At 65.3% G+C, this 230,686-nt stretch carries 189 protein-coding genes, 2 tRNA genes and 4 pseudogenes (2 of these 195 running past the window's edge); 84 read left to right on the top strand and 111 right to left on the bottom strand.

Annotated features, from left to right (window positions below; translation table 11 throughout):
• The 3 genes from A6F68_RS04785 to A6F68_RS04775 form a co-directional block, all read left to right on the top strand.
• On the top strand, positions 1 to 62 hold the end of the coding sequence (locus tag A6F68_RS04785; RefSeq protein ID WP_067676949.1) for a hypothetical protein. Its footprint begins 724 nt before the window's first position; only the last 62 of its 786 coding nucleotides appear in the window; the start codon falls outside the window, past its left edge; it ends in the stop codon at positions 60 to 62.
• 258 nt (positions 63 to 320) lie between these two features.
• A complete protein-coding gene (gene nadA / locus A6F68_RS04780) occupies positions 321 to 1,307 on the top strand; it encodes a quinolinate synthase NadA (protein WP_067676947.1) in 987 nt (328 codons plus the stop codon).
• 4 nt (positions 1,308 to 1,311) lie between these two features.
• Positions 1,312 to 2,634: a DUF2254 domain-containing protein gene (locus A6F68_RS04775; RefSeq protein ID WP_067676945.1), complete on the top strand. Its 1,323-nt coding sequence runs from the start codon at positions 1,312 to 1,314 to the stop codon at positions 2,632 to 2,634.
• 3 nt (positions 2,635 to 2,637) lie between these two features.
• On the opposite strand, the gene A6F68_RS04770 is transcribed toward A6F68_RS04775, so the two are convergent.
• Positions 2,638 to 3,555 carry a DMT family transporter gene (locus A6F68_RS04770; protein ID WP_067676944.1) on the bottom strand — a complete coding sequence of 306 codons (918 nt, stop codon included), beginning with the start codon at positions 3,553 to 3,555 and terminating at the stop codon, positions 2,638 to 2,640.
• 51 nt (positions 3,556 to 3,606) lie between these two features.
• On the opposite strand from A6F68_RS04770, the gene A6F68_RS04765 reads away from it, so the two are divergent.
• Positions 3,607 to 4,716: an alkene reductase gene (locus A6F68_RS04765; protein ID WP_067676942.1), complete on the top strand. Its 1,110-nt coding sequence runs from the start codon at positions 3,607 to 3,609 to the stop codon at positions 4,714 to 4,716.
• Positions 4,717 to 4,720: 4 nt separating this feature from the next.
• Here A6F68_RS04765 and A6F68_RS04760 read toward each other — a convergent pair whose 3' ends face one another.
• On the bottom strand, positions 4,721 to 5,014 hold the full coding sequence (locus A6F68_RS04760; RefSeq protein ID WP_067676940.1) for a hypothetical protein: 294 nt from the start codon (positions 5,012 to 5,014) through the stop codon (positions 4,721 to 4,723).
• On the bottom strand, positions 5,011 to 5,667 hold the full coding sequence (lipB, locus tag A6F68_RS04755) for a lipoyl(octanoyl) transferase LipB (protein ID WP_067682064.1): 657 nt from the start codon (positions 5,665 to 5,667) through the stop codon (positions 5,011 to 5,013). Before lipB ends, A6F68_RS04760 begins: the two co-directional genes overlap by 4 nt.
• An 89-nt stretch (positions 5,668 to 5,756) precedes the next feature.
• Here lipB and A6F68_RS04750 point away from each other — a divergent pair, with 89 nt between their 5' ends.
• Positions 5,757 to 6,584 (top strand): glycerophosphoryl diester phosphodiesterase membrane domain-containing protein, encoded by an 828-nt coding sequence (locus A6F68_RS04750; RefSeq protein WP_067676938.1) that lies wholly within the window; start codon positions 5,757 to 5,759, stop codon positions 6,582 to 6,584.
• A gap of 23 nt (positions 6,585 to 6,607) precedes the next feature.
• On the opposite strand, the gene A6F68_RS04745 is transcribed toward A6F68_RS04750, so the two are convergent.
• Complete coding sequence (locus tag A6F68_RS04745; RefSeq protein ID WP_157096769.1) at positions 6,608 to 7,210, bottom strand: class I SAM-dependent methyltransferase; 603 nt, start codon at positions 7,208 to 7,210, stop codon at positions 6,608 to 6,610.
• 134 nt (positions 7,211 to 7,344) lie between these two features.
• Here A6F68_RS04745 and A6F68_RS04740 point away from each other — a divergent pair, with 134 nt between their 5' ends.
• A complete protein-coding gene (locus tag A6F68_RS04740) occupies positions 7,345 to 8,718 on the top strand; it encodes an MFS transporter (RefSeq protein WP_067676934.1) in 1,374 nt (457 codons plus the stop codon).
• On the opposite strand, the gene A6F68_RS04735 is transcribed toward A6F68_RS04740, so the two are convergent.
• On the bottom strand, positions 8,715 to 9,059 hold the full coding sequence (locus A6F68_RS04735; RefSeq protein ID WP_067676931.1) for an arsenate reductase family protein: 345 nt from the start codon (positions 9,057 to 9,059) through the stop codon (positions 8,715 to 8,717). The genes A6F68_RS04740 and A6F68_RS04735 overlap by 4 nt on opposite strands.
• 137 nt (positions 9,060 to 9,196) lie before the next feature.
• Here A6F68_RS04735 and A6F68_RS04730 point away from each other — a divergent pair, with 137 nt between their 5' ends.
• Positions 9,197 to 11,296 (top strand): TonB-dependent receptor, encoded by a 2,100-nt coding sequence (locus A6F68_RS04730; RefSeq protein WP_067676929.1) that lies wholly within the window; start codon positions 9,197 to 9,199, stop codon positions 11,294 to 11,296.
• Positions 11,297 to 11,299: 3 nt separating this feature from the next.
• On the opposite strand, the gene A6F68_RS04725 is transcribed toward A6F68_RS04730, so the two are convergent.
• From A6F68_RS04725 to A6F68_RS04700, 6 genes are all read right to left on the bottom strand, one after another.
• Positions 11,300 to 11,839: a (2Fe-2S)-binding protein gene (locus tag A6F68_RS04725; protein WP_067676927.1), complete on the bottom strand. Its 540-nt coding sequence runs from the start codon at positions 11,837 to 11,839 to the stop codon at positions 11,300 to 11,302.
• Positions 11,840 to 11,856: 17 nt separating this feature from the next.
• Positions 11,857 to 12,615, bottom strand: coding sequence for a class II aldolase/adducin family protein (locus A6F68_RS04720; RefSeq protein WP_067676925.1), 759 nt, complete (start codon positions 12,613 to 12,615; stop codon positions 11,857 to 11,859).
• 29 nt (positions 12,616 to 12,644) lie between these two features.
• Positions 12,645 to 13,634, bottom strand: a complete 990-nt coding sequence (locus A6F68_RS04715) for a DUF2891 domain-containing protein (RefSeq protein WP_067676923.1) — start codon at positions 13,632 to 13,634, stop codon at positions 12,645 to 12,647.
• Between the two features lie 265 nt (positions 13,635 to 13,899).
• Entirely contained in the window at positions 13,900 to 14,841 is a 942-nt protein-coding gene (locus A6F68_RS04710; protein WP_067676921.1) for a DUF979 domain-containing protein, read from the bottom strand.
• Positions 14,838 to 15,515 carry a DUF969 domain-containing protein gene (locus A6F68_RS04705; protein ID WP_067682061.1) on the bottom strand — a complete coding sequence of 226 codons (678 nt, stop codon included), beginning with the start codon at positions 15,513 to 15,515 and terminating at the stop codon, positions 14,838 to 14,840. Before A6F68_RS04705 ends, A6F68_RS04710 begins: the two co-directional genes overlap by 4 nt.
• On the bottom strand, positions 15,515 to 19,105 hold the full coding sequence (locus tag A6F68_RS04700) for a hydantoinase B/oxoprolinase family protein (protein ID WP_067676918.1): 3,591 nt from the start codon (positions 19,103 to 19,105) through the stop codon (positions 15,515 to 15,517). Before A6F68_RS04700 ends, A6F68_RS04705 begins: the two co-directional genes overlap by 1 nt.
• Positions 19,106 to 19,219: 114 nt before the next feature.
• Here A6F68_RS04700 and A6F68_RS04695 point away from each other — a divergent pair, with 114 nt between their 5' ends.
• The 11 genes from A6F68_RS04695 to A6F68_RS04645 all read left to right on the top strand — a co-directional run bounded on the left by A6F68_RS04695 (position 19,220) and on the right by A6F68_RS04645 (position 33,334).
• Positions 19,220 to 21,577, top strand: a complete 2,358-nt coding sequence (locus A6F68_RS04695; protein WP_067676916.1) for a chemotaxis protein CheA — start codon at positions 19,220 to 19,222, stop codon at positions 21,575 to 21,577.
• Positions 21,574 to 22,011 (top strand): chemotaxis protein CheW, encoded by a 438-nt coding sequence (locus A6F68_RS04690; protein WP_067676914.1) that lies wholly within the window; start codon positions 21,574 to 21,576, stop codon positions 22,009 to 22,011. The genes A6F68_RS04695 and A6F68_RS04690 overlap by 4 nt, the downstream gene beginning before the upstream one ends.
• A gap of 66 nt (positions 22,012 to 22,077) precedes the next feature.
• Complete coding sequence (locus A6F68_RS04685) at positions 22,078 to 22,443, top strand: response regulator (protein WP_067676912.1); 366 nt, start codon at positions 22,078 to 22,080, stop codon at positions 22,441 to 22,443.
• 8 nt (positions 22,444 to 22,451) lie between these two features.
• Positions 22,452 to 23,585 carry a chemotaxis-specific protein-glutamate methyltransferase CheB gene (gene cheB / locus A6F68_RS04680; RefSeq protein ID WP_232308199.1) on the top strand — a complete coding sequence of 378 codons (1,134 nt, stop codon included), beginning with the start codon at positions 22,452 to 22,454 and terminating at the stop codon, positions 23,583 to 23,585.
• On the top strand, positions 23,582 to 24,436 hold the full coding sequence (locus tag A6F68_RS04675) for a CheR family methyltransferase (RefSeq protein ID WP_067676909.1): 855 nt from the start codon (positions 23,582 to 23,584) through the stop codon (positions 24,434 to 24,436). The genes cheB and A6F68_RS04675 overlap by 4 nt, the downstream gene beginning before the upstream one ends.
• Positions 24,437 to 24,559: 123 nt before the next feature.
• A complete protein-coding gene (locus tag A6F68_RS04670; RefSeq protein ID WP_232308198.1) occupies positions 24,560 to 26,038 on the top strand; it encodes a putative bifunctional diguanylate cyclase/phosphodiesterase in 1,479 nt (492 codons plus the stop codon).
• The gene (locus tag A6F68_RS04665; protein WP_067676905.1) at positions 26,035 to 27,384 is read left to right on the top strand and encodes a methyl-accepting chemotaxis protein; all 1,350 of its coding nucleotides are present in this window, start codon (positions 26,035 to 26,037) and stop codon (positions 27,382 to 27,384) included. The genes A6F68_RS04670 and A6F68_RS04665 overlap by 4 nt, the downstream gene beginning before the upstream one ends.
• A gap of 141 nt (positions 27,385 to 27,525) precedes the next feature.
• Positions 27,526 to 29,862: a DUF305 domain-containing protein gene (locus A6F68_RS04660; RefSeq protein ID WP_067676903.1), complete on the top strand. Its 2,337-nt coding sequence runs from the start codon at positions 27,526 to 27,528 to the stop codon at positions 29,860 to 29,862.
• A gap of 89 nt (positions 29,863 to 29,951) precedes the next feature.
• On the top strand, positions 29,952 to 31,454 hold the full coding sequence (locus A6F68_RS04655) for a flavin-containing monooxygenase (protein ID WP_067676901.1): 1,503 nt from the start codon (positions 29,952 to 29,954) through the stop codon (positions 31,452 to 31,454).
• Positions 31,455 to 31,494: 40 nt separating this feature from the next.
• On the top strand, positions 31,495 to 32,253 hold the full coding sequence (locus A6F68_RS04650) for a competence/damage-inducible protein A (protein WP_067676899.1): 759 nt from the start codon (positions 31,495 to 31,497) through the stop codon (positions 32,251 to 32,253).
• 85 nt (positions 32,254 to 32,338) lie between these two features.
• Complete coding sequence (locus A6F68_RS04645; RefSeq protein ID WP_067676897.1) at positions 32,339 to 33,334, top strand: polysaccharide deacetylase family protein; 996 nt, start codon at positions 32,339 to 32,341, stop codon at positions 33,332 to 33,334.
• Positions 33,335 to 33,345: 11 nt separating this feature from the next.
• On the opposite strand, the gene A6F68_RS04640 is transcribed toward A6F68_RS04645, so the two are convergent.
• The 3 genes from A6F68_RS04640 to rplK all read right to left on the bottom strand — a co-directional run bounded on the left by A6F68_RS04640 (position 33,346) and on the right by rplK (position 36,032).
• Positions 33,346 to 34,716: an adenylate/guanylate cyclase domain-containing protein gene (locus A6F68_RS04640; protein WP_157096658.1), complete on the bottom strand. Its 1,371-nt coding sequence runs from the start codon at positions 34,714 to 34,716 to the stop codon at positions 33,346 to 33,348.
• 184 nt (positions 34,717 to 34,900) lie between these two features.
• Positions 34,901 to 35,596, bottom strand: a complete 696-nt coding sequence (gene rplA / locus A6F68_RS04635) for a 50S ribosomal protein L1 (protein ID WP_067676893.1) — start codon at positions 35,594 to 35,596, stop codon at positions 34,901 to 34,903.
• Positions 35,597 to 35,600: 4 nt separating this feature from the next.
• Positions 35,601 to 36,032 carry a 50S ribosomal protein L11 gene (gene rplK / locus A6F68_RS04630; protein ID WP_067676891.1) on the bottom strand — a complete coding sequence of 144 codons (432 nt, stop codon included), beginning with the start codon at positions 36,030 to 36,032 and terminating at the stop codon, positions 35,601 to 35,603.
• Positions 36,033 to 36,258: 226 nt separating this feature from the next.
• On the opposite strand from rplK, the gene A6F68_RS04625 reads away from it, so the two are divergent.
• Positions 36,259 to 37,338 (top strand): retroviral-like aspartic protease family protein, encoded by a 1,080-nt coding sequence (locus tag A6F68_RS04625; protein WP_198152678.1) that lies wholly within the window; start codon positions 36,259 to 36,261, stop codon positions 37,336 to 37,338.
• Positions 37,339 to 37,360: 22 nt separating this feature from the next.
• Here A6F68_RS04625 and nusG read toward each other — a convergent pair whose 3' ends face one another.
• From nusG to A6F68_RS04610, 4 genes are all read right to left on the bottom strand, one after another.
• A complete protein-coding gene (gene nusG / locus A6F68_RS04620) occupies positions 37,361 to 37,897 on the bottom strand; it encodes a transcription termination/antitermination protein NusG (RefSeq protein WP_067676882.1) in 537 nt (178 codons plus the stop codon).
• A gap of 28 nt (positions 37,898 to 37,925) precedes the next feature.
• Positions 37,926 to 38,120 carry a preprotein translocase subunit SecE gene (gene secE / locus A6F68_RS04615; protein ID WP_067676880.1) on the bottom strand — a complete coding sequence of 65 codons (195 nt, stop codon included), beginning with the start codon at positions 38,118 to 38,120 and terminating at the stop codon, positions 37,926 to 37,928.
• Positions 38,121 to 38,335: 215 nt separating this feature from the next.
• Positions 38,336 to 38,485 carry a hypothetical protein gene (locus A6F68_RS14970; RefSeq protein ID WP_157096657.1) on the bottom strand — a complete coding sequence of 50 codons (150 nt, stop codon included), beginning with the start codon at positions 38,483 to 38,485 and terminating at the stop codon, positions 38,336 to 38,338.
• Positions 38,486 to 38,670: 185 nt separating this feature from the next.
• Positions 38,671 to 38,746 (bottom strand) — tRNA-Trp (locus A6F68_RS04610).
• 77 nt (positions 38,747 to 38,823) lie between these two features.
• Between A6F68_RS04610 and aat the strand changes: the two genes are divergently transcribed.
• Positions 38,824 to 39,534, top strand: a complete 711-nt coding sequence (gene aat / locus A6F68_RS04605) for a leucyl/phenylalanyl-tRNA--protein transferase (protein ID WP_067676878.1) — start codon at positions 38,824 to 38,826, stop codon at positions 39,532 to 39,534.
• Positions 39,535 to 39,569: 35 nt separating this feature from the next.
• On the opposite strand, the pseudogene A6F68_RS15325 reads toward aat, so the two are convergent.
• The 4 genes and pseudogenes from A6F68_RS15325 to A6F68_RS04590 all read right to left on the bottom strand — a co-directional run.
• Positions 39,570 to 39,743 (bottom strand): annotated as a pseudogene (locus tag A6F68_RS15325) (DUF2155 domain-containing protein); the annotation flags it as partial.
• A 218-nt stretch (positions 39,744 to 39,961) separates the two neighbouring features.
• Complete coding sequence (locus A6F68_RS04600) at positions 39,962 to 40,375, bottom strand: NADH:ubiquinone oxidoreductase subunit NDUFA12 (protein ID WP_067676876.1); 414 nt, start codon at positions 40,373 to 40,375, stop codon at positions 39,962 to 39,964.
• 56 nt (positions 40,376 to 40,431) lie between these two features.
• Positions 40,432 to 40,911: a DUF192 domain-containing protein gene (locus A6F68_RS04595; protein WP_067676874.1), complete on the bottom strand. Its 480-nt coding sequence runs from the start codon at positions 40,909 to 40,911 to the stop codon at positions 40,432 to 40,434.
• On the bottom strand, positions 40,908 to 41,465 hold the full coding sequence (locus tag A6F68_RS04590; protein WP_067676872.1) for a regulatory protein RecX: 558 nt from the start codon (positions 41,463 to 41,465) through the stop codon (positions 40,908 to 40,910). Before A6F68_RS04590 ends, A6F68_RS04595 begins: the two co-directional genes overlap by 4 nt.
• Before the next feature lie 140 nt (positions 41,466 to 41,605).
• Here A6F68_RS04590 and A6F68_RS04585 point away from each other — a divergent pair, with 140 nt between their 5' ends.
• Positions 41,606 to 43,345, top strand: coding sequence for a fatty acyl-AMP ligase (locus A6F68_RS04585; protein ID WP_067676870.1), 1,740 nt, complete (start codon positions 41,606 to 41,608; stop codon positions 43,343 to 43,345).
• A 1-nt stretch (position 43,346) separates the two neighbouring features.
• Here A6F68_RS04585 and A6F68_RS04580 read toward each other — a convergent pair whose 3' ends face one another.
• Positions 43,347 to 44,882 carry a TIGR00341 family protein gene (locus A6F68_RS04580; RefSeq protein ID WP_084001664.1) on the bottom strand — a complete coding sequence of 512 codons (1,536 nt, stop codon included), beginning with the start codon at positions 44,880 to 44,882 and terminating at the stop codon, positions 43,347 to 43,349.
• A gap of 153 nt (positions 44,883 to 45,035) precedes the next feature.
• On the opposite strand from A6F68_RS04580, the gene A6F68_RS04575 reads away from it, so the two are divergent.
• Genes A6F68_RS04575 through A6F68_RS04565 form a run of 3 tightly spaced genes read left to right on the top strand, consistent with a single transcriptional unit; the run spans position 45,036 to position 47,309 of the window.
• Entirely contained in the window at positions 45,036 to 46,235 is a 1,200-nt protein-coding gene (locus A6F68_RS04575) for a toxic anion resistance protein (protein ID WP_067676868.1), read from the top strand.
• Positions 46,236 to 46,239: 4 nt separating this feature from the next.
• Complete coding sequence (locus A6F68_RS04570; protein WP_067676866.1) at positions 46,240 to 47,004, top strand: hypothetical protein; 765 nt, start codon at positions 46,240 to 46,242, stop codon at positions 47,002 to 47,004.
• Positions 47,004 to 47,309: a polyhydroxyalkanoic acid system family protein gene (locus A6F68_RS04565; protein ID WP_067676864.1), complete on the top strand. Its 306-nt coding sequence runs from the start codon at positions 47,004 to 47,006 to the stop codon at positions 47,307 to 47,309. The genes A6F68_RS04570 and A6F68_RS04565 overlap by 1 nt, the downstream gene beginning before the upstream one ends.
• A 7-nt stretch (positions 47,310 to 47,316) precedes the next feature.
• On the opposite strand, the gene A6F68_RS04560 is transcribed toward A6F68_RS04565, so the two are convergent.
• Positions 47,317 to 47,757, bottom strand: coding sequence for a DUF2721 domain-containing protein (locus tag A6F68_RS04560; RefSeq protein WP_067676862.1), 441 nt, complete (start codon positions 47,755 to 47,757; stop codon positions 47,317 to 47,319).
• An 87-nt stretch (positions 47,758 to 47,844) separates the two neighbouring features.
• Here A6F68_RS04560 and A6F68_RS04555 point away from each other — a divergent pair, with 87 nt between their 5' ends.
• The gene (locus tag A6F68_RS04555) at positions 47,845 to 48,315 is read left to right on the top strand and encodes an MgtC/SapB family protein (RefSeq protein WP_067676860.1); all 471 of its coding nucleotides are present in this window, start codon (positions 47,845 to 47,847) and stop codon (positions 48,313 to 48,315) included.
• A 6-nt stretch (positions 48,316 to 48,321) separates the two neighbouring features.
• Here the strand turns inward: A6F68_RS04555 and A6F68_RS04550 are convergent, their stop codons facing one another.
• Positions 48,322 to 49,119, bottom strand: a complete 798-nt coding sequence (locus tag A6F68_RS04550) for an SDR family oxidoreductase (protein ID WP_067676858.1) — start codon at positions 49,117 to 49,119, stop codon at positions 48,322 to 48,324.
• A complete protein-coding gene (locus A6F68_RS04545) occupies positions 49,116 to 50,279 on the bottom strand; it encodes an acyl-CoA dehydrogenase family protein (protein ID WP_067676856.1) in 1,164 nt (387 codons plus the stop codon). The genes A6F68_RS04550 and A6F68_RS04545 overlap by 4 nt, the downstream gene beginning before the upstream one ends.
• Before the next feature lie 92 nt (positions 50,280 to 50,371).
• Here A6F68_RS04545 and A6F68_RS04540 point away from each other — a divergent pair, with 92 nt between their 5' ends.
• The gene (locus A6F68_RS04540) at positions 50,372 to 51,247 is read left to right on the top strand and encodes an alpha/beta fold hydrolase (protein ID WP_067676854.1); all 876 of its coding nucleotides are present in this window, start codon (positions 50,372 to 50,374) and stop codon (positions 51,245 to 51,247) included.
• Here A6F68_RS04540 and A6F68_RS04535 read toward each other — a convergent pair.
• Positions 51,237 to 52,574, bottom strand: a complete 1,338-nt coding sequence (locus tag A6F68_RS04535) for a cation:proton antiporter (RefSeq protein WP_084001662.1) — start codon at positions 52,572 to 52,574, stop codon at positions 51,237 to 51,239. The two genes, A6F68_RS04540 and A6F68_RS04535, sit on opposite strands and share 11 nt — an antisense overlap.
• Positions 52,575 to 52,761: 187 nt before the next feature.
• On the opposite strand from A6F68_RS04535, the gene A6F68_RS04530 reads away from it, so the two are divergent.
• A complete protein-coding gene (locus A6F68_RS04530; protein ID WP_067676852.1) occupies positions 52,762 to 53,457 on the top strand; it encodes a hypothetical protein in 696 nt (231 codons plus the stop codon).
• Between the two features lie 27 nt (positions 53,458 to 53,484).
• Here the strand turns inward: A6F68_RS04530 and A6F68_RS04525 are convergent, their stop codons facing one another.
• Together A6F68_RS04525 and A6F68_RS04520 are read right to left on the bottom strand one after the other, a co-directional pair.
• Positions 53,485 to 54,633: a CaiB/BaiF CoA transferase family protein gene (locus A6F68_RS04525; protein ID WP_067676850.1), complete on the bottom strand. Its 1,149-nt coding sequence runs from the start codon at positions 54,631 to 54,633 to the stop codon at positions 53,485 to 53,487.
• Between the two features lie 2 nt (positions 54,634 to 54,635).
• Positions 54,636 to 55,409 (bottom strand): crotonase/enoyl-CoA hydratase family protein, encoded by a 774-nt coding sequence (locus A6F68_RS04520; protein WP_067682045.1) that lies wholly within the window; start codon positions 55,407 to 55,409, stop codon positions 54,636 to 54,638.
• Between the two features lie 99 nt (positions 55,410 to 55,508).
• Between A6F68_RS04520 and A6F68_RS04515 the strand changes: the two genes are divergently transcribed.
• The 3 genes from A6F68_RS04515 to A6F68_RS04505 all read left to right on the top strand — a co-directional run bounded on the left by A6F68_RS04515 (position 55,509) and on the right by A6F68_RS04505 (position 58,531).
• Positions 55,509 to 56,762, top strand: coding sequence for an acetyl-CoA C-acetyltransferase (locus A6F68_RS04515; protein ID WP_067676849.1), 1,254 nt, complete (start codon positions 55,509 to 55,511; stop codon positions 56,760 to 56,762).
• Positions 56,763 to 56,837: 75 nt separating this feature from the next.
• Positions 56,838 to 57,953, top strand: a complete 1,116-nt coding sequence (gene hppD, locus A6F68_RS04510; RefSeq protein WP_067676847.1) for a 4-hydroxyphenylpyruvate dioxygenase — start codon at positions 56,838 to 56,840, stop codon at positions 57,951 to 57,953.
• Positions 57,950 to 58,531: a VOC family protein gene (locus A6F68_RS04505; protein WP_067676845.1), complete on the top strand. Its 582-nt coding sequence runs from the start codon at positions 57,950 to 57,952 to the stop codon at positions 58,529 to 58,531. Before hppD ends, A6F68_RS04505 begins: the two co-directional genes overlap by 4 nt.
• Here A6F68_RS04505 and A6F68_RS04500 read toward each other — a convergent pair.
• The 3 genes from A6F68_RS04500 to A6F68_RS04490 are packed head-to-tail and all read right to left on the bottom strand — an operon-like array spanning position 58,528 to position 60,034.
• Positions 58,528 to 59,001, bottom strand: a complete 474-nt coding sequence (locus tag A6F68_RS04500; RefSeq protein WP_067676843.1) for a glycosyltransferase — start codon at positions 58,999 to 59,001, stop codon at positions 58,528 to 58,530. The two genes, A6F68_RS04505 and A6F68_RS04500, sit on opposite strands and share 4 nt — an antisense overlap.
• A complete protein-coding gene (locus A6F68_RS04495; RefSeq protein ID WP_067676840.1) occupies positions 58,998 to 59,456 on the bottom strand; it encodes a glycosyltransferase family protein in 459 nt (152 codons plus the stop codon). Before A6F68_RS04495 ends, A6F68_RS04500 begins: the two co-directional genes overlap by 4 nt.
• Positions 59,453 to 60,034, bottom strand: a complete 582-nt coding sequence (locus tag A6F68_RS04490; protein ID WP_067676837.1) for a hypothetical protein — start codon at positions 60,032 to 60,034, stop codon at positions 59,453 to 59,455. Before A6F68_RS04490 ends, A6F68_RS04495 begins: the two co-directional genes overlap by 4 nt.
• A gap of 125 nt (positions 60,035 to 60,159) precedes the next feature.
• On the opposite strand from A6F68_RS04490, the gene A6F68_RS04485 reads away from it, so the two are divergent.
• The 3 genes from A6F68_RS04485 to A6F68_RS04475 are packed head-to-tail and all read left to right on the top strand — an operon-like array spanning position 60,160 to position 64,295.
• Entirely contained in the window at positions 60,160 to 60,873 is a 714-nt protein-coding gene (locus A6F68_RS04485) for a polysaccharide biosynthesis/export family protein (protein ID WP_084001658.1), read from the top strand.
• Positions 60,874 to 60,889: 16 nt separating this feature from the next.
• On the top strand, positions 60,890 to 63,094 hold the full coding sequence (locus A6F68_RS04480) for a GumC family protein (RefSeq protein ID WP_067676832.1): 2,205 nt from the start codon (positions 60,890 to 60,892) through the stop codon (positions 63,092 to 63,094).
• Positions 63,075 to 64,295 carry a glycosyltransferase family 4 protein gene (locus tag A6F68_RS04475; RefSeq protein WP_157096656.1) on the top strand — a complete coding sequence of 407 codons (1,221 nt, stop codon included), beginning with the start codon at positions 63,075 to 63,077 and terminating at the stop codon, positions 64,293 to 64,295. The genes A6F68_RS04480 and A6F68_RS04475 overlap by 20 nt, the downstream gene beginning before the upstream one ends.
• Here A6F68_RS04475 and A6F68_RS04470 read toward each other — a convergent pair.
• The gene (locus tag A6F68_RS04470) at positions 64,292 to 65,236 is read right to left on the bottom strand and encodes a glycosyltransferase family 2 protein (RefSeq protein ID WP_067676828.1); all 945 of its coding nucleotides are present in this window, start codon (positions 65,234 to 65,236) and stop codon (positions 64,292 to 64,294) included. The two genes, A6F68_RS04475 and A6F68_RS04470, sit on opposite strands and share 4 nt — an antisense overlap.
• Positions 65,233 to 66,516 (bottom strand): hypothetical protein, encoded by a 1,284-nt coding sequence (locus tag A6F68_RS04465; protein WP_067676826.1) that lies wholly within the window; start codon positions 66,514 to 66,516, stop codon positions 65,233 to 65,235. Before A6F68_RS04465 ends, A6F68_RS04470 begins: the two co-directional genes overlap by 4 nt.
• Before the next feature lie 303 nt (positions 66,517 to 66,819).
• Between A6F68_RS04465 and A6F68_RS04460 the strand changes: the two genes are divergently transcribed.
• The 3 genes from A6F68_RS04460 to A6F68_RS14655 all read left to right on the top strand — a co-directional run bounded on the left by A6F68_RS04460 (position 66,820) and on the right by A6F68_RS14655 (position 69,890).
• On the top strand, positions 66,820 to 67,089 hold the full coding sequence (locus A6F68_RS04460) for a spike base protein, RCAP_Rcc01079 family (RefSeq protein WP_067676824.1): 270 nt from the start codon (positions 66,820 to 66,822) through the stop codon (positions 67,087 to 67,089).
• 176 nt (positions 67,090 to 67,265) lie between these two features.
• Complete coding sequence (locus tag A6F68_RS04455; protein ID WP_067676821.1) at positions 67,266 to 68,720, top strand: right-handed parallel beta-helix repeat-containing protein; 1,455 nt, start codon at positions 67,266 to 67,268, stop codon at positions 68,718 to 68,720.
• A 129-nt stretch (positions 68,721 to 68,849) separates the two neighbouring features.
• Positions 68,850 to 69,890, top strand: coding sequence for an acyltransferase family protein (locus tag A6F68_RS14655; RefSeq protein ID WP_084001656.1), 1,041 nt, complete (start codon positions 68,850 to 68,852; stop codon positions 69,888 to 69,890).
• A gap of 211 nt (positions 69,891 to 70,101) precedes the next feature.
• Here A6F68_RS14655 and A6F68_RS04450 read toward each other — a convergent pair whose 3' ends face one another.
• The 14 genes from A6F68_RS04450 to A6F68_RS04390 form a co-directional block, all read right to left on the bottom strand.
• On the bottom strand, positions 70,102 to 70,890 hold the full coding sequence (locus A6F68_RS04450) for a glycosyltransferase family protein (protein ID WP_067676819.1): 789 nt from the start codon (positions 70,888 to 70,890) through the stop codon (positions 70,102 to 70,104).
• A complete protein-coding gene (locus A6F68_RS15155; RefSeq protein WP_067676817.1) occupies positions 70,887 to 71,552 on the bottom strand; it encodes a class I SAM-dependent methyltransferase in 666 nt (221 codons plus the stop codon). Before A6F68_RS15155 ends, A6F68_RS04450 begins: the two co-directional genes overlap by 4 nt.
• On the bottom strand, positions 71,549 to 73,003 hold the full coding sequence (locus A6F68_RS04440) for an oligosaccharide flippase family protein (protein WP_067676815.1): 1,455 nt from the start codon (positions 73,001 to 73,003) through the stop codon (positions 71,549 to 71,551). Before A6F68_RS04440 ends, A6F68_RS15155 begins: the two co-directional genes overlap by 4 nt.
• Before the next feature lie 3 nt (positions 73,004 to 73,006).
• Entirely contained in the window at positions 73,007 to 74,269 is a 1,263-nt protein-coding gene (locus A6F68_RS04435) for a Coenzyme F420 hydrogenase/dehydrogenase, beta subunit C-terminal domain (RefSeq protein WP_067676813.1), read from the bottom strand.
• On the bottom strand, positions 74,262 to 75,476 hold the full coding sequence (locus A6F68_RS04430; protein ID WP_084001652.1) for a polysaccharide pyruvyl transferase family protein: 1,215 nt from the start codon (positions 75,474 to 75,476) through the stop codon (positions 74,262 to 74,264). Before A6F68_RS04430 ends, A6F68_RS04435 begins: the two co-directional genes overlap by 8 nt.
• Positions 75,476 to 76,183 carry a class I SAM-dependent methyltransferase gene (locus tag A6F68_RS04425; RefSeq protein WP_084001650.1) on the bottom strand — a complete coding sequence of 236 codons (708 nt, stop codon included), beginning with the start codon at positions 76,181 to 76,183 and terminating at the stop codon, positions 75,476 to 75,478. Before A6F68_RS04425 ends, A6F68_RS04430 begins: the two co-directional genes overlap by 1 nt.
• Positions 76,180 to 77,034 (bottom strand): dTDP-4-dehydrorhamnose reductase, encoded by an 855-nt coding sequence (gene rfbD / locus A6F68_RS04420; protein ID WP_067676811.1) that lies wholly within the window; start codon positions 77,032 to 77,034, stop codon positions 76,180 to 76,182. Before rfbD ends, A6F68_RS04425 begins: the two co-directional genes overlap by 4 nt.
• Positions 77,035 to 78,240, bottom strand: a complete 1,206-nt coding sequence (locus A6F68_RS04415) for a nucleotidyltransferase family protein (protein ID WP_067676809.1) — start codon at positions 78,238 to 78,240, stop codon at positions 77,035 to 77,037.
• Positions 78,233 to 79,924 (bottom strand): ABC transporter ATP-binding protein, encoded by a 1,692-nt coding sequence (locus A6F68_RS04410; RefSeq protein WP_067676807.1) that lies wholly within the window; start codon positions 79,922 to 79,924, stop codon positions 78,233 to 78,235. The genes A6F68_RS04415 and A6F68_RS04410 overlap by 8 nt, the downstream gene beginning before the upstream one ends.
• Positions 79,914 to 81,887, bottom strand: coding sequence for an asparagine synthase-related protein (locus A6F68_RS04405; protein WP_084001647.1), 1,974 nt, complete (start codon positions 81,885 to 81,887; stop codon positions 79,914 to 79,916). The genes A6F68_RS04410 and A6F68_RS04405 overlap by 11 nt, the downstream gene beginning before the upstream one ends.
• On the bottom strand, positions 81,877 to 82,275 hold the full coding sequence (locus A6F68_RS04400; protein ID WP_074428271.1) for a lasso peptide biosynthesis B2 protein: 399 nt from the start codon (positions 82,273 to 82,275) through the stop codon (positions 81,877 to 81,879). The genes A6F68_RS04405 and A6F68_RS04400 overlap by 11 nt, the downstream gene beginning before the upstream one ends.
• A gap of 43 nt (positions 82,276 to 82,318) precedes the next feature.
• The gene (locus A6F68_RS04395; protein ID WP_198152677.1) at positions 82,319 to 82,522 is read right to left on the bottom strand and encodes a PqqD family protein; all 204 of its coding nucleotides are present in this window, start codon (positions 82,520 to 82,522) and stop codon (positions 82,319 to 82,321) included.
• 103 nt (positions 82,523 to 82,625) lie between these two features.
• Positions 82,626 to 82,769, bottom strand: a complete 144-nt coding sequence (locus A6F68_RS14960; protein WP_157096653.1) for a hypothetical protein — start codon at positions 82,767 to 82,769, stop codon at positions 82,626 to 82,628.
• Between the two features lie 124 nt (positions 82,770 to 82,893).
• Positions 82,894 to 83,724, bottom strand: a complete 831-nt coding sequence (locus tag A6F68_RS04390) for a phosphoenolpyruvate carboxykinase (ATP) (protein ID WP_198152676.1) — start codon at positions 83,722 to 83,724, stop codon at positions 82,894 to 82,896.
• A 324-nt stretch (positions 83,725 to 84,048) separates the two neighbouring features.
• On the opposite strand from A6F68_RS04390, the gene A6F68_RS04385 reads away from it, so the two are divergent.
• The 3 genes from A6F68_RS04385 to A6F68_RS04375 all read left to right on the top strand — a co-directional run bounded on the left by A6F68_RS04385 (position 84,049) and on the right by A6F68_RS04375 (position 86,321).
• On the top strand, positions 84,049 to 84,297 hold the full coding sequence (locus A6F68_RS04385) for a hypothetical protein (protein ID WP_067676797.1): 249 nt from the start codon (positions 84,049 to 84,051) through the stop codon (positions 84,295 to 84,297).
• A gap of 135 nt (positions 84,298 to 84,432) precedes the next feature.
• A complete protein-coding gene (locus tag A6F68_RS04380) occupies positions 84,433 to 85,737 on the top strand; it encodes an O-antigen ligase family protein (RefSeq protein WP_198152675.1) in 1,305 nt (434 codons plus the stop codon).
• Complete coding sequence (locus tag A6F68_RS04375) at positions 85,734 to 86,321, top strand: hypothetical protein (protein WP_067676793.1); 588 nt, start codon at positions 85,734 to 85,736, stop codon at positions 86,319 to 86,321. The genes A6F68_RS04380 and A6F68_RS04375 overlap by 4 nt, the downstream gene beginning before the upstream one ends.
• 172 nt (positions 86,322 to 86,493) lie before the next feature.
• Here the strand turns inward: A6F68_RS04375 and A6F68_RS04370 are convergent, their stop codons facing one another.
• The 11 genes from A6F68_RS04370 to A6F68_RS04320 form a co-directional block, all read right to left on the bottom strand.
• A complete protein-coding gene (locus tag A6F68_RS04370; protein WP_157096651.1) occupies positions 86,494 to 87,276 on the bottom strand; it encodes a hypothetical protein in 783 nt (260 codons plus the stop codon).
• Between the two features lie 2 nt (positions 87,277 to 87,278).
• Positions 87,279 to 89,945: a type VI secretion system ATPase TssH gene (gene tssH, locus A6F68_RS04365; protein WP_067676789.1), complete on the bottom strand. Its 2,667-nt coding sequence runs from the start codon at positions 89,943 to 89,945 to the stop codon at positions 87,279 to 87,281.
• Positions 89,942 to 90,973, bottom strand: coding sequence for a type VI secretion system baseplate subunit TssG (gene tssG / locus A6F68_RS04360; protein ID WP_067676787.1), 1,032 nt, complete (start codon positions 90,971 to 90,973; stop codon positions 89,942 to 89,944). Before tssG ends, tssH begins: the two co-directional genes overlap by 4 nt.
• On the bottom strand, positions 90,937 to 92,793 hold the full coding sequence (gene tssF / locus A6F68_RS04355) for a type VI secretion system baseplate subunit TssF (RefSeq protein WP_067676785.1): 1,857 nt from the start codon (positions 92,791 to 92,793) through the stop codon (positions 90,937 to 90,939). The genes tssG and tssF overlap by 37 nt, the downstream gene beginning before the upstream one ends.
• On the bottom strand, positions 92,793 to 93,323 hold the full coding sequence (gene tssE, locus A6F68_RS04350; protein WP_067676783.1) for a type VI secretion system baseplate subunit TssE: 531 nt from the start codon (positions 93,321 to 93,323) through the stop codon (positions 92,793 to 92,795). Before tssE ends, tssF begins: the two co-directional genes overlap by 1 nt.
• Before the next feature lie 2 nt (positions 93,324 to 93,325).
• Positions 93,326 to 94,117, bottom strand: coding sequence for a type VI secretion system accessory protein TagJ (locus A6F68_RS04345; RefSeq protein ID WP_067676781.1), 792 nt, complete (start codon positions 94,115 to 94,117; stop codon positions 93,326 to 93,328).
• A gap of 28 nt (positions 94,118 to 94,145) precedes the next feature.
• Entirely contained in the window at positions 94,146 to 94,628 is a 483-nt protein-coding gene (locus A6F68_RS04340) for an Hcp family type VI secretion system effector (protein ID WP_084001643.1), read from the bottom strand.
• A 47-nt stretch (positions 94,629 to 94,675) separates the two neighbouring features.
• Positions 94,676 to 96,166 carry a type VI secretion system contractile sheath large subunit gene (tssC, locus tag A6F68_RS04335; RefSeq protein ID WP_067676775.1) on the bottom strand — a complete coding sequence of 497 codons (1,491 nt, stop codon included), beginning with the start codon at positions 96,164 to 96,166 and terminating at the stop codon, positions 94,676 to 94,678.
• Positions 96,167 to 96,221: 55 nt separating this feature from the next.
• Positions 96,222 to 96,758 (bottom strand): type VI secretion system contractile sheath small subunit, encoded by a 537-nt coding sequence (gene tssB / locus A6F68_RS04330; protein ID WP_067676773.1) that lies wholly within the window; start codon positions 96,756 to 96,758, stop codon positions 96,222 to 96,224.
• Between the two features lie 74 nt (positions 96,759 to 96,832).
• Positions 96,833 to 97,867, bottom strand: coding sequence for a type VI secretion system protein TssA (locus A6F68_RS04325; protein ID WP_067676770.1), 1,035 nt, complete (start codon positions 97,865 to 97,867; stop codon positions 96,833 to 96,835).
• A 24-nt stretch (positions 97,868 to 97,891) separates the two neighbouring features.
• A complete protein-coding gene (locus A6F68_RS04320; protein WP_084001641.1) occupies positions 97,892 to 98,647 on the bottom strand; it encodes an OmpA family protein in 756 nt (251 codons plus the stop codon).
• Between the two features lie 227 nt (positions 98,648 to 98,874).
• Between A6F68_RS04320 and A6F68_RS04315 the strand changes: the two genes are divergently transcribed.
• Genes A6F68_RS04315 through tagH form a run of 3 tightly spaced genes read left to right on the top strand, consistent with a single transcriptional unit; the run spans position 98,875 to position 103,089 of the window.
• Positions 98,875 to 100,863, top strand: a complete 1,989-nt coding sequence (locus tag A6F68_RS04315; RefSeq protein ID WP_198152674.1) for a type VI secretion system Vgr family protein — start codon at positions 98,875 to 98,877, stop codon at positions 100,861 to 100,863.
• A gap of 34 nt (positions 100,864 to 100,897) precedes the next feature.
• On the top strand, positions 100,898 to 101,473 hold the full coding sequence (locus tag A6F68_RS04310) for a DUF6931 family protein (protein WP_067676764.1): 576 nt from the start codon (positions 100,898 to 100,900) through the stop codon (positions 101,471 to 101,473).
• A complete protein-coding gene (gene tagH / locus A6F68_RS04305; protein ID WP_067676761.1) occupies positions 101,470 to 103,089 on the top strand; it encodes a type VI secretion system-associated FHA domain protein TagH in 1,620 nt (539 codons plus the stop codon). Before A6F68_RS04310 ends, tagH begins: the two co-directional genes overlap by 4 nt.
• A gap of 3 nt (positions 103,090 to 103,092) precedes the next feature.
• On the opposite strand, the gene A6F68_RS04300 is transcribed toward tagH, so the two are convergent.
• Genes A6F68_RS04300 through tssK form a run of 6 tightly spaced genes read right to left on the bottom strand, consistent with a single transcriptional unit; the run spans position 103,093 to position 112,708 of the window.
• Positions 103,093 to 105,219, bottom strand: coding sequence for a serine/threonine-protein kinase (locus tag A6F68_RS04300; RefSeq protein WP_157096649.1), 2,127 nt, complete (start codon positions 105,217 to 105,219; stop codon positions 103,093 to 103,095).
• Entirely contained in the window at positions 105,216 to 105,944 is a 729-nt protein-coding gene (locus A6F68_RS04295; RefSeq protein ID WP_067676757.1) for a PP2C family protein-serine/threonine phosphatase, read from the bottom strand. The genes A6F68_RS04300 and A6F68_RS04295 overlap by 4 nt, the downstream gene beginning before the upstream one ends.
• Positions 105,941 to 106,447, bottom strand: coding sequence for a type VI secretion system-associated protein TagF (gene tagF, locus A6F68_RS04290; protein WP_067676755.1), 507 nt, complete (start codon positions 106,445 to 106,447; stop codon positions 105,941 to 105,943). Before tagF ends, A6F68_RS04295 begins: the two co-directional genes overlap by 4 nt.
• The gene (tssM, locus tag A6F68_RS04285) at positions 106,429 to 109,917 is read right to left on the bottom strand and encodes a type VI secretion system membrane subunit TssM (RefSeq protein WP_067676753.1); all 3,489 of its coding nucleotides are present in this window, start codon (positions 109,915 to 109,917) and stop codon (positions 106,429 to 106,431) included. The genes tagF and tssM overlap by 19 nt, the downstream gene beginning before the upstream one ends.
• 11 nt (positions 109,918 to 109,928) lie before the next feature.
• Positions 109,929 to 111,368 (bottom strand): type IVB secretion system protein IcmH/DotU, encoded by a 1,440-nt coding sequence (gene icmH, locus A6F68_RS04280; RefSeq protein WP_067676751.1) that lies wholly within the window; start codon positions 111,366 to 111,368, stop codon positions 109,929 to 109,931.
• Positions 111,365 to 112,708, bottom strand: coding sequence for a type VI secretion system baseplate subunit TssK (tssK, locus tag A6F68_RS04275; protein WP_067676749.1), 1,344 nt, complete (start codon positions 112,706 to 112,708; stop codon positions 111,365 to 111,367). Before tssK ends, icmH begins: the two co-directional genes overlap by 4 nt.
• A gap of 116 nt (positions 112,709 to 112,824) precedes the next feature.
• Here tssK and A6F68_RS04270 point away from each other — a divergent pair, with 116 nt between their 5' ends.
• Positions 112,825 to 114,219 carry a M23 family metallopeptidase gene (locus A6F68_RS04270; RefSeq protein WP_067676747.1) on the top strand — a complete coding sequence of 465 codons (1,395 nt, stop codon included), beginning with the start codon at positions 112,825 to 112,827 and terminating at the stop codon, positions 114,217 to 114,219.
• Between the two features lie 10 nt (positions 114,220 to 114,229).
• On the opposite strand, the gene A6F68_RS04265 is transcribed toward A6F68_RS04270, so the two are convergent.
• From A6F68_RS04265 to A6F68_RS04245, 5 genes are read right to left on the bottom strand one after another with little or no spacing between them, the layout of a single operon-like run.
• On the bottom strand, positions 114,230 to 114,715 hold the full coding sequence (locus A6F68_RS04265) for a DUF4123 domain-containing protein (RefSeq protein ID WP_198152672.1): 486 nt from the start codon (positions 114,713 to 114,715) through the stop codon (positions 114,230 to 114,232).
• A complete protein-coding gene (locus tag A6F68_RS14820) occupies positions 114,712 to 115,107 on the bottom strand; it encodes a PAAR domain-containing protein (protein ID WP_198152671.1) in 396 nt (131 codons plus the stop codon). Before A6F68_RS14820 ends, A6F68_RS04265 begins: the two co-directional genes overlap by 4 nt.
• Before the next feature lie 49 nt (positions 115,108 to 115,156).
• On the bottom strand, positions 115,157 to 118,291 hold the full coding sequence (locus A6F68_RS04255; protein WP_067676743.1) for a CHAT domain-containing protein: 3,135 nt from the start codon (positions 118,289 to 118,291) through the stop codon (positions 115,157 to 115,159).
• A gap of 1 nt (position 118,292) precedes the next feature.
• Complete coding sequence (locus tag A6F68_RS04250) at positions 118,293 to 127,046, bottom strand: two-partner secretion domain-containing protein (protein WP_067676741.1); 8,754 nt, start codon at positions 127,044 to 127,046, stop codon at positions 118,293 to 118,295.
• Between the two features lie 45 nt (positions 127,047 to 127,091).
• Positions 127,092 to 128,747 (bottom strand): ShlB/FhaC/HecB family hemolysin secretion/activation protein, encoded by a 1,656-nt coding sequence (locus tag A6F68_RS04245; RefSeq protein WP_067676739.1) that lies wholly within the window; start codon positions 128,745 to 128,747, stop codon positions 127,092 to 127,094.
• A 305-nt stretch (positions 128,748 to 129,052) separates the two neighbouring features.
• On the opposite strand from A6F68_RS04245, the gene A6F68_RS04240 reads away from it, so the two are divergent.
• The 3 genes from A6F68_RS04240 to A6F68_RS04230 all read left to right on the top strand — a co-directional run bounded on the left by A6F68_RS04240 (position 129,053) and on the right by A6F68_RS04230 (position 132,479).
• Complete coding sequence (locus tag A6F68_RS04240) at positions 129,053 to 129,871, top strand: HTD2 family dehydratase (RefSeq protein WP_067676737.1); 819 nt, start codon at positions 129,053 to 129,055, stop codon at positions 129,869 to 129,871.
• A gap of 107 nt (positions 129,872 to 129,978) precedes the next feature.
• Positions 129,979 to 131,751, top strand: coding sequence for a DUF924 family protein (locus A6F68_RS04235; RefSeq protein ID WP_067676734.1), 1,773 nt, complete (start codon positions 129,979 to 129,981; stop codon positions 131,749 to 131,751).
• Positions 131,752 to 131,765: 14 nt separating this feature from the next.
• Positions 131,766 to 132,479: a glutamine amidotransferase-related protein gene (locus A6F68_RS04230; protein ID WP_067676732.1), complete on the top strand. Its 714-nt coding sequence runs from the start codon at positions 131,766 to 131,768 to the stop codon at positions 132,477 to 132,479.
• Here A6F68_RS04230 and A6F68_RS04225 read toward each other — a convergent pair.
• From A6F68_RS04225 to A6F68_RS04210, 4 genes are all read right to left on the bottom strand, one after another.
• The gene (locus tag A6F68_RS04225) at positions 132,466 to 133,962 is read right to left on the bottom strand and encodes a CoA-acylating methylmalonate-semialdehyde dehydrogenase (protein WP_067682036.1); all 1,497 of its coding nucleotides are present in this window, start codon (positions 133,960 to 133,962) and stop codon (positions 132,466 to 132,468) included. The two genes, A6F68_RS04230 and A6F68_RS04225, sit on opposite strands and share 14 nt — an antisense overlap.
• A 102-nt stretch (positions 133,963 to 134,064) precedes the next feature.
• Positions 134,065 to 134,688 carry a TetR/AcrR family transcriptional regulator gene (locus tag A6F68_RS04220; RefSeq protein ID WP_067676730.1) on the bottom strand — a complete coding sequence of 208 codons (624 nt, stop codon included), beginning with the start codon at positions 134,686 to 134,688 and terminating at the stop codon, positions 134,065 to 134,067.
• 41 nt (positions 134,689 to 134,729) lie between these two features.
• Entirely contained in the window at positions 134,730 to 135,335 is a 606-nt protein-coding gene (locus A6F68_RS04215) for a hypothetical protein (protein WP_067676728.1), read from the bottom strand.
• Positions 135,336 to 135,350: 15 nt separating this feature from the next.
• Positions 135,351 to 137,024: a sulfatase-like hydrolase/transferase gene (locus A6F68_RS04210; RefSeq protein ID WP_067676726.1), complete on the bottom strand. Its 1,674-nt coding sequence runs from the start codon at positions 137,022 to 137,024 to the stop codon at positions 135,351 to 135,353.
• 177 nt (positions 137,025 to 137,201) lie between these two features.
• Between A6F68_RS04210 and A6F68_RS04205 the strand changes: the two genes are divergently transcribed.
• From A6F68_RS04205 to A6F68_RS04190, 4 genes are all read left to right on the top strand, one after another.
• Complete coding sequence (locus A6F68_RS04205; protein ID WP_198152670.1) at positions 137,202 to 138,953, top strand: arylsulfatase; 1,752 nt, start codon at positions 137,202 to 137,204, stop codon at positions 138,951 to 138,953.
• Positions 138,950 to 140,101, top strand: coding sequence for a glutathione S-transferase family protein (locus tag A6F68_RS04200; protein ID WP_067676724.1), 1,152 nt, complete (start codon positions 138,950 to 138,952; stop codon positions 140,099 to 140,101). The genes A6F68_RS04205 and A6F68_RS04200 overlap by 4 nt, the downstream gene beginning before the upstream one ends.
• Positions 140,102 to 140,268: 167 nt before the next feature.
• The gene (locus A6F68_RS04195) at positions 140,269 to 142,224 is read left to right on the top strand and encodes a TIR domain-containing protein (protein ID WP_067676722.1); all 1,956 of its coding nucleotides are present in this window, start codon (positions 140,269 to 140,271) and stop codon (positions 142,222 to 142,224) included.
• Between the two features lie 23 nt (positions 142,225 to 142,247).
• Positions 142,248 to 142,484 carry a hypothetical protein gene (locus A6F68_RS04190; protein WP_067676720.1) on the top strand — a complete coding sequence of 79 codons (237 nt, stop codon included), beginning with the start codon at positions 142,248 to 142,250 and terminating at the stop codon, positions 142,482 to 142,484.
• A gap of 39 nt (positions 142,485 to 142,523) precedes the next feature.
• On the opposite strand, the gene A6F68_RS04185 is transcribed toward A6F68_RS04190, so the two are convergent.
• From A6F68_RS04185 to A6F68_RS14955, 4 genes are all read right to left on the bottom strand, one after another.
• Entirely contained in the window at positions 142,524 to 144,467 is a 1,944-nt protein-coding gene (locus A6F68_RS04185; protein ID WP_067676718.1) for a serine protease, read from the bottom strand.
• 17 nt (positions 144,468 to 144,484) lie between these two features.
• Positions 144,485 to 146,341 (bottom strand): hypothetical protein, encoded by a 1,857-nt coding sequence (locus tag A6F68_RS04180; protein ID WP_198152669.1) that lies wholly within the window; start codon positions 146,339 to 146,341, stop codon positions 144,485 to 144,487.
• A gap of 489 nt (positions 146,342 to 146,830) precedes the next feature.
• Positions 146,831 to 147,268 (bottom strand): hypothetical protein, encoded by a 438-nt coding sequence (locus tag A6F68_RS04175; RefSeq protein ID WP_198152668.1) that lies wholly within the window; start codon positions 147,266 to 147,268, stop codon positions 146,831 to 146,833.
• Between the two features lie 385 nt (positions 147,269 to 147,653).
• Positions 147,654 to 147,821: a hypothetical protein gene (locus A6F68_RS14955; RefSeq protein ID WP_157096645.1), complete on the bottom strand. Its 168-nt coding sequence runs from the start codon at positions 147,819 to 147,821 to the stop codon at positions 147,654 to 147,656.
• Here A6F68_RS14955 and A6F68_RS04170 point away from each other — a divergent pair.
• Both A6F68_RS04170 and A6F68_RS14950 read left to right on the top strand, forming a co-directional pair.
• On the top strand, positions 147,810 to 148,097 hold the full coding sequence (locus tag A6F68_RS04170; protein WP_067676711.1) for a hypothetical protein: 288 nt from the start codon (positions 147,810 to 147,812) through the stop codon (positions 148,095 to 148,097). The genes A6F68_RS14955 and A6F68_RS04170 overlap by 12 nt on opposite strands.
• Before the next feature lie 230 nt (positions 148,098 to 148,327).
• Entirely contained in the window at positions 148,328 to 149,560 is a 1,233-nt protein-coding gene (locus A6F68_RS14950; protein WP_157096644.1) for an LOG family protein, read from the top strand.
• Between the two features lie 100 nt (positions 149,561 to 149,660).
• Here A6F68_RS14950 and A6F68_RS04165 read toward each other — a convergent pair whose 3' ends face one another.
• The 3 genes from A6F68_RS04165 to A6F68_RS04155 are packed head-to-tail and all read right to left on the bottom strand — an operon-like array spanning position 149,661 to position 152,876.
• On the bottom strand, positions 149,661 to 150,362 hold the full coding sequence (locus tag A6F68_RS04165; protein ID WP_067676709.1) for a FadR/GntR family transcriptional regulator: 702 nt from the start codon (positions 150,360 to 150,362) through the stop codon (positions 149,661 to 149,663).
• Positions 150,363 to 150,384: 22 nt separating this feature from the next.
• Positions 150,385 to 151,152, bottom strand: a complete 768-nt coding sequence (locus A6F68_RS04160; protein WP_067676707.1) for an SDR family NAD(P)-dependent oxidoreductase — start codon at positions 151,150 to 151,152, stop codon at positions 150,385 to 150,387.
• Positions 151,152 to 152,876 (bottom strand): IlvD/Edd family dehydratase, encoded by a 1,725-nt coding sequence (locus tag A6F68_RS04155; protein WP_067676705.1) that lies wholly within the window; start codon positions 152,874 to 152,876, stop codon positions 151,152 to 151,154. Before A6F68_RS04155 ends, A6F68_RS04160 begins: the two co-directional genes overlap by 1 nt.
• Positions 152,877 to 153,226: 350 nt before the next feature.
• Between A6F68_RS04155 and A6F68_RS04150 the strand changes: the two genes are divergently transcribed.
• Positions 153,227 to 154,792: an aldehyde dehydrogenase (NADP(+)) gene (locus tag A6F68_RS04150; protein WP_067682030.1), complete on the top strand. Its 1,566-nt coding sequence runs from the start codon at positions 153,227 to 153,229 to the stop codon at positions 154,790 to 154,792.
• Positions 154,793 to 154,865: 73 nt separating this feature from the next.
• Here the strand turns inward: A6F68_RS04150 and A6F68_RS04145 are convergent, their stop codons facing one another.
• Together A6F68_RS04145 and araD1 are read right to left on the bottom strand one after the other, a co-directional pair.
• Positions 154,866 to 156,497: a sodium:solute symporter gene (locus A6F68_RS04145; RefSeq protein WP_067676703.1), complete on the bottom strand. Its 1,632-nt coding sequence runs from the start codon at positions 156,495 to 156,497 to the stop codon at positions 154,866 to 154,868.
• 30 nt (positions 156,498 to 156,527) lie between these two features.
• Positions 156,528 to 157,571: an AraD1 family protein gene (gene araD1, locus A6F68_RS04140; RefSeq protein ID WP_232308196.1), complete on the bottom strand. Its 1,044-nt coding sequence runs from the start codon at positions 157,569 to 157,571 to the stop codon at positions 156,528 to 156,530.
• Positions 157,572 to 157,684: 113 nt separating this feature from the next.
• On the opposite strand from araD1, the gene A6F68_RS04135 reads away from it, so the two are divergent.
• Complete coding sequence (locus A6F68_RS04135; protein WP_067682021.1) at positions 157,685 to 159,409, top strand: IlvD/Edd family dehydratase; 1,725 nt, start codon at positions 157,685 to 157,687, stop codon at positions 159,407 to 159,409.
• A gap of 47 nt (positions 159,410 to 159,456) precedes the next feature.
• On the top strand, positions 159,457 to 160,194 hold the full coding sequence (locus A6F68_RS04130; RefSeq protein WP_067676701.1) for a FadR/GntR family transcriptional regulator: 738 nt from the start codon (positions 159,457 to 159,459) through the stop codon (positions 160,192 to 160,194).
• Between the two features lie 4 nt (positions 160,195 to 160,198).
• Here the strand turns inward: A6F68_RS04130 and A6F68_RS04125 are convergent, their stop codons facing one another.
• The gene (locus A6F68_RS04125) at positions 160,199 to 161,227 is read right to left on the bottom strand and encodes a right-handed parallel beta-helix repeat-containing protein (protein ID WP_198152667.1); all 1,029 of its coding nucleotides are present in this window, start codon (positions 161,225 to 161,227) and stop codon (positions 160,199 to 160,201) included.
• An 88-nt stretch (positions 161,228 to 161,315) separates the two neighbouring features.
• Here A6F68_RS04125 and A6F68_RS04120 point away from each other — a divergent pair, with 88 nt between their 5' ends.
• The 6 genes from A6F68_RS04120 to A6F68_RS04095 all read left to right on the top strand — a co-directional run bounded on the left by A6F68_RS04120 (position 161,316) and on the right by A6F68_RS04095 (position 171,337).
• On the top strand, positions 161,316 to 163,082 hold the full coding sequence (locus A6F68_RS04120; protein ID WP_067676696.1) for an SLC5 family protein: 1,767 nt from the start codon (positions 161,316 to 161,318) through the stop codon (positions 163,080 to 163,082).
• 35 nt (positions 163,083 to 163,117) lie between these two features.
• Complete coding sequence (locus tag A6F68_RS04115) at positions 163,118 to 164,362, top strand: glycoside hydrolase family 27 protein (protein WP_067676694.1); 1,245 nt, start codon at positions 163,118 to 163,120, stop codon at positions 164,360 to 164,362.
• 22 nt (positions 164,363 to 164,384) lie between these two features.
• Positions 164,385 to 165,605 carry an alpha-amylase family protein gene (locus A6F68_RS04110; RefSeq protein WP_067676692.1) on the top strand — a complete coding sequence of 407 codons (1,221 nt, stop codon included), beginning with the start codon at positions 164,385 to 164,387 and terminating at the stop codon, positions 165,603 to 165,605.
• Positions 165,606 to 165,695: 90 nt separating this feature from the next.
• Entirely contained in the window at positions 165,696 to 168,506 is a 2,811-nt protein-coding gene (locus A6F68_RS04105) for a TonB-dependent receptor (protein WP_157096641.1), read from the top strand.
• An 81-nt stretch (positions 168,507 to 168,587) separates the two neighbouring features.
• Entirely contained in the window at positions 168,588 to 169,472 is an 885-nt protein-coding gene (locus tag A6F68_RS04100) for an SMP-30/gluconolactonase/LRE family protein (protein ID WP_067676688.1), read from the top strand.
• The gene (locus A6F68_RS04095; protein ID WP_084001625.1) at positions 169,469 to 171,337 is read left to right on the top strand and encodes a family 43 glycosylhydrolase; all 1,869 of its coding nucleotides are present in this window, start codon (positions 169,469 to 169,471) and stop codon (positions 171,335 to 171,337) included. Before A6F68_RS04100 ends, A6F68_RS04095 begins: the two co-directional genes overlap by 4 nt.
• Positions 171,338 to 171,340: 3 nt before the next feature.
• On the opposite strand, the gene A6F68_RS04090 is transcribed toward A6F68_RS04095, so the two are convergent.
• Positions 171,341 to 172,387 carry a glycoside hydrolase family 43 protein gene (locus A6F68_RS04090; RefSeq protein WP_067676684.1) on the bottom strand — a complete coding sequence of 349 codons (1,047 nt, stop codon included), beginning with the start codon at positions 172,385 to 172,387 and terminating at the stop codon, positions 171,341 to 171,343.
• A 23-nt stretch (positions 172,388 to 172,410) separates the two neighbouring features.
• Positions 172,411 to 173,838, bottom strand: coding sequence for a sulfatase family protein (locus A6F68_RS04085; protein ID WP_074428333.1), 1,428 nt, complete (start codon positions 173,836 to 173,838; stop codon positions 172,411 to 172,413).
• An 81-nt stretch (positions 173,839 to 173,919) separates the two neighbouring features.
• On the opposite strand from A6F68_RS04085, the gene A6F68_RS04080 reads away from it, so the two are divergent.
• Positions 173,920 to 174,882 (top strand): hypothetical protein, encoded by a 963-nt coding sequence (locus A6F68_RS04080; protein ID WP_067676680.1) that lies wholly within the window; start codon positions 173,920 to 173,922, stop codon positions 174,880 to 174,882.
• 10 nt (positions 174,883 to 174,892) lie between these two features.
• Positions 174,893 to 175,852, top strand: a complete 960-nt coding sequence (locus A6F68_RS04075) for a hypothetical protein (RefSeq protein ID WP_198152666.1) — start codon at positions 174,893 to 174,895, stop codon at positions 175,850 to 175,852.
• 55 nt (positions 175,853 to 175,907) lie between these two features.
• On the opposite strand, the gene A6F68_RS04070 is transcribed toward A6F68_RS04075, so the two are convergent.
• From A6F68_RS04070 to A6F68_RS04055, 4 genes are all read right to left on the bottom strand, one after another.
• Complete coding sequence (locus A6F68_RS04070; RefSeq protein WP_067676676.1) at positions 175,908 to 178,856, bottom strand: TonB-dependent receptor; 2,949 nt, start codon at positions 178,854 to 178,856, stop codon at positions 175,908 to 175,910.
• 180 nt (positions 178,857 to 179,036) lie between these two features.
• Positions 179,037 to 180,902 (bottom strand): DUF5060 domain-containing protein, encoded by a 1,866-nt coding sequence (locus tag A6F68_RS04065; RefSeq protein WP_067676674.1) that lies wholly within the window; start codon positions 180,900 to 180,902, stop codon positions 179,037 to 179,039.
• A gap of 5 nt (positions 180,903 to 180,907) precedes the next feature.
• Positions 180,908 to 182,038 (bottom strand): family 43 glycosylhydrolase, encoded by a 1,131-nt coding sequence (locus tag A6F68_RS04060; RefSeq protein ID WP_067676671.1) that lies wholly within the window; start codon positions 182,036 to 182,038, stop codon positions 180,908 to 180,910.
• Between the two features lie 27 nt (positions 182,039 to 182,065).
• Entirely contained in the window at positions 182,066 to 183,532 is a 1,467-nt protein-coding gene (locus A6F68_RS04055; protein ID WP_067676668.1) for an arylsulfatase, read from the bottom strand.
• Between the two features lie 117 nt (positions 183,533 to 183,649).
• On the opposite strand from A6F68_RS04055, the gene A6F68_RS04050 reads away from it, so the two are divergent.
• Genes A6F68_RS04050 through A6F68_RS04040 form a run of 3 tightly spaced genes read left to right on the top strand, consistent with a single transcriptional unit; the run spans position 183,650 to position 189,104 of the window.
• Positions 183,650 to 185,275: a sulfatase gene (locus A6F68_RS04050; RefSeq protein WP_198152665.1), complete on the top strand. Its 1,626-nt coding sequence runs from the start codon at positions 183,650 to 183,652 to the stop codon at positions 185,273 to 185,275.
• Between the two features lie 2 nt (positions 185,276 to 185,277).
• Positions 185,278 to 187,206, top strand: a complete 1,929-nt coding sequence (locus A6F68_RS04045; protein ID WP_067676662.1) for a family 43 glycosylhydrolase — start codon at positions 185,278 to 185,280, stop codon at positions 187,204 to 187,206.
• Positions 187,203 to 189,104, top strand: a complete 1,902-nt coding sequence (locus A6F68_RS04040; protein WP_067676659.1) for a hypothetical protein — start codon at positions 187,203 to 187,205, stop codon at positions 189,102 to 189,104. The genes A6F68_RS04045 and A6F68_RS04040 overlap by 4 nt, the downstream gene beginning before the upstream one ends.
• Here the strand turns inward: A6F68_RS04040 and A6F68_RS04035 are convergent.
• From A6F68_RS04035 to A6F68_RS04025, 3 genes are read right to left on the bottom strand one after another with little or no spacing between them, the layout of a single operon-like run.
• Positions 189,101 to 189,913, bottom strand: a complete 813-nt coding sequence (locus A6F68_RS04035; RefSeq protein WP_067676656.1) for a 3-keto-disaccharide hydrolase — start codon at positions 189,911 to 189,913, stop codon at positions 189,101 to 189,103. The two genes, A6F68_RS04040 and A6F68_RS04035, sit on opposite strands and share 4 nt — an antisense overlap.
• The gene (locus A6F68_RS04030) at positions 189,910 to 190,869 is read right to left on the bottom strand and encodes a hydroxypyruvate isomerase family protein (protein ID WP_067676653.1); all 960 of its coding nucleotides are present in this window, start codon (positions 190,867 to 190,869) and stop codon (positions 189,910 to 189,912) included. Before A6F68_RS04030 ends, A6F68_RS04035 begins: the two co-directional genes overlap by 4 nt.
• A complete protein-coding gene (locus A6F68_RS04025; RefSeq protein WP_067676649.1) occupies positions 190,862 to 192,346 on the bottom strand; it encodes a family 43 glycosylhydrolase in 1,485 nt (494 codons plus the stop codon). Before A6F68_RS04025 ends, A6F68_RS04030 begins: the two co-directional genes overlap by 8 nt.
• An 88-nt stretch (positions 192,347 to 192,434) precedes the next feature.
• Between A6F68_RS04025 and A6F68_RS04020 the strand changes: the two genes are divergently transcribed.
• From A6F68_RS04020 to A6F68_RS04005, 4 genes are read left to right on the top strand one after another with little or no spacing between them, the layout of a single operon-like run.
• The gene (locus A6F68_RS04020; protein WP_335673624.1) at positions 192,435 to 193,952 is read left to right on the top strand and encodes a sulfatase family protein; all 1,518 of its coding nucleotides are present in this window, start codon (positions 192,435 to 192,437) and stop codon (positions 193,950 to 193,952) included.
• Positions 193,949 to 195,463 carry a sulfatase gene (locus tag A6F68_RS04015; RefSeq protein WP_067676643.1) on the top strand — a complete coding sequence of 505 codons (1,515 nt, stop codon included), beginning with the start codon at positions 193,949 to 193,951 and terminating at the stop codon, positions 195,461 to 195,463. The genes A6F68_RS04020 and A6F68_RS04015 overlap by 4 nt, the downstream gene beginning before the upstream one ends.
• A gap of 15 nt (positions 195,464 to 195,478) precedes the next feature.
• Positions 195,479 to 197,014 (top strand): alpha-galactosidase, encoded by a 1,536-nt coding sequence (locus A6F68_RS04010; RefSeq protein WP_084001609.1) that lies wholly within the window; start codon positions 195,479 to 195,481, stop codon positions 197,012 to 197,014.
• On the top strand, positions 197,011 to 198,033 hold the full coding sequence (locus A6F68_RS04005) for a family 43 glycosylhydrolase (protein ID WP_067676637.1): 1,023 nt from the start codon (positions 197,011 to 197,013) through the stop codon (positions 198,031 to 198,033). The genes A6F68_RS04010 and A6F68_RS04005 overlap by 4 nt, the downstream gene beginning before the upstream one ends.
• 84 nt (positions 198,034 to 198,117) lie before the next feature.
• On the opposite strand, the gene A6F68_RS15320 is transcribed toward A6F68_RS04005, so the two are convergent.
• Together A6F68_RS15320 and A6F68_RS03995 are read right to left on the bottom strand one after the other, a co-directional pair.
• Entirely contained in the window at positions 198,118 to 198,807 is a 690-nt protein-coding gene (locus tag A6F68_RS15320) for a TonB-dependent receptor domain-containing protein (protein ID WP_232308239.1), read from the bottom strand.
• On the bottom strand, positions 198,711 to 200,090 hold the full coding sequence (locus tag A6F68_RS03995) for a TonB-dependent receptor plug domain-containing protein (RefSeq protein WP_257784468.1): 1,380 nt from the start codon (positions 200,088 to 200,090) through the stop codon (positions 198,711 to 198,713). Before A6F68_RS03995 ends, A6F68_RS15320 begins: the two co-directional genes overlap by 97 nt.
• Before the next feature lie 269 nt (positions 200,091 to 200,359).
• Here A6F68_RS03995 and A6F68_RS15420 point away from each other — a divergent pair, with 269 nt between their 5' ends.
• Entirely contained in the window at positions 200,360 to 201,682 is a 1,323-nt protein-coding gene (locus A6F68_RS15420; protein ID WP_157096638.1) for a hypothetical protein, read from the top strand.
• The gene (locus tag A6F68_RS03985; protein ID WP_157096637.1) at positions 201,567 to 202,754 is read left to right on the top strand and encodes an alkaline phosphatase D family protein; all 1,188 of its coding nucleotides are present in this window, start codon (positions 201,567 to 201,569) and stop codon (positions 202,752 to 202,754) included. The genes A6F68_RS15420 and A6F68_RS03985 overlap by 116 nt, the downstream gene beginning before the upstream one ends.
• A gap of 2 nt (positions 202,755 to 202,756) precedes the next feature.
• Here A6F68_RS03985 and A6F68_RS03980 read toward each other — a convergent pair whose 3' ends face one another.
• Together A6F68_RS03980 and A6F68_RS03975 are read right to left on the bottom strand one after the other, a co-directional pair.
• Entirely contained in the window at positions 202,757 to 203,839 is a 1,083-nt protein-coding gene (locus A6F68_RS03980; protein ID WP_084001606.1) for a hypothetical protein, read from the bottom strand.
• A gap of 98 nt (positions 203,840 to 203,937) precedes the next feature.
• A pseudogene (locus A6F68_RS03975) lies at positions 203,938 to 205,050 on the bottom strand (cellulase family glycosylhydrolase).
• Positions 205,051 to 205,305: 255 nt separating this feature from the next.
• On the opposite strand from A6F68_RS03975, the gene A6F68_RS03970 reads away from it, so the two are divergent.
• Together A6F68_RS03970 and A6F68_RS15415 are read left to right on the top strand one after the other, a co-directional pair.
• Positions 205,306 to 207,099 (top strand): family 43 glycosylhydrolase, encoded by a 1,794-nt coding sequence (locus tag A6F68_RS03970; protein ID WP_232308195.1) that lies wholly within the window; start codon positions 205,306 to 205,308, stop codon positions 207,097 to 207,099.
• A gap of 43 nt (positions 207,100 to 207,142) precedes the next feature.
• Positions 207,143 to 208,167 (top strand): annotated as a pseudogene (locus A6F68_RS15415) (2-dehydro-3-deoxygalactonokinase).
• Here the strand turns inward: A6F68_RS15415 and A6F68_RS03955 are convergent.
• Together A6F68_RS03955 and A6F68_RS03950 are read right to left on the bottom strand one after the other, a co-directional pair.
• Positions 208,089 to 208,883, bottom strand: a complete 795-nt coding sequence (locus A6F68_RS03955) for a FadR/GntR family transcriptional regulator (protein ID WP_067676614.1) — start codon at positions 208,881 to 208,883, stop codon at positions 208,089 to 208,091. The pseudogene A6F68_RS15415 and the gene A6F68_RS03955 overlap by 79 nt on opposite strands.
• A 48-nt stretch (positions 208,884 to 208,931) precedes the next feature.
• Positions 208,932 to 210,086 carry an aldose epimerase family protein gene (locus tag A6F68_RS03950; RefSeq protein ID WP_067676611.1) on the bottom strand — a complete coding sequence of 385 codons (1,155 nt, stop codon included), beginning with the start codon at positions 210,084 to 210,086 and terminating at the stop codon, positions 208,932 to 208,934.
• A gap of 205 nt (positions 210,087 to 210,291) precedes the next feature.
• On the opposite strand from A6F68_RS03950, the pseudogene A6F68_RS15315 reads away from it, so the two are divergent.
• Together A6F68_RS15315 and A6F68_RS03945 are read left to right on the top strand one after the other, a co-directional pair.
• A pseudogene (locus A6F68_RS15315) lies at positions 210,292 to 210,360 on the top strand (hypothetical protein); the annotation flags it as partial.
• Between the two features lie 67 nt (positions 210,361 to 210,427).
• A complete protein-coding gene (locus A6F68_RS03945; RefSeq protein WP_067676608.1) occupies positions 210,428 to 211,789 on the top strand; it encodes a sulfatase in 1,362 nt (453 codons plus the stop codon).
• A gap of 6 nt (positions 211,790 to 211,795) precedes the next feature.
• Here the strand turns inward: A6F68_RS03945 and A6F68_RS03940 are convergent, their stop codons facing one another.
• The 6 genes from A6F68_RS03940 to A6F68_RS03915 all read right to left on the bottom strand — a co-directional run bounded on the left by A6F68_RS03940 (position 211,796) and on the right by A6F68_RS03915 (position 214,930).
• Positions 211,796 to 212,884, bottom strand: a complete 1,089-nt coding sequence (locus A6F68_RS03940; RefSeq protein WP_067676605.1) for an isocitrate/isopropylmalate dehydrogenase family protein — start codon at positions 212,882 to 212,884, stop codon at positions 211,796 to 211,798.
• A 46-nt stretch (positions 212,885 to 212,930) separates the two neighbouring features.
• Positions 212,931 to 213,170 carry a putative quinol monooxygenase gene (locus A6F68_RS03935; protein WP_084001599.1) on the bottom strand — a complete coding sequence of 80 codons (240 nt, stop codon included), beginning with the start codon at positions 213,168 to 213,170 and terminating at the stop codon, positions 212,931 to 212,933.
• Between the two features lie 11 nt (positions 213,171 to 213,181).
• Positions 213,182 to 213,820, bottom strand: coding sequence for a 3-oxo-tetronate 4-phosphate decarboxylase (gene otnC, locus A6F68_RS03930; RefSeq protein ID WP_074428269.1), 639 nt, complete (start codon positions 213,818 to 213,820; stop codon positions 213,182 to 213,184).
• Positions 213,817 to 214,041 (bottom strand): nucleotide-binding domain containing protein, encoded by a 225-nt coding sequence (locus A6F68_RS03925; protein WP_237257154.1) that lies wholly within the window; start codon positions 214,039 to 214,041, stop codon positions 213,817 to 213,819. The genes otnC and A6F68_RS03925 overlap by 4 nt, the downstream gene beginning before the upstream one ends.
• Positions 214,042 to 214,069: 28 nt before the next feature.
• Positions 214,070 to 214,678 (bottom strand): tyrosine-type recombinase/integrase, encoded by a 609-nt coding sequence (locus A6F68_RS03920; RefSeq protein WP_232308194.1) that lies wholly within the window; start codon positions 214,676 to 214,678, stop codon positions 214,070 to 214,072.
• Positions 214,679 to 214,843: 165 nt separating this feature from the next.
• A tRNA-Leu gene (locus A6F68_RS03915) sits at positions 214,844 to 214,930 on the bottom strand.
• Between the two features lie 149 nt (positions 214,931 to 215,079).
• On the opposite strand from A6F68_RS03915, the gene A6F68_RS03910 reads away from it, so the two are divergent.
• Positions 215,080 to 216,024, top strand: coding sequence for an NAD(P)H-binding protein (locus A6F68_RS03910; protein ID WP_067676599.1), 945 nt, complete (start codon positions 215,080 to 215,082; stop codon positions 216,022 to 216,024).
• Here the strand turns inward: A6F68_RS03910 and A6F68_RS03905 are convergent.
• Entirely contained in the window at positions 216,021 to 216,509 is a 489-nt protein-coding gene (locus tag A6F68_RS03905) for an NfeD family protein (RefSeq protein WP_067676596.1), read from the bottom strand. The genes A6F68_RS03910 and A6F68_RS03905 overlap by 4 nt on opposite strands.
• Before the next feature lie 10 nt (positions 216,510 to 216,519).
• Entirely contained in the window at positions 216,520 to 217,527 is a 1,008-nt protein-coding gene (locus A6F68_RS03900) for an SPFH domain-containing protein (RefSeq protein ID WP_067676593.1), read from the bottom strand.
• Positions 217,528 to 217,779: 252 nt separating this feature from the next.
• Between A6F68_RS03900 and A6F68_RS03895 the strand changes: the two genes are divergently transcribed.
• On the top strand, positions 217,780 to 219,873 hold the full coding sequence (locus A6F68_RS03895) for a TonB-dependent receptor plug domain-containing protein (RefSeq protein ID WP_067676591.1): 2,094 nt from the start codon (positions 217,780 to 217,782) through the stop codon (positions 219,871 to 219,873).
• A 29-nt stretch (positions 219,874 to 219,902) separates the two neighbouring features.
• The gene (locus A6F68_RS03890) at positions 219,903 to 220,898 is read left to right on the top strand and encodes an aldo/keto reductase (protein WP_067676588.1); all 996 of its coding nucleotides are present in this window, start codon (positions 219,903 to 219,905) and stop codon (positions 220,896 to 220,898) included.
• On the opposite strand, the gene A6F68_RS03885 is transcribed toward A6F68_RS03890, so the two are convergent.
• On the bottom strand, positions 220,895 to 221,752 hold the full coding sequence (locus A6F68_RS03885; RefSeq protein WP_067676585.1) for a dienelactone hydrolase family protein: 858 nt from the start codon (positions 221,750 to 221,752) through the stop codon (positions 220,895 to 220,897). The two genes, A6F68_RS03890 and A6F68_RS03885, sit on opposite strands and share 4 nt — an antisense overlap.
• 126 nt (positions 221,753 to 221,878) lie before the next feature.
• Here A6F68_RS03885 and A6F68_RS03880 point away from each other — a divergent pair, with 126 nt between their 5' ends.
• The 4 genes from A6F68_RS03880 to A6F68_RS03865 all read left to right on the top strand — a co-directional run bounded on the left by A6F68_RS03880 (position 221,879) and on the right by A6F68_RS03865 (position 226,266).
• On the top strand, positions 221,879 to 224,008 hold the full coding sequence (locus A6F68_RS03880) for a PQQ-dependent dehydrogenase, methanol/ethanol family (RefSeq protein WP_232308193.1): 2,130 nt from the start codon (positions 221,879 to 221,881) through the stop codon (positions 224,006 to 224,008).
• A 101-nt stretch (positions 224,009 to 224,109) separates the two neighbouring features.
• Complete coding sequence (locus A6F68_RS03875; protein ID WP_067676579.1) at positions 224,110 to 225,534, top strand: aldehyde dehydrogenase family protein; 1,425 nt, start codon at positions 224,110 to 224,112, stop codon at positions 225,532 to 225,534.
• 86 nt (positions 225,535 to 225,620) lie between these two features.
• A complete protein-coding gene (locus A6F68_RS03870) occupies positions 225,621 to 225,869 on the top strand; it encodes a hypothetical protein (protein WP_067676576.1) in 249 nt (82 codons plus the stop codon).
• 13 nt (positions 225,870 to 225,882) lie between these two features.
• Positions 225,883 to 226,266: a VOC family protein gene (locus A6F68_RS03865; RefSeq protein ID WP_067676573.1), complete on the top strand. Its 384-nt coding sequence runs from the start codon at positions 225,883 to 225,885 to the stop codon at positions 226,264 to 226,266.
• Positions 226,267 to 226,284: 18 nt separating this feature from the next.
• On the opposite strand, the gene A6F68_RS03860 is transcribed toward A6F68_RS03865, so the two are convergent.
• The 3 genes from A6F68_RS03860 to A6F68_RS03850 form a co-directional block, all read right to left on the bottom strand.
• Positions 226,285 to 227,295, bottom strand: coding sequence for an NAD(P)H-dependent flavin oxidoreductase (locus tag A6F68_RS03860; RefSeq protein WP_067676570.1), 1,011 nt, complete (start codon positions 227,293 to 227,295; stop codon positions 226,285 to 226,287).
• Between the two features lie 39 nt (positions 227,296 to 227,334).
• Positions 227,335 to 228,510 carry a formate-dependent phosphoribosylglycinamide formyltransferase gene (purT, locus tag A6F68_RS03855; protein ID WP_067676567.1) on the bottom strand — a complete coding sequence of 392 codons (1,176 nt, stop codon included), beginning with the start codon at positions 228,508 to 228,510 and terminating at the stop codon, positions 227,335 to 227,337.
• 329 nt (positions 228,511 to 228,839) lie between these two features.
• A complete protein-coding gene (locus A6F68_RS03850; RefSeq protein WP_067676564.1) occupies positions 228,840 to 230,132 on the bottom strand; it encodes an aspartate kinase in 1,293 nt (430 codons plus the stop codon).
• A 51-nt stretch (positions 230,133 to 230,183) separates the two neighbouring features.
• Here A6F68_RS03850 and ubiG point away from each other — a divergent pair, with 51 nt between their 5' ends.
• Positions 230,184 to 230,686, top strand: partial view of a bifunctional 2-polyprenyl-6-hydroxyphenol methylase/3-demethylubiquinol 3-O-methyltransferase UbiG gene (gene ubiG, locus A6F68_RS03845; protein WP_067676561.1) — the 5' portion only. Its footprint extends 271 nt past the window's final position; only the first 503 of its 774 coding nucleotides appear in the window; the start codon lies at positions 230,184 to 230,186; its stop codon lies off the right edge, out of view.

The raw sequence follows: 230,686 nt of genomic DNA, 5'->3' as shown, positions 1-230,686 counted from the left end.
CCGGCACTCCGGGTGCCGAGCGGCCGATGGAAGCGTTCCTGCCGCCCGGCTTCGCGATGTAGGCTGACGCCGCGGCGTCCGGCGGCGCGAAAGGCTTTCCTACATCGACACCGCCGTGCCATGTCGGGTGGGTGCTGCCTGAACGTTTGCCCTGCCACTCGCGGTCCGCCAAGGCGACGACCGCGTACTGCGGGATTACGCTTTCGCGCACGAGGCGTCAGAACTATCCCTGGACTGTGTGACAGGTGTGACACGAAGCCGCGCGGAACGAACCGCCGCCGCCCGGTGTTCGGGTGGCAAGGGATCAAGATGGAGTTGAGATGAGCGTCGAGACCAAGCCGCCGACCGGGCAGGACCTGCTCGCCGAGATCGACCGCCTGCGCAAGGAGCGCAACGCGGTGATCCTCGCCCATTATTACCAGACGCCCGCTATCCAGGACATCGCGGACTTTGTCGGCGACAGTCTCGAGCTTTCCCGCAAGGCCGCCGATACCGACGCCGACGTGATCGCGTTCTGCGGGGTCAAGTTCATGGCCGATACCGCCAAGATCCTTTCGCCCCAGAAGATCGTGGTGCTGCCCGACATGGATGCGGGTTGCAGCCTGGAGGACAGCTGCCCGCCCGAAAAGTTCAAGGCCTTCCGCGAGGCGCATCCCGATCACATAGCGCTGACCTACATCAACTGCTCGACCGAGGTGAAGGCGCTGTCCGACGTGATCGTCACCAGTTCTAGCGCCGAGACCATACTCAGCCAGATTCCAAAGGAGCAGAAGATCATCTTCGGCCCGGACCGCCACCTCGGCGGTTACCTCAGCCGCAAGTTCGATCGCGAGATGCTGCTGTGGCCGGGCGTGTGCATCGTGCACGAGGCATTTTCGGAAACCGAGCTGCTCAAGCTCAAGGCGCAGCACCCCGGCGTGCCGGTCGCCGCTCACCCCGAATGTCCGCCCTCGATCATCGACCACGCCGATTACGTCGGTTCGACCAGCGGCATCCTGCAATTCGCCAAGACCTTCGAAGGCGACACGCTGATCGTCGCGACCGAGCCGCACATCATGCACCAGATGGAACTGGCCCTGCCCGAGAAGACCTTCATCGGTGCACCCGGCGCGGACGGGAACTGCAGCTGCAATATCTGTCCGTACATGGCGCTCAACACGATGGAAAAGCTCTATGTCGCGCTCCGCGACCTGGAGCCGCGGATCGAGATCGAGGAAGGCCTGCGCCTCGCCGCCAAGAAGAGCCTAGACCGCATGCTCGAGATGGCGAGCGGCACGGTGGGCAAGGGCGACCTCGGCAAGATTTGACGCCGTGACCGCCGAAATCCGCTGGCTCTGGTCCCGGCTCAACGCCAACTACTGGTTCTATCCGGCGCTGTTCTCGCTCGTTGGGGCCGCGCTCGCGTTCACGCTGATCTGGCTCGACCGCAACGGTTTCGCCGAGTGGCTCAACCAGGTTCCGCAGATCGTACCCGCGCGGCCGGACGGGGCCTCCAACATGCTCACCGTCATCGCAGGGTCGATGATCGGTGTCGCTTCGACGGTGTTCTCGATCACCATCGCGGCGGTCGCCTATGCCAGCGGAACCTACGGCCCGCGCCTGCTCACGAACTTCATGGAGGACAAGGGCAACCAGCTCAGCCTCGCGACGTTCATCGGCACCTTCGTCTACGCGATCACGGTCCTGCGCACGGTCCGCGCCGAAGACGAAGTGGCCGCCAGCGCGCAGGATGCCGCGTCGACGGCGCTGCCCGGCTTCGTGCCGCAATTGTCGCTGCTCGTCGCCTACGGCCTGATGGCCCTGTCGGTCGCAGTGCTGGTCTACTTCCTCAACCACGTGCCCAGCTCGATCAGGATCAATACCGTGCTCGAGGGGATCGGCCGCCGCCTGCTCGATCAGGTGCGCGAGGAATATCCCGAGCCCAACACCGCCGCGGAACCCGAGAGCCAGCCCGCCGGCAGGCCGGTCATGGCCCGCGGCACGGGCTATGTGCAGCTGGTCGATTTCGAGGACCTCGGCAAATTGTCGGAGAAGCATGGCTGCTCCTTCGCTCTGAAAGTCCGCACGGGCGATTTCGTGCATCCCGGCATGGCGCTCGCCGAAGTGTCGGGCGAAGTCGATATCGACGCGGTCGAAAGGAGCGTGACCGACGCCTTCATCCTCGGCGCTACCCGCACGCCCAAGCAGGACCCGCAGTTCCTGATCGACGAACTGGTGGAAATCGCGCTGAGAGCCCTGTCGCCGGGGATCAACGACCCTTTCACCGCGATCACTGCGCTCCATTGGCTCGGCGCGGCGACCGCCGATCTGGGCACGCGCGACTTGCGCAAGAATGCGCGGAACGAGGCCGACGCGAAGTATGTCTATCCGCTGCCGGACGATTTCGCCCATTACCTCAAGCGCGGCTTCGGCAATGTGCGCAGCGCCGTCGCGACCAGCCCCAACGCGGCGCAGGTCATGTTCGACACGCTTCACCATGCGAGCCTGCCGATCGACGACGAGAGCCGGGTTGCGCTGCTCAGGACGGAAGGACGGCGGTTGCTCGAACAGGCCCGCGAACGCCTTGTCGGTCCCGACTTGCAGGACGTCGAGGCGCGCTACGTCGGTTTCGAGCGGGCCTTCGAGGCCCGCTGAGCGTCAGGGTGCGCGCACCCGCGGTCCGACCGGCGCCCGGGTCCGCGCAAGAACGAGTGCGGCGCTGACCAGCGCCATGCCGAGAATGTCCGCTCCGGCCAGCACCTCGCCGAACGCGAGCCAGCCGACCGCAGCGGCGATTGCGGGCTGGGTCAATAGCGCCATGCCGACGACGAGCGGGGGGAAATGCTTCATCGAGTAGACGAGCAGGCCCTGCCCGACGATCTGGCTCGATAGCGCCAGCGCGAAAACCGGGGTCCAGCCCGCCGGACCAGGCCAGATCGGCTCGCCGAGCGCGAGCGCGATGCCGAGAAGCGCAGGCGCCGCCGCCGCGCTGACCAGCGTGAGGACGCTCCACTGCCCCAGCGTCGCCCGCGCCGCCTGGGCTGGGACGAGATAGAAGACATAGAACACCCCCGCGGCGAGGCAGAACAGATCGCCCACCAGCGTCGAGGTCGAGATCTCGAGGCTGCGCCCCATGAGGATGGCCGCGCCGCCGATCGCCGCCGCGAAGGCGATCCACTCCATGCGCGCCGGTGCCCGGCGGAGAGCGAACAGGCCCCAGACCATCATCAGAATGCTGCCAGCGTTGCCGAACAGCGTCGCATTGCCGAGCCGCGTCTGCTCGATCCCGATGTGCCAGCAGGCAAGGTCCGCCGCGAAGAACGCGCCTGCCGCGAGGAGCACGACGACGGTGCGCGGCGTCGCCTTGCTGGTGCCCCGCTCCCGCCATGCGAGCAGCGCGAAGAGCGGCAGGGGCAGGAGCATTCGCCAGAACCCGGCAGCGACCGGCCCGGTGTCGGTCAGCCGCACCAGCCAAGGACCGAGCGCGAGCGCGACGTTGCCGGCCAGCAGCGCGGCCAAGTGCCATGCGCCGCCGGTATAGCTAATCTTGTCGACAGCCTCGGTTGAACTCGCCATTTCCCGCCACTAGCTCCGTTGCGAAACGAAACCAGCAAGAAAAGGCCTGCCATGCACGACACGCTCTTCCAGCCGATCGAGCTCGGCGCGATCCACGCAAAGAACCGGATTCTCATGGCGCCGCTGACCCGCGGGCGCTCGACCCAGCCCGGATCGATCCCCAACGAGATGATGGTCGAATACTACCGCCAGCGTGCCGGGGCCGGCCTCATCATTTCCGAGGCGACCGGGATCAGTGTCGAAGGAGCCGGCTGGCCCGCCGCGCCCGGCATCTGGAGCGACGAACAGGTCGAGGGATGGAAGCCGGTGACTCAGGCGGTCCACGACGCCGGCGGCACGATCGTCCTCCAGCTCTGGCACATGGGCCGGCTGGTCCACCCCGATTTCCTCGGCGGCAACCCGCCCGTCTCGGCGAGCGCCACCAAGGCTCCGGGCCATGCGCACACCTTCAAGGGACGGCAGGAGCATGCCCAGGCGCGAGAACTTTCGGTCGAGGAGATCGCCCGGGTGGTGGGCGACTATCGCAAGGCCGCCGAGAACGCGAAGGCCGCCGGGTTCGACGGGGTCCAGTTGCACGGCGCGAATGGTTATCTCGTCGACCAGTTCCTGCGCGACAGCACCAACCTGCGCACCGATGAGTACGGCGGTCCGGCGGAGAACCGCGCCCGGTTCCTGCGCGAAGTGCTGACCGCCCTGGTCGAGGTCTGGGGCGCGGACCGGGTCTCGGTCCGCCTGTCCCCGAACGGCGAAACGCAGGGATGCGACGACAGCGACCCGGCAACCACGTTCGCGGCGGCGGCACGGGTGTGCGAGGATCTCGACCTCGGCTTCGTCGAGCTGCGCCAGCCGGGCCCTGACGGCACCTTCGGCCAGACCGACGTGCCGCAGCAGGACGGGGTCATCCGGCAGATCTACACCGGGCCGCTCGTGCTCAACAGCGATTACTCTGCGGAAGAAGCCGTCGCCGACATCGAGAGCGGGCGCTGCGATGCGGTGAGCTTCGGCCGGCCTTACATTTCGAACCCCGACCTTGCCGAGCGCATCCGGGTCGGAGCCGAATGGGCCCCCAACGTCGATGTGCCGCGCAGCTGGTACCTGCCCGGACCGCAGGGATACATCGATTATCCGACGATGGACGAGGAGCGGGCGGCCGCCGAATAGCGGATCAGTTCTCCGCCGCCGGCTCGGGCGCCTGTTCGGGTTCTGCGGCGGGCTCGTCTTCCTTTGGAGTGGGCGCGTCCGTGCTGCGCGACGAAGCAGCGGTCGGCGCGTCGCTCGTCTCGCGCAGGGGCGGGCTCTGCGAGGTTACCGTGTCGAGCGGCAGCATGTCGTCACTGATCGAACCGCCCAGCACTTCGCCGGCGGCGGTCTTGCGCTCGGCCTCCGCGCCGCCGCCACCACCGCCGCACGCGGCGAGTGCCAGGGCCAGCGGCAGAGCAAGGAAGCGGGCTTTACTCATCGACGGGTCTCGCATGGCTTGAGCGCGGCGAGGAAGTCACCCGCGCGGGCGAGCAATGCCGCATCGAATGCCTCGGGCGCAAGCGGCTTGCCGAGCCGCTCCATGCTCGTCACACCGAATTCGGCGATGCCGCAGGGTACGATCCCCCCGAAGTGCGACAGGTCGGGCGCGAGGTTTACCGAGAACCCGTGCATGGTGACCCAGCGCCGCACGCGCACGCCGATCGCGCCGATCTTGGCCTCGGACCCGTCGATGTCGCGGGTCCAGATGCCGATGCGGCCAGGCGCCCGCCAGCTTTGGACCCCCAGGTCCGCGAGCGTGTCGATCACCCAGCCCTCGATCGAATGGACGAAGTTGCGCACGTCCTTGCCGCGAGAGGACAGGTCCACGAGCACGTATCCGATGCGCTGTCCGGGGCCGTGATAGGTGTACCGTCCGCCGCGCCCCGCCTCGACCACCTCGAAGCGGGGGTCGAGCATCTCGTCCGCCGCCGCGCTGGTCCCGGCGGTATAGACCGGCGGATGTTCGAGCAGCCAGACCAGCTCGCGCGCCTCGCCGGACGCGATGGCGCGATTGCGCGCCTCCATCTCCTCGAGCGCGGCGCGATAGGGCACCGGTTCGGTGGAGATGCGCAGTTTGATCTCGGGCGGCAGGCCAGAATGCTCAGTTGTGGACACGCCCGTTGCGTGGAGCGCCGCGCGGCGGTTATCAAGAGGCAAGAGGCACGTGAGGGAGCAACCGGATGAAGTTCGACATGAGCGCGGCGTGGAACGAGGCAGTACGGCTGCTGGCCGCCAATCGCGACGTTTTGCTGATCGTCGCGGGGGTATTCTTCTTCCTGCCCTATGTCGGTTTCATGCTCATGTTCACCAACGAAATGGCCGCGCTCGAGGCGGCACAGGGCGCCGATCCCGATCCTGAAGCGATGGGCCAGGCGATGCTGGGCTTCTACGGAAGCATCTGGTGGATGATCCTGCTGATGGCGATCGTCCAGGGCATCGGAATGCTCGGCCTCCTGGCCCTGCTCAGCGATCGCAGCCGGCCCACTGTGGGCGAAGCCCTCAAGATCGGCCTCAAGATGCTGTTGCCCTACCTAGGCGCCCAGATACTCGTCAGCGTTCTGTACGGCCTTTTGCTACTCGTGCCGATCGCGGTGGGTGCGGGTACATCGGTGGCGACGGGCGTCCTCGTTGGCATCGTCGCGTTCGTCTTGCTGGTTTATCTGTTCACCAAGTTCTTGTTGGTGACCCCTGTCATCGCCATCGAGCGGGTAGGCAACCCTCTCGCAGCGCTCGGACGGTCCTGGCGGCTGACCAAGGGCAACTCGCTGCGGCTGTTCTTCTTCATTCTGCTGCTGCTCGTCGCGCTTGTGGTCGTCGGCGGCGTCATCAGCATGATCCTGGGCCTGATTTTGGCGCTGGCAGGCGAAGAGGTAGCCCGCATCGGCAACGCGATTGTGTCGGGCCTCGTGAACGGCGTGTTCTACGTGATCTTTCTCGCCGTGCTCGCAGCGATCCATCGCCAGCTGACCGGCGGATCGCCCGAAGCGGTCAGCGAGACGTTCAGCTAGGGCTCTACTGAACCCAACCTCGATCAGTCCTTCCAGCCCCAGAACAGGCGGCAGGGCAGCACGTTCAGCGCTTCGAACCCGCTGTCGATGCGAGCGAAGTGCTTGGCCATGAAGTCGCGCGCGGCGGCGCTGAACTGATAGACGAGGAACGCGCCGCCCGATCGCAGGACGCGGTGCGTCGCCGCGGCGATTTCCGGCCCCACCCCGTCCGGAAGGGTCGAGAACGGCAGGCCCGAAAGCACGTAATCGGCATGGTCGAAGCCATGCGCGCGGACGATCTCCTCCACGTCGGCCGCCGAACCGAGTACGGCGTGGAAGCGGCCGTCGGGAATCGTCTTCTTGAGATAATCGATATAGAGCGGGTTGGTATCGATCACGATCAGAGTGCCGTCGCGGCGCAGTCGCTCGAGCACCGGTCGGCAGAACGTGCCGACGCCCGGCCCGTACTCCACGAACAGCAGGCATTCGTCCCACTTCACCGGCGCCAGCATCTTGTCGATGGTGAAGCGCGAGGATGGGATGATCGAGCCGACCATCTTGGGATGTTCGAGGAAGCCGCGGAAGAATACCCCCCACTGGCCAAAGAAGCGCGCGGCGCGGCGGGAGAATGTCTCGCCGCGGCGAATCGCGAATTCACTGGTATTGTTCAAGCAATGCGCCCCGTCCGTCACCCCTGAACGCGGGGCCAAATTCGGTCGCAGGGACTGACAGTTTCGCGACCCGATTGCAAGCGCCCACCCACCCCGCTAGCCCGCCTGCGATGAACCGTAACGAGACAATCCCATCGCCGGGCCCACCTCCGGGCGAGGCGCCGCGCAAGCCGATCTCGCGCGAGCGGATGGCGCTCCTGTTCATGGTCATGCTGGTGACCGCGGCGGGCAACACCGCGATGCAATCGGTCATGCCGTCGATCGGCACCGAGCTCGGCGTGGCGGACGTATGGATCAGCCTGGCCTACACCTGGTCGGCACTCCTGTGGGTGATCTGCGCGCCGATCTGGGCGCGGCGAAGCGACCGGCGCGGGCGCAAGGCGATGATGGCAGTCGGCCTGTTCGGCTTCATCTCCAGCTTCACGCTGTGCGGGCTGATGCTGTGGTTCGGCCTCAACGGCTGGCTTGCGCCGCTGTGGTGCCTGTTGCTCTTCGCCGCCTCGCGCAGCCTCTACGGCGGATTCGGTTCGGCCGCGCCGCCGGCGGTGCAGGCCTATGTTGCCAGCCGCACGCCGCGGGCCGAGCGGACGCAGGCGATGGCGCTCATCGCCTCGAGCTTCGGTCTCGGTACGGTGATCGGGCCCGCCCTCGCCCCGCTGCTGGTATTCCCCGCGACCGGCCTGACCGGTCCCTTTTTCGCCTTCGCGATCGCCGGGGTCATCGTCCTAGTTCTCTTGCGAGCGACCCTGCCGGACGACGATCCGCAGTTCGCCGCTCGCGGCGATGTGGTCGCGGCGCCGTTCAGCGCAGGATCGAATTCGCAGCGCGCGGACCGGGAAGCGGAGGACGACGGGATCAGTGGCGATATCCCCGACCTCTCGTGGCGCGACGAACGCTTACGCCCCTGGCTGGTCGCAGGGCTCGTCGGTGGCCACGCCCAGGCGGCCTTTCTAGGCATCGTCGGCTTTTTCATCCTCGACCGGCTGGGCCTGCGCGCCGACCCGGGCGCGGGCACCGGGCCGATCGGGCTGGTCCTCATGTGCGGTGCGATCGCCACGCTGCTCGCGCAGTGGGGTCTCATCCCCATGCTCAAACTCGGGCCGAAGTCTTCCACTTTGTGGGGCATGGCGATGGCGATGGCCGGCATCGCCATTTTCGCCGTCTCGGCGACGCTCAACACCATGGCGCTCGGCATGGCGATCGCCTCGATGGGGTTCGGGCTCTACCGGCCCGGCTTCACCGCGGGCGCATCACTGGCCGTGAGCCGCGCAGAGCAGGGCCAGGTCGGCGGCATCGTCGCCTCGCTCAACGGGGCCGCCTATATCGTCGCCCCTGCGCTCGGCGTCTGGCTCTACGGCCATCACGAGGTCATCGGCTTCGTGACCATCTGCGCGCTGTGCGGGATCGTGTTCGTCCACGGCTGGCGCGCGCTCGCGAACGATACGGCGATGGAAGCGCCGCTCGACACGGGTGAGCAACCCTAAAGGATTTCCTCGACCCGCTCGGGCGGACGACACAGGCGTACGCCTTTCTCGGTCTCGACCAAAGGCCGCTCGATCAAACGGGGCTGGGCCATCATGGCATCGAGCACCGTGTCGTCGTCCGCCGTCGTGAGCCCGCGCTCTTCCGCGTCGGTCTTGAATGTCCGCACCCCTTCGGAGGCACGCATCCCCGCGTCGCGGTAAAGCTGAGCGAGTTTTTCGCGCGTCGGAGGATGCTTCAGGTATTCGACCACCGTCAGGTCGAGACCCGCGCGCGCCTCGAGGATCGCCAGCGTCGCGCGCGACTTGCCGCATTCGGGGTTATGCCAAATCGTAGCCTTCATCGTGGGACCTCCTCAACGGACCGGCGCAAGCCGCTAATACGCGAAAAGCGAGAAGCAAGCGCAGATCGGGTGTTGTAATTGAGAATTATTCGCAATAGAGGCGTCGCAAGCGATAACGATTCTCAACAAGGATTTGCATGAGGCCCCTCCGATTGACCGCCGCTCTCGCGAGCGCCGCCGTTTGCGCCATCTCCGCCCCGGTGGCTGCGATGGAGGGAGAGGCCGGCGCCGACGCGCCCGGGGATTACCTGCCGTCCGACATTCTCGTCGTCGGCCAGCGGGACGGCTATGCCACCGATGACGGCTCGAGCGGCACCAAGACGCCGACGCCGCTCATCGACGTGCCCCAGACCATCGCCGTCATTACCGAGAACCAGCTCGACGACCAGGGGATCACCCAGCTCGGCGACGCATTGCGCTATGTTCCCGGGGTAAGCCTCGACACCGGCGAAGGTCATCGCGATCAGGTCTTCATCCGCGGCCAGGCGAGCACCGCCGATTTCTACCTTGATGGCCTGCGTGACGATGCCGAATACTATCGTCCGCTCTACAACATCGCCCGCGTCGAAGTCCTCAAGGGCGCCAACGCGCTGATCTTCGGACGCGGCGGGGGCGGCGGTGTCATCAATCGTGTCAGCAAGGTCGCGGACTTCACCCAGCCGGCGTTGGCCTTCGACGCAAACGTCGACAGCTTCGGCGCCTTCTCACTCGGCGCCGACCTCAATCAGCCCCTGTCCGCCAGCATGGCTGCGCGCCTGAACGCGACCTACGAGGAATTCGACAACGCCCGCGATTTCTACGAAGGGCGGTTCATCGGCGTGTCGCCGACGGTGACCGTCAACCTCGGCGAGCGCACCCATGTCTCTGCGTTCTACACTTACGACGACGACCGCCGGGTCACCGATCGCGGGGTGCCGTCGCTGAACGGCGCGCCGCTGACGGGCTTCGACCGCACGTTCTTCGGGGACGCCGCGTTCAACGAGTCGGAGAGCGTGGCGCATATCGCCCGCCTTCGCTTCGATCATGAATTCACCGACGGACTTGTCGTCAATTTCACGGGCCAGTTCGCCGACCACGACAAGTTCTACGCCAACGTCGTTCCGGCGAGCGCGACCGCGACTACCGCGACGCTCAACGGCTACACCAGCGGGACCGACCGGCAGAACCGCATACTGCAGGGCAACCTGGTCTGGCAGGCCGCCTTCGGCGCGATCGAGAGCACTTTCCTCGCCGGCTTCGAGATCGGCGGGCAGGAGACCGACGCCGACCGCTACAACATCGCCTTCGCCAACAACGCGGCGAGCGTCACGGTCCCGCTCGCACGCGTGCTTTCGATCCCCGCCGCGCGGCAGACGACCATCCAGCGCGGCTCCTCCTCGCAGCTCGACACGATCTCCGGTTACATCCAGGAGCAGCTCGATTTCGGGCCCGTGCAGCTTGTCGCGGGCCTGCGCTACGACGAGTTCGACCTCGACACGGTCAACCTCGTCAGCGGCTTTGCCGCGGGGCGCACCGACCGGAAGTGGAGCCCGCGTGTCGGGCTGGTGGTGAAGCCGCAGGAGTCGCTGTCGCTCTATGCCGGCTACGCCACCAGCTTCCTGCCGCAATCTGGCGACCAGTTCTCGGTGCTCGACGCGACGACCGCCAGCCTTGCGCCGGAAAAGTTCGAAAACCTCGAGGCAGGCGTGAAGTGGTCGGTCAACCCGTCGCTGTTCGCGACCGCCGCGGTGTTCCGCCTCGACCGCTCGAACACCCGCGCGGTCGATCCGGCCAACCCCGGTCTGACCGTGCTGACCGGCGAGAGCCGCGTCGAAGGGTTCGAAGCCAGCCTCGTCGGGCGGTTGCGGCCCGAGTGGCAGGTCAGTCTCGGCTACACCTATCTCGACGGCGAGATCCGCTCGGCGACGACGTCCGCTCCCGCTGGTCGCCGCCTGCAGCAGCTTCCCCGTCACCAGGCGAGCGCGTGGACCCGCTACGACCTGTCCGACCGCTTCGGCCTCGGCCTCGGCGCGGTGTACCAGGGCAAACAGTTCGCGTCGGTGAGCAACGCCGTCACCCTCCCCGACTGGGTGCGGGTCGACGCGGCGGCGTTCCTCGATCTCAGCGAGCGCTTCGCGCTCCAGCTCAACGTCGAGAACCTGTTCGACCGCGACTATTATTCGAGCGCGCACGGCGACAACAACATCCAGCCGGGTGAGCCGTTCAGCGTGCGCCTGGGGCTGAAGGTCAAGCTCTGACGGTCAGTCCCCGCGGTCCATCGCGGGGACCGCGCGGGCGGCATCCTCGGCACTGATGCCCGGCGCCGGGGCGGCGCTGATCGTCTCCTCGCGCCGGGCGACGCGGGCGGCGCGCTCGACCGCACGGACCAGCCGCGGATAGACGCCGCAGCGGCACAGGTTGGGCAGCGCCGCGCGGATCTCGGCCGCCGACGGATTGGCATTCTCCGACAACAGCGCCGCCGCGGCGAGGACGATCCCGGGCGTGCAGAACCCGCACTGGATCGCCTGCTCGGCGACGAACGCCTGCTGCACCGGGTGGCTGCGGTCGCGCGAGAGCCCCTCGATCGTCGTGACGTAGCGCCCCTCGGCCTCGGCGATCGTGATGAGGCAGCTGCGCAGCGCCTCGCCGTCGACGATCACCGTGCAGGCGTGGCAATCGCCCGTGCCGCAGCCGTACTTCGTGCCGGTCAGGTTCGCCGCTTCGCGCAAGGCGTGGAGCAGCGGGGTCTCGGGATCGATGTCGAAGCGCAAGGGCCGGCCGTTGACGGTGAGCGCGGTCATGCCGGAGCGTCAGTCCGTCAGTCGCGCCACGAGCGGTCGATCCGGTCGACCTTGCGCTTCCACGCCTCGAAATCGGCCTTGCCCGGTCCGCCCGGCAGGTTGACCATGCCGATATCGCGCTGATGCACGTCGATCACTTCCTGCGGCACGGTGACCGGTTCGCCCTGGCTGAGCGTCGCGATCTGGATTTCGCAAGCGCGCTGGAGCGCCCAGGTCTGGACGAACATCTCGGGGATGGTGCGGCCCATGACCACCGGTCCGTGGTTGCGCAGCATGAGGATGCGCTTGTTGCCGAGGCTCTGCAGCAGCCGCTCGCCTTCCTCGGGACGCACAGTCACGCCTTCGAAGTCGTGGTAGCCGATCTGCCCTTGGAAGTTGCAGGCGTAGAACCCGATCGGCAGCAGTCCGTCCTTGTGGCTCGCCACCGCCATGCCTTCGGTCGTGTGGTGATGGCAGATCGCGTGCGCCCATTCGAGGTGGCGGTGGAAATAGGCGTGCTGGGTGAAGCCGGCCTGGTTGACCGGGTAGTTGCCCGACAGCACCTTGCCGTCGATGTCGATCTTCACGAGGTTCGAGGCGCACACCTCGTCGTACATCAGGCCGAACGGGTTGATGAGGAAGGCGTCGTCTTCCCCCGGCACCTTCAGGCTGATGTGGTTGTAGATCGATTCCGACCAGCCGAGCAGGTCGAAGATGCGGTAGCACGCGGCGAGGTCGAGCCGCGCCTCCCACTCTGCGTCGCTGCATTCGATGCGGGGCTTGAGCTGGGTGGCCATGCCGACTCTCCTGTAACCGTTGCTTGCCGCTACCTATCGCACGGCTCGTGCTCAAGTGCCAGCAGGGCGAAACTGCCGAGCCAGTGGCTGCCCATGTAGTCCTCTCCGATATGCGGCAGGCTTGCGGCCACGTGCTGGTCGATCACCGGCGCAAACCGGCCGGGATCGCCGAGCGCCGCGCCGATCCCCCTCCAGCACCATGCGCGGCTGAGGTTGAGGCCGTCGAGGTGCGCGATCTTGCCGTCCGTACGGTCCGACACGTGGACCGGCACGAACAGCGCCCCGGGCTCGCAGCTGTCCGCACGCGGCAGGAAATTGGCGAACCAGGCGGCGAAGGCAGGGGGGTCGAGCAACCGGCTCATCAGCAGCGCGGCGGTGAGCGCGGGCGACAGGAACTCGTCGCCCCCCGGCTCCCAGCCGCGATAGTCGGTCCGGCCCGCAAACCACTGGCGCGCGCGCGCGGCGATCGTCGCCTCGAGCCGCGCGTCCCGGCCCTGCGCCCAGTCGAGTGCAAGCACCATCGCGAAGGCCGAGTTGAAATGCGTGCCCACGGTGATCGGATAGGTCATCCGGTTGAGGTAGCCGTCCATCAGGTCGGCGAGCCTGCCCGCGAGCGGGGCAAGCGCATCGCCCCACGGTCCGTCATGCCGCTCCGCCTCGGCGTGGAGCGCGAGAAGCCATGCCCAGCCATAGGGCCGCGACGCGCCCGGGCCGTCGGGCCGTTCGAACCGCGCGACTTCGCCCGCCACTTTCGCCGGCACCAGCATGGCATCGGCGAGCACGCGGATGTCGGCCGCCTCGGGCATGTCGGGAAACAGGCGAAGGAGGCGCAGCACCTGCCAGTAACCGTGGACGCACGAATGCCAGTCGAAACTGCCATGGAATATTGGGTGAAGTTCCGCGGGAGCGACCACATCGTCCGGCCCCTGGATCACCTGGTCGAGCTTGTAGGGCCAGCGCCGCGTCAGGTTGGGCAGCGTCATCTGCGCAAAGGTGCGGGCGTGGGTTTCGGTCAGCATGGCGTCAGCACTTCCGGCATCGTGTCACAATCAGGCACCCGTTTTGGAAAACGCGCTCGAAGATCAATAAGGCTGCTCAAGTTACTGATAAAAATGATTTTTGGGGCAAAAGAGCGGGGCGAAAAGCCGTTGGATTCGTGACCTTGGGCCTTGGCGGTGGCGGAGGCTATACCGTCGCATTCCCGGCGTATCCTGGCGTGTCGAGGGCGCTGTCATGCGGCAAGGCTAGCAAAGAGCGCGCGCTGTAGGAAAACCGTTTCGCCCCTCACGGGAACGCCAGGAAATAGATCAGGAGGACGTTGGCGATCAGCAGCGGTATCGCGGTCGGCACCTGCGCCTTGATGACGGCATTCTGGTCCTTCAGTTCGAGGAGGGCCGCGGGAACCAGGTTGAAGTTGGCTGCCATCGGGGTCATCAGCGTGCCGCAGAACCCCGCGAGCATGCCGATCGCCGCCACGCGGACCGGATCGCCGCTCCAGATCCCCACCAGCACCGGCATTCCCACGCCCGCGAACATCACCGGGAAGGCGGCAAAGGCATTGCCCATGATCATCGTGAAGCCCGCCATGCCGAGCGCATAAAAGGCGACCGCGCCGAACCGGCTGCCATCGGGAATGACCCCCTCGGCCAGCCCGCCGACGACCTCGCCCACCCCCGCGAGCGCGAATACCGCGCCGAGGCTGGCGAGCATCTGCGGCAGCACCGCCGCCCAGCCGACGCTGTCCATCAGCCGCGTGCCTTCGGCCAGGGGGACGAGCGGCCGGTCGCGCAGCCATGCAAGGCACGCGGCGAGGGCCAGCAGGACGCCCATCGTCAGCGCCACCAGCGTCACCTGCTTGACGTCGAACCATTCGGGCAGCCGCTTGAACGCGAGCGTTCCGACGAGCGCAACCGCGGGAATGATCAGCGCGGGCAGGAACAGCCGGTTGCCACGGCGCGCGGCCTCTTCCCGGCGCTCGTCCGCGGAGGTGGTGGCGCGCGCGCCCCGGCCCATCTGCTTCAGCCCGGCGACGAGGACCAGGCCGAGGACCAACAGTCCGTTGCCGCTGTCACCCAGCAGGTCGCCGAACCAGAAGCTCGTCGCCAGCAGCGCATAGAACGCCGCGTTGCCCCAGCGCTTGGGTTTGGTGGCATCGGTCGCCGACATCGCCGCGTAGGCGAGGAAGATCGCGCCGCCGACGGCGTAGACGAAGGGGAGGCCGATCATGCGCCGTCTCCCTTCGCGGGCGGGGCCATCTTCGCCAGCCGCCGGTCGAACAGCCACAGCCGGACGGCGTGGATCGCGAAGGCGCAGATCGCGGTGGGGATCGCCCATAGCGCAAGCTGGAGCGGCTCGGCCTCGATCCCGAAGCCCTGCAGCACGCCGACCATCAGTAGGATCGAGCCGATGGCGACGAAGATGTCCTCGCCGAAGAACAGACCGACGTTGTCGGTCGCCGCGGCGAGCGCGGGCACCTTGTCCTCGCCCGGCGGCGCGCCCTGCTTCTCGGCCGCCGCCTCGGCCATCGGCGCGACCAGCGGCCGGACGGTCTGCGCGGCACCGGCGATCGAGGTAAGGCCGAGGGCCGAGGTGGCCTGCCGCAGGAAGAGGTATCCGATCAGCAGGCGGCCCACCGTGGCCCCCTTCAGCGCGGCGATCGCGGTGCGTGCGCGCTCCTGTAGCCCGTGCCGCTCGAGCAGGCCGATCACCGGCAACACGATGAAGGCCACGCTGACGTAGCGCGCGTCGTTAAACGCCTTGCCGAACGCGGCGAGCACTTCGAGCGGGTCGAGACCCGCGGCGAGCCCCGTCACGAGCGCCGAAGCGGCCACCACCAGCAGCGGGTTGAAGCGCAGCACGAAGCCCGCGACGATGACCGCGATACCCAGCAAGACCCACATCAATCCGAACTCCCCCAGCCGCCGCCACCCGGCGTCTCGATCACGAACACGTCGCCCGGCGCCATGTCGGCCGAGGCGGTCGCGCAGAGTGTTTCGACCGTTCCGTCGGCGCGCTCGATGCGATTGATGCCCGGCGCGCCGTCCGATCCGCCGGACAGGCCGCGCGGAGCGACCTTCCGCCGGTTGGACAGCACGTTCGCGCGCATCGGCGCGCGGAACCGCACGCGCCGCACCGCGCCGTCGCCGCCGCGCCACGCGCCCGCGCCGCCCGAGCCGCGCCGGATCGCGAATGCCTCGACCAGCACGGGAAACCGCGCCTCGAGCACTTCGGGATCGGTCAGCCGGCTGTTGGTCATGTGCGTCTGAACGGCATCGGCACCGGCGAAGCCCGGTCCCGCGCCGGCGCCGCCCGCGATCGTTTCGTAGTACTGCCGCGCGGCATCGCCGAAGGTGAAGTTGTTCATCGTCCCCTGGCTGCCCGCCTGCGCACCCAGCGCGCCGAGCAGCGCGTCGGTGATCGCCTGGCTCGTCTCGACGTTGCCCGCCACCACTGCCGCGGGCCATTCGGGCGACAGCATCGAGCGCGGCGGCACCCTGATCTCCACCGGGCGCAGGAAGCCGTCGTTGAGCGGTATCGTGCTCGCGGTCAGCAGCGTGCGCATCGCGTAGAGACACGCGGCGCGCACGACCGGGCGCGGGGCGTTGAAGTTGTCGCCGAGCTGCGGGCTAGTGCCTGCAAAGTCGATCGCGGCGCGGCGCTCACCGCGATCGACTTCGACCCGGACCGAGATACGCGCGCCGTTGTCCATCTCGACCGCATGGCTGCCGTTGCCGAGCGTGCCCAGCAGGTCGCGCACGGCCCCTTCCGCGAAATCGAGCAGGTGGCCCATGTAGGCGGCGACGGTATCCGCCCCGTGATCGGCGACCAGGCCGAGCAGCCGTTCGCCGCCCCGGCGGCACGCGGCGACCTGCGCGGCGAGGTCGGCGAGGTTGACGGCAGGATTGCGTGCGGGATGCTCGCCCGCGGTCAGCAACTGCGTGAGCTCGCTGTCGAGGAAGCGCCCGCCGCGCGCGATGAGCACGTCGTCGAGCACCACGCCCTCGTCCGCGATCGTGCGCGAATTCGACGGCATCGATCCGGGCGCGATCCCGCCGATGTCCGCGTGGTGGCCGCGCGCCGCGACGAAAAAGGCGGGCTCCGCGCCGCCCTCGACGAACACCGGGGCGATCACGGTGATATCGGGCAGGTGCGTGCCCCCCGCATAGGGCGCGTTGAGCGCATAGGCGTCGCCCGGCTGCATCGCCCCCGACCGGCTCGCCAGGATGGTGCGCACGCTGTCGCCCATCGAGCCGAGGTGCACCGGGATGTGCGGCGCGTTGGCGATGAGGTTGCCCGACGCGTCGAACACCGCGCAGGAGAAATCGAGCCGCTCGCGGATGTTGACCGAGCTTGCCGAGTGCTGGAGTGCCGCGCCCATCTCCTCGGCGATCCCCATGAACAGGCCGCCGAAGATTTCCAGCCGCACCGGGTCGACCGCAGTTCCGGCAAGGTCCGCGCGGGTCTCTTCGCCGCGTGTCAGCACCAGCATGCCGTCGGGGCGCTGCGCGGCGCTCCAGCCCGGCTCGACGACCAGGGTCGAGACCGGATCGACGATCAGGGCAGGTCCGCCGACGACCTGCCCCGCGACGAGCGCGGCCCGCTCGATGACGACGGCACGGCGCGCCTCACCGCCGAGATGGCAGTCGACCTCGCTCGCCCTGGTGGCCAGCTCCGTCGCCACGGCGAAGTCGCTCTCGCGCCGCCCGCCCGTATCGGCGACCGCCTCGATCCGCAGCATGTCGATCGTCAGCGGCGCGTCGGTGTCATAGCCGAAGCGCGCACGGTGCGCCGCAGCGAAGGCGGCGCGCATCGACCGCTCGTCGGCGAGCGGGACGGGAATCGTGCTGTCGCCCGAAGCGAGGCGGATGTGCGCTTCACCCTCGATCCGGACAGACTTCGCAGCGACGCCCTGCCCGACGAGCTCGCCGCGTGCTTCATCCGCCAGACGTTCGTCCGCCGCCTGCAGCGCGGACCCGCACCCGTCGAGCGCGATCCCGAGCGTCGCCTCGCGCACCGCGCGCCGGTCGGCGAGCCCCATGCCATAGGCGCTGAGCACGCCCGCGAGCGGATGGACCAGCACCGTCCCGATGCCCAGTGCATCGGCGACGAGGCAGGCGTGCTGCCCGCCCGCGCCGCCGAAGCAATTGAGCGCGAAGCGGGCCACGTCGTGCCCCTTCGCGACCGAGACCGCGCGGATCGCCTGCGCCATCTGCGCCACCGCCACGGCGACGAAGCCCTCGGCGGCCTCCTCGCGGGTCATGCGGCGCCCGGTGGCGGCCACGACTTCGGCAAGGACCGCATCCATCCGCGCCCGCGCCGCCGCGAGGTCGAGGGGCGCGTTGCCTTCCGGCCCGAACACGCTCGGGAAATGGTCCGGCTGGAGCTTGCCGAGGATGAGGTTGCAGTCCGTCACCGTCAGCGGGCCGCCCTGGCGGTAGCACGCGGGTCCCGGCTGCGCGCCCGCGCTCTCCGGCCCCGCGAGGAACCGCGCCCCGTCGAACCGGCAGATCGAGCCGCCCCCCGCCGCGACGGTGTGTATCCGCAGCATCGGCGCGCGGATGCGCACGCCCGCGACCCGGTTCTCGCTGTCCCGCTCGTACGTGCCCGCAAAGAGCGAGACGTCGGTCGAGGTACCGCCCATGTCGAACCCGATGACCCGCTCGAACCCCGCCGCCTTCGCGGTCTCGGCCATGCCGACGATCCCGCCCGCGGGTCCGGACAGGATCGCGTCCTTGCCGCGCAGCACGCTACCCGCGGCAAGCCCGCCGTTCGACTGCATGAACAGCGGGTTGTGTCCCGGTCCAAGCGCTTCCGTCAGCCCGTCGACATAGCGCCGCAGGACCGGCGACAGGTAGGCATCGGCCGAAGTCGTGTCCGCCCGCCCGACCAGCTTGGCGAGCGGAGAGACGCGGTGGCTCACCGCGATCTCGGCAAACCCGGCCTCCCGCGCCAGTTCGGCAAGCTCCGCTTCGTGCGCCGTATGGCGGTATCCGTGCATCAGCGCGATTCCGACCGCGCCGATCCCCCTCGCCCGCGCCGCCCGGAAACCCGCGAGGGCAGCCTCGCGATCGAGCGGAACGAGCACCTCGCCCTCGTGCGTGACGCGTTCGTCGATCTCCAGCACTTCTGCGGGGAGCGGCGCGGGCTTCTCGATCTCGAGCGCGAAGATGTCGGGCCGCTCCTGCGTTCCGATCGCCAGCAGGTCGCCGAAGCCCTTCGTCACCGCCAGCAATACCGGCTCGCCCTTGCGCTCGAGCAGGGCGTTGGTCGCGATGGTCGTGCCGATGCGGATGTCGGCGGGCGGCAGCGCGCCTTCGCGCACGCCGGTCAGCCGGCGCATCGCCTCGATCGCCGCATCGGCATAGTGCGCCGGGTCCTCGGACAGCAGCTTCGCGCTCGTCAGCCTGCCATCGGGGCCGCGCGCGACGACGTCGGTGAAGGTCCCCCCGCGATCGATCCAGAACTGCCAGCGCGCGGGGTTGTCGGCCATCGGCGCGCTATGCCGCAACGGGGCGCTCGCCACAAACCGAACCTTGGCCGCGCATACCCGGCATTAACCATCGCCGGTCCATAGCCACTGCAGAGGGGCAACCGGGGCGTATCGATGGACGATCTTCTGGCCGAATTCCTGGCCGAGACGCGCGAGATGATGGAAGCGATCGGCGGCGAGCTGGTCGCCTGGGAAGCCGATCCCGCCGACCGCGCGCGGCTCGACGCGATCTTCCGCTTCGTCCATACCGTGAAGGGCAACTGCGGCTTTTTCGACTTCCCGCGGCTCGAGAAGCTGAGCCACGCCGCCGAGGACGCGCTGGCCGAAGTGCGCGCAGGTCGCCGCACGCCCAATGCGCGCCTCGTCACCGCCGTACTCGCCATCGTCGACCGGATCGGCGCGATGGTCGACGCGATCGAAACCGGGGAGGACATGCCGGACGGCGGCGACGACGTGCTGCTCGCCGCGATCGAGGGCGATGACGACGACCTGGGCTATACGGCGATCTCCGTTTCCGGCGCCGACCCGGGCGCCGCGCGCGCCCAGGCCAGTGCGGTCCAGCGCACGATCCGCCTTCCCGTGGGCCTGCTCGACGATGTCATGGCGAGCGTGTCCGACCTCGTCCTCGCGCGCAACGATCTCGCCCGCCGCATCCGCGAGGCCGGTTCGGACCACGCCATCCACGGCCCGTTCGAGCGCCTCAACACGATCCTCGACCAGGTGCGCGAAGCGGTGACCCGCATGCGGATGCAGCGCATCGAAACGCTTTACGCCGCCCTGCCCCGCCTCGTCCGCGACCTCGCGGCGGAGCTCGGCAAGCAGGTCATGATCGATCTCGAGGGCGGCGAGGTGGAACTCGACCGCGAGATGATCGAGATGATCCGCGATCCGCTGACCCACATCATCCGCAACGCCATCGACCACGGGATAGAGGCTCCGTCTCAGCGCATCGCGGCCGGCAAGCGCGAGATCGGCACGCTCGTCATCTCGGCGCGCCAGAGCGGCAACCGGATCATCCTGAGTGTGGCCGACGACGGCCGCGGCATCGACGGCCAGCGCCTCGTCGAAAAGGCGCTCGCCGCGGAGGTCCTGACGCCCGCAGAGGCAAGCGCACTGTCCGACCGCGACCGGCACGCGCTGGTCTTCGAACCCGGCCTCTCGACCGCCAGCGCGGTCACTTCGGTTTCGGGCCGGGGCGTGGGAATGGACGTCGTGCGCGCCAATATCGAGCGGGTCGGCGGTTCGATCCAGGTCGACAGCACCCCGGGCAACGGAACCCGCATCGTCCTCAGCCTGCCGCTCACGCTCAGCATCATTCCTTCGCTCACGGTCGTCGCGGGCGAGCAGATGTTCGCCATGCCGCGCAGCTACGTCGAGGAGATCGTCCACGGGCGGGCGGGTCATATCGAATTCGCCCAGGCGGGAGACGCGGTGCTGGTCACAGTGCGCGACCGCCGCGTGCCATGCGTCTCGCTCGGCGCGTTGTTGGGGCTTCCCGGCGAGTTCGTGCCGCAGGCCTGCACGCTGATACTGCTGCGGCTCGCCGGCGGCGATCTGTTCGCCCTCGCCTGCGACAAGGTGCTCGATCACGAGGAACTGGTGATCAAGCCCCTGGCCCCGGCGGTCATGGCGACCGGATTCTACGCGGGCAGCACGCTGCTCGACGATGGCAACCCGGTGCTTATGCTCGACGTCGCCGGCCTCGCGCGCGCGGCCAAGCTGTCCGGCGACGTCCAGGGGCGTGTCCGCCACCGCCCCGAGGAAACGGCCCGGGAAATCGAGCGGCCGCGAACCCCCGCGATGCTGTTCATCGGCCTCGACGGACGGCGCAAGGTCGTGCGCCTGTCGCTCGTCCGCCGACTCGAGCGGGTTCAGCCCAGCGCCATCGACCTCGGGGGCGATCGCCCGCGGGTCGTCGTCGGCGACACGATTTTCTCGCTCGCCGGGACGTGCGGCCACGATCTTCCCGAAGGTCTGGTCAGTCTCCTGCGCCTCGGTGACGGTACCAGCGAAATCGCCTACCTGTTCGACCGGGTGCTCGATACCGTCGATCTTCCGGACGACATCGTGCCGGCCGGCCGCGCCGGCCCAGTCGAAGGCACGGTGCTCATCGATGGCGAGCCCGCCGATCTCATCGACGCGCACTGGCTCTTCGCCGCCCAGGCCACGCCGGTCCGGCCTGCCGACCGGCTCACCTGCCGCATCCCGGTCGATGACCCGTGGGCGCAGGCGATCCTCGCCCCGCTCGTCGAAAGCGCCGGATACCGTGTGGTGGACGAGCGCTTCGACGGGACGGCCGACGTCACCATCGTTCCCGAACACGCGCGGACCGACCTCGATGGTGGGGGCACGCTGATCACGCTCTGCGCGGATCCCGATGCGGCCGCGGGTCCGGGCGACCGGCTTTATCGGTACGACCGCGAAGGGCTCCTCGCGCGTCTCGCCGCGCTGCGATCCGGGAGGGCCGCATGACCGATCTGGTACTCGTATTCGCTCTCGGCGGACGGCGGGCGGCGCTGCCGACCGACGTCCTCCATTCGGTCGTCGAGCTCGACGCCGTGTGCCCGATTCCCCGCGCGCCGGAGTTCGTCCTCGGCCTCAGCGCATTGCGCTCGCACACCCTGACCGTCGTCGATGCCGCCGCTGCCCTTGGCATCGCCGCCCCCCGGGCCGCAGTCGAGGGTTCGCGCGCAGCGATCGTCGACTTCGAAGGACACCGCTACGCACTGGTCGTCGATTCGATCGACGACGTCGCCGAACGCCTGTCCGAGCCGACACCGGTTCCGGGTGAGACGGGCCCCGGCTGGCAGCGTGCCAGCGAAGGGCTGATCGAAACGGCGCGGGGACCCGCAATGCTGCTGTCGCTCGGCGCGCTCATCGCCGGACCCGGCGCAATGGCTGCTTAACGGGATGATTACCGCTCACAGCTATCGGTTACCGCGAAAAACCGAAACAAACGGATCGCACGGTTCATGAAAAACTGCCTCATCGTCGACGATTCCCGCGTGATCCGAAAGGTGTCGCGCCATATTCTCGAATCGCTCGGCTTCACCGTCGACGAGGCCGAGAACGGGCGCGAGGGACTCGAACGCTGCGCCGCATCGATGCCCGACGTCGTGCTGCTCGACTGGAACATGCCGGTGATGAGCGGCATCGAGTTCATCGTCCAGCTCCGCCAGCGTGAGGGCGGGCAAAAGCCCAAGGTGGTGTTCTGCACCACCGAGAACGACGTCGCGCACATCCGCGAAGCGATCAGCGCAGGCGCGGACGAATATGTGATGAAGCCGTTCGATCACGAAACGCTGCAGATCAAGCTCCAGCTCGTCGGCTTCGCCTGAGCGCGGCCATGGACGGGGGTGACACCACCACCGGCGGGCGGATGAAGCCCCAAGGCGGACGTTGCACGATCCGCGTGATGATCGTCGACGATTCGCTCGTCGCTCGCACAGTGCTCTCCCGCATCGTCGAGAACGAGCCCGATCTCGAGATCGTCGCCAAGGCGACCACGGGCGAAATGGCGCTCGCCCGCCTCGCGGAAACGCCGGCCGACGTCATCCTGCTCGATCTCGAGATGCCCGGAATGGGCGGATTGGGCGCGTTGCCGCGCATCCTCGAACTCGCCAGCAGTGCCAAGGTCCTGGTCGTTTCCTCGCTGACCGAGCGCGGCGCCGAAGCGACACTGTCGGCACTCGCCATCGGTGCGGCCGACACCCTGCTCAAGCCTCGCTCCGGCGAATTCGACGAAGGTTATGCCCGCACGCTGGTCGCGAAAATTCGCGCGCTCGCTCCCCGCGGGACAGCGCGGGCACTCGCAAGGCCTCCCCACACCGCCCCTGCGACCAAGCCGGCGAGTGCCATCCGCAGCGAACCGCAGGCGCTGGCGATCGGCGCGTCGACCGGCGGAATCCACGCGCTCTGCCTGCTGCTTGGCGCGCTTCCGCACAGCTTCGCGCTCCCGATCCTCGTCGTCCAGCACCTTCCAGCGAGCTTCATGACGACCCTCGCCCGGCAGCTCGCCACGGCCTCGGGCCGCCCCGCAGCCGTAGCCGGCGCGGATACGCCGCTCGAAGCGGGCGGCATCCTCGTCGCCCCCGGAGAAGGCCATATGGTCGTCCGGCGCGCGGGCGGCCGGCTGGTCACCGGGATTGCGCATCACGCCGTGCCGAGCGGCTGCACGCCCTCGGTCGACCCGCTGTTCGAAACGCTGGCCGACGCGACCGGGGGCAAGGCGATCGGCGTGATCCTCTCGGGCATGGGGCGCGACGGCGCCATCGGGGCCGAGCGGCTGGTCCGCGCGGGAGGGACGCTTTTCGCGCAGGATGCCGCGACCTCGGCGGTCTGGGGCATGCCGCGCGCCGTGGCCGAGGCAGGGCTTGCGACGGCAGTGCTCCCACCGGACGCCATCGCCCAGCGCCTCGTGGCGCTCGCAGCCCCCGCGCCCGATGCGACCGAACGCGCACAGCCTCGCGTGCGCGCATGAGCGAGATTTCCCAGCGGATCATCGCCGACCTGCTGTTCGCGCGGACCGGCCAGCAGCTCGCGGAGAACAGGCGCTGGCGCATCCAGACGGCGCTGGCCGGCCTGCTCCGCGAGCGCGGCATTTCTAAGCTCGACGAGCTGGTCTGCCTTCTTGCCGAAGACCCCACCGACACCCTGGCGCAAGACGTGGTCGAGGCACTGCTCAACAACGAGACCTATTTCTTCCGCGACCGGCTGATGTTCGATCTGCTGGCGAGCGAGGTCCTGCCCGATCTCGCTGCCAAGCGCTCCGCTTGCCGGCGACTGTCGATCTGGTCGGCCGGTTGCTCCACCGGGCAGGAGGCGCTGTCGCTCGCGATGATCTTCGCCGACCAGCCCGAGGTCTGGCAGGGGTGGCGGATCGACATCCTCGGCACCGACATCTCGGCGAAGGCGATCGATGCCGCGCGGCGCGGGTGCTATTCGCAGTTCGAGATCCAGCGCGGCCTCGGGGTCACCCAGATGCTCGACTGGTTCGAGGAAACGGGCGAAGGCTGGAAACCGCGGCGCGAGCTCAGCCGGCGGCTGAGGTTCGAACGCCGAAATGTGCTCGACGCGCCGCCCGACCCGGGCCGTTTCGACCTCGTGCTGTGCCGCAACGTGCTGCTCTACTTCGATCGCAGCTACCGCGAGCGCGGGTTCGGGCGCCTCGCCCAGGCCGTTGCTTCCGACGGCTGGCTGATGATCGGCGCGGGGGAATCCGCATCCGGACACACCGGCGCCTTCGCACCGGCATGCGACACCAGCGGGCTCTACCGACGCGCGCCTGCCAGTGATCGCCAGGCTGCCGGAGGCCGCCGCCATGGCGCTTGAAAGGCCGGTTCACCCTTCCTTAGGCCTATTTACCTATGTCGGGCGAGGCGCTTCGCGCCGCGCGACGGGGGACAGCGCCAAGTGAGCAGGGTCGGCGAAAATTCCTTTGGATCCAAGGTGCTGGTGTTCGCGCCACTCATCGTGCTGTCCGGCCTGTTCGGTGCCTTTGCCGCGCTGTTCGCGATGGGCACCCGCCTTTCCAGCCTGCCTGGTATCGCAATCGTCGCCGCAGGGGTCGTCTGCTACGCCGCGGCAGTGGCACTGCTCGGCCGGTTCGGGCTGATGCATGTCGCGAAGCTGGAGGGGCTGAGCCGCACCGACAGCCTCTCGGGCCTGCCCAACCGCCGCGCGCTCCACGAAGACGCCGCGCGCCTTGCAGACCCTGGCGCCGAAGTGGCCCTTGCCCTGGTCGATCTCGACGGGTTCAAGCTCGTCAACGATCACTACGGCCACGTCGTCGGAGACATGGTCCTGCGCGAATGTGCCGCAGTCCTAACCGAAATCTGCGGCGACGAGGCGCGGCCCTATCGCCTGGGAGGCGACGAATTCGCCATCCTCAAGGTCGGCCCGCTCGCCGCGACGATCCTCGAAGGCATCTGCCGCAGCGTGATCGACCGGCTCAATTCTCCGATCCCGATCGAGGACCGCCGCATTACGCTGGGCGCGAGCATCGGGCTGGCCCGCTCGGCAGGCAGCGAAGGCCTCACCTCGTCCGAGTTGCTGCGCCGCGCAGACGTCGCGATGTACGCCTCGAAGCGCGGCGGGAAAATGCGCTGCACCTGGTTCAAGGACACTTTCGACCAGAGCCGGGCCGCGGCGCAGATTCTCGACGGTGAGCTCAGAAGCGCGCTCGCGAAGGGCGAATTCGCCGTGGCCTACCAGCCGCTCGTCGATGCCCGCACCGGCGTGATCGTCGCGGTCGAATCGCTGGTTCGCTGGGAACGTCCCGACGGCAAGAAGATCGGGCCCAACGTGTTCATTCCGGTCGCCGAGGAATCGGGACTGATCAACGCGATCGGACTGTGGGTCCTCGATCGGTCGTGCCGCGACGCACTTGGCTGGGACGGGATCAAGCTGTCGGTCAATATCTCGGCCGCGCAGCTTCGGAACCCGGAGTTCCCGATCCAGCTCGGCCAGATTCTCGAGGACACCGGCTTTCCGCCCGAGCGTCTCGAGCTGGAGATTACCGAGACCTGCCTGGTGATCGACCCGGCGGTCGCCGAGCGCAGCCTGAAGCTGATCCGCGAATTCGGCGTCGACGTCGCGCTTGACGATTTCGGCACCGGCTACGCCTCGATCGGATTCCTGCGGCAGTTCCGCTTCGAGAAGCTCAAGCTCGACCGCTCGCTGGTGGTCGATGCACAGCGTGACAACGGCAGCCGAGCGATGATGATGTCTAGCATCTCCGTCGCCCGCGCGATGGACATGGGTGTGACCGCCGAAGGGGTCGAGACCGAGGCACAGGCAGACCTGGTCCGCGCCGCGGGCTGCGACCAGATCCAGGGATGGCTCTATTTCAAGGCAATGCCCGCCGACGAGGTTTCGGCGAGGCTCAACGAGGCAGCGCAGGGCAAGAGCCGCGCCGCGACGAGGGCAGCATGAACGCGATAACCAGCATAGAAGCGGAAACCCTGCAGGCGGAAATCGCCGGCGCCACGCTTGGCGACAGCACGATTGCCGAAAGGCGAGACCGCTGGGTCGCTGCCCGATGGTTCAACGACCTGCCGCTCGCGCGCAAGCTGGGCGTGCTCGTCGGCGGCCTCCTGTTCGGCCTGACCGTGACGACGATCATGGCTATCTCCGCATTCAGCGGCCTCGTGCCTTTCGGGGCCGCGGCGGTGCTGGTGGTGATGACCTGGGTCCTCGGCTTCGGACTGGGCAGCATCGCCTTGCGCCGGATCCTGATCGACACGGCGACGCCGCTGCAGAAACTGACCGGGGACATGATCGGCCTTGCCAAGGGCGATCGCTCGTTCACGCTCGATCACCTGCACCGGGCCGACGAGATCGGCGCGCTCTATCGCGCGTTCGAGGTCTTCGTGAAATCGGGCAACAAGCTCGACGAGATGTTCGAACAGCGCAAGATCTTGCGCGACGAGCAGCAGCGCATGCTGCTCCAGCTTGCCGCGAGCTTCGAGCGCGAAGTCGGCGACGTGGTGACCGCGGTCGCCTCCGCCGCGGACCAGCTCGAACACGCCGCCAGTTCGATGGCTGCCGCCGCCGACCAGTCGGCGAACCAGGTCGACGCGGTTTCGCATTCGATGAACGATGCTTCGAACGGCGTCGCGGCAGCCGCTGCGGCGAGCGACGAGTTCGCCATGTCGATCGGCGAGATCAGCCGCCAGGCAGCCCAGTCCGCCGGACTGGCCCGCGAAGCGACGACCACCGCCGAGCAGGCAGACGGGACGGTCAAGGCGCTTGCCGCGTCGGCCGACCAGATCGGCGAGATCGTCGAGCTCATCAGTTCGATCGCCAGGCGCACCAACCTGCTCGCGCTCAACGCCTCGATCGAAGCGGCGCGCAGCGGCGAAGCCGGCCGCGGCTTCGCGGTCGTGGCGAGCGAGGTCAAGGAACTCGCCGCACAGACAAGCAAGGCGACCGACGAAGTCGCCGCCCAGATCCGGGCGATGCAGGAATCGACCGGTGCCAGCGTGGGCGCGCTCGAGGCGATCGCCCGGCAGGTCCAGCAACTCGAGGCGACGGCGGTGTCGATCGCGTCCGCGGTCGACCAGCAGTCGGTCGCGGGGCAGGAACTCGCCCGCAACATCGACACCGCCGCGCGCGGCACGGGGGATGTCTCGGCCAATGTCGTCCAGGTCCGCGAGACCGCTCTCGCGACGGGTGCCACGGCGAGCCAGGTGCTCAGTTCCGCCAGCGAGCTCAAGGGCCAGGCGGCGACCCTGCGCAGCCAGGTCGACGGTTTCCTGCGGCACGTACGCGCCGCCTGATCCGCCTGCCGTGCCCCCCGGCATGTCGCCGCGAGGGGGAATTCGACGAACTGCATGACCGATCGGCAACTGCCGCTTGACGACGTGCGGGCGTCAATCGAGAAGCCGATCTCCTAACTCCCCGGGGAATCGTCTCTCATCGTGCGCACCAATTCGTTCTTCCGCGGCATCCTGCTCGCGGGCATTTCGCTTTCCGCTCCCACTCTTGCCGCAGACGCCGTGCCGATCCTGCAGCCCGGCGCACCCGGAAGCCCGGGCAAGATCCTGACCGCCAACGAGGCGATCCAGCTTGCCAGCGCGCGCTATTCGCCCGGCGACGTCGCCTACATGCAGCACATGATCGTACACCACCGGCAGGCGACCGAGATGACCGCGCTGGTCGAGGCGCGCACGACCAATCCCGACATCCGGCGGATCGCGCGCCGGATCGCGGCGAGCCAGGCCGACGAGATGAAGTTCATGACCGACTGGCTCACCAGCCGGGGCGAGCCGACGGCCATGGCCGGGATGGGCAAGCCGGGTCCGGGCGGCATGGATCATTCGGGTGACCACGCGGGACACGGCGGCGCGCCGCGCGCAAAGGGCATGGTCGTCATGGAAGGCATGGCCACGCCGGCGCAGATGGCCGCACTCGCCGCTGCCGAAGGCACGGCGTTCGACCGCCAGTTCCTGCAGCTGATGATCGCCCACCACCGCGGCGCGGTCGACATGACCCGCAACCTGCTCGAATGGTATGGCACCGCTTCGGATCCCGAGATGAACAAGTTCACCGCGGACGTCGTGAGCGACCAGAACGCCGAGATCACGCGCATGAACAGGCGGCTCGCCTCGCTGTCGCAGGATCCGCGTGCCACCCTCAAGCCGGGCTTCCGCGACGCGGGTGAGGCGATCAAGGGCCTGAAGAAGCTCGCCAGCCTCGAAAAGCCGGCCGGCTTCTTCGATCCGGAGAACCCCGCCGGCCTCCAGCCGCTCGCCGCCAAGTCGAAGGACGAGAAGGACAAGGACGCCGCGGGCAAGGCCGACGACAAGAAGGCGGACGCGAAGAAGGCCGAGGACAAGAAGGAAGACCCCAACGATCCGCGCGCGCTCGCCGAGGACGAGAAGGAGCCTGAAAAGAAGAACTTCGTCGATCGCTCCTCGCTGCTCGACTTCGCCAACACCGACATGGCGTTCTCCGGCGACCTGCTGGTCGCTGGCAATTATCACGGGTTCAACGTCTATCGCCTCGGCGACGGCGGCATGCCGAGCCTCGTGAGCTCGGTGGTTTGCCCCGGAGGACAGGGCGACGTCTCGATCGCGGGCAACCTGCTCGTGATGAGCGTCGAGGAAGGCCGCGGCCGGGTCGACTGCGGCCTGCAGGGCAACATGGAGCGGGCGACCGCCGACCGCTTCCGCGGGCTGCGGCTGTTCGACATCTCGAACCCCGCGATGCCGCGCCAGGTGGGCCAGGTGCAGACGTGCCGGGGCAGCCATACCCATTCGATCGTCAGCGCCGACGACAAGCGCCTCGTGGTCTATGCATCGGGCACCGGCGGGGTGCGCCGGACCGAAGAACTGGCGATCTGCACCGACCTGCCCGGCGACGATACCGCGCTGTTCTCGATCGACGTGATCGAGGTGCCGGTGGCCAACCCCGCCGCCGCGCGCATCGTCGACCGCCCGCGGGTCTTCGCCACCGGGGGCCAGATCGCGGGCCTGTGGCGCGGCGGGGACCACGGCGAGGGCACGCAGGACACCAGCGAGACCGACCAGTGCCACGACATCACCGTGTTCCCGGCCAAGAAGCTGGCCGCGGGCGCATGTTCGGGCAACGGGATCATCCTCGACATCTCCGACCCGCTGAAGCCCCGGCGCATCGACGACGTGACCGACAGGGGCTTTGCCTACTGGCATTCGGCGACCTTCAGCAACGACGGCTCCAAGGTGCTGTTCACCGACGAATGGGGCGGCGGCGCACGCCCGCGCTGCCAGGCGGGCGATCCCACCAACTGGGGCGCGAACGCGTTCTACGCCATCGAGAACGGCAAGCTGGTCTATCGCGGAACCTACAAGCTGCCCGCGCCGCAGGGCGACAAGGAGAACTGCGTCGCCCACAACGGGTCGATCATCCCGGTCCCCGGGCGCGATATCTTCGTCCAGGCGTGGTACCAGGGCGGGATCAGCGTGATCGACTTCACCGACCCGGCGAACGTGAAAGAGATCGCCTATTTCGACCGCGGCCCGGTCGACAAGGACCAGCTCGTCACCGGCGGTTACTGGTCGGCCTACTGGTACAGGGGCCGGATCTACGCGACCGAGATCACCCGCGGGCTCGACGTCTTCGCGCTGGAGCCGAGCGAGTTCCTGACGGCGGCGGAGATCCGCGCGGCCGAGGCGGCGCAGTACCCCGGCGACGTGTTCAATCCGCAGACGCAGACGCAGGTCGTCTGGCCGGCAGAGGTGGTCGCAGCGGCGGAGGCCAGCCGCAAGGGGGGCTGACCCGCCAGCGCTCCCCTCGATAACCGGCCTATTCAGGTTGCATGGTGCAACGGACAGGCTTACGTTTGCGTCAGGCAAGGGGAGCCGCGATGACCACGACTGCATGCGAAGTCGACGTGCTGATTGTCGGTGCCGGCATCTCCGGCATCGGCCTTGCCGCGCACATGGAACGCGCGCGCCTGGGGCGGAGCTACATGCTGCTGGAGCGGCGTGCGAACCTGGGCGGCACGTGGGACCTGTTCCGCTATCCGGGCATCCGCTCGGACAGCGACATGCACACCCTGAGCTACGAATTCGAGCCCTGGACCGGCAAGGAGACACTCGCCGCGGCCACGCGCATCCAGGACTACCTTGCGGGGGTCGTCACCAAATACGGCATCGATCGCCACATCCGCTACGGCCAGAAAGTGCTTTCGGCCGATTTCGACAGCGCCAGGGCGTGCTGGAAGGTGACCGTGGAGGACGACGCGGGCTGGCACGAGATCACCGCCAACTGGCTCTACCTTGCCGCCGGGTACTACGATTACGACAAGCCCTACGACCCGCCCTTCGAGGGTGAGGCCGAGTTTCCCGGACCGCTCATCCACGCGCAGCTCTGGCCCGAGGATCTCGATTACGCCGGCAAGCGGGTCGCCGTGATCGGATCGGGGGCGACCGCGATCACCGTCGTGCCGAACATGGCCGAACTGGCCGCGAAAGTGACCATGGTGCAACGCACCCCGACGTATATCCGATCGATACCGGGACACGACCGGATCGGCCGGTTCCTGCGCCGGATCATGCCGGTGAAGACCGCGTTCCGCCTGACCCGCTGGCTCCATATCGTCGGCGCGGACAAGATGTACCGCACCGCGCGGGAAAAGCCCGACGAGGTGCGCGCGAACCTTGATCAGCAGACCCGCGAGCTGCTCGGCGAGCACTACCGGCCCGAGGATTTCACCCCGCCCTACGCCCCGTGGGACCAGCGGATGTGCTTCATCCCCGACGCGGACCTGTTCGAAGGCATCAAGTCGGGCAAGGTCGATATCGTGACCGGGCACATCGAGCGCTTTTCGAAGGACGGGATCGTGATGACCGACGGCCGCACTGTCGAGGCCGACATCATCATCAAGGCGACCGGGCTCCAGCTCCTGATGGGCGGCGGAATAACCCTGTCGGTCGACGACAAGCGGGTCGAGCCGGGCGAGCGGTTCTATTACAAGAACTGCATGATCTCGGGCGTGCCCAATCTGGCGCACCCGGTGCCCTACACGAACACGGGATCGACCCTGCGCTACGACCTCGTGTCGGACTACGTCTGCCGCGTCCTGAAACACATGGCGAAGACCGATACGACGATCGCGACGCCTACGATCCCCGAAGGTACCACGCTCGAACCGCACGATTCCTTTGCGGTCGAGGCGGGGTATGTGAAGCGCGCGGTAAATGCCTTACCGATGAGCACCCTCGACGATCCGTGGCGGCTCAATCACGACTACCTGCACGACCGCAAGTACATGCGCGCCGCACCGATCGACGACGGGCTCCTCGTGTTCGCGCGGCCGGGCGACAATACGCGTGCGCCCGAAGAGCGGCTCGAAGCGGCCGAATAGCCGCCTTCCCCACGCGCCCGCTCTCGCCTAACGAACGAACATGACCGACCGCATCTGGACCGCCGCGCTCGTCGTGATCGGCGACGAAATCCTTTCGGGACGCACGCACGACAAGAACATCGCGCAGATCGCGACGTGGTTGCAGGTCCAGGGCATCCGCCTTGCCGAAGTGCGCGTGGTGCCCGATGTCGAGGAGCGGATCGTCGAAGCGGTCGATGCCCTGCGGGCGCGCAACGACTACCTGTTCACCACCGGCGGGATCGGGCCGACCCACGACGACATCACCGTCGACGCGGTCGCCAAGGCACTCGGCGTGCCGGTGGTGGTTCATCCGCAAGCGCGCGCCATGCTCGAGAAATACTACACCGGCCGCGGCCAGCCGCTGACCGAGGCGCGGCTGCGCATGGCGAGGGTGCCGGAAGGAGCGGAATTGATCCCCAACCGCATGTCCGGCGCGCCGGGCATCCGCATCGGCAACATGTTCGTGATGGCGGGCGTGCCGCACATCACAGCCGGCATGCTCGACGCGCTGACCGGCACGCTGGAAGGCGGCGCGCCGTTGCTGGCCGAAACGATCGGCTGCTGGACCGCCGAGAGCGAGGTGGCGGACATCCTGCGCGAGGCGGAAAAGGCCCACGAAGGGGTGCAGATCGGCAGCTATCCGTTCTTCCGCGAAGGGCGCGTCGGGGCGAATTTCGTCGTCCGCTCGACCGACCCCGCGATCCTCGCAGGATGCCTCGACTCCTTGGTCGGCGCGCTCGAGGCGGCGGGATACCCCGTGACCCGCGGGGAGATCTGACGCCTTACGGCCCCTTAACCCCCTTCGCCTATGATTGCTCCACTCGGGTTCGCAGATCGACGGGGGGGCGAGACGCGGCGAGGCGATGACAGTCGTCTACATCACGATCGATACCGAATACGCGTTCCGGCTGCCCGGCGCGGACGGTCCGGCTACGCGCGCGGAAAACTTCGCCCGTTCGATCGCCTGCGATACGCCGCGCGGTGCGGTCGGCACTTCCCACCAGATGGATGTACTCGACGCAAACGGGCTCAAGGGCGTGTTCTTCGTCGATCCGATGCCGGCGCTGCTCTGGGGGACGGAAGCCATAGCCGACGTCGTCGTTCCGATCGTGGCACGCGGGCATGACGTCCAGCTCCACTGCCACACCGAATGGCTCGAGTACGACCGGGGCGGAGACATTTGCGGCGGGCGCACGGGCCGGAACCTCAAGGACTTCTCTCCCGGTGACCAGCTGCGCATCCTGGCGTGGGCGCGTGCGACCCTGATGGCCGCGGGCGCACCCCCACCCGTCGCATTCCGCGCGGGCAACTACGGCGCGAGCGATTCCACGCTCGACGCGCTCGCCACCCTCGGCCTGAGGTACGACAGTTCGCATTGCCCGGCGCTGTCGGGTGTGGGCGCGTGCGCGATATCGCTGGGCCGCGAGGCGCTGGAGCCGCAGCTTCACCACGGCGTGGTCGAAATGCCCGCCGCATGCATCGCGTCGTTCCGCGGCCGGCTGCGCCACGGGCAGATCACCGCGCTCTCGCTGCGCGAACTGCTCGCGGCAGTCCGCCATGCGCGGGACGAGGGACTGCCGAGCGTCACGCTGGTCTCGCACAGCTTCGAGCTGCTGAGCCGCGACCGCCGGAGGATCAACCGGCTGGTCGCGCGTCGTTTCGCCCGGTTCTGCAAGGGCATCGCGGGCATGGAAGGCGTCCGCACCGGGACTTTCTCTGCCGACCCACCGGCGACAGCGCCCGATCAGGGGCCGTCAGCCGCCCCGCTTCCCCATGGGCGCCTGCGTGGAGCGGCGCGCGTGGTCGAGCAGGTGTTGGCGAACGCAGTGTACAGCAGGAGCCTGCGCGCAGGCGCCTGAAAGCCCGGGGGTCAGGTTCCCGTCGTCGGCCCGCCAATCGCCGCGGCGCCATCGGGCACGACCGCCATCTCGATCGTGAAGCCCTTTTCCTGAGCGAGCCGGTTGAACTCGGTCCAGTCCTTGTCGACCGCCTCTTCGACCGACTTGGCCGAGAACGGCTTCTTCGAATCGATGATGAAAAGGATGTTGTCCCGGGTCGAAGCTGGCCATGCGAGTACGAGCTTGTCCTTGTCGGACATCTCGTTGACCTGCAGCAGCTCGGCCATCTCGTGGAGATTGCCCAGCGCCTTCACCGTGCCGTCGGTCTCGATGGTGAAGAACTCGGCGGCCTTGCTGAAGTCGTTGCCGAACACCTCGATCAGCATGACGTGGCTGCCGAAATCGGAATTGGCCATGACGGTCTTCAGGTCGATCCCCGACTTGAAGGTCAGCGAGGTGTCGAACTTGTCCGCTTCCTCGACGCTGAGCAGCGAGACGCGCGCCAGGCCCTTGTAGCGGAAGCGGTTGGCGGTCTCGATGAACGAGCAGGCATAGGCCGGCGGCCGCGACGTGCCGCGCAGATCCAGCTGGACGTTGCGGTTGCCGTCTTCGGCGATGCGCATCTCGATGAGGCGCTTGAGCCGGTCCGTCTCGACTTGCGAATAGCCCTTCAGGACGACCCGCTGGCGCGATTCCGAGGCCTCCATGTCGGACAGGCGCAGCCACGAACACGGCAGCGAATCGATCAGCTGGGCGACCCGGTCCTCGGTGGTCACTTCCTTGGTCGCTTCGGGACGATAGAGCGAAGCCACCACCGCGCCCACCGCCAGCAGCGCCGTCACCGTGAGGACGATCGCCGTGGGCGAGAACGTCCGCTTGGCCCGCGACATCCAGTACGCGAACTTCGTCTGCGACGGCTGGTACTGGTAGATCTTGATGTCGGTGGAGATGTTCTTGAGCTTGATCTTGCGCAGCAGCGCAAAGTCGGTGTCGCGGTTGTCGAGGTCCGACCAGACCCGCTCCGATACGCAGACCGAATTGGTCGGCGATACCGATTCGATCCGGCAGGCGATGTTGACCGCGTCGCCGTAAAGATCGTCGTGCTTCTCGAAGACATCCCCGAGATGGATGCCGATCCGAACCGGGAACTTCTCGTTGGAATTGCCTTCGAGCAGTTCGCGCGCTGCCTGGAACGCCGCCCGGGCACCATTGAAACGCGCAAGGAAGCCGTCGCCGGTGTGCTTGAAGATGCGTCCGCCGTGCGCTGCCATCGTTTGCGACCACAGCCCGTCGCGCAGGCCCGTGACGTGCTCGACGGTCGCCTGCATGTCGGCGTGCATGGACTTCGAGAAGCCCACCACGTCGAGCGCCATGATCACGGCAATCCGCGGCTCTTCGCTCACACCGTCCCCTGTATGCGTGTTGCCAGACTAGGACCCGCATTCCCCGGCACGGTCAAGCCCCTAGGCGAGCTTGCCCCACGAGTCTTGTAGATGGGCGACAAAAGAAGGCCGGCGGATCGCTCCGCCGGCCTCTTAATTTCTTCGCTTCACCGCTTAGCCACTCGAGCGCGGCGGTGGTGCCGAATCAGGCGCCTTCGACCTCGGCGAGGTCGACCTTGAGGCCCGGACCCATCGTGGTCGTCAGCGAGATCTTGCGGACGTACTTGCCCTTCGATCCCGACGGCTTCGAACGGATCACCGCGTCGGTCAGCGCCTTGAAGTTCGCCTGGAGCGCCTCGTCGGTGAACGACAGCTTGCCGAGGCCCGAGTGGATGATGCCCTGCTTCTCGACGCGGAACTCGACCTGGCCGCCCTTGGCGTCCTTCACGGCCTGCTCCACGTTCGGGGTCACGGTGCCGAGCTTCGGGTTCGGCATCAGGCCCTTGGGGCCCAGCACCTTGCCGAGGCGACCGACGACGCCCATCATGTCGGGCGTGGCGATCACGCGGTCGTAGTCGAGATTGCCGGCCTGCATGTCTTCCATCAGGTCCTCGGCTCCGACCTTGTCGGCCCCGGCGGCGAGCGCCTTGTCGGCGTTGTCGCCGCGGGCGAACACCGCGACTTTGACGTCCTTGCCGGTGCCCGAGGGCAGCGACACCATGCCGCGGACCATCTGGTCGGCGTGGCGCGGGTCGACGCCCAGGTTCATCGCGACCTCGAGGGTCTCGTCGAACTTCTTCGAAGCGTGGTCGCGGAGCAGCTTCAGCGCATCGGCGAAGCTGTAGTTGGCGTCACGGTCGATCGAGGCGACGACCTTGTCCTTCTTCGTCTGCTTGGCCATGTCGTCAGCCCTCCACCACTTCGAGGCCCATCGAGCGCGCGGAGCCCTCGATGATGCGAGTCGCCATTTCGATGTCGTTGGCGTTCAGGTCCTTCATCTTCATCTCGGCGATTTCCGAGAGCTTCGAGCGCTTGATCGTGCCCGCCTTGACCTTGCCCGGCTCCTTCGAGCCCGACTTCAGGTTCGCGGCCTTCTTGATCAGGAAGCTCGCCGGGGGCGTCTTGGTGACGAAGGTGAAGCTGCGGTCGGCGTAGACGGTGATCACGGTCGGGATGGGCATGCCCTTCTCGAGCGAATCGGTCGCCGCGTTGAACGCCTTGCAGAATTCCATGATGTTGACGCCACGCTGGCCCAGCGCGGGGCCGATCGGGGGCGACGGGTTGGCGGTGCCCGCGGGCACCTGCAGCTTGATATAGCCGTCGATCTTCTTGGCCACGGATGGCCTCCTTTCTCACTGTCGGCCCGTTCTTTCGAACGAGGCCTCATGGTAAGCGGTCAGGCGAGGTGCGTAAGGCGCCTCTCCCGCGTGGATTCCCGTTGCTGTCGCGTGGGAAGGCGGCCCCGTAGTCGAAACCTTGCCGCGATGCAACATTCGCATGGCGACAATTGCGGCTCGTCGAAGAGTGTTGGACCCGGGCCCGACGAGCACTATCTTTGGATACGTGACAGCGCTCACTCCCTTTCTGCCGCTGGCCGCGGCTTTCATCGTGGCTGCAGGGTCGACCCCGGCCCCCGCGGACGCGCAGGAGGCGGCCGCGGCCGAGGCGACGACGTCGGTTCCGGCGCCTGCGAGATCTCCCGGATGGATGCGTCCGCTCTCGCCGGCCGAGATCGACAACACGCTCGCCATCGGCGGCGAGGAGATCGACGCCCGCAAGGTGCGCAGCCGGATGACCGTGGCGGTCAAGGTCAACGGCAAGGGACCTTTCCGTTTCGTCGTCGACAGCGGGGCCGACAGCTCGGTTCTGGGGCGCCGCATCGCACACGCGCTGGCCCTGCCCGCGGGCGAACCGGCGACGCTCAACAGCATGACCGAATCCCGGACCGTCGAGCGTGCGCTCGTCGACGAGCTGACCGTGGGGCCGACCGAGGTGCAGGACCTGGTCCTCCCGGTTCTCGAGGAGCGGCACATCGGCGGAGAGGGGATGCTGGGGCTGGACGCTCTCGTCGAACAGCGGCTGATGCTCGATTTCGAGAAGCGCACGATCAGCGTCGACGACGCGACGACGCCTATGCCCCGCTACAGCGGCGAGATCGTGGTGACTGCGCGAATGCAGCGCGGCCAGCTTATCCTTACCCAGGCCCGGGCAGCCGCCCTTCGGGTGGACGCAGTGGTCGACACCGGCTCCGAAGTCACGATCGGCAACACCGCGCTGCGCGACAAGCTCGTCAAACGGCGCGGAACGAAGATCCAGACGGTCGAGATAACCGGGGTGACCGGCGCCAAGGCGACCTTGGAATATGCGACCGTGCCTGAACTCAGGCTCGGCCCTGTCGTGCTGAAAAACGTTCCGATGGCGTTTGCCGACGTGCCGCCCTTCGCGGTGTTCGGCCTGTCGGATCAGCCCGCCTTGCTGCTGGGCACCGACATGATGGAGAACTTCCGGCGGGTCAGCCTCGATTTCCGGGCCCGCAAGGTACGGTTCCAGCTGCGCAAGTGCGATAACGTCGCCGTGCGTATCGGCTCCACAGCCGCGCGATTAGGCGCCGACCGGCTCGCTCCATCGGCGTGCAGCCGCTGAAAAGCGGCTGCAACGCACGCGCTTACTTGACGAGTTCGACCTGCTCGAAATCGAGTTCGACCGGGGTCGCACGGCCGAAGATCGACACCGAGACCTTGACCTTCTGCTTGTCGAAATCGAGTTCCTCGACGAGGCCATTGAAGCTGGCGAATGGCCCGTCGAGCACCTTGACCTGGTCGCCGATCTCGTAGTCGACGTTGACGTGCTTCTTCGGGGCCGCCTTGGCCTCTTCGACGCCGCCGAAATACCGCGCGGCCTCGCGCTCGGAAATCGCCTGCGGCTTGTTGCCCGAGCCGAGGAAGCCGGTCACCTTCGGGGTGTTCTTGACGAGGTGATAGACGTCGTCGGTCATGGTCAGCTTGGCGAGGACGTAGCCGGGCATGAACTTGCGCTCGACCTGCACCTTCTTGCCGCGCTTGACCTCGGTGACGGTCTCGGTCGGCACCTCGACCGCCTCGACGGCTTCGGACAGGCCCAGGCGTTCGGCCTCGGCGATGATCGAATCGCGGACCTTGTTCTCGAATCCGGAATAGGCGTGGATGATGTACCAGCGGGCCATGATGTGCGCTTGTCTTGTCCGTGTTGGCTCAGGCGAGCGACAGCAGCCAGCGCATTACCGCGCCGAAAGCCGAGTCGATCCCGAGGAAGAACAGCGAGAGGATCACCATCATGATGCCGACGAAAATCGCGGTGCGGGTCGTTTCCTCGCGGCTCGGCCAGACGACCTTGCGCCCTTCGGCACGCACCTGGTTTACGAATTCGCCCGGACTGGTCTTGGCCATGATGTGAAGCTTTCGCCCCCGTAGAAGTGTTTCGCTGTTTCCGGGATGGGGTCAGCGCCGCCCCGGTTCAAGTACCGGGAGGGCCTAGCATCGCTCATTTGCCGGAAAAGCGGTGTCGCCCTAGCCCTGCGCACTCATGAAATCAAGCGGGGCCGCTCGCCCTGTGGCAAGCGGCCCCGCGCCCCCGGTTACGTGCCGGGACATTGAAACGGGAATCAGCGGAACCCGAAGATCCGCGCGAGCAACCCAGGCTCTTCCATCGGGCGGATCGGTCCGTGCATCCGGAACCGCGTGGACGGATCGGAATGCGGACGCGGCTGCACCCAGGTATCGGGACGGCTGGTACGAAACGACAGACCTGACATGGCAAACTCCGTAAGAACCGAAATTTCCCCTCCGGCTGTCGCTGATAACCCTCGTCTCGCCGGGCCGGTTCCCGGAAAATCCGCGTTAACGCCTTGGAAACCATGCAAGTCGTTGACTACGCCCGACGAGTTTTCGCCGCGCGGCCTGACGGCGCGGTTCGATCGATTCTGGTCGGGAGGAAAAATGGCAGGGGTGACAGGATTCGAACCCGTGGCCCTCGGTTTTGGAGACCGATGCTCTACCAGCTGAGCTACACCCCTGCACGGGAGGGCGCGCTTTAGGTGCAAACGCAGGGCATCGCAAGCGGGCAAACCCTGCTATTCTGCCAAACGGACCGATGCACGCCCCAGCCCCGCCCCTGATCCCCAGCGATCTGCTGCTGCTTGCCTATCGCAACGGCATCTTCCCGATGGCGGACAGCCGGGACGATCCCGAAGTCTTCTGGGTCGAGCCCCGCCGCAGGGCGATCCTGCCGCTCGACGGGTTTCGCCTGTCCAAGTCCCTCGCCAAGGTCATCCGCCAGGATCGCTTCCAGGTGACGTGCGACGCCGCCTTCGACCGCGTGATCGCCGCCTGCGCCGAACCGCGCCCGGGTCATCCCGAAAGCTGGATCAGCGGGCGGATCATGTCGAGCTACCGCATGCTCCATGAAGAAGGCCACGCGCACTCGATCGAGTGCTGGATGGGCGACGAGCTCGTCGGCGGCCTCTACGGCGTAGGCTTCGGCAGGGTGTTCTGCGGCGAATCGATGTTCAGCCGCGCCGACGACGCAAGCAAGGTCGCGCTTGCCTGGCTCGTCGCGCTGATGCGGCGGAGCGGCGGTCGCCTGCTCGACTGCCAGTTCATGACCGAACACCTCGCCTCTCTGGGCGCGGTGGAAATTGCGCAGTCGCGCTACGTCGCGTTGCTGGGCGAAGCCTCGGCGGACGGCGAAGGCGCCGGCGCGGCCCCGCTTCCCGAGGCATTCGGCGCGCTGCTCGCGGAATCGGAAGCGGGCGGTTTCCCGCCGTCGAAACTCATCCTGCAGTCCTTGACCCAGACGTCGTAGATCGGGTGCTCGAGCACGTTGATGCTCGGCGCTTCCTTGAACATCCAGCCCGAGAAGGCCTTGTTCCAGTCGCCGTCGCCACCGGCGGCGCGAACGAAGACCTGGGTAAAGGCGCCGGTCTGGCGCGGGAATTCCCATGGCGCGGTGCGTTCGCAGGCGGCGAGCCGTACGATGACCTCGCCCCAGCGCTTCGCCTCGCCCGGCTTCATCTCGAACGTCTGCGACAGGTTGTTGCGCTTGTTGAGGACGCCGATCAACGCGACGCGGTCCTTCATCGGCGTGCCGGCTGACTTCTCGACCGGCTCGACCATCTTGGGTGCACGCAGCTCTTCGGGGACCTCGGTCTCCACGGGACGAGGGTCGGGCGGCTGCTGCGTGCAGGCGGCGAGCGCGCCGGCGACAAGGACTACCGATGCCCGGCGCACGATCAGGCGTCCGGGCTCCATGCCTCGTAGTCGCCGGTCGCGGCGGCGCGCTTGCCGCCGCGCTCGAGCGCGCCCTGCGGACGATAGGCCGAGACGGTGCCGGTGACGTTGGGGGTGTAGTCGGACTCCCAGATCCGTGCGGGCGGCAGGTGGCTTTCAGGTACGCCTTCCAGCGAGCCGTGGAGCCAGCCGTGCCATTCGGCGGGCACGTTGCTCGCATCGTTCGAACCGGAATAGATCACCCAGCGCCGCTCGCTTCCGGCAAAGGGCTGGCCCGCGGGCACGCGCTTCTTGGCGCGGTAGTACTTGTTGCCCGCGAAATCGGTGCCGACGTGCTCACCGTTGAGCGACGACCACAGCAACGTCGTGATGGTCGCGCCGTCCCACCAGGTGAAGATCTTGGAGAGGATACCCATGGTTGGCGCGCCTAGCCGATTCGCCCCGACCCGCCAAGCATTCTAGCGCCCGGCATCTACCACTTCACCACGCTGCCGGGACCGATGCCGAGTTCGGCGGCGCGCCCTGCCTTGAGCTCCAACACCGCCGCCGCCAGGTCTCGCGAGCCGACCGGGGCGAGCGAATAGGGCACGGTCTCCGCGGCGACGTTGATCACTTTCCGGTCGATCCCGATGAAGATGATGTCGAGCGACATCGGGGTGTTCTTCATCCAGAAACTCGCGATGTCGGGCGGGTTGCGCGGGAACAGCATCCCCTCATCGTCGCCCATCTCGGTGCGGAACATCAGGCCCTGCGCCTGCTCGGACGGCGTCGCGGCAACTTCCACCCGCAAGGAGTGGCGGCCTTTCGCCGTCTCGACCGAAAGCGGAATGACCTTGAGCCCCGAAACGGGATGGGTCGCCGGGGCCTGGGCAACCGGGGAGGCTTCAGCCGCCGGTTGGGGCGAGCAGGCGACGAGCGCGGCAACGCATGCCAGCGCGGGAAAAAGCTTCATGGATTCTCCTCGACCTCCGCCGCCCAGGCCTCCGCCTCGGCGACGCTCGCCGCATCGATTACCGCGCGCGCGGCTTCGAATCCATGCCCTGCGCGCAGCATTGCGGCGATCTGTTTCTCGCGCCCCGCGCGATCGGCGGGTCGCGAGTCCCACGGTCCCAGCCTGCGCCGTGCGGCGTAGGCGATTGCCGACTGCCGGTACTCCGCCTCGCCGGCCCTCACTTCGGCGCGCAGGCCCTCCTCGATGCCCGCCGCGCCGAGTGCCTGCTCGATCCGCCGTGCCCCGTATCCGCGGCGCAGCAGGCTGCCCCCCTTCGCCCGCGCCCACGCTTCGTCGTCGATGTACCCCAGTTCGGCGAATCGATCGACGATCGCCCGCGGATCGGGCGCGGCATCGCCGTCCCAGCCGCGTTCGCGGAGCTTGCGCTGCAGATATTGCTCGACTTTCGAGCCGCTGGAGGCAAAGCGCGCGACATAGGCCAGCGCCAGCTCCTGAAGGCTGTGCGGGCTCAGCGGGGGCGGCTTGCGGCGCTCTTTGACAGGACGGCGGGACATCGTTCGCCATATTCGTGCCACAGTGTGTAACGATTGGGAAACCTTGGACCACAGAGGCGCGTTTTTTTGGGTCGCGCACTACCGGACTGCATACAGGAAGCGCTGAAAGAGCGCGCAGACAACGGGTTTACGCTCCACACATGACCGATTCGAAACCGATGCCGACGCCGAACGACTGTCCGCTTCCGCGGCGCCGTTCCGACTTCGCCACGTTCGCCGAAGCCATCGACTACGCCGCGCGTAGCGCGAAGGGGCTCAATTTCCACGACATGCGGGGCGACCTCGAGCGCCCCTACCCGTTCGCCGAGATGCGGGCCGACGCGCTGAAGATGGCCTATCGCCTGATCGCCGCCGGCATCGGCCGCGAAGACCGCGTGGCGCTCGTCGCCGAGACGAGCCCCGAGTTCGCCGCGCTGTTCTGCGGCTGCGTCTATGCCGGCGCCTGGCCCGTGCCGCTGCCGCTGCCGACCACTTTCGGCGGCAAGGAAAGCTACATCGACCAGCTTTCGGTCCAGCTCGAGAGTTCGGACCCCAAGATGCTGATCTATCCCGGCGAGATCGCGGAGATGGCCAAGGCGGCCGCCGACCGACAGGGGTGCGAGGGGATCAGCTGGGAAGAATTCGCCCAGGCCGACGCACCGCAAGCCGACTTGCCCGAATTGAGCCCGGACGACATCTGCTACCTCCAGTATTCGAGCGGTTCGACGCGCTTTCCCACCGGGGTGGCGGTCACCCACCGCGCGCTGCTGCACAACCTCTACGGTCACGCGACCGGGGTCGACCTCGGCGTCAACGACCGCGTGGTGAGTTGGCTGCCGTGGTACCACGACATGGGCCTAGTTGGCTGCTTCCTCTCGCCGATCGCCAACCAGGCGAGCTGCGATTATCTCAAGACCGAGCATTTCGCGCGCCGGCCGCTCGCATGGCTCGACCTCATCAGCCGCAATCCCGGCAACACGCTCAGCTATTCGCCGACCTTCGGGTACGACATCTGCGCGCGGCGCATCTCCTCGCAGAGCCAGGTGTCGGAGCGCTTCGACCTCTCGCGCTGGCGGACCGCGGGCAACGGCGCCGACATGATCCGGCCCGACGTGATGCAGAATTTCGTCAACGCGTTTGCCGAAGCGGGCTTCAAGGCGAGCGCCTTCACCCCGAGCTACGGCCTCGCCGAAGCGACCCTCGCGGTCACCGTCATGCCGCCGGGCGAAGGTATCCGGGTCGAGCTTGTCGAGGAGGAACGCCTGTCCGGCGCCGAACGCGACCTCAGCCGCCCCGCCCGGTACCGCGCGATCGTCAATTGCGGCAAGCCGCTGCCCGGCATGGAAGTCGAGATCCGCGGCGAGCACGGCGAGATCAAGGGCGATCACCAGATCGGCAAGGTCTGGTGCCGCGGCGAATCGGTGATGCACAGCTATTTCCGCAACGAGGAAGCGACCAACGACTGCCTGGTGCATGGTTGGCTCGACACGGGCGACATGGGCTACCTCGGCGACGGTTACCTGTTCATCGTCGGCCGGGCGAAGGACATGATCATCATCAACGGCAAGAACCACTGGCCGCAGGACATCGAGTGGGCGGTGGAGCAGCTTCCCGGCTTCAACCACGGCGACGTCGCCGCGTTCAGCTTCGAGACCGAGGGCGGCGAGGAAGCCCCTGCGGTCCTGGTGCACTGCCGCGTATCCGATCCGGAGGAGCGGGTTCGCCTGCACGAGGCGATCCGCGACAAGGTCCGCTCGATCACCGGCATGAACTGCGTGGTCGAGCTGGTGCCCCCGCGCACCCTGCCGCGCACCTCGTCGGGCAAGCTCAGCCGCGCGAAGGCCAAGCGGCTATACCTTGCGGGTGAGATCGAGCCGATCAGGCTGCTCGAAGCCGCCTGATTCAGTCCGACGTGTCGGCCCAGCGGGCCCGCAAGGGCGCGGGGCCGGATTCCGTCGCCGCGTCGATGCCCTTCTCGAGCAGCCACTCGTTGGCGGCGCTCGTCTGTTCGCCGGGCCCGACCAGCACGACCGGACGACCCGCACGTTCGGATGCCCAAGCAATGAGTTCCAGCGCCGCGACGCCCTCGCTGGACGGCTTGCCGTCCGCGAACGCGACCGAGGGAAGCGGGCCGGCCGGCGGTTGGAGCACGACGGTCCAGTCCGGCGCATCGGCGGCGATGCGGCGCTCCAGCGCGCGATAGGAGGCGAGCTGCGCACCGGGCAGCGGCCGGGCGCGCACGATCGCGCGGCGTTTGCCGCGGTCGAGCGTGACTTCGTCTTCGGAGACCCCCGCGACCAGCGCGAGCTCGCGCGACAGGGCCGAGGCCTTCGCGTTCTCGGCCGCTTCGCGCTGCGCCTGCGCCGCGGCAAGCTGCGCCGATTCCGCCGCCTGCGCGCCGGTACCGACGAGGTACTGGTTGATCCGCAGCTCGACCGGCTTTTCCAGCCGGGCCGACAGGGCGCGCTGGCCGCGCGCTTCCGCCTCGGCCTCGAGCTTCGGCGTCAGCACGGTCGCGTCAATCGTGACAGGTTCGGCTCGCCAGTCGATATCGACCTGGCTCAGGCGCGATCGCGGATCGAACAGGCCCTGGAGCTCGCCCCGGACCAGCCTCGCGCCGTTCGCTTCCCGGCCGATTTGGATCAGCGAATAGGCCAGCGGCACTGCGAGCGCGATGAAGACCATCGTCACCGCCAGGTTCTGCAGCATCGTCTGGCGCTGGGTCAGGTCGGCGCGGAAGCCGTAGAGCCGCGCCATCACCATCGCCGTGAGCGCGATCGTGATCGCGTTGGTCACGAACAACAGCAGCGAGCCCCAGAACACCGTGCCGTTGAAGGTCGCCATGCCGTAGCCGACGACCGCCAGCGGCGGCATGAGGGCGGTCGCGATCGCGACGCCGACGATGGCCCCTTCCTTGCCGCGGATCATCGCATAGGCACCTGCGAGCGCCGAAAACAGCGCGACGAGCAGGTCGAACAGGTTGGGCCGGGTACGGCTTGCGATCTCGCTCGTGACGGTCTGGATCGGCGACAGGAACACGATCAGCGCGCAGAGCAGGATGGCCATGAGGCTTCCGGCGACAAGCGCCTTGGCCGACTTGCGCAGCCATTCGTAGTCGCCGATCGCGAGCGCGAATCCGAGGCCGATGATCGGGCCCATGAGCGGGGACAGGAGCATCGCGCCGATCACCACGGCGGGGCTCGAGAGCAGCAACCCCAGGACCGCGATGCCGCCGCTCATCGCGGTCATGAACATGTAGCGGGGCGACAGGTAGGCTTCCTCGCGCCGGCGCGCGATCACTTCGGACTGGTCGATCTCGATGACGATCTGTCGCCACCAGCGGCGCAGGCTGACGATGACCCGTCCGAATGCGATGCCGTGCGGCTCGCCCGTCTCGGCACGCAGCGACTGCGATGGCGTATCGACCCGTTCTTCCATGCCTTCGTCTAGTCTGCCCGCGCGCCCTGGGAAAGCCTCGCATGCATTGGGCGGGTGCACGGTCCGCGCCAACCCGCTATGCATGCTTGCGAAAACCCCTTGTGCTCCGGCGCAGCTGTCCTAATTAAGTAACACACCACGCCTGAGGATCCCATGGCCGAGACGAAAACCGCTACCGCCGTCGAACTCGAACTGACCCCGCCCGACCCGGTGCCGGTCGTCGCCGCCGAGAAGGCCTCGGGCCTGGTGCCCGTTTCGGAGGAAAAGAAGTCCAAGCTCGAGGAAAAGGCCGACGCCTTCGTCGCCGACCTCGTCGCGCAGGATGCGAATTCGCCCGAATTCGGCAAGAAGGTCGACCAGATCACCAACATGGGCCGCAAGGAGATCATGGCGGCGGCGGGCATGTCCAACCGCTTCCTCGACCGACCGGTCCGCGCGATGGACAAGGACGAGGGCGTGGGCGCCAACCTCGCCGAACTGCGCCGCGTGGTCGAGGACCTCGATCCCGGAAAGCGCGGCGCCAAGTCGGGTCCCCGCAAGATCCTCGGGATCATCCCCTTCGGCAACAAGCTGACGAACTATTTTCGCAGCTACCAGAGCGCGCAGACGCACATCCAGTCGATCCTCGGCAACCTCTCCAGCGGCAAGGACGAGCTGCTGATGGACAACGCCGCGATCGACGTCGAGCGGCAGAAGCTGTGGGAGGCGATGGGCAACCTCGAGCAGATGATCCACATCTCGAAGGTTCTCGACGAGAAGCTGGAGGAAAAGGCCGCCGACCTCGACGCGACCGATCCGGCGAAGGCCAAGGCGATCCGCGAGACCGCGCTGTTCTACGTCCGCCAGCGGACCCAGGACCTGCTGACGCAGATGGCGGTGTCGGTGCAGGGCTATCTCAGCCTCGATCTCGTCAAGAAGAACAACGTCGAGCTGGTGAAGGGCGTCGACCGCGCCAGCACCACCACCGTCGGCGCGCTGCGCACAGCCGTGACCGTTGCGGAAGCGATGACCAACCAGCGGCTCGTGCTCAACCAGATCACCGCGCTCAATACGACGACGGCGAACATCATCGACAGCACATCGACGATGCTGCGCGAGCAGACCGGGAAGATACACGAACAGGCCGCTTCGAGCACGATCCCGATGGAGACGCTCCAGCGCGCGTTCCAGAACATCTACGACACGATGGACGAGGTCGACGCGTTCAAGCTGCGCGCGCTCGACAGCATGAAGCAGACGGTCGAGGCGCTGTCGGGCGAAGTCGAGAAGTCGAAAGGCTATATCGCCCGCGCCGAGGGCCAGGCCAAGGCGGCCGCCTCGTTCGAGGAATCGAAACTGCTGACCGCGGAGTGATCCATTGGGCGACCTGACCCGCCAGTCCGACCGCATCATCGGGGATGCGCGCAGCGTGCGCGACGACAACCGCGCCGGCGGTCGTCATCGGCGTGTCGCGCCGATCGGCCAAGGGTCCGCCCGGCTGCGCGCGAAGCACGCCAAGACCAAGCTGGTTCAGATCGTGATCGGGATCGTCGGCATCCTCGTCGCGGCCGGGGTGGCAGGAGCGATCCTCAACGGGATCGGCTTCTGGGGCATCATGATCGTGGCGCTGACGATGTTCCTGCTGTTCGGCGGGGTCGTGTCGCGCAAGATCAAGGTCCCGCAACGCGCCGAGATCAACAAGGGCAACGTGCAGCAGATGGTCGCCAAGACCGAGCTGTGGCTCGAACACCAGCGCCCCGCGCTTCCGCCGCCCGCCGCGGCGATCGTGAGCGACATGGGCGTCCAGCTCGATGCGCTCGGCCTGCAGCTCGAAGGGATCGACCAGAACCACCCCAAGGCACAGGAAATCCGCAGCCTGGTGGGCGAGCAGCTTCCCGGGATGGTCGACAGCTACCGGCGCATCCCCGCGCATATGCGGACCGAGGAACGTGGGGGGGCGACTCCCGACCAGCAGCTCACCGACAGCCTCAAGAAGATCAGCGGCGAGATCGATTCGATCACCCGCCAGCTTGCCGAGGGCAACCTCGACGACCTGGCAATCAAGAGCCGTTACCTCGATTACAAGTACGGCGGCGAGGATGTCGCCCTTCCTGCCCCCGACCGAAGCAAGGATATCGCCTGATGCGCGTCGCCATTCCCCACCAGCTCGACAACGACGAAGTGCGCCGCCGGATGAAGGCGAACACGGCGTCGATCGGCGACAGCATTCCCGGTGGCGGAGTCGTTACGACCGCCTGGCCGAGCGAGGACCGGATGACGATGGATATCGGTGCGATGGGCCAGTCCCTGCGCGCCAACGTCGATCTCGAACCGGGCCAGGTCGTGCTCAACGTCGACCTGCCGCCCGCACTCGCCTTCGTCGAGCCGATGATCGCCGGGGCGATCCGGAGCCAGGGCGACAAGCTACTGGCGCCGCCCAAGCCCTGACGGCGGCCTAGAGCCGCCGCTCGCGCTCGAGGAATTCCTCTGGAATCCGCAAGGCTTCGGACGCGGCCTGCGTCTCGCGCAGGAACAGCACCAGCGCCCACATCATCAGCACTACCGCGAGCAGGAACGTCCCGGCGGCGACGCGCTGCAGGTTCACCGCGAACAATTCCTCGAGGAACAGCACCGCGACGGTGATCCCGGTCGCAAGGCCGCTGGTGACGAGCATCCGCAATGCCCGGCCGATCAGGTGGATACGACGGTCGACGATGCGAATTTCGCGCACGACCATGTCGTGGTCCATCCCTTCCGTTTCGCCATGGCGTCCCTGCAGCGCACGGCTGCGGTCGACGACCCGGCCGAGCCGTGTCGAGAGCAGGTTCATGATGTTGCCGATCGCCACCAGTACGAACACCGGGGCGAGCGCCAGCTGGATGGTCTGCGCAATCATGCACCGGGAGATAGGCGTGCCCGCCATCGCTGGAAACAAATTGCGACTTGAAGCGCTGAAACGGCAGGCTTTGGACCACGAGGGACGATGGAACTCAACGCGCCGATCCTGGCTCACTGGATCGATTACGACCTGCTGGCGCGACTTGGCATAGCCGCGATCCTCGGACTACTGCTGGGACTGGATCGCGAGCTTCGCGGGCTGGCGGCCGGCATGCGTACCCACGGACTGATCTGCTTTTCAGCAGCGATCATGACCGTCTCGATCCTTGCGCTCTACACGCAGCTCGACGGCCAGCGGATGGACCCGCTGCGCATTTTCGAGGCCACCGGCGCGTTCATCGGCATCATCGGTGCAGGTTTGATCGTATTCAGCAAGGGCTCGGTGAAAAACCTGACCACCGCTGCGCACCTCTGGCTGGCAGCCGTCATCGGGATCGCCTGCGGCGCGGCGCTGTGGCCGCTTGTGGTCATCGGCTCGGTGATCTCGGTGGTGATGCTCACCCTTCTGCGTGTGGTCGAGCGGCAGTTCTTTCCCGGCGAGGACGTGACCGACTGAGATTGGTCAGACGAGGCCCTTGGCGATATCCATGCGGCCCGCATCGCCCACGCTGCTGCCCCCGTCGACGTCGAGGATCGTGCCGGTGATGTAGGCCGCCGACGGAGACGAGAGGAAAACCGCGGCCTCGGCGATCTCGTCGATCTCACCCCACCGCTTGAGCGGGATGCGATGCTCGCTCGCCTGCCGCAGTGCGGGGTTGGGGGCGAGGCGCGCCATCCCTTCAGTCCCGTCGATGGGTCCCGGCGAGATGCCGTTGACGCGCACGTCGGGTCCCCATTCGATCGCCAGCGTGCGGATGACCTGATTGACCCCGGCCTTGGCCGCGCAGGCGTGCACCTGCAGCGCCATCGCCTGCTCGGCCTGTCCCGCAGTGATCGCGATCAGGCTGGCCGGCTTGGCCAGCAGGTCGTGGGACGCGCGGAAAGTATTGAAGGTGCCCAGCAGGTCGATGTCGACCACCGTCTTGAACGCATTGGCCGACATGCCGAGCGCCGGCGCGAGGAAGTTGCCCGCCGCGCCCGCAACGACGATGTCGAGCGGACCGAAGCGATCGCTGACCTGCTCGAGCGCACCGCGGATCGCGGCATAATCGCGTACGTCGGCGCTCAGGCCCATCGCGTGGTGTCCGATCGCCTCGGCGGCGCGCACGGCCTTGTCCGGATCGCGCCCGCACACTGCGACGTGCGCTCCCAGCGACGCGAACCGCTTGGCGATGCCGAGGTTGATCCCGCTGGTGCCGCCGGCGACGAACGCGACCTTGCCTTCGAGCAGGCCGTCGCGGAACGCCGAGCCGCCGCTCACATCGACCTCGCGATGAGCATCTTCATGATCTCGTTCGATCCGCCGAAGATGCGGGTGATGCGGCTGTCGCGGTACATCTTCGCGATCGCGTATTCGTTGATGTAGCCCCAGCCACCGTGGAACTGGAGGCACTTGTCGACCACCTCGCCCTGCAGCTCGGTCACCCAGTACTTGGCGATCGAGGCGGTGGTGACGTCGAGCTCGCCCTTCAGCACCTTTTCGATGCAGTCGTTGACGAAGACCTTGGCGGCGGTCGCCTTTGCCTTGAGGTCGGCGAGGACGAACTGCGTATTCTGGAAGTCCCAGATGGTCTTGCCGAAGGCCTTCCTCTGCTTGACGTACTCGACCGTGGTGTCGAGCGCCTTCTCGATGGTGGTCATCGCGCCGATGGCGATCACCAGCCGCTCCTGCGGCAGTTCGCCCATGAGCTGGTAGAACCCGCGCCCCTCGACCCCGCCCAGCACGTTGTCGCCCGGGATGAAGACGTCGTCGAAGAACAGTTCGGAGGTATCGGCCGCGTCCTGCCCGATCTTGTCGAGCTTCTTGCCGCGGCGGAATCCTTCCGCGCCCTCGGTTTCGAGGCACATAAGGCTGATGCCCTTGGCGCCTTCCTTGGGATCGGTCTTGGCGACCACGATGATGAAGTTGGCGAGCTGGCCCGACGAGATGAACGTCTTCGCGCCGTTGAGGCGATAGCCGTTGCCGTCCTTGATCGCGGTCGTGGTGATGTTCTGGAGGTCCGACCCTGCGCCCGGCTCGGTCATCGCGATCGCGCTGATGAGCTCGCCCGAGACCAGCCTGGGCAGCCACTTCTTCTTCTGCTCCTCGGTGCCGTGGCGCACGACGTAGGGCAGGATGATCACGTTGTGTAAGCTGGCGGCGAACCCGTCGACGCCCTTGGCCGCCTGCTGTTCGAGCACCACGAGGTCGTGGCGGAAATCGCCACCGTGGCCGCCGTATTCGACCGGCACGGTCATGCCGAGCAGGCCCGCCTCGCCCGCCTCGCGCCAGAATTCGGCTTCGACCTGCCCGTCCTCGCGCCATTTCTCGACTCGTTTCTGCGGGGCGTGCTGTTCGTAGAACTTGCCGACGGCATCGCGGAAGATCGCAATCTCCTCGTCTTCCATGAAAGCGGGATCGGGAACGTCGACGACAGGCATGACTGGCTCTCTCCGTGATTCTATGGTTCACGCGAGCGTATCAGGCGGGTAGCAATCCGCAACGGATTTTGACGCTTACGTTAAGGGCAACGATGATCGAGCAGGGACCGACAAGCCAGAGCTACATCTCGCAGCGTACCAAGCTGCACTACGCCGACTGGGGCAACCCGGACGCGCCGCCGCTGATCCTGCTGCACGGCGGGCGCGACCACTGCCGCAACTGGGACTGGACGGCCGAGCGCTTCCGCAAGGACTGGCACGTGATCTGCCCCGACCTGCGCGGCCATGGCGACAGCGAATGGAACAACAACGGCGTCTATTCGACGATGGGCTATGTCTACGACCTCGCCCAGCTGATCCACCAGCTCGGCCTCGCCCCGGTGACGATCGTCGCGCATTCGCTCGGCGGCAATATCGCCACCCGGTACACCGGGCTCTATCCCGACAACGTCCGCAAGCTGGTGACGATCGAGGGCCTCGGTCCCAGCCCCAAGATGATCGCCCAGCGCCGCGAGCGGCCCTACGGCGGCCTGTGGACAAGCTGGATCGACAAGAAGCGTGAGGCTTCGTCGCGCTCGGTGCGCAAGTACGCGACCTTCGAGGACTGCCTTCAGCGCATGCGCGAGGCGAACAGTTACCTGAGTGCCGAACAGGCGCGCCACCTCACCCTGCACGCGGTCATGCGCAACGAGGACGGAACCTTCAGCTGGAAGTTCGACCCCCACCTCCACGCCTGGCCGCCCGACGACGTGCCCACGAAGGGGCAACACGCGCTATGGGCCGCGATTACGTGCCCCACGCTGATGATCTACGGTGCGGATTCGTGGGCCAGCAACCCGGAAAAGGACGGGCGGCTGGCGCACTTCGGCCCCAACGTGAAGGTCAGCGAATACGAGCGCGCAGGGCACTGGGTACACCACGACCGGTTCGAGGATTTCGTGGCGGAGGTCGGCGCCTTCATCGCCTGATGGTCGGAACCGTATCGTCCGCTTCGGACGTCGGCATCCCGATTGAACGGTAATGCGCGCCGAGCCGCTTCAGTGCGGGCGTCACCAGCACGCCGTGCATCAGGATCGATGCCGCGATGATCAGGCCGAGCGTGCCCCACAGGCTGTATTCGTAGTCGAAGGTGCCGTGGTTGAAGCCGTAGCTGAGGTAGTAGACCGACCCCAGCCCGCGGATGCCAAAGAAGGCGATGATCGCCAGTTCCAGCGGCGGCCGCTTCACTCCGAGAAGGCCGATCCAGCCCGCCAGCGGACGGATCACCAGCAGCATCACGGCGGCGAACAGCGCTTCCTCCCAGCCGATGTCGGCCAGCAGCCCGCCCGCGATCATCCCGCCGAACAGGAGCAGGAGCAGCATCATCATCAACCGCTCGGACTCGTCGGCGAAATCGTGCAGCTTGCGGTTGAAATCATCCTCCTGCGATGCCCGACGGATCGCCAGGCCCGCGACGAACACCGCGAGGAAACCGTACCCGTGCACGAATTCGGTCACGGTATAGACGACCAGCGTCGCGCCGAGCGCGATGAACCCGTCACCGGTCCGAGACAGCGAGGTATCCCCAGGCAGGCGGTAGATGATGTAGCCCACAAGCCATCCCAGCCCCGCCCCCACCAGCGCGCCGACCGACAGCTTCCACAGCACGTCCTTAAGGGCCCAGTCGGCGAGTAGATCCAGCGTCAGCCCGCCGGCAGCGGCGATCGCGATGGCGAGGTGCACGAAGGGGAACGCGAGCGCATCGTTCAGACCCGCCTCGCTCGTCAGGGCGAACTTGGCCTCGGCCTCATCCTCTTCCTCGTCGTGTTCGATCTGGACATCGCCCGCGAGCACCGGATCGGTGGGCGCGAGCGAACCGCCCAGAAGCAGTGCCGTCGCCAGCCCCAGCCCGAGCAGCGTGTGGCCGAGCAGCATGACGAGCGCGATGGTGATCGGCATCGCGATGCCCAGCAGCCGCCAGGTCACGTTCCAGCGCCGCCAGCTAAGCGCACGCTCGATCTTCAGCCCGCCGCCCATGAGGGAAACAATCACGATCAGCTCGGTCGCGCGCTCGACCAGCTTGGGCGTCTTGTCGGGGTGCGGCGCCCAGGCGGAGAAGGGCTCGAGCGAGAACACGGCGATCCCGATCCCGACACAGATGATCGGCAGCGACAGAGGCAGCTTCTTCAGGATGAGCGGGGCCCAGGCGACGAACAGGATCAGCGCGCCGAGCCCGAACATCAGCTCGAAGTAATGCTGCCCGACCCGCGGTGCCTGCGCGGCGATCGTCGCGGCTTCGGACAGAACGGGGATCATGGTGGCTCCGGACGGATGAGATTTCCGCGCGGAGGCGGATCGGATGCTGAACGGATGGGAGATGCATTGGTGCCGCATCGACAGCGCACGACCTACTGCCTGAATTTTGCCGGTTTTCCTGAGCTGCCGCTTGTTGCACGATGAGCACCGAGGCCATGCAAGCCGACGTAGGGGGGGGGGAGCGCGCGTGCAGGAGACTGAAACCGCCGAAGCGAGGCCGCGGCGCCCCGCGAACGGCTATTACACGATCCTGGCGGGCATCATGCTCGCCCTTGGACTGCTCGCTTTCTCGGACAATCTCGTCACCGATGTCGGCCAGCGCAGCAACAGCGATCCATGGCTGGTGATACATGGCCTGTTCGCGTTCGCGTGGATGGCCGCGTTGGTTGTGCAAGCGAACTTCGTAAGGAAGGCCAATCTGGCCCGGCACAGGAAGGTCGGGCCTTGCGTTTTCGCCATCGGCGCAGGGCTGGTCGTTTCGACCGCCTACCTGTTCTACGCGGGCTTCGAGGGATTCGGATCGATGGAGGCGACGGTTCTTGCGAACCGGATCGTTCTGCCGATCTTCGCCATCGCACTCGTCTACGCGTGGCGAATGCGATTCGTTGCCGCCTGGCACAAACGGCTCATCGTGCTGGGCACGATACTCACGCTTTCACCGATCCTGTTCCGCGTGCTCGGGGGGGCGCTCGACATCCTCTTTCCGGGCCTGTCGACCGGTATCGATACCGTATTCATCATCGTGGTCGGAAGCGTCTGGACCGCGATCCTCGCATCGCACTGGATCTACGATCTCAAGGTGCTGCGCCGAGTCCACCCGCTGACCATCGGGGCGACGGCGACCGTCTATGGCGTATACGCCTTCGTGTTCGCGGTCGCGTGATCGCGGGCTGGGCCCACGGTCACGCCGTCACGCGACCGTTCCCGCCTCGCGCAGCCCCGCGATCTCCTCCGCCCCCAGTCCCAGCGCCCCCAGCACCTCTTCCGTCTGGTCGCCCGGCATCGGCGCGGGCTCGGGCGTCGCGGTCGCCGTCCCCGAATACCTTGGCGCGGGCGCGGGCTGCATCGCGCCGCCGACGTCCACGAACGTCCCGCGCGCCTTGTTGTGCGGGTGCTCCACCGCCTCGCCCATGGTCAGTACCGGGGCGTAACAGACGTCGGTGTGTTCCATCAGGGCGTCCCACTCGTCGCGGGTTTTCGTCCGGAACAGGGCCGCGAGCTTGTCCTTGAGCGCAGGCCAGCCCTTGCGATCGTGCTGGGCATCGAAGTCGGTGTCCTCGGCCAGCCCGGCGATCCGGCGCAGCTCCGCGTAGAACTGGGGCTCGATGCTGCCGATGGACACGAACTTGCCGTCGGCGGTCTCGTAGGTGTCGTAGAAGTGCGCACCGGTATCGAGCATGTTGGCGCCCAGCTCCTCCGACCACACGCCCATTGCCTTCATTCCGTGCATCATGCTCATCAGCACCGCGGTGCCGTCGGTCATCGCGCAGTCGATCACCTGGCCCTGCCCCCCACGCGCCACGTTGAGCAGCGCGGCGGTCATCCCGAAGGCGAGCATCATCCCGCCGCCGCCGAAATCGCCGACCATGTTGATCGGCGGGGTCGGCTTGCCGCCCGCGCGCCCGAAATGCGCGAGCGCCCCGGCAAGCGCGATGTAGTTGATGTCGTGCCCGGCCCACGGCGCATAGGGCCCCGTCTGCCCCCACCCGGTCATCCGGCCGTAGACGAGCCTGGGGTGGTCGGCGAGCAGCTCGTCCGGCCCAAGCCCCAGCCGCTCCATCACCCCGGGACGGAAGCCCTCGATGATCCCGTCGGCGCTGCCGCAGAGCTTTCGTGCGAGCGCGACACCCTCCGCACTCTTGAGATTTATCGCAATCGACTTGCGCCCGCGCGCGAGCACGTCCTTGCTGGTGACCGGCTGCGATCCGCCGCGCGAACCGGACGCGCGGTCGATGCGGATTACCTCGGCACCGTGGTCGGCGAGCATCATTCCGCAGAACGGCCCCGGGCCGATCCCCGCGAACTCGACGATGCGGATGCCTGCGAGGGGGCCGGCCACGCCTACTTGCCCTTCCAGTTCGGCGCGCGCTTCTCGGCGAAGGCAGCCGCACCTTCGCGCGCATCCTCGCTGACGAAGACGGGCGCGATCAGCTCGGCCTGGCGCTTGTAGCGCTCGTCCATCGGCCAGCCGCGGGATTCCTTGACGATCGCCTTCGACACCCGCACCGCAAGCGGCCCGTTGGCGGCGATCTTCGCCGCGAGTTCCAGCGCGCCGTCGAGAGCCGACCCTTCGACCACCCGGTTGATCAGGCCCAGTTCGTAGGCGCGGGCGGCGTCGATGAAGTCGCCGGTCAGGGCCAGTTCCATAGCGATACGCTCGGGGATCTGGTCGGGCAGCATCATCACACCCCCGGCAGCGGCGACGAGGCCGCGCTTGGCCTCGGGGATACCGAATTTCGCGCCCGCGCTCGCCACAACGAGGTCGCAGGCGATCATCAGTTCGAGCCCGCCGGCAAGGGCATAGCCTTCGACCGCCGCGATCAGCGGCTTCTTGGGCGGTGCCTGCACCACCCCGCCGAACCCGCGCCCTTCGACCACCGGGGATTCGCCGCGCAGGAAGCCCTTGAGATCCATGCCCGAGCAGAACGTGCCGCCGGCGCCCGTCAGCACGCCAACGCGCAACGCGTCTTCGGAATCGAGCCGGTCCATTGCCGCCGCAATTCCTTCGGCCGCGGCCTTGTTCATCGCGTTTTTCGCATCGGGGCGGTTGATCGTGACGATCAGCACGCCGTCGCGGACTTCGGTCAGCACGTCTTCATTTGCGGTATCCGGCACGCCCACTCTCCCATTTCGCTTTGCAACTGGTCTTGTGCCGTTTGTCGGCAAGGCTTACGTTTCCGTCAACCCGATTCCAGAACCGAGAGGATAACGAACATGGGCGAGGCCTACATCATCGACGCGGTGCGCACCCCCCGCGGCATCGGCAAGCCGGGCAAGGGCGCGCTGTCGCACCTGCACCCGCAACACCTTGCCGCCACGGTCCTTTCGGCGATCAAGGAGCGCAACAACCTCGACACCGCGACCGTCGACGACATCGTCTGGTCGACCAGCAGCCAGAACGGCAAGCAGGGCGGCGATCTCGGCCGGATGGCGGCGCTTTCGGCGGGCTACGACGTCAAGGCCAGCGGCACCACGCTCGACCGCTTCTGCGGGGGCGGCATCTCATCCGTGAACTTCGCCGCGGCCAGCGTGATGAGCGGCATGGAAGACTGCGTGATTGCGGGCGGCACCGAGATGATGAGCTACACCGCCGCGCACGCCGCCGAGCAGGCCAACGCCGGCCTGCCGCCGCGCCTGATGGGCTCGGGCCACGAAGCGCTCGACGAACTCCACCCGCAGAGCCATCAGGGAGTCTGCGGCGATGCCATCGCCACCATCGAGGGGATCAGCCGCGAGGATCTCGACGCGCTCGCGCTGGTCAGCCAGCAGCGCGCGGACCGCGCGATCAAGGAAGGCCGCTTCGACAAGAGCGTGGTGCCGGTGAAAAATCCCGACGGTACGATCGCGCTCGACCGCGAGGAGTTCCCCCGGCCCGAGACGACCGCCGAGGGCCTCGCTTCGCTCAATCCCAGCTTCGCCAAGATCGCCGATTTCGAAATCGGCGGGACCACCTTCCGCAAGCAGATCAATCGCCGCTATCCCGACCTCGAGATCAAGCACTTCCACCACGCGGGCAACAGCTCGGGCGTGGTCGACGGTGCCGCGGCGCTGCTGATCACGTCGCCCGAATACGCGCAGAAGAACGGCCTCAAGCCGCGCGCGCGGATCGTCGCCTATGCCAACCAGGGTGACGACCCGACGCTGATGCTCAACGCCCCGGTCCCCGCGGCGAAGAAGGTGCTCGAGAAGGCCGGCCTCACCAAGGACGACATCGACGTGTGGGAGATCAACGAGGCGTTCTCGGTGGTCGCCGAGAAGTTCATCCGCGACCTCGATCTCGACCGCGAGAAGGTCAACATCAACGGCGGCGCGATGGCGCTGGGACACCCGATCGGCGCGACCGGCTCGATCCTCGTCGGCACCGCGCTCGACGAACTCGAGCGGTCGGGCGGCCGCTACGGACTCATCACCATGTGCGCCGCGGGCGGCATGGCTCCGGCGCTGATCATCGAGCGTATCGCGGACTGACCGCACACCTTTGACACAGGCCTCTCCGGCTGGTAAATAGTTTCAAACGAAACTAGCATCCAGCCGGAGACTCTCATGGCCGACCTGTTCGAAAACCCAGCCGGTCTCGACGGTTTCGAGTTCGTCGAGTTCTGCGCGCCTGAGAAGGGCGTGCTCGAGCCGGTGTTCGAGGCGATGGGCTTCACCCGCGTCGCCCAGCACCGCTCGAAGGACGTGCACCTCTGGCGGCAGGGCGGGATCAACCTCATCGCCAACTACGAGCCCAGAAGCGCCGCGTGGTTTTTCGCCCGTGAGCATGGCCCGTCGGCCTGCGGCATGGCGTTCCGGGTCCGCGATGCGCGAAAGGCCTACGCGCACCTGCTCGAGAAAGGCGCCGAGCCGGTTGCAGTCGAGACCGGGCCGATGGAACTGCACGTTCCCGCGATCCGCGGCATCGGCGGCGCTATCCTCTACCTCGTCGATCGCTACGCGGACGAGAATGCTGAAGGATTGACCATCTATGATGTCGATTTCGACTACCTCCCGGGTGTCGAAATTCATCCGGAAGGCGCCGGATTCGACCGCATCGATCACCTCACGCACAACGTCTACGGCGGCCGGATGAAGTACTGGGCGGACTACTACGAAACGCTCTTCAACTTCCGCGAAATCCGCTTCTTCGACATCAAGGGCGAGTACACCGGACTCACGTCCAAGGCGCTCACCGCGCCCGACGGGAAGATCCGCATTCCCCTTAACGAAGAGGGCAAGAGCGGCGGCGGCCAGATCGAGGAATTCCTGCGCGAATTCAACGGCGAAGGCATCCAGCACATCGCGCTCATCTGCGACGATCTGGTGGCCGCATGGGATAGGCTCAAGACGTTCGGCGTGCCGTTCATGACCGCGCCGCCGGCGACCTATTACGAGATGCTCGACGAGCGGTTGCCCGGCCACGGAGAGGACGTAGAAGCGTTGAAAATGCGGGGGATCCTGCTCGATGGTACGACCCTTAATGAAGACGGCTCGGTCGGCCAGCCGCGCCTGCTCCTCCAGATCTTCGCGCAGGCGCAGGTCGGGCCGGTGTTCTTCGAGTTCATCCAGCGCAAGGGCGACGAGGGCTTCGGCGAAGGTAACTTCAAGGCGCTGTTCGAGAGCATGGAGCGCGACCAGATCCAGCGCGGCGCGCTCAAGGTCGAGGAGCCGGCACAATGACCGCCCATCCCGTCAAGCACCCCGTTTCGCTTGGGGGCATCCACCACGCCGCATACCGCTGCAAGGATGCGAAGGAGACCGTCGAATGGTACGGCCGCGTCCTCGGCATGGACTACACGACCGCGTTTGCCGAGGATCACGTGCCCTCCACCGGCGCCTACGATCCCTACATGCACGTCTTCCTCGACGCGGGTAACGGCAACGTCCTGGCGTTCTTCGAACTGCCGCACCAAAAGGACATGGGCCGCGACGAGAACACCCCCGCGTGGGTCCAGCATCTCGCCTTCAAGGTCGCAAGCGAGGAGGAACTTCTCGCTGCCAAGGCGCATGTAGAGGCACAAGGGATCGAGGTGCTCGGGCCGACCCACCACGGCATCTTCAAGTCGATTTATTTCTTTGACCCCAACGGCCACCGGGTGGAACTCGCCGCCGATATCGGCACCGACGAACAGTATGCCGAGCTCAAGCGCGTCGCACCGATGATGCTCGACGAATGGTCGCAGACCAAGAAGGCGCCGCGCCACGCCGACTGGCTTCACCAGATTGCCCGCGAGCAGAATGGGATCGAAGCGAACTAGCGCCCGCTGACGAACTCCGAGACCGCAGAGATCAGCCCGGGGAGTTCCGGCGAGTGTCCCGGCTCGAGCGGAGCCAGCGCCGGCCCGGTCAGCAATGCCGAAAGCGTGGCGTCGTCCCACGCGACGTGAATTCCCCTGCGTCCGGCCATCGCCTTCGCTGTGGCCCGTTGATGCTCGTTGCGGTGCTCGCCCAGAGCGGCGACGCGCGGGTACAGTATCAGCGGTTTGCGCGCCCTGGATGCAGCGAGGATCGTGCCGATGCCTGCATGGCTGACTACGACATCCGCTTGCGCGAGCATCTCGGCGAAGGGCTGAGGTTCGATGAATTCGCGCTGTTCGAGCGCGCGGGCCCCCGCAAGGTTTCCGCACGTCTGCGCGACGACGCGGAGACCATGCTTTTCGGCGATCCGGTCCAGCGCCCGCAGCATCCTGGGGAACGGCAATTGGGTTCCGGCGGTGGCAAGGATCACAGCACGGCTCCGCGATATTCCGCGCCCGTATCCTCCGCAACGCCCGGCCATTGGGTGAGCCAGCGATCGCAATGTCGGCGCGCCAGCCGGCCCGCCATGGAAGGCTCTTCGGCGTTGGCGATGCTGTCGATCCACATCGTGCGCGCCCCCAGCCGCCGACCGAGGAGCACGGCGAAGTACCCGGGCAGCGCACCCGTGGTTACGATTACATCGGGCCGGACGCGAATGAGCACCGCAGCGACCGCGGCAAGGCAAAGAAGGGATCGGACTTTCTGATTGCGGTTGCAATCGGGCACGATCAACGCCCTGACGCCAAACTGCTCGGCAAGTCCAGGAAGGGTCGTGACGTAATTGACTTCGTGGCCAGCAAACGATGGCGACAGCGCCATCAGTTGTTCCCAGTGGCCCCCACCCGAAGCGACGGCGAGAACCCGGTTGGCCTTCCCCGCGGTCATCGGCCGTCTCGCGCCTGGCGAGAACGGGTGATGGAGGAATGACCGCCCGCCCTGCTCGATTGCATCAGGACGATGCGAGTGAGGACGGCGCTGGCCAGCACGATACCGGTCAGCCCCAGATCGATAATCCAGTTGAGGTGAATTGGCTTGGCATAGAGAAGCCTGTCGATGGCATGGAATGATACGATGCGCAGCATCGACAGCCAGACCATTCCTGCCCCGGCCATGCTCGCCCACCACATGAGGCGTTCCGCGCGCCCCCTCATCCGCCGTCGTTGGGAAAGCAGTCCCAGCGCGGTCAAGCTGGCGATGATTGCCACGACGACAGCCAAAGGCGCCTGCCACGCGCTTCGCGTTTCATAGGCGCCATCGGTCCGTGCCGCGAGCCGTAGCCATTGCGTTACCGCGGCCTCGACTTCGAATGCCCGCGCGAGACCGAGAGCGACGAACAGTGCCGCCAGGGTCATCCATGCGGCAGACATGCGCCGCGGCCGGTGGGTCGCGATCGCCTTACGCGCCGCGACTACGCAAGCGGTCGCCGTCGCCCAGTAGAAGATGACTGCAAGGGCGCTCAACATTGTGCGATCGAACTACGAAGGACCATTGGACGGGATCAGGAGCGAGGTATCGAATTGGGCCAATCCGGTTGAATTAACCCTGCTGCCCGTCTAGAGGCGAGGCTCAAGAGGGAAGCAATACTTTTATGATTCATATCAGCGCAATGCGCGGCATTGTGGTGTCGCTTGTCTGCGCAGGCGCGCTTGGTGCGTGTGGCGCTACTCCCCCACCTGTCGTCGGTGTCATCTCTCCCGCATCTGTCGAAGCGGACGGGCAGCAGGCCTTTACCGCGGAATCGGCCCCGGCGGACTACCGGCTGCGGCCGTCCGATTCGATCGGTGTGACTGTGTTCCGCGAGCCGGAACTCTCGCTCGCCGCAACCCCGATCGGCGCCGATGGCTCAATCGCGCTCCCTCTTATCGGCTCGATCAGGGCCGAGGGACGGACCGCCGCCGAACTTTCCGGCGCGATCGAGAGCGAGCTGCGCCGCGGCTATCTCAACGACCCGCGCGTATCGGTGAACGTGCTGCGATACGATTCGCATCGCGTGACCGTCGAGGGGGCTGTTAAGACCCCCGGGGTCTACCCGTTCAACCCCGGCTCTCGCCTGTCTTCGGCCATAGCCCTTGCCCAGGGGCCGGACCGCGTGGCGAAACTCGATCAGATCGCGATCTTTCGTCCGACTACCGCGGGGATGACTGTCGCGAAATTCGACTACCGTGCCATTCAGGAAGGCACGATGATCGATCCGATCATCCAACCGGACGACCGCGTCGTTGTCGGCACTTCCGGCTTGTCGCAGTTCTGGCAGGATACGCTCAAAGCCATCCCGGTCTTCGCCCTTTTCACCCGTATCTAAAGCAGTTCGACCCCACATGGACCCGATCGAAAACAAGGCGCCTGGCAATTCGTGGGCGGAGCGTTACCTGCCCGGAAGCGACGGCGGGGGCGAATATCAAGGCACCCAGATCAGCCTGCAGACCGTGCGCGGAATTCTTTGGCGCCAGCGATACATCCTAGTCGGCGTAACGGCGCTGGCAGTTCTGGCCGGCTTCCTCATGACGATCATGCAGGTTCCGACCTTCCAGGCGACCGCGACTGTTCGCGCAGACCCCGAAGAAGCTGACATCTTCGAAGGGTCCAGCCTGGCCCCCGACATCAACATCAACCGTTTCGGAGATTACCTCTCGACGCTTGCGATGGTGATCCAGAGTCGCTCGCTCGCCGAGACCGTCGTCGACGCTCTGGACCTTGCGGACAACCCCGATGTGGTCGGCGACATCGCCACCGTCAGACCGGACGGCATGAGTGACGCGAAATGGAAGGAACGGCGCCGAGCGGTCGCTGTCAATGTCGTCCATGGCGGCGTCCAGGCCGAGGTCCCCGGCTCCGAACGCGTCATCGCGATCTCCTACCAGTCGGAGGATCCTCAACTCGCAGCGCGGATCGCCAACGGCTTTGCCGAGGCATTTCTGACCGACGATCTGCGTCGGAGCATCCAGAAGAACGAATACGCCCAGGCGTATCTCGAGAAGGAAATCCTCGAAACGCGTAATCGGCTCGAAACTGCCGAGCGCCAGGCCCTGGGATATGCCCGCGCGAACAACATCGTCGGCGAAGCCATGCTGGCACCGCCGGTGACAGGCACGGCAACCGAGCAGGGCGCTGCCCCGCAAACAGTCGCCGCCAGCAGCCTTGCATCGATCAATTCGACCTATTCCGCCGCTCGCGCCAACCGGATCAATGCGGAACAACGCTGGCGTGCAGCCGCTGCGGCTTCGCCGTCGGAATTGCGCGAGGTCCAGGCGAGCCCCGTCGTCCAGAGCATCGTCGCCCGCCGGGCGACTGCCCAGTCCGAGCTTGCCGAACAGCGCGTCCGCTACGGTCCTTCGCATCCCGTCGTCCAGGAACTCGAAGCCGAACTGGCGACGCTCGACCGGCAACTCGCTCGCGAAAGCAGCGCCATCAAGGAGGCGCTTCGCAAGGAATACCTCGTGGCAGCCCGCCAGGAAGAAGCGCTGGGACGCGAGCTGTCGAACGTCTCCTCTAAGGTGCTGGACGAGCAGGAACGGCGGGTTTCGTTCAATGCCCTCAACGGCGAAGTGACCGGCCTGCGCACGCAGCTCCAGTCGTTGCTCGATCGGTACAACCAGATCTCGGCATCGGCCAATGTCCGTCCGAACACCATCACGCTGCTCGACAAGGCCACCGTTCCTAACCGGCCGGTGTCGCCGGTTCTGGCGAAGAACCTGCTGATCGCGCTGATCCTGGGCGCCGGCCTAGCGGTCCTTCTCGCCGCGCTGCGCGAGACCTTCGACGACCGCCTGCGGTCGGCAGAGGACGTGGAGCGCAAGCTGGGCGTTCCGCTGCTCGGCATGACGCCGCTCGTCGAGGCCGAGGACCTCGCCGATCCCAAGGGCGCGCTGGCCGAAGCCCACGCTTCTATCCGGGCCGCAGTCGGTTTCACGCTGCCACGGCGCGACCACAACATCCTGATGGTTTCCAGCAGCCAGGAGCAGGAAGGCAAGAGCACGACGGCCATCAGCCTGGCGACCAAGTTCGCCGCGCTGGGACAGAAGGTGCTGCTGATCGATGGAGACCTCAGGCGTCCGTCACTTGCATCGGCGCTGGGCTACAAGCGCACGGATCGGGGCTTTGCCGAGGTCCTTGCCGGCCAAGTCAGATTGCAGGACGCTCTCCTGCCGCAGACGAACCCCAACCTCGACGTTCTTCCGGTCGGGGCGATCCCGCCGAATCCTGTCGAAGTCGTTTCCTCGCCCCGGCTCGACGAGTTCGTCGCCGAGCAGCGCAAGCACTACGCGCTTATCGTGATCGACAGCGCACCGGTGATCGGTCTTGCCGACGCTCCATTGCTCGCCCGGGTGTGCGACGGCGTGATCTTCGTCGTGGAATCGAACCGCGCCCATTTCGGCCAGGCCAAGGCGGCGCTCCGTCGACTTCGCGAGAGCGGCACCAACGTACTTGGTGTGGTCCTGACCAAGTTCCGCGCCCTCGAGGCGGGAGAGAGCTACGGCTACGGCTACAAGTACTACGCGTACGGTGACAAGCAGGCTGCCTGATCGCTATCGCGGTGGGAAATTGCGTGTGGTCCACCTGTCGGGAGATTTTCCCGATCCGGTGGACCCGGGCAAGACCGCGGCGGTACTTCGCCTCGTAGAGCTCACGCAAGATCGCTTCGACCACGAAGTCATGTCCCTCAACCGTCGATCCCCGGGACAGGGGCGACTGTCAGATGCCTTTCGCAACGCTCTCTCGCCGCCCCGCTTGACCCTCCGCGAAGAGAGCTTCGCTTATGGTCACGCGATCGAGTATTCTGCGCCCGGATACGGGCTTTGGCATCGCACGATGCTGGAAACGCTGGGCGAACAGTTGGCCGACCGGATCGCCGCAGCGGGCCCCCTCCCCGACCTCATCGTCGGGCACAAACTCACGATCGAGGGCATCGCCACCCGGCGAATGGCAGATCGTTTGAGGGTGCCGTACGCGCTGTCCATCCAGGGTAACACCGACACGCGCATCCTCGCCGCGCGACCGGACCTGCGCAACCACCTGCGCGAGATCTTTCACGATGCGGCGATGGTCTTCTCCTTTGCGCCTTGGGCACTGCGGCAAGTAGAGGCGCGGCTCGGCGAGCGTACGGCGCCTTCGGTTGTCCTGCCCTGCGCCTTGGGCCAGGACGTCACGCTGCCTCCCAGACCCTCCGGCGGCGGACTGGTTACCGTGTTCAACCTGCGTCACTGGCGCAACAAGGGCTTCGACCGCACGGTCGCAGCGTTGCGCGCTTCCGCTGGTCCGGCGCGCCGCGCAGGCCTGACGGTCATCGGCGGAGGCGACGAGGCGACCTTGGCAAGGTGCCGCGAACTTGCCGGGCCAACTGGGCTCGTTTCGTTTGCCGGGCCGGTAGAGAACGGCGAGATTCCGGCCAGGCTCAACCGCGCCACCGCGCTGGTCCTGCCGTCTCGGCGCGAATCGTTCGGCATGGTCTTCATCGAGGCGCTGTTCGCCGGAATCCCGATCATCTACCCGGCGGGCACGGCGGTCGACGGTTACTTCGACGGGGAGCCGTTCGCCCTTCGGGTGGACGCGGGCTCAACTGCATCGATAGCGGCGGCGATGGACCGGGCGGTAACGCACGAAGAAGAATTAAAGGCCGCACTTGCCGATTGGCAGAACAGCCCGCGTGCCAGACGCTTCACGCGCGAGGCGATCGGCGATGCATTTGCGAGCGGTCTTCACCGGGCCGCTTCCGGGGCCATCTAGTAGCCCTTCAGCCACTCCTCCCGCGTCTTCCACATTTCGCGCCAAGTGGCGATCTGGCCGCGCCCGAACGGCGCGAGTACCACCGATCCAGCCAGCCGGGTCGCCACCCACAGCCGCATGAGCGCGATGCCAAGCCACTTGCGGCCGGATGGCCAGTGGCGGCGCACGATCGTCGCGCGGGCCCTGTGCAGCTGCTTGAGCTTGTCGACCCGGCGAGGCGAGGCTGCCCCGACCAGGTGGACGATTTCGGCTCGGGGAGTGATCATCGGCGAAAATCCGAGTGCTGCTGCCCGCAGGCAGAGATCGTGATCTTCGCCGTACATGAAAAAACTCTCGTCGAAGCCGCCGAGCCGTCGCCAGTCTTCGGTCCGGACCAGCATGAAGCAGCCCGAGATCACGTCGACACGCCGCTCCCTGTCGCGTTTCCAGCCGCCCAGCCCTTCGGGATTGAATACTGGCGACCCAGGAAACAGCCGGGACAGGCCGATCGCGCTGCAGAACAGGCTCCACGGCGTAATCGTGGAGAAGCATGATGCGGGGTTGAGGGATCCGTCGGCGAACAGCGTGCGCCCCCCGACAATTCCGGCCGAGGGATTGGCCTGCGCAAAGCGCCACGCGGCCTCGACAGCACCGGGATGCGTTTCCGTATCGGGGTTGAGCAGCAGCAGATAAGGGCTTCGGGCCCGCTGCGCAGCGCGGTTGTTGGCCGATGCGAAGCCGAGATTCTCGTGGCTTTCCATCAGTTCGACATTGGGAAAGCGCGCTTTGATTGCTTCGGCAGACCCGTCGGACGACGCATTATCCCATACGATCACCTCGATCCGCACGTCGCCCGCATGGGCCAGCAGGGTCTCGATTGCGCGCAGTGTAAGGTCACGGGTATTGTAACTGACGATGACGACGGTCACTTCGGGACCGGCCGCCCGGCTCTCTTCATTCATTGATTGGCGCTACGAGCGGTCGCGAGCCCGACCGCGATGCCCAGAAGCATGAAAAACCATACCAGGAGCGATAGCCACAGCGACACCGAGATCGCGCCGAGCGCGAAAACCGCGAGCGAAATCGCGACGCCGCGCAACAGAAGCGCGTCCATCGGCGGCATGGTTCGCGACCGCCTGGCGACCATCCATACACCCGCGACCGTGGCTGCGGTTAGGGCGAGCGAAGCGGGAATGCCGAATCGGAGCGCCATGAGCAGCCAAAAGTGATCGAACGATCCCGAATGCATCCACCAGGGCCGTTCCCACGTACCGTATCCAATTCCGAACCAGGGATTCTCCGCCACGTTGGCGGTGCCGAAACCCCAAATGAGTATGCGGTTATAGGCGGACGCCGTCTGCAGCGAAGCATAGCGGACTAGCAGCCCATAGGTGCCGGTGTTGCTGAGCATTTCGATCACGAAAACCACCGCTGCCGAAACGATGAGAAAAAGCGACCAAGTAGCGTTGGCTACCCGCACGGTCAGCCAGTCGTAGAAGCGCAGCGCGCCGCCGAAAAGCAGACCGAGCAGTGCGGCCGAACTCAAAGAGAAGAACGCACCGATGGACGCCGCCACGCCCAGCTTGGCCGGCCAGCCCCGAATGCTCGCCATTAGATAAAGCGGCAGGAAACTCGCGAGGAACAGCCCGGCGTGAATAGGATGATTAAAGGTGCCCATCCCACGCATCAGACCCAAGCGTTCTTCCTCGCGCGCGCCAAAGGGAACACCTGAAATCGCGGCAGCGAGCGGCTTCGCAATGCGAACCCCCGTTATCGATTCCTGCACCACAAAGAAGGATGCGATCCCGACGGCCGGCGCGATGAAGACGAGAAACAGGCGCAAGTCGCGCGGCGAATTGATGGAGGATCGCGCGAGGAAATAGGCAAGCGCGATGTCCACCAAATGGGCGCCGGCCATAATCATCGCGGTTCCGAGTGCCGCGGAGGTCACGTAGGAAGCCAGGAAAATCCAGGCTGCGCAAAACGCGATCAGGAAGTCCGGCCACGCGGGACGAAAGCGTTCCCGTACACCCGATACGACAAGGAAGACCGCCGTCAACATCAGGTAGACGCGGTACGGAGGAAGGAGAATCCCGCTGATCCGAGGGTTCAGCTGATCAGGAAGGAGAAGAAGATAGAACAGGCCCGCCATCAGGATAATCGGGAGCGTGGAGACGGCCTGCGGGGCCGATCTCACCGTCATGGGCCCCGCACCCGCGATCACTGTCCGGTTTTGCTGCATGTGGAGGCGGTTAGCCGCTTTTCTACCTGAGCAATACCTGCAATTGCGCAATATCAGCGGGCCGGTCAGGAATTTTTGGAAGCGCGCCGCGCGACGTTACGGTTATGGGGTCGAACGACGTTGCAAGGTGTGAATCGGCGATAGTCGGACCCGACCGGCGAAGTTTTCAAACACCGCGCGAATTGCACGAAGTCTGCGACAGAATTTGCGAACCGGTTGAGGGCGATCGCAAAAACGCCTTTCCTACATATAACCTATTTGGTTACTCCTTTCGGAATAAGCAACCGAAAGGACCTCATCGCAATGATCAACGACTATTATCATCACGTAAGCGACAGCCTGACTGCACCGGCACGACAGGCGTTTTCCGTGACGCCGCACGATTCGAATGATCTGCCCCAGGTTCCTAAGGCGATCTACGTCGGAAACGGCGGCAGCATCGCTCTTCGTCCGATCGGATCGAATGAAGACGTTACCTTCGTCAACGTGCAGGACGGGACGATCCTCGACATCCGCGCGCGCGCCGTCCGTGCCACGGGCACGACCGCGAGCGGCATCGTGGGGCTCGCATGATGAACGGCTACGGTTTCGGCATCGCGCGCGCGACTCGGCGTAAGCCCGGCGGCGGCGGGGGCGGCTCGCCCACGCCGACCCCTCCGCCACCCCCTCCTCCGCCGCCACCCCCTCCTCCGCCCCCTCCGCCTCCACTCCCGCCCCCTCCGTCACCCAAGATCGAAACCTACGGCGAGTTGTCCCGCAGCCAGCCCGGTGCCGGTATCGCGACGACGGCCACAGCCATCGTTTCGGGCGACACCAGCGGCCACTGGACCATCGGCAATGGACGCCTCTACCCGAGCGCGGCGGGCGATACGGCGAACATGAATGCGGGGCCTTACGTACTGGGTCTCGATAACGGCGATACGATCAACGTGACCATCGAGCCCGATACCTGGGACGCCGCCGATTACACCGAGTTCGATTTCCTCGCCCGACAGGCTGCCGCGACCATCCGAGGCAAGACGATCGCGCTTCGCAACAGCGTCGCTTTCCCGCTGCAAGTGACCGGCACGTTCAGCTCCCTGTTCCGCCGTCTCGACCTGCGCGATCCCGCCAACGGCAATCGGCCCACAACCGTCAAGGGCCGGTTCGGCGCTGCCGGCGACTACGCCAGCTATTGCGAGATATCCGGCACAACCTCGATCACGTGCATGGGCCTGACCATCAAGCACTTGCGCACCACGCCGGTGGCCGAACCAAAGTTCAGCATGATCGGGTCGGCCACCTACAACGTCCAGGACATCACCATCGAGGATTGCTGGGTCACCGGTGCGGTGGGTGACCCGAACGGCGATTACTCGGCCTCGAGCAACTATCCGAACTTCGGCAAGGACCTGATCAACACGACCGGCTCCGTCACCAACGCGGTCGGTTCCATCACCGTGCGCGATTGCCTGATCGAATGGGGCGCAAGCTGCATCAACATCGCGGTGAGCAAGGCGGGCCACCAATCGACGATCGTCGGGAACGAGGTGCGCTATTTCTACGACGATGCGATTGGCGTATCGTTACGGGGAGACCCGCAACCCTCGACCATCGCGGGGAATTTCATCCACGACAGCGTCGGGCACAAGGACGACAGCGCGAGTCCGCACCCCGACGCCATTCGCCTGATCGCCAACACGACGGCGGCCGCCGACTGGCCGGGCATCGTCATCGAGGACAACGTAATCCTCCAGGGCACCGCGCGCGGGGCCATGCAGTGCATCTACCTCGACGACTTCAAATCGCTCGCCGGGACCGACAGCGGGCGCTTCTTCGTCGCGACGATCCGCAACAACGTGGCCGCGGGCAACAGCTCGATCCACGGGCTTACCATCGCCCAGGCGAAGGACTGCCTGGTCGAACGCAATACCGTGGTCTCTTGGAACCGGGCGTCGAGCGTCGAACCGTCCATCCTGGTCGGTCCTGCATCGACCACATTCGGCACCAGCGGCGGCGGCAATATCGTGCGCAACAATATCGCCGATGCGATTTATCCGGCACTGGCCGGCGTCACGCTGACCGCGAACCACGAGGCTGGGCTCAACGGCGGCACGATCGCCTATTCCACGTTGATGGATGGTCCGACCTGGGCGCCGACCAGCGTAGCGGAGGCGTTCGCGGTGTTCGCACCCAAGGTCGACGCGGGCGCCACCGCCCCCTGATCCACGACACCCCGCGAACCGGTTCACGGCTCGAGCCGGCGGACCAGTTCGCGGGGGTCGACTTGCGGCCTTGCCCGACCACCAGATCGGAGCCACAGACGGCAAGGAACTGAGCTCCGGGAGGTAAAGATAGCAAACGTAAACTTCCCGGAACTCCGTCGCGTAGCCGCACTCGATGGTTTGCGCGCTTTCGCAGTCATCGCAGTTTTCCTTTTTCACGCATTTCCAGCCCACTTCGTAGGTGGATTTCTTGGTGTAGACTTGTTCTTCGTATTGAGCGGATACGTTATTTCTAGTTCACTAATTGCCAAGAAGATCGATCTGCGAGCATTTTACCTTCATCGAGCATTCCGTATTCTGCCGCCTATTGTTCCCGTTATCGCCTTCGCGCTTGCGACCGGCTTGTCAGGACTGGGTATTGCGTCGTTGGCGGACATTGCTTACGCCGTAGCGAGCATAATGAACTTCGCCCGGATTTACGAATGGACTACGGGTGCCGGCTTAGGACATTTCTGGTCGCTCTCAGTCGAAGAGCAATTTTATTTGCTATGGCCGGTAAGTTTATTGTTAATATTGAAAAACAGCCGCCCTGCGCGCATTCTGGCTGTGGTGGTTTTCTTTTTGTTAATTTTACAGATAGCCCGAGCATTGACCGGCGCGGACGTATTGACACTTTATAACGGCTTGGATACGCGTGCGCCACAACTTTTGCTTGGCTGCCTACTTGCACTGACCTCGATAAGAATCGATTTGAGCAGGCTTTGGCCAATACTGACTATAATTTGGCTATTAGCCATCTGCACAATTCAATTCGATAGTTGGTTTTATCTTTCGTTCGGGATGGGATCGGTTGCCTTGCTGGCGGCTGCGACGATAAAGTTATGTGTGGACGCGAATACGCCACTCCACTCCTTCCTCGAAAATTCCGTGGTACAGTGGGCAGGGTCCCGTTCTTACGCAATTTACTTGTGGCACTACCCTTTGTTCGTGTTTGCGAGCAAACTGCCAAATCATGATCATTTCTCCGAGACATCAACCGCCTTGGTGGTCTTTTTCGCTACCTGTTGCGCTTCCGAATTGTCATACAGATTCGTAGAGACACCTGCTCGCCATCTACGGAACCGAATCGAAGCGCGAGGGCAGGCGAGAAGGCTCTCGTTGATGGATTGACATTTTTATTGATCAAGTTCGCGAGTTAGCATGCGCGGGTCGATGCTCGGCTCAGACGTGTTAGAATGCCGGCGCGACCACGATCGCCTATTCCACGCTCATGACTGGCCCGTCCTGGGGACCGACCAGCGAGCGGAGGCGTTAACGCTGTTCGCACCCAAGGTCGACGCGGGTGCCATCGCCCCTTGACGCCACGCCCCCGCGAACCGGTTCACGGCTCGAGCCGGCGGACCAGTTCGCGGGGGTCGAGCGTGTGGTCGTATGCCTTCGCCCGCCGGTAGCGCCATGACTTCCACAGGCGAAATCGCGACCACATGAGCCGGATCGGCGAGCGGACGATCGGTACCGTAAGCGTCTCAATCGGAAGATGGGCCCGCCACTTTGACTGCATGAACCGCCACGCATCGGTATAGCCGCCATTGAAACCGCGCACCGTTCGACTGTTGTGCACCGCTGGGATGTCGGCGATCCACGACCTGAGTCCCGCTTCGCGCGCGCGCAGAACGATGTCCGCGGCGTAGAGGTGGAAGCCCGGCAGCCCTTCGTCGAAGCGCAGGCCGCTCGCGCGGCGCAGGACGATAACGTACTCGTCGATGCACTGTGCTTCGACGGGGTCGGAGAACCGGCCTCCCAAGCGACGCCCCAACCCGGATGACCACACATGGCCGGCATGTTTGCCCGCCCCATCGATGCCCCATCCTCCGATGACCGCCCAGTCGGGATCGCGCGAGGCTACGAGGGCGATCGCGCGGCGCAGGTCCGCCTCCCAGCGTTCGGGGAGGAACACGTCCTGGTGGGCAAACACGACTACTTCCGCGGACGTTTCGTCGATGCCGCGATTGTAGGCGCTCGATGCCGAATGCGCGCCGCGATATGCGTGAAACGCGGCGCGCCCCTCGGCAATCATTGGCGAACGCAGCAGGTTGTTGGCGAGGATCGCCTCGTCGTTGACAGCTGCGACCACTGCAATCGAGGGCGACGAGGCGCGTCCATCGGTCATCGCTTTCGGCCCACGATGCAGATTTGGCGCGTGGTGAGGTGGCGCAAGCGACCGAACGTCAGAAGGTTGAACAGCTTGGTACGCGCGCCCGGGACCGAGAGATCGCGGATCCTGTCGACATGGATGCCGGCATCCTCGAACATGCGGCAATAGCTCGCCCGCGTGAACCAGCGCAGATGCGTGCGGTCCATCACCCCGGTCTCGGTCAGGTCCCAGCGGCCAGCAAGAAGCCCTCGCACGATGGCGATCTGGGCAACGTTTGGCGAGCTTGCCACTACGAGGGCCCCGGGCTTGAGCAAGGCGGCGACACGCTCGACGACGGTCCAGGGATCGACGAGATGTTCAAGCACCTCGCTCATCAGCACCGCGTCGAAATGCCGTTCAGTCCATGGCAGGTCGAGCGATTCGACATTGCCTTCGATCACTTCGGTGAGGCGGGTGCGGGCAAGCGCTGCGGCGCGCGGCGCAATTTCAACCCCGTGATAGGAGGCAGCGAGACCATCCGCGAGCGCGGCAGCACCCGTTTCGCCCGATCCACAGCCGATCTCAAGAACGCGGGCGTCACCGCCCGCGGGCAGCAGCGCAAGGAAATCGCGGCGTACACCGCCGAAATATCCGTCATCCTTCGCTTCATACCCGGACGTTTCGAATCTTTCGCTCATCGCGCCTCCTTCCGGCGGAGCCTGCTGTGCAGCTGTCGGGCAATCAAGGCCAACCGCCGCCTGAGGTCGGCGGACATCAGCAATGCGAAAACGGTACCGGGTAGGCTCACGGCGGCGGCCAGTACCGCAGAGAACGTCCAGCTGGCATAGGGATCGAACAGGCCGACAATCACGATCACAAGTGCAGCCTGTCCTGCGAAAACAAGTCCGGAGAAACGACAGGCCGAGGCAGCCGATACGCTCCGGCGACCGGCCCGCCACAGAGCGTAGAAAGTCGCCGACACGTCTCCCGCGCACATGCCGGCTGCGACCCAAACGACCGAGTGGCCGGAGTTTATTGCCCAGAACGCAATGGCGAGACCTCCGGTTCGGAGAATACTCGCAAGAAGAATGTCGCTGGTGACGCCCAGTGTCAGCGAAATGACGACGCACCATGACCGCAGTACGACCGACGATGCGAGAACAGCGAGAAACGTCGCCAAAAGTGGTTCGGTAACGTAACCGGGGCCGAACAGAAGGGCAGCGATCGGCCCACCTAGCACGCCTACCGGCAAGACGAAGAGCGACAGGACCAACAAGGTCGCGGCGCCTGTGGTACGGCTACGTTCCGCGAAGAGCGTGGGGTCATCGCGCGCTTCCGACATGAGCGGGAAGGACAGATTGCCGCACAGTCGGGCGAGAAACGTGCTGAGCCCCGCCGTCAGCGCGCCGACGGCGGCATAGCCTGCCAGCTCGCGCATGCCTGCTTGCGTACCGACCACAATCCGGTCGCCTTGCACACCGAGGAAGATCACCACACCGTTGAGCAACAGCGGCCAGCCATAAGCCATCACGTGCCGAAATGCTTCGCGATCGAAGCCGATGCGCCAGCGGTGGTCGGCAAGCAGATGCGACAGGACCACGGTGATAGTCGACGTCGCAAGCGACCCTGCGGCAACGGCGACATAGCTTCCAGTAATCGCAGCAACGGCAATGGCGGTCACGACTCCCGGTATCAGTCCTCCCAGTCGCATCCGGATAAATGGTCCGAAATGCATCTTCCGTTGCTGCTCGAGTGGACTGAGGTGTCGGAACCCCTCGATAACCGGAATGAACCCGGCGCATGCATAGAACCAGGCAAGATCGGGTTGGCCGAACGCGCTAGCGATCCAACCCGCCCCGAGCGCGATTGCCACCCCCAAGAGCACACCCCGTGCCAGCAGTAGGGTCGCTAGGGTTTGGCGGGCGCGCTCGAGTTCAGCATCGCGCGCATGGATCAGATATTTCTCGAACCCAAGGTCGCTGATGAGCGCAAACGAGCTCACGACAAGAACGAACGTCACGCTGACGCCGAAATTATCCGGTCCCAGCAACCGCGCAACGAGCACGGTGCGCAAGAACAGCAAGGCGTGTTCGGCAAAGTAGCCGAATGCCAGCGTCGATGCCGCCTTGCAGAAACGCCCCTGTGCCACGGCCTAGCCTTGCCGCCCGGTGCGCTGCGAAAGCGTTGGCCCCGTGTCCGCCGCGATCCGCCCACCCACCAGCCGCCGCAGCGTGCCGAGGAAGCTGCGCGCGCTCTCGGCAAGCCCAAGTCGCCGGACGTTCTCGGTCAGCGCGAGGCCGCGGTAGCGGGGGAGCCGCCGACCGGTGAGCGCCATTGCCGCGAGGCGCGAAACGACGAGGCCCTTCCGCTTCGCCTGAAACGGCTGCATGTTCGATATGGTTTCCACTGCCAGCGGTTCGGTTACGAGTGCCCCGGTGGCGATGGCTTCTGCGACCAGCGCCTCTCCGCGAGCGCTGCGGGTCAGGACGATGCTGCGTCCCTCGCGCTCGCCGAACAGCGGATTGCCCTGCGCATCGCAATGCCACCCGTCGGCACAGACGACGTCGGCGAACTCGCCGATCCCATCGGGGCAGATCTTGCAGCGAAACTGCAAATGTCGATTGAGGATCGCTCCCCAGCTGGTCGCATAGTCAATCGTCGCTTTGGTACCGTCCTCGAGCTGCGCGGTGGCGAAGCCCGGCCAGCCGTCGCCCCGATAGCGGAACGCGGCGACCGCGTTCTCATCGGCGATCCCCATCGCCGAAAGGACAGCAGAGGTACCGCGGTAGCTCGGCACCCCCGCGCACATGAATGCGATCATGCACACGACCTTCTCATCCACCCGCGGATCGACGCGGGCGAGTTGCCGCAGGCCCGCTACATCGCAAGGCTTGCCGACGAAAGCGAAGCGCCCCGGTGCATCGAGCCGCTCGCCAATGTCCTCGAGCGGAGAAGACGGCGCATACCGCGATCCCGCGGCGCGAAACACGTCGTCACGCCCGGTGCTGATCGCCAAGGCATTGCGGACGGGGGAAGTCGCCGCGACGGCGGTCTGGACAACGTAATCTGCCGTCCCGCTTTCGAGCAGATGCAGAAGGATCGCCGACAGCCCGCCGCCCGACGAGGCGTTGCGCCGCAGGGCCGGGTCGCTCGACCAGCCGAGCCGCGCAGCGACCAGCGGGCCCCAGATGGGATGATAGTCCGGCCCGCCGCGTTCCGATTGCTCGTGGACGACGTTCGCGCCTGGGCAGACCCGATCAATCAACGCAGCGACATCCGCTGGGATCGGCCCGGTCGCGCGCGGACGGCGAAAGCCTTCGGCGCTGTCGTGCATGGCTATCGATCCGTCGATCCCGGCGCACAACCCGCATCCGGCGCACAGACCGTTGGCCTTGATCGTCTCGATATCAAGCATTGTCGGTAACCAATCCGGCGACAATCTCGTCGAGGTAGCCCGAATAGTTTTCCAGCCGCCGCTGTGCAGCCCCGTTCGCTTTCAACGCCTCCTCGCGCACGGCCGCAAGGTTCGAGAATGCAGCCTCGAAGCGCGCGAGAACCGCTGCATTGTCTTCCTGCGTAAGGTCCGCCGTCCACTTGTAGCCCAACGAATCGAACAGACCGGAAAACTTGCGGCTGTAACCAAGCGGTACCACCGCGGTGCCCGACGACAGCGCAGCGATGGTGGCATGCATCCGGCTGCCGGCGAACAAGTCGAGCTGCGCGATGTAGCTCTTCGCCTCGGACGGACCGGAAAAACGTGGAGGCAGGATCGCGCCGGGCACGCGTGCCTGCAGTTCTTCCGCGACTGCGTAATCGTCCTCGTACGGGGTCGAAGCGGCCAGCACATGCGGGACGAGGTGAAGCTCGATCCGGGGATCGCCGGCCAGCCGTTCGAGCAGGGTGTGGACGAGGGCGGGATAGTCGACCGAAAGCGTGATCCGGTCGCCGCTGGCAAGCGCGCGCCGATAGAGCAGCGCAGACACGTTGATGCCGACCTTGATCCGGCCTTGCGCCAGGTCACGCCCGTCCTTGTCGGCCGGCGCGTCGTAGGGAAGCGCGAAGGCCACGTCGGTCGAGATGGCGGACCAGGATCCGATGCCGAGTTCCTCGAGCAGCGCAAAGGACACCTCGTCACGGGCGAATACCCGGGTTGCGAGGTGCATCGCTGCAACCGCCGCCCGGCGCGCCGCCCGCGTGTGGAATGGGCCGATCGTCTGCGGGCTGAGCACGAGCGGCGCGCCGTGCAACCGCGCGGCCAGCTTCGAACCGACGATCAGACCGTAGCGCCTTGACGAATAGATGTCCGAGAAGCTGTCTCCGCCACCGATGTCGAACACCGCGTGGCAGCGGGCCATGCGCTTGTGCAGGGGCGACAGCGGATTGGCCAGCGCCTTGTAGCCGACGTTCTCGAAGTGGTTCTCGAACCGTATCTCGTGCGCGTAGTCGAAGGCTCCGCGCACGCCCATCAGGTGGAAGACCGGGCGGCGTCCGGCGCGCGTCACCGCATCGCCGATGAGGTTGGCGTTCGCGACCGAAAGGGCGCCGACGCCTAGGTTCTCCGACCGGCACGAATGCCAGAGGAGGCCGATCTCGATCGGCGAATGGCGCCTCGCGGCAGGCATCAACGCGTCTCCCGCGTCGCAATCAGCGATTTGGCGAATAGCAGAGCGAAGCGCTCCGTCCGGTGATCGGCGTCCGGAAACAACGCCTTCATCGTCCCGCGCCCGATCATGCGCGTGCCATCGATCCTTCGCCCGGCGGATTCGAAATCGACCTTCCGCGCCAGTCCGATACGAAACCGGGTAAAGGCGAAAAGTCGCACGGGATCCGGCATCCAGTGCAACAGGGGGAAGGCCGTGTGGGGATCGATCGGGAACCAGAAATTGGGCGTCTGGACATAATATGCGCGGCCGACCCTGCGTATCTCTGCAGCGAAGTCCTGCATACGCGCATAACCGCCCACATGCTCGATGACCGAGTTGGAATGGACGAAGTCGAACTCCCCATCCCCGTATTGCGGCATAGAGCAACCGTCGCCGGTAGCTTGCTCGCAATGCAACTCCGCCACGGCATGGGCCGCCTGGAAGGCGAGTTCCTCGTCGAAATTGAGGATCGTTATGTGGACCCGGTTGCGCAGGTCGTGCCTCAACAAATGCCAATAACGCGCCCGTCCACCGACATCGAGCACGCGCACTTCGGCGCGTTCGCTCAGCATCCTTTCGATCATCGATTCAACCAGCGCGAACCGGCGGCTGCGAAAACGCTGCTGCATCGCCTGGAAAAGCCTGCTTTCCTTGCGACGGACGAAAGTGGGCGATGGCTCGCTCATGTCCTGCTTTCCTCGCGCAGCATGCGCCGCAGGTTCTCGCGCCAGTGCGTCGCTTCGAGGTCCAGGGCGCTGCGGGTTTCCCGCGAATCAAGAAGGGAGAACCGGGGGCGCTTTGCAGGCGTGGGGTATTCGCTCGATGCGATCGGCACGATCGGCACGGCGCGGTCCAGCACCCCGAGGGCGAGAGCTTCCTCGTGGATCGCCACGGCGAAATCGTACCAGCTGGCAACGCCCGCATCGGTCCAGTGCCAGATTCCAGAGGCAGGCCGCAAAGCGAGCGTCCAGATGACTTCAGCGAGGGTTCCGGTCCACGTAGGAGCGCCGATTTGGTCGGCGACCACGCGCACTTCGGAACGGGTGCGCATCAGCCGCAGCATGGTGTTGACGAAATTGGCGCCGCCGGCTCCATGGACCCACGCAGTCCGGATGACGGTGGCGTCTTCGCCCGCAGCGTCCTCGCCGGCCGCCTTGCTGGCACCATAGACGGAAAGCGGATTTCGCTCGTCCCCCGGAAGATAGGCACGGCTCGCTTCCCCGTCGAAGACGAAATCGGTCGAGACCTGGACAAGGCGTCCCCCGACCTCGCGCAGCGCGGAGGCCATGGCCCCCACAGCCGCTGCATTGACCGAATGGGCCAGGTCGGACTCGATCTCGGCTTTGTCGACCGCGGTGTAGGCGCCGGCATTGACGAGGATGTCGGGCGCCGCCGAAACTACTTGCCGGCGGACGGCTTCGGCATCGGCGAGGTCGAGTTCGGAGCGGACCGGAGCGATGATTTCGGCCTCCTCCGGCGCAGTCGCGAGGAGCGCCCTGCCAAGCTGGCCGCTCGAGCCGGTGATCAGGATTCTCACTTACGCCCCTTCACGCTCCATGGGCCCTGCGCGCACCCAGGCGACAATATCGACGCCCTTGGAAATGCCATGAAGGCGCCGTTCGACAAGGGCGGCACCCGCCTGGCGCGTCCGATCGACCAGCCAGGCGAGATAGGCCGCTATTCGCGTGCGCCCTTGGCCTCTAAAGGACTCCAGCGCAAGCGGATCGGGCGCGAAGGCGCGGCGGACGAAGGCGCCGGCCCGCACGGGTTGTGAACCGCCCGCCTTGCGATCCACGATGCGTTGACGCCGGGCCACTTCGCGCGGGACGGCCATGAGCGCCATGGCGCGCTCGGCGGAGCCGGGGGGCGGGGTTTCGAGCACCGGGCCCAATAGCCGGGGCCAGTCGGCCCCCGCATCGTGGGCGACGGCCGCAACCAGGGAAAGCGCGCGGTCGAGGCCGAGCCGACTGGCCCGGTCGGGCAAGGAGCGGATGGCAGGCTCGTCGCCGCGCAAGGCGTACGCCGCGTCCGCCAGCACAATCATCGTCGAGATAAGCCCGTCCTTGGCGCAGGCGTTCGCCATAAGGTGCAACAGGTTTGCGGAAGCGGAGGGAAACAGAAGTGCGGCATTGCCCGCCATGTCTGACTGGGCCGATCTGACTATCTCATTCTGCAGGGCCTCGCCGCCAATTGCAGCGCCGACCCGCCAATGGATCTCGATCGTCACACTAGCGCCGCCGTCTACAATGGGCGCGAGATGCTCGGGGTTATCCCAGACCTGGTCGAGCACGCCTGGATGCACGCTGTAATCGCGATCGGCGAGCAAGACGCGGTGGGCCTGGGCAGCCGCTTCGCCGGGAATAAGCAGGTCCAGATCGACCATCGGTCGCAAGTGCGGCTCGGGATAGCTGCAACGGGCGATTGCCGCGCCCTTGAGCGCAATGGCCCGGATGCCCGCAGCAGAGAGCCGATCGGAAACCCGCACCAAGGCGGCGGAATGCCGCAGGGATTCAATTCTTGCCTCGCGCTCCAGGGCCATGAGCCGGACTGACTCAGGGGAAAGAGCCTCGCGCGCGAGGCGGAAAGGCGCCGCGCGAACCAGTAACGGAGCCGCGCGCACCCCGCAGGCCATCGCAGCGAGCCTCCGCCAGGTCCGTTCGTCCATCTCGGCGAGCGCGGTGTCATGATCGCCTTCGGGGTCGGCGCACAGCCTTGCCAGTGCCAGTACCGCGGGATCAATCACGCTGCGCACCCAAGTCGACGTGTAGGTCCGCTAGCGACTGCAGGGCAGGTCGGTGACCCAGAATGACGAAGGTGCGCACGCCGCGCTGCCCTGCGATAGCGTCCGCGATGGCGGTTTCGTTGCGGGGGTCGAGTGCCGACGTGACTTCGTCGAGGATCACCAGTGAAGGGTTGCGAAGCATCGCCCGGGCGAGGGAGAGGCGTTGGCGTTCGCCGCCCGAAAGCTCCCGCCCACGTTCGCCCACAACCGTGTCCAGTCCCAGAGGCAGATCGAAGACGAACTGCGCTGACGCGGCTTCGATCGCGCTCTTCATTTCGTCCAGATTCTTGCCGGCAGTGCCCCAAGCGAGGTTATCGGCGATGGTGCCATCGAACAGGTACGGTGTCTGTTCGACATAGGCCACCTGCCGCCGCCATCGGACGCGCGCAGGCCCCTCCAGTGCGATGTCGTCTACCGTGATCGCTCCCGCGTGGGCTTCCAGAAGGCCGCACAGGAGGTCGGCCAGCGTACTCTTGCCCGAACCCGATGGTCCCATGATTGCGACCACCGCCCCGCGCGGAATGCGCAGGTCGAAGTTTTTGAGGATCGGCCGATTGCGATCGTGATAGGCGAAATTCACCCCCGCTGCCACGATCTCGCGTTCGAAAGGTATCGGGCCTTTGTCATCGACCTCGGGCTCGGCGGCGCGCTTCGCCTCGTCGATTGTGCCGAGCAGCGTCTCCAGGGCCGGCAGGCAATACTGCCAAGAGCGCCAGGCGTCCTGCAGATTGCCGGTGAGAGGCGCGATGCGCAGGAAGATCGCGAGAACCGGGACGAACAGGACCAAGGGCACCGCCAAAACGCGCAGTCCGACGAATACGATGACGGCGAGGATTGCTGCCGTGGTCACCTGCATGCCCAGGCTGGCACGGTGCGTTGCCCGCGTATAGTTCCATTCCGCCGCCTCGAGATCAGCCGCGACTGCATCGAAATCCCGGTTCAGCGAGTCCTCTGCTCCGACGATCCGTGCCGCGCGCAAGTGAGCGAACCCGTCGGAGACATGCCCCTGGAGCCGGCGATAGGCAGAATCGAAATGTTCTCCCCAGCTTCGCCTGCTGCCCTGCAATGCTGCAGCGGCGCCGGCGGCGAGCGCGGCCATGACAAGCGTAAGCGCGGTCAATCCCGGGGAGAGCCACGCCGCAGTCGCCAGCAAGACCAGGATAGTGATGCTGGCCGAAAGCACCTCGATGGCCCGATCGACCAGATGACCCAGGCGTTCGGCTTGGCCGACGACGAGCGCAGCGTAATCGGCGCTGCGCTGGCCGCTCAGCCAGCTCCATTCCGCCTGTACGATCGCACGCTGGACGCGAAGGCGCAGCTCCTTCGAGAGGCCAAGCCCAAGCGCGGCGCGCGCACCCCTTACCCGATATGTGATGGCGGCCCTCAGGGCGACAAGCGCGACGAATCCCCCGAGAAGGTAGACGAGCGGCAGCGAGGAGAATTGCCCAAGCCATTGCGGCACATTGCCAGGCAAATCCGCACCGGCGACGAGAGACGTCATCGGAATGAGCAGGAAGAGGCCGATCCCCTCGGTCGAGGCGGCGAGGATCATCCACCCCATCGCGGCCATGAGCTTGCGGCGACCGGTGATGCGGGTGAGGAAGGCGAGTGCCTCGATGCCGCTGCGAGGCCTATCAGGCGACATTGCGACGCCGGCTGTATCGCAAGAACCGTGCGGCCGTGATGCCTGTACCGATCGCCGTCTGAATGCGGTTCTTGTCGGCCAAAGTGTCCGCAGACGGGCCGGCCCAAGCGGAGAGGTCCCCTGCCAGACGGGGGAGGTCGATGACCCTCGCGACGTCGGGATCGTTTTCCAGCATCGCGAGCTCCGCGCGAAGGGCGTCTCTTTCCCGCGCAAACCGCTCCGGCCAGTCGGCATTCTGCCGTCCGCGGCGGGTCTCCAGCCTGACCATTTCCGGGATTCGGCCTTTCAGCAGGCGGCGCGCCAGCCAGCGTGACTGGCCATGTCGAAGGAACTGATCGTCGGGCATGCCCGCGCATAGTTCGACGAGCGGAAGGTAGGCTGTGGGATCGCGATCCTGCACACCGTAGAGGAGAGCGAAGGCGACCTGCAGTTCGGGCCCATCGGTGAAGCCGCTTTCCCACGCACCTTGCCGCCATTCGGCGCCCGAGGCGGTGCGCGAAGTTGCCGCCTCAAGGCCCGCTTCGCGAAATCGGTCGATGGCTCCGCTGTCGCGGGCAAAATCCTCTCGCATCGGCGACCAGGTCGTAAAGGGATCGACGCTCGTCTTGGCGCGCCCCTTGATCGCCAGACGCGCCGCTGGCGGGAGATTGGGCATTACCGCCCGCGCGGCGAAGCGCCATGCGAGCGACCGGTCGTCGTCGAGCGCGCGCAGTTCGCGCAGCAGCGTCACGATGCGCCCCTGCCGCAGCCAGCCGGGAAATCCCGTGTACCCGTCATAGCTGAAGACCATGTTGCCGAAGCCGGCGTTCAGGATCGTATCGCACCCCGCGGCCGCCGCAGCGCGAACGATCGGATAAGACCACGCGCCTGTCGCAACGTTGGCGGGGGGCCATGACCCCATCAGGAAGACCGCTTCCATCTCGTCACCGAGGTTCTGATCCTCGCTCCGAACGAAGTTGGTTTCAATCCTGTCCGGATACATATCGGCCAATGCCCGCACATGGGCGCTCTCGTCGTCGAACCGGTCGGGAGGCGCGCGGTGCGGCGCTTCCACCATCGGCAAGGCGGTGTAGGCATGAAGTCGCTCACCCCCTGCAAGGCGCTCCACCGCGTAGCTGGCGACGCCCTGCGAATCGAGTCCTCCGGAAAGGTACATCGCGCACCGGCGGGTCCCTTCCAGCGCCGCATCGAGGGCGCGTCCCATCTGCTCGTCCACCGCTTCGACGTAATCCTCGTCGCGGGCAAAGCGCACCGGGCGAACCGCGTCGAACGACCAGAAGGTCCTTCGCTGGAACCCAGCCGGATCGTGCATCTCGACGGTTGCAGCCCCGACCCGGCGATGTCCGAGAAACCAACTGCGCACGTGATCGGTTGAGTTGAACAGGAGCCTGTCGCCGAGCATCGCCTCGTCGATCTCGTCCGGAGCACCCGCGGCGAAAAGTGCTCGGGGGATCGATGCCGCGACGAGAAATTCACCGTCTCGCCACACATGCATGGGGTAGAAGCCGGTCGGCGAACGCGCGATGCGCACCTGACGGCGCGAAGGAAACCACTGCAGGGCTGTGTAGTTGCCTGTCAGGACACGATCGCAATCGTCGCCGAATTGGGCATGCGCTGCGGCATAAGCCAATGCCGGGCCGCCACGGGGGTCGATCGCGAGCGTTCGGCAAGTGTCGCTAAAGTGGTGAATGGTGCCGGCGAGCATTGTCAGGGCACCATCGCTCGAAGCGGACCACTGCGTGCGGATCACCCGCGGCGAACGGCTCCCTGCGGGCGCATGAAGGGAGCGCGCCGCAAACCAGCCACCTTCGATCGGCCCGCTGCGAACGTCGCCGGCCCGCCCCAAGAGAAGCGCAGCGGCCATCCGCTCACCGCAAGCATCTGCCCTCGTTCCTCCGCACAGGTCGATGGCCGCCGCGACGAGGAGGTCGTGCGATTGCTCCGGTCCGGCCTCAGCCGGCATGGGCCAGGGTCTGGAACGCGACGAGAGGCCGATATTCGCTCCGCTCGCAGTCTCCGATCAGGATAACCCCACCTTGTTCCACCCAAGCGTGCCAGCAATCCCCGCTTTCGCGGTCGTTCGCGTGGACGGCTATGACCAGCGAACCACCGCGCCCCGTGCGCTTGAGCCACCATTGCAGGACCATCGCCTGCGGCAGGCATTTGACAGTGAATGGAAGGCGCCACGCAGCCCGTTCGATCCGGCGCGCCATGGCCCGAGTGTCGGGGTCGATTACAGTTAATTGTGGAAGAGGGGTGGTCGCCGATGGTGTCGCGCTGCCCAGCGACCACCCCCAGCGGCCGAGAGGGATCCACTGTACGAGGGCCATCGCCACAAGCAGCCGGATCATGACAATCGTCGTCGCAGCCCAGGTTCCGATCCGCTGGACGGGATCAGTCGTAGCGCGCAAGACCCGCGGCGACCAGTTCGTCAGCGAACCGCTCGACTTCCGCTCGGCACCGTCCCGGTTCGACATCGTACTCGGCCTCCAGCGCCGAACAGACGGACGCCAGCTCAGCGGTCTGATCGAGAAGCTCCCAGATGCGGAGCGCGGTTCCGGACATGGTCGAGAACCTGCCGCTCCGCAAATTGATCACGGTAAGCTCATCGCCCACCATGGTACTACCGAAGGCGCCCGAGTTCTTGACGAGCTGGGCGGTAGAGGACTGCCGCTCGGAATCGTCGCTTGGCCGCCCCGGATTACGACTTGTGATTTTGTCCCGTCCCCCCGTCGCCGGGTTTCCCGTCTTGCGTCAAGGCGACATCGGCAAGGGAAACGTCGGGCTTGCCCAGCGCCGGCCGTGTCCACGGCTTGCGGTCAGTAAGGACGATACGCTGGTTCATCGTGCAAATCCCAAAAAGAGTCTCGAATGGAGCGGCCCATGTTGCGAAGCAGCATAGTTGAAAAAATCTTACGCAACAAGGGCGAAGCCAGTTCCTGCCATTGCGGATGCCGATTGTCGCGCGATCAGCGAAGGGCGCCCACCGGCAATTGTTCCAGGGCGCTGGCGAGCCAATCAAACTGCGAATGATCGAGATGGGAGGTGGGACGCTCGAAACGCCAGACCCGAACCGATCGCAGCAGTTCGAAGAGCCAGGCGCCGTGGACTTGCTCGTCTCCCCGAACCACGGCGATTGCAGGCCGATACATGGCCTCAGTGAACGCCTTCAATTTCGCTGCTGCAGCTTCGGCCTCGACGAACGCGACCTTTTCGCCGGGGACCAGGACGATCAGGTCGGTCAGGGGCGCGGCCACATCGGCGCTCCGGGCGGCCTTCCCGTAGAACTTGCCGGGCAGGCCAAGGATTTGGTCGCCCGTATCGGCGCCGATGAAGCGCGCCGCGTCCGCCCAAAGCTTGAGCGGTTTGCGATCGGGCACGCCCACTAGCCGATCCCCGGCCATGGCGAGAACCAGCGTGTCGTCGCACAAATGGGGAAATCCGCGCGCCGCCAGCGCCGCAGCCAGAGTGGATTTTCCCCCACCCGAATCGGCGGTGAAGGCGATCGCGCGACCGTTGGAGACTATCGCGCTCGCATGCAGCGGGAAGCATCCGTTGAGCCAGGCCACCGCGCCATACACGGTACCCCAGAGGAAGATCCGGAAGTCATCGTAGGCCAGGTCACCTTCCGGTATTTCGGCGATGATGCCCCTGCCTCGCTGGTAGTGAAAACGGACCCCTTCGGGTGTGGCGAACCAGAACTCGTCCTTGCCGAACGTGACGCCGTCTGCCCGCACCGCGTCGATACCCACCGGGTCGGGCACGTGACCGCGCGTGACCTGCATCTCGGTATGCAGCATCGACGTCACATCGGGCGCCGGTACCGTCAATGGGACGCCTGGACGATCCAGCGGCACATGCCATGACTGGCCTTGCCCTCAGGTTCCGGCGTCGAAGCAAGCAGAACCTTTCCGCCCTGAAGCGGGCGCGGCGCGGCGGAATAGGCCGAAGATTTCGTGTGGTGCTTCATCCTTCCAAACCGACTAATCGCCGGCGCTCGCTGCGTCGATAGCGATATGACGGGAACCTCGTGGTACCGGGAACGACGCCGCCGCACCTTGCGTTCTATTTGCGCGCTGTGTAGGATTCTCCTGCAACCGTCCGATTCATCTTAGGAATTTCTCATGAAGCCCACCGCCAAGCTCGCCTTCGTGGCCGCCTCGTTTGCGATGGTGCTGGGCTCGTCTCCGGCGACTGCCGGTACGCGCGCGGAAAGCTCGCCCGTCGCGGTCGACATCAGCCGAGGGACCGAGAGCGTCGTAGACCAGAACGAACTCAAGGGCCGGCACCTCTGGCTTCTGCTTCTCCTCGCTGCGATTATCGCCGCAATCCTCGCGGGCTCCGGCGGTGGCGGTGGCCGTACCCGCGGCTGACGGATCCCAGATTCGCGACCATGATACGGCCTCCCGCAAGGGAGGCCGTTCTTGCAAGTGGGCGACGCGACACAAGTCATGACCAGCGGAGGCAAGTCCTATCTGCCGATAAGGCTCTCGAGGGACGCCTGGACGGTGTCCATCCTTCTCGCGTTGGCCGTCGCCATCGGTGGGGGCGGAGCGAACGCGCCCTGGGGCAATCTTGTCGTGCAATTGGCTGCGATCGCTGCGCTGGCAGTCCGCGGGAAGGCCTTGGCGGAGTTTGCCACGACTTCGCCGCGCGCCCTCACTTTGCTTGTCGCTGCAAGTTGCCTTTTTCCCCTTGTCCAGCTCGTGCCGCTTCATCCCGATCTCTGGCGGGACTTACCCGGTCGCAGCCTTGTTGCCGGATCGCAAATGCTCTCGGGGGGACTGGGCTGGTTTCCGCTATCGCTTTCCCCTGCGCGCACGCTCGTCGCCTTTCTCGGCACTTTGGCGCCGCTTGCGGTCATGGTGCTTGCCATGCGGTGCTCTCCGCGCGAGCTCGCGGTGTTGCAATCCATCACCGTCTGCCTCGCGATAGCCGCCGCCGCTTTCGGAACCCTGCACCTGTTCAACGACGAATGGGGAGATCTCTACGCATCGCAGCGGCCGCTTGCCGGCGTACTCGTGGCGACATTCGCCGATCGTAACGCCGCGGCCCTTGCGCTCGTGGGCGCCCTGTTGTTCCTGGTCGGGCTGCCTGCTCCGGCCCGGACGGCTCAGCAAAAAGCCATTCGCGCGGCGGCAGGGGCGTTCCTGGCTACCTGTGTCGTACTCACGGGTTCACGCAGCGGGATGGTCCTGTTGGCGGCGCCAGCATTGCTGTTCGCCTGGCGCCTTGCCGGGATCCAGCCGCGCGCAGATCGGCATGCCGGGAATTCGCGACGGTCGATGACTTGGGCAGCAGCCTTTGCTTTGCTTGCGCTTGCCGGCGCTGCGGCGATCCTCACAACCGATCGGGCGCAGGAGACACTCGACCGTTTCGACGGAGGTGACGGTATGCGCGCCGAGATGCGCGCGGATTCGCTCTACGCTGCGCAGCGCTACTGGCCGGTTGGTGCGGGGATGGGGACTTTCGACGAGGTCTTCCAGGTCGACGAGTCGCTCGAACACGTAAGCCCGCGAAGGGCCGGACGGGCGCACATGGATTACCTGGAGCTCGCGATCGAAGGAGGTTTGGTGGCGGTGCTCATAGCCGCCGCCTGGATAGGCTGGGTGATCCTGACGGGATGGCGGGCAATTCGCACCCCCGACGCCTGGTCGGCGCGCGCGGCCCTGTTGTTCCTGGCGGCGATTGCCGCCCAATCGACATTGGCCTATCCGCTCAGGAACCAGGCGATGCTGTGCCTTGGCGCTCTGGCTGTCGCACTGCTCGCGCGCAGTCCGATAGTTCGCACGGACCGGGGCCCCCTTCCATGATCCGTGCCACATGGATCGCGCTCATGGTGCTCCTTGCCGGAGTGGCAGTGTGCGCGCAGATCGACCGCGCGACTGTGAACGACCCGGCGCTCGCCGTGCTCGTACCAGGCCCTTTCCGCGCCTTCGCGCAGGCTCCGCTCGCGGCAGCCGCACTTGTCGGAACCGATGGCGACGCCGCCATCAAGGAAGCGCAGGTGCTCGTCCGGCGGCGTCCTGTCCCCGCCGAGCACCTTTTCCTTCTGTCGATGGCAAACCTGACGTCCGGCGATCCCCAAGGCTTTGCCAAGGCATTCGAGCTCTCGACCCGTCGCGGCTGGCGCGCACGGCCGGTCCAGGCGACCGCTGCCCGGGCTGCGCTGGACACAGGTGATGTGGAAGCCGCAGCGAACCGTATCGCTGCGCTGTGGGCGCTCGGCCCCGATGACGAAACGAGGGCACTGACAAAGGAGTTGCTCGATCGGCCGGGCGGTCGGGCGGCCTTCGAACTGCGTGCCGATGCGAACCCTGTGTGGCGTGCTTCAGGAAGGCGTGCTCTGGACCGGGACGACGCTTCGGAACGCCGTCGGTTGCCTGTCAGGCAGTAGATCCCGCCCATCTAAGGCCGAGGCTCGTGAGTGCCCGCGAGCGGAAGGACGCGCTGCTGGCTGCCACGCCGATAATCCCCATCCGCTGCAGAACGCTTCGCTTATTCGGCCGAAGCCGCCTCGATCCGGATGGCTTCCCTCGCCCGCATCCTTTTCGCGAGGTGCGGTGAACCTATTTACCCGCGCAATCGGCGACCGCTGCTTCCAGCTTGCGCAAGTTATCGATCTGCTTTTGCAGGCCCGCCTTCACCGTTTTCTTCGCCGATTCCGTGCCGCCCGCACCTTCGATATCGGACAGATAGGTGTCGAACGCCTTTTCCAGATCGTGGTTGTATTTTTCGATTGCGAAAGCGAAGTCCGTCACCCTGCCGACTTTGTCGGAGGCCTTGCCCCACAGCTCGCCCGCACCTTTCCGCGAACGCTCCTTCATGACCTCGCCTGCCGCCAATGCGCATTTGTTGGCGGCGATGACGCTTTTCGCACCGGCCTTTTTCACACCATAGGTGTCATTGGCCATAGCATCGATCATCAAATTCGTCGTGTTCGCGGCGAAATCGGACATGCATTTTTCGAAGTTGTCCTTGCCCCCCTTTGCATAACCAATGGCGGCCTTCGCCGAATCCTTCGTCAGGCCCTTTCCTGCCAGGACGTTGCCGGCTTCGGATGCGACGGGACGCAATTTCTTGAGCGATGCAAGGACGGGGTTCTTCGCGCCGGTGAGCGCCATGCCAAGGTCGACAAAGGCCTCGGAAGTCGCCTTCAGCAGGTTGAGAGTCAGACCGACCCCGGCCAGCCGCTCCTGCTTTGTCTTGTGCTTCTCGATATCCTGGATCTGGCCTTCCAGGACCTTGATGGTCTTTCGAAGGTCGATGGCCTGCTTGTTCATCAGATCGATCCCGGCCTGGGAGCACACCATGGCCGACTTCGCATCGAGTGAAGGCTTATCCAACCGCATCGTCATTCTCCCGAGAACGAATACTCGAATTTGCCGTCTCCGGCCTTCACCTCGATGCTTTGCACCTCGGCGCCGTCCATCTGCTTTTCGAGCAGCTGGACCGACATTTCGGGCAACATCGTGTTCGTCAGGATGTTGTCGATCATGCGACCTCCTGAATCGGCGTCGGTGCAGCGCGCGACGATGAAGTCGACCACGTCGTCACCGTAGTTGAACGCGATCTTGTGGTTGCCTTCGATCCGCTTCTTGATGCGATCGAGCTGGATGCGAATGATGCCCTTGAGCATGTCGGGCGACAGCGGCCAGTAGGCGAGTTGCACCGTCCGGCCGATCAGCGCCGGCGGGAACACCTTTAGCAGTTCCGGCCGCAGCGCCGCAGCCGCCGCTTCGGGTTCGGGCTTCAACTCCTCGTCGGAGGCCATGTCCATGATCAGGTCGGTACCGACGTTGCTGGTGAGCAGGATGATCGTGTTCTTGAAGTCGATGTAGCGGCCTTCGGCGTCGTTCATGAAACCCTTGTCGAAGACCTGGAAGAACATCTCGTGGACGTCGGGGTGCGCTTTTTCGACCTCGTCGAGCAGGACGACCGAATAGGGCCGCCGTCGCACCGCCTCGGTCAGCACACCCCCCTGCCCGTAACCGACATAACCGGCCGGGGCGCCCTTGAGCGTGGAGACCGTGTGCGCCTCCTGGAACTCGCTCATGTTGATGACGATCATCGATTCCTCGCCGGCAAACAACAGCTCCGAGAGCGCGACCGCGGTCTCGGTCTTGCCGACGCCCGAGGGGCCGCAGAGCATGAACACGCCGACCGGCTTGTTCGGGTTGTCGAGCTTGGCGCGGCTCGTCTGGATGCGCTTGGCGATGGCGTCCATCGCGTGGTCCTGCCCGACAACGCGCTTCTTCAGGCGTTCGGCAAGGTCGAGGGTCGAGCGTATCTCGTCCTTGACCATGCGGCCCACCGGGATGCCGGTCCAGTCGGCGACCACAGCCGAAACGGCATCGGCGTCGACAACGCCGAAGACCATCGGATCGTCGCCCTGCGCTGCGTGCATCGCGTCGAGTGCAGCGCGGAGGTCGCTCATCAATGCCTCCTCGCTGTCTCCAGCACCGCCCTCCGCGGAGCGCGCCTCGGTCAGCGCGCGGCGCGCCGCGACCACTTTCTCGAGCGCGGCCTTCTCCCCGTCCCACTTGGCTTCCGCCTCGGCGAGCGCCGCCTTCGCGTCGTCGATCTCGTGAACGATCTTCGCATGCCGGTCGTCGGAGCGGTACTGACCGCCGACCTCGCGCTCGACCACCTCGCGCTCCACCTCGAGCAATTCGAGCTTGCGCTTGCGATCCTCGACCCGTGCCGGGGTGGCATGCTGCGACACCGCGACCCGCGCCGCGGCGGTATCCAGCAGGCTCACGGCCTTGTCGGGAAGCTGGCGCGCCGGAACGTAGCGCTGCGAAAGCGTGACCGCGGCGTCGACCGCCTCGTCGAGCACGACGATATCGTGGTGGGCCTCCATCATCGGCGCGACCGACCGGATCATCTGGATCGCCTTGTCGCGATCGGGCTCGCCGATATCGACCGTCTGGAAGCGGCGTGTCAGCGCCGGGTCCTTTTCGAAGTACTGGCGGTACTCGGCGTACGTGGTTGCACCAATTGTGCGCAGGTTTCCGCGGGCGAGCGCGGGCTTGAGCAGGTTGGCGGCGTCGCCGGTCCCGGCCTGGCCACCCGCGCCGACAAGGGTGTGGACCTCGTCGATGAACAGGATGATCGGAGTGGCCGATCCTTCGACCTCGTCGATCACCGAGCGCAGCCGCTTCTCGAACTCGCCTTTCACGCTAGCACCGGCCTGCATCATGCCGATGTCGAGCGAGCGCAGCGTCACGCCCTGCAGGGCTGGTGGCACGTCGCCTTCGGCAAGCCGCTTGGCAAACCCTTCGACCACCGCGGTCTTGCCGACGCCCGCTTCGCCGACAAGGATCGGGTTGTTCTGGCGCCGGCGGAGTAGGATGTCGACGATCTGGCGGATTTCCGCGTCGCGGCCGATGATCGTCTCGATCTTGCCGTCGCGCGCCTGCTGGGTGAGGTCGGTCGAGAACTTGGCGAGCGCGCTGCCCTCGCCCATCCCGCCCGCGCCCGGCGCCCCCGTATCGCCCTCGCCGCCACCGGAAGGTCCTGCCACCCCGGCAGTCTGCGTCTGCTCGGTCGAGGACGCGGTGAGTCCCTCGAAGTCGCTGGCAAGGCGATTCGCGTCGATCTTGCGGAATTCGATGCTGATCGCGTTGAGGGCGTTGCTGAGCGTGGGCGTCTTCAGCATGCCGTAGAGCAGGTGTCCCGTGCGCACCTTGGCCGCACCCCATTGCAGCGAGGCGTAGAGCCAACCCTTCTCGATCGCCTCCTCGATCTGCGGCGAGAAGTCCGAAATGGCGCTTGCTCCGCGCGGCAACTGATCGAGTGCAGCGACGACATCGCGCGCTAGCTGCGCGTCGTCGATCTTGAAGGCCGTGCGGATCGCAGCAAGGTCGTTTTGCGAATCCTGCAGCAGGATGTGCAGCCAGTGGACCAGCTCGACATAGGGATTGCCGCGCATCTTGCAGAACCCGGTCGCGGTCTCGATCGCCTTGAGCGCAGTCGGATTGAGGCGCCCGAACAGTGCTGAACGGCTGATCTCTGTCATTGCATACCCTTCCTGGAATTGAGCCTTGTCGCGGAGCGGCGAAGATGGACGTCGCGCCGCATGTGATCGCTGTCGGGGCTGCCCACCCACGATGACCAGCCGAGCCGATGCTCGCCGTCGAGCCGGACGGGCGCGACGCGGCCCTGTGCAAGGCACAGCGTCATCGTCCATTCGAGATGCGACGGAGTGAAAGCGTCGAGCGCTTCGGCAGCGACCGGGAACAGGTCTCCCGCCGGCTGCATCCGGCGGAACTGGTGAATATCGTTTGCGGTGATGCGGGCTTCGAAGCAATCCGATGCCTGCAGCACCTTCTTGCCGAGAATGGCATCACCGAGACGATGGTGCTTCACGCCGAGGCGGGTACGGTCGTCGGGCTCGATGTCGCGCCAGCGCGGTTGGAATTCGCGCACTTCGGTTTTCATGCCGAGCAGATGGGTCATCCCGCCCTCGATCGCTCCTGCGCTACGGCGCGACGCGAAAATGGCGGCGTAATGCAGCCGCGCCTTGGCCGGGAATGCCGAATCCTCGTCAGCGCCCTCATGTGCACCGGTCAGCCGACCGACGTAGTTGGCGAAGTGGTCGACGTCGGGACGATCAGCCTCGACCGCAGGCTGCGAGACGGCCCAGGCACGGTAGAACAGGTGCAGGAAGCGCTCGGTCAGCATGTTGAGGAAGTCGCCGAACGGCTGCGTCTTGCCGTTCTTGCGCTCCAGCATGGCGTATTCGGTGAGATGAAGCGGCAGCGGCGACATCGGTCCGGTCAGGCCGAGCCAGAACCCTTCTGCCGTACCCTTGCCCGCTTCAATCTCGATCGCCTCGAGCGTGGGTGCCGGATACCGCACATGGGGAATCTGCTTGAGCCCGATCACGTCCTGCGAAGGTAGGCGGCTCGCGCCGACCGGCGGCTTGTCGGGCGCCCTGGCTGCCGCGCCACGGACTAGCGCGAACAGACTGAACCTGCGCGGCGCCTCTGCGGCCCGGCGCAGGAACGTCAGATAGCCTGACGTCTGCCGATCCGGGGCATCCATGCCGCGATTTCTCCCTGAAGCTTGGTACGGAAGTGCGCTTCCGTGAACGAGTTGACGATCGCGAATTCGCTGAGGAACCGTTCGAGGACCGCGGTGAACAAGTAAATTCGCGCCTGGTCGAACGAGCTGTCGTCCAGCTCGATCTGGATCTTGAGGCCCCGCGCCATGGCCATCCGTCCCAGCCCGGGTACCCGCCGCGTAATTGGCGTGCTTTTGGCGGTCAGGATGCCATCGATCTGCGAGCGCATCACGGGATCCTCGGGACGACCGTACAGCGCCAGATGGTTGCGCAGCAGCTCCGCGTCGCCCCCTTCTTCGGGCAGCAGCGCAGCGTAGTTCGGCGTGATGTGTCCGATGATCCGCCAAGCGGCGTCGCCGATGCCCATCGGCGGCAGCGGCCGTGTCGGCGAACGCACGACCTTGATCGTGCGGGCGGGAATGCCGGATGCGCTCAGATGGTTTTCGCTGGCGAACTCGAGCAGTTCGGGCAGCTCGCGGTTAGTGACGAGGGCGCGCACCGAGAGATCGTGTATCGAATCCAGCCGCTCGGGATCGCCCGGGCTGGTGATGCTGACGTAAGTCTCGGTGCCCGTGTAATCCTCGCGCCGCCGCAGCCTCCGTTCGCGCCGGGAGAGACGCCGCATGCGCACGGTCGTGGTGTAGAACAGCGCGGAGCGGTAGTCGTAGAGCAGCGAGCCGAAGGCGAACAGCGGGGCCACCACTCGCGGATCGCGGTTGTCGCGATCGAACGCCTTCATCTCGAGGATGCGGAAGACCTCGAAATCGAGCGGCCCATCGCGATCGGCGACGACCTTGAACTCGTGCTCGGACTGGTCGAACGGAACCCGGTTCAGCTGCTTTTCGAACAGGTTGATCGCAGGGGTGGCGAAAAGCTTGAAATTGCGCTCGCTGACCGACTGGACCAGTGAATCTGCCGACCGGGAAAAGAGGATCGTGACCTCGATGGCCTTGTTCGACATCGCGAAAGCCTTGCGAAGATTGCGCAGCCGCACGAACCGGAAGCGTTCCGGGCATGCGAAGTATTCGCTGAGGATGCGATACGCGCCCAGGGTACGGCCGTCGTTGGGAAGGAGGGCTTCTTCCTCGTCGAACCCGTGTTGCGCCGGGGTGTCCAGAAGGACGAACCGTTCGTCCTGGCTGTCGAGCGGACGCGCGACGACTGCCACCGATTCCCCGATCAGCTGTCTATACAGTTCGTTGGGCACCGCCTCGCTGCCATCGAGGTAGATGTCGAGATGGTCGGCCTCAACCGTGGTCAGGTCGATGCCCGGCGATGGCTCGATGCGAATGGTGAGCGCAGCCTGCGCCCTTACCCCTGCCCGGGCTGCATGCGCGGCCGCGGCCGCACGGCTGCCGATGTATTCGGCCGCGGCAATCTGGAGCGGCCAGATGGTCACCTCATGCCCCGTTTCGAACGTTACCGGGGTTCGGGTCGATCCCGGAGGTTCGGCGGTCAGCCGGGTCCGCCGGGGAACGACGTGCCCCTTCGCAAGGCCCGGATCGCCTTGCGCCGGTTCGAACGCGGCAATGCAGATCGACGGGGTGGGTGCGAGATAATGCGGCTGGACGGCCTGCAGCAGGTGCTGGGTGAATTCCGGGAACTGGTCATTGATCTTCAGGTGGACGCGGCTGGACAGGAACGCGACGCCTTCCAGCAGCCGCTCCACGTAAGGATCGGGTTCGGAACTGTTGAGACCAAGCCGCCGGGCCGCAGTCTCGTGGCTTTCGGCGAAGACCTTGGACTGCGCGTGAAGGTATTCGAGTTCGGCCTCGTAGAAATCGAGCAGCCTGGGGTCCATTACTCGTTGACCTCCACCGTCGCTGTCTCGACGTCGATATCGGTTCGGAAGCGGACCGGGAGCGACTTGGGACCGCCCATGACCTCGGCCTCGATGAAAAAGCTCACCTTGCCCGGCAGGTCCGCGTTGCGGACCGGCTCCACCCGCAGCGTGCGCGGGTTGAGCCGAGGTTCGAAACGCAGGATCGCCGCGCGAATTTCGCGCGCCTGCTCGCGATCGTTACGATCACCCGAAGAGCGACCGGCGAAGTCGCGGACGCCGAAATTGAGAACCGACTTTTGCACCCAAGGATGCTTCGAAAGATCCTGTGCCGATTCCAGCGACAGGGTATTGAGAAGCCACGCCAGATCCCTGCGCACCGTCGCGCGCAATGCAGCCTCGGTGAACCGCTCGACGTTGGCAGGGGCGAAATTGCGGAATTCATCGCGCGAAACCGAGGGAGATTCATCGTTCGCTCCAATTCCCGCCAGGTCGTTCCCGCTGACGAGCTTGTCGAACAGTGTCGGGGTGAGGCGGACCTTGACCGCCACGATCAACCCTCTGCGAAGTCGATGCGGCGCACACTGAGCAGCGGGCGCTCCGAGCCGTCGGACAGGACGAGGAGCCGCTGGCCGAGACCCGCCTCACCGCCGTTCTCTTCCACCCAGTGGGTTGCCTGCCCCAGTATGATCGCTGCGTCTTCCGATGCCTCCGAGCCGGGGTAGCGGACAGGAATGAAGCCGGCGACCTTGATCCCCTGCTTCAGCGCAAACTCTGCCGGGATCCACACCGTATCGCGCAGGTCGTGCGGCGCGTGGATCGTGAGTGCTTCGAGAGCGGCGAACGGCATCAGGCCGTACCTGCCCGCGATGATTGCCTCGATAGTGGGTCCGAATCGGGGATCGGCGTCGGCAATCCACTCGAATTCGGTGCCGTCGTCGAGGGTACCGGAACTTGTGGGCGCCTGGTCGAACGCCGCTGCAAGCGCCTCGTCGGCTCCCGGGTTACCTGATTGACGGAGGCGAATGCCCTCAGCGAGTGCCGCGCCCCATTCGACTGGGGACAGCATAGAGACGGGCTCGCGCCCCGCCATCACCTCGGCGCGGCGCGCTTCGGCGTCGATGCACTGCGAATAGGCGACCGCCAGCATCTTGGCAGAGGGATCGAGCTTGCCGAGCGTGTCCGCCTGGCTTTTCGCTCGATCCCATTCTCCCGTCAAAGCGCACAGCTGGAACAGGAACATGCGCACCCGTGGATCGCCCGGATTGGCCCTGACCTCTTCGATCAGTGCACTCCGGGCGCCACGGATGTCGCCACCCGCAAGCAGTTCATCGACATTCGACACGCCGTTCCCCCGCCGTAGCGGGCCGGGATCAGCCGGCCTTGTTCAGAAGGACGTCGAAGAAACCTTCGACTTTGCCCGTAGAGGTGCCCTTCTCGTCGCGCTGATCGTAGACCTGGCGAATCTTGGCGTAGGTGAGGCTGCCGCTTTCGTCGGCATCGTGCGCGGCCGAGAAGTTGTAGTTGTTCACCACGACGTTATCGAGTTCGTAGACAAGGAAATCGATCTTCTTGTCATCGCCGACGTTGGTCTGGAACGAGATCTTGGCCTTGGGAATGACCTTGCCCGAGGCGCACGCCTTGAACAGCGCGACCGAGGTCTTGTCGGCTTCCTTCGTGAAGGCGATGTCGGCCATCATGGCCTGGCCCTTGGAAACGGTCTTCGACGAGTTGTTGTATGCCGAAGAATTGTGCGCCGAAAAGCTGCACGAGTTGAGCTTGATCTCGTTCTTGTGCTTCTCGTCGGTCGATTCACCCTCGATGCCGTCGAGCTTCATGAAAACTGAAACAGCCATATCTGGTCTCCGTTAGCTGGTTTGGACAGTTCTACGGCCGTGCAGGTTTAGTCCTGCTTCGGCAGTCGCGACACCATGCTGACGCTTACATCCATTCCCTCCAGCTGGTGGTGGGGAACGAACAGGAAGCGGCTTCTATAATACCCCGGATTCTCTGGGTCCGGCTCGACTTTCACGTCGGCGCGCTTGAGCGGCAAGCGGGCCTTCGTTTCTTCGGATGCGGATTCCGGATCCGCAGTGACGTACTGGTGCACCCAGTCGCTCAGCTCGGCTTCGAGCTGGGGACCTTCGCGGGTCCCGCCGACCCAGTCACGCACCATACACTTGAGATAGTGCGCAAAGCGGCAGCTGGCGAAGATATACGGCAGTCGCGCCGCCAGCCGTGCGTTGGCGGTGGCGTCGGCATTGTCGTACTTGGCGGGCTTGTGGACGGTCTGCGCGCCAATGAAGGTCGCATCGGTCGTGTTCTTGCGGTGGATGAGCGGCATCAGGCCGAGTTCCGACAGCTCGGCCTCGCGCCGATCGGAGATCGCCACTTCGGTCGGGCACTTCTGGTCGACGCCGCCGTCGTCGGTCGGGAACGTCGACAGCGGGAGGTCCTTGACCGTTCCGCCACTCTCGACACCGCGGATGCGGGTACACCAGCCGTACTCGCGGAATGCGGCATTGATCCGAATGCCCATCGCGTAGGCCGAGTTGATCCACAGGTGATTGTCGTGGTCGCCGTCGGTCTTCTCGGTGAACTCGAACTCTTCGATCGGATTGTCACGCGCATCGTAAGTCTGGCGACCAAGGATCCGCGGCATGGTAAGCGCAAGGTACTTGCTGTCGTCCGACGCACGGAAAGAATTCCACGCTGCGTGCTCTGTGGTCGAGAACCGGTTCGCGAGATCGCGCGGGTCGGAAATCTCGGTCCAGTTGTCCATGTTGAGCAGGTTGGAGCTCGCTGCGGAAATCATCGGCGCATGCGAAGCGGCGCCGATACGCGCCAGCCCCTTCATGATCGCAAGATCGGCCGACGAATGATCGAACTGAAGATCGACGATGAACGCGCCGTAAGGCTCCCCGCCGAGCTGGCCGAATTCGCTCTCGTAGATCTTCTTGAACAGCGGGCTCTGGTCCCAAGCAGCACCGCGGTACTGCTTGAAAACCTGCGACAACTCGCCGCGACTGATGTTCATCACGCGGATCTTGAGATCCTGCCCCGTTTCGCTGCCGGTGACGAGGTAATCGAGGCCTCGCCAGGCCGATTCGAGCTCCTGGAACTCCTCGTGGTGGAGGATCGCGTTGACCTGCTGCGAAAGCTTTCGATCGATTTCAGAGACCATCGCGTCGATCGTCGAGAAAACGTCGTCGCCCATCCGCGCTGCGTCGCCCAGCGCTTGCTGGGCAAGCGTGGCGATCGCGGCCTGGATCTTGGTCGCGCCCTCTTCGTTCTTGGGCTTGAAATCGCGCTGGATGAGCTCGGCGAAGTCATCGATCGCGATCGATTCCTGTGCCGCTGCGCCGGCTGTCTGAAGCGGATCGGTAGCCATCATTTCCTCCGTGGATCACCGCGCGGGAGCGGTGGTCAGTATCCTAATCGTGCCGCGATCACTCCGCGGCGGCATCGCCTTCCGTCGCGCCCGTATCTGCACCGGACTCGCTCTTGGCCGCGCTGAGCGCCTTCATCAGGTCCGGGTCCTTGAGGACCTTGTCGAGCAGTTCGGTCGCGTTCTGCTTGCCGTCCATGAGGACCAGCAGGTCGTTCAACTGCTCGCGCGCCTCGAGCAGCTTGGCAAGCGCTGGAACAGCCTTGGCAACCTTGCCCGGATCGAAATCTTCCATCTTCTTGAACGTCAGGTCGACCGCGATCTTGCCTTCACCTTCGATCTCATTGTCGACATAGAACGCCGCACGCGGGGCGATCGCCGCCATGCGCTTGTCGAAGTTGTCGACATCGAATTCCAGAAAATCGCGGTCCTTGAGGTCCTTCTTGGCGACCTCGCTCTTACCCGACAGGTCGCTCATCACGCCCATGACGAATGGCAGCTCGACCGACTTGCGCGCACCGTAGGTCTCGACATCGTAGGAGATGTGCACGCGCGGGGCGCGATTGCGGCTGATGAACTTCTGACCGGAATCCGACACTTCACTTCCCCCAACCTAGGAGCGCGCGTTGCGCCCACCATGCGAGCCTTGCGGGCCCGCAACCTCGATTCACTTCATTCCACGTTACGACGTTCAAGCAAAACGTTTTTCGCGTCATCCACGCTGTTCGGGACGATATCTTCCAGGATCGCCATGAAATCCATCTTCACCCAGCCGCGCAGGCGTGCCGCGGCGACCTTGACCGGGTGGCCGGGCTCGGCGCGGGCGTAATACTGCTCGATCTCGGTCAGTGCGCGAAGCACATCGTCGCGTGAGCGGACCTTTCCGCTGAGACCGGGCCCCGCTGCGGATTCGTCGGCGGCCTCGTCCGACCCGTCTTCTGCCGGTTCGCCCCCGCCTTCACCCGCCGAATCGGCCTGGGAAAGACCGGCGAGCGAGAGGAAGGCATCGCGCACCACCTCGATCGTATCGCGCGTGGTGCTGAAATCGGGCGCGCCGCCGCCTTCGGCGTGCTCCTTCATCGAACGATCGATCCGCGCGACGGCATCGAGCATCGAGGCAAACTGGTCCGCAAGGGCACCCTTGCGTTCGTCATCCCATGAATCGAGCACGCGCTTGACGTTCGCGAAATGGTCCGACGAACCGCCGTTTTCGGCAGCATCGGTGAGTTGTTCGGCAGTCAGCGCCATCCTGCCATCGCGAATCACCGCCATGCCAAGGAGCGGAATGCCGAACGCACCGCGCTGCGCCAGGTTCTCGAATATGCCGGCACGACCGGGATAACCCATGACCCCGTCGATCGGAGGGTTGACTGCCTCCCAGTACGATTCGAGCAGTCCGGCAGAGAACATCAGGCCGCGCTCGACGGTCTCCAGATCGCCGATGACGAGTCCGCAGCGCGCGTAGGATACCGCCAGGAACAAGTCCTTGGTCTGGTCCGACAGCGCCTCGATTTCATCGCGCAGCTCTTCCCAGTCGACAGCCGGCGGCGGCGGCACGCCTTCCTCCGGCTCGATTACCTTCGCATCGAGCGGAAAGTTGACATCGAAGGCCGTGCGCAGCCGATCGAACTCGGCACTCTCGTCCATGTCCGGCCCGGTCGGAGCATCGCCCGCGACCGGTGCCAGCAATTCTTCAAGCGTCTTCACTGCGCCCCCCGGCGATCGAGACCGCTACTTGATCTCCACCGCCTCGACGCGCCGGTTGATCGGATTGGCCTTGTCCAGACCATCGACAGGCTGATCGCTGCCATATCCGGCAACTTCGATCCGGTTGCCTTCGACGCCCTGAGCAAGCAAGGCAGCACGGACCGCGGCAGCCCGATCTTCCGAAAGCTTGCGATTGAACGCTGCATCGCCCGACGCATCGGTGTGACCCTCGATCCGGTAGCGGGTGTTGATTCCGGAAGCCGAAATCTTGGCCAGCGCCTTCGCGAAGCTCGCGACTTCCACCGCCGACTCCTTGGTCAGCTTGGCCGAGTTCAGGCCGAAGGTGATGAAGAGCGGAGCGCGGCGGGCCAGCGATTCGGGCACGTCCGCGGCCGCGCCGCTGACGGCTCGGCCAGACACAGGGGCCGCAGCGACCACGCGACGGGCGGTGTTGCGCTTGGCGGTCCGGACGACTTCGGCCTTCGCGGGCGAAGCGGACGCCGCCTTTGCCGCAGAGCGCGGAGCGGGCGCGGCGCTCGGCGCGCTCGTCTTGCCCTTGCTGGCGGCGCGCAGAGCGCCGATCGACAGGAGCGCGCGCGTTTCGACATCCTCGATGCCCTGCTTCTCGCGATCGGCTTCTTCCTGCGCGAGATCACCGCACAGGCCAGCCAGCTGGCATGCCAGATCGGCTGCGCGCGCATCTTCGGCATCGACCGACTGCGCATATGCGGCCATCGGCGTAGCGACTGCAATGGGAAGAACTAGGAACCAGGCTTTCATCTTACCCTCCAAGGCAGGGCACGCGCAAAATGACGGCCAACCCGTCTTGCTGCCCCAGTCGCGACCTGATTGTTGGGAGACCAATTCCCTCTTATTGGCCTTGCAGTAACATTTTGTTTATCAGATGACAAGCAGGCCCCTTGGCAGGTGTGTCAAATCGGGCAAGGTTGCCGACAACGAAAAGAGTGGCTGGATCGTCGGGGCGCGAACGACGGGAGCTGATGACGATGAGCGACAATTTTCGCGAGACCAGACTCGCAATCGATCTTGGCGGCGAACAGGTCGAGTTCGTTTCGCTGACTGCGCACGAATCGCTTTCCGAACCGTTCCAGATCGAACTGCAGATCACCGCCCCTCTCGGCGAGCTGGACCTTGCGCCGCACATCGGCGAGCCGGTCGGGGTCACAGTGTTCGAGGATGAAGAAGAAGTCCGCTACTTCAACGGCATCCTGGTTGAGGCCGTTTACCTGCGCGAGACGTCCGACGGGTTCTACTACAACCTGTCGCTTCGCTCGTTCATGCACTTCATGGACAGCCGCAAGGGCTTTGCGATCTTCCAAGAGAAGACCGCGATCGACATCCTCAAGGATGTCTTCGCCGCCGCCGGAATCAGCGACTACGATCTGCGCATCTCGGAATCCTACGAGCCGTTCGAATATTGCGTGCAGTACGGCGAGAGCGACTTCAATTTCATCTCGCGAATTATGGAGCAGGAAGGGCTCTATTATTTCTTCGAGCACACCGAGGACAAGCACACGCTGGTCATCTGCGACAAGGCCAGCAACCACCGCGAAACGAAGGTCGGCGGGCTCGCCTTCAATCCGACCGCCGAAGCCAGTCAATCCTACCGCGTGTCCGGGGCCTGGGGCGAAAAGCATTATCTCAAGAGCTGGACGGAGCGGGTTTCGAGCAGTGCGCACGACCGCGTGACGCTGCGCGATTTCGACTTCAAGAAACCGACCAAGCCGGTGGAGGGCGAAGCCACCGGCGAAAAGGAACACCCCAAGGACGAGATCGAGCTCTACGATTACCCCGGACCGTTCATCGAGCCAGGCAGGGGTAGCCGCCTGAGCAAGGCGCGGCTCGACCAGTTGCGGGCGCAGCGTCGATCATATTCGACCGAGGCGACTGCCAAAGGGCTGACGGTGGGCACGACCTTCAAGCTGTCGAACCACCCGAACGACCGCTTCAATGCCGAATACATGATCGTCTCGACCCTGCACCAGCTGCAGTCGCAGAGCTATCGGTCCGGGACAGGTCAGCGCGACGAGGATCAGGTCCACCTCGTCGCCATCCCTGCCAGCACCCAATTCCGTGCGCCGCTCAAGACGCCGAAACCGCGTGTCGTTGGGCTCGAATCGGCCATCGTCACTGGACCAAGCGGCGAGACGATCTTCACCGACGAATTCGGCCGCGTAAAGGTTCGCTTCCACTGGGATCGCACCGGCACCCCCGACGAGAAGTCGACCTGCTGGATTCGCGTATCGCAAACGGGCGGGCTGGGTAACGTCATCCTCCCGCGAGTCGGACACGAGGTCCTGGTCGACTTCCTTCATGGCGACCCCGACCGCCCCGTGGTGACAGGGCGCGTCTTCAACAAGGAACACATGCCGGTCTACCCGCTGCCGGCGAACAAGACGATCGCGCTCTGGCGCACGCTGACTTACGGCAAGCAGGACTCCTATCCCGAAACCGAGAAGCTCGACACCGGCGAACCCAAGGCCAACGAGCTGCGCTTCGAGGACAAGGGCGGCAAGGAAGAGGTGTTCCTGCACGCCGAGCGGGACATGAACGTCCGGGTCAGGTTCGACACTTCGAAGCACGTCGGGCACGACGAACAACTCAAGGTAGGCCGCAACCGCGAGCGATACGTCAAGAAGGACGAGAAGGTCACGATCGATGGGAACAGGACCTATGTCCTGAAACTCAACGAGAAGAACACCATCACCCAGGGCAACCGCACGACCGAGATCAAGCAGGGCAACGACGAACTGACGATCAAGCAGGGCAACCTCACCATCAAGACGAGCCTCGGCAAAGTCCTGATCGAGGCGATGCAATCGATCGAGCTCAAGGTCGGCGGCACCTCGCTCAAGCTCACGCCGGCCAATGCGACGCTCACCTCGCCGATGATCAAGGTCGACGGCAAGGCGATGACCGAGGTCAAGGCGGGGGGAATCCTCACCGAGCAAGCTGCGCTCATCAAGATCAATTGACGCCGGGGTTGCCCGCGGTGCAGGCAGGGACGCAATGAGCGACTGGACGATCGTGCTTTGGAACGACGCGAGGCAGGTGGCCGAGGAGGCTGGCCTGCACCCCGCTTCGTGGCCTGCCCCCGGCGTGGCGCCTCAGGCCTTCTTCGAGAGCCTGCGGAGCGAAGGCCGCGCAGACCTCGCGGCACTCGTGATGGCCTCGTTCCTGCCTCGGCACGAGGCGATCGCCTGGGTCGCAGCTGCCCTGCCCAACCCGTCGGAGGATAATCCCGACTTCCGCACGCGCCGGCTGATACTCGATGCTGCGCGCCGATGGGTGGACGAGCCGGACGACATCAACCGCCGCGCCGTTTACGCGCTCGCCGAGACCGCCAATCCGGAATGGCCCGAAACCCTTCTTGGCCTCGCCGTCTTTTTTTCGGGAGGCTCGATCGCACCCGATGATCTGGAAGCCGTCACCGCCAATCCGGCCGTTGCGGCTCATCTTGCTGCCGCAGCCCTCCAGTCTGCCGCGGTGGAACGTTTGCCAGCCGATGAAGGGGTTCTCGCGAGGGCACTCGACCTCGGCAACCAGGTTGCGATCAAGGGACGCGAGGCGCTTACCCGCACATGACGCTGACCCTGACGATTACCAATAGGGACCGACTCGAGAACGGTTCGCCGCGCGAACTCGTGCTGCACCAGCGCGGCGCGATCATCGGCCGCGCCCAAACCTGCGAATGGCCGCTCCCGGACGACGCGAGGGTTCTCTCGAGCCGTCACTGCGAAATCCAGTTTCGGGATGGCAGCTATATGCTGATCGACGTCAGCACGAACGGCACATTCCTGGGCAATGAGCCCGACCGTATGAGCGGACCGCACAAGATCCGTCATGGCGAACGGTTTCGGTTAGGGCCTTTCGAGGTCGAGGCCCGCCTGAGCGGTGAAGCGCGCGCGCAATTCGATGCCGAGAACGCTGCAAGCGCGCAGGCTGCGAACGGTCCGGCATGGAGCGACTGGGACGACTTTCCGGGTGGGTCCCAGCCCCCTGCCGCCGCCGCACACGATCCCTTCGCCCCCTCGGCCGCCGCAAGCTGGGACATGCCCGGAGCGCTACGGGAAGACGTATCGGCCTGGGCCGACCGTGCCGGTGGCGGCGCCGGGGGCCCCTCTGCCGACCAGATTTTCAATTCGCTGACGGACAATCACAAGGTCGACTGGACCAGCGCGGCTTGGGACGTCGCGCCGGGCTTCGATCCCTTTGCGGTGCCGGGCGATTCCGCTTCGGCAGCTATGCCGTCCACGAGCGATCCCTTCACTGCCGCGGGAGCAGCGCCAGCTCCGACAGGCAATCCGTTTGGCGCACCGAGCGCACCGGCTCCCGACCCATTCGGCGGCCCGATCAATCCGCGCGAGCAGGCGCCCGCGGAGCGCGACCCGTTCGCTCCGCTACCATCCGCACTGCCGGCGTCACCGGCCCCCTCCCCGGCTCCGCCGCCGATGCCAACCCCTGCTCCGGCGCCCAGTCTCGCGACGCGCGCACTCGCGCAGCCACTGCCATCCGCCGCCAACGAAGCATGGCCCGCACAGGCCGGCGCCGCAGCGCCGCCCGCACCGCCATCCGTCGCCCATCCAGGCGCGGCGCCGCCTCAGCAGCCGGCCCATGCGCTACCCGAAGCTGCCTATCGCGAACTGATCGCCGCGCTCGGCATTTCATCGACCAGCCTGACCGAAAGCCCCGAGGTCGCGGCGGCTCGCGCGGGCCGGATGCTCCGGCGCCTGCTCGCCGGATTGATGATCCTGCTGGAGGCACGCGCACGCGCCAAGGACGAGATGGGCGCGAGCGCAACGCAGCTTCGCTTCGAAGGCAACAATCCGCTCAAGTTCGCGCGCAACGTGGAACAGGCCCTTCAGATGATGATGAACCCCGCGATGCAGGGTTACATGGAGGCCGACAGCGCGATCGAAGATTCCTATCGCGACCTCCAGGCTCACCAGATTGCGACCTTGCGGGCCATGCAGGGGGCGCTTCGCGCGACACTACAACGGTTCTCGCCGACCGCGATCAAGGCGCGCGCGGGCGAAGCAGGAGTTCTTGAGAAGATTGTACCGGGTCAGCGCGAAGCCGCACTGTGGCGCGCTTATGAGAAGCAGTTCAGCGGCGTAGCCGAGGGTTCGGCCGAAGCGTTTCTCGACATATTCTCCAAGGAATTTCGCCAGGCTTACGAAGACGCCGCGCGCGGGAATTGAACGTCAGCCCGGGGTCTCGTCGGTTACCGAAAACCAGAATATGTCGGTGCGCCACCCCCTGGTGCGCGCTTCCGAACGAAACCGATCGGGCCACGAAGAATCGATAGGGGTCGCCTCGTCGAGGTTGGGATTGCCGAAAAGAGCCGGCGGGAACGGGCCCTGGCCCACGATTACCGCGATACCATAACTTTCCCTCGTGGGCCCGTCGAACTCGGCGGGAAACGGCATTTCGAATCCGTCAGCAGTCGCAGTGCCCGCAAGCAGCCCGACGATTTCCTCTCCCTCCGACCTGCTGGCAAACAGCGGCGAAATCTTGCCGTTCATGATCTGGAGGAGGACGACCTCTTCGCCCGCGCGTAGGCCGTTCACCCGGATGAGCGGCTTGGCGTACATGCCCGGCCCGAGACTGCCGCCGCTGGTGAGCGGGATGGCCTGTTGCTCGGCCTCGTAGCTCCGTTGCGGCGAAGAAACGAGATCCTCCGGCGCTCGGAATTCCCGAAAGGCATCAATCGCACCGCAAAGCGCAGGTTCGAAACCGATCGCATCGGCCATGTCGAGCGATACGTTGCCCGCGCCCTTGCCGGCGAGCCCGTCAAGTATCGTCGATTGCGCAGCAGCCGGATTGCCCGCCCCGCCAACGAAGCGGGCCGTGGTGGAATCGGCCCCGTCGAAAGTAAGCCAGGAGCACGGCGGAGACTGCGCGAGCGAGGCGGCCAGTACTGCGAAAGCCTGCGAACCTGGCTCGAGCGAGCCGGAAGAGGCTCCATCGTCTTGCCCGGATTGATCAGCGCGACGCAGGGGTTCGTCTTCTTCACTGGAGGTGGCCAGGACTATCCCGACGACCCCCAGCAGCAATACGAGAGCACCGATCGCCCCGATCGCGGCCCACTTCCCACCCGGCAATCTCGAGAGCGGGCTCAATCGCGCGGCATTCTGCTTTTCGGGAATGGCGGTCGGTCGCTGCGTGCGGGGGCGATCTTCGATCGGGAGGAAGCCGGTGCCTTCGCGACCCTCCGCTTCGTGAAGCAGGGCGATGAAATCGCTCATCGTCTGGGGCCGCAAGGCGGGGTCAGGTTGCAACGCCCGCTCGAAGGCCTGGCGATAGCGCGCCGGAATGGCCGAGAGATCGGGCACCGACATGCGCTTGCGCACCGCATCGGCGATCGATCCGCCCATATCGGTGTGCCGCCCGCTGGCGACTGCAAGAAGCGTGAGGGCGAGACTGTAGAGATCGGTCCACGGCCCGATGTTCCGGCCGTACTCGCCCAATTGCTCAGGGGCGACGTACTTGAGCTTACCGGCGAACCCGTCTCCGACGATCGTCTTGGTCTGCTCGCGCGCATCCCGCGCAATGCCGAAATCGATGATCTTCGGCTGTTCGGGGTCACCATCAACAAGCAGGATGTTGTCGGGCGCGATGTCGCGGTGAATTGCGCCCAGCCAGTGCGCGGCGCCGAGACCGCGGGCAAGCCGCCGGGTCAGCGCGCCGAACTGGTCGTCGGTCAGGCGGAGCTGGCCGAGACGCTCCTCGAGGCTAGGTCCGTCGACGTACTCGGTTACGATGAAGGGCCGGCCGTACGCATCTCGCGCTGCAAGCCGGTACGGCACGATGGCTTCGTGATGAAGGCGGGTCAGCGTCGCCGCCTCCTTCGCAAACATCGCCATGACGAGTTCGTCGGAGGCCAGGTTTGAAAGGATGACCTTGATCGCCACCCGTTCTCCCGCCGAGTGGATGTTTACGCCTTCATAGACTTCGCCCATTCCCCCGCGGGCGATGAAGCGCGTGATCCGGTAAATCCCGCTCAGGACATCGCCGACCGCGATCTGCCCGGCAGGTGCCGAAGGCATCGCGGGCTGGGGCGGCGGGGTTATCGGCGCAAACGGATCGGGCGATTGCGCAGGCGGTACCGGCGGAAACCCGCCTCCAGCCGGCGCAGGCGGACCTTCGCTGACGCTCCCTGGGAACGGTGGGACGGGGTTGGCCGGAGCGGAGTAAGGGGCCTGCTCGGGAGGAGGCGCGGACGGGCCCGCGCCATCCCGCGGCAGCCCGAACGGATCGCTCCCGCCCTCGTTACCGGGTGGTGGCTGGAAAACGGTGCGGTCGTCATCCTTCTTGTCGTCGTCGCTCATGCGAGGTCCCGAGCCTCGACGACGATCGCCGTCACGTTGTCCGGCGCGCCGTTGGCGTGCGCCGCCTTGATCAGCATGCCCACCGCGTATTCAGGAGCGCCCTCGGCAACGAGCTCTCGGATCACGTCCTCGGGAACCGGACCGGAAAGCCCGTCGCTACAAAGCAGGAATCGGTCTCCGGGCTCGATCGTATCCTCCACGATGTCGACCTGCACGGTCTCTTGCACTCCCAGGGCCCGGGTCAGTACGTGCCCCATCGGATGGTCCTTGGCCTCGAATGAAGACAGGATACCCTGATCCACCAGATCCTGCACGTGCGTATGGTCGGTACTCAACTGGAACAAGCCCCCCCGCCGCAAGATGTAGGCGCGGCTGTCACCCACCCACACGACTGCAAAGCGATGACCACGGACGAGCAAGGCAACGGCGGTCGTGCCCATTTGCGAGACATTCGTTTCTTCCCGCATCCGGACGAGCCGGTCGTTTACCTCGTGCATCCGAAGGGCGGCGGCGCGAATGGCCTCCTCGAAGTCGTCGGGGAGGCGAAGCGCCCTGAATCCCTGCACCGCGGTCTGCGAAGCGAGCGCCCCGTTCTCGTGACCGCCCATTCCGTCGGCCACGAGGAAGAAGCACTGCTCGTCGTCGACGTGCACCGAATCTTCATTCCGCTCGCGTTTCAGACCGGGGTCGCTGAGGCCGGCGGAGACAAGTCGATAGTCGGTCATGCGAGCAGGGCTCCAACCGTTACCTCGGCGCTTCCATCCAATGGATACGGCATGGCCGGCTGCAACTCGTCGGGGACGAACCAGCCAGAGGGGTCTTGTGAAACGGTGTCGTCGCCCAAGCCGCAAAGAGCCGTCAAAAGGCGGTCGCCGTCCCATCCCTCCGCAATTGCTTCGACGATCGTATCGTAAAGCTGCTGGAGCGGGACGTTCGCACCGACTGCCGCGAGCAAGGGAAACAGGCGCCCGACCCGGTCCGAGCTCGGGATCGCGATCGCCGCAAGCCGCTCTCCTCCGAACAGCCAGGGCTGTGCTTCGCGGTAGCGTGCGTCGAAATCGTCTGCCCACTCCGCCCTGGCGCGCCCCATCCACGCAGCCAGCCACCGATCGATCGCCTTCTCCTGACCCGCGGTCAGGCCGCGCCCCACGAAATCGCCGTGGCCGGGAAGCTTGCCGTAGAAGGCCGGCGGCTCGATCTCACCGACTCCTAGAGCGTCTGCGGGCATTTCATCGACCAAAGGCCACCGCCGCTGAACGGGTTCTGCGAGGGAGGGAAGGAAATGCGGAAGACCGCCTTCGCCGCGCCCGGATTGAACGTCGCTTCGATCTGCCCCTCTCCCTTGTTGCGCTTGTCGGCACGGTCGAGCACCCGAAAGAGCGACCACGGCCCTTCCTTGCTATGGCGCCAGATCACTTCCTCGCCGTTTCCCTCAGCGGCGCTGTAAATCTTCATCTCCGAAGATCGCACAAGTCCGCCACCGAGCTGCCAGGCAATCTGCTTCGGCTCGTCGTCGTTTGCACCGAAACGCAAGGTCACGCCGCCGGTGGATAGTTCCACCCGGCTCACCTTGCTGCCGATGGACACGAGTTCGAATTCGAGCGGCAGCCCCTCGGAAAATGCTTCCTGCAGCACGGCGGCCTTCTGGAAGTTCGCCGGCGATACCGGACTGAAACCGCTGGCAATCGGGTCGTCGTCGCGCCAGCGCCAGTATTCGTCTCCGCGGTCAAGATACTGCCCGAGGCGCTGATTCACGAACGTCATCAACATCCCGCCCGGCCCCAGAGTTTCGCGGACTTGCGCCAGGCCGGCATCCTCCAGCGAAGCGTTGTCGAACGGATACTTGCCGTCGATCGCCTGCTGGCAAGCGGGCAGGACCGTGTCCTGCCAGGCCACCGCGGTTTCGCCCTGCAAAGCGCCGACCTGCGCGGCGCTTCCGCCCTTTGCAACGTCCTGCGCGAAGGACTGGACCATGTCGGGAACCTGCAGCGCGCTCTGCTGAAGGGGTGCCATGGCCTGAGCAAGTGCTGCGCCGCTGTCGCCCCCGGCTCCGGCACTTTGCGCAACGAGCACCTGCTTGAACGATTCGCGCACCTGGTCGATGAACTGGTCGATCGGCCCCGCAGCCTTGCCGTCACCCACCCAAGCGTTGAGGTCGGCAAAGTGCGCGGCGATCTGGGCGTCGGCCGAGGCACCGCCGCCTCCCGCGCCGGATGCCCCGGCGATCTGTCCGGCAGTCCGGATGTAGCGGTTCTGCTCGAGCCGCTGACGGGCGAGTTGCCCGGCCTTGCCCGATGCCCCTCCCCCGAAAGTCGTATTCGCACGGACCGCACTGAGCACCGTCTTGAGCGGAGAGGGCGTCTTGGCAAATGCGCTGTAGGCCTGCTGGTCGGAAAAGAAGTTGGCCGGCTTCAGCGAAGCGACGACCCGCTCCCACTGGGCGATGTAATCGGCTGCGTAGGCCGCCGAGACGCCAGACTTGAGGCCGCTCATCTCCTGACGGAGACTGTCCTTGGCGGCATCCTCGCCGAGCACCCAGAGCTCGCCCTTGAGGTCGCGCTCGACGGTCGCGAGGCGCATCGCATAGCTCTTGGTGAAACCCGCCTTGGTGAAGAAATACGGTACCGACTGGTTCATCACCACGTCGGGGTTGGCGAAGGCGCGGGCATCCGCTTCGCGGAGAACGGCGCTCATCTGCCAGTCGCCCGCGGGGTTCGCGGCCTTCTGCAGCATGATCGCATAAGCGCGCTGGGCCAGGCTCATCTGACCGATGCTCGCGCGGGCCGCGGAGACGAGGTTCGCGTCGAGCGGCGCACGGCGGCCCGGCCATGCCGCCGAGATGTTCTCGTCCTCGGTGAGCGCCTTGAGATGAAGGGCCAGGTCCTTGCGGATCGGAGCCAGTTCACCCCCTGCAAACTGTTCGTTGGCCCAGTCGCGCTGGACGTAATTGCGCACAATCTTGCCGTCGATTCGTCCTTGCGGAGCGGCTCCGCCCAGCATGAGATAGACCTTCAGCGGCTCGTAGAGCGCGACCGGATCGGCCATGCGCGATTGCATCTGCTGCTCCAGCCGGAGCACGATCCGGGGAAGCAGGATCCGCCTCAGCGCAATGCGGTAGGCTTCCTCGTTCTGGCGGCTCAGGCCGGACTGGAAAAGTCCGAACCGGCGTGTGAGCGATGGTCCGCCCGCCAGGCCCGCCGCATAGCCTTCCGGCAAATTGCGCAACTGGTTGAGCAGGGGGACCAGTTGATCGAGGGGAATGTCGCTTTCGGACACCCGCACGAGGTCGACCTGCGTGGCGTCCATTTCCTCGGCCACTTCGCGCGCAGCAACGTTCGTTTCGGCCTGGAAACCGCGATTGGAAATGAAGCTCACGACCCAGGCCAGCAGAAGCAGCGTCGCCACGCCCGCGATCCCGGCGAGCGCCATGGTCATCTGCGACTTGCGCTTGCGCACTGCGGCCGCGTCCGCGACCGGCAGCCCTGCCTCGGCAAAGGCGACGTCCTGCAGCAGCCGGTTGAGGAAGAACGCGCGGCCCTCCTGCGAGTTCGCAGGGCCTGCCTGTCCACCGAACGACTGCGAGACGCCCTCGAGAATGCGGTCGATCGCGCCGCCGTCCTGCATGCCCGACGTGAGATAGAACCCGCGCAGGCGGCCGCTCGGCCGATCCTCGTTGAGGAAAGCGCCTTCGATGAAGCGGTGCAAGGGAGCGCGAACCGCATGAAGCTGGCTCGGGAAGCCGAGGATCAACCCGCGGCGGCGGATGTCCTGTTCTTCATGCAGACGCTTGGGATGGCGCGACTGGACGTCGTTGACCATGTGGTCGAACGCGCTGGTCACATCGGTCGAGGACAGTCGCTCGGCCTTCCAGTCGAACGTGTGGCCGAAGACCGCGCGGCGCCCGTCGACGTCGAGATCTCCGAAATAATCGGTGAAACCGGCGAGAAGATCGGACTTGGTGAGGACCAGGTAGACCGGCAGTTCGGTCTGCAGTTCCTGGCGAATTTCATGAAGGCGGTGGCGCACGATCGCGGCGTGGCGATCGATTGCGCGGACATCGCCCTTTTGCAGCTCGTCGATCGGCATCGCGACAAAGACGCCATTGATGGGCTCGAACGGCCGGTGCCGGCGGAGCAGGCGGAGCAGGCTGGTCCAGCCGCTGCGGTCGACTTCGCTGTCGCTGTCCTGCGTGGTGTAGCGGCCGGCGGTGTCGACCAGCACGGCCTCGTCGGCAAACAGGAAGTCGAGGTTGCGCGTGCCGCCGCTGCCGCCCAGCGTCTGATCGGAGAACGGGAAGCGCAGTCCCGAATTGATGAGCGCGGTCGTCTTGCCCGCGCCCGGCGGTCCGATGATCACGTACCAGGGGCGGGAATAGAGGTAATTGCGCTTCTTGCCGCTGGCGCTGCGCAGCTTTTCGATCGCCTCGCGCATGCGGCTCTCGACGGCTCCGGCCTCTTCGCCCGCGCGATCGCCGCCCGCGAGCTCCGCGGCGAGCGCGGCCTCGGCACGCTTTGCCTTGCGGCGGCGGAGGTAGAAAATCAGCGCCCACAGGGCGATGAAAATCGTCACGATCGTCAGCCGCACCCACAGCGGCTTCAGCGCCGTGATGAAAAGCGGCAAGCCGACCGCGAAAAGCAAAATGAGCAGCACGGTCGTGCCGATTGAGATGGTCCACCAGCTCGTGAAGAACCGCTTCATCGTGCGCCCCCTCAGAGCCCGTGGTCGAGGACGACCTCGACCCGCCGATTGCGCGCCTTGCCCGCGGCGTTGTCATTCGATGCCAGCGGCACCGTATCGCCGAGACCGACCGCCTTGACCCGCGACTTGTCGCTGAGCTGGGTGCGGATGATGTCTGCGACGGTTCGCGCCCGCGCCTCGCTCAGGGCGATGTTGCTCGGATACTCGATCGTGGCGATGCGGTCGGAATCGGCGTGGCCTTCCACGGTGATCGTGCCCTTTTCGAGTTCGGTTGCCTTGCCGATGCGCTCGAAGATCGATTCGCGACCCGAAACGAGCTCGTTCGAGGCCGGCTCGAACAGCGTTCCGACGGTTGTGCGGACACGATTTCCTTCAACCTCGACCAGACCCTGCTGGATCTCGGGTGCCAGGAACTGGCGCAGCCGCGCCTCGGTATCGGAGGGCGGCGGGGTGAACGCGGCGGCCGAGCGGTTGAGCGCCAGCGGCTCGCCCGGGAAGAGGCCGGCTACCCGCTCCTCGACATCACTGCTGGTGGTGAAGAGGATGACGAAGAAGATCAGGTAGATCAGGAAGCAGATGCCCGCTGCGATGGCGCCGACGAGCGCGACCAGGCCCCAGAAGTTGCCTGGGTTGCGCGGCGCCACCTCGCCTTTCCAGTGATGCACGATCTCGTGCTGCGACATCGAGCGCAAGTGTTCGAGCGCGCCGACGAGGTTGGTCATCACTTCGCGTTTCTTGCTGAAGCCGTCGGGCATGGTGCGCGTGCGGCCCTCAAACCCGGCGGCAAGGCACGCGTGGAACAGCTCGATCAGGTCGCGGTTGCGCGCCGGATCGCGCAGCATTTCCTGCACGAATTCCCAGAACCGGTCGCCGCCGATATTCTCGCGGAAGAAGGTCACGACCATGTTCCGCTGCGCCCACTGCGCGCCCCCTCCGGCCATGCCGGGCAGGTTCTGCATGACGTCGTCGATCGTCGCGCAGACGGCGTATTTCGCGCGTTGCCGCACTCCTTCGGGATAGAGCGGCTCGATCGCGGCTTCGAATTTGCGGATCGCGTCGGTCGCCCGCGCGTGAAATTCCTGCATCGGCACCTGCCAGCGGCCCGACTGGATGGCTGCCGCCATCGCGAGGACCGGGGCGGCATGAGCCACCAGCGGGTTGCGATCGTCTCGCGCAGCGCGCGGCTGCGGAACGTCGTCGACGAACTGCGCGGGGCTAGTCATCCCCTGGGCAGTAGCGGGAGCCGGTTCGGGCCCGCCGAGCGGTGCGCCGAACGGGTCGCGGCCCGCAGACTGCGGAGGCGGCGCGCCGAGGAACGGATCGTTCGAGGGAGGCGGAGGAGCGCCCCATCCGCCGCCGCCCGGCGGAGGTGGCGGTGGTGGCGGCGGAGTCCCGCCCCCGCGAAGCGGCGAGGGCCGGAACACGGTCTTGTTGCGGTCGTCCGAGCTCATGACTTCTTCTGCTTCACCGCCCACAGCTCAAGCTTGAGCTGAGGCCACTCGTCGGCAACGAACAAACCCATCGCAGGCGCATTGTAGACCTGCGCCCAGTCTTCCGCCCCGCGATCGAGCTCGAAATAGACATAGCCCGGCAGGACGTGGAGCTGCGACGGCGGCGTCGTCACGTGGCGCAGCGGAATGCCCGCCTGCAGCGACGATCCGACGAGTTCGCGCATCTTGGTGTTCGGCCCGATCTTGCAGATCGCGGGGAAGCGACTGCGAATTTCCTCGAGCGACTTCGAAGGATCGGCGACCGCAAGGTAGATGTAGCTTTGCTTGAGCAAAGTGCGGTTCTTGATGACGTGAAGGTATTGTCCGGGCCCGCGCGCCTCGATGTCGAGCGGCTCGACCGAGCGATCGAATTCGCCCGACAGTAACGACTGGAGAAGGTCGATCACCGGGTCGAAACAGCCCTGCAGGTTCTCGTGGTCGTATGTCGGTAGCGGCGGTGGGCGGCGCTCCTTGCGTGTCAGCGTCGAGACTTCGCCCGCCATGGCGAGCAGCGTTTCGAACAGCCTTTCCGGGTGGATCGCTGGCATCGACTGGACGTGCCCGAGGACCGCGGTCCAGCGATTGAGCGACTGGAGCAGCAGGAACGCCTTGTAAGTGTCCTGGCCGCCCTCGGTCGTCTCCGCGGCGCGCAGCGCGAGTTCGGCGATCATCTGCTCGGCGCGTCCGATCAGGTCGTCCACCGCGCTCTTCAGCCGCACCGCGCGTATGTCGATCGTCGGCGGAATGAAGCCGGCATCGAAGACCAGCTTCTTGCCCGAAACTTCCCGCACCCGCGCCACGCCGACCAGCAGTCGTCCCTCGGTCTCGTCGGCGGTCATGCCGAGACGCAGGTTCGGAACGCCGAGCGCGATCTCTTCCGACGCGCGTTCCTCGGAGAAATTGTCGGTGACCTGCGCTTCGATCACCTTGAAGCGGGCGTCGAGCGAAGGCTGCTCGGCTTCATCGAATTCCATCGCACCCGACTGCCGCGGAGGCAGGGTCAGGTAGACGATCGCATCGCGAACCGACGAACCGATCGCCAGCGGCGGCGGCGGCGGCTGGTCGCCGGGGATCGAGAACGGCGTGCCGTCGGGCATGACACCCTTGGCGGTCCGCAGCGCGACCTGACCCAGCTCTGCAAGCGCCGAGTCGATCTCGATTTCCGAGAATCCCCACGAATACGGCAAGGCCCAGTCGTGGCGCGCCGAAACCAGCGCTTCGGCGTACCGGTCCTGCGCCTGAAAATGCTGCGGGCGCAAGAACATGCCCTCCCGCCAAGCAACACGATTTCGACCGGTCATGCCTTGTCGCCCCCTCGGCGGCCAATTAAGCATAGGCGCGTGCCAAGTAAACGCGCAGACGCCACCGATTGTTCGGTATTTTCCTTCCCGCTGCAAGGGTTTCCGGCGCGCTGCCCATGAATAACGACACCACATCCTTCGACCCGAAGACCTGGCTGGAAGAGAAATCGGCCGCGCGCGAGACCGCGTCGTTCGACCCCAAGACGTGGGCCGGCGCCGGGGAAACGGCTCCGCCCGAAAGCGATCCGCCCTCGACAGCGCAAACCGGTCGTCGGCTGCCGACCGCGGTCTTCGCCGCGGCGGGTCTCGTCGCTGCCCTGGGCGGCGGAGCCTGGCTGTGGTCGGGCGGGAACGAGGAATTGCCGGTCCCCGACGAAGTTCCGTCCCGGTCCGCAACCGCCACGCCGGCTCCGAAGCCGGTCGCGGGCGAACCGCCGCGCATCGTCACCGTGCGCAATCTCCAGAACCTGACCCTCGCGCTCGAGCAGATGGGCGTGCCGCTCGCCGACGCCGTCGGCGTCGCGCGCGAAACGGTCGGCGCGCTCGGCGTCGAAGATCAGGAGATGCGCGTCGAAGTCGTCCTCGACGGCAAGGGCGACGATCGCGTGGTCAAGTCCATCATCGCCGAGCTGAGCGGGGGCAGCGGGGTTCGCCTGACGCGCCAGACGGACGGCAGCTATGCCCGCGAGGAAAACCTCCTCAACGAATCGACCAAGATCCGTTCGGCGGAAGGGAAGATCCGCCACGCGACGTTCTACGCCTCGGCGATCGAAGCCGGCATCCCGGACAGCCTGATCACGCCCTTTGCCAAGGCATTCTCGTTCGACTTCGACTTCCAGCGCGAAGTGAAACAGGGGGACCGTTTCCTCGCCGTCTGGGAAGAGCGCGTCACTCCGCAAGGTCGCCGGCTCGGTCCGCCCCGGCTGGTCTATGCGGAAATGGGCACGGGCGTTGGCGAGAGGGCCTATTACGCCTTCACGCCGCCGGACGAAGTCGAGCCGCGGTGGTTCGATGCACAAGGCAATGGCGCCGCCCGCGGGCTGATGCGCACGCCGGTCGATGGCGCCCGGCTCACGTCGGGCTTCGGCACCCGTGTCCACCCGATCAGGGGCTTCGTGAAAAAGCACAACGGCACCGACTTCGCCGCGCCGACAGGCACCCCGATCTATGCATCGGGCAGTGCGACGGTTGCGGCGGTCGCGCCCAATGCGCGGTGCGCCGGCAACCTGGTGAAGCTGCAGCACAACGAGAACATGCAGACCTGGTACATGCACATGGTCCGTTTCGCGGACGGGCTCACGCAGGGACAGACAGTCAACCAGGGCGACGTGATCGGCTACGTCGGGACGACAGGCTGTTCGACCGGGCCTCACCTGCATTACGAAGTACGCATCGACGGGGAGCCGATCGACCCCATGACCTTCGAGACCACGAAAGTCGAACCGCTGGTTGGCGAGGCGAAGACAATGTTCCTCGCGCGCCGAGCCGAGATCGACGCTGCCCGCGAATGAGGTGCAGGAATCACGCCTGGACGTACTCCCGGACCGGTGCGCCATCGATCATGAGGCCATTTCGCCACTCGTAGCGCCTGCGCCCACCCGATCCGGTGTCGCCGATCACCAGCTCGAACGGGGCGAGAAACGACTGCACCTGGTCGGCGGTCTCGGTCTGTACGAAGACGTCGAAAATCCGCGGATCCCAGAAGCGAAAGAGGACGATCTCCCCATCGGGCAACCGCGCCGTCGTGAAATGCCTGAGGTGCCGCCGCAGCGCTGCGAATTCCATGCTGCTGCGAATGAGAATGCCCCAGAAGCGGCCGGCCTCATACGTGCGCCAGAGCTGCGCGAGTTCGCTGCCTTCTCCTATCGCGACGAGATAGGGCAGCGCCGTGCGGGTCTCGGTATCGTAGTCTCCGGAATAGAGGCAGGCGTGTTCGCGTTCGGCCGCGACGATGTCGTAGAGCCGCGGGTCGGCCGCGCCGTCGACCACCGCGTACCAGCGACTCACTGATTGCACACCGCGCAGTAGGGTTTGGCTTCCTTGTGCGCGTTGATGAAGGTCTTCATCTGCAGGTTGGGTTGAGAGAACGGCACGTTGCCGGGCATCCCGGCGCCACCCCCGCCACCGCCGCCGCCGCCGTTCGAGCCGTCACCGATGAGGACGGTGGGCGCTCCGACAACGATGACCCCGCCGTGGGCGGTGTTGTCGCCCATTCGCGCCGCCGGCAATCCCCCGACCAAAACCGTCGCAGAGCCCTTCACGATGATGTCGGGCGGACCGACGCACACGCACTGGTCGGATACCCTGGCTTGCGGAACGCCCACCGTGATGACGTTGGGCTGCCCCTTCACGATCGGCCCGCCGACATGCGGGATCGGCGGCGTGCCCGGTGTCGCCATCGGGCACGTGTGCATATCGCCGATCCGGGATGCGGGCGGCACGGCCGGGTTACCTCTTGGTCACCGCGGCGACCTGGGTCGGCGCCCCGGCGAGCATCGAGTTCTTGGTATCGCCGACCACGAAGAAGCCGCCCCAGAAGAACGGGTGGGAACTGTCGCGCTCGCTCATCAGGTCGCGCTGCGCGGTGTTGAGCGCGGTGGCGATGTCGGCGGTCCGGCCGCTTTCGTAGAAGCGCTGCATGAAGACTTCGCTGTCGCCGCGGTTCGACGTTTCCCAGTAGGTCGCGAGCACCGCGCGGGCGTTGGCGCTGAAGAACGCGCGCACGAGCCCTTCAAGGGTCGCGCCCGGCTGGGCCTCGCCGGACAGCCGCAGCGCCCGTTCGCCAATCGCCGATGCGGTTTCGCACGCGGACAGCACCACGAGATTCGCATCGAGCCGCAGCTTGGCGATCTCGTCGAAGCTGAGCAGCATGTCCGATCCACCCTGGCCGAGCGAGGTCAGGAGCGCAGCCGGTGCTTCCGGACAACCGAACTGTCCTTCGGTCAGGCCGTGCGTGGCGAAATGCAGGATCTTGTAGTTCGACAGGTCGCCGTCCGACGCCCCCCGGCGGAGCATTTCGGTGTCGGTGAAGGCCGCGTCGCTGATGACCGGCGCTGTCCCGATATTGAGTGCATTGGCAGCGAGCTGGATTTCCCGCGCCGGGATCGGTGCGAAGCGGTTGCTCAGTTCCCCGATCTGGGCTGGCGCGAGCAGGCACGGCCCCACCCGGATGAGGCCTTGCGGGCTCGAAAGCGACGACAGCGGTTCCGGCGAGGCGAAGCCGATCAGCGGCTGGGTCGCCTTCGAGGGCGCAAGCGTACGCGACGAAATGAAACTGCGCGGCGAGATCGCCACGCTCGACGACATCCGCTTCGCGAGGAAGTCGATCCCGGTGTAGTCGAGCTTGTCGGCCTGGCGGGTGAACCGAAGTGCACCCTGCGGATCGGTGATCAGCACCGCGGGTGAAAGCCCGCCGAGCACCTGCCCACCATCGATCACGAGTTCCGACTTGGACTTGAGGACCTGGTCCACGGCGCCGAAAAGAATCCGATAGAGCACGACCGCATTGGTCACCGAGAATTCGGGCACGCGGCCGAATTCGATGCCCCCGTCGATCGAATCGCGTAGCCGCTTGCTGACCAGCAGCACGTCGTTGACGTCCTGCTGCGGGCGGATCGCGTGGGCTTTGCCCTTCTCGATCAGGACGCCGTAGATTCGATCCCCGATCTCGTTGAACCGGACATAGGCTTCGCTGTCGCGCAAGGCGCCCTGCACCTCGGCAAGGTCTGCCGGGCGTGTGGAAACCGGGCTGAGCCGGGCATCAGCCTGGATCTTGGCGTCGAGATCGAAGTAGCGCGCCTGCACGTCAGCGCGGCGCTGGTCGAGTTCGGCGGTCGGCTGGCCGCTTTCGCGCGCCTCGGCGATCAACAAGCTCGTTTCGGTCAGTTCGCGCTGCAGTTCTTCGAGATCGCGCAGCATGCCGCCGGTCACACCGTCGGCTGCTACGATCGTCTGAAGCTGGCTGATCTGGCGCGCGGCACCTGGCTCGCCGCGTACCTGCAGCGCCTGGAAATACCGTGCTGCCGCCGCCTCGTCGCCGGCCTCCATCCGCTCGGCCAGTCGGTCGAGATAGGGCCGCAGAGCGCTGGTCGAGAACGCGGCGCTTTCGTCGCGCGCCAGAAGTAGGGCGTCGACAGCCTTCTCGTAGGCTGCATCGACTTCCGCCTGGGGACGGCCGGCCCTGGCGACGAGAGCTGCACGCTCGAGCTGGAATTCGGCGATGGCCGGCTCGGTCCCCGTGCCAGACCGGGCGAGGGCACCGCGAGTGAGGTCGGCGATCGCGCTGTCGAAAGATCGGAACGCTGCGTCGTAGTCGCCGCGCGCTGCTTCGATCCGGCCCCGTTGGCGCGCAAGCCGCGCACTCAGCCACATCGTCCCTTCATCACGGGTCCGCTCGGCCCGCAGCGTATCGCGCAACTGGTCGAAGCGTTCCTGCGCCCGGTCGAGCGCCGCGTCGGCACCGGCAACGTTGCCGAGCGACAATTCCGCGACGCTGAGCGCCCACGCGGCCTGGGTATTGAGGAATGCGTCGCGCTTGTCCTGCTCGTTACCGAGCGAGATCGCCGAGCGGACATCGCCGCTGCCGGCAGCCGCCGTGTTGAGCCGGACGAGCGTGTTCGGGTCGGAGAGCGCGCCACCGGTGCTGCTGGAACCGTTGACCAGCGGCGCAAGAAGCCGGCGGGCCGACTGGAAGTCGCGCTGGTTGAGCGCGTGGAGGCCAAGATAGCTTTGCAGCTTCGGCCTCAGGACCCGCTGGTTGGTCGCGTCGAGCGTGGCGATGGCTGCGCCTGCATCTGCGAAGTGCTTTTCCGCGCTGCCGAAGAACTGGATGTTCGAATCCGCCAGTCCGGCCTCGAGTAGGAGAGCGGCCCGCGTCACCGGCGATTCGCTGTCGGAAAGGTTGGACAGTGACGCGGCCAGGAACCGCGAGGCGTCGGCATGCAGGCCGCGGAAATTCAGCGCCGTTCCGCGCGCGAGAATCGCATCGAGGCTTTCGTTGCCGGCCGATGCGTCGAGGCTTGCAAAGTTCCCGGTCGGCGCTTCGAGCGCGGCGACGTCGATCGGCTGGCGATCGGAGGTCGCATCCGCGGGCATATCGAGACCGGCGACGATGCGCGCGGCCTGGTAACCGGCTCCCACTGCGTTGGGCGCTGCCGCGATCTGGTACGACATCCCGCCACGATTGGCATCGACCACCACCGCCACGAAGCCGAGACCGGGGTCGACGCAGCGCCGGGCGACCGCGCTGTCGAAGCCATCAAGGGTGACCGCCCGGACAGGTCCGCACGTAAGAGTCGCCGAGAACGCATCGCGCTCCGCTACCGTGGCGAACGTACGCACGCGCGCCACCGCGCCCGAGGCCGCGCCCCTGCAGTTCACCGAATATGTATCGGCGAACTTGGCATAGCTTTCACCGAATTTCGGATCGGTCCAGTTGGACGAGGCCGAACAGGGGTCACCGCCGGCGTTGCGGCCAAGGCTGAACTGACTGCTCGGCGCAGCCGGGACGGTCGCGCAACCCGCCAGCGCGAGTGCCGCCGTCGCCGATCCGATCGCAAGATACTTCCTGTACACGCCAATCATCTCAGTTGCCTCCCTGGCGCTCGACGCAGACACCCTTTTCGTCGCGCGGGCAGTCAAGGTTCTCGTCATCCGACACCGCATCGGAGAACAGGCCCTCGTTGTTCGTTCCCACGAGCGGATCGAAGGGAACGAGCACGCTGCCGTCGCCCGACAGCAGGTTGACGTTCTCGCGTGGCAGCGAGAGCTGGACCGCGCCGATGACCGTGTTGAGGCATCCCGCACCGCTGCTGATCAGACACCCGTTGACCCGCGAGAACTGCGGCTGGACCGAGTTGTCGATGATGATCACCGACGGTCCGGCCACCGCCGCAGCCGGCCCGGTCAGGTTGTTGATCTGGCCGAACAGGGCAAAGGTGTTGGTCGGATCCGTCGTGTCGAGCGACAGGATGCCGCCACCGCCGGTCGAACCGATGATTACGCCGTTGTTGGTCGTGGCGCCGTTGCCGTTGGCTCCGGTGTTCTGGAACAGGGCCGAATTGGCATAGGCCACCGACAGCTTTCCTGCCCGCAGGTACACCGGGTCGCTCGCGCGATCGCCGTCGAGCGGGCTGAGCAGCGTCGCGTTGTAGAGCGAGGACGCTGCGTTGCCGACGAACAGGATCGCGAGATCCTGGCTGTTGCGGTCGTTGACGTCGGTCAGGAAGCCGCTTCGACCGAAGGCGATGTCCCTCCCTCGCAGATCGAGCGTGGCCGACCCGACGTTGATCGTCACGTCCTTGATGTCGCCGGAGATTTGGCTTGCAAGGCCCGTCGCCGAGGCATCGCCGCTGACAGCGCTTCCGCCCAGACGGATGACCCGGTTCGCACCGTCCGCCGTCAGGTCGCCACCGAACGTGATCGCACCGGTGGTCGCAACATTCACCCGCGACGATCCGGCGGCACCGGTCAGGCTGACGTCCGTCACGGTGACTGCGTTCGCCCCGGCATCGACCGTCAGCGTGATTGCCGTCACTCGGTCGAGTTCGGCATCGCTGAGCGAGAAGGTTGCCGTGCCGGACCCGAGCGCAACCGTCCCGCTCGAAGCGGCCCGCAGCGTCACGTCGGTTGCGGCGAACGCAGCCCCGATGACGACGTCGCGCGCGGTCACCGTGGCCGAGGTTTCGACTTTGACCGCAGCCTGCGAGGTGAAGGTCCCGCCGGTACGCACGGTCATGCCGTTCACTGTGACCGGGCCGGTGAAAGTCACCGACGTCGGTATGGATGCGGATCCGACCGTCAGGGCACCGCCTGCCTTGATGGCGCCGGCCGTGACGGCCCCGGTCGTGTCGATCGCGATGGTTGTGCCGGCTTCGAGCGCCGGGGTGGCAAGCGTGGTGAGTGCGGAGCCGATCGTCAGGTTTCCACCGCGCGTACTGTCGATATCGATCGCTCCGGTCGACCGGACGGTGCCGGTCGTCGTGATCGTGCTCGAAGCGGTAAGCAACGCGTTCCCGCCGGTCGCCGTGATTCCGGTTGCCGCGATCGAGCCGCCGGTGCTGTCGATATCGACCACGCCTGCGGTCGAGCTTGCGGTGGTCAGCGTGACGTTGCCGCCCGCGTCGACGTCCACGAGGCTGCCGCTGATGGCACCGGTGGCGGTGACGTTCTGCGCCGCGGTAAGCAGCGCGCCACCTCCGACCGCGGTGACCCCGGTGGTCGAGATCGATCCGCCGGTGCTGTCGATATCGACCACACCCGCGGTCGAGCTTGCGGTGGTCAGCGTGACGTTACCGCCCGCATCGATGTCCACCAGCCGGCCGCTGATCGCACCCGTCGCCGTAATTGTGGTCTTGGCGGTCAGTTCGGCGTTCCCCCCGGCAGCAACCGAGGTGACCGCGATCGCGCCGTTGGTGGCGTCGATGTCGGTCTTGCCGGTCGACGTGATCGCACCGGTGGCGACGACGTTCTGCGCCGCGGTGAGCAGGGCGTCACCTCCGAAAGCGGTAATTCCGGTCGTCGAAATCGATCCGCCGGTGCTGTCGATGTCGACCACGCCTGCGGTCGAGCTGGCGGCGGTCAGCGTGACGTTTCCGACAGCGTCGATATCGACCAGCCGGCCGCTGATCGGGCCGGTCGCGACGACGGTCGTCCCCGCGGTCAGTTCCGCATTCCCGCCGGCCGCGACCGACGTGACCGCGATCGCGCCATTCGTCGCGTCGATGTCGGTCTTGCCGGTCGACGTGATCGCACCGGTCGCGGTGACGTTCTGCGCCGCGGTGAGCAGGGCGTCGCCGCCCGTTGCCGAGACCCCGGCCGTTGTGATCGAGCCCGCCGTGCTGTCGATGTCGACGACGCCGTTCGTCGAGGTCACCGTGCCCAGCTGGACCGCGCCCGAAGCCTGGAGGTCGACCGCCACGCCCTGCGAGGCGCCGGTCACCGTCAGGCTGGAGGGCAGCGTCGTCGCGCCGATCACCAGGTTGCCTGCGCCGCTGCTATCGCTGTCCGCCCGCGCCGAGGCGAGGCTGACCGCGCCGCCTGCGTCGACGAACACGTCGTCGGTCGCGGCGAGCGCACCCCCCGTCACCGAGCCGGCATCGATGTCGATGTCGCCCGCGGTCGCGGTAATGGTGCGCAGCGTCGAGGATCCCGACCGCGCCAGGACCGCGCCTACCGCGTCGATGTCCACGCTCGCCGCCGAGACGTTGCCGGTGAAGGTCGCGCTGGCGACGGGCGCCAGGCTTCCGACCGTCAGGGCGCCGCCCGCCGTCGTGCCGCCCGCAGTCACCGTGCCGGTCGTGTCGAGCGCGATCGTGGTGCCCGCCTGCAGCGCCGCGCCATCGCCGGTCAGCGCCTGGCCCAGCACCAGCGCACCGCCGCCGGTGCTGTCGACGTCGATCAGTCCATCCGTCGCGGTCACCGTGCCGGTCGTCGTGACATCGCCGGCCGAAGTCAAAAGAACGTCGGTCTTCGCGGTCACGGCGGTGGCCGCGATCGCTCCGCCGACGGCATCGACGTCCACCGACCCAGTGGTCGAGGCGATCGCACCAGTCGCGGTGACGTTCTGCGCCGCGGTGAGCAGGGCGTCGCCGCCCGTTGCCGAGATGCCGGTCGTCGTGATCGAGCCCGCCGTGCTGTCGATGTCGACGACGCCGTTCGTCGAGGTCACCGTGCCCAGCTGGACCGCGCCCGAAGCCTGGAGGTCGACCGCCACGCCCTGCGAGGCGCCGGTCACCGTCAGGCTGGAGGGCAGCGTCGTCGCGCCGATCACCAGGTTGCCTGCGCCGCTGCTATCGCTGTCCGCCCGCGCCGAGGCGAGGCTGACCGCGCCGCCTGCGTCGACGAACACGTCGTCGGTCGCGGCGAGCGCACCCCCCGTCACCGAGCCGGCATCGATGTCGATGTCGCCCGCGGTCGCGGTAATGGTGCGCAGCGTCGAGGATCCCGACCGCGCCAGGACCGCGCCTACCGCGTCGATGTCCACGCTCGCCGCCGAGACGTTGCCGGTGAAGGTCGCGCTCGCGACGGGCGCCAGGGCGCCGACCGTCAGGGCGCCGCCCGCCGTCGTGCCGTCCGCAGTCACCGTGCCGGTCGTGTCGAGCGCGATCGTGGTCGCGGCATCGAGCGTGCCGAGGTCGAGCGCGCCGCCACCGGTGCTGTCGACGTCGATAGCGCCGGTCGTCGAGGTGATCGAGGTCGTCGTCACCGCTCCGGTCGCCATGAGGGTCGCGTCGCCGCCGGTCGCGCTGATCGCTCCCGTGTTGATCGACGCCGCCATGACGTTGACGTCGCCGGCCGTCGACGTGATGGCCCGCGGCGAGCCACCGCCGGTTTTCGCCACGAGTGCGCCGCTCGTCTGCACGTCGACGCTGCCCGCAGTCGTGTCGGCGGTGAAGGTGACCGAACCAACCTTGTCCATCGGGTCTCCGATCGCAAGGGCCCCGGCGATTGACGCGCCGTTCATCAGGACGGCACCGGCCGCATCAACGGTCATGTTGCCGCCGACCGAGGCGAAACCGGTCGTGACGTTGCCATTGGTCGCATCGAGCGTGACATTGCCGCTCGTCGGAGTGCCCATCAGCGACGTTGCGATGTTGCCTGTCGAGATATTCTGACCGGCGCTGACCGTGATGTCGCCACCATTGGTCATCAGGCCCGCGCTTGTCGCACTGCTCGTCGCGCCGCCCGCAGTCAGTGTGAGCGTCGCATTCGGGTTGAGCACGCGGACCGCGCCGGTCGTCAGGTCGGCATTGATCGTCTCGACCGAGAGCGCTGCGTTGCTCGTGAGATTGCCGGTCATGATGAACCCGGCGCTCATCAGCGCCATCGTATCGGCGGTGATCGCGCCGACGTCGATCGTGTCGGCCATCACGTTGACCGAGCCGGTCGCGGTGATGTCGGTCGGGTTCATCATCGCATCCTCTGCGAGGAATGCCCCGCTCGTCTGGATGTCGAGATCGTTCACCGAAAGGTCGGCGGTCAGCGTCACCGAAGCGACCTTGTTCATGGCATCGCCGACGAACAGGTCGCCCACGATGGCACCGCCACCAAGCGACACGTCGCCCACCGCAGCGACCGTCATGTCGCCGCCCACCGAGGCGAAGCCCGTGGTCACGTCGTTGCCCGCATCGAGCGAGACGTTGCCCGCCGTCGGTGTGCCCATCAGCGAAGTCGCGATGTTGCCGGTCGAGATGTCCTGCCCGGCGGTGACCGTGATGTCGCCGCCGTTGGTGACGAGACCGGTGCTCGAAACGCTGCTCGTCGCGCCGTTGGCGTTGAGCGTCAGCGTGGCGCCGAGGTTGCGTACCGTGACGACACCGGTCGTCAGGTCCGCATTCGTGGTCTCGACCAGGAGCGCGTCGTTGCTGGTGAGGTTCTGCGTCGTGATCTCGCCCACGCTCATGATGGTCATGGCGTTGGCTGTGGCGTTGCCGGTGAAGAGCACAGAAGTCGGCGTGCGCACGGTGCCGACGAGTAGTGACGCGTCCGTGTCGATCGTGCCCGCCTCAAGCGTACCGGTCGTATCGAGGTTGATGTTGCCCGTCGCGTCGAGATTGCCGAGGTCGAGCGCGCCGCCCATCGTGCTGTCGACGTCGATCGCTCCGTTTGTCGTCGTGATCGACTGGGTCGTGATCGAACCGGGTGCGATGAGGCGCGCATTTTCGTTCGTCGTACGGATGTTGGCCGCGCTGATCGTGCCGGCAGCCGTACCAAACAATGATGTGTCGAGCGTCACCCCTCCGTTCGTCGATGTGACGTTGCCTAGGGAAATCTCGTCGAAGGCGAACAGCGTGACCGATCCCCCGGTCGTGGATCCGCTGACGGTAATGGTGCGCGGGACGACGCCACTGACCGAAACCAGTCCGGTCGCCGTCAGGCTGTCGAACGCGGCCGTTCCGTTGCTCGTGGTGGTCGCGAAGAACAGATTCGCCGCCGAGGTTACTTCGCCGGCGTCGATGGGCTCGCCATTCAGAACGACGTCGCCAACCGTCGAACCGACGTTCTGCGCGGTGAGGGCGCCCGTGGAATCAACCCGCACCGACGCACCGCTGATGTTGCCGGTGAATTCGGCCGAAGCGACCCTGTTGAATAGCGAACCGACCGTCAATGCGCCGCCGGCCGCGATCAGGCCGGTCCGGACGGTTCCGCTCGTATCGAGCGCCACCGTGGTCGCCGCCGACACGTCACCCAGATCGAGCGCACCGCCCATAGTACTGTCTACGTCGACGAAGCCGGTCGTCGACCGGATCGAGACGGTCGTGATGTCGCCGGTCGCCATCAGGCTGGCGTTGCCGCCGGTCGCGGTCACGGTCGTCGCGTCGATCGATGCGGCCATGAGCGTGACATCGCCCATCGACGAGCGGATGAGCTGGCCGCTCAATGCGCCCGCTGTCTGCACGTTGATGCTCGCGGCCTGGACGTCGCCGTTGAAGGTTGCCGAAGCGACCTTGGCCATCGGGGTGCCCACGGTCAGGGCGCCGCCCGCACTGATCGTGCCCGTGGTCACACTGCCCGAGGTGTCGAGCGCAACGGCGTCGGTCGCCGCCAGGTTGCCGAGATCGAGCGCACCGCCCATCGTGCTGTCGACGTCGATCGACCCTCCGGTCGCGCGGATGGAAGTCGTGTCGATCGTGCCCGTCGCCATCAGCGAAACGTTGCCAGCTTCGGAGGCCAGCGAGCCGGTGTCGATCGTCTGGGCCATCACGGTGATGTCGCCGGCAGTCGCCTTGATGATGTCGGCGACGAGCGCACCCGACGTCTGGATGTCGACGCTGCCCGCCGTGGCGTTGCTCGTCAGTTCGACCGAAGCGACCTTGGCCATCGGCGTGCCGATGGTGAGCGCTCCGCCGGCGGTGACCAGGCTCGCCTTGACCGAACCCGCCGTGTCGAGGGCGATGGTCGTTCCGGCGCGCAGCGATCCGAGATCCAGTGCGCCGCCCATCGTGCTGTCGACGTCGATCGCCTGGTCCGCGTTGATGCCGGAGGTCGTCACCGCGCCCCGCGCAGTCACGAACGTGGAGCCGCCCGTCGAACGCAGGCTCGCGGTGGTGACCGAGCCGGTCGTGCTGTCGATGTCGACATCGCCCGCGGTCGAGGTGACCGCGCCGAGCTGCACGTTACCAGAGGCCTGCAGATCGACCGCGACGCCTTGCGAGGCGCCCGTCACCGTCAGCGTCGAAGGTGCCGTCAAGGCACCGATGACGAGATTGCCCGCGCCACTGGAGTCGCTGTCGGCGCGCGCCGAGGCAAGGCTTACCGCACCTGCCGCATCGACGAAAATGTCGTCGGTGGCGCGAAGCGCACCGGCACTGACCGAGGCCGTGTCGATGTCGATATCGCCCGCGTTAGCGGTGATCGCCAGTGCGTTGAGCGCACCGGTGGAATCGAAGTCCACGCTGCCCGCCGAGACGTTGCCGCCCGCTGTGATGCTGCTCGGGTCGACCGAACCGCCGATCGCGAACGCGCCTCCTGCGGTCGCCGCGCCGAAGTTCACCGATCCGACCGTGTCGAGCGCGATGGTCGTGCCCGCATTCAGGTCGCCAAGCGACAGGTTGCCGCCAGCGATGCTGTCGACATCGATTCCCCCTGTCGCAGAGATGGACGTCGCTGTGACCGCATCGTCCGCCTGAAGCCGGGCAGCGCTGCCGGTAGCGCTGACTGCGCCCGCGTCTACCGTGGAATTGAGAGAAACGAGATCGACGAAGCCTGCGGTCGAATTGACCGCCCCCACGTCGAGCGCGTTAACTGAAACCAAGGTAACACTGGTACCGCGCGTCTCACCGGTAACGGTGATGGTACCCGGGACTGCGCCACCCGAGGTGATGACCGACCCGCCGGTCGAGATGAGGCTGGCGAAGTTCGCCGAGCCGACATTGGCGGCGCTGAAGGAGATGCTGTCCGTCGCGGTGACGTTGCCCGCGTCGATCGATCCGGCCTGCAACGCGACATTGCCCGTCGATGCATCGATATCGTCTGCGTCAATGTCCTGTGCGTCGAGCAGGCCCGTCGTTCTGATGTTGACATCGGCTGCGCTGACGTTGCCGGAGATCGTCACGCTCGTCGGTATGGCGATGTTGCCGATGCGCAAGCGGCGGCCGGCATCGATCGCGCCGGTCGAAACCGCACCAACCGATTGGATCGTCACGTCATTGCCCGCGGTGACAGCCCCGAGCGCGACCGACGGATCGGCCACCGCAAGGACGTTGCCGCTCGCGTCGAGATCGCCCGTGGCAATGCTGAGGCCTTCGAGCGACAGGTCGCCCGCGGTAGCGGCCAGCCCTTGCGTCGCGATATCGACTGCCTGCAGGTTTACATAGCTGCCGCTCGCATCCTGGCTGATCGTCAGGTCGCCGCTGACGTCGGCCTCGATGCCGCCGGTCGACGAAAGCGCACCGCCGACCGTTACCGACGGGGACGTCGCACCCGCGGTGTAGAGGTAGATGCCGCGATCGGTGGCCGCCGCGGTGGTCGCCACGTCTGCGTCGACCGTGAGCATCGCGTTCATGACGCCTGCCGCCGACACGAACACGAAGTCCGCCGAACTGCCCTTTACCGAACCGTCGACCAACTGATCGGCAACGGTCGTGCCGGCATTGATCGTGTAGGACACCGGGCTGCCGGCATTGAAAGCAACGCTTACGTCGGTCGCCGCCACGAAGGACGTCTTGCCGGTCTTGGAATCGAAGTTCGCCGTCAGGTCGAGCCGTGGGCCGACGAACATCAGCGTGCCGTCAGTGACGAAGCTCGGTTGCGTCCCAACCCCCGCAGAGGCCACCAGAAATGATGAAGTTGCACCAGAGAAACTGATCGTCGCAGCGCCGTTTCCAGCATTGTCGGTGCCGTTATAGAAATCGAAGAAATCAGCATCCGACACGTCGAGCGTCGAGAAGAACAGGCCGACCTTGTTCATGCTCGGGCTGGAAGCGGAAACAACGGCGCTGTCGCCGAAAAGGATGCCATCCTGGTTGATCAGCCAGAAATTGACATCGGTCGTGTTGATCGTTCCTTCGATTTGCGAAAGGCTGCCGCCGATCACGCGGTTGAGCAGCGAGGCTACCGGCGCGCCCGATCCGTTGGTCACGTTGACCGTCGTCGCCACTGGAACATTGAACCGCGTCCATTGGGCGACGACTACCGGGGCGAGCACGCTGATGTCGGTTACCGTCGGATTGGAATCGTCGATCGCGATCTGCCCGCCATTGCCGCCGCTGTCGACCGCGGTGCTCAAATCCATCGAACTGACGAGCTGCGCATGCGCGACGCTCGGAATGGCAAGCAATGCTGCCGTGGCTGTCGTCGCGAGCATCTTCAGGCGAAGGGTGCGGTGCTTGGCGGTCATCTCGTCTTCTCCTTGGTCCCCCTGCGATGGGGACCGGATGGAAACTTACTGGAACAGGGCAGGGAACTTGGTCGTGATCGAAAACAGCACGCGCTCGGGCGGCTTTTCGGTGTCGTTGAACAGCGCCCGGTCGAGCGGCTTGGCGTAGGCGACCTCTGCGCGCAGGCCCTCGCCGAAGAACAGCCGCAGGCCGCCACCCACCGATTCCAGCGTGCGGCTGCGCTCGGGCGTGCCCAGATCGAGGTTCTCGATCTTCACGACATCGTAGAACCCGAACAGCTGCGCGCGCAGGCCCGGCCGCTGCACAGGGTCGGCCGTGACCTCGAACGCGCCACCGATCGCGCGGTCGCCGCTGTTGGCACCCGGATCGTAACCGCGCCCGATGGTCAGGTTGCCGATCGAGAACTCGTCGTAGTTGAGCAGCGGCTTGTCGGTCCACTGCCCCTCGCCCCGCGCCCGCACGCCGAAGAACTGGGCGAGCGAAGCGGTGACGTCGACCCCGCCGCGGACGACGAAGGCACGCGAATCGCCGAACGGGCGCGACGCGGAGATTCCGTCGGTCTCGGCCAGGCCGAAAGCACCGAACTCGGTCGCCCCGAAGATGTCGAGCCCGCGGCGCGCCTCGAGATAGGCGCTGTAGGACAGAAATACCGACCCATCGAGCCGGCGCCTCTGGCCGAATAGGTTGCCGCGGACATAGAGCGTACGCAGCGCATCCTTGCTGAGCGGGAAATTCACGACGTCGGTCTTCTGGTCGACATAGTCGAACCCGATCGAGGCATCGGCGAACAGGTTCACCGAGCGCACCAGCGGGTAACTGGCTTCCAGGTTCGCGATCAGGGTCTTGGTCGAAAGGTCCAGGTTGGCGATCGTCGGGTTCGACCAGGCATAGGTCACGCTCGCGCCGATGCGGACGTTGTCCGGGCCGACGCCGAACTCGTGCCCCGCCTGGACGATCTGCTGCTCTTCGAAATCGAGCGTGGTCTGGGCGCCGATGTAAGTCAGGTCGGCCAGGCCGGTCAGGCCATAGTACTCGAACCGGCCGAACAGCGTCTCGCGGCCGATGCGCTTGGAATTGTAATTCCGCGCGTTCAGGAACACCGCGTACGGGGTGTACTCGACGGCCAGGTTGCCGATGACCTCACCCGGCTCGCCACCCGCAGGGGCGAGCGACAGGCGCATGCTGAGGCCGGGAATGTCGTTCGCATTCAGCAGGATCCGCTCGGCATCGCGTTCATTAAGCGGGCTGAGCTGCTGCAGCGGCGCCATCTGCCGCGCGATCTGGTCACGATACGGACCGGGGTCACCCGTGATCCGCAGTTCCGAAATGCGCGCCGATACCACCTGGAGCTGCAGGCGGTCGGTCAGTTCCTGCTGGGGAATCTGGACGGTCGCGATCCAGCCGTCCCGCCGCAGCGCGGCGTTCGCGGCATCGCGAATGTCGCAAACGACGGACAGCGGCTGCGTGCCCTGCGGCACGGTTACGGTCGACAGGGAGCGGAGGATCTGCGGGGCGACTTCACCGCCCGCCACATCGGTCCAGGTGACACCCTGCAGCGCAGTCGTCAGTTCGCTGTTGTCGAACGGGCAGTTCTGCCGGAAGTTGGCATCGCGATCGATGCGCACGCCGCCCGTCGGCCCCGTCGTCTGGGGCGGAGGAAGCTCGAGTTCCTCGCGCGTCGGCCCCGTGGTCTGGGCCACAGACGGAGAAGCGAAAACGATAAGTGCCGAAAAGGCTACGCCGATAGTACCCGCGCGAAAGCGCAGTGGAGCAGAATCCATGGAGACCCCCAGGTTTTGGATCCGACTGCGGATTATTATTAGTGCGCCCCGACGCCGCAGTCGGTAACCGTGATATGGGCCGGGTGCATCACTGTCAACGTGCTTTGAAGGTATAGCGATGGCCACAGAAGGTGTCGAAATCAAATGCTTTTCAACCGCTCGGCAAGCCTTTCCGACCAGCCTCCTCGAAGCGGCGCGGCACTCGTCGTGATTAATCCGCTGTGATGGAGTTCACGCCTTCCGAAATCGCGACTTGGCGCGCGGCGATCGGCAACCTGGAAGAACGCCGCGAGGTTCTGGGCGCAGAGCCGCTACGCCGCTTTGCCCTCGCGATCGGTGCGGACGCGCGGGTCGAGGATCGCCCGCCCGCGCTGGCCCACTGGGCCTTCTTCCTGCCCGAACCCGATGATCGAACGATCGGCCTCGACGGCCATCCGCGGCGAGGCACCTTCCTGCCGGATGTACCGTTGGCGCGCCGCATGTTCGCGGCCAGCGCCATGGAGTTCATGGCCCCGCTCGTCCTCGGCCGCGAGGCGACGATGGAATCCCGCGTCGCCGATGTCAGCCACAAACGCGGACGGAGCGGCGACCTGGTGTTCGTAGAAGTGCATCGCACGATCCGGCAGGACGGCGAAGTGCGCGTGCGCGAACGGCAGAGCTACGTCTATCGCGAAGACGGTGCGCCGACACCGATGCCGGAACCGCTGGCCAACCCACCCGAGGGGGAACCGTGGACGCCCGACGAAGTGAACCTGTTCCGCTTCTCGGCTGCCACCTTCAACGGCCATCGCATCCATTACGACGCGCCCTATGCCCGCGAGGTCGAGGGGTATCCCGCACTCGTCGTGCACGGCCCCTTCACTGCAGCCCGGCTGGCGGCCCGCGCCATGCGCGGCGGACCGCTGGCGACGTTTGCGTTCAAGGCCATGTCGCCCCTCTTTCTGGGCCAGACGATCTACCTGCGTGACGACGACGACAACGCGGTCGAGGCGGTCCGATGCGACGGCGCGATTGCGATGCGGGCCGAGTTCACCCGGCCCTGAGCCGATCATGAAACCGTTTGGCGCGAGGCGCAGCGCGCAGTAGGCTTGCGACTCGGAAGGCCAGATCGGGCGCACCACACCGGCCTCCGGCATCGAGGGGGATGGCTATGGCGATACGGGAGCGCTCGCCCGAAGGGGTGTTCGATTTCTGGCTCGGACCGATGCGCAGCATCGAACATGCGACCGAGGACAACTGGCGCAACGGGATGCTCAAGTGGCGCGTCGGGGTATTCGCCCGCGGCGCCGAAGACGCGGCCTTCCGCGAAGCCCAGCGCGAGTGGTGCGAGCAGATCCACCTCGAAGGGATCGACGAGTTCTTCGCCGGTCCCGAATGGGAGACCCCCAAAGGCATACTCGCCAAGGCACTCGTGCTCGACCAGTTCGGCCGCTGTGTCTATCGCGGCACTCCCGTCGCCTATGCCAACGACGCGATCACGGGGCCCATCCTCCAGCACATCTGCGAACAGGGCTGGGACCTGACCGAATACAACGAGATCGAGCGCATGTGGGTCTACGTCGCGCTCTCGCATCCCGAACGGCGGGGGTTGCAGGAACTCTCGGTCGCGAAATGGACGCGCTGGAGCGCGGAACTGGTGGAAGCATCCCCGAAGGAACTCCGGAAGACCAGCCAGTACGTCAGCTGGTACTTCATCAAGTCGATCATCGAGCACGCGGAAGCGGTGCTGGTGTTCGGTCGCTTCCCGCATCGCAACCCGATCATGAGCCGTCCGCACAAGGCGGGCGAGGTATTCTACCTCACCGACGGGATGCGGCCGCTGTGGTCGTTCACCCAGCCGCCCCGCCCGGACTATTTCGCGATCCTCGGCGCGCTGTGCCGGCTCGACGAAGGTCTCGACGTCGATGCCGTTCCCCGGGAATGTCTCGCCCGGCTGCAGCGCGAGGCGGGCATCGACGAGAACAGCGAGGCGTCGCTGCTCGACATCTACGACCGGGCGGGCGCCGACGAGCTGCCCTACACCGTCCTCTATCGCCACATGCGCCTGACCGCGAAGCAACCCGCGTTCGAAGCGCTGCGAGCGCTACCGCTGGTCGCCGACCTCACCCGGCAGGTCGAAGGGGTGATCCTCAAGGATCCGGAAGAGGGCTGGCCGCCGCGCAGCGCGAAACACTCGGTTCCCGCGGTCGTCGCGGTGCCGCGCCTCAACGAGATCGTGCGCTGCCACAGTTTCTCCTCCGGCGACCTCAAGGTCAGCCTGCAGGCGGTACGCCGGCTCGCGCGGGACATGGGCCTTCGCCCGATAAGCCCGGAGAAGCTGATGGCGGCGTTCGACGACTTGCGCGCGAACGAGCCGCGGCTATTTCGCGACGGTCCCGACGGCAACCCGCTTACGGCTCAGCTCGGCAAGAAGGGCTTCCAGATGCTGGCCAGCGTACTGTTCGACGGTAACGGGAACCTCGAGAAGGTCGCGCAGCGCCTCTACGACGTGATCGACATGGATTACGACCACTCGATCACCACGGCCGAGGCGCTCATGGGGCTTTCGCTTTTCTGTCCCGGCAGCAGCGCCGTGCGCAAGCGGCTCGCCTTTGACGTGTTCGATGTCGACCGCGACGAGGCGCTCAACCCGGAAGAGACGCACGACATGCTGCGCACCGTGGGCCTGCGCGGGATCCACATGATCGAGAACCTGTTCGATCCCTATTTCGACGCGTCGGACACCGGGATGGCCGTCACGCTCGAGGCCGTGAGGCACTACAACGAGATCGAGGAGGACGCCGCGCGCGCGGTCGCCCAGGCCGACACCGACGGTGACGGCAGGATCAGGCGTGCCGAATTCGACGAGTGGGTTTCGCAGCACGCGATGATGCGCCAGTTCATCGAAGTGCCCAACCTGCTGTTCGAAGCCGTCGCGGCCTAGCCGGTAGGCGGTCGATGAAACTGGGCATCCTCAAGGCCGGGGACAGCCCTGCCGAGCTTGCCGCGGCGCACGGCAGCTATCCCGACATGTTCCGCGCTTTCCTGGGGCACCGGGCATTCGACTATGTGGAATACGACGTCCGCTCGGGCACTCTGCCGTTGTCGGTCGACGATTGCCCGGCCTACCTCGTGACGGGCTCGGCTGCCGACGCCTATGCAACCGATCCCTGGATCGTGGCGCTTAAGCAGTTCCTGCGGGATGCCGCTGGCGAGGCACGATTACTCGGCGTGTGCTTCGGGCATCAGGTCATGGCCGAAGCGTTCGGCGGCAAGGTTGCACAGTCGGAAAAGGGCTGGGGCCTCGGCGCGCAGACCTACGAGGTGGCAGTGCCCCATCCCGCGCTGCAGGGCGCCACCCGGTTCACCTTGCCGCTGTCGCACCGCGACCAGGTCATGACCGCTCCGCCGGGGGCCACGACCATCGCGGGCAACGCCTTCACGCCGTTCGGAATGCTGGCCTATTCCGGCCACCCTTCGCTGTCGCTCCAGCCTCATCCCGAATTCACCCGCGACTTCGCGGCCGCACTCGTCGAGCGGCGGCGTGGCAACGGGATCGACGAAGCGAGCGCCGACGCCTCGCTGGCTTCGTTGGATGACACGCTCGACTGCGACCGTGCTGCGGTCTGGCTAGGCGATTTCCTCCTCGGGGCGCCCGTCATCCCATCGTAGGAATAACGAAGGCGTTCGAACCGTCGCCGCCGCCGTCGGGCCAGCGCTGCGTGACGGTCTTCACCTTGGTCCAGAACTTAAGGCCCTCGGTGCCGTATTGGTTGGTGTCTCCGAACGCGCTGCGCTTCCACCCGCCGAACGAGTGATAGGCCACCGGCACCGGGATCGGCACGTTGATCCCGACCATGCCGACGTTGACGCGGCTGGCAAACTCGCGCGCCGCGTGGCCGTTGCGGGTGAAGATCGCGACGCCGTTGCCGTACTGGTGCTCCGAAGGCAGGCGCACGGCCTCCTCGAAGTCCTTCGCGCGGACGATCTGCAGGACCGGACCGAAGATTTCTTCCTTGTAGCTTTCCATGTCGGGGGTGACGCGGTCGAGCAGCGTGGGTCCGATGAAAAAGCCCTTCTCGTGACCCTGCAGGCTGAAGCCGCGCCCGTCGATCACGACCTCCGCGCCTTCCTTCTCCGCCGTGTCGATCCACACCTCGACCCGCGCCTTGTGCTCCGGGGTGACGACGGGGCCGTAGTGCGCGTCCTTGTCGGTGCTGACGCCGATGCGCAGCGCGTTGATCGCCGGGATCAGCTTCTCGCGAAGGCGATCCGCCGTGTCCTCGCCGACCGGCACGACCACGGGCAGCGCCATGCAGCGCTCGCCCGCCGAGCCGAACGCGGCGCCCGCAAGGTCGCCGACGACCTGGTCGAGATCGGCGTCGGGCATGACGATGCCGTGGTTCTTGGCCCCGCCCATCGCCTGCACGCGCTTGCCCGCCGCGACGCCGCGCTTGTAGACGTAATGCGCGATGTCGGACGACCCGACGAAGCTCACCGCCGCGATGTCCGGATGGTCGAGGATCGCGTCGACCATTTCCTTGTCCCCGTGGACCACCTGCAGCAGCCCCTCGGGCGCGCCCGCCTCGAGGAACAGCTCGGCTAGCCGCACCGGCACACTCGGGTCGCGCTCGCTGGGCTTGAGGACGAAGGCGTTGCCCGCCGCGATCGCCATGCCGAACATCCACATCGGGATCATCGCCGGGAAGTTGAACGGGGTGATGCCCGCCCCGATGCCCAATGGCTGACGTGCGGAATAGACGTCGATCCCCGGCCCTGCGCCGAGCGTGTACTCGCCCTTCAGGACCTGCGGGATGCCGCAGGCATACTCGATCACCTCGAGCCCGCGCTGGATGTCACCGTGGGCGTCGTCGATCACCTTCCCGTGCTCGCTCGCGAGCAGATGGGCGAGGTCGTCCTTGTTGGACTCGACGAGCTGCTTGAATGCGAACATGATCCGCGCGCGCTTCTGCGGGTTGGTCATCGCCCATTCGGGTTGGACGGCCTTGGCCGCCGCCACCGCCCGGTCGAGGAGCGCGGCATCGCCCAGCGCGACCTCGGCCTGGACCTCTCCGGTCGAGGGATTCCAGATACTGTGTTTGCGAACACCTCGGCCATCGGGGTCGCCGACGATGAAGTGATTGACCTGGCGCATTTTTCTCTCCTTCGGCCCGCGCATCCCGGGGGCCATCACGACCGCCCTCTACCAGCGATGTCGGATGTCGCCAAACCCGTGTGTGGCAGGTCGCGGCGAACTTCAGTCGGACACCTGCTCGAGGACGTCACGCAGCAGCTGCTTCAGCACCTCGATCGTCTTCTCGGGGGAGAGCTCTTCGTCCAGTCGGAACAATCGCCAGCTGTCGAAACTGACAGCCAGGAGGATTGCCCGCGCCCGCGCCTCGTCACGCAGGACCGAGCCGGGAAGGATGCCGTATAGCGTGTCGCGCTCCCTCCCGAGGAGGAAACGGTAACGCTCCATCAGCATCGGCGAGCCGTAACGCTGCAAGCTGCTGGCGATGCGGAAGGGTGCGATCTCCTCGTACACCTGCGCGCGCCTTTCGATCAGCTCGAACAGTTGCTCCTGCCAGTCACTGGACCGGAACGGCGCCTCGGATGCGGGACCGTAGGCAGTCCAGAGCAACTCGTCGATTTCGCGATAGATCGACTCCTTGTCGTCGAAATGGCGAAACACGGTGCGCAGGCCGACGCCGGCCTTTTCCGCCACTTTCGCGGCACTGGGGTCGATATCGCCGCCCGCGACAAGGTCCATCATCGCCTCGATGATCCGGCGCCGGCTCGAGCGGCTGCGTTCGCGCCGGCCATCGGGATGGGGCCCGTCGCCCTCGATCGCTTCGCGTACCTCCGCCTTCTGCCTCACCATCGATCGCGACCTCTACACTCTTCGATTTCATTCCAGGGCCGCTAGCCGCGCGCCAGGACAACGACACCTGCCAATCCAAGCAGGACCGCCATCAACCCTATCAGCAGTCGGACCTGGACGAAGCTGATCGTCGGGCGGGTGATGAACACCTCGGTATGCTCCAGCGCCGCGAACTTGTGCGCGCCCGCCGCGGGCATGCGCGGGTCGGTGACCATCGCGAGCAGGTCACGGAGCGAGCGATAGCGGACGATCGCCACCCGATCTATCGACCGGCCGTATTCGCCAAGCATCAGCCCGGCCCGCTCACTGACGAACACCGGATGGCCCGCCCGCGACAGGAGGATGGGAAGCAGGTCGCGGGTGTAGGCCTTTTCGGCCGCCAGTGCCTCGGCGCCGCCCTTTCGCCTTTCCAGGTTGACCGCGTAGAATTCCCCGCCGTCATCGTGCGGGATCATGTCGGCCAGATTGCGGGTCAGGCTTCCCGGCGGGGCATCGTCGCGGCTGACGCCATGCATCTGTTCCATGCGCGCCAGCAGCCGGTCACCTTCCTGCTTGGTCAGCGGCCGGCCCCTGCCACCATACCAAACCCAGAACGCAGCATAGGATACCGCGAGAAGCGAAAGCCAGATCCAGGCCGCCGGTCCCATCGCTACCTCCCGTCCTCAGTTCGGCCAGTAGATGAATTCGTCGCCCGGCTCGAAGCGCTCGGCCAGCGTCTTGTCGATCATGATCGAGCCATCGAGTACGCTGGGGTAGAGCGGCGCCTTGCGACCGCGGTGGTGGCTCGCCAGCAGTGCGGCCAGCTCGACGCGCTTGTCGGGGCGCTTCCCGATCAGGTTGACCTTTTCGGTGGGATCGCTGGCCAGGTCGTACAACCACGACTTGCCCTGCTTCTCGTTGACCTGGAGCTTCCAGTCGCCTGCCCGCACGACCTTGTAATACCCGCTGTTCCAGAACAGCGGCGCATCGGCCCGCTCGACTGCGCCGCTCCCGGTAGCGGCGGGCAGCAGGTTGCGTCCGTCGATCGCCACGCCGCCGGGCAGCGAGGACCCCGAGGCAGCAGCGAGCGTCGGCATGACATCGACATGACCCACCGGCAGCGCCGCCTTCGTTCCCGGCCGGATCCGGGCGGGCCACCGCAGGAACAGCGGCACGCGGATTCCGCCTTCGAAGAAACTGATCTTGAACCCGCGGTACGGTGCATTGACGTCGGGCACGCCAATATACCCGGCTCCGCCGTTGTCGCTCGAGATGACGATAAGCGTATTGTCGGCCAGTCCCTCTTCCTCGAGCTTGGCCATGATGCGCCCGACGCTGCGATCGAGCGAACGGACCATGGCGGCATGGACCCGATGGCGCTCGGAGCCGATGGCACCGACCGCCTCGTAATCCGCGCGCGTGGCCTGCAAGGGCGTGTGAACGCCCCAATGTGCCAGGTAGAGGAAGAACGGCCGGTTGCGATTGGCCTCGATCACCTTGAGCGATTCATCGGTCCAGTAATCCGCCAGGTACCTGCCGGGCGCGAACCAGGGCCCCCGGTTGTACGATGTCGCGAAACGCATCGAGGCCCACAGGAAGCGATCGATCGGATCGAAGTCCACCTTGGCGTTGACGACGTCCGGATGGTCCTCTGGCAGGTGCAACCCGCTTTCCATCATCAGGCTTTCGTCGAAGCCCTGGTCGTTGGGGTGGAAGCCCTTGCCGTTGCCCAGGTGCCATTTGCCGATGTGCACCGTGTGATAGCCCCGCGCCTTGAGGACTTCGGCAATGGTCACCTCTTCGCTCGGCAGGCCCTGATCTGCGAAACTCGGGGCAGCCGCGTCGACCTCGGCGTTGTAACCGCTGCGGGGCAGGTCGCCGCGGATCTGGTCGGTCGCCATTGCGACGAGCCGACCGAACCCGTTGGGTGTCGGCGTGTATTCGAAGCCGGTGCGGGTCGAGTACCGCCCCGTCATCAGCTGCGCGCGCGACGGCGCACAGGTTGCGTTGCCGGCATAGGCCGTCGAGAAGATCGCGCCCTCGGCCGCGAGACGGTCGATATTGGGAGTTGGCACCCGTCCACCTGCCACTCCGCCGCCGAAGGTCGAGATGTCGTTGATGCCGAGATCGTCGAACAGGATGAAGACGATGTTGGGCGGCGTCGCGCTTTCCTGCGCCTCGGCCGCTTCCGCCGGTCCGCGCTGCCATGCGATCGGGCGGTTCGGACCGACCTCGGCCTGTCCCGCCCGGTAATGAACCAATGCCAGCGCGAGCGAGGTCCGGTTGAAGTATGCAAGACCGGCGATAACCGCGGCGGTGACACCGATGCCCAGTGCGATCTTTGACCAGCGTCGCATCGCCCTTCACCTCCCGCTGCCCCCGGCGCGCGCCTGCCATCAGGTCTTGCAGCGCCGGCATGTATTGGCATATAGAGTGCCATTATAAGAGTCAACGGGCGGGAGGCTTCGATGACCGGCGTGTGGCGGAAGGCATTCACAGCATGCGTCGCGGTGGCGTCTTCATCCGCCCTCGCGATGCCCGCTCCCGCGCGCAGCCCGTCGGCACGCCCGAACATCGTCGTCGTGGTCGTGGACGACGCCGGCTTCATGGATTTCGGGGCCTACGGTGGAGATGCCCGCACCCCGACGATCGACGCGCTGGCCGCTCGCGGGGCCGCGCTATCGCGCTATTATACCTCTCCGCAATGCGCCCCATCGCGCGCCATGTTGCTGACGGGAATGGACAACCACAGCGTCGGCATCGGGTCGATCGTCGAGATGCTCGCTCCCGAGATGGAGGGACTTCCGGCCTATTCGATGCGCCTCCTCCCCGAAGCCCGGACGATGGCGGAAGTGCTGCGCGACGCAGGCTATTTTACCTTCGCCTCAGGGAAATGGGGGATCGGCGAGATCGGCTCGAGCCTGCCCGATCGGCACGGCTTTTCCCGCTCCTACGTGCTCGACGCAACCGGCGCCGACAACTGGCAGGAGAGACCCTACCTGCCGCTCTATTCGTCGGTGGAGTGGTTCGAGGACGGCAAGCCGACGACCCGAAAGACCAAGGACTACTCGTCGAAATTCATCGTCGACCGCGCGATCGAGTACGTCGATCAGGCCGCTGAAGGCCAGCCGGTCTTCGCGTACGTCGCGTTCCAGGCGATCCATATCCCGATACAGGCTCCTGTGGCCGACATCGAACGCTACGACGGCGTGTTCGACAAGGGCTGGGACAGGCTGCGGACCGAGCGCTTCGAGCGGGCCAAGGCACGGGGACTCGTCCCGGATAACGCCGCGATGCCGGCGATGCCCGCGAAGGCGCGCAAGTGGTCGAGCCTCGGCAGCGACCAGCAGCGCCGCTTCGCCCGCGCCATGCAGGTGAACGCGGCCATGATGGAGGCCATGGATCGCGAGATCGGACGGCTGCTCTCCCATCTCCAAACCAAGGGCCGGCTCGACAACACGATCGTGCTGGTCACGTCCGACAACGGGCCCGAGTACAACGACCCTGCCAACGGAACGCTCCTGTTCAAGGCGTGGATGCCAATGCTCGGCATGACCAACGCGACGGACGCGCTGGGCGGGCCCGACAGCCTTACCGCGATCGGCTCCGAGTGGGCGGCGAGTTCCTCGATCCCGTTCTCGCTCTACAAGTTTCACTCCTCGGAAGGGGGCCTGCGAGTGCCTTTGGTCGTCGCGGGCCCCGGCGTACCCGCTGGCGGTTTCATAGACGGCCGCGCCCACGTGTTCGACGTGATGCCGACGCTGCTTTCGCTCGCGGGCGTCGATGGCCGCGACGCAACCGGAGCCTCGCCGGCGATGCTGGGGCGAGATCTTTCCCCCATGCTCAAGGGCTCGGCCGACGCGGTCTATGGCGCGGACGATTCGGTCAACTTCGAGGTTGGCGGCAACGCGGCTCATTACCAGGGTGACTGGAAAATCCGACGGATGCCCCCTCCCCAGGGGACCGGAGAGTGGGAGCTCTACAACCTCGCCGACGACTCCGGCGAAACCGAGAATCTCGCTGCGAGCGAACCGGAGCGGCTGAAAAGGATGGCCGCTGCTTACGATGCCTATGCAAGGAAGGTCGGCGTCTACGACGACCCCGGCTACAGCCCGGTCCGGCAGGTCCTCGTCAACAACCTCAAGGGAGGGGCGCGCAATTACCCCCTGCTGACGCTCTTGGTCGTGCTGGCCGCGATCGCGGTGGTTCTTGTCATCGTCCTCGTGATCCGCCGTCTGGCGATCGCCCTTCGCGCTCCCGGAAAGAGATCGGACCCCGCAGCATGACCTACACCCTCTACGGCATGGCCGCGTCGCTCTACACCGCGCGAGCCCGGTCCTACATGCGGACCAACGGGGTGCCATTCGTCGAGATCAAGGCCGGCGGCGAGGAGTTCACGCAGACCGTCGTCCCGAAGATCGGTCGCTGGATCATCCCGGTGATGAGAACGCCCGAGGGGGCAATCATCCAGGACGGCGCCGACATAATCGACCACCTCGATGCTGCCGGCTTCAGCAAGTGGCCGATCTATCCCGAGCAACCGGTTCTTCTAGTGGTCGCGCACCTGTTCGATCTGTTCGGTTCGCATGGGTTGCTCCGACCCGCCATGCACTACCGCTGGAACTTCGATGCGGTGAATCTGCCCTTCCTGCGCAGCGCCTTTCGCGACGTGCTCCCGTCTGGTCTTCCGACCGAAGCGGAGGACGCGGCCTTTACGCAGGCCAGCGGCCGGATGCGAAAGGCGGCAACCGCGTTCGGAGTGAACTCGGACACCTTCGCGCTCGTCGAGGAACGCTACCGCGCCTTTCTCGGACTGTTCGAAGACCACCTGCGCGACCATCCCTTCCTTCTCGGGGGGCATCCGACGATCGCCGACTACGGCATGATCGGGGCGATGCACGCGCACCTCGGCCGCGATCCGGCGCCGCTCCACCTGATGCAGACGACCGCTCCCAACGTCTTCCGCTGGGTCGAACGGATGACGATGCCGGAGAGCTTCGTGGACGAAACCTTCGCAACGGCCGCCGGACGGCTGTTCGATGCCGCGGCGTTACCGGCAAGCCTGCTCGCTCTGATGCGCTTTATCGCCGAGGACTATCTCGTCGAGATCGCGGCCCACGTCGAACAGGCCAACGCGTGGCTTGCGGAGCAAGCCGGTGAAGCGCTCGATGCGGCATATGAAGCCCGCACCCAGGCCAAGCTTGCCGGTTTCGCGACGTTCGAGTGGCACGGCGCGCGGATCTCGACCGTGGTCCTGCCGTACCGCTTCTACCTGCTCCAGCGGTTGTTGGATGCGCGCGATGGCCTGCCGCAAGCCGAAAGCGGGAACGTGGACACGCTGTTCGCGGAGACCGGTCTCTCGAAACTCTTCCAGTTGCGGACCGACCGCAGGGTCGAGCGGATCGACAACCGCGAGGTCTGGAGCCGGGCGTAAGCCGCTCAACGGGTGGGCAGCGGCTGTACCCTGATGTCCAGCTGCCCGGCGAGGCCAGCCATGCGATGGTGCGACGTCTGCACCGGAGGCGGGTGCGGAAAGGTTGTGCGCAGTCGGCTTGCGTGCCACTCTCGTGCCCGGGCACCTTGCGGTGGGGAGAAGTGCGGATGCAGTCCGTCGAAAACGATACTGCGGAAGCCGATCGGGCGGTGTCGATTTTCTTCAGTTATTCGAGGCAGGATCGGGATCGCGCCCTTCCGATCATACGCATGCTGGAAGGTCGCGGTTTCAACGTCTGGTGGGACGGTCTGCTCGAGGGTGGAACCGCGTTTGCGCGGACGACCGAGGCGGCGCTGGAATCGGCCGATGCCATTGTCGTCCTGTGGTCGGAAACATCGGTGCAATCGCACTGGGTGCGCGATGAGGCGACGCGGGGCCGCGATCGCGGACGGATGGTGCCCGTATCGATCGACGGCAACCAGCCGCCGATCGGATTCCGGCAAATCCAGGTGCTCGACCTGACGAAGTGGAAGGGGAAGGAAAACGCCCCTGAGATGGACGAGCTCGTCCGCGCGGTCCTCGCAGTGTCCGGAAACTCGGATCTCCAGTTGCCTGTCACCAAGGCTGCCCCGACCGCCGGCCCGGGTCGGGCGTCGCGCCGTGCCGTGCTCGTCGGAGGGGGTGCGGCACTCGTGCTTGTCGGGGGCGGCCTGGCCTGGTGGCAATTTCGCCCTCCAGCGGACGACGGGCGCACGGGCATAGCCGTCCTGCCATTCGAGAACCTCAGTGGCGATCCCGAGCAGGCGTATTTCTCGGACGGCCTGACGTCGGAAATCCGCACGGTCCTTGCGCGCAATCACCAATTGCAGGTCATCGGGAGCGTTTCGTCGGACAGTTTCCGCGACAAGCAGGAGGAGATGGACTCCATCGGCAAGGCCCTGGGCGTCGCATTTCTGCTGAATGGCAACGTCCAGAAGATGGGCGAAATCGTCAAGATCACTGCCGGGCTCATCAATGTCGCCACAGGTGCCAGCACGTGGGCCGAGTCTTTCGAGCGACCGCTCGCCGACATCTTCGCCCTGCAATCCGCCATCGCCGCCGCCGTCGCCTCGGCCCTCAAGGCGACGATGGATGCCGACTTTGCCAACAGCGGGGGCCCCGAACTGGGAGGGACCCGAAGCGTGGCCGCATTCGATGCGTTTCACAGGGGGCGCGCGCTGTTCGATCTCCACATCGACGAAGCGAGCGAGCGCGCTGCGCTGGCCAAGTTCGACGAGGCCATCCGCATCGACCCCCAATACGCGGCGGCCCGCGCGGCGCGGTCGCGCGCGCTCGGCGTGATCGCCAACCAGTACCAGACCAGCGCCGACCGAAAGCGGTCGATGGACGAGGCGGTGGCCGAAGCGCGGCGTGCGACCGAGATCGCGCCGAGGTACGCCGCCGGGTTCAGCGCCCTTGGCTATGCCCTGTTCTATGGGCGCCTCGACGTACGCGGCGCGCGCGAGCCCTTCGAGCGCGCATTCGAGTTCGCCAACGGCGAAATCGACGTGCTCAGCCGCTACGCGATCTTCTGCGCGCGGACCGGTCGCTTCGCGGAAGCAAGGATGGCGATCGAGCAGGCCTCTGCGCTCGATCCGCTCAACGCCTCGGTATTCCGGACCGAAGGCATCATTCTCTTCGCGGCGCGCGAGTACGAAAAAGCGATCGCCGCCGGCCGGCATGCGCTGTCGATCAACCCGAAACGCAACAGCGTGAACGGGGATATCGGCGATTCCTACGTGATGCTCAAGGATCTCGACGCCGCGCGTGCATCCTACGAAGCCGAGAAGAACACGCTCAATGGCCTGACGGGATTGGCGATCGTCCATTTCCTGCAAGGCCAGCCGGAGGCAGCGCAGGCTAGCCTCGATGGGCTGATCGCGGAACACGGCGACAACGCGCTTTACCAGAAAGCGCAGGTGCTGGCCCAGTGGGGTCGCCCGGACGATGCCCTGCAGACACTGGAAGAGGCGCGGCGCCTGCAAGATTCCGGGCTGGTCTACCTGCTCAACGACCCGTTCATGGACCCGATCCGCGACCGGCCGCGGTTCCAGCAGATGCTGAAGCAAGCCGGGTTCGTTTGATTCAACAAAGGGAGGAATGGACTATGAAAAAGTGGATGGCAACTGGTCTGGCGCTGACTGTGGCGCTCGGCCTAAACGCCTGCGCCGAGCCTGCCGAACCGGAGGCTCCGATGGAGCCCGCCGCGAGCAATGATCAGGGCTCGAATGACCAAGGGTCGAACGATCAGGGTTCCAATGACCAGGGTTCCAATGATCAAGGGGCAAACGACCAGGGGTCCAACGACCAAGGCTCTAACGACCAGGGCTCCAACGACCAGTAACGGGCTGCCGTTGGCCCGGTTTCAGGATCGCGCCAACGGCTACTCCGTCACAGGGAGCACCGCTCCGTTCGCAAAGCTGTTGCGGGCCTTCGCGATCCATCCGGTGTAGTTCGCCAGATTGACGAAGACCGAGGGGTTTCGCCGGATAGGGACTCCTCTTGCACCCCTCACCGCGATGCCGCAGCCGTAAGCCCACGAGACCACGCCCACTTGCACGAGGCGCTGGCCGACCAGCCGCACCACGGGCCCGCCGCTGTCCCCCCGACAGCTGAAGGTGTTCCGGGATCCCCTGGTGGCCTCGGAAGGCGGCGGGGTTTCTGCGCAGATGTTATCGGCCGATACACCCTTGTAGTGCGGAATCTTGCGACATTCCGCGGTCTCGACGATCCGCAGCGCGCCCACCTGCAGATCCTCTGCATAGGCCAACAGCTTGCCGCCGTTCATGACCCCGCTCTGGTTGGGTCGCCGTTCTTCGGTGTATCCCCAGCCGTACACCCGGATGATATCCGACTGACCGGCTTCGGCACTCGCGGGCGCCGACCCCGGCAGGCGTATGGGGCGCGGGATCACTGGCCGACCGATCGGGCGGATTTTGAGCAAGGCTATGTCGTTGCGCGGCGGTGCTTCGTTCACCCCGCCTGTCGAGGGAACGTAGCCTGCGTGATAGACCGCCGCGACCACCCGGTAGTCCACCCCGTTCGCCCCCCGCTCGCCGCGAAGCCTCTGGCTTCCGACATAGACCCGGCGGTTAGCGAGGAAATCGAGACCGGGCTGTCGAAGGCAGTGTGCCGCTGTAAGCACGATGTCGGGCGCGATGAGCGAACCACCGCAACGGTGCTCTTCCTGTCCCGTGCTGAGCTGGTCGAGGAACTTCTTGTCGGGATTGGTGTCCGCCATCGCCGCGTCGAGCTGCTTCTGCTCCTCGGTATAGGGGAGCGCCGAATAGATCTGCACGGCCCAGGGCGCCGATCCGGGAAGCGCCGTCTCACCACCCCCGACATAGCCGATTGTCGGGCGCGCCGCGAAATACCGTCCGGCAAACTGGATATCCCAGTCGGATGCGATCGTCGTCGGCTCATCGGTCGGGTTCGGGTCGGGCAGCCCGGACAGGGCGCGACAGATCGCTTGCTCGACCGGCAGTCTGCAGCGGCTCTGGTCGACCTGGCCGGAAACGCTTGATGACAGCAGCAGCGGGTCGATCGGCTTGGCGCTGCTGATCACGATCAGGTCGTGCCGCCCTTCCTGCTCGAACTTGAGCGGATCTTCGGGGTATTTCACAACCACCAGACGGTCGGGATCGATCGGGCGGTCTGGCGGCGACTGGAATATCCATTGCAGGCTGTAGTCGGGCCGAAGGAGCAAGGCGTAAACGAACCGCGGCTGCGGGTTTCGCGGCGCCGTCGTGATGCTGATCTGGAGCGGCTGGTTCACCAAAATATCGCGGGAATCGTCGCATGGGTCGTCGGGCACGCAGTCGATCCTGGCGTAGATACCATGCTCGAAGGCGGGCAGGGTGTTCAGCCTCAGCAAGGCCTGGCGGCGAAGGATCGCGCGCAGCGCGGCATCGAGGCCGGGAGCGAAACTGCCGTCGTCCAGCCGTCCGATGAAGATCGGCTCGGCGAGCACGGGATCCGGCGACTGCGGCACGTCATTCCAGCGCCTATAGGTCGAGCTTGCGCTGGGGTTCTGCATGTCCAGCAAGTAGAAGTTGTCCGGGTAGTCGGGATCGGCGGTGATCTCGAACTGGCTGGGCCAGCCGATCCGGATGTTCGGATTGGCCCGTGCAATCGCCTCTATCTCGGCGCTGTGCTCGCCCAGTTCCTCTCTGAGGCCAATAGCGATCTTGCCGGCCACCAGGTCGGGGTTTTCATCGGCCGTTATGATGGCGTTCGCGGGCCAGGGCGATACGACGATGAGCAGTGCGGCGAGGATCGCGGCCATGGCCGGGGGGAGCGCAAGGTTGATGGAAATCCGCCTGCCCATCCTCTCCTCCCCCTTTGTCAGACCGGAATGGAAATCCGCTTCCCGCCGAAGACACCCTGCCAGCTTTCGATCTCGCTGAACATGACTTCCTCGGTGGCATGAGCCAGCGCGGCAGCGCGCTCGTAGGTCAGCCGTGACCCGGCATTCTGGAGGAGCATGTTGATCCGGTCACCAATAACGCCAAGCTTTTCCGCGGTGACCCGCGAGATGGCGGCGAAGCGCTCGAAATCCCCGAAATACCGGATACCCGCGACGGCGGCACCGAAGGTCGGAAGAGCGACGCCGAAAAGGGTGAACCACTTGGCGGCCTGCGCGACGAATCCCTGGTCGACCACCCCCATCGTCGAAGCAATGTGGAGGAGTACGAAAGTCGCGACCACGGCGACCGCGGCAACGAACATCACTTCCGACAGGTGGTCGAGCCGATGATGCACCCGCGCCAGTCGCGCCGCCTTGGCAACGTGGTAGGCGCGTTGCGACTCCACGAAGGGGCGCAGGACGTCGGACAGCGCGGCCCGCAGATAGAACTCCGTCACCGTCATCCGCGGCAACCCGACCTGCCGGATGACCTGGCGGGCATATGCTTCCGGCCAGACGGTATCCGATCCACGCGGCCATCGTCCACGTGCCCGAGCGATGCCGAAGGGCAGAAGTACCGGCGCGGCACGGAGGTATTCCGCAACTCGCCTGGTCGCGAACCAGCGCTCGTGCCAGCGCTGTCGCCTGCCGATCCAGGTGATCGCGATGATGGCGGCCAGCAGGCACAGTTCGAACAAGGCAAAGGCCCACTTGTGCTCGACCCCGACCAACGGAAGGTAGGACAGGCCGCCGACGACGGCCAGACTCGACAGGACGAAGTTGACCGTCATCCCGCTGCGATAGGCGTCCGACAGGAACGTCGAAATGCCGTCGGCCCACGCGAAATGCGGGAGTACGGAAGCGCCGATCCTCCCGACCAGTTTGCTGTCCACGCCGGGCAACGCCCCGATCGTTGCCATCAAAGGGGCGGCTGAACCTTCTGCGATCGTCGAAGGTGGCTCGTACCTTTGACGAAGCGGACGCACCTTTTCCTTCCAGTCGGCTTGTCCGAACAGGCTTTCGACCCGCCGATAGGCGTGCACCAGCATTCCGCTCGTGGGATGCCACCGCTCATCGCTCATCTCGGCGCCGCTCGCTCCGGCACCGGGCGGCGGCGCGAAAAGTTCCAGCAGCAACTCGTCCAGCGACGTCGCGTGCTGTCCGGAATCTCCTTCCAGGGAAAATCCCTCGAGCGAGCGAATGACGCTGATGCTGCTCGGCCGCGCCGGATCGATGCGCACGACCGGGCATCCTGCCGCAAGCGCCGCGGCAACGGTGTGGCCGGTTCCACCCATGAAGGCTGTCGTCTCGCCATCCCACGCGGCGATCAGGAAATCGATCTGCTCGATCATCACCTGGCCGGCCACGGCAACGCGCCGCGAGATCTCGGCATCGAGAAGAGAGGATATCCGCTCGTCGTCAGGGGCTCCGCGATGCCGCTCCATCAGCTCCTCGACGAGTGCGTCGTGGTCCGTCAGGGCAAAGACGCTTGATGCGGCAAGCAACCTGTCCAGGGCCTCGCGCGTCTCCGTGGGCTGGCCCGCATCATTAATCGCAGCCGACAGGTCGGGGGCAAATGGAAGGGTGACCACAAGTTCGTAGTCCCGCTTGAGCGCTTCGTTTGCCGCAAGCTGGTCCATTCCGTCGGCAAGCAGGGTCAGAACCCGCAAGTGCGGCCCCTCACCTCCCGTCCTCCCTAAGGCTGCCTCCACCTTGTCGAAGATTGCGTCGAGCGCGCCCTGCATGCCGCCCACGTTCGCCCGCCACGCCGGATGACGCGCGCGGTGACCTGTCACCCCAATGGAAATGATCGGTTTCGGAGGCGGCGGCGCAGAGATCACGGACCCGCGGAGGTATCAGGGCCACCACTTCCGGCATAGGAAATAGTGTCGGAGAGCGTGATCCGGTAAAATGGTGCCAGAAGAGGAATCAAATACGACCTATTTTTGTAATTGCATTCATATATTTAAGCAATTTGGGATGACCGAAAGGCCCGCAAAAGGCCCTCAAAATCCGTCTAATGCATTGGTTCGATGCCTTTTTCGGGACTCGAAATCGTAACGACGGCTTCGGATTGCAAGGTATATCAATGTTCAATTTGCGCCCTAAGTTCGGAAGTTGAACTGACCAGCCAGCGGGCCCATAAGCTGCCTTTCGTTCATCTATTGAATGCGACGAGGCGATGCTCACCTTCGCAGATGTCGGTGTTGAAGCGCGACCAGTTGCAGAATAGCGGCCGCCGTTTATGCTGGAGACCGATCCGTCCGCAGCGATGGGCATGGCGGCTAGCGGGCTATCGTCGAAGAAAGGGCATCTTCGTTGACCAGGCCCGAAGTCGCGGCGAGCTCGCCGAGTTCGAGCACCTGATCGAGCCGCGGCCGCAGCACTTTGAGCGCCAGATCTCGCGCCTGCGCAACGATCGAAGCGGGATCGCGCGCATCGGCCTGCACCGCCGCCCAATGTACGTAGATTTGGTCGGTGCCGATATAGCCATGATCGCCCGCGACCGCTTCGATTTTGATCGGCGCGCGCTGCAGCATTCCAGCTTTGACCGCAAGATGGACCGCCGCCCAGCCGCCGAGGAAGCCGGCGGCGAGGTGGAGATAGTCATTAGCCGTCAGCGCCGTCGCGGCCATCGATACGTCGAGCGTGTCGGTCTGCGCGCTGTAGCTGCCGTCGGCGTCCAGATAAACAAAACAGGCGCGGGCGGTGCCGGTCAGCACATACTCTACAACTATATGGCCAACTTCGTGGATGCCGAGGCGCAGGGTATTATTCCATTCCATGCCCGCGTGCTTAGCTTCGTGACAAACGGCAGACCAGCCACACTGAGCCGCTGCCATACGTTATTCCGCTTTATACCAAGCGGATACGTCCAGACCATGTCCTCGCGGCGACGAATCACAGTTAGACCAATGCTGCCGTCCTCAGCGTATAGTGTCAGGACCGCGCAACCATGGGTATCGGGGCTCAGCCAGGCTCCGAACGGCAAGCACTAGCCAAAGCTGCGGCCGCGTGGCAGCCCTAGTGTATAGACGTCGAACAGACCGCGCGGCATCGGTAGCGTCGCCGCCAAATTGTCGGGCGCGGTGGCATTTATTGCTTTGGTCAGCGCTCCGAAGGCAGCGCGCTCGCGCGGCGCAGGACGGTGACGCGCTCGGTCACCGCCGCCTTGAGCGCGACGACCACGTCGGCGGTCGGCGTCCGATTCTCGCCTTCGTCGAAGCCGTTAGTGTAGATCTGACCCTGCGGTCGACCACCGCCGTGCGCTCGCATTATTCCTGTTCGGTTCAACATTGCGACATTCTCGCCAAGCTGCTCGCTAAGGAAAGACCCGATCTTGTTGGCGGCACGCTCGATTCGTTCATCGCTGAAGTCGATGTGGCAGGAGCCGCCGCGCTGAACTACAGCGGGGTCATGCAGCAGGCACTGTATGTCGATGGCCCACCCCAGCGCAGGAATGGACCAGACATGGTGGATCGCAAGACTGAGTTACTTTGGCCTCATCTCGACAAGAAGAAAGAGGGCCTCAAGGATTCCGAAGCCCAATAGCCACGAACATGCCCTCAGTTTTTGAGGTCATAAGCGATCACTGACCGCACGACCGCGCCTAGCGTCGGTTCTCCCAGTTCCGGACGCTGGAAGCAGACAGTGAGCAGCTGGCCCCAGAATTGTCAGCTCTAAAAAGCCTAATTGCATCTTCCCTTTTGCTTTTTTTGCTCGAGTGCGGGATATCCGATGATCTGAATAGCGATTTCGATGACGAAGAAGTGAGGCTTTAAATGGATATCCTGACGCTTGACCAGTTGGACCAGTGGCTCTCAAATCCGTCGCGCATGCCTGTGACAATTTCCGGATTGGACTTGACACTACGAACACAAGAAGTCGTGGGAGTGGATCTCACCGGCTGTACTCTTCTCGGATGCGTACTGAATGGCGACATCTGGGCACAGTCTCAAGCGCAGGGAGCATCGGTGCTTGTCGGCGAAAGCGGCATGCCATTCGATCCGGCTCGAGCCACTTTGTACACTGTTGACGATCTCTATGACCGTTATGATCCAGAAGACAGTCTGCCTTCATGGAGGGCCTCATTCGATTATCGAGCATATCTTTGGTTCATGGATCCCGAAGAGAACCTCCCCTTAAGATTGAGTACGGGTCAGGCCATGCAGGCGCGGCTCCACGATACTGCGATCGAAGGATCGGTTGCCCGGTTTATTGAGAAGACAGGAAAGCCTTTGGTTGGCTTCATGGGTGGTCACGATACGCCGCGCGATGCGCAAGTGTTCGCGACCATCGCCGAGCTCGCACGGCGCATGACGCGCAGCGGGCAGCTCGTCCTGACCGGAGGTGGGCCCGGCCTTATGGAGGCCGCTAATCTTGGCGCCTTTTTAGCGCCATTTCCGGACGATATTCTTGCAGAAGCCGTTGCGGCACTCGGGGCCGCACCCAAATACAATCATCCCGATTGGCTATCTACGGCATGGAACCTACGCGAACGCCTGCTGGACGGCGGCACGGTTTCGCCAGATTCTGAAAGCCTCGGTATCCCAACTTGGTTGTACGGTCATGAGCCGCCGAATGTCTTCGCCACTCATCAAGCGAAGATGTTTTACAATAGTTTACGCGAAGACGGTCTCATAACGCTTGCCGGAGCCGGGTTAATTATTGGTCCGGGCAATGCAGGGACTGTACAAGAAGTGTTTCAAGATGCGACGCAGAACTACTACAGGAAACCGGGTACTAAACCTACGCCAATCGCATTGCTTGGCGAGGCGTATTGGAGTCGGCCGGCAGAGGACGGGCCTGATCCGATTGGCCGGACAAAGCCGCTAAAACCACTTCTGATGGCACTCGCCGGCGAAAAGCCCAAAACTGATTGGTCGAGTGCAGTACTGATCACCGATGACATTGACGCGATTGCCGAGCTGATCCTTCCCAGTTCCGAAAAAGAAGTTGGAAAAGAAAGCCTCACTCGCGGCGAGATCTGGCGCGCCAAAATTTCTGCCCGATGAAGGTCGCGCCAGCGGCTGCGCAACAATCACCAAGGATACGGCCGCGAAGAATCCGGTTCCCGATGCGCGCACGACGACCGGCGCGATGACCCGCACCGCTCTATTCCTCGCGCTTGGCACGCTCGTCGAGCAGCCGGATCGCTTCGGTCAGCAAATCCTGCGCCGCTTTCTCGGCACCGACGACATCGCCCCGCTCGATCGCTTCGTAGATCGCCGCGTGATCCGCGACACTGGCCATGCGGACACCCTTTTCCGAATTGGTCAGGCGGATCGAGAAGCGCAGCGCTGTTTCAATGACGTGCGAGAACTGGACGAAAAAGCGATTGCCGCTCGCATGGAGGATGGCGATGTGGAAGGCGATGTCGCTCTCGAGCGAATCCATCCGCCCGGCGGCGGCTTCGCGCATGTCGTCGAGTTTCGCCGCGACGTCGGCTATGGCCTCGCGATTCTGCACGCGCGCCGCGGCCGCGGCGGCCTTCGGTTCGATGCCCTCGCGCGCGATGAGGAAATCGCGCGTCAGGCCGAACGAGAACCGTCGCTGCAAGATCCACCGCAGCACGTCGGGATCGAGGATATTCCACCGGCTCTCCGGCTCGACATAAGTTCCCCGCCGCGGGCGCGACCCGACGAGCCCCTTGGCCGTAAGCATTTTCACCGCCTCGCGAAGGACGGTGCGCGAGGTATCGTACTGTTTCGCGAGATCGGCCTCGATCGGCAGGCTGCCGTTATCCGGCGTATCGCCGCGCACGATCTTCGCGCCGAGTGTCTCGACCAGTTCGCGGGTGAGGAATTGCGACGCCATGCGGGGTCTCCTTCAGCCCAGTCTACACCCGTCCGCCATCAATGACGAATTGCTGGTTCGTAATCATTCGACTGTCGTCGGCCGCCAGGAACAGTGCAAGGTTTGCCGCGTCGCGCGGTTCGATCCGCTGCTTCAGGCACACGTGCTCCATCCACTCGGCCTCGGCCTCCGGCGTCAGCCACAGATCGAGCTGGCGCTGGGTCACGACCCAACCCGGCAGGATCGTGTTCACCCTGATGCCATCGCGCCCGTACTCCCGCGCGAGCGCCTTGGTCATGCCGAGCAGACCCGCCTTCGCGGTGACGTAGCCCGGCATGTTCTCAGGTCCGAGCAGCGCATTGATCGACGAGAAATTGACGATCGCGCCGCCATTGCCATCGCGCATCTGCTTGATCGCCTCTTGCGAGGCGAAAAACGCACAGTCGAGATTGACCGCCATGCATCGCCGCCATTTCTCGGCGGTCGTTTCGAGCGGATTGTGGCGGGTATCGTTGGCGACGTTGTTGACGAGCGCGTGCAGCCCCCCCGCCGAACCGGCGAAGTCGGACACCGCGCCAGCCAAGGCCTCGACATCGGTCACGTCGACCCGGCGAAACCAGGGCTTCGGTCGTCCGGACGCCGAGATCGACTCGCCCAGGGCTTCGGCTTCCTCGGCGGCGAGATCGATGTGGCCGACAACCGCCCCTTGCTCGGCGAAGGCCTCGACCATGGCGGCACCGATCCCGGTAGCACCTCCGGTGATGAAGACCGACCGCCCGGCAAGGCTCGGATAGGTAGCATATCGGGTCATCAGTGGCTCTCCCGCTTCACTTCGTCGCCGCTCTTTCCGACAAGGAAATCGAGATCGCAGCCCAGATGCGCCTGCAGCACGTGGCGGCGATGCAAGGCGACGTATCCGCGCGTCGTGTCGAATTCGGCCGGAACGATCTCGGTCGACCGGCGCGCGAGCCCCTCCTCGGGGACGAGCACATTGAGAGTTCGCGCCTCGGCATCGAGTTCGATCGTGTCGCCCGTACGGACGAGACCCAGAGGTCCGCCTACCGACGTTTCGGGAGAAGCGTGGAGGATGACGGTACCGAACGCCGTCCCGCTCATCCGCGCATCCGAAATCCGTACCATGTCGGTCACGCCCTGCTCCAGCAACTTGGCCGGCAACGGCATGTTGCCGACCTCCGGCATGCCCGGATAGCCCTTGGGGCCGCAGCCCTTGAGGACGAGGACCGAGGTCGCGTCGACTTCGAGCTCGGGATCGTCGATGCGCTCCTTGAATACCTCGATGGTCTCGAAGACCACTGCCTTCCCGCGATGTTTCAGCAATGCGGGTGAGGCGGCACTCGGCTTGATGATCGCCCCATCGGGCGCGAGGTTGCCGCGCAGCACCCAGATGCCGGAGTTGTCCTTGATCGGATTTTCCGTCGTGGCGATGACATCCGAATTCCAGATCTCGCCCCCCTCGATCTGTTCGGCGATCGTCTGGCCGGACACGGTCTCGACGTGTGTGTGCAAGCGGTCTTGCAGCTCGGTCATCAACGCCGGCATGCCGCCCGCGTAATGAAGATCTTCCATCAGGTATTCGCCCGACGGCTTGACGTTAGCGAGCAGGGGCATGTCCCCGCCCAGCCTGTCGAAATCGTCGAGCGTCAATTCGACGCCGACACGCCCGGCGAGGGCGAGCAGGTGGATGACGGTGTTGGTCGATCCGCCGATGGCGGCATGGACCCGGATCGCGTTCTCGAATGCTTCGCGGGTGAGAAAATGCGACAGGCGCTTGCCGTCGCGGACAAGGTCCACGATGCGACGACCGGTCGCGTGCGCCATCGCCTGCCGGTTCGCATCGACCGCGGGGATCGTCGCGTTCCACTTGAGAGCGATGCCGAGAGCTTCGCACACCGCGGCGAAACTCGATGCCGATCCCATGGTATTGCAGGTACCGCGCGATCGCGACATGCCGCTCTCGGCGGCGAAGAATTCGGCGGGCGACATTTCGCCGCCACGGACGGCCTCGCTAAATTTCCACACGTCCGTGCCCGAACCGATGTCCTTGCCCTTGAACTTGCCGTTGAGCATCGGGCCGGACGAGACGACGATCGTCGGCAAGTCGACGCTTGCTGCGCCCATCACCTGCCCGGGCGTGGTCTTGTCACACCCACCGAGCAGCACCACGCCGTCGATGGGATTGCCGCGGATCGATTCCTCGACCTCCATCGCCAGCAGGTTGCGGAACAGCATCGCGGTGGGCCGCATCTGCGTTTCGCCGAGCGACATCGCGGGAAGTTCCAGCGGCAGTCCGCCGGCTTCCCAGACGCCGCGCTTCACGTACTCGGCGATCTCGCGCAGGTGCGAATTGCACGGAGTAATTTCCGACCAGGTGTTGCAGATGCCGATGATCGGGCGCCCGTCGAACACATCGGCCGGATACCCTTGCGCCTTCATCCACGAGCGGTGGATGAACCCGTCCCGGTCGAGTTTTCCGTAACTGTGCGCGCTACGCAATGGTCTGGGTTTGTCGCTCATACCGCCCCACCTCGTCCTTCCAGACGCCGAACCTAATTATCATACTAATACACCGGGTCGAATAATACGACAAATCTTTTCGTCTGATCAGCGCGCCGGCCGCCCGCTCAGCTTGGCTTTCTCCTTGGCGTTCTCGGCCCGGACATGATCGACGGCATAGCGACGCACGTCTTCCTCCGCATACCGGTTATGGACATCCAACAGCTGATCGACTGAACGCGACACAGCTACTGGGAAGCGTCTCCTGATCGTATTCCCGCGATTGCGCCTGAAAGGACCTTGCCGAGGCTCGGCGGTTGCAATTTTCGATTTGTAGTACAATTAGGTCCCTGTCCCTGATGGAGAGAGCGATGCAACTGACCGGCGATCTGCTGATTGCGAGCGAATACCGTTCCGCACCCGATCAATTTCACGGGCGCAATGCCGCCTCCGGCGCGCGCCTCGATCCGCCGTTCTCGATCGCCGGTGCGGCCGACGTGGAAGACGCCTGTGCCGCGGCAGAGGCAGCGCAGCGGGAGTACGCGTCTCGCCCGCTAGCCGAGCGGGCGGCATTCCTGCGAGCCTGCGCCGAAGAAATCGACGCCCTCGGCGATACGCTTACGGCACGCGCCATGGCGGAAAGCGGGCTGCCCGAAGCGCGCCTCGTCGGCGAGCGGGGACGAACTGTCGGCCAGCTGCGTCTGTTTGCGGCCGAAGTCGAGGACGGCGGCTGGCAGGCGCTGCGCATCGACCACGCGGATCCCGCTCGAACACCGCCCAAGCCCGACTTGCGCCTGCGCATGGTGCCGCTCGGCCCGGTCGCGGTATTCGGAGCGAGCAATTTCCCCCTCGCCTTCTCGGTCGCGGGCGGAGATACCGCCGCGGCGCTCGCGGCTGGCTGCTGCGTCGTTGTGAAAGCGCATCCGGCGCACCCCGGCACCTCCGAACTTGTCGCGGGGGCCATCGCTCTCGCGGTCGAGAAGACGGGAATGCCCAAGGGCGTCTTCTCGATGGTAGCGGGGCCGGCTAACGAATTGGGCGCGGCCCTCGTCGCCGATCCGCGGATCGCCGCGGTTGGCTTTACCGGCTCACGGGCGGGCGGCACCGCGCTCATGCGCATCGCCGCCGAACGCACGGTCCCGATCCCCGTCTATGCCGAAATGAGCAGCATCAACCCGGTGATCCTGATGCCGAGCAAATTGGCCGAGCAGGCTGAAGCACTCGGGGCGGCCTATGTCGGGTCGCTGTCCCTTGGCGCGGGGCAATTCTGCACCAATCCGGGCGTGGTGCTCGCGGTCGAAGGCGACGCGCTCGACCGCTTTCTCGCCGCCGCCGGAGAGGCGATCGCCGGGGTAGCCGGCCAGACGATGCTCACCGCGGGCATTCACGGGGCCTTTGTCGAAGGTACCGAACGGCTCGCGGGTCTTCCCGGGGCCAGACTGGTCGCCCGCGGCAGCGCCGCCGATACGCCCTGTGGCGAAGCGCAGCTCTACACCGTCTCCGCTTCCGATTTCCTCGCCGAGCCGCACTTCGCCGAGGAGGTGTTCGGCCCCGTTTCGGTGGTGGTGCGTTGCGCCGACATCGACGAACTGACTCACGTGCTGGAAAGCATGGAGGGGCAACTGACGGCGACGCTGCACCTGTCGCCCGCGGATCACGAGGCTGCGTCGATGCTCATCCCATTGCTCGAGCGCAAGGCCGGCAGGATCATTGCCAACGGCTGGCCGACCGGCGTGGAGGTCGCGCACGCGATGAACCACGGGGGACCCTATCCCGCCACGTCCGACGGACGCAGCACGTCGGTCGGCACGCTGGCGATCGATCGCTTCCTGCGCCCGGTCGCGTACCAGGATATGCCGGAGAGCCTGCTTCCCGACGGACTTCGCGAAGCAGCCGCGACCGGACTGCGCCGCGTCGACGGAGCCTGGCTGACCTAGCAGCGATCGCCATTGGGGTTGCGTTGCGCGTGACTCTGCACGCGTCGCAACCCCGGCCAATCATGCGCGAAGCTCACCAGAAGACGGCATAGATCGCGATCGTGATGGCGATGATGACGACGGTATGGAACACGTCCCAGCCGCTCTTGCTGGCAGCGAGTTCGGCGCGGTCTTCGTCGCTCATCGATCCGAATGTCAGGCCGGCCAGTTGCTCGTCGCTCGCGCGCGGCGTGACCATGCTGACCAAGACCATCAGGATGACCGTGATGATGAACAGCAAGGTGCAGTAATACAGCCAGTTCATACCGGCGATCTGGCCGAACAGGCCACCGCTGTCCGCGTCGAAACCGGCAATCAGCAGCACGAGCCGCGTCATGCCCATGACGAAGCCGGCTATAAGGCCGATGTAGCCCGCCATCGGCGTGATCCGCTTCGACATCACGCCGAGCAGGAATACCGCCGCGATTCCCGGCGCGACGAGCGACTGGACCACCTGGAGGTACTGGTACAGTGCGCCGCCTAGCAAGCTCATGAGCGGGATCCAGAGGATACCCAGGACAACCACCGTGAACGTCGCCATGCGCCCGACCTTGACCAGTTGAGCCTCGCTCGTGTCGGGCCGGAAGCGCTTGTAGAAATCGATCGTGAAGAGTGTCGCCGACGAATTGAACAGCGACGCGAGGCTGCTCATCAGCGCGGCGAGCAGCGCGACGATGACGAGCCCCTTGATGCCCGCCGGAAGCAGGGTCGAGACCAGAAGCGGGAACGCCGCGTCGGGGCTGGTCAGGTCGATCTGCCCTTGCGCGTCGAGCGCGACAGCGATCATGCCGGGAAACAGGAAAACGAATACCGGCGCAAGTTTCAGGTAACCCGCCAGGATCGTGCCTCGCCGGGCATCCTTGAGGCTTTTCGCTGAAAGCACGCGCTGGACGATGTATTGGTCGGTACACCAGTACCAGAAGCCGATGATGAAACTGCCGAAGACGATGCCGAGCCACGGGAACTCCGGATCGCTCATGCTGCGCCAGAGGTGCACGTTATCGCCGTTGAGTCGCATAACCTCGCCCACGCCCCCGGCCGCGGCAAAGCCTAGCACGACGAGGATGATCGAGCCGATCAGTAGTACCGGCGCCTGCAACGCCTCGGTATACATGACCGCGCGCATGCCCCCCAGCACGGTGTAGATGCCGGTCAGCACGACGAGGCCGATGCCCGCAATCCAGAAGAAATCGATCCCGCCGATCTCGTCGATGCCGAGAACGGTCTTCATCACCAAGCCGCCCGCGTAGACGGTGACCGAAACCTTCGTCAGGACATACGAGACGAGGCTGATGAACGAAAGGAACGTCCGCGCCGAGCCGGTGTAGCGGCGCTCGACGAACTCGGGCATCGTGAACACCTTGGACCGCCAGTAGAACGGGACGAAGACCCAGCCGAGCAGTAGGATGATCCAGCTCTGAAGCTCCCAGTGTGCGAGCGCCATGCCGGTTTGCGCGCCCGAACCGGCGAGTCCCACGAGGTGCTCGGACCCTATGTTCGAGGCGAAGATCGACGTGCCGATCAGCCAGAAGCTCGCATGCCGTCCGACGAGGAAGTAGTCGGTGCTCGTTTCGTCCTTGACGCGCACGGCGCGCCAGGCGGCATAGCCGAGAACGGCGAGGAACAGTGCGACGACGATCCAGTCGAGCACGGTAAATGCGATCATGGCGTGATATCCCCTCGTAGCGTCCGCCTTCTAGAGCGGCGTAACGCGCACCAATTTCCGTGAGTCCGCGGCTGACCGCGTTACCGTGTTGAACAGCGGCGCGCCGAATGCCTCGCTGGCGATCTCGATCGTGTCGCCCGCCTCGATCGTGATCCCGTCGCCGAAGCTTACGGTTGCCGCGCCGAAATAGTGGACGTGCAGGTCTCCCGGGCGCCGGAAGAGTTCGTACTTGAAATGGTGATGCTCGAGGTTCGCTACCTCGTGGCACATGTGGGCTTCGCCGCTGGCGAACGGCGCTTCCCAGATCGTTTCCCCACCTCGGCGGATGCGGGTGGATCCCGCGATCGTCTCGGGCAGGTCTCCCAGCAGGATTGCCGGGCCGATCGAGGACGGGCGCAGCTTGCTGTGCGCGAGGTAGAGATAGTTCGCCTTCTCGATCACATGATCGGAAAACTCATTGGCGAGCGCGAAGCCGATCCGGCGCGGCGTGCCGTCATGTCCGATGAGGTAGATGCCCGCGACCTCGGTCTCTTCGCCCCCGTCGAGGGCGAAGCACGGGCTTTCAAGAGCCGCGCCCGGCGCCACCAGAGTCGAGCCGTCGCCCTTGTAGAACCACTCGGGAGCCGCGCCGGGCGCATCGTCGTCACAGCGCCCGCCCTCTTCGCCGATTCGGTACATGCGGATCGTGTCGGTGTCGTTGCCCGCAGTCGAGGCGGCATGCATCCGGTCGCGACTTTCGGCACTCGCCCGATGCGTCAATCCGGTGCCCGTGAGATACATGTGCGCCGGATCGGGATGGCGGATCGGGGAGAGCAACCGCCCGTCCCGGGCAAGCTGCGCCAGGTCGACCTGCGCCGTTTCGTCCACGATCGCGGCGACGGCGTCCACCAGCGCAATTCGCTTACGGTCGGCGTCGACTGCCAGTTCGTAGAGAGAGCCGCTACCGAGCAAGGTGCACGCCGCCGATTCGGCATCGCGCTGCATGCAAAGGCGTTCCGTGCCGTCCGCATCGCGGTACGCGTAAATCAGCACCCGATCCTCCCAATCCGTGTAGACCCGCTTGCGAAGGGTCACCGTTTTATAATATGACAAATAATATTTAACGCAATCGGCAACCTTGTAGGGATCGTTGTCGAAATTGGTTATTGGACCGACACCTGCCCCGGCAGGGTCACGAGGGGATGAGAATGGCCAAAGAGCCACGGACGTACCGAAGCGCGCACAGCTACGGCAAAGACGACAAAGACGGCTTTCTCCACAGGAGCTGGATGAAGGCGCAGGGCTTTCCCGAAGACGTGTTCGACGGGCGGCCGGTCATCGGCATTTGCAACACGTGGTCGGAAATCACTCCCTGCAACTCGCACTTGCGCGAGGTAGCGGATTACGTGAAGCGCGGCGTGTGGGAACGCGGTGGTCTGCCGCTCGAATTCCCCGCGCTTTCGCTCGGCGAAACCCAGGTTCGGCCGACCGCCATGCTGTTCCGGAACCTGCTGGCAATGGAGGTCGAGGAATCGATCCGGATGAATCCGATCGACGGCGTCGTCCTGCTCGGCGGATGCGACAAGACCACGCCGGGACAGATGATGGGCGCCGCCAGCGTCGACCTTCCCACGATCGTCGTCTCGTCCGGTCCCATGCTCACCGGCAAGTTCCAGGGCCGCGACATCGGCTCGGGCACCGAAGTCTGGCGTTTCTCGGAAGAAGTGCGCGCCGGAACAATGACGATGGACGAATTCAAGGCTGCCGAAGCGGCGATGAGCCGGTCGCGCGGGGTCTGCATGACGATGGGCAGCGCCTCGAGTTTCGCCGCCGTCGCCGAAGGCATGGGGCTAGCGCTTCCGCACAACGCGGCGACCCCGGGCGTAGAGGCGGGCCGGTTCCGCATCGGACATCTGGCCGGACGCGCGATCGTGGATCTAGTCCGTGCCGATGCCAAGATGTCGCAGTTCCTGACCCGAAAGCATTTCGAGAACGGCATTCGCGTTCACGCGGCGATGGGTGGGTCGACCAATTCGATCATCCACCTGCTGGCCCTTGCCGGTCGGTGCGGGGTCGATCTGACCCTCGACGATTTCGACGTTTTCACCCGCGACATCCCGCTGCTCGCGAACATCTCGCCATCGGGCGACTTCCACATGGAAGACCTGCATTATGCGGGCGGGGTTCCGGCGGTCATGAAAGAGCTGGAGAGCGTGCTCCATCTCGACGTGCCGACGGTCGGTGGGACGACCATCGGCGACTGCATCGCGGACGCGCGGGTGTGGAACCGGTCGGTGATCGGCAGCCTCGCTGAGCCGGCGAAGGAGCTGGCGGGCACCTGGGTACTGCGCGGAAACCTGGCCCCCGGCGGCGCGATCATGAAGCCCAGCGCGGCGAGCCCTGAACTGCTGTCCTTCGAAGGACGCGCGGTGGTCTTCGACACGATCGAGGATTACAAGGCGCGGGTAGACGATCCCGATCTCGACATCGACGAGACCTGCGTAATGGTGCTGCGCAATTGCGGCATTCGCGGCTATCCCGGCATGCCGGAAGTCGCCAATATGGCTCTTCCCAAGAAACTGCTCGGGAAGGGCGTTCGCGACATGGTCCGCGTGTCCGACGCCCGGATGAGCGGCACAGCCTTCGGAACGGTGGTGCTCCACGTCACGCCGGAAGCCGACGTCGGCGGGCCGCTGGCCCTGGTCCGCGACGGCGACGTCATCCGCCTCGATGCACCGAACCGCGCGCTCGAACTGCTGGTCCCGGACGATGAGCTAGAGCGCCGCGCCCGCGAATGGTCGGCCGAGGATCGCTCGCGCCTGCGCGGCTATCTCAAGATGCACGATCAGCACGTCCTTCAGGCGGACAAAGGCTGCGACCTCGACTTCCTCCAGGGTTCGTCGGGCGACGTCGTCGAGCGCGAAAGCCATTGAGAGACGGGTACTAGCGCGACCTCGACTGAGGATATAAGGACTTCGAGATGGCCGTTGCGCTCCCCACCTCCACACTCGATGACGGATCGCTGGGCAGCCTGACGAAGCAGATTGTCGAATTGCTGGGCGCCGCGATCGTTACCGGCCGCTATCGTCCCGGGGCGCCCTTCCCTGTCGAGGCCGACTTGTGCTCCCAGTACGGCGCGAGCCGGACGGCGGTGCGCGAAGCGCTCAAGGTTCTCAATGCCAAGGGTCTCATTTCGTCGCGACCGCGCCGCGGAACGATCGTTCGTCCGCAACAGAACTGGAACGTCCTCGATCCCGACGTCTTGCGCTGGATCCTCAAGCAAGGGTTTTCACTCGGCCTGCTGGCCGAGTTCACGCAGATGCGGCTGGCCATCGAGCCGATTGCCGCAGCGGAAGCCGCCGAACGCGGATCGAAGGACCAGCACGCCGCGATCCAGCGCGCGCTCGAGCGGATGGCCGCGGCCGAACGCGGGGAAGACGATCCGCTGGGCGCCGACATCGCATTTCACCTCGCGATCCTCGACGCTTCCAACAACCGCTTCTTCATCTCGATGAAGCCGATGGTCGAAGCAGCGCTGCAGTTCGCGATCCAGTTCACCAATCGCGCAAAGGGCATCCCGGTCGGCGAGCAGGCAGACCACGGGGCGATCTACAAGGCCATTGCTCGCCGCGCTCCCGAAGCGGCGCGCAAGGCGTCGAATGCGCTCATGACCGAAGCGCTCGCGCTGATCCGCCGCAATCAGGAAGAGGCGGCCTGAAAGCTTAGCGGCAGTCGGGCGTCACGAGCCTGACTTTGTCGCTGTTGCCGCGCTCCACCACGTCGAAATCGCCGCGTTGGCGATAGGTCGGTTCCGCGCCGGAGCAGAGACCCTCCACGGTCAGCGTGAAGTCCTTGATCTGCTGCCCGTCGGGCGTCCCCCACATGAACAGCGGCGGGCTGCGTTTGCCCTCGGGCACGATCAGCCGAAACCCCTCGACCTTCGCGCTCCCGGCAAGCGGGCGCGCGTTCTTCTCGCCGCGCTGGGCTGCCCGGGCGAATACGCCCTGGTTATAGATTTGCGGTTCGTTGGCGATCACGGTCAGATTGCGGATCGTCGCCGAACCCTGCTCACCCCCCCAACCGAATTGCAGCGGGGCACCGTTGCGGTTGTGAACGATCGTAACATCCTCGATCACCATGTCCGGGGCATAGACCTTGATGCCGTCGTCATATGTATCGATGAACACGTTACGCACGGTGGTCCCGCGGCCACCACCGATACCATCGGTCGTGTACGCCAGTCGGTCGTCGATGATGTCCGCATCCTCGACGATCAACTGGGTGTGGTTGTACCCGACGAAATGATACTTGTCCGGATTGAGCGAGGTAAGCGTGCGGATCGTCACCGGCCGCGTTGTGTCGACGAAGATCGCGCTGTGCCTGCGCGACAGGTCGCTTTCCTCGCGATTCCACTCGAACGTACCGGTTCCGACGAGCCGGGACGTATGGCGATCCTCGCCGCGGATCGTCAGCGGCTTCGTGCGGCTGGAGGGCACAAGGATGGACCCCGTGACGGTCGCGTTGCGCCCGATCACGACCTCGTCAACCCCGTCGTCCGGCTGCCACATCGAGCCGATCCACGCATCGTGATCGAACCGCGCGATCCGGTGGCCCGCATGGTCCGAGACGATCGGAGCTTTGACCGATCGGGCCCGATGGTTGACCGGCTCGCGGTAGGTTTGGGCCGAAGCCACCTGCGCGGCCAGCGCAAGGGCTGAAAACACGATACAATTCGACAAGGGATGTTTCATGCAATCCTTCCCAACCCGACGTTGACCGTCGCCTCGATAACCAATAAGTAGGACAAATAAGATAAATGCGCAAATGGGAGAGCGCCACATGACGGAAGCCTCGGTGTCGCTCACCGGATGGGACTGGGGCGCCTTCGCGCTCTATCTGCTCGGACTAAGCGCGATCGGTCTGTGGGCCGGGCGCCGGAGTGCCGACACAGATGAATCGGAAGACTACTTCCTCGCCGGGCGCAGCCTGCCATGGTACGTGGTCGGCTCTTCGTACATCGCCGCGAATATCTCGACCGAACACTTCATCGGGCTGATCGGCGCTGCCTTCATCTACGGCATCGCTGTCGCGACCGGAGAGTGGTCCACGGTGATCGCCTTCATGTTCCTGATCTGGCTGTTCATCCCGTTCCTGCTGCGCGCCAAGGTCTTCACGGCACCCGAATTCCTCGAGCGGCGATTCAACCCGCAACTGCGCTTTCTGTTCGCGGCCGTGACGGTGATTGCCAACATCGTCGCTTTCCTCGCGCCGGTGATCTACGGCGGCGGCCTCGCCTTTTCGAAGATCATCGCGCTCGACCAGGTTCTGGGACTGCAGGCGGGTGGCAACGCAGGTCTCTACCTGATGATCGCACTGATCGGCCTTCTGGCGGGCGGCTGGGCGATCTACGGAGGCCTCAAATCGGTCGCCTGGATGGACGTCCTTACCATCGCCATCATGGTCGGCGGAGGCCTGCTCGTAACGATGTTCGGGCTGGCCGCGCTCGGGGGCGGCGACATCGTCGCGGGCTTCGGGGAGATGCTTTCGCGCAACGCGGGGAAAGGCGCGGAGTACGCCGCGGCGATCGTCAAATGGGCGCCCGATATTGTCGGAAGTAACGAATACGATCGACTCTCGGTGATCCAGCCGCTGACCCACCAGACTAATCCCTGGACGCACTGGGTCTTCAGCTTCTTCTACATCGGACTGTGGTACACGGTGATCAACCAGTTCCTGGTCCAGCGCATCTTCGCGGCGAAGGACATCTATCACGCCCGCATGGGGATGACGTTCGCCAGCTACCTCAAGCTGCTGTTGCCGTTCATCGTCGTCGTGCCGGGCCTGATCTGGTTCGCGCTCAATCCGCAAATCCTGTCGAGCGCCGAATCGCTGGATGCTGTCAGGCCCGTCGCCGACCAGACTTACGTCTCGATGATCCAGACGCTGATCCCGATCGGTATCAAGGGTGTGCTGCTCGCCGCGCTGTTCGGGGCGATCCAGTCGACGGTGGCCGCAGTGCTCAACTCCACTTCGACAATCCTGACGCTCGATTTCTACAAGCGCTTCTTCAATCCGGCGGCGAGCGAGCATTCGCTCGTCGGATTGGGACGGATCATCACCGCGGTCGTCCTCGCGCTGGCGATCGGCCTCGGCATCTGGATCAGCACGCTCGGCGAAAGCCTGTTCGTCTACATCCAGGAACTCTACACTTTCTTCGCCCCGCCCTTCTCGGCGATCTTCCTGCTCGGGACTCTGTGGCGACGCATAAACGGCACCGGCGCACTGTGGACCGTGATCCTGGGGTTCGCGTTCGGCATAGCGGTCAAGATAATGGTGCAGACCGGCTCGGCACCCGACTTGCTGGTGCCGTACGCCAACCAGGGTTTGCTCAACTGGGCGCTGTGCATGGTGCTGTGCACCTTGATCAGCCTCGCCACTCCGCCCCCGCTACCGGCGCAGGTGACCGACGACCTTGCTTTCAACTTCCGGAAGATGAACCTCGGCGGCGGGCTCGGCGGGCCGTGGTACAAATCGGTGCCATTCTGGTCGATCGGCGCGATCGTGCTGATGTTCGGTTTCATGCTCGTGTTCTCGGTGCTGCTGTGAGCGCCCTCAAGTTTCCGAGCGCGCCAACTCCTCCGATGGGGTGGAACAGCTGGGACTGTTTCGGCGTCGACGTGACCGAGGCCGAGGTGCTGGCCAACGCCGAGTACATGGCCGAACACCTGCTCTCTCACGGTTGGGACACGGTGGTCGTCGACCTGGCATGGTACGGGCGCGGCCTGACCGCGCTCGGCGAGCAGTACAAGATGCAGCGCCCGCCGTTGCTTCTCGACGAATGGGGACGACCCATGCCCAATCCGGACCTGCATCCGAGTGCTGCGGACGGCATGGGCTTCAAGCCGCTCGCAGACAAGGTCCACGCACTGGGCCTCAAGTTCGGCATTCACATCATGCGCGGCGTTCCCTGGGAAGCGGTCGAAAAAGCCACCCCGATCAAGGGCAGCGAGCACACTTGCGCCGACATCGGTCTGCCGCTCGAAGGGTGCCCCTGGTTTCACGGCTTCCGAACCATGGACATGGCACATCCCGGCGGGCAGGCCTGGTATGACAGCCTCGCCGAGTTGTGGGCGGGCTGGGGCGTCGATTTCGTCAAGGCCGACGACATGAATTCGTGGACCGGCGAAGGCGGCAGCCCCTATCGTGCCGACGAGGTCGACGGCCTCGCCCGCGCGATCGCGAAGGCCGGGCGGCCGGTGACGCTCAGCCTCAGCCCGGGTGCCGCGCAGTACGCGCAGGTCGCACACATGCAGGATCGCGCGCACATGTGGCGGATCTCGCCCGACTTTTGGGACGATTGGGCGGCGCTGCGGCGCATGTTCGACCACTGCGCCAAGTGGGCGCGCTTTTCCGGTCCGCAAAGCTGGCCGGACGCCGACATGCTGCCGCTCGGGCGCATTTCGCTGCGGGCCGAAGTGGGCGAACCCCGGTCGACCAACTTCACCCGCGACGAGCAGGTGACGATGCTGACCCTCTGGGCGATCGCCCGCAGCCCGCTGATGTTCGGCGGACACCTGCCCGAAACGGATGCCGACACGCTGGCGCTGATCACCAACGACGCGGTGATCGGGGTCAATCAGCGATCCAGCGGGGGACGCGAAATCCTGCGCGATGGAAACCTGATCGCTTGGGCGGCTGGCGCCGAGGACGGCGGGCGCTACGTGGCGCTGTTCAACGTCGGCGAAGATTCCCTTTCGGTCGACACCGCGCACGCAGGCATCGACATCGGCGATGGGTCGCTTTTCGACCTTTGGTCCGGCGCGACGGCCGACGGATCGCCGCTCGACATCCCTCCCCACGGCGCGCGCCTGTTGCGTGTCGGCTGACAGCCCACTTCCGGAGACAGTCATGAAAAGCGCCCTTCCCGCCCTCGCCGCCGCCTTGATCCTTTCCGGCTGCGCGACCGTTCCAGCCGGTAGCGGCGCGCACCCGGTGATGCTGGGCGGCAAGGTGCTGCCGACGCCGGCGGAGCGCATGGCGTTGCGCGATTTCCCGTCGATCTACCAAGCGTGGAACCCGCTCGACATGCCGGCTCAGTACCCGCAGGACACGATCGCGCAGCGCATCGCCGCAGCGGCCAAGCATGATCTGTTGTGGGAGGAGCCGGTCAGCCAGATCGGCTTCAAGACCCCGCTCGTGCTCGGCCTCGAATGGGACGGTGCCCATGCCGGCCAGTCGACCCGATTCAAGTCGGCCTCTCTGGCGCAGGCGATCAAGAATCGCATCGAGCTGCTTCGCCTGAACCCGGCGATGGTCACGCTGATGGAAATCCGCTGGCGCGATGCGCCGGGCAGTTACCTGCCGGAAGACAGCCCGTGGTGGAAACGCAACCCCGACGGCACGCGCGAAGCCGGGTGGGACGGCGGGCCTGAGCCGTACTACATGCTCAATTACGAGAACCCCGGTTTCATCAGGCACGTGGGCGAGCAAGCGCGCATCGCGGTGCAGTCCGGCGTATACGATGGCGTCATGCTCGACTGGTCGGGATACCTGCCGATCGTCGAGGAAGTGCGCCGATCGGTGGGCGACGACGCGATCGTCATCGTCAATATCCACGACGATATCGAGGACGGCGAGAAGTACGCGCACCTCATCAACGGCGCGTTCATGGAATGCGACCCCGAACCGGGCAAGCTGTGCGGCTGGGACAAGATGAGCCGCGCCCTGCGCTATTATGAAGCAGCGTTCCGCTCGCCCAAGGTCAATGCTCTTGAGGGCTGGGGCGATCGCAAGGATTTCAAGCGGATGCGGGCGGTGACGACGATGGGTCTCACGCAATCGGATGCATTCGTCCTCTATGCCGATCCCAACCCGCTCAAGACGCCCGACCACCTGCACGACTGGTACGCGTTCTGGGACACAAAACTCGGGAGACCGACCGCGGCGGGCGCGATGGCGCCGGACGGCAGCTGGCGCCGCCAATTCACCAACGGCACCGCTGTCTACAATCCCTTTGGCAACAAGACGGTGTCGGTTTCGTTCGATGCGGATCGCACGCAGGCTTCCACCGGCCGCCGAGCGAAAACCTTCGAAGTCGGCGCGGCCGATGGAGACATTTTCGTGCGCTAGTATTGCATTATTTGTAATACAATCTATTCTCCTCCGCGATCGTCGAGGTGCCACCAATTGCTGGGCCCGGCGGTCGAGGAGGAGGATGCCATGATTACCGCACGCCGGACCGCGTCGCTTCGCGCGACCGCCAGTATCGTTTCGCTCGCCGTCGCCTGTTTCGCCCCGGCCGTCGCCGCCCAGGACGCCGCGCCGGCCGAGGACGAGATCGTGGTCTCGGGCATCCGTGCGAGCCTTGAGGATGCCGCCAGCAAGAAGCGTGCGGCCGACCAGATCAAGGACGTCATTTCCGCCGAGGACATTGGCAAGCTGCCAGACCAGAACGTCGCCGAAGCCATGCAGCGCGTCACCGGCGTACAGATCGGGCGCGACGACGCCGGCGAGGGCGCGGGCTTCACGGTGCGCGGCATCAGCCAGAACCGCGTCGAGGTCGACGGTCGTTCGCTGCTGCCCGACAACCCCGAGAATCGCTCGAACGATTTCTCGGGCATTTCCTCCCAGCTCTTCGCCGGGGTCGAGATCGTCAAGTCACCCTCGGCTTCCGATGTAGAGGGCGCGCTTGGCGCGACCGTGCGCCTCGTCACGCGCAAGCCGCTGACGACCAAGGATAACCTCATAACCTTCCGCGCGCAGGGCCAGTACCCCGAGCTGCTCGGCAAGGGCATCGATCCCAGCCTGACCGGCCTTTTCAGCGCCAAGTGGGACGCGGGCGCGGGTGAGATGGGCTTCCTCATCACCGGAAGCTACGAGAAGTACAATTCGCGCACCGACCAGATCGGCAGCAACGGTTGGGCCAAGCTCGCCGTCCCCAACCAGATTCGTTCGAACAACGGCAGCGCCGCGTCGACCACCTATCCGAATTTCCCAACCTACGACGTCTTTCGCCCGCAGGTCTATCGCATCCAGCAGTTCGATTTCAGCCGCGAGCGCATCGGCATCGACAGCACATTCCAGTGGGCCCCGACGTCGAGCCTGACGTTCAGCGTGACCGGCAACTATTCGAAGTTTAGTTCGGAGAACAACGAGCAGAAGATCGCGTTCAACCTCAACAACAACAACCAGTGGTACGCGCCAAACCCCAACGCCGAAAACAGCGGGTTGCTGACGGTGAGTCGCGATCCGGTCGGCACCGAAACGGGAACGCAGACCTTCGGCTTCCTGCTTTCGTCGATCATCGGCATCGATAACCAGAACAACAACACGAAGAATTTCGACTTCGTTCGTGTGAATCCGAACAACACGTTCGGAACGAATCGGCAGTACTCGATCGCCGGTACCGCGGATTACGAGAGCGACCTCGTCGATGTGCACCTTTCTCTGAGCACCGCCGATCTCAACAACAAGGCGCTCAACATCACTAACAACTTCTCGGTGGCTGACGGTTTCAACCTCGATCCCACGTTCCCGCGCCAGTTCACCCGCCTGCTCTACGACTTCACGGACTCTGTGAACAATCCGCCGTCGTTCGACTGGACCTTCGCGCCGGGTTATTCCTTTTCCGATCCGGCAGGGTGGCAGTTCTCGAACTTCTTCATCAGTGACACTTTTCGCGGCGTCACCGAGAAAGAACTCCGCTTCGACACCAACTGGCACCTCGACAGTGGACTATTCCGCGATCTCAGGATCGGTGTCAGGGTCGCCCGTCGCGGTGCCACTGGCCGCCGCTTCGGCAGCGTGTCATCGAACGAAGGAAATAACCGCTACATCAGCAACATCCCCGAATTCCAGGGGTTGATCACTAATGTCGAGGACCCGATTTTCGCGCGCTATGATGCCTCGCTGCCGCAAAACTGGTTCACTTTGGTCAACCTGTCCCAGGCACAATATCGTGACCTGCAGGAGGCGCTCCAGCCGACCGCGCAATTCCCGCTGCTTCAGACGTACAGCTTCGATATCCTCGAGAACAACTGGGCCGGCTACGCGCAGATGGACTTCTCGGGCAATCTCGGCTCGATCCCGTTCCGGGGTAATTTCGGCGGGCGCTATGTCCAGGTCGACCGGCGTGTCTCGGCGAACGTGATCCAGGGTAACGACCTTATTTTCGACCAACAGAGTTCGCGTTCGGGCGAGTTCCTGCCTTCGGCAAACATCACTTTCGAAATCCAGCGCGACATGCTGTTCCGCCTCGCCGCGGCGAAGACTCTCGCGCTGCCCGATCCTGCGGACCTCTCGCCATCGTACAGCTTGCCCGGAAACAGCTTCCAGGCTCGTTCGGGCAACCCTGACCTCCGTCCATTCAAGGCGACGCAGTACGATGCCTCGTTCGAATGGTATTTCGGCCGCAACAGCCTGTTCAGCGCAGCGGCGTTCTACAAGGATGTCAGCACGTTCTTCGTCGACAGCACGCGCACAGTGGTTCTTCCCGATCGTGATAACGATAACGACGGATTCCCGGACGAAATCACCATCACCTTCCCGGACAACGGTGACTCCGGCACCATCAAGGGCTTCGAAGTCGGGCTGCAGTCGACGTTCGATTTCCTTCCCGGGTTTCTCTCCGGCTTCGGCGTGGTCGCCAATTTCACCCTCACCGATTCCACTCAGCCGGCACAGCAATTCGACCTGATCTCGGGCGAGATCCTGCCGCTGCCGCAGCTTTCCAAGAAGAGCTACAACCTGATCGGTTTCTACGAGAAGTACGGTTTCAGCGTCCGGCTCGCGTACAACTACCGCGACGGGTATTACAACGGCACCGAGAACGGGCTGAACCTTTACAACGACGGTTACGATCAGCTCGATGCCAATGCGAGTTACCAGATCACCAAGCAGTTTTCGGTCTTCGGCGGGGTGACCAACATTACCAACAGCTACGTCCACCGCTACCTGAACCTGCCGCAGATCACGCGCGATTTCCGCGACACCGGGCGGCGCTGGACCTTCGGCATCTCGGGTCGGTTCTGATCTCGAGGGCGCCTGCCCGGCCTGGCTCGTGCGAGCGATCGCGCACTTGCCTGCCGGGCGGCGTGCGATAGGTTTTCGCGCATGACCGATCACTCGCTCCCGCCCGTCACCATCGCCAACTGCCTGGGCGAGGGGATCGTCTGGGACGAGCGGGATCAGTCGTTCCGCTGGACCGACATCGAGGGGCGCAAGCTGTTCAGGCTTTCGTGGCCGGATCGCGAACTGACCGAAACGGACCTGCCCCAGCGGCTCGGGTCGCTAGCGCTGACCGACATCGACGGCGTGATCCTCGCGGCGTTCGAGGCGGGTTTCGCGCAGTTCGCGATCGCCAGCGGCGAAGTCGAGTGGATCGCGAAACCCGTCTCGATCCCCGGCGTGCGCTTCAACGACGGCCGGGTCGACCGGCAGGGCCGTTTCGTCGCCGGCACGATGGTCGAGGATGCGGACAAGGCGGGCGGGGAGCGCAAGGGCACGCTGTGGCGCCTCGAGGCCGACGGTTCGCTCACCTCGCTGGTCGAAGGGATCGGCATCACCAACGCCCTCTGCTGGTCGCCCGACGGCGCGACGATGTATCACGCCGATACCACAACCGGCGCGCTCAACGCCTATCGCTACGGCGAGACGGCGGAGTTCGATCGGGTCGTGCGGCAATTCACGCCGGAAGAAGGCTGGCCCGACGGTGCCAGTGTCGATGCCGCGGGGGATATCTGGCAGGCGCTGTGGGGCGGAGGGGCGCTCGTCTGCCTCGAACCCACGAGCGGGCGCGAAATCGACCGCGTGTCGTTACCCGCATCGCAAATTACCTGTCCGGCCTTCGGGGGCCCCGATCTCGATATCCTCGCCGCAACGAGCGCCTGGACCGATCTCGACGACGCCCGCCGGGCAGCGGAGCCGGAAGCGGGTCAGCTCTTCTTCGCCCGTCCCGGCGCGCGCGGATTGGCCGAGATGTGCGTTCGCCTCGGATGAGTATGTCCGCGGCCTTTGCGATGCTGGCGGCGGCAGCAGCGGCCCCGTCCGCCGACCCGGCCGAGCAAGACCAGGCGGCGATCAATCTCCAGTTCGATGCGCGACCCGTGACGCCGTTGGTCGAGGAGCCGCTGGTCGATCCGCAGATGAGCCGGATCGGGGATTTCTGGTACCTGACCGGGACGATCCCGGGGGCTACGGGAGTGACGATTCCGCTCTGGCGCTCGACCGACCTCCAGACGTGGCGGCGGCTGCCCGATCTGTGGGACGGGACCGAGAAGACCGGTCACTGGTCGGATGCCCCCTGGCCGCTTCCCGGGCACACGCTGTCGGACAAGACGCGCACGATCGTCGCCCCCGAACTGCACGCGATCGGCGGGGCGCTTTACCTCGCCTTCTCGTACGATTTCGGCGGTATTCACGTGCTGAGAAGCGACAGCGGCCAACCCGAAGGGCCGTGGCATCATCACGCGCGTCTGACCGAGTTCGGACGGCATCCGACGCTGTTCCAGGACGACGACGGGAGTGTCTGGCTTGCCTTCGACGGCGGCACGGTCGCCCGGCTCTCTCCCGACCTCACGAAGATCGAAGGCAAGATCGAGCGCCTCGTCCCCGCCCACGATGCGCCGCCCAAGAAATGGGGCCTGCCGCCAGTGCTAGACCGCATCGGGACGAGCGGCGGGCAAATCCTCAAGCGCGACGGCAAGTACCTGTTCGTCGCCGCAGCTCCCGACGAACGCCTGGGCGCGACGCCGACCGACATGTTCGTCGCGGAAAGCGAGGGTGGACCGGCCGGCCCCTACACGCGCCGCTATCTCGCGGTGACGCACGGGGGTGCTGGCCAACTCGTGACGATGCCCGGCGGCAAGCTGGCCGCGCTCGTCGCGGCGACGCCTGGGGACGAGAACGCCTTGCTGCCCGGCAAGACCGCCCTCGTGCCGTTGGAAACGAACGCCGCCGGGCGCTTGCGCCCCGACGGGTCCCGCGTGCTGGAAGCCGGACCCGCCGGTTCGTTGCTGCCCGTGCCGTCGCTGGCGGGCGAGGCGATCCGCGATCCTTCGATCGCGCTGGGAGCGGACGGCTGGTACTACCTCGTCGGGACCAAGAAATGGGGCTGGGAACTGCCAAAAGGCGGCATTGAACTCTGGCGCAGCCGCGACCTGAAGGACTGGCAATACCGGGGTTTCGCCTGGAAGTTCTCGGAGAAGGATCTTGGCGTCACCCTGCCGGCCGAAGCGAACCCCAAGCTGTGGGCGCCGGAGATCTTCTGGTCGGCACACGACAAGGCCTGGTACCTGACCTTCTCGATCTGGACCGGATCGGGCCAGACCTGGCTGTTCAAGTCGAAAACCGACAGGGCCGAGGGTCCGTACGAAAGCGTCACCGACGGCCCTCTCGTCGAAAAAGGCATCGACGGATTCCTGTTCGAGAACGGGGCCGATCTCTATTATTTCTACGGCGGGTGCCAGCTCCAGAAGCTCAACGCACGGCGCAACGGGTTTGCCGATAAGTACGGCCAGCAACGCGCGGCGGGCGGGGTGGCGATGGGTTACGAGGGTTGCTCGGCGCTCAAGATCGGCGACAGGTTCTACCTGTTCGGCACCGACTGGAGCGGCAGCCACGAGGGTACCTACGACCTCTATTACGCGACATCCGACAGCCCGACCGGTCCGTGGAGCGAACGGCGCTTCGCGGTCCCGCACGCGGGGCATGCCACGGTCTTCCAAGGCAAGGGCGGGCAGGTCTACACCACCATGTTCGGGTCCGACACGACCGCGCCCTATCACATGCGCCTGGGCGTACTCGCGCTGGAATTCGACGCCGATGGAAAGCCCGTTCCGCGCCCCGTCGGACCCGCGAGGTAGCCGCTACCAGGTCACCGTCTGCGGGGTCGAGGTCGGGCCCTTGATACGGATTTCGCCATTCACGAAATCGATCGGCTCGATCACGAGCGAGGGTATTCCCGCATGAGGCCCGTCGCGCAGGATGCCGTGGCAACTGATCCACAACCGCCCGTCGGGGCCGGTGAACACCTCGTTGTGACCGACCGCGCGATAGGGCGTTCTGGTGTCGACATTGCAAGCGAGACCGGCCTTTTCGCACTCCCGCTCGTTCTGCGCACCGTATATCGGGTTGCCGGAAAACTTCGTCCACGGCCCCTCGGGCCGGTCGGCGGTGGCATAACCGATTTCGTAGCCGCGCGACCAGCTCGAGTAGAACATGTAGTATCGGCCATCGCGTTTGATGACATAGGGGCCCTCGATCCCGATCTTGTCCCACGCCTGCGGCCCGCCGACGTAGAAGCAGTCCCACGGCTCGCCGAGGAACTTGCCGCCGTCGAGCCACAGGCGCCCGCCCTTGATGACCTTCTCCTGGTTCCAGTAGCCGAAGGTCTGACCATCGTCGTCGGTGAAGATCGTCATGTCGTTGCCGGTCACGAGCGGCTGCTTGGGGGTCAATATCTCGTAGGGCCCATCGAGCGCATCGGCCCGCGCGAGCAGCGTGCCGTGGCTGTGCTTGTGCGCCTCGCTCTCGTTGCGGCAGTTGACGACCAGCCAGTACTTCCCCTCGATCCTGTGAATCTCGGGCGCCCAGAACCGATCGTAGTACCAGACCGACGGGTCGAGCTTGCTTCGGTCGATCAGAAGGCGCTCCTCGCCCCAGCTCGTCAGGGTATCGGACGAGAAAATGCGGACCCCGAGGTTCGGGCCCGTCCAGAATTCCGGCGCCGTTCCGACGAGGTGCCAGCGGCCGCCATCGCGGAGGACCTGCGCATCGCGGATGCCGCCGGTGATCCCGTCGAAGATGGGATTCTGCCAGGTGAAGCTGTTTCCCTTGGCCAATGCGAGGTCCGGCATCGCGCCCGCCGCGACCGCTGCACCCATCCCCTTCATCATCGCGCGACGCTGCATCATCCCTGTTCTCCCGTCCGATTCGTCTATTTCAAGGGCGCCTGGCCCACGACGCCCGCGATCGCGCGGTCCACGTCGGGCAGCTCTTCCGGCATGGTCGGCTTCGCGGCGACTTCGCTTTCATCGTTCGATTCGCGGCTGTATCGATCGACCGCCGCGCGCAATCTCGCGAGTTCGCTCGTAAAGCGCGGATCGGCGATCAGGTTCGTGCGCTGGCCGGGGTCGGCCTGCAGGTCGTACAGCTCCTCGGCCGGACGGCGACGATAGAGCCGCACGATCTCGGCCGCGGCCGGATCGGTCTTCGCTCGCTCCAGCCAGGTCTGCCAGTATTCGTTGGTCCACTTGTCGCCCGCCTTGTCGATGTGCGTGGTGTAGGCGAACTCGGGGTGGAGGTTGCGTACGTAGACAAAGCAGTCGGTCCGCGCCGAGCGCATTGGAAAGACGTTCATCGGTCCGTCGCCGGTATGGGTCGTGAGGATCACGTCGCGATGCTCGTCCGCCTTGCCGAACAGCACCGTAGCGAACGAGCGCCCATCCCGCGCGCCGCTCATCTTTGCCCCGGCAAGGTCGATCACCGTTGGCACGATGTCGATCCAACTTACCATGCCGGAGGTGCGCGTCCCGGGCGCGATCCGGGTGGGCCAGACCGCCAGCAGCGGCACGCGCACACTCTCATCGTAGAGGTTCCACTTCGCGAACGGCCATTGTGCCCCGTGGTCGGAGCTGAACAGCACCAGGGTATCCTGCAGTTCGAGATAGGTCGCCGCGAGGTCGAGCGTCTTGTCGAGGTCCTCGTCCATGCGGGCGACGGACTCGTAGTACTGGGCCCGGTTGATGCGCGTCTGCGGCGTATCCACCGCCTTGTTCGGCAAATCGACGTCCTTCGGATCGAGGCGGTAACCCTCGCGGATCCACGGAACGTGCGGATGACGCGTCCCGACGAGCAGAAACAACGGCTTCTTCGGATCGCGCTTGTCGAGGAACTGGTGGAGTTCGTCGAAATCGAGCTGCGGCTTTCCCTTATAGGTGACGCCGTGGTCCCAGTGTTCGTTGGGATTGGTGATCCCATGGGCCACCTTGCCGAATATGGCGACTTCGTAGCCCTTAGCCACGAGATCGTGCATCAGCGAGGTCACGCCCGGCTTTCGCGTAAAATCGTGGTTCGCCGTCACCCCGTTCTTTTCCGGCATCAGCCCGGTGAACAGCGCCGAGCGGCTGGGAGCGCACGCCGGCGAAGCGACATAGGCCTGATCGAACGTCAGCCCTTCCCTCGCCATGTGGTCGAGAGTGGGAGTCTTGACCACTTTCGCGCCATACGGCCCCGCATCGCGCAGCGACAGGTCGTCGGCGATGAACATGACTACGTTGGGGAGCCGGGACGGTTCGGGCTGGGCCGGCACTGTGGTGCAGGACAACAGCGCGAGCGCCAGTACGACGATCCAGAAACGACGCAAAACGCTCTCCCGATGCTTGCCTCGAACGGCAGGTTCTTTCATATGACTTATCATTCAAATCCGGGTGTGGGAAGCCGAACGATGTCTTTCTTGGGCGCGCTGCTGCTGTTGGCGCAAGGCGTTTCCGGCGCTGCCGTCGATGCTGACCTGTCCCATGGTTCGGTCGGAACGAGCGCCCGCTTTTCCCACGATACGACGATCGGTTCGCGGTTCGAACCGCCCGACGACTGGGACGAGATCGTGATCGGCGCCGACGTGACGATCACCGGCAGCATCGCCATCCCGGAAACCCGCAGCCGTCCGCTGATCATCCGCGGCGAGGATCGCAAAACGTCGGTCCTCAAGGGCACCGGGACCTATGATCACATCCAGCAGCGCAACGCCTTCGCGCGCAGCCACAGCGCGATCACCAGTCTTTCGCTTGCGCCGCTCACGATCCGCGACCTGACCTCGCGCGATCCCGACAAGTTCAACTTCGTCGGCCGGGGTCCGCTGCTGGCCGAGCGTGTCGATATCGTCGATACCCGCAAGGCCTATACGACCGACGGCATTGGCGGCGGACGCGGGACCCGCGTCGATGATGCGCGAATCGACACCTACGACGATTCGCTGAAGGTCTATTCGCCCGACATGACGTTCGACAACGTGACCATCACGATGAACCGCAACGGCGCGCCGATCCAGCTCGGCTGGGGGACCGAGCGCGGCAGCGCGACGATCCGCAACCTCACGGTGATCGCCAACAGCCCGACGCTCTACAACCAGGGCATCATCGCTCGCGCCAACAAGAAGGCCGGCGTCGGCCCGCTCGAATCGACGTTGGTCATCGAAGGCCTGAAGGTGATCGTGCCCGAAGGAATGGCGCGACCTAAGCTATTCCAGTTCGGCACCCGCAGCGGGTTGGAGGTCGACGATTACAAGGTGACCGTGACCGGACTCTGCTCGGGAGCCATGCCCGCCTATTGGAATCGCGCCGCGGTCGATGCCGAGACCGAAGTGCTGCAGGGCGGTGCGGTCGAGATCGTCACGCCCGATTGTCGATAGGAGAATGCCGGTGCGAACTATCCTGCTGTTTCCGCTGGCCTGCGCGGCCTGCGTCGGCGCCGCGCCCCCGGCAGGTACGCCTACCGCACCGAATCGTATCGTTCAGCGATACGATGCCGATACCGTTGTCGGGTCGAAGTTCGCCGTACCCGACGCGTGGGACGAGATCGTGATCGGTCCGGGCGCGACGGTGCGCGGCAGTTTCCTGATTCCCGACACACGTGCCAAGCCGCTGTTGATCCGCGGCGCCGACCGGGAAACGTCGCGACTCGTCGGCATGGGCGATCTGGACCGGAACACCGCGACAGACCCCAACGTGCGCGACCGCAGCGGGGTGATGAGTTTCAGCAAGGCGCGCGTGACGGTCAGCACCCTCACCTCGCTCGACCCCGACAAGTTCCACATCCTCGCGCGCGGGCCGCTGACTGTCGAGCACGTGACGATGCGCGAGACCCGCGGCGAGGCGACCACCGACGGCGTCGGCGGCGGCGACGGGACGATCGTGCGCGACGTGCTGATCGACAGTTTCGACGACGCGCTGAAGGTCTATTCGGGCGGCATGCTATTCGAGGACGTGACGATCGTCCACAACCGCAACGGGGCGCCGATCCAGTTCGGCTGGGGGGCGGAAAAGGGCGACGCGACTATTCGCAACCTGACCGTGATCGCCAACAGCCCCGCCCGCTACAACCAGGGCGTGTTCGCCCGCGCGGGGCAACGCGAGGGCACCGGCCGCCTCGCCACCGACATAACGATCGAGGGGTTCCGCCTCGTGGTCCCGGACGGCATGGCACGCCCGCCGCTGTTCACCTTCGGCCGCCGCAACGGCCGCGTAAGCGATGCGAAGGTTACCGTGACCGGGCTCTGCTCGGGTAATCCGAAGCCTTTCGCGACGCGGGCAGAGATCGACGCGAAAACAACGCGCCTGAACGACAGCTTGGCGGAACTCCTCACCCCCGATTGCCGATAAAAAAGGGGGTGCCGATCGGCACCCCCAGGATGACTATCCGGTTCTCTGGAGAGAATTAGAACCGGAAGCGAATACCTGCGCGCATGATCGAGCCGGTGTCTGTCACGTTGCCCAGCGCCTCGGGTACTGAATAGTACTGGGTTTTCAATTCGTTGTTCACGTTCTGCCACTGGCCGAACACCGTCACGCCCTTGACGATCTGATAGCTCGCCGAGAGATCGAGCTGGGCGTACGGCGCGTTGAAGTTCGACAGCGCGGCGGAATAGGGAATGTAGACCGTCCGGCCGAGCGCCAGCTGGTCCTGGTCCACCGAATACAGCCGCAGATCGTTCGAGCCCGGGCCGCCACCTTCGTAATTGCGGCTGCGCCAGTTGTAGGCGGCGCGGAGCGACAAGCCGTACTTCTCGTAGAACGCCACGAGGTTGTACGCATGCTTCGACAGGCCCGGGATCGGCAATTGTTCGCCCGTCAGTTCGTCGAACCCGCTGTTCTGCGAGCTGTCGGTGTAGGTGTAGTTGGCCGAAAAGCCGAGCCCGTCGAGGAACCCGGGCAGGAAATCGAACGTCACCTGCGCGTTCAGTTCAAAGCCCTTAATGGTGCCCGAGCCGCCATTGACCGGACGCGTGATGCTGAAATCCTCGTCGTCGTCGATCGTGCCGCTGTTGTCCTCGTCAAAGCTGAAGATGAAGCGCTCGAGCTCGGTGAAGTTGCGCACCTTCTTGAGGAAGGCCGCCGCGGTGAACGCGGTCGAGCGGTTGACGTACCATTCGAGCGAAACGTCGAAGTTGTCCGATTCGAACGGCTGCAACCGCGGATTGCCCTGGCGGCCGGTCGTTCCGCCCTGCGCGATATCGCGCGACGGCGCGAGATCGGATGGGTTGGGCCGCGACATCGCCCGCGACGCGGCGAGACGAAGCAACAGGTCCGGCTGAAGCGAGAACGTGATGTTCGCGCTGGGCAGGATCTTGAAATAACTGTTCGAATCGACGTTGTCCGTGACCGGGATCGGCCCCGGCGTGCCCGGGTTGCCTTGCTGCAATGAATCGAAGTGGCACAGCTCGCGGCCGAACGCCGTGATCGTGTCGCCCGGCACCGGAAGGGTACATGCATATCCCTTGACCGAAGTTTCGACCAGCCGGACGCCGGCGTTGCCGGTGAACGGCACTCCGAGATTGCCTTCGAAATCCGCCATCACGTAGCCCGCGAAGACGTTCTCGGTGATGTCGTACGGGTAGTACGGATCGATGAAGTAGTAGAGCCCGGGCGCGGTCGCGCGCGCGTAGTCGTTCAGATCCTGCCGCTGGTCAAAGACCGGCACGATCCACTGGCGCACGATATCGCCGGTGTACCCATCGAGAACGGGCGGGGTCAGCAACTGGTAGATGTCGCCCACGGCGTCGGGTGAATTCTGCTGGATCGTGCCCAGATTGTTCGTGCCGCCTATCGTCAGGCCGCCCGCTCCGCCGATCCGCTGCTGGAACCTGCGGATATTGTTTTCCGACCAGCGCATGCCGAAGGCGATGTTGCGCACGAAGTTGGCCCCCGTATCCCAGTCGAAGTCGAGCGCGGCGGCATTCTGGGTGTTGACGCTGTAGCCCAACTGGCCGGAGAAGTTGTTGAGGGTGTAAGCCGACGGATTGTCTTCCTCGCGCGCGCCGGTGGGGAAGACCAGCGAAATGCTGGGCAGGTCGGCCCCGTCGGTGAAATCCCACCGGGCGCCGGGCTGGCTGAGGGTACCGGCCAGGCCGGTCGTGAGGTTGAGCGCGTGGTTCAAAGCGTCACGATCGACCCGCGCCTTGCTGTAGCTGTACTGGAATTCCACCTGGATCGGTGAACCGGTGTATTTGAAGCCACCGGCGTAGGCCTGCTGGGTTTCCTTGTACTGCTCGAAGTTCGCGGCCGTGCGATCGGGCGTACGGGTCAGCTCGCCGGCCAGCAGCAGGTCGCGCGAAACCGTCGACCCGGCGCTGGCGCAGGTCGCCGGCTGGCTCGGGTTGGTGCAGGTAAATTCGGTCCCGAAAGCGGGCCGCGTATACGTACTCAGCACAGGCGCCTGCGGCGACGTCACACCCGCCGAGTTGTTGCTCGTAAGGACGTAGATAAAACGATTCTGCGCCCGGTCGCGATCGTACTGGGAATAGGTTCCCTGCACGAAGAACTCGAGGTTGGGCGTGGCTTCCCACTGCACCATGCCGTCGAGGCTGATCTGGTCGAATTCGAACGGACGCCGCTCGACGAGAACCTGACCCGGGCGGAAGGTGCTGTAGGTCGTGGAAATTCCGGGATACTTCGTCTGTTGCTGGCTTTGCATCACGCGCCAATCGACAGCGACGCCCTCGGCGGTAACGTTGCGGCGCTCGTATGCGCCGTTCAGCAGGATGCCGATGCGCCCCATGCCGGTATCGAACGGCTTGGCGATCAGGCCCGAAAAGAGGTAGCCGGGCTTGGTGAGTTCGGTGTCGCTGACCTGGGCCTGGCCGCTGATCGTGAATTTGCGGAAGTCGAGCGGGCGATAGGTCTTGAGTTTGACGGTGCCGCCGATCGAACCTTCGATCAGGTCGGCGGTCTGCGACTTGACGACCTCGATCTCCTTGAACAGCTGCGAACCCAGCGTGTTGAAGCTGTTCGAGCGGGTGTCGCCACCGTTGCTGGCGATCTGGCGCCCGTTCACCTCGACGTTGTTGTTCGACAGGCCGCGGATCTGGAAATTCGACCCGGCGCCGGTTTCGTCGCGGCCGATCTGCACGCCGGTCACGCGCTGCATCGCCTCGGCAACGTTCAGGTCGGGCAGCTTGCCGATGTCCTCGGCTGAGATGACGTCGGAAATCTTGTTGTTGTTCTTTTTCGTGTTGAGCGCATCCTCCAGGCTCTGGCGAATGCCGCTGACGACGATTTCGCCCTCGCCCGCGTTCGGATCGGTGGCGTCCTGCGCGAGCGCGGGGCTTGCAAAGGAAGATGCGGCGATGGCGATGATGCTGGTGCGTACGCGGTGCGTCGAGATCACGATATTCCCCTCCCAAGGCGAAGGGGCATCGTTTCGGCCCCCTGCTGTCCTGATCGTTCGGCTCCTGGCAAGCGTCACGAGCCTTGGGATAATAAATCATACAAGTATGACTTGCAACGGAGTTTACGATATCTAATAAGTCATTGAATTGCACAGATTACGCCAATTTGGTCCAACTCGCTAGTTGACGCGTCGGAGCAGAACGACCCAGTCCGAGCCGATGTTGCGCGGCGGCGCACCGAGCGCGACCTCCATCGCCAGTTTGGCGTCGGTCCCGACGTCGATCGTCGCTAGCGAACCCTTTTCGAGACCGGATGAACCCGTAGGATCGAACCATTCGATCGTGTACTGGCCGGGAAAGCCGAGCAGCGAGAGCCGCAGCCTGTCCGCTGCCGTGGTGTAGATGAGGTACGTCCTGCCCGCTTCGGCGAACACGTAGTCGGTCGGGTCGGCAGTAAGGCCGTCTTCCGCCCGCATTCCGCTTGCCCGCGCTCCGATGTGGGTCTCGAAGAATTCCCGCCCCCGCACCCCGTCGCGCCAGAGTTCCGCGCGCGTGCGGTGATCCTGGCAATTCAGGTCGGTGCACCCGGTCCTGTAACCGTAATAGGCCTCGACCCCGTCGCCCCCGGCGGTCAGCGTGTTCCAGATTACCTCGCGCCGGAATCGTTCGCGCGGGATCGACAGATCGCGTTTGGACGGCAACCGACTGTCCGGGTAGCCCGGATCGACCCCCGCCCCGCCGGCCGCGCTGCCGGGCTCGTCGTAGCCGATCGGCCAACGGCGTCCGGTCAGGTCGGATGCGGTGCGCCACTGGACGATGTCCGGACGGATATCTGCGAAATCGTCCTTCTGCCCCTGCAGCGAGAACCCGTTCAGGCTGCTCGCCGCGCCCAGCAACGGGCGGTAACGCTCCTTCTGTTCCGGAAAAGTGTGGAGCACGATCGGATGGTCGTATGGGTCGATACGGTCGACGTAGGCCGCCATCGCGCGCACCTGGTCTGGCGTCTGCGTGTTTTCCTCGCCCAGGTTCCAGGTCACTCCGCGAAAGGCGCCGAACCGGGCGATCATCTCGCGCAGGTAGATGCGGCGTTCGCGGCCGAGGTCGCCGCCGTCCATGAACTGGTCGTTCTCGGTTTCCTGCAATTTGAGGTGGAGGGCGAGCCCGAGCGCGTCGCCATAGGCCAGCGCGCGGCGCCATTGCGCGAGCTTGGAGACATCGTAGCGGTCGTGGACCACGCCGGTACGCCACTGCTCGCCCGGTTTCATCTCGGCATACTCGGCTTCGGAAACCGCGAACAACTGCGGCACGACATTGCGATCGTCGCCGCCCACGTTGAACAGGAGCATCGAAACGGTGTTGAGTTTGCTGTCCGCCAGGTAGCGCATCATGCCCAGGAGCCCGCGCCCCTGTCCGTCGCGCCACAGGTAGGGCGCAGCCGCGGCATCGAAGTCGCGCTCGTGCGGAGCCCAGTCCTTGCGCAGGCCCTTGGCGTTCGAAGTGGCATCGAACCCGCTGTAGGCCAGCGTGTTTTCCGGCGCGTCCGGACCGAACTTGAAGAACGGCGCGCCGCTGCCCGACCAGCGATAATAGGCATCGCCGGTGTATCGCAGCGTACCGCGCGCGCCAACCGCATCTCGCGACTGCGCGGCGACGGTGAAACGGCCGCGCATTCCGTCCGGGCGCAGCCGGACCCCGGTGGCATTATCGGTCGCGGCGACGTCGCGTCCCTGCGTGAAGCCGATCCGCCAGGTCCACGTGCCGGGGTGAGGCGGCAGGAAATGCGCGCGCCAGACCGTGCCGCCGGTACATCCGTCGTCCGCTGCCGTGCCGCAGCCGTCGAAATAGCCTGGCACCGTCCAGGCCGCCTTGCCGTCGGAAAAGGTCACGTCCAGCCGATAGTCGGCGAACGGGTTCGCGCCCTGCGCCTCGTCGAGCGCGGGTCCATTGACCGTGACGGTCAGCGGATCGTTGGGGCCCCCGGCGCCGTCGAGCTGAGGCGAGGCTGCGAGCGGCGCGGCCGCGAGAAAAGCCGCGAAAATAGACACGATCCCTATTCCCCTGATGCAATCGTTGCGCGCGAGCCCTGATGCGGTACGGCGGTCCCGGCGGGCTTGGCCATGACGTTTTCGACGTCGGCGCCCGGCTTGATCATCGGCCAGCCGTCCGCGTCCCAGGCGATGGGCAGCACGAGCAGCATCTTGCCGGGCCCGATCGCCGGATTGTAACCCGTGAAGAGCATCCACCAGTCGCCGTTCGCGTCGTCGACGAGTTGCCCGTGCCCCATCCGCACAAACCGTCCCGTCCGGGAAATGCCGTGGACCAGCGCGTTGTGCGGATTATTCTGCCACGGGCCGTGAACGTCGCGCGCGCGGGCGCTGATCGCCATGTGCGCGGTCGGCGGACCGGCAGTACCACCTTGCGCCGACAGCATGTGGAGCCATCCATCGTGCCAGAGCAGTTTGGGCGCCTCGAGGCAGAAGCATTCGACCTGCCAGTCGGCGGGATAGGGCCACCCGACATAGGTTGACAGACGTTCCGGGATGTCGCCGACAAGCGCCTTGCCATCGTCGGTGAGCGGCATCAGCCGGCCGGCGCTGTACATGATGTACCGCTTGCCGGAAGCGTCGGTGGCGTGGCCCGGATCGATCGGATTGTAGCGATCGAGATCGACCGGCTCGCTCCACGGTCCTTCGGGCCTCGGTGCGGTGATCACGACGTTCATGAACTGCTGTCCCGACGGACGGGAGCGGTCGACGAGCGTGGTGTAGATATACCAGGTGCCGGCGTGCTTCACGATGTCGGGTGCCCACGGACTGCCGAGACCGCGCAGGTTCGGCGTCGCGATCTTCTCCCAGTTCACCAGGTCGCGCGAATGCCAGACGTCGAGCGTCTTGCCGAAGGTCGCGTAGAAGTCTTCCCCGTCGCGGACGACCGACACATCGCCCTGCGCGCCGACGAGCACAGGATTGCGGAAGGTCCCGTCCGCCAGGTCGCCGGCAGGAAGGGACACCGGTACCGCACCCTCCGCCGGGGGTGCCGCGTGCGCCGCGAGCGCCGCACCGGCGAAGGCGAGTGGACAGAGATATGCGAGCGCCTTCACTTGCCCGCTCCCCGGCCCAGAAGGCCCGGCCTCCAGGAACAGCGCCGCGACCGCGCCCGTCAGGACCCTGCGAAGGCGCATTTTGCCGACCCCGGCCCCTGCCCCGGCCTAGAGCCTGCCGGCGGCTTCCAGTTGCGGTTTCCAGTTGGGATCGGGAACGTGTTCCTTGGCCATCAGGTCGATGACCCGCTTGACGATGTCGGGGTGCTGCGTGGCGAGATCGCGGGTCTCGCCGGTGTCGTTGGAGAGGTCGTAGAGCTGGATCGGGCCGGTCAACATCGGCACGCGCACCGCCTTCCACTTGCCCATCCGCAGCGCCTGCGCCGAGCCGTGCTCGTAGAATTCCCAGTAGAGATAGTCGTGGTCCTTCTGCGTCCCGCGCCCGGTCAGCGATGGGACCATGCTGACCCCGTCGCGCGCGCCGCCCGGCAGCTTCGCCGCGTCGACGCCCGCCAGCTCGGCGAAAGTCGGCCAGATGTCGGCGAAGTAGCCGATGTGTTCGCTGGTCTTGCCGTTCGGCACGGTGCCCGGCCCCCAGGCGATCGTCGGCTGGTGGATGCCGCCTTCGAACATGTCGCGCTTGATGCCGCGGAAGGGGCCGTTCGAATCGAGGAACTCGGGATCGTAGCCCCCCTCGGCATGGGTGCCGTTGTCGGAAGTGAATATGACGATCGTATCGTCCGCGATGCCGAGGTCGCGCAGACGGTCCATCACGAGCCCCACGCTATGGTCGATATGCCCGACCATCGCGGCATAGCCCTTCGATTCCTCCGGCCACGGCTTTTGCGCGTAGCGGTCGTTCGTCGGTACCTCTAGTCCGTGCGCCCAGTCGACCTTCTCCGCCTCGTTGTTCGCGTGCGGGCTGATCAGCGCGTAATAGAGGAAGAACGGCTTTCCGTTTGCCGCCGCCTTGTCGATGTACTGCAGAGCCTCGCGCCGGAACTCATCCTCGATGTAGGTCTTGCGGTCCTTCGGTCGCGCGACGCCGCCATGGAAGTCCATGTAGGCTTCGGGAGCGAGCTGAACGACGTTGTCGAGCGGGACCCTGGTCTTGTTGCGCCAGATAAAGTCCGGGTAGTGATTGTGCGCGTGGACCTGGTTCAGGAAGCCGTAGAAATAGTCGAACCCGTGGTCGGTCGGCTGCCCCTCGTTCCCCTGGTCGCCGAGGCCCCACTTGCCCACCAGCGCGGTCTGGTAGCCGGCGTCGTGCAGGATCTTCGCGACGGTCCAGTCGCCCTTCTTCAGCGTCTGGGTATCCTTGCCCGCGTTGCCGCGCACGCGCGTGTGGCCGACGTGATAGCCGGTCATCAGCACGCTGCGCGACGGCGCGCAGACGGTCGAGCCAGAATAGAACTGGGTGAACTTCGTCCCTTCGGCCGCCATGCGCGAAAGGTTCGGCGTCTCGATCTCGGTGGTGTCGAACGCGGCGATATCGCCATAGCCGAGATCGTCGGCCATGATGAAGATGATGTTCGGCTGCTTCTTCGGTGCGGTTGCCTGTGCGTGCGCGCCGGTGGCCACGAGGAAACCCGCCGCGGCAACCACCGCAGCCAGGAATTTTCGATGAAGTGCCATGCATCCCTCTCTTTTCGCGCCCGTACGCCGGGTCTCGTCTCGCTTGCCTATTTATCACATAAATAATACTTGTGAACCCCGGTGACCGTTTTTCGAGTCGCCAACGGGAGAGCGAGATTGACGACCATTCGAGCCGCGTGGGGAGCGACACTGCTTGCCCTGACCGCATTGGCGCAGCCCGCCATAGCCCAGGAAGACGACGACGCGGTTCCCGCCGGCGAGCGCGGACAACCGATCCCCGGCAAGCCCGACCGGCCGCAAACCGGCAAACCCAATTTCCTGTTCATCGCGGTCGACGATCTGAACGACTGGGTGAAGCCGTTCGAGCCCGGTCACCCCGATACGATCACACCCAACTTCGCGCGGCTCGCCGCCAAGGGCGTGCGGTTCGACAATGCGCAAACGGCGGCGACCGTGTGCAATCCGTCGCGCATCGCGCTGCTGACCGGCGTACACCCGTCGCGCACCGGCATCTACGGCAACAATCAGCAACCGCTGCGCAAGTACATGCCGAACCGGAAGACGCTGTTCGAACACTTCGACGACGCCGGCTACCACGTCGCCGGCACGGGCAAGCTGTTCCACAACCCCGACAACGTGCACCAGCGGTGGGACCAGTATTTCAAGGCCGGCGGCCATCCCAAGCCAGCCGCAGACAAGCTGCCGCTGAACGGCCTGCCCAAGCTGACCAAGTTCCTGCCGGCATTCGACTGGGGCCCGGTCGATGCCCCGGCGTCGGATTTCATGGAATACAAGATGTCGAGCTTCGGCATCGACTTCCTGCAAAAAGATCACGACGCGCCATTCGTGCTGGCGATCGGGTACCAGTTGCCGCATCTCACCTGGTACATGCCGCGCGCGAACTGGGACCGGATCAACGCCAACCCCGCGCTGCCGCCCTACCTCAAGACCGACAAGGACGACCTGACTGGCTGGGCGGCGAACCACGGCACCCGCGAGCAGGAGATCATCACCGAGAACGGCGAGGCCAAGTGGCACGAGGCGATCCGCGCCTATCTCGCCAGCATCAATTTCGTCGACGACCAGCTCGGTCGTCTGCTCGATGCGCTCGAGACGAGCAAGTACGCCGACAACACGGTAATTGTGCTGTGGAGCGACCACGGCTGGCACCTCGGCGAGAAGGACGCCTGGCGCAAGGTCACCCTGTGGGAGCGGTCGGGCCGCATCCCGATGGTGATCGCGCTGCCGGGCAAGCAGGACGACGGCAAGCGCTTCGGCCAGCCGGTCTCTCTTCTCGACATTTTCCCGACGATGGATGCGCTGGCCGGCCTGCCCGACCCGCAGGACATCTACGGCAAGAGCCTGGTGCCCGTGCTCGAGAATGCGGATACCGCAAAGCTCGAGCGCGAATACGTCCTCACCTCGATGGACTTCGGCAGCTCGCTGCGCGGCGACCGCTGGCGCTACACCTTCTACAAGGACGGCTCGGAGGAGCTCTACGACGAGAAGGCCGACCCCAATGAGTGGAAAAACCTGATCGCCGACCCGGCCTATGCCAAGGTCGCGGCCCAGTTCCGCGCCGCGACCAAGGACTTTTCTGCGCGCGAGCCGCTGAAGCCGGCGCAGGCGCAGGGTGCCGCCGGCGACGGCGCCGGAGCCGGTGGCAGGAAAGGCCGCAAGCCGGTGAGCCCCGAAGAGCTCGAAAGGCGCAAGAAGGCCCGCGAGGAGCGGCGCCGCAGCGCGCCTCCGGTCGAAGCGGGCGAGCGGCGCGGGGACTACTGACGATGCGCAAGGGGGCGATCCGCGGCGCGTTCAGCGCCATCGCGCTGGTACTCGCCGCCCCTCTCGCGGCGCAGTGGCAGACGGTCGAAAGCGCCGATGGCTCGCAACCTGTCGCCCGGCACGAGGCGGGCTTCGTGGCGGTGGGTGACAAGTTCTACCTTCTCGGCGGGCGCGGCATCCGGCCGGTCAGCATCTACGACCCCAGGGCGAACGTGTGGAAGCAAGGGTCGCCGCCGCCGATCGAGCTCAACCATTTCCAGCCGGTCGTGCACGACGGCAAGATCTGGGTGGTGGGTGCGTTTACCGGGAAATTCCCCAACGAGACCCCGGTCGATACGGTGCACGTTTACGACCCCACCACAGATCGCTGGAGCCTGGGTCCGAAACTGCCCGAAGGCCGCGTGCGCGGCGCGGCCGGAGCGGTCGTCGTCGGACGTTCGCTCTACCTGATCGCGGGCGCGACGAAGGGTCACCTCGGCGGGCAGGTGCGCTGGGCCGATCGCTACGATTTCGCCACGAAGGCGTGGACCGTTCTCAAGGACGTGCCGCACTTTCGCGACCATTTCCAGGCGGTGACCGACGGCAACGCGATCTATGCCTATGGCGGGCGCATAACCGGCCCCGATCCCGATACCTTCCACCGGACCGTGGCCGAAGTCGATCGCTTCGACCTGGCTGCCGACAGTTGGACCGTGCTGCCGCAGCGGCTGATCACCCAGCGCGCCGGGGCGATGGGCGCCTTCGCCGACCGCAAGTTCTGGCTGGTCGGCGGAGAGAGCGGCGAACGCCCGCGCGCGCTGGCCGAAACCGAAACCCTGGCCGGCGATTTCCGCCCCTGGGAGACGGCGACCGCGCTGGTGCAGGAACGCCACGGCACCGGGCTGATCGCGTGGGGCGGCTACCTGTGGACCGCCAGCGGCAACAATATGCGCGGCGGGGGCGCGGAAACCACCACGATGGAACGCCTGCCGCTGGACAGCGCCGCGCCCGCGGCAAAGGAGCCGTTCCTCCAACGCCTGCCTGACGGCAGCTGGCCCAATCCCAACCCGACCCCCGGCAACCCGATCGTCGAAACCTATCGCGGCGCCGATCCCGACGCGCACGTGTGGGACGGGCGGGTCTGGGTCTACACCAGCCAGGATCACGACCCGCCCGAAGGCGAGCGCGGCTATGCCGCGATGGACGGCACGCACCTGATCTCCAGCGCGAACATGGTCGACTGGACCGACCATGGCGAAATCTTCAACGCCGACATGGTGCCGTGGTCCACCGACAGCGGCAAGTTCCTGTGGGCGCCCGGTGCCTGCCGCAAGAACGGCAAGTACTTCCTCTATTTCCCGATCAAGGACATGCGGAAGAACTGGGTCATCGGGGTCGCCACCGGCGACAATCCGTGGGGACCGTTCAAGGAAAGCGGCCGTCCGATACCGGGCACGTCGGGCATCGACCCGATGTGCTTCATCGACGACGACGGCAAGGCGTACCTCTATTTCGGCATCCACAAGGTCGCGCGGCTCAGCGACGACATGCTGAGCCTGGCCGAAGCGCCGTACGACATAAACTACGGGGCCGAGAATTTTCGCGAAGGCGCCTACATGGCGAAGCGGAACGGCGTCTATTACTACAGCTACACCGACTTCGAGGACCGCGAGAACCAGGGCTACTACGCCATGGGCAAGAGCCCCTACGGCCCGTTCGAGTTCAAGGGCGCGATCAATGCCAAGCCCGAAGGGGCGCAGGACCATCACTCGATGGTCGAGTTCAAGGGCCGGTGGTATTACTTTTACCACTGGGGCAACTTCACCAGCCCCTATGGTTTTCCCGGTCGCGGCAATCGCCGCAACGTCGCGGTCGAATACATGTACTTCGACCCCGACGGCACGATCCGCCCGATCGTGCAGACTAGGGATGGCGTCGCGAAGGTCAAATGACGATGCGGCGCCGCGAGGTTCTGGGTGGCGCCGGGGCCGGAACCGCGCTCGGGCTGGTGCCGGGGTGTGCGACGGTGCCCGCGCCGAGCCCGCAAGCTCCTGCTGAACCCGCCGTCCCGCTGCGGGCGATCAAGTTCAACCTGCCGTACATGAGCTATCGCAAAGGCGGCTCGCTGTCGCTGCACGACGCGACGATCCGCGACCCAGCCTACTGGCGCGCGTTCCTGTCGATGATGGCGGACAACGGTTTCAACGCGCTGACGCTGTGGAGCCTGCACCCGTTCCACTATCTGGTGAAGACCGCGAAGTACCCCGAGGCCTCGCCCTTCTCCGATGGTGAGATGGCCGACTGGCACGGCTTCTGGACCGAGCTGTTCGGCGAGGCGAAGGTGCGCGGGATTCGCACGTTCCTCGTCAACTGGAACACCTTCGTGTCGCCGCAATTCGCCGAGGCGCACGACGTGGCGAAGTGGTCGATCGACTGGTCGCACTTCGGCCCCGGCACCGACAGCGAGCTGGTCAAGGACTACACTCGCGAGGTTGTCGGGCGGACGATCGCCGAATACCCGGACCTCACCGGGCTCGGCATAACGCTCGGCGAGCGGATGGGCGGGCAGACCGCCGAGGAACGGCGCCAGTGGCTCGACGAGACGTTCTTCGCCGCGATCGCCGCCGCGCCGCGGCCGATCGAGTTCCTCTACCGTGCGCCGCTGTCGGCCGACACCAAGTCGGGCGGGTCGACCAGCATCGACAACGATCGCGCCACCCGCGCGCAGATCGAGCGGCTCGAGAACGTCGTCCGGCCGGTGCACGTCAGCTGCAAGTTCAACTGGTCGCACGGGCATAGCGCGACCAAGCTCTATCACGTCCACGGTGGCGAACTGTCCGACGCCTACTGGAACCCGCCGCCGACCGGTCACGACGTGCTCTGGACGATCCGGAACGAGGATTTTTTCACGCTCAGGTGGGGCGATCCGGACTTCGTGCGCGAACACATCGCGCGCAACACGCCAGAATACGTCGGAGGTTACATCGTCGGGTCAGAGGCGTACATTCCCGCGACCGATTATTTCACGAAACCGGGTGTACCGAAGGACTGGCGCTGGGCGTTCGAGCGGCAGTGGTTGTTCTATGCGGTCTGGGGGCGCCTGTTATACGATCCGAACACCCCGATTCATGTATTCATCGACATGTTCGCCGAACGCTTCGGCGCGGCCCGCGCGCAGGACCTGTTCGACGCCTGGCGGCTCGCCAGCCGCATGCCGCTCGATTTCGCGCGCTATTACAAGGGCACCAACGACCCCTCGCTCTACACCGAGGGTCACTTCAGCTGGTTCGAAAACAGGCCCGACGTCGAATTCATTTCGGTCGACAGATTGATCAATCGCCCCGTCCTCGACACCGATTCCTTGTGGGGTGCGCGCGAATGGGTCGAGGCGGGAGAGCCCGTTGGCGGCACCCGGCAGACCCCTTTGCAATTCGCCGCCGCGCTCGACCGGCGGGCAGATCGGATCATGGGGCTGGTAGAGAAAGTGCGGGCGGTTCACGGAGTTACGCCGAAACTTCTCGAGCCTGAGCTCGCCGATCTCGAGGCATGGAGCTGGCACGGTCGCCATTTCGGCCACCAGCTCGCCGGCGCGGTCGCGCTGGTCCGGTTCCGCAAGACCGGCAAGGTCAACTTCCAGGACGAGGCGATCATGCGGCTCACCGCCGCCTCGCAAGCCTGGGCGAAACTGGCCGAGGCGGTCCACCGCTACAACGTCGACCCGGTCCCGCTGCCTTCGCATTTCGCAGTGTCGTGGACGAAGCTGCAGGCGGCCGCCGACGCGGACATCGTCATCGCCCGCAACGCCGTGCCGGCACTGCAAGACGAGACCGACACCCGCGGCTTCAGCTAGTCGATCTCGCGAAGCCAAACGTTTCGAAACTGCACGGGGTCGTCGTGATCCTGAAGGCACAGCGGCAGGCGATCCGCGTGCGGCTCGTCGTATGTCGCCAACTGGCGCCAGACCGTGGGGCCGAGCAGGGCGCGACGGTTCTGCACCAGCACCCCGTTGTGGAGCACTGTCATGTAGGCGGGCTCCAACAGCACACCGTCCTCCTCGCGTCGGGGTGCTTCGAAAACGATGTCGAAGCTTTGCCATGCTCCTGCCGGCCGACTCGCCTGCACGAGCGGGGGATACTGGCCATAGATCGCACCGGCTTGACCGTCGGCATATGTATCGACGGCGTGGGAATCCAGAATCTGCACCTCATAGAGACACATCACGTATATGCCGCTGTTCCCGCGCTTTTGCCCTTCGCCGGTCGCGCCGACAGGAGTGCGGTATTCGACATGGAGTTGGATGTCGCCGAACCCTTCCCGGGTGCGCAGCGCGTGGAAGCCTTTGCGCTCGGCGCTCGGGGTGACGGTGAGAACGCCTTCGTCTATCTGCCAATCGATGGGCCCGCCATCGAGCATTTCCCATGAGCCCAAGCCACTACCGTCGAACAGGACCTTCGCATCCGAAGGCGGCGCAGCATCGGTGGACCCAGGCATTATCCGCTCCGGGTAGGGACGAGCCGGATCGTGAACGTGCCATTCGCCACCCGGAAGCATGGGCGTATCGGTGAAGCCCGGTCGTCCGGTTTCCTGCGCGGCGGCAATCGCGGCAGAGAGCGTTACTGAGGCAGCGAAAGTCGTCGCGGTCAGCCGAACGATACTCATTTCCTAGCCTCGTCATCCAGCGCTGCGTATGCGGCGATCACGGCCCGCTCACCCTCGGCGCCGGGGATCGACTGGCCGTGCTCCATGCCGATGATTCCGCGATACCCCTTGGACCAGAGATGCCGGGTGATCGTGGCGTAATTGATCTCGCCCGTTCCCGGCTCCTTGCGACCGGGATTGTCGCCGTACTGAACGTATCCGACCTCGTCCCACACGCTGTCGAGAGTGGCCAGAAGGTGGCCGTGCTCGATCTGCACGTGCCAGAAATCGAAAAGGATCTTGCACGCCGGACTGCCGACCGCCTTGCAGATCGCATAAGCCTCGTCGGGCGAGGTCATGAACGACAATGAATAGGCAACGCGCGTGTTGAGCGGCTCGAGCACCATCGTCACGTCCGCCGCCGCGCAGACGTCGGCGGCGCGCTTCATCCCCTCGATGACGTTTGCCATCTGGCGGTCGTGAGACAACTGCGGCGACTTGACTCCCGGGAAGACCGTCATCCGCTTGGCCCCGGTACGCGCGGCAACAGGCAGGCTTTCGCGGATACCTGTGACGAAGGCCTTCATGGCGTCCTCGCCGCCCCCGGTCAGCGGCGGCACGTCGGGCCCTTCGCCGCGATGTTCCCCCGCCCAGCGACCGGCGACGAAGACGCCCATCTCCATCCCAAGGTCGGCGAGCGTTTGGCCGATCAGCTCTTGTTCGGCGACGGGGCGGCGACGACACGGATTGTCTTCGATCGCGCGAAACCCGTGCGCTTTCATCCATTGGAGCCGTCCGGGAATATCGGGGCCGCCCAGTTCGCGAAAGGCGTTCAGCGCGGGGGCGAAGCGGGTTGCGAAAGGCGGCGCGCTCGGCGCTATCGCGTGGGCTTTACCGGCATATGCGAGCGTCACCATGGCCGCGCTCGCACCGCGCATCAGATCGCGGCGAGCGATTTGTGGCGACCCGTCAGTCATGGGCCCCGCTCCGCGGGGACCCCGCGAAAACGCGCGGACGGCAAAGGGTCATGCGGGCGCTTGCTGGTTGTTCGATTTCGACGAAAAGGGCGCGGGTTCCGCTGGCCCCGCGCAGGAAGGTCTCGGCAATACTCTTTCCCGACGCCCGATCCTGCCATCGCACGGTGGGCGTTCCGATAAGCGGACCGTCGGGACGATCGGCGCGCAGTCCGAGCCGGAAGGCGCTCCCGCGCCACAAAACCTTCGTGTCGAAATAGTAGTAACCACTGCCGAGGTCGACTGGACCGAGCGCAACGGTGCGCGAACCGCGGACCGTGCGGCAGCGGCGGTCGAGGACCCGCTCGGATGGTTGATTGACCTCCACCGCGGGGACGCTTTCCACGGTCTGCACGACCGGCAGCGGCGCCCCGTCCGTGTCGTAATCGATACGGTCGATCGCGACGGATCGCTGCGTCCATGTACCCGCGCCCTGAAAGCGATCCTGCCGCCACGAGGACAGGGCGGAGGTGTGGTAGAACAGGTAGTCCTGCCCGTGGAACTCCACGATCCCCCCATGGTTCGAAAGGGTCAGCCGCCAAGGTGGATAATCGCCGTCGGAGCTACGCGGTCCTCCCGCTACTCCGGCGCCGGGTTCGTAATTGAGCACGCCGCCGTGGCGGAAGGGCCCCAGCGGCGAATCGCCCACGCTCCACCATAGTTCGGACTGACGTCGCTCCGGATCGAGCGCGTTCGCGGCGTCGATCTTGCGGAAATGGTCATAGGTACTGTGGTGCGAAAAGTAATAGCGACCGTCGCGCTTGTGCAGCCAGCTCGCCTCCATGAAACGGTCCGTCCCGACGTCTATCTTGCGCGGCTCATCCGCCAGCGACAGCATGTCGTCGGACAGGCGCGCGGCCATGCGGCTGCCCCAGAACAGATAGGCCGTCCCGTCGTCGTCGACGAATACCGCCGGATCGATGCCGCGAGTACCCTCGAGCCGCGGAACGGCAACGCGAAACGGCCCGGCGGGACTGTCTGCGACCGCGACGCCGATCCAGCTTTCGACCTTGCGTTCTTCGGGTGATGAGCCGGGAAAGCCGCTCCAAACTGGATAGTACAGATAGTACCGCCCATTCCGATAGATGATGTCGGGCGCCCACAGCGCGTAACGGCGACCTGATGTGTCGGCTGGCCTCACCTGATCGACGGTCAGCACCGCGCCGTTATCCGTCCAATGCCTCATGTCGGAAGAAGAAAACGCGTGGTACGCGGCCATCGTCGAATAACCGCCACCCGCTTCGCTATCGACCGAAGTCACCATCCATACCTTGCCATCGGGCATGACGTGCGGGGCGGCGTCGGCAGTGTACATGTGGGTAACGACCGGATTGCCCAGCGGATAGGGTTCCCGATTTACGTTGGCCTTGTCCGCCTGCTGTGGCTGCGCCGACGCTGTCGTCGCGCCCATCAGCATCGCCGCCAGAAACCCGTACCGCATATACCTCTCCCGGTTGACCATTTGTATGGCAAATAATATGAGTATGCAAACGGAGGCGTGACAAACGCGCCGCGAGCGGGAGAGAAGGGTGCGCTTGTCCGGATTGGCCGTGCTGGCCGCGATCGCATTGGCCGGGTGCACCGGCACACCTCGCTTGGGTAAAGGTGCGCCTTCAGCCGATCGCCCCAATATCCTCATCGTGATGACCGACGACCAGAGCTGGCCGCATGCGTCGGCTTACGGTTCCGACCTGGTGGACACGCCTGCATTCGACCGGATCGCGCGCTCCGGCGTGCTGCTCGACAATGGCTGGGTCTCGGCGCCGAGTTGCGGACCGTCGCGCGCGTCCCTGATTACCGGGCAGGATTTCTGGCGGCTCGGACCTGCCGCGATGAATCACACGATCTGGCAGGCAGGGACCGAGACGGTGTTCGATCACCTGGCTCGTGCCGGATACGCCACGGGCTTCACCGGCAAGGGCTGGGCGCCGGGCAACTACAAGGTCGCCGGCCGCACCGAATCGCCGACCGGACCCGGTTTCAACGCGCATCGCATCGCGCAGCCGGGAAGCAAGGTCTCGAAGGTCGATTATTCGGCCAATTTCGACGACTTCCTGAAGGGTGCCGGCGACAAGCCCTTTCTGTTCTGGGTAGGCATCAACGAGCCCCACCGGCCCTACTTCGAGGGCGTCGGCAAGCTGAACGGCAAGGTGGTCGAGCCCGGCGAGGTCCCCGATTATGTGCCTGACGAACCCGCGGCGCGCGGCGACGTGGCCGACTATGCCTACGAGATCGAGTGGGCCGACGGGGAACTCGGCGAGATTCTCGACACGCTCGAGAAGCGCGGCGAGCTGTCGAACACGCTGATCGTATTCACCTCCGATAACGGCATGCCGTTCCCACGCGCCAAGGGCATGCTTTACGCTTCGGGCGCGCACATGCCGATGGCCATAGCCTGGCCTGCCGGATTCGCGGGTGGCCGACGTAGCGCGCAGTTCGTCCAGATGCCCGATTTCGGCCCGACCATCATGGCGGCGGCAGGGCTGCCGATCCCGACGGAAATGAACGGACACGACCTGCTGCCCATGCTGCGCGGGCAGGTCCAGACCCTGCGCGACGAGGCGGTGATGGGCATGGAGCGGCACTTTCCCGGCGGGCGACCCGACGGTGCCGGCTATCCGAGCCGCGCTTTGCGCACTGCCGAATGGCTCTTCGTCCGCAATTACACGCCCGACGCCTATCCGGCGGGCAATCCGCAAAGTGACGTCTGGCCGGAGGACGACCCGACCGGAGGGTTCGGCGACGTCGATGGCGGTCCGACCAAGACGCTGATCGTCAAGGACCGCGCGCGCCTGGCCCAGTGGTACGACCGCGCCTTCGGCAAGAGGCCCGCCGAGGAACTCTACGCGGTGCGCGACGGGAAGACCGAGTACGTCAACCTCGCCGCCGATCCCAAGTATGCTGCGGTCCGCAAGGAGCTTTCGGCCCGGTTGCAGCGCGAACTGGTGCGGCGGGAAGACCCTCGCGCAATGGGACGCGGTTCGGAATTCGACGCGTGGATGCGCAAGTACCCGGTCATGGGTTCGAACGAAGCGGGGCTGCAGTGAGGGCCGCCCTGACAGGGACGTTCGCGCTCGCCCTCTGCGGATGCGCAGCCGCGAGTGCGCCGCCGTCCTCCATCCCTGTTGCTCCGGCGCCGAAAGTCGTCGCGGGCGCGCCCGATGGCGGCTGGCGCGGCTACAACGTGCTGCTGATCGCGCTCGACGATCTAAACACCGACATCACCGCTTATGGCGGCAACGCATTGACACCGAACATCGACCGGCTGGCCGCGAGCGGCACGCGGTTCGACCAGGCCTACTCCGTCGTCCCGGCCTGTAATCCGTCGCGCACGGCGCTTCTCACCGGACAGCGGCCGGAAACGAATGGCCAGTACCTCAACGAAGGCGACTTCCGCGAAAAGCCGGGCGGCGAAAGCCGGATCACCCTGCCCCAGTTCCTCCGCGGCAAGGGCTATGAAGCGGTCGCCGCGGGCAAGATCTTCCACAAGCCGCGCGGGCGCTCAGGAGAGGCGGACCCGGTCTCGGACCCGCAAAGTTGGGACAACCAAGGGAAGGTCGCCACCGGAACCGGCGGGATGGAGGACTATCTCGACAAGGACGGCTGGGCCAAGTGGCTCGACGGCGCGGGCGAGTACGAAGGCGTTCCGATTAGCGAGTACATCCGCAAGTTCGGCATCTGGGGCCCGATCTCGCAGAAGGCGGAAGAGACCGGCGATTTCCAGACCGCGCGGTATTGCGCTGACTATCTGAGCCAGCGACACGACCAGCCGTTCTTCCTCGCCTGCGGCCTGTCGCGGCCCCACTCACCTCAACTGGCGCCGCAGGAATTCTTCGACCTCTATCCCGAAGCCCAGGTTCCCTACCCTGACACGCGAGCCGACGACATGGTCGACGTACCAAAGTTCGCGCAGAAGAACTGGTCGACCAGCTTCACCCGCAAGCTGCGCAGCCAGCCCGACGAATGGCGTCGGGCGATCCGGGGCTACTACGCCAGCACCAGCTTTGCCGATGCGGCGGTGGGCAAGATCCTCGATTCTCTCGAACGATCGGGCCGCGCCAAGGATACGATCGTGGTCCTGCTTGGCGATCATGGCTTTCAGGTGGGCCAGAAGGACCGCTGGGAAAAGTTCACGCTGTGGGACCTGGGGGGGCACACTACCCTGGTCATGCGCCTGCCAGGCGAGAGCGGAGTGGTCGGCAAGCCCGTATCGTTTCTCGACCTCTACCCGACGCTGGTGAGCGCGCTCGGGTTCGAGCGCCCCGGTTTCGTCGAAGGCAACGACATGATGTCGCTGCTGCGCGCGCCTGCGTCCGCTTGGGACCAACCGGTGGTGACGACGTACCAGCAGGGCAACAACGGGGTGCGCTGGAGGAACTGGAACTACATCCGTTACCGCGACGGCAGCGAGGAACTCTACGACCTCTCGGCCGATCCCCACGAATACACCAACCTGCTGGCGAAGGACGGAGCCCGCTACGACGCGCTGCGCGCCAGCCTGCGCGCGCACATCCCGGCAGTTACCAACCCGCAACAGGGATACAAGCCGCTCGGCTGAGCGGGAGGGGACTTTATGCCGAAGACGACAATCGCAATCCTAGCCGCTCTGACGTTGTCTGCCTGCGCCGCGGCGGCCAAACCACCGGCGAGCGCGCCACCGACCTTGATCGAGCAGGTCGCGGCGCGCCCGCCGATGGGCTGGAACAGCTTCGATGCGTGGGACAGTCGGATCGACGAGGCGACATATCGCAAGACCGTGGAATTCATGGCCGACACCCTGAAGCCGCACGGGTGGGATTATGCGGTCATCGACTACATCTGGTGGAACCCGACTCCCGGCGGCCACAACGTGCCCGGCAACTTCGAGCGGCGGGTCGGTCACCCGAACGTCCGCCTCGCGCCCGACGGGTCGCTGCTCGACAAGCGCGAAGTCACGATGGACCGGTACGGCCGCCTGCTGCCGTCGGTCGAACGGTTCCCTTCGGCCGCAGGGGGCAAGGGGTTCAAGCCGCTGGCCGACTGGGTCCATTCGAAGGGCCTCAAGTTCGGCATCCACATCATGCGCGGCGTCCACCGCGAAGCCTATTATCGCAACGCACCCATTCTCGGCAGCAAGGCGACCGCACGGGACATCGCCAAGGTCGGTGACCATGCGGCGTGGCTCAACAACATGTTCGGCGTCGACTGGCGGCAGGACGGGGCGCAGGCGTACTACGATTCGATCTTCAAGCTCTATGCCGAGTGGGGCGTGGACTACATCAAGGCCGACGACATGATGGGCGACTGCGGCGGTCCCAACTTCGGGTATTCCGCCGGCGAGATCGCCATGATGCGAAAAGCCATAGATAATTCGGGACGGCCGATGGTGCTCAGCCTGTCGTGCGGCGAAGCGCCGACCGGCCGCGCGGACCACTTGCACGCCAACGCCAACATGTGGCGCGTCTCGGGCGATTTCTGGGACGAGTGGGACCATCTCGCCCGCAGTTTCCAGTTGCTCGACAAATGGTCGGCCTGGGGTGGCGAGCATCGCTGGCCCGATGCCGACATGATCCCGTTCGGCCACTTATCGCTCGACAACCGACCGCACGGCCCCGACCGGATGAGCAAGTTCAGCCGCGACGAGCACTACACGCTGATGAGCCTGTTCTCGATCGCCCGCTCACCTTTGATGATCGGCAGCGAACTGCTGAGCACCCCGCGCGAGACGGTCGATACCTTCTTCGGCAACGACGAGGTTCTCTACGTCAACCAGCACGGACGCGATCCGCATCAGGTAGTCCGCATCGACGATGAACGCGGCGGCAGCGACACTTCGAAGTATTACGCGGTGTGGATTTCGCATGACGAGGCCAACGACGACCGGTTCGTGGCGCTGTTCAACCTCGGCCCTGCGGAAAAGGCCGTGACCTTCCGCTTCGACGACGAGGACCTTCGCGGTGCCTACAAAGTCCGCAACCTGTGGACCCGGACGGACGAGGGAACCGCCACGCGCGAGATCACGCGGACACTGCCTTCGCACGGAGCCACGCTACTGCGGCTCTCGCCGGTGCCGGGCAGCGACCAGAACTGGGTGCCGCGCGACGAGAAAGGCCGGGTGCAGAACCAATGACGCGCGCGATTTTCGCGGCGCTTGCCCTGGCGGGCGCCCTGCCCGGCTGCGTTTCGGCACAGGCGGCACCGCCCTTGGCCGCCGCGCCGATACCCAAAGCCGAAGCCTATCTCTTCGCGCATATGACCACGCCCGATTATGGCGGTCTGTATTACGCGGTCAGCATCGACGGAGCGAATTGGAGCGAGCTCAACGACGGCAAGCGGGTGAAGCCGGACTATCGCGGCCACGCCGACATCACGCGGGGACCCGACGGCGCATTCTACCTCGTCGGCAACCGGATGGAGCCGGGGCCGCACATCCGCATCTGGCGCTCGACCGACCTGATCGACTGGCAGCTTGAGAGCGACTTTTCCTACGACCTGTCGGCGCTGCCCGGCGTGATGCCCGGCGACGACTGGTTCGGTGCCCCGAAGATGACCTACGACCCGGACGGCAATCGCTGGATCATGACCTTTCATTCGGCCAACCGGAAAAAGCGTGCGATGCCTCCGGGCGAAGTCGACGAGGAATTCTGGTCTTCGATGCGGACGTTCTACACCACGTCGAAGGATCGCAAGACCTGGACCACCGCGCGGCGGCTCTTCCCGTGGGACGACGTCGCGACGATCGACACCATCCTGCGCAAGGCCGATGGCGAATGGTGGGCTATCTTCAAGGACGAGCGCCATCCCTCTTCGGACGTGCCGACGGGCAAGTCCATTCGACTTGCCCATGGTCCCACCGCCACCGGGCCGTGGAGCAAGCCCTCTGGCAAGATCAGCCCGAACTTCCACGAAGCACCGCAGTTGCTGCCGCGCCCCGACGGCAGCGGCTGGTACATCTGGGCCGAACGCTACACCGGCCAGGGCTACACGCTGCAGACCGCCGACAGCATGGCGGGGCCGTGGTGGCAGACCTTCGCTAATAAGCAGACCATGGCGCCTGCGAACCGCCACGGAGGAATGATCCCGATCACCCGCGCCGAATACGACCGGCTCGTCGCACATTACGGAGCCGTGGCCGCGCCAACGAACTGAACGGTACCTCGGGCAACGAGATACAAGTTCGCCCCGGAACCCGAAGGCTCCGGGGCGCCCCCGTTGCAACCCTTTCCCCGTCCATCAGAAGCGGAACCGTACTCCCAGTCGATAGACGCTTTCGAGGAAGCGCGTCTGGAACGGGAAGCTGTCGCCGGCGTCGTTGAACGCACGCCGATTCTGTGCCGCCTCGCCCAGGATGTTGGTGGCGCTGGCGTAGAGCGTGATGTTCTCGACCGGGCTCAGCGTGGCATTGACATCAAGCGATCCGCGACCGTCCTCCACCAGCGGACGGAAAACCGGGTCCGCGTTGGTGCTCGAGTACTCGGATACGAAGCTCGAACGATAATTGTACGCCGCGCGCAGCGACATCACCTTGTTTTCGTAGAAAACCGCGGCGTTTGCGATGTGCTTCGACACGTTGGTAAAGGCTTGGCGACCGGGTTGGTCTCCCGCGGCCAAGGCCGGTAATTCATTGGTCGCATCGATATACGTATAGTTTGCAAGCACGCCGAAATTGTCCAGGAAATCCGACAGGAATGACGCACGTAAGAAAGTACGGAATCCTGCCTCAAACCCGCGGATGCGCCCTCGACCGCTGTTGAATGGCCGTGTGAGGCGAAGCGTGCCGAACTCCCCATCGGGTACATCGCTGGTCAGAGTGGAAATGAAGCCATTCACATTGCGTTGGAACAGCGCGACGCTCGCATTGCCGCCTCGCATAAAATACCAATCGAGCGAGGCGTCGTAATTCGTCGAGTTGACCGGCCCCAGGTTAGGGTTGCCGCCGTTCGCGCGGCGAATACATGCATCGTCATTCGGCACCGTAGGGTCGCACGACGCGCCTGGCGAATTGATCGTGATCGACGGGCTGAGGTCCGGAAAGTTTGGTCGAGTCCTCGTCTAAGGCTGTAAAAAGCATCGAGCCGCCCCTGCAGGTCGCGCCCGTGATTGCGATCGCCGTTTTCGCGCAGCGCCGTAATGTAGTAATTGGACGGGTCAAACAGGTCGATGTCCTGGATCAGGACCGCGCCGCCGCCCTCGCCGACATCACTGTCGAACGTGAAGTCGCGGATCGGCCGATTGATCTGGTAATTGAAGTTGATGTTCTTTTGCGTGTACGTCGAATCCGTCCAGGCGACATCACCCGACAGACGCAGCGGGCCGCTCGTGTAGATAAGCCCGGAGCCCGCCTGGTAGGTGTCGGTCTTGGCGGTGATGACGGAGCGGTTGCCGTTCGTCTGGCCACCGGCCTGGGCAGTCATGCTCTGAACGAGGTTGCTGTCGGGTAACAGCACGACGTTGCTGAGGTTCGCCTGCACCCCCGAGTTGACGAGGAAGTTCTTGCCGTTGCCGCGCCCACGGAAACCCTGGAACAGGAAGTCGGCATAGAATTCGAGGTCGCTGTTCGGCTTCCACTGGAAGGACGAGTTGACAGCCGGCCGCCAACGATCGGCGGTGGGGTATTTAACGTTGACGAAGGCGGGAAAATAGATGGTGCCGAGACCGGGCTGGTTCTTTGAAATGACATTCAGCGCATTGATCCGCAGCGAATCGAGAAAGTTGATGTCGGTATAGGATCCCTCGACCAGCAGCCCCATGTCGCCGACGCCGGTTTCCCAGCGCTTGCTGACGAGCACGTTCGCTTCGATCCCCAACCGTTGAGACTGGTACCAATGCGCGCCGCCTATGGCTCCGGCGATCCGGTCGCCCCTGAAGTCGAGCGGCCGACGCGAGCGAACATCGATCAAACCGGCGATGCCAGGCTCAACGAGGTTCGCGGTTGCCGATTTGTAGACATCGATACGCGCCACACCACTCGTGGGAAAATCCTGCAAAGCCACCGCGCGCCCCTGGGCAGTGAAGATTTCGCGACCGTTGTAGGTCGTCGTCAGGTCCGGGAGGCCGCGCACGCGCGTCCCGTCGGCGCCACCCTCGCCATAATTGACCTGGACGCCGGTGATCCGCGCGAGCGATTCGACCGCGGTGATGTCGGGCAGTTTGCCGATGTCCTCGGCCACGACCGAATCGACAATGGCATCGGAATTCTGCTTGATCGCCGCGGCGGTCTCAATGCTGCGGCGGATGCCGGTGACGATGATACTACCCTCTTCCTGATCGGAAGCCGCAGCGGGGTCCGATCCCCCTGGGTCGGTGGTTTGCGCGGCGGTCGGAGCCGCGGCGAATGCGATGGAAGCGGCCCCAACGCTAAGGGCTACACGGATATTACGCTTGAACGATCTCCCAAAAACCTTGCTTTGGCGCTATTGATAATATTTATACTGGGCCGCGGTCAACCCACAGTTCCGCGTCAGGGAGATGGATCGTGAGGAGATCGCGAGATAGAGAAATCGCGAAGGGCCAGAACGAGAGCCTGATCGGCGGCATCAAGCTTGCGCGGCGCCCCATCCTGGCCGGACTTGCTGCGGGCGGATTGGGTATATCGTCGGTTGCGAAGGCGCAGTTCGTGCCCGTCGAGGAGCGAAAGTCGAAGGGCTCGCGACGCTGGCTCGGCCCCGACTGGTGGGCAAATCGCCTGCAGGACTGGCGCCGCGCGGGCGACTGGATCAAATGCACGACCGGCGAAGCGACGATGGAGGTCCGCACTGCGGCGCTCCTCAGCCGCGAGCTGGCGGCCAGCGGCAACGGCTCGATGGCGATGACGGTCGCGGCCGACACCGCATCCGGAGCAGGTGGGTTTGGCGGCTGGCTGCTCGGTGTCGGGGCCGGCCGGCTCCATCCCCTTGCCGCCGCGCTCGCGCAGCGCGGCTCTGGCGCAGGGGGAGGGATCATGGCCGTTGTCGATACGCAAGGTCGCCCACATTTCCGCGAACACGCCAGCGAAAGCGCGCCGCTTGCCTTCGCGATGCTCGACAGCGACAACGAGATTTTCGGCTCCGCAACCGATCTCGGCACCGAGCCACGTCGGTTGGCACTCGACATCGAGGATGCCGGCGGTAGCTGCAAACTGGTGCTCACCGTGTTCGGCACCGACGGTCGCGCGCTTGCGCAAGCCACGCTGAGCGGAGTGCCATCTTCCACCGTCTCGAGCGGGATCGCGCTGGTCTCGTCTCCGCCGACCGGCGCGGCCGGTGCGCGGTTCCGGTTCGCGAACCTCGAGAACGCCGGACCGCGCATCCGGCTCCACCCGGAGCGACGACTCGGTCCCTGCCTGGCGACACTGCATTCGGTGGCCGGTGGGACGCTCAAGCTGGCGGCGCATTTCGGCGTACTCGCAGATGGCGATCCGAAGGCGGCGCACCTCGAGGTGGATCACGGGGGGGGGATGGCGACGCGCGGCGACCGCGAATATCGGTCTCGGCTCGTGCGCAATCTTCAAGGTAAGCGATTGGGATACATCGCGAGCCGTCCGGTATCGCGTGCTCTACGCCTTGGACGGCAAGCCGCAGCCGGTTTACGAGGGCACGATCCGGCAGGATCCGGCGGAAGTCGGCAAGCCGCTGTCGATCGCGTTGCTGGGCTGCGTCCTGTCGACCCAGCACGCTCTCGAAGACAACATTATAAATCGAGTCGTGCCGCAGGAACGGCGTTTCGGGCGCTACGAACCGGAGAATTTCAACTTCCCCCACTCCGACATCGTCGCCAACACGATCGCGCACGACCCGGACTTCGTGTTCGTGGCCGGTGACCAGTACTACGAGCAGAACCCCACCCGTGTAGCGCGCGACACACCGGATGCCGACCTCGACACGCTGTATCGCTGGCAACAGTGGCTGGTGAGCTTCCGCGACCTGGTGCGTGACCGGCCGAGCGTGCTGCTGATCGACGATCACGACGTGCTTCAAGGCAATCTCTGGGGCAACGGCGGTCGCGTCGCGCCGGAGAGGGACCAGAACCGGGGCGGTTACGTCTGGGGCATCCCGCTGACCCAGATGGTGTACCGCATGCAATGCGGCCACAACCCCGACGCGGTCGACCCCACTCCCATCGATAACGACCTGCCGGTGTCCTACACCGCATTCACTTATGGCGGTGCGTCGATCGCGGTGGTCGAGGACCGCAAGTGGAAAACCAGCGCCGTGCAGGGCGAGGACATGAACGTCCACCGCGCGGAGTTACTGGGGCCACGACAGGAAGCGTTCCTCGCGACGTGGAAGGACATGCACCCTGGCAAGCCCAAGGTCTTGTTGAGCCAGTCGAGCTGGGTCTGCCTGCAGACCGATCCCGAGGGACGCGAACTGACCGACTTCGATTCGAATGGCTACCCGCCGCTTGCGCGCTACCGCGCGACCGCGCTCGCCAAGGCGGCGGGCTGCGTGATGCTGGCCAACGACCAGCACCTGCCTTCACTCGTGCGGATGGGTATCGACACGCACACCGACGGGCCGGTCCAATTCGTCGGCCCGGCCGGCGGCAGCTTCTGGCAGCGCTGGTTCGAACCGGCGGATCGGCTCGATGGCGCACGCGCCGGGATGGAGGATCGGACCGGCGACTGGATCGACGCGTTCGGCAACAAGATCCGGGTTCTCGCGGTCGCCAACCCGAAGATATCGTTCGCCGATTTCCGCAAGCATAACCGCGGTCGCAGCCAGGCGATCAACGATCGGGCGCTGAAATCCGAAGGGTACGGCATCCTGCGCGTCGACGATCCGTCCCGGACCTTCGTGTTCGAATGCTGGCCGTGGGACAAGGGACCGAGCGATGGGGATGCGGCGCAATATGCAGGCTGGCCTTACACCCTTTCGTTCGATGACGTCTGAAATTAGTTGGTCGGCGGCGAGTAGTCCTGCAGCGCCTTGAACTGCTTGAACCAGTAGGGATTGCGACCCGGCAATCCGTTGGCGGCCGGCGCGACCGTGGCTGGGGCCCAGACGCTGTTGAGCAGCCACGGCGTGCGCTCGGCGGTGAATCCACCTTTCGTCATCGAGGAATCTTGGCGGAAACCGTACGTCGCGACGGCCAACTTTCCGGTCTTGCGGAACATCGCCATCTGGTTGCGCAGATAGCCTTTTCGGCTTTCGAACCATGGTTCATTGGACAAGAACGAGTCCCACAGCGGTTGCGGGAACGGGGTCTTCAAGGACGCATCGATGACCTGCCAGACCTGCACGTTTCGCTTCATGTTGTTCGCCTTGGCGAAGGGTTCCGAGACCGAATCTTTCATGTGGGACTGCCAATGCCAGACCAGCGAGAATTCGGTGACGAGGAATTTCTGATCCGGGCGCATCCTGGGCAGGACATAGTCGAGGAATTGCTGCGAAGCCTCGATGGCGGGTAGGTGTGGATGAATGTCGACCCCCGCGATCTCCGGCGTTTCGCGCACGAATTCGAGCCACCGAGCAGTGGTCTCGGTCCGATTCTTGGGCAGGTCGAGCCTGGTCAGTGATCCCATGAAGATCTGCGTGCGGCACGGACTGGAGCAGTGCGTCGCCCGATAATCGATGGCGCGCCGCGCCATCGCTTCATAAAAAGCGTTGAGCGCCGCCCCGCGATCCTCCTCCCGCGTTTCGATAAACGGCTCGTTCCCTATCACGAGCATATCGATCTTGCCCATCGTGGCGGCCAGAACGGTATCGAGCCGCTTTTCAGCACGCGCCCATTCGGTATTACCCTGCGTGGGCAGTGCAGTCCGCATGTAGCGGAACTTCACCGATAGTATCGTGCCATAACCCGCAGCGTCCGCGTTGAGAATGGTGGGGATTGCCCCCGTCTCCGAACCCAGTTTGTCGATCTGCGGCAAAGCCACGAACATGCGCACCCATCGCGACCCGGCCGCGTCGAGTTCGCGCGGGTTGTAATCTTCAAAATTCTCGTTGAAATTTGCACCAAGAGCACCATTGGCCACGGGCTTGTCCTTCGCCGTCGCCTACCAACCCACAGAAGACAATGTGAGGGCAAGGACGACCCAAATGGTGCGCGGAATCGTAAGCGAAAAGGTCACGGTCAGTTCCCTTTAGTCAAAGTGGTGAAAAGATCCGTTTCCGCTTTCCGGTACGGTCGACCATCGGTGTGGAAAATCTCATGAAACCAGATCGTCGGCTCTTTTTGCGTGTACGGTTTGTCCCAACTGTCCCACGGCAGGCGCGTCTGGGTCCGCCCGTCGACGAGGCCCCAATTCATCATGGCCACCTTTTCGCGTTTTCCGATCGGCAGGATTGTGTCGAATGTGGAGCCGTTGCCGCGCGCCATGTACTCCGTGCACAGCAACGGTCGCCCGTATGGCCTCAACTGCGCAATCCGCGCTTCGAACTGCTCTGGCCAACCGTAATCGTGAAATGAGATCACGTCCGACATCTCAAGCTGTATCGTTTGAGTTTTGTTGAGCTTCTTGGCCGCCGGCGACCAATCCGGCCCCAGCCACACACCCGATGTGATCGGCTGGCTCGGATTGGCGGCGCGAGCCCATTCGAAAGCCTGTGGCAGCATTCCCTCGACCAGGGCGATCTTGCCTTCCTGACCCTTGTACTGGAGAGCAAAATTATCGGGCTCGTTCCAAATGTCCCACGCAAGTACGCGGTCGTCCTTGCCGAAAGCCTTCACCACGCCTTGGACATATTCGCGGTATGCGGGATACCGGGACTTGTCTCGCAATCCTGGTACGCCAGGCCCCTGCACCCAGCCCGAATTATGCACGCCGGGGATCGGCGGATGCTGCGGTCCTAGCTTCGGATCGGGATCCCAGCAGCTGTCGAACAGCACGAACATCGGCCGGATCTCGTGTCGCTCCGCGATCGTCAGGAATTCGTCGATGCGTTTGCGGTACCCGACCGGATCGGCGGTCCACAACTGGTCGTGCAGGAACACTCGCATCGTGTTCATGCCTATTGCTCGCGCTCAGCCGAATTCCTCGTGAATGCGCTTGGGGTCCCAAGTCTCGTCCTGCCACATCTCGAGTTGATTTATGGCGCTCGATGGCACGTAATTCGCCCCCACCAACCAGGGTTGGGTCGCGTACCATTCGTTAGCCTTCTGCTCGGTCCATCGGTCGCGCGCATTCGCCGGATTGGCCAATCCGGCCAAGAAGAGCGAACAGACAAGCAGGAGGCGGGCAATCATCGAAAAGCTCCCAAGATAAGCCGTGCACCGGTTGTGACGATGACGTCGGCATGTGCGTCGTAGAGCGCTCCGGTGCAATCTGCAGGTCGCTCCGTTGACTTGCCTGAAAAAATTTATATGCTTTATTGCGATATGACAATGCCGCATATATTTCGATCGACAGCGCTTGCGGCGGGACTGCTTTCGGTCGTTCACTCCGTGCCGGCGATCGCGCAGAAAACACCCGCAGACAGTGTGTTTGCCGACCATCCTTCGATGGACAAGAACGCCACCGTCATGCCGGTGGCAGGTGCAAAACCGGTAGTGGCGGAGTTCGTCGAGCGACCGCTTTCACAAGCCTCGATCGCCTACGCGTCCGACGGCCGATTGTTCGTCACCGGAACCCCACTCGATTCGACGCCGCGCCACGGTCTGCAGTTCTGGGGGCGCAAGGGCGAAAACCAGTGGGAGCGGTTTGCGCCTCGGGTGATCGGTCCCGACCTCGATGCCACCAACCCGGCTGTTCGCTGGACCGCTCCTCATCTCACCATCGTGGCTGATAAGCTGTTCATCGCTTTCGCAGACGACCAGGGATGCGCGCGGATTGCGACGGGAGATGTCGCGCGTCCGGGCGCCGATATGGCCGCCAGCGCCTGCCTTGCGCCCGATGCCCCGTCTCCTTCCCTGTTCGTCGATGACGACGGGTTAGGCTATCTGCTGTGGGGCGGTGGATGGATCGCCAGGCTTGCACCCGGTTTCGCGAAGTTGGCCGAGGCGCCGCGCTTTCTGAAGCCGGACGCGGCAAACTTTGCCGAGACCTTCCCGGCAGGCAAGGACTGGCCCGTTCGCACACGAATCGGCACCGATGGCGCCTTCATGGTCAAGCATGGTGGGAAATACTGGCTCGGGTCATCCGAACAGACGGGTCGGCTGCGCACGGCGACGACCGACCTGTTCCTCGCGGAAGGAAAGACACCTTACGGGCCATTCTCCCGCAGAATGCTTGCAGTTCCTCATGCCGGTGAGAGTTCGGTCGCGAGCATGCCCGACGGTACACTTGCCGCAAGTTACGATCCGGTGTGCGAGGACGACTTCGCCTTTTTCTGCCACCGGATCGGCATCGTCCCGCTCGAGGCCGTGCCCGACGGCCGGCTGCGTCAGGCGGGCAGGATCCTGACAGAAGACAGCGCGGTTGCCGGGCGGCATGCTCTGGTCACCAGCAAGACGATGCGAGACCCGTCCGTTACCGTGGGTGGCGACGGCGCCTATTATCTCGTCGGTACTCTGGACGGGTACGGTTACCAGTTTCCCGACGGCGGCATAAAGGTCTGGCGTTCGACCGATCTCGAGAACTGGACGGATCTGGGTTTTGCCTGGCAGTGGACAGGATTGAGTTACGAGTTCGGCAATATCGCCGAACTCTGGGCCCCTGAAATTCGCTGGGTTCCGGCGGAGAGTACCTTCTACCTTGCCTTTTCGATCATGGAGCGCGGCGTCGGCGGCAAGACCTGGCTGTTCCGCTCCACCAGTGGCAAGGCGCAGGGCCCGTACGAGAACACCGGCAGCAGTTACCTCGTCAAGGGAATCGACGGTTTCCTCTACCCCGAGGGTAAGGACCTCTATTTCCTTTGGGGCGGTGGACGGCTGGCCAAGCTGAACGCTGATCGCAGCGGATTTGTCGACAAGCCGACACAGTTGGTGGACACGGCTGGCGATCATATCGGCTACGAAGGCAACGGGATCATCAAGGTAGGCGACACCTATTTCGTGACGGGCGCCGAATGGCACGGACCGCTGCGCACGCATGGCACCTACGACATGATGTATGCCGCGTCCCAGTCGATCGCCGGACCGTATACGCGCCGCCGCCTGGGTGCGCCGCACGGGGGGCACGGAACGCCGTTCCGCGACACCGAAGGCCGGTATTGGTACACGATGTTCGGCAACGATCCGACTGCGCCGTGGCGCATGCATTTCGCGCTGGTTCCGATCGAGATCGGCGATGCGATGTCGATCAGAACGTTGCCGCTGGAAGCCACGCCACAGCATAACGCGGCGACTGGGCATTGAGATGCGGTCACGGACGCCGAGCGCGTTAACTTGAATCCGAAGATTGAATTTTCGCAGCCAGCGGCCGATTGAATATATCGCGGCGAACTGGGATCGAAGAGGGGGATGGAAGTTTCGAACAAGCGAGAGGAGCGGGTCGACGCTCCGTCGATGGAAGCTGCCTTTGTCGCTGGCGACTGGAGGACAACTGCGGCGCGATTCTGGTTGTGCGACGCACAGGGCAACGAAATCGAAAAGCGCGAAGGCCCGGGGGGTTGCAGCGCTGGCAGCCGAAAGGTCGTTCGGTAGCGCGTTCGATCGCGTGACCGAGGGGTGGCCCAGTGTATCGGTCGTTTTGTGCGGCATGATCGGAAGCAACATGGGTTGGCACGAGGCGGGCTATGCAGACGCTCCGTTGCCGCTGGCGGAGATCGGGGCGCGGGCAATTCGGTTCGATCACGCCGGATGTGAAGTCGCGATCATGCCTGGAGTTCGCTGTACCAATCCTTTCGGCGAACTCGACTTGATGCGCGGGGAGGAAACCCAGATCGTCGGGGCTTGCAATCCAGGCGAAGTTTGCGACGGGTTTTCGCGCTCCCGGAAACGCACAACAAGTGGGTCAAGGTCAGCGAAGATATCCTCGCCGGGTTCCATACCGCCATGAGCGGGGAACTCTTCGCGGCCCTGCAAGAAAATTCGATCCTCATTCCGCCGGAGAGCGATCCGCCGCATCCCGGCGAAGCATTCGACGAGGGCGTCCGCCTCGCCCTGCAGCACGGCGGGGGCAATCTAATGGGTATCTTGTTCGCCGCGCGTACACGCAACGCGTCCGGGTCGGTGCCGGTTCGCGATGCCGCCAGTTTCCTGAGCGGGCTCATCGTGGGCGCCGACGTCGCGGGAGCCTTGCCGGCTCTCGAAAAAAGCATCGAGCCAATCCGGCTGATCTGTTCGAAAGCCTTTCACGCAGCTTCGGTCGTGCACTCGAACTGGCAGGATTCCAGTCGATCCAGTTATCCGGTGGTGGTTGCGCCCGCCGGGGCCTTGCGCGGGCGTTCGGCGCCGTTTTCTGAAGCCGGCGGCGCACCCTGATTCATCAGGTCCAGGGCATCCGTCAGCAGTTTGAGTGCCGCGTGCCGTGCAGCCCGCGCGTCGCGTGCCTCGATCGCCCGATAGACCTGCTCGTGAATGCCCAGTTTTTCGCTTTCGTCTCGTGCAATCGAACCCGTGTACCGGATCGAGAAATGCAGCGCGGTCTCGACCAGCGCCTTCAATCGAGCTAAGAAGATGTTGTGGCTGGCGTCTAGAATCGCGAGGTGGAAGCTGATGTCCGCCGCAAGCGGATCATCGGGCCCGCGGTCTGCCTCGACCATGCGTTCGAAACCCTGACCGATACGCGCGATGTCCTCTTCGCTCGCCGCGTCGCATGCCAGTGCAGAGGCGTGCGGCTCGATCGCGATGCGGATCTCGGTGAACTGGGTCAGCAGCTCGAGCGAAAAATTGCGCGCCAAGGTCCATCGCAAGACATCGGGATCGAACACGTTCCAGGATGACTGCTTGGTCACGGTGGTCCCGCGACGGGGCTTAGCGGTCACCAGCCCTTTCGCGTTCAGCACCTTGATCGCCTCGCGCAAAACGCTCCTGCTCGCCCCGTACCGAGCGACCCGATCCGCTTCGACCGGAAGCAGCTCTCCCTGCGCGAGATTCCCGGTGACGATCGCTTCACCGATCTCGTCGGTGACGCGTTGCGTCAACCGCCCGAGAGTTTGCTCGGGCGGGTCCGACACGAAGCGAGTGTTCTGCGGCATGATGCGCTTATGCGAATGTGGCCCCGGCAAGGCAAGCCCGGCCCGAAGTCAGTTCGTAGCGACAGTATCGAAAGCGTAGATCGTCCGACTGTGGAACGGCTTTCCCGGCCGAAGCGTGGCATCGGGAAAACCGGTCTGGTTGGGCGAATCCGGGAAGTATTGCGTTTCCAGCGCCACCGCCGAACGGTAGGGATAGGCATTGCCACCCTTGCCGGTTACTTTCCCGTCGAGAAAATTGCCCGAATAGAACTGGAGCCCTGGCTGATCGGTCGAAACCGTCATCCTGCGGCCCGACGTCGGATCGACGAGCACCGCCGCGACCCGCATCCCCGATCCGTTCAGCACCCAGTTGTGATCGAAACCACCGCCGAACGTCAGTTGCTCGTTCGACTGGCCGATATCGCGCCCGATCGGCTTCGCGGTCCGGAAATCGAACGGCGTACCTTCCACCGGCGGAAGTTCGCCCGTCGGGATCAGGTTCTTCGTCACGGGGGTATATTTGTCCGCGTTGATCTGCAGCGTATGGTCGAGCACGGTCTTGGCGGTGTTGGCTCCGGCGAGGTTCCAGTAGGAATGCTGGGCGATATTGAATGGGGTGTTCGCGGTCGTCGTTGCGTCGAAATCGACGATCAGCTTGTGATCGGCCGTCCAGACGTAGGTGGTCGAGACGGTCACTTCACCCGGATAACCTTCTTCGCCGTCGGGGCTGACGAGGGTAAATTTCACACCCTTGCCATCGGCTGTCGTGACGGGCTCGCCCTTCCAGACGCGCTTGTCGAACCCGACCTTGCCGCCGTGAAGTGTGTTGGGTTCGTTATTAATCGCGAGCGTGTAGTCCTTGCCGTCGAGCGAGAACTTGCCCTCCTTGATCCGGTTCGCGTAGCGGCCGACCACCGCACCGAAATAGGGACTGTCGGTAAGGTACGGCGCAGCAGTGTCGAAACCGAACGTCACGTCGGCCATTTCGCCCGCCATGTCGGGAGCCTGCAGCGAAAGAATCGTCGCACCGAGGTCCATGATGATCGGGCCCGACCCATCGGCCCCGCGTAGATCCCACTTGGTTACCTCGCGTCCGTCGGCCAATTTTTCGAACGGCGTGCCCGTCATCGCTCCCTCCTCGGTAGTTCCCTCCGGCTGCGTGGCCGCTTGGTCGCAGGCTGCGAGTGCCAGAGCCATGGCCGCACCGATAACGAGCTTGCGCATCTTGTTCTCTCCCGTAAAAAGTATGATTTAACCGGCAGTCCAGCCCACGACAAGTGAGTGATGCAATGATCGGCACATTTCGCGGCATCGCGCTGTTCTGTACGGCGCTGACGCTTCTGGGCTGCGCAATTACTCCGGCGCGGATCGCTGACAAGGGGTCTGCAGCGACCAGCGTCCGAACGTCGTTTTCATCCTGATCGACGATATGGGATTTGCCGACCTGTCGGTCACCGAAAGCACCCAGCTTGCCACACCCAATCTCGACCGGCTAGCCAACGAGGGCCTGCTGATGACGCGGTTCTACGACGCTGCGCCGGTCCGCCCTCCCTCGCGCGCGGGGCATGCGCTTCGACACCGCCTACGCCAACCAGGCGGTCTGCGCTCCGTCGCAGTTCAATCTGATGATGGGATCGCGTTCGTCCTCGACCGGCATCTACAATTTCGGGATGAACATGCGGGACTACTATCCCGACACGGTGACGATGCCGCAGTGGTTCATGCGCGCGGGCTATCACACCGAAAGCATGGGCAAGGTTTTCCACTTCGGCCACGGCACCTATGGCGACGAAGCGAGCTGGTCGGTCCCGCACCACAAGGATCACGTGATCGAGTACCACGGTCCCGCCAGCACCCCGGGCGGAGCGGTCACGCGCGAGGAAGCCTACTTTAACGAGAAGCCGCACGAAGGGGCCATCCTCGAACTGCCCAAGGGCGCGGCGTACGAATCCCCGGACGTTTCGGATGAGACATACGCCGATGGCCGCACTGCCGCTTACGCGATCCAGCGCCTCGAGGCGCTCAAGGGATCGAAGCAGCCGTTCTTCATGGCGGTGGGCTTCGCGCGTCCGCACATGCCATTCTCGGTGCCGAAGAAATATTGGGACATGTACGATCCGGCAAAGATGCCGATGCCGGAATTCGAGGACATGCCCGAGGGCGCTCCGGCGTTTGCCGGAAAGGTCGGCGGCGAGGTCGCGAACTACTTCCCCGTACCCGGAAAGGTGACTGGCAAGGAATATCCCCGCGACCTCGTGCGCACGATGGTCCAGGGATACTATGCCGGTGTCAGCTACACCGATGCGCAGGTCGGCAAGGTTCTCGCCGAACTCGACCGGTTAGGCCTGCGCGACGATACCATCGTCGTTCTCTGGGGAGATCACGGTTTCCACCTGGGCGATCACGGCCTGTGGACCAAGCACACGAACTACGAACAGGCGACGCGCATTCCGCTGATCTTCGCGGGACCGGGCGTCGGCGCCGGCGGGCGCTCGACCGGGCAGCCGGCTGAGACGGTCGACATCTATACCACGCTGGCCTCGCTCGCCGGGCTGTCGCATCCGACCGGACCGCAACCCATCGACGGACTCGACCTGTCGCCGGTATTCGCCGATCCCGCGGCGCGCGTACGTCCTTACGCCTACCACGTGTTCAATCGCCCCGACCGTCTCGGCCAGGCGATCCGCACCGAGCGTTATCGCCTGGTGCGCTGGACCCAGCAGAGGACGAAGGCGCGCGACTACGAGCTTAACGATCTCGTCGCCGACCCCGGCGAACATCGCAACCTCGCCAAGAGCGATCCAGCTACCGTCAAGCGGCTCGATGCCTACATCGATGCGTTGCCCCCGCCGGCCTCGATCTACAAGAAGGAAGCATTCCAGAAGGCGAAACGTGCCGCGAAGAAGGGCGGATCGGACGAAGAGTAGCGGACGCTAGCCCAGCCGTTCGAGCACCGCCTGCCCCACGGCGGCGGTGCCGGCGGACCCGCCGAACTCGCCGGGCAGCAGCGCACCGTCAGCAAAGGCAGCGGACACCGCATGCTCGACCATGCGCGCGGCATCGACCGCGGTGGGCGCGTCGTGCCGATGCCCCAGCCATTCCAGCATCATCGCGCCCGACAGGATCATCGCGGTCGGATTCGCCTTGCCCTCACCGGCGATGTCGGGCGCGCTCCCATGGCACGGCTGGAACACCGCGTGGCTGTCGCCGATGTCGGCCGACGGCGCCATGCCGAGCCCGCCCATCAATGCCGCGCCGAGATCGGACAGGATGTCGCCGAACATGTTCTCCGTGACCATGACGTCGTAGTCCCAAGGCCGCCGCACGAGATTGAGCGCCATGGCATCGACGTAGGCGCACTCGGTCTCGATATCAGGATAGCGCTCCGCAGTTTCGAGGAAGATCCGGCGGAGCCATGCGAAGCTGCCGATGACGTTCGCCTTGTCGATTAGCGTCACCCGCCCCGGTTTGCCCGCGGCCTTGCGCTGGCGGGCCAGATCGAACGCGAAGGCAAACAGGCGCTCGCTCGTATGACGCGTCAAGCGCATTTCGTCGCTGGCGAAACTGTCGTCCTCGGCAATTTTCGTGCGACCGCGACAGTAAAACAATCCTTCGGTCGATTCGCGGATCAGCACCGCATCGAGTGATGCCCCGCGCGAATCGGCGAGCGGCAGCGGGACGCCAGGCACTGTGCGGATCGGGCGCACCCCGGCATAGAGGTCGAACGCCTCGCGCAGCTCGAGTTGCGGGGCGATCTCCGTGCCGTCGGGGTAGCGTACCGACGGCAGCCCCATGGCCGCGAGCAGGATCGCATCCGCTCCGCGCGCGATGTCCATTCCCGCTACCGGAAGCGATTCCCCGGTTCGCGCGTAGTGGGCGGCGCCCGCGTCGACATGATGCCATTCCAGCGACGGCGCGCCCGCGAGGCGCGCTGCCCGGTCGAGGATGTCCAGCGTCGGCGGGATGATCTCGGGCCCGATGCCGTCGCCCGCGAGTACGGCGACCGATAAGGTGCGGGTCACGACAGCAGGTCTCCGGTGCCGACGATCTTCTCGCGCGTCCACGGGGTTACGCGCGCGTTGAAAGAGGCGAAGTGATCCGAAGCGAGATGCGCGTCGAACGCGGCGCGATCGGGTAGAGTTCGTACAGGTAGAAGACCTCGCGGCCGTCGCGGACGATCTTGCATACGTCGAAGCGATGGCAGTCCGCTTCTTTCTCCAGCGAATCCTGCGCCTGGCGACGCACGGCGGCGAGGAATTCTTCGCGACTTTCGGGCGCGACATCGAATTCGACGGTAACGACGTACATGTTTCTGTCCTTCACGAAGGGAAAGCGGCCGCGAGATCGGCAAGCTGGTCGGGCGTCAGCGCACGCACCGCACGTCCGCCCAAAAGGAGAAATATTCGCGCGGTTTCCTCCAGTTCCTCGATCGCGCCGACCGCTGCATCGAGCGATTTGCCCGACACGATCGGCCCGTGGTTGGCGAGCAGGATCGCGTGGCGGGCCGGATCGACCGCAGCCACCGCATCGGCCAGCGCGGGATCGCCCGGGCGGAAATAGGGCAACAGGGTCAATCCGCCGACTTTCATCGCATAATAGGCCGTGATCGGCGGGATCGGCGCTTGCGGATCCAGCCCATCGAGGCAGCTGACTGCCACGCTGTGCGCGCAATGCAGGTGCACCACCGCAGCGTCCTGCACTCGTCGCGCATAGGAGGCGATGTGCATGAAGCCTTCCTTCGATGGCGGGTCGCCGCCCAGATGCACGCCTTCGAAGTCGATCTTCGCGATGCGGGAGGGGTCGAGCGATCCGAGCGCGCTGTTGGTAGGCGTCACCAGCAGCCCATCGTCAAGGCGGATGCTGATATTGCCGGCGGTGCCGTGCGCAAGACCTCTGTCCGCCAGCATGCGACCGGCATCGGCAATCGCTTCGCGGGCCCGGATTTCGGCCGGGCTCACGCTGGCAGGCCTTCCAGCGCGGCGATCGCATCCATGAAAAAGTCGCGACCGCCGAAATTGCCGCTCTTGAGTGCGAGCCAGAGCGGGCGCGCCGGATCGTCGGTCCCCAAGGTCCACGGCACGCCCGGCGCTATTTCGGGACCGATCGACAACGCGCCGACTCCGAGTGCGCAGATCACCGCTCCGGAAGTCTCGCCTCCAGCGACGACGAAACGATCGATGCCCTCAGCCCGTGCGATTGCGGCGACGTCACCGAGCAGGCGTTACGAGAGCGCCCTTCAGCATACTGGTCGGATCGGATTTGCAGCGGGTGGTAGCAACACCGTAGCGAAACACGCGGCCTGCAAACGAGCGGCATTTCTTCGCAGTCTCGTGCTTACCGGTGGCTTCCAGCCGTTTGAGGGGAGCCAGGACTTCGAACGGCTCGATCTCGTTGATGGGTCGGTTCCCGATGGCAGGCGCAAGCTTGTCGAGGAAATAATTGGCCTTGACGATCGTGCCATCGGCACGGTCATTCTGAACCATCATCTGTTCAATATACTCACGTGCGACTGCCTCGAACGTCTGTGCAGAAAGGAACTCGGCGCGGATTTTCCGCTTCCGCTTCTCAAAGGCCGGGTCGCCCCCTGAAGCAACAGCTCGTCGTGCCTCGTAGGCTTCGTCTCGCGCTTGCTTGAGACTGATGTCTGGATAGCTGCCGATGCAGAGCTTCTTTTGCGCGCCGCCGATCCGGTATCGGAATCGCCAAAGTTTGCCGCCGGTCGGCGTGACCTCAACATATAGGCCGCGCTCATCGGTTACCTTGTACGGCTTATCCTTGGGCTTGAGTGCGCGGAGGCGAGTTTCTGTCAGCGGCATGTGGGGGCCTTTTCATCTGGGCCTTTGCGAAACGGCCTCAAAAGGCCCACAAAAGTGTCTGGAACCCCCGAGAACAGGCGGGACGATCCGGAACGATCCCAGGGCCAAATCCCTAGGATTTCTGCGGGTTTTATAGCTTATTTGGGAGAACGTGAGAAGAACAAATGGTGCCCAGAAGAGGACTCGAACCTCCACGCCCTTGCGAGCGCCGCCACCTGAAGACGGTGCGTCTACCAATTCCGCCATCTGGGCACCGGATGCGAAGGCGAACGTCGAAGCCGCCCTGCGGGTAGGGGCGCGCCGATACGAAGGGGCTGCGGACTTGTCAACGTGGCAAAGCTTGCCCGTTGCGGCGGGGCGCCGTTTGCGGCAGGGCGAACCGGCAATTCGGACAGGACACTATGGCCAAGACGCATCCCTTGAACGGCAAGCTGGTGACGGTAATCGGCGGCAGCGGCTTCCTTGGCGACCACGTCGCGCAGGCGCTGCTGTCGAAAGGCGCGCGGGTGCGGATTGCCAGTCGCCACCCCGAAAAGGCCTGGAACCTGAAGCCGCTCGCCCAGCTCGGCCAGCTGCAGTTCGCGCGAGTCGATGCGACCCGGGCGGACCTGGTTGCCGCGGCCGTCGCCGGGGCCGATGCGGTGGTCAACCTTGTCGGAAGCTTCGAAGGCGACCTGATGAAGACCATCGCGGGAAGCGCGGCCAATGTCGCGCAGGCCGCGGCGGACGCGGGCTGCGGCGCGCTGGTGCACGTTTCGGCGATCGGAGCGGATGCGGACTCTACCGCCGGCTACGCGCGCGCCAAGGCGGCGAGCGAGGTTGCGGTCCTCGAGGCCTTTCCCAAGGCCACGATCCTCCGCCCCTCGATCCTGTTCGGCGAAGACGACAATTTCATCCAGATGTTCGCCGGCCTCATCGCCATGATGCCGGTCCTGCCGGTGTTCGCGCCCGATGCACCGGTCCAGCCGCTGCATATCGACGATGCCGCGGAGGCAGTCGTGTCGACGCTGTCCGACCCTGCGACGCACGGCGGAAAGACCTACGAGATCGCCGGGCCGGAAGCGATCACGATGCGCGCCCTCAACGACCGCATTGCCGCGGCGCAGAACCGAAATCGCGTTTTCATCGACATGCCGGATGGCATCTCCGCGTTCTTCGCGATGCTGCCCGGAACGCCGATGAATTCCGACCAGTGGACGCTGCTCAAGGCCGGCAACCGGCCCTCGGGCAAGTTTCCCGGAATCGAGGCGTTCGGCATCGCGCCACGCCCGCTGGGCCTCTTCCTCGACCGCTGGATGGTCCGCCACCGCAAGCACGGGCGCTTCAACGAGAAGCTGGCGGGCTAGCCTTCCCCAGTCGGAGGCTGGGTCCCTTCGTCGGAAAGGAGCCTGAGCGGCTCGACGATCAGCGTACCTCCGTCGAAACCGGTGATGCGCACGCGCGTGCCCGCCTCGAGCTCGGGTCCGCGTGCCGACCATTCGCTGTCGCCCTGCCGCACTCGCCCCTCGCCGTGCTCGATCGCCACCGCGACGGTGCCGGTCTGCCCGACGAGCCGCCCCATGCGGTTGTTGAGCAAGGGGTCGGTGCTCGCGATCGGCTGCTCCGCAAGCACACGTCGCGCGGTGAACACGATGATCAGCGACAGGAAAACGAAGTTGACGATCTGCAGCGGAATGCCCGGATCGAAGGCGAAAACCAGCGCCCCGGTCGCCAGCGCCGCAAGCGCCAGCCAGATCAGGTAGACCCCGGGCACGACCATCTCGAGGCCGGCCAGCACCAGGCCGAGCGCGAACCATGCCCAGTACGCGTCGAAGTCGCCGATCCAGTCCATCGCCTGCGTTCTAGCCTTCCCCGCCGCCGGTCCGCGGCACCGCGCTCCGCTGGCGCTGCGACGGCAGCGCGACGCCCGACTGATCGGGTGCAGGCGTCGTTACGTCGCCCGGCTTGACCACATCGCGGACCAGTTCTCCGATACCGCCGAGCGAGCCGATCAACTGGGTCGCCTCGACCGGGAACAGGATTGTCTTGGCGTTGGGGCTGGTCGCGAACTTCGCCACCGCCTTGGTGTATTCCTGCGCGATGAAGTAGTTGATTGCCTGGCTGCCGCTCTGCGCGATCGCATCGGACACCGCGCGGGTCGCTTGCGCTTCGGCCTCGGCGGCGCGCTCGCGGGCTTCGGCGTCGCGGAAGGCGGCTTCCTTCTTGCCTTCGGCGGAGAGGATCGCGGACTGCTTCTCACCCTCAGCGCGCAGGATGCGGCTCGCCCGCTCGCCCTCGGCCTCGAGGATCTCGGCGCGCTTGAGGCGCTCGGCCTTCATCTGACGTGCCATCGCTTCCGAGATGTCCATCGGCGGGCGGATATCCTTGATCTCGACGCGGGTGATCTTCACGCCCCACGGGCTCGTCGCGTGATCGACCACGCCCAGCAGGCGGGCGTTGATCTCGTCGCGCTTCGACAGCGTCTCGTCGAGGTCCATCGAGCCCATCACGGTGCGCAGGTTGGTCGTCGTGATCGCCATGATCGCGCCGTAGAGGTTGTGCACCTCGTAGGCCGCCTTGCCGGCGTCCAGCACCTGGAAGAACACCACCGCATCCACCCCGACCATCGCGTTGTCGCGAGTGATGATCTCCTGTCCGGGGATGTCGAGTACCTGCTCCATCATGTTCACCTTCTGGCCGACCCGGTCGACGAAGGGGATGATGACATGCATGCCGGGGTCGGCCGCCTTGGTGAACTTGCCGAAGCGCTCGATCGTATAGACGTAGCCCTGGCGCACGACCTTGATCGCCGACATGACGAAAATGAACAGCACCGCGACGACGAGTGCGAGCGTAATCAGCGGACCCATTTCGAACCTCCTATAGTCCGCGGTATCGTAGAGTCGGGCGAGCGGCGGGCAAGGAAAACCGGACGGTTAGGTACCGAATTCCGGAGACGGCTATTGCGTCCGCCGCGCCGTTCGTCCGCTTTGGTCGGCGCTTCATCCGTCGCCGGGCCTTCCATCGAATCCCCGCTTGCACTCGTCGAGCGCCCTGATCCTTTCATGTCGCCGCTCGATTAGAGCCATCGAAGGAGAGGTCGAGGGCGACTGGAGTACACGATGAGACATGTCGTCACCCCATCGCTGCTGATGTCCATCGGTCTCGTCACTCCAGCCATCGCGGGGACCCCATCCGACGATGAAAGCGCACCGGGTTCTTCAGGTAGTGTTCCGACTGCCGCGGACGCTGGCAGGCAAGTCTTCACACCGACCGATTTCGCGCAGTTCTCTCCCAAGAACGCTGCAGACATGATTCAGCAGATTCCCGGCTTCCAGATCCGCGACAACGAAAACCTGCGTGGCCTGGGCCAGGCGACCGGAAACGTCCTATTTAATGGCCAGCGCCCTTCGACAAAGTCCGACGATCTGCGTACTTTGCTGTCGCGTATCCCTGCCTCGACGGTCGAACGGATCGAGATCCTCGATGGTGCAACCGTCGACATACCCGGTCTTTCGGGCCAGGTGGCGAACGTCGTCTATACAGCTTCCAAGGGCCTATCAGGCCAGTTTTCGTGGGAAGGCCAGGCGCGCGCGCATTTTGCAGACCCTTTGTACACCCGCGGGGCGATGTCGGTGAGCGGCAGGAGCGGCAGTCTCGAGTACGAATTTGGGCTCGACAACAACCAGGCCTCGCGCGGAGCAGCGGGTGGAATCACCACGATCGCCGACGCCGCCGGAACGCCGACCGAGTTGCGCGACGACGTTCTGACTGCCAACCGGGATCAGCCCAAGGCTTCGGCCAAGCTGACGTTGACCCAGCCCAACGGCAATATCGGCCATCTCAACGGGCACTATCAGCAAACGTTTTTCCGCTACGACGAGGACGGTGTGCGTCGGTCGCCTGGCATGCCCGACCGCTTACGGACGGTTCGCGACAGGAACGACACCTGGAATTTCGAAGTGGGAGGAGATTACGAGTTCGCGGTCGGACCCGGACGACTCAAGATGATCGGGCTCCGCCGCTTCAGTCATGAACCTTTCGGTACCGAGGTCGTCATCCGTCCCGCCGATCTGGGCCCTCCGATTGGTGAGGCCTTCGCCCAGGTCGGCGACATTGGCGAGACGATCGCGCGGGCAGAATACTCGTGGAAAATGCTCGGCGGCGACTGGCAGCTTTCAAGCGAGGCCGCATTCAACACTCTCGACAACGTCGCCAGCCTGGGCACGCTCGATGCGGCGGGTGAATTCGTTTATGTTCCCTTTCCCTCTGGCACCGGGGGCGTGACCGAAAACCGGTACGAGACCCTGCTGAGTTTCGGCCGGTCGATCACGTCCAAGCTATCGTTCCAGATCGTGGGCGGCGCAGAGCACTCGACAATCGAACAGACCGGAGGACAAGGGCTCACGAGGAGCTTTTTTCGCCCGAAAGGCACTTTCACGTTGTCGTGGACGCCCAGCGACACGCTCGACGCATCGCTCAAGATCCGGCGGCGCGTGCTGCAGCTGTCGTTTTACGATTTTCTTGCCCGAGCCTTCCTCAACGACGGGGTCGCAAATGCAGGGAACGTCGAACTCAGACCGCAGCAGGACTGGAGCTTCGAGGGCGAAATAAACAAGAAGCTGGGCGACTGGGGCAGTCAGCAGTTCCAGCTCGTCTACCGCAATGTCTCGGATTATGTCGACGTGATCCCCGTCCCGGGGGGCGAATCGACTGGCAACATCGACAAGGCCTGGGCGGCCGCGATCGTGTCCACCAGTACGATCAAGTTCGATCCCCTGGGCTTGGCTGGGGTCAAGCTAGACGGGACGGTGGTACTCCAGACTTCGTCCGTGCGCGATCCCTTCACCGGCGAGAAGCGACAGTGGCGCGGCTTCGTCAATCGCCAGGCCAACTTTGTCTTGCGGCACGACATTCCAGGCAGCGACTGGGCTTGGGGCGGGGAAGCAAACCACAATCATGTCCTGCCTCGATACCGCAGGACCGAGATCGACCGAAACTGGGAGGGTCCTTGGTTCGTCGGGCTGTTCGTCGAGCACAAGGACGTTTTCGGCCTGACGGTGAGGGCGGATGCGTTCAATCTGACGAACGCGCGTCAACGCCGGGAGCGCACAGTCTACACCGGACTGCGCGGCGCGACACCGATAGCCTTCACCGAATCGCGTGATCGGCTGATCGGTCCGATTTTCTCGCTTTCGGTCCGCGGCAACTTCTAAAAGCTGCGCTCACGCAATAGCGTGGCCGCATGATCCCTGAACGCGCTCTCGCCGGCCGGATGGTCGCGCCCATCGGTCTTGGCTGCATGAACCTGTCGTGGGCCTACGGCGATCCGCCGCCACACGACGAGAAAGTCCGGCTTCTCGAGCGGGCGATCGAGCTGGGTTACGACCACCTCGACACCTCCAACATCTACGGGCTGGGCCGCAACGAGAGCCTGATCGGCGAGGCGCTGGCCGACCGACGCGGCGACTACCTGCTGGCGAGCAAGACCGGCATCGTCGTGAAGGACGGTGGAGCGCGCGGGATCGACTGCTCTCCGCAAGCCATGGCACGCTCGATCGACGAGAGCCTCGCGCGATTGAAGACCGACCATATCGACCTGTTCTACATGCACCGGCTCGATCGCACGGTGCCGATACCCGACATGGTCGGCGCCCTGGCCCGCGCGATCGAGGCGGGCAAGATCGGCGCGTACGGCGTATCCGAATGGAGCGCCGCGCATGTCCGCGAGGCGCACGCGGTCCACCCGATGGCGGCGGTGCAGACCGAGTACTCGTTGTGGACGCGCCAGCCCGAAATCGCGGTGCTCGAGACGACGCGCGAACTCGGTATCGCCTTCGTGGCGTTCTCCCCGGTGGCGCGGGGCGCGCTCGGCGGCGAACTCGGCGATGATCCGGCGTTCGGCGACCGCGACATCCGCAAGGGCATGCCGCGCTTCGCAGAAGAGCACTGGCCCGCCAACCGAGCGCTCATCGCCCGCTTCGAAGCGCTGGCCGCCGAGGCGGGGATCGCCCCGGCGCAGCTCGCCCTGGCATGGGTGTTGGCACAGGGCCCCCACGTTCACGCCATCCCCGGGACGACCAGCATCGCGCATCTCGAAGAGAACTTTGCGACGCTTTCGCTCGACATCGCGCCCGCGACCATCGCCGCCGCGGACGACCTGATCAATCAGGCCACCGTCAGCGGGCCGCGCTACAGCCCGGCGATGCAGGCCTCGATCGATACCGAGGATTTCGCCTAGAGCTGCGCGTATAGCGCCAGCAGGCGGCCCCATGCCCTGTCGGCCTCGGCGGCGTTGTAGGCCGGGCTGTCGGGCACACACCACCCGTGGTCGGCGGCATAGACCTCGATCTCCGCGGACACTTCCTGCGCATCGGCCGTCTCGCGCAGGATCGTCTTGGCTGCGGGCTGCTTCGCATCGTCGTTCCGTGCGATCGCAATGAGGTAGCGCGCCCCGCTTTGCAGTCGCTTGTGCGGGCTGGTCGGAGCGTCCGTCACAAGGCCCCCGCCATGGAAGCTCGCAGCCGCCTTGATACGCGACGGGACCGATGCTGCCGCGTGGATCGTGTATGGGCCGCCCATGCAGTAGCCCTGGTTGCCGATCCCGCGCTTGCGGTCGACCGCGCGCTGGGAATCGAGCCAGGCCGCCAGCGCCGTCGCGTCGCGCGCGATCGCCTGCGGATCAGTCGCCTTGGCCCGCCATGGGCCGACTTTCTCGAAGCCCTTCTGCGCGGCGAAGGTCGCGAAGTCGGCGAACTGCTCGCCCACGACGTCGCGATAATAGGGGTTGGGCACCAGCACCGCGTAGCCGCTCGCGGCAAGCCGCCGTGCCATCGCCCGCTTCGCTTCGCGCAGGCCCGCGATGTCGGGCCACAGGATGACGCCCGGAGCCGCCTTGGCGGGGTGGACGAAGAAGCCGTCCATCGTCCCGTCCGGAGTCTTGACCGCGACTGCGCTTTCAGTGAGCCCGGCGGAACCTTCATCCCCGCTCATCGAAGTGCATGCGGCCAGCCCGACAAGCGCTCCGACAGCGGCGAATTCGCGCCGGGCGAGACCCTTCTTCTCGAACGCTGCAAGGTCGGCTTCGTCGCACATCGTCAGGTCTCCTCAGTGTCCCGTCGCGGCGACTCTAGCACCCGCGCCCGACTCGTCCAGCGGGACCGTTGCCAGTCGCAACGCTTGTCGCCACAACCCTGCTCGAGAGGAGAAGCCATGCGAAAGATGGCGGTTTGGATCGCGGCACTGGCGCTTGGCGCGTGCAGCCTGTCGGGCGATCGGGAGGCGGACGGAAGCGGCGTCTCCCCGCCGACCGAAGGCGTGACCGACGCGATGATCGCCGCGGCCGACGGCGGCGAGTGGCTGACCTATGGCCGCGACTATTCCGAGCAGCGCTTCTCCCCGCTCGACCTGGTCGACACGGGCAACGTCGGCCAGCTCGGCCTCGCCTGGTTCGCAGACCTCGATACCGCGCGCGGGCAGGAGGCGACCCCGCTGATGCACGACGGGGTGCTCTATTTCACGAGCGCGTGGAGCAAGGTCTATGCCCATGACGCCGCGACCGGAAAGCAGCTCTGGGCCTACGATCCTAAAGTCCCGCGCGAGACGCTGGTCCGCGCCTGCTGCGACGCGGTGAACCGCGGCGTCGCGCTTTATGGCGACAAGGTCTACGTCGGCACACTCGACGGACGCCTCGTCGCACTCGACGCGAAGACCGGCAAGGTCGCCTGGTCGAAGCTCGCGGTGCCCGATCAGGAAAGCTACACGATCACCGGCGCTCCCCGCGCGGCCAAGGGCCTGATCCTCATCGGCAGCGGCGGCGCCGAGTACAAGGCGCGCGGATACCTGTCCGCCTACGACTGGGCGACCGGCGACGAGGTCTGGCGCTTCAACGTCGTGCCCGGCAATCCCAAGGACGGTTTCGAGGCCGAGGGCGTCAACGCGAAGGCGATGGAAGACGCGGCAGGAACCTGGGCCGGCGAGTGGTGGACCCTGGGCGGCGGCGGGACGGTGTGGGATTCGATCGTCTATGATCCCAAGACCGACCTCGTGCTGTTCGGCACCGGCAACGCGGAACCGTGGAACCCCGCGGCGCTGGACCGCGGCACGGGCGACGCGCTCTACACCGGCTCGATCGTCGCGGTCGATGCGAACACCGGGGCCTATCGCTGGCACTTCCAGGAAACGCCCGAAGACCGCTGGGACTTCGACAGCAACGCCCCCATCATGCTCGCCGACCTGGAGATCGACGGGAAGCTCCGCCATGTCGCGCTGCACGCGCCCAAGAACGGATATTTCTACATCCTCGATGCCGAAACCGGTCAGTTCCTGGGCGGAAAGCCGTTCGCGATGCAGAACTGGACGACGGGCATCGATCCCAGGACAGGAAAGGCAGCAATCAGTCCGGAAGCCCGTTACGAGCAGACGGGCAAACCGTTCATCTCGCTCCCCTCTTCGATGGGCGCACATTCCTGGCACCCGATGAGCCGGAGCGATGCAACGGGCCTCGTCTACATTCCCACGAACCAGGTCGGCGCCGCCTATGTCGCGCAGAAGGACTGGAAGGAAACGGGCATAGGCTACCAGATCGGGCTCGACATCGGGGCGAGCGCGCTGCCCGCCGACAAGGCCGTGCGCGCACAGGCGCGGGCCGCAACCACCGGCGCACTTGTCGCGTGGGATCCGGTGAAACAGGCCGAGGCCTGGCGGGTTGACTACCCGGGCCCATGGAACGGGGGCACGCTGGCCACCGCGGGCGGGCTGGTGTTCCAGGGCACGGCGGGAGGCCAGTTCATCGCATACGAGGCAAAGAGCGGCGGCAAGCTGTGGTCGTTCCCGACCCAGACCGGCGTGATCGCTGCGCCCATGACCTATTCGATCGCCGGGGAACAGTACGTCGCGATCCTGGTCGGATGGGGCGGCGCCTTCGATCTCGTCGCCGGGGCAGTCGCCGACAAGTCCGGTCCGATGCGCAACATCAGCCGCCTGCTGGTGTTCAAGCTCGGCGCGACGGGCAAGCTGCCTGCGGTTCCGCCGATGGCCGAGCAGGTCCTCGACCCGCCGCCGTTTACCGGGAAGCCGGCGCAGGTCGCCCGCGGGGCGGATCTCTACGGCCGGTATTGCATGGTATGCCACGGCGATGCGGTGGTGGCCGGCGCGCTCGTGCCAGACCTCAGGCACTCGGGGGCTCTCGGCAGCCCGGAGACGATGAAGGCGATCGTCATCGACGGAGCGCTCTCGCACAACGGCATGGTCAGCTTCGCCAAGGCGTTGCGCCCGGCCGATGCCGAAGCGATCCGGCACTACGTGATCAAGCGGGCGAACGAGGACAAGGCGCTCGAAAAGGGCAGATAGTGCAATGCGCGCGGCGATAGCCCTTGGGCGCCGCCCGCGCGCCTGTTAGGTTGCCCTACGAAACCAATCGCAAGACCGATTCCCTTTCGCGGAGAGAGACAATGGCCCAGACCTATCCCTGCCTGATCGACGGCGAACTCGTCACCACCGATGCCACGCTCGAGGTGCTCAACCCCGCCAACGAGCAGGTGGTCGGACTTGTCCCTTCGTGCGGCAAGGACGAGCTCGACCGGGCGGTCGCTGCCGCGCGCCGCGCATTCAAGACCTGGCGCAAGACTTCGTTCGAGGAACGCCAGAAGGTCGTCCAGGGCATCGCCGCGGCGATCAAGGCCAACGGCGACGAGCTGTTCCGCCTGCTCACCACCGAACAGGGCAAGCCGCATCACCAGGCGCAGTCGGAGATCTTCGGGGCCGCGGGCCTCGCCGCCGCGCAATCGACGCTCAAGCTCGACGAGGTCGTCAACCAGGACGACGACACCCGCCTGTCGCGCACCCGCCGGGTCCCGGTGGGCGTGGTCGGCGGGATCGTGCCGTGGAACTTCCCGGTGATGATGGCGATCCAGAAGATCGTCCCCGCGCTGATGTCGGGCTGCACGATCGTGCTGAAGCCTTCGCCCTTCACCCCGCTCACGACGCTGCGCATCGCCGAGCTGATCAAGGACGTGGTGCCCGCCGGTACGGTCAACATCATCACCGGCGAGGACAGCCTCGGCCCGCTCATCACCGAGCATCCGGACATCGACAAGATCACCTTCACCGGCTCCACCGCCACCGGCAAGCGGATCATGGAAGGCGCCTCGAAGGACCTCAAGCGCATCACGCTCGAACTCGGCGGCAACGACGCTTCGATCGTGCTGCCCGACGCGGATGTGTCGAAGGTGGCCGAGCAGCTCTTCTGGTCGAGCTTCTCGAACGCCGGGCAGATCTGCGTCGCGGCCAAGCGCATCTACATCCACGAGGACATCTACGACGAACTGTCGGCCGCGATCGCCGAATACGCCAAGACCGTGAAGGTCGGCGACGGCAGCGAGCAGGGCACGGGCGTGGGCCCGATCCAGAACAAGAAGCAGTTCGACCGCGTGTGCGAACTGATCCAAGACGCCAAGGACTCCGGTTACAAGTTCCTCGTCGGAGGAGACGTCGATCCGTCGGGATCGGGCTACTACGTGCCGATCACGATCCTCGACAATCCGCCGGAGGATGCGCGCATCGTGGCCGAAGAGCAGTTCGGGCCCGTCATGCCTCTGATGAAGTTCTCGACCACCGAGGAAGTGATCGCGCGTGCGAACGCTTCGGACTACGGGCTCGCCGGGGCGGTGTGGACCGCGGACCCGGACAAGGGTGTCGAGATCGCGGAACAGCTCGAAACCGGGACGGTATGGGTCAACGAGTTCCTGCACATCAGCCCGTTCGCGCCGTTCGGCGGACACAAGCAATCTGGCTTCGGCTCCGAGTACGGCCTCGATGGCCTCAAGGAGTTCACCTACGCGCAGGTCATCACGGTCAAGAAGGATGCGTTCGCGTAAGGCCCGCCCCGCCGCGATACCGCCGCATCAAACGCGTTAACAATCGCGGCTGACGGCGCTATCCCGGCAGGCGGGAGGGCCTGCAAATGAATGAGCCAACAGGGAATACGGTCGACAACTTCGGCGCGCTGGTCGGCTGGAAGCACCAGGACCTGGGCGACAGGGTCGTGGTCTGCATGCAGAGCAAGCATTCCTCCGGCGGCGCGCCGTCCGATCCGGTCGACGAATTCCATTACATCATGACCAAGAACCAGGCGGCGGTGCTGGCGAACTACCTGTTCACGCTGTCCGGCAGGCTGCCTCAGGCGAAGCGGCGCTTCCGCTGGTTCCGGTGACGGGAGCGGGGCAATGGCAAGAGTGATCGGGCTGGGCGGATTGTTTTTCAAGTCCGCCGATACCGCAGCGACCTGCGAATGGTACGCCCGCGTGCTCGGCATCGAGTTTCAGGACTGGGGCGGGACTGTATTTCTGCCCGAAACCGCTGCGGCGCATCCTGGTGCGGGAACGGTGTTCAGCCCGTTCAAGGCCGAAACGGACTATTTCGCGCCGTCGGAAGAGCGATTCATGTTCAACCTGATGGTCGACGACCTGACGGCAATGCTCGCGCGCTGCGCCGAGCACGGCGTCGAGCCCACGATGACCATGTTCGGCGAAATGAACGGCGATTTCGCCCATGTCATGGACTGCGACGGACGCAAGGTAGAGCTGTGGCAGCCCCGACCCATGCGATAATGGCCGATGACGTAGCGGTCAGCGCCGGCTGAGCGCGGCCTCGCTCTCGGCCATCAGCTGGGCGATAATGTCCGCCACCGGCTCTTCGGCCTTGACCATCCCCACCGACTGTCCGGCCATCAGGCTGCCGCTCTCGACGTCGCCGTCGATCACCGCGCGGCGCAGCGCGCCCGCCCAGTAGTGCTCGATCTGGAGCTGGGCTTCGTCCATCGCGATGCCGTCCTCGTCGAGCGCGCGGGCAACCTCGATCTGCTTGGCGGTGAACGCCTCGGTGCCCTTGTTCTTGAGCGCGCGGACCGGGATCACCGGCAGGCGCGGATCGACCTGCACGCTCGCCACCGCGTCGCGCGCGTTGGCGCGGAAGAAAGCGGCCTTGAAGTTGGGGTGGGCGATGCTCTCGGTCGCGCAGGCGAAGCGGGTGCCGAGCTGGACTCCGACCGCACCCATCTCGAGATAGCCCGCGATCGCCTCGCCGCGGCCGATGCCGCCCGCGACGAAGACCAGGTGGTCGGCGCTGAGCTCAGGCAGGAATTCCTGCGCCAGCACGCTGGTCGAAACGGGCCCGATGTGGCCGCCCGCCTCCATCCCCTCGATCACCAGCGCGTCTCCGCCCGAGCGGAGCAGCTTCTTCGCGAGCGCCAGAGTGGGAGCGAAGACGATGACCTTCGCGTCGAACGCCTTGATCGCCTCGACGCTGCCCTTGGGCGGGATGCCCCCGGCCAGCACGACATGGCCCACCTGGTGCCGCGCGCAGACCTCGATCAGGTCGAACAGCTGCGGGTGCATCGTGATGAGGTTCACACCGAAGGGCCTGTCCGTCATCGCGCGCGTCGCGGCGATTTCGGCGTCGAGCAGTTCGGGCGTCATCGCGCCGCATGCAATCACGCCGAACCCGCCCGCGTTGCTGATCGCGGATACGAGATTGCGCTCCGAAACCCAGCTCATCGCGCCGCACAGGATCGCGTAATCGGTGCCGAGAAAGGCGCGGCCGCGCTCCATGAGCGTGGTGGTCTTGGGATAGCTGGTCATCGCGGGCGCGTTAGGCGGCGGCGAGGGCGCGGGCAAGCGTCACGCGCCGTAGCCGATGCACACCCTGCCCGACGCCTCGCTTGCCTTGCGGCGGGCCTCGTCGACGTCGGCGGCGGTTGCGAGCGCGACGCCCATGCGCCGGTAGGGGCGGCTGGTCGGCTTGCCGAAGATGCGCACGTCCGTGCCTTCCTCGGCGAGCGCTTCGGCCAGACCCGAATAGGACAGGTCCGCGCAATCGCGGTCGGCGAGGATCACAGCCGAGGCCGCGGGTCGTGCGCGGATCGTCGCCGGGACCGGCAGGCCCATTATCGCCCGCGCATGGAGGTCGAATTCGGACAGGTTCTGACTGGCCAGCGTAACCATCCCGGTATCGTGCGGCCGCGGGCTCAGTTCGGAGAAGATCACCTCGTCGCCCTTCACGAAGAATTCCACCCCATAAAGGCCCCAGCCCCGTCCCTTGCCCTTCAATGCCTCGACCACCGTGCGCGCCATCGCCTGCGCGCTGGCGATCGCGGCGTCCGACATCGGCGTGGGCTGCCAGCTTTCCTGGTAATCGCCGCGCTCCTGCCGGTGGCCGATCGGCGGACAGAACGAAATGCCGCCCGCGTGGCTGACGGTAAGCAGGGTGATCTCGTAATCGAATTCGACGAAGGCCTCGACGATCACCCGGGTGCGGTCGCCGCGCATCCCGGCCACGGCATAGTCCCATGCCGCATCGAGGCCGTCGACGCCCTGCACGGTCGACTGGCCCTTGCCGCTCGACGACATGACCGGCTTGATGACGCAGGGGAACCCGGTGAAGGAGGCAGCCTCGCGCACCTCGTCGAGCGTCTCCGCATAGCGATAGCGCGAGGTCGGCACACCGAGCTCGCCCGCCGCGAGATCGCGGATCGCGTCGCGATTCATCGTGAGCTGTGCGGCACGGGCGGAGGGCACGACGGCGAACCCCTCGTCCTCGAGTTCGGCCAGGACCTCGGTGCGGATCGCCTCGATCTCGGGCACGATCAAGTCGGGGCGGTGCTTCAGCGCGACCGCGCGCAGCGCCTCGGCATCGAGCATCGAGAACACCTCGCGCGCGTCGGCCAGCTGCATCGCCGGTGCGTCGTCATAGGCATCGCAGGCAATCACCCGTGCGCCAAGACGCTTGGCGGAAATGACGAATTCGCGGCCGAGTTCGCCCGAACCGAGCAGGAGGATCGTGGCGATGTGGCTCATCCGCCGATGGCCGCCCGAAACCGCCGGAAGGTGTTCGTCCGCATCATTTTGGCCGCTTTCCCCTCCGTCCGGTTAGCATGGTGATGCTGATCGTCTACGGACGGCGGTCGACGCAGGCAACCGGCGTACGAAGCGTTTTCCTACAGCCTGCGCGCCGTGCTAGCGCCTTCGCGGCTCCTTCTCACCGTCGATCCCGCGCCGCGGCTCCGCGCTTCGCCCGTGTTGGATCCGGGTGTATACTTTGTGTCGCCTTTCGCGCTCGCCCGCCGATGCGGAGCGCGAATGGCCCCGCCCCCCCGGGACGACTCCGTGTGCGGGGTCGCGGACGCTCAGGCCGCTTCGTCGCCTACGTTGTCCGGCGCATCGAGGCCGTAGGCGGTGTGGAGCACGCGCACCGCGAGCTCGGTCTCGTCCTCGTCGATGAGCACGCTGACCTTGATCTCCGACGTCGAGATCGCCTGAATGTTGATGCCGCGCTCGGCGAGCGCTTTGAACATCGTGCTGGCGACGCCGGCGTGGCTCTTCATGCCGACGCCGACGACGCTGATCTTGGCGATCTTGCTGTCGGTGATGATGCGGTTGTAGCCGATCTCTCCGCGCCGGTCCTCGAGCAGCGCCTGCGCCCGCGCGAGGTCGGCCTGCGGGACGGTGAAGGTCACGTCGGTCTCGCCCTTGTCGCGGCCGACGTTCTGGATGATCATGTCGACGTTGATCGAGGCGGCGGCAAGCGGCTCGAAGATGTGCGCCACGGCGCCCGGCTTGTCGGGCACGCGGGTCAGGATGATCTTCGCCTCGTTCTTGTCGTGCGCGATGCCGGTGACCAATTGGCGTTCCATTTCGCCTCTCTCCAATAGCTCTTCCATCTCCTCTTCGGAGACGATCATCGTGCCGGGCAACTCGTCGGCGGGGACCGCATCGTCGCCGATGAAGCTCGACAGGACCTGCACCCGCACGCCCGCCTTCATGGCGAGGCCGACCGAGCGGGTCTGCAGCACCTTGGCGCCGACCGAGGCCAGCTCAAGCATTTCCTCGTAGGTCACCGCCTTCAGCTTGTGCGCCTTGGCGACGATCCGCGGGTCGGTGGTGTAGACCCCGTCGACGTCGGTGTAGATGTCGCAGCGGTCCGCCCCGATTGCCGCGGCCACGGCGACCGCCGAGGTGTCCGAGCCGCCCCGCCCCAGCGTCGTCACGCGATTGTCCTCGGACAGGCCCTGGAAGCCCGGGATCACCGCGATCTCGCCGGCCGCCATGCTCGCCAGCAGTTCATCCGAATCGATCGAGGAGATGCGCGCCTTCGCGTGCGCTTCCATCGTGTGGACGGGCAGCTGCCAGCCGAGCCACGACCTTGCCTTGCAGCCGAGCGCCTGGAGGGTGAGCGCGAGGAGCCCGCTGGTCACCTGCTCGCCGCTGGCGACGACCACGTCGTATTCGGCCGGGTCGTAGAGCGGGTTCGCCTCGCGGCAGAAGTTGACCAGCCGATCGGTCTCGCCCGCCATCGCGGAGACGACCACGGCGACCTCGTTGCCGCCCGCGGCCTGCTTGCGCACGATGTTCGCCACGCGCCGGATGCGCTCGGTGCCGGCCATCGATGTGCCGCCGAATTTCATCACGATCCGGGCCAAGCTGCCAAGCTCCTGCTGGATGACTATCGCTCGCGCTGTTAGGGGCGAGGCATGAGCGATGCAACCACGCCCGCCGATACCAAAACTTCTGGCGGCCAAACGATCCGCCCCGTTACCATACGGCCCGGCGAGGCGGCGCACTTCGGCAAGCTGGCGGCGGAGTGGTGGGATCCGAAGGGTTCGTCGGCGATGCTCCACCGGCTGAACCCGGTGCGCCTGGGCTTCATTCGCGACGCGGTGGACGCGCACTGGGGCACGAACGGCAGCGTACGGCCGCTCGCGGGCAAGGCCGCGCTCGACGTCGGTTGCGGCGCGGGGCTGCTGTGCGAGCCGCTCGCCCGCCTCGGCGCGCAGGTCACGGGGATCGACGCGGCACCCGAGAACGTGGCCGCGGCCGCGGCGCACGCCGAGGGTGCGGGCATCGACGTGCGCTACATGGCGGGGGAAGTCGGCGCGCTCGACATCGGGACCTTCGACCTCGTCACCAGCATGGAGGTGATCGAGCACGTCGCCGACAAGCCCGCGTTCGTCACCGACCTCGCCGCGCGCCTCTC

This window comes from Tsuneonella dongtanensis, assembly GCF_001698205.1.
Classification (GTDB): domain Bacteria; phylum Pseudomonadota; class Alphaproteobacteria; order Sphingomonadales; family Sphingomonadaceae; genus Tsuneonella; species Tsuneonella dongtanensis.
The sequence above is the reverse complement of the archived record's forward strand: the minus strand, read 5'-3'. Positions and strand labels throughout refer to the sequence as shown.

Excerpts from the sequence above, each read along its gene's own strand:
- nadA (WP_067676947.1), top strand. The coding sequence starts at position 321 with ATGAGCGTCGAGACCAAGCCGCCGACCGGGCAGGACCTGCTCGCCGAG.
- A6F68_RS04770 (WP_067676944.1), bottom strand. The coding sequence starts at position 3,555 with ATGGCGAGTTCAACCGAGGCTGTCGACAAGATTAGCTATACCGGCGGC.
- A6F68_RS04765 (WP_067676942.1), top strand. The coding sequence starts at position 3,607 with ATGCACGACACGCTCTTCCAGCCGATCGAGCTCGGCGCGATCCACGCA.
- A6F68_RS04760 (WP_067676940.1), bottom strand. The coding sequence starts at position 5,014 with ATGAGTAAAGCCCGCTTCCTTGCTCTGCCGCTGGCCCTGGCACTCGCC.
- A6F68_RS04750 (WP_067676938.1), top strand. The coding sequence starts at position 5,757 with ATGAAGTTCGACATGAGCGCGGCGTGGAACGAGGCAGTACGGCTGCTG.
- A6F68_RS04740 (WP_067676934.1), top strand. The coding sequence starts at position 7,345 with ATGAACCGTAACGAGACAATCCCATCGCCGGGCCCACCTCCGGGCGAG.
- A6F68_RS04735 (WP_067676931.1), bottom strand. The coding sequence starts at position 9,059 with ATGAAGGCTACGATTTGGCATAACCCCGAATGCGGCAAGTCGCGCGCG.
- A6F68_RS04730 (WP_067676929.1), top strand. The coding sequence starts at position 9,197 with ATGAGGCCCCTCCGATTGACCGCCGCTCTCGCGAGCGCCGCCGTTTGC.
- A6F68_RS04725 (WP_067676927.1), bottom strand. The coding sequence starts at position 11,839 with ATGACCGCGCTCACCGTCAACGGCCGGCCCTTGCGCTTCGACATCGAT.
- A6F68_RS04720 (WP_067676925.1), bottom strand. The coding sequence starts at position 12,615 with ATGGCCACCCAGCTCAAGCCCCGCATCGAATGCAGCGACGCAGAGTGG.
- A6F68_RS04715 (WP_067676923.1), bottom strand. The coding sequence starts at position 13,634 with ATGCTGACCGAAACCCACGCCCGCACCTTTGCGCAGATGACGCTGCCC.
- A6F68_RS04710 (WP_067676921.1), bottom strand. The coding sequence starts at position 14,841 with ATGATCGGCCTCCCCTTCGTCTACGCCGTCGGCGGCGCGATCTTCCTC.
- A6F68_RS04705 (WP_067682061.1), bottom strand. The coding sequence starts at position 15,515 with ATGTGGGTCTTGCTGGGTATCGCGGTCATCGTCGCGGGCTTCGTGCTG.
- A6F68_RS04700 (WP_067676918.1), bottom strand. The coding sequence starts at position 19,105 with ATGGCCGACAACCCCGCGCGCTGGCAGTTCTGGATCGATCGCGGGGGG.
- A6F68_RS04695 (WP_067676916.1), top strand. The coding sequence starts at position 19,220 with ATGGACGATCTTCTGGCCGAATTCCTGGCCGAGACGCGCGAGATGATG.
- A6F68_RS04690 (WP_067676914.1), top strand. The coding sequence starts at position 21,574 with ATGACCGATCTGGTACTCGTATTCGCTCTCGGCGGACGGCGGGCGGCG.
- A6F68_RS04685 (WP_067676912.1), top strand. The coding sequence starts at position 22,078 with ATGAAAAACTGCCTCATCGTCGACGATTCCCGCGTGATCCGAAAGGTG.
- cheB (WP_232308199.1), top strand. The coding sequence starts at position 22,452 with ATGGACGGGGGTGACACCACCACCGGCGGGCGGATGAAGCCCCAAGGC.
- A6F68_RS04675 (WP_067676909.1), top strand. The coding sequence starts at position 23,582 with ATGAGCGAGATTTCCCAGCGGATCATCGCCGACCTGCTGTTCGCGCGG.
- A6F68_RS04665 (WP_067676905.1), top strand. The coding sequence starts at position 26,035 with ATGAACGCGATAACCAGCATAGAAGCGGAAACCCTGCAGGCGGAAATC.
- A6F68_RS04655 (WP_067676901.1), top strand. The coding sequence starts at position 29,952 with ATGACCACGACTGCATGCGAAGTCGACGTGCTGATTGTCGGTGCCGGC.
- A6F68_RS04650 (WP_067676899.1), top strand. The coding sequence starts at position 31,495 with ATGACCGACCGCATCTGGACCGCCGCGCTCGTCGTGATCGGCGACGAA.
- A6F68_RS04645 (WP_067676897.1), top strand. The coding sequence starts at position 32,339 with ATGACAGTCGTCTACATCACGATCGATACCGAATACGCGTTCCGGCTG.
- rplA (WP_067676893.1), bottom strand. The coding sequence starts at position 35,596 with ATGGCCAAGCAGACGAAGAAGGACAAGGTCGTCGCCTCGATCGACCGT.
- nusG (WP_067676882.1), bottom strand. The coding sequence starts at position 37,897 with ATGGCCCGCTGGTACATCATCCACGCCTATTCCGGATTCGAGAACAAG.
- secE (WP_067676880.1), bottom strand. The coding sequence starts at position 38,120 with ATGGCCAAGACCAGTCCGGGCGAATTCGTAAACCAGGTGCGTGCCGAA.
- A6F68_RS14970 (WP_157096657.1), bottom strand. The coding sequence starts at position 38,485 with ATGTCAGGTCTGTCGTTTCGTACCAGCCGTCCCGATACCTGGGTGCAG.
- aat (WP_067676878.1), top strand. The coding sequence starts at position 38,824 with ATGCACGCCCCAGCCCCGCCCCTGATCCCCAGCGATCTGCTGCTGCTT.
- A6F68_RS04600 (WP_067676876.1), bottom strand. The coding sequence starts at position 40,375 with ATGGGTATCCTCTCCAAGATCTTCACCTGGTGGGACGGCGCGACCATC.
- A6F68_RS04595 (WP_067676874.1), bottom strand. The coding sequence starts at position 40,911 with ATGAAGCTTTTTCCCGCGCTGGCATGCGTTGCCGCGCTCGTCGCCTGC.
- A6F68_RS04590 (WP_067676872.1), bottom strand. The coding sequence starts at position 41,465 with ATGTCCCGCCGTCCTGTCAAAGAGCGCCGCAAGCCGCCCCCGCTGAGC.
- A6F68_RS04585 (WP_067676870.1), top strand. The coding sequence starts at position 41,606 with ATGACCGATTCGAAACCGATGCCGACGCCGAACGACTGTCCGCTTCCG.
- A6F68_RS04580 (WP_084001664.1), bottom strand. The coding sequence starts at position 44,882 with ATGGAAGAACGGGTCGATACGCCATCGCAGTCGCTGCGTGCCGAGACG.
- A6F68_RS04575 (WP_067676868.1), top strand. The coding sequence starts at position 45,036 with ATGGCCGAGACGAAAACCGCTACCGCCGTCGAACTCGAACTGACCCCG.
- A6F68_RS04565 (WP_067676864.1), top strand. The coding sequence starts at position 47,004 with ATGCGCGTCGCCATTCCCCACCAGCTCGACAACGACGAAGTGCGCCGC.
- A6F68_RS04560 (WP_067676862.1), bottom strand. The coding sequence starts at position 47,757 with ATGATTGCGCAGACCATCCAGCTGGCGCTCGCCCCGGTGTTCGTACTG.
- A6F68_RS04555 (WP_067676860.1), top strand. The coding sequence starts at position 47,845 with ATGGAACTCAACGCGCCGATCCTGGCTCACTGGATCGATTACGACCTG.
- A6F68_RS04545 (WP_067676856.1), bottom strand. The coding sequence starts at position 50,279 with ATGCCTGTCGTCGACGTTCCCGATCCCGCTTTCATGGAAGACGAGGAG.
- A6F68_RS04540 (WP_067676854.1), top strand. The coding sequence starts at position 50,372 with ATGATCGAGCAGGGACCGACAAGCCAGAGCTACATCTCGCAGCGTACC.
- A6F68_RS04535 (WP_084001662.1), bottom strand. The coding sequence starts at position 52,574 with ATGATCCCCGTTCTGTCCGAAGCCGCGACGATCGCCGCGCAGGCACCG.
- A6F68_RS04515 (WP_067676849.1), top strand. The coding sequence starts at position 55,509 with ATGGGCGAGGCCTACATCATCGACGCGGTGCGCACCCCCCGCGGCATC.
- hppD (WP_067676847.1), top strand. The coding sequence starts at position 56,838 with ATGGCCGACCTGTTCGAAAACCCAGCCGGTCTCGACGGTTTCGAGTTC.
- A6F68_RS04505 (WP_067676845.1), top strand. The coding sequence starts at position 57,950 with ATGACCGCCCATCCCGTCAAGCACCCCGTTTCGCTTGGGGGCATCCAC.
- A6F68_RS04495 (WP_067676840.1), bottom strand. The coding sequence starts at position 59,456 with ATGACCGCGGGGAAGGCCAACCGGGTTCTCGCCGTCGCTTCGGGTGGG.
- A6F68_RS04490 (WP_067676837.1), bottom strand. The coding sequence starts at position 60,034 with ATGTTGAGCGCCCTTGCAGTCATCTTCTACTGGGCGACGGCGACCGCT.
- A6F68_RS04485 (WP_084001658.1), top strand. The coding sequence starts at position 60,160 with ATGATTCATATCAGCGCAATGCGCGGCATTGTGGTGTCGCTTGTCTGC.
- A6F68_RS04480 (WP_067676832.1), top strand. The coding sequence starts at position 60,890 with ATGGACCCGATCGAAAACAAGGCGCCTGGCAATTCGTGGGCGGAGCGT.
- A6F68_RS04470 (WP_067676828.1), bottom strand. The coding sequence starts at position 65,236 with ATGAATGAAGAGAGCCGGGCGGCCGGTCCCGAAGTGACCGTCGTCATC.
- A6F68_RS04465 (WP_067676826.1), bottom strand. The coding sequence starts at position 66,516 with ATGCAGCAAAACCGGACAGTGATCGCGGGTGCGGGGCCCATGACGGTG.
- A6F68_RS04460 (WP_067676824.1), top strand. The coding sequence starts at position 66,820 with ATGATCAACGACTATTATCATCACGTAAGCGACAGCCTGACTGCACCG.
- A6F68_RS04450 (WP_067676819.1), bottom strand. The coding sequence starts at position 70,890 with ATGACCGATGGACGCGCCTCGTCGCCCTCGATTGCAGTGGTCGCAGCT.
- A6F68_RS15155 (WP_067676817.1), bottom strand. The coding sequence starts at position 71,552 with ATGAGCGAAAGATTCGAAACGTCCGGGTATGAAGCGAAGGATGACGGA.
- A6F68_RS04435 (WP_067676813.1), bottom strand. The coding sequence starts at position 74,269 with ATGCTTGATATCGAGACGATCAAGGCCAACGGTCTGTGCGCCGGATGC.
- A6F68_RS04430 (WP_084001652.1), bottom strand. The coding sequence starts at position 75,476 with ATGCCTGCCGCGAGGCGCCATTCGCCGATCGAGATCGGCCTCCTCTGG.
- A6F68_RS04425 (WP_084001650.1), bottom strand. The coding sequence starts at position 76,183 with ATGAGCGAGCCATCGCCCACTTTCGTCCGTCGCAAGGAAAGCAGGCTT.
- A6F68_RS04410 (WP_067676807.1), bottom strand. The coding sequence starts at position 79,924 with ATGTCGCCTGATAGGCCTCGCAGCGGCATCGAGGCACTCGCCTTCCTC.
- A6F68_RS04405 (WP_084001647.1), bottom strand. The coding sequence starts at position 81,887 with ATGCCGGCTGAGGCCGGACCGGAGCAATCGCACGACCTCCTCGTCGCG.
- A6F68_RS04400 (WP_074428271.1), bottom strand. The coding sequence starts at position 82,275 with ATGATCCGGCTGCTTGTGGCGATGGCCCTCGTACAGTGGATCCCTCTC.
- A6F68_RS14960 (WP_157096653.1), bottom strand. The coding sequence starts at position 82,769 with ATGAACCAGCGTATCGTCCTTACTGACCGCAAGCCGTGGACACGGCCG.
- A6F68_RS04390 (WP_198152676.1), bottom strand. The coding sequence starts at position 83,724 with ATGCTGCATACCGAGATGCAGGTCACGCGCGGTCACGTGCCCGACCCG.
- A6F68_RS04385 (WP_067676797.1), top strand. The coding sequence starts at position 84,049 with ATGAAGCCCACCGCCAAGCTCGCCTTCGTGGCCGCCTCGTTTGCGATG.
- A6F68_RS04375 (WP_067676793.1), top strand. The coding sequence starts at position 85,734 with ATGATCCGTGCCACATGGATCGCGCTCATGGTGCTCCTTGCCGGAGTG.
- A6F68_RS04370 (WP_157096651.1), bottom strand. The coding sequence starts at position 87,276 with ATGCGGTTGGATAAGCCTTCACTCGATGCGAAGTCGGCCATGGTGTGC.
- tssH (WP_067676789.1), bottom strand. The coding sequence starts at position 89,945 with ATGACAGAGATCAGCCGTTCAGCACTGTTCGGGCGCCTCAATCCGACT.
- tssG (WP_067676787.1), bottom strand. The coding sequence starts at position 90,973 with ATGGATGCCCCGGATCGGCAGACGTCAGGCTATCTGACGTTCCTGCGC.
- tssF (WP_067676785.1), bottom strand. The coding sequence starts at position 92,793 with ATGGACCCCAGGCTGCTCGATTTCTACGAGGCCGAACTCGAATACCTT.
- A6F68_RS04340 (WP_084001643.1), bottom strand. The coding sequence starts at position 94,628 with ATGGCTGTTTCAGTTTTCATGAAGCTCGACGGCATCGAGGGTGAATCG.
- tssC (WP_067676775.1), bottom strand. The coding sequence starts at position 96,166 with ATGATGGCTACCGATCCGCTTCAGACAGCCGGCGCAGCGGCACAGGAA.
- A6F68_RS04320 (WP_084001641.1), bottom strand. The coding sequence starts at position 98,647 with ATGAAAGCCTGGTTCCTAGTTCTTCCCATTGCAGTCGCTACGCCGATG.
- A6F68_RS04315 (WP_198152674.1), top strand. The coding sequence starts at position 98,875 with ATGAGCGACAATTTTCGCGAGACCAGACTCGCAATCGATCTTGGCGGC.
- A6F68_RS04310 (WP_067676764.1), top strand. The coding sequence starts at position 100,898 with ATGAGCGACTGGACGATCGTGCTTTGGAACGACGCGAGGCAGGTGGCC.
- tagH (WP_067676761.1), top strand. The coding sequence starts at position 101,470 with ATGACGCTGACCCTGACGATTACCAATAGGGACCGACTCGAGAACGGT.
- A6F68_RS04300 (WP_157096649.1), bottom strand. The coding sequence starts at position 105,219 with ATGAGCGACGACGACAAGAAGGATGACGACCGCACCGTTTTCCAGCCA.
- A6F68_RS04295 (WP_067676757.1), bottom strand. The coding sequence starts at position 105,944 with ATGACCGACTATCGACTTGTCTCCGCCGGCCTCAGCGACCCCGGTCTG.
- tagF (WP_067676755.1), bottom strand. The coding sequence starts at position 106,447 with ATGCCCGCAGACGCTCTAGGAGTCGGTGAGATCGAGCCGCCGGCCTTC.
- tssM (WP_067676753.1), bottom strand. The coding sequence starts at position 109,917 with ATGAAGCGGTTCTTCACGAGCTGGTGGACCATCTCAATCGGCACGACC.
- icmH (WP_067676751.1), bottom strand. The coding sequence starts at position 111,368 with ATGAGCTCGGACGACCGCAACAAGACCGTGTTCCGGCCCTCGCCGCTT.
- tssK (WP_067676749.1), bottom strand. The coding sequence starts at position 112,708 with ATGACCGGTCGAAATCGTGTTGCTTGGCGGGAGGGCATGTTCTTGCGC.
- A6F68_RS04270 (WP_067676747.1), top strand. The coding sequence starts at position 112,825 with ATGAATAACGACACCACATCCTTCGACCCGAAGACCTGGCTGGAAGAG.
- A6F68_RS14820 (WP_198152671.1), bottom strand. The coding sequence starts at position 115,107 with ATGGCGACACCGGGCACGCCGCCGATCCCGCATGTCGGCGGGCCGATC.
- A6F68_RS04255 (WP_067676743.1), bottom strand. The coding sequence starts at position 118,291 with ATGATTGGCGTGTACAGGAAGTATCTTGCGATCGGATCGGCGACGGCG.
- A6F68_RS04250 (WP_067676741.1), bottom strand. The coding sequence starts at position 127,046 with ATGACCGCCAAGCACCGCACCCTTCGCCTGAAGATGCTCGCGACGACA.
- A6F68_RS04240 (WP_067676737.1), top strand. The coding sequence starts at position 129,053 with ATGGAGTTCACGCCTTCCGAAATCGCGACTTGGCGCGCGGCGATCGGC.
- A6F68_RS04235 (WP_067676734.1), top strand. The coding sequence starts at position 129,979 with ATGGCGATACGGGAGCGCTCGCCCGAAGGGGTGTTCGATTTCTGGCTC.
- A6F68_RS04230 (WP_067676732.1), top strand. The coding sequence starts at position 131,766 with ATGAAACTGGGCATCCTCAAGGCCGGGGACAGCCCTGCCGAGCTTGCC.
- A6F68_RS04225 (WP_067682036.1), bottom strand. The coding sequence starts at position 133,962 with ATGCGCCAGGTCAATCACTTCATCGTCGGCGACCCCGATGGCCGAGGT.
- A6F68_RS04220 (WP_067676730.1), bottom strand. The coding sequence starts at position 134,688 with ATGGTGAGGCAGAAGGCGGAGGTACGCGAAGCGATCGAGGGCGACGGG.
- A6F68_RS04215 (WP_067676728.1), bottom strand. The coding sequence starts at position 135,335 with ATGGGACCGGCGGCCTGGATCTGGCTTTCGCTTCTCGCGGTATCCTAT.
- A6F68_RS04210 (WP_067676726.1), bottom strand. The coding sequence starts at position 137,024 with ATGCGACGCTGGTCAAAGATCGCACTGGGCATCGGTGTCACCGCCGCG.
- A6F68_RS04205 (WP_198152670.1), top strand. The coding sequence starts at position 137,202 with ATGCCCGCTCCCGCGCGCAGCCCGTCGGCACGCCCGAACATCGTCGTC.
- A6F68_RS04200 (WP_067676724.1), top strand. The coding sequence starts at position 138,950 with ATGACCTACACCCTCTACGGCATGGCCGCGTCGCTCTACACCGCGCGA.
- A6F68_RS04195 (WP_067676722.1), top strand. The coding sequence starts at position 140,269 with ATGCAGTCCGTCGAAAACGATACTGCGGAAGCCGATCGGGCGGTGTCG.
- A6F68_RS04190 (WP_067676720.1), top strand. The coding sequence starts at position 142,248 with ATGAAAAAGTGGATGGCAACTGGTCTGGCGCTGACTGTGGCGCTCGGC.
- A6F68_RS04185 (WP_067676718.1), bottom strand. The coding sequence starts at position 144,467 with ATGGGCAGGCGGATTTCCATCAACCTTGCGCTCCCCCCGGCCATGGCC.
- A6F68_RS14955 (WP_157096645.1), bottom strand. The coding sequence starts at position 147,821 with ATGCGAGCGCACGGCGGTGGTCGACCGCAGGGTCAGATCTACACTAAC.
- A6F68_RS14950 (WP_157096644.1), top strand. The coding sequence starts at position 148,328 with ATGGATATCCTGACGCTTGACCAGTTGGACCAGTGGCTCTCAAATCCG.
- A6F68_RS04165 (WP_067676709.1), bottom strand. The coding sequence starts at position 150,362 with ATGGCGTCGCAATTCCTCACCCGCGAACTGGTCGAGACACTCGGCGCG.
- A6F68_RS04160 (WP_067676707.1), bottom strand. The coding sequence starts at position 151,152 with ATGACCCGATATGCTACCTATCCGAGCCTTGCCGGGCGGTCGGTCTTC.
- A6F68_RS04155 (WP_067676705.1), bottom strand. The coding sequence starts at position 152,876 with ATGAGCGACAAACCCAGACCATTGCGTAGCGCGCACAGTTACGGAAAA.
- A6F68_RS04150 (WP_067682030.1), top strand. The coding sequence starts at position 153,227 with ATGCAACTGACCGGCGATCTGCTGATTGCGAGCGAATACCGTTCCGCA.
- A6F68_RS04145 (WP_067676703.1), bottom strand. The coding sequence starts at position 156,497 with ATGATCGCATTTACCGTGCTCGACTGGATCGTCGTCGCACTGTTCCTC.
- A6F68_RS04135 (WP_067682021.1), top strand. The coding sequence starts at position 157,685 with ATGGCCAAAGAGCCACGGACGTACCGAAGCGCGCACAGCTACGGCAAA.
- A6F68_RS04130 (WP_067676701.1), top strand. The coding sequence starts at position 159,457 with ATGGCCGTTGCGCTCCCCACCTCCACACTCGATGACGGATCGCTGGGC.
- A6F68_RS04125 (WP_198152667.1), bottom strand. The coding sequence starts at position 161,227 with ATGAAACATCCCTTGTCGAATTGTATCGTGTTTTCAGCCCTTGCGCTG.
- A6F68_RS04120 (WP_067676696.1), top strand. The coding sequence starts at position 161,316 with ATGACGGAAGCCTCGGTGTCGCTCACCGGATGGGACTGGGGCGCCTTC.
- A6F68_RS04115 (WP_067676694.1), top strand. The coding sequence starts at position 163,118 with ATGGGGTGGAACAGCTGGGACTGTTTCGGCGTCGACGTGACCGAGGCC.
- A6F68_RS04110 (WP_067676692.1), top strand. The coding sequence starts at position 164,385 with ATGAAAAGCGCCCTTCCCGCCCTCGCCGCCGCCTTGATCCTTTCCGGC.
- A6F68_RS04105 (WP_157096641.1), top strand. The coding sequence starts at position 165,696 with ATGATTACCGCACGCCGGACCGCGTCGCTTCGCGCGACCGCCAGTATC.
- A6F68_RS04100 (WP_067676688.1), top strand. The coding sequence starts at position 168,588 with ATGACCGATCACTCGCTCCCGCCCGTCACCATCGCCAACTGCCTGGGC.
- A6F68_RS04095 (WP_084001625.1), top strand. The coding sequence starts at position 169,469 with ATGAGTATGTCCGCGGCCTTTGCGATGCTGGCGGCGGCAGCAGCGGCC.
- A6F68_RS04090 (WP_067676684.1), bottom strand. The coding sequence starts at position 172,387 with ATGATGCAGCGTCGCGCGATGATGAAGGGGATGGGTGCAGCGGTCGCG.
- A6F68_RS04080 (WP_067676680.1), top strand. The coding sequence starts at position 173,920 with ATGTCTTTCTTGGGCGCGCTGCTGCTGTTGGCGCAAGGCGTTTCCGGC.
- A6F68_RS04060 (WP_067676671.1), bottom strand. The coding sequence starts at position 182,038 with ATGCGCCTTCGCAGGGTCCTGACGGGCGCGGTCGCGGCGCTGTTCCTG.
- A6F68_RS04055 (WP_067676668.1), bottom strand. The coding sequence starts at position 183,532 with ATGGCACTTCATCGAAAATTCCTGGCTGCGGTGGTTGCCGCGGCGGGT.
- A6F68_RS04045 (WP_067676662.1), top strand. The coding sequence starts at position 185,278 with ATGCGCAAGGGGGCGATCCGCGGCGCGTTCAGCGCCATCGCGCTGGTA.
- A6F68_RS04040 (WP_067676659.1), top strand. The coding sequence starts at position 187,203 with ATGACGATGCGGCGCCGCGAGGTTCTGGGTGGCGCCGGGGCCGGAACC.
- A6F68_RS04035 (WP_067676656.1), bottom strand. The coding sequence starts at position 189,913 with ATGAGTATCGTTCGGCTGACCGCGACGACTTTCGCTGCCTCAGTAACG.
- A6F68_RS04030 (WP_067676653.1), bottom strand. The coding sequence starts at position 190,869 with ATGACTGACGGGTCGCCACAAATCGCTCGCCGCGATCTGATGCGCGGT.
- A6F68_RS04025 (WP_067676649.1), bottom strand. The coding sequence starts at position 192,346 with ATGCGGTACGGGTTTCTGGCGGCGATGCTGATGGGCGCGACGACAGCG.
- A6F68_RS04010 (WP_084001609.1), top strand. The coding sequence starts at position 195,479 with ATGCCGAAGACGACAATCGCAATCCTAGCCGCTCTGACGTTGTCTGCC.
- A6F68_RS04005 (WP_067676637.1), top strand. The coding sequence starts at position 197,011 with ATGACGCGCGCGATTTTCGCGGCGCTTGCCCTGGCGGGCGCCCTGCCC.
- A6F68_RS03970 (WP_232308195.1), top strand. The coding sequence starts at position 205,306 with ATGGACAAGAACGCCACCGTCATGCCGGTGGCAGGTGCAAAACCGGTA.
- A6F68_RS03955 (WP_067676614.1), bottom strand. The coding sequence starts at position 208,883 with ATGCCGCAGAACACTCGCTTCGTGTCGGACCCGCCCGAGCAAACTCTC.
- A6F68_RS03950 (WP_067676611.1), bottom strand. The coding sequence starts at position 210,086 with ATGCGCAAGCTCGTTATCGGTGCGGCCATGGCTCTGGCACTCGCAGCC.
- A6F68_RS03945 (WP_067676608.1), top strand. The coding sequence starts at position 210,428 with ATGCGCTTCGACACCGCCTACGCCAACCAGGCGGTCTGCGCTCCGTCG.
- A6F68_RS03935 (WP_084001599.1), bottom strand. The coding sequence starts at position 213,170 with ATGTACGTCGTTACCGTCGAATTCGATGTCGCGCCCGAAAGTCGCGAA.
- A6F68_RS03920 (WP_232308194.1), bottom strand. The coding sequence starts at position 214,678 with ATGCCGCTGACAGAAACTCGCCTCCGCGCACTCAAGCCCAAGGATAAG.
- A6F68_RS03910 (WP_067676599.1), top strand. The coding sequence starts at position 215,080 with ATGGCCAAGACGCATCCCTTGAACGGCAAGCTGGTGACGGTAATCGGC.
- A6F68_RS03905 (WP_067676596.1), bottom strand. The coding sequence starts at position 216,509 with ATGGACTGGATCGGCGACTTCGACGCGTACTGGGCATGGTTCGCGCTC.
- A6F68_RS03900 (WP_067676593.1), bottom strand. The coding sequence starts at position 217,527 with ATGGGTCCGCTGATTACGCTCGCACTCGTCGTCGCGGTGCTGTTCATT.
- A6F68_RS03895 (WP_067676591.1), top strand. The coding sequence starts at position 217,780 with ATGAGACATGTCGTCACCCCATCGCTGCTGATGTCCATCGGTCTCGTC.
- A6F68_RS03890 (WP_067676588.1), top strand. The coding sequence starts at position 219,903 with ATGATCCCTGAACGCGCTCTCGCCGGCCGGATGGTCGCGCCCATCGGT.
- A6F68_RS03885 (WP_067676585.1), bottom strand. The coding sequence starts at position 221,752 with ATGTGCGACGAAGCCGACCTTGCAGCGTTCGAGAAGAAGGGTCTCGCC.
- A6F68_RS03880 (WP_232308193.1), top strand. The coding sequence starts at position 221,879 with ATGGCGGTTTGGATCGCGGCACTGGCGCTTGGCGCGTGCAGCCTGTCG.
- A6F68_RS03875 (WP_067676579.1), top strand. The coding sequence starts at position 224,110 with ATGGCCCAGACCTATCCCTGCCTGATCGACGGCGAACTCGTCACCACC.
- A6F68_RS03870 (WP_067676576.1), top strand. The coding sequence starts at position 225,621 with ATGAATGAGCCAACAGGGAATACGGTCGACAACTTCGGCGCGCTGGTC.
- A6F68_RS03865 (WP_067676573.1), top strand. The coding sequence starts at position 225,883 with ATGGCAAGAGTGATCGGGCTGGGCGGATTGTTTTTCAAGTCCGCCGAT.
- A6F68_RS03860 (WP_067676570.1), bottom strand. The coding sequence starts at position 227,295 with ATGACCAGCTATCCCAAGACCACCACGCTCATGGAGCGCGGCCGCGCC.
- purT (WP_067676567.1), bottom strand. The coding sequence starts at position 228,510 with ATGAGCCACATCGCCACGATCCTCCTGCTCGGTTCGGGCGAACTCGGC.